234 protein-coding genes, 1 tRNA gene, 2 pseudogenes and 1 other annotated feature (1 of these 238 cut by a window edge) are annotated in these 229,034 nt (G+C 52.8%); of the genes and pseudogenes, 179 read left to right on the top strand and 58 right to left on the bottom strand.

Annotated features, from left to right (window positions below; translation table 11 throughout):
• Positions 1-52: 52 nt before the first annotated feature.
• Positions 53-886 carry a helix-turn-helix domain-containing protein gene (locus K1558_RS01175; protein ID WP_238649539.1) on the bottom strand — a complete coding sequence of 278 codons (834 nt, stop codon included), beginning with the start codon at positions 884-886 and terminating at the stop codon, positions 53-55.
• A 164-nt stretch (positions 887-1,050) separates the two neighbouring features.
• Between K1558_RS01175 and K1558_RS01180 the strand changes: the two genes are divergently transcribed.
• The 9 genes from K1558_RS01180 to K1558_RS01220 all read left to right on the top strand — a co-directional run bounded on the left by K1558_RS01180 (position 1,051) and on the right by K1558_RS01220 (position 11,787).
• A complete protein-coding gene (locus K1558_RS01180; protein ID WP_238649540.1) occupies positions 1,051-2,034 on the top strand; it encodes an ABC transporter permease in 984 nt (327 codons plus the stop codon).
• A 17-nt stretch (positions 2,035-2,051) separates the two neighbouring features.
• Positions 2,052-2,933, top strand: coding sequence for a carbohydrate ABC transporter permease (locus tag K1558_RS01185; protein WP_238649541.1), 882 nt, complete (start codon positions 2,052-2,054; stop codon positions 2,931-2,933).
• Positions 2,934-2,971: 38 nt separating this feature from the next.
• Positions 2,972-4,555: an extracellular solute-binding protein gene (locus K1558_RS01190; RefSeq protein ID WP_238649542.1), complete on the top strand. Its 1,584-nt coding sequence runs from the start codon at positions 2,972-2,974 to the stop codon at positions 4,553-4,555.
• Between the two features lie 112 nt (positions 4,556-4,667).
• On the top strand, positions 4,668-6,410 hold the full coding sequence (locus K1558_RS01195) for a sensor histidine kinase (RefSeq protein WP_238649543.1): 1,743 nt from the start codon (positions 4,668-4,670) through the stop codon (positions 6,408-6,410).
• Entirely contained in the window at positions 6,410-7,162 is a 753-nt protein-coding gene (locus tag K1558_RS01200) for a response regulator transcription factor (protein WP_238649544.1), read from the top strand. Before K1558_RS01195 ends, K1558_RS01200 begins: the two co-directional genes overlap by 1 nt.
• Positions 7,163-7,222: 60 nt before the next feature.
• Positions 7,223-8,449 carry an MFS transporter gene (locus K1558_RS01205; RefSeq protein ID WP_238649545.1) on the top strand — a complete coding sequence of 409 codons (1,227 nt, stop codon included), beginning with the start codon at positions 7,223-7,225 and terminating at the stop codon, positions 8,447-8,449.
• An 818-nt stretch (positions 8,450-9,267) separates the two neighbouring features.
• On the top strand, positions 9,268-10,011 hold the full coding sequence (locus tag K1558_RS01210) for a metal ABC transporter ATP-binding protein (protein WP_238649995.1): 744 nt from the start codon (positions 9,268-9,270) through the stop codon (positions 10,009-10,011).
• Complete coding sequence (locus tag K1558_RS01215; protein ID WP_238649546.1) at positions 10,004-10,846, top strand: metal ABC transporter permease; 843 nt, start codon at positions 10,004-10,006, stop codon at positions 10,844-10,846. The genes K1558_RS01210 and K1558_RS01215 overlap by 8 nt, the downstream gene beginning before the upstream one ends.
• Before the next feature lie 14 nt (positions 10,847-10,860).
• Complete coding sequence (locus K1558_RS01220; protein WP_238649996.1) at positions 10,861-11,787, top strand: metal ABC transporter substrate-binding protein; 927 nt, start codon at positions 10,861-10,863, stop codon at positions 11,785-11,787.
• A gap of 77 nt (positions 11,788-11,864) precedes the next feature.
• On the opposite strand, the gene K1558_RS01225 is transcribed toward K1558_RS01220, so the two are convergent.
• Positions 11,865-12,536 (bottom strand): O-methyltransferase, encoded by a 672-nt coding sequence (locus K1558_RS01225; protein ID WP_238649547.1) that lies wholly within the window; start codon positions 12,534-12,536, stop codon positions 11,865-11,867.
• Positions 12,537-12,671: 135 nt separating this feature from the next.
• Here K1558_RS01225 and K1558_RS01230 point away from each other — a divergent pair, with 135 nt between their 5' ends.
• The 4 genes from K1558_RS01230 (at position 12,672) to K1558_RS01245 (ending at position 15,169) form a co-directional block, all read left to right on the top strand.
• On the top strand, positions 12,672-13,556 hold the full coding sequence (locus tag K1558_RS01230) for a LysR family transcriptional regulator (RefSeq protein ID WP_238649548.1): 885 nt from the start codon (positions 12,672-12,674) through the stop codon (positions 13,554-13,556).
• Positions 13,557-13,651: 95 nt separating this feature from the next.
• Complete coding sequence (locus K1558_RS01235; protein WP_238649549.1) at positions 13,652-14,140, top strand: DUF2975 domain-containing protein; 489 nt, start codon at positions 13,652-13,654, stop codon at positions 14,138-14,140.
• A gap of 10 nt (positions 14,141-14,150) precedes the next feature.
• The gene (locus tag K1558_RS01240; RefSeq protein WP_238649550.1) at positions 14,151-14,399 is read left to right on the top strand and encodes a helix-turn-helix domain-containing protein; all 249 of its coding nucleotides are present in this window, start codon (positions 14,151-14,153) and stop codon (positions 14,397-14,399) included.
• Positions 14,396-15,169 carry a DUF817 domain-containing protein gene (locus tag K1558_RS01245; protein WP_238649551.1) on the top strand — a complete coding sequence of 258 codons (774 nt, stop codon included), beginning with the start codon at positions 14,396-14,398 and terminating at the stop codon, positions 15,167-15,169. Before K1558_RS01240 ends, K1558_RS01245 begins: the two co-directional genes overlap by 4 nt.
• Here the strand turns inward: K1558_RS01245 and K1558_RS01250 are convergent.
• The gene (locus K1558_RS01250) at positions 15,141-16,268 is read right to left on the bottom strand and encodes a saccharopine dehydrogenase family protein (protein WP_238649552.1); all 1,128 of its coding nucleotides are present in this window, start codon (positions 16,266-16,268) and stop codon (positions 15,141-15,143) included. The genes K1558_RS01245 and K1558_RS01250 overlap by 29 nt on opposite strands.
• A 146-nt stretch (positions 16,269-16,414) precedes the next feature.
• Between K1558_RS01250 and K1558_RS01255 the strand changes: the two genes are divergently transcribed.
• A complete protein-coding gene (locus K1558_RS01255; RefSeq protein ID WP_238649553.1) occupies positions 16,415-17,482 on the top strand; it encodes a helix-turn-helix transcriptional regulator in 1,068 nt (355 codons plus the stop codon).
• Positions 17,483-17,575: 93 nt separating this feature from the next.
• On the opposite strand, the gene K1558_RS01260 is transcribed toward K1558_RS01255, so the two are convergent.
• The 5 genes from K1558_RS01260 to K1558_RS01280 all read right to left on the bottom strand — a co-directional run bounded on the left by K1558_RS01260 (position 17,576) and on the right by K1558_RS01280 (position 23,622).
• Positions 17,576-18,118 carry an NADPH-dependent FMN reductase gene (locus tag K1558_RS01260; protein WP_238649554.1) on the bottom strand — a complete coding sequence of 181 codons (543 nt, stop codon included), beginning with the start codon at positions 18,116-18,118 and terminating at the stop codon, positions 17,576-17,578.
• A 187-nt stretch (positions 18,119-18,305) separates the two neighbouring features.
• Positions 18,306-19,256 (bottom strand): 2-keto-3-deoxygluconate permease, encoded by a 951-nt coding sequence (locus K1558_RS01265; protein WP_238649555.1) that lies wholly within the window; start codon positions 19,254-19,256, stop codon positions 18,306-18,308.
• A gap of 4 nt (positions 19,257-19,260) precedes the next feature.
• Entirely contained in the window at positions 19,261-20,718 is a 1,458-nt protein-coding gene (locus tag K1558_RS01270; protein WP_238649556.1) for a glycoside hydrolase family 1 protein, read from the bottom strand.
• Positions 20,719-20,745: 27 nt separating this feature from the next.
• Positions 20,746-22,653, bottom strand: coding sequence for a beta-glucoside-specific PTS transporter subunit IIABC (locus K1558_RS01275; RefSeq protein WP_238649557.1), 1,908 nt, complete (start codon positions 22,651-22,653; stop codon positions 20,746-20,748).
• Between the two features lie 138 nt (positions 22,654-22,791).
• Positions 22,792-23,622, bottom strand: a complete 831-nt coding sequence (locus K1558_RS01280; RefSeq protein WP_238649558.1) for a PRD domain-containing protein — start codon at positions 23,620-23,622, stop codon at positions 22,792-22,794.
• Positions 23,623-23,958: 336 nt separating this feature from the next.
• Between K1558_RS01280 and K1558_RS01285 the strand changes: the two genes are divergently transcribed.
• On the top strand, positions 23,959-25,005 hold the full coding sequence (locus tag K1558_RS01285; RefSeq protein WP_238649559.1) for an aromatic ring-hydroxylating oxygenase subunit alpha: 1,047 nt from the start codon (positions 23,959-23,961) through the stop codon (positions 25,003-25,005).
• Positions 25,006-25,336: 331 nt separating this feature from the next.
• On the opposite strand, the gene K1558_RS01290 is transcribed toward K1558_RS01285, so the two are convergent.
• Positions 25,337-25,942: a histidine phosphatase family protein gene (locus K1558_RS01290; RefSeq protein ID WP_238649560.1), complete on the bottom strand. Its 606-nt coding sequence runs from the start codon at positions 25,940-25,942 to the stop codon at positions 25,337-25,339.
• 263 nt (positions 25,943-26,205) lie between these two features.
• Between K1558_RS01290 and K1558_RS01295 the strand changes: the two genes are divergently transcribed.
• The 6 genes from K1558_RS01295 to K1558_RS01320 all read left to right on the top strand — a co-directional run bounded on the left by K1558_RS01295 (position 26,206) and on the right by K1558_RS01320 (position 33,613).
• Positions 26,206-26,874 carry a TetR/AcrR family transcriptional regulator gene (locus K1558_RS01295; protein WP_238649561.1) on the top strand — a complete coding sequence of 223 codons (669 nt, stop codon included), beginning with the start codon at positions 26,206-26,208 and terminating at the stop codon, positions 26,872-26,874.
• Positions 26,867-28,165 (top strand): MFS transporter, encoded by a 1,299-nt coding sequence (locus tag K1558_RS01300; protein ID WP_238649562.1) that lies wholly within the window; start codon positions 26,867-26,869, stop codon positions 28,163-28,165. Before K1558_RS01295 ends, K1558_RS01300 begins: the two co-directional genes overlap by 8 nt.
• Positions 28,150-30,468: an ABC transporter permease gene (locus K1558_RS01305; protein WP_238649563.1), complete on the top strand. Its 2,319-nt coding sequence runs from the start codon at positions 28,150-28,152 to the stop codon at positions 30,466-30,468. The genes K1558_RS01300 and K1558_RS01305 overlap by 16 nt, the downstream gene beginning before the upstream one ends.
• Positions 30,469-30,477: 9 nt before the next feature.
• Positions 30,478-31,236, top strand: coding sequence for an ABC transporter ATP-binding protein (locus K1558_RS01310; RefSeq protein ID WP_238649564.1), 759 nt, complete (start codon positions 30,478-30,480; stop codon positions 31,234-31,236).
• A gap of 72 nt (positions 31,237-31,308) precedes the next feature.
• The gene (locus tag K1558_RS01315; protein ID WP_238649565.1) at positions 31,309-32,022 is read left to right on the top strand and encodes an ABC transporter ATP-binding protein; all 714 of its coding nucleotides are present in this window, start codon (positions 31,309-31,311) and stop codon (positions 32,020-32,022) included.
• Positions 32,015-33,613, top strand: coding sequence for a hypothetical protein (locus K1558_RS01320; RefSeq protein ID WP_238649566.1), 1,599 nt, complete (start codon positions 32,015-32,017; stop codon positions 33,611-33,613). The genes K1558_RS01315 and K1558_RS01320 overlap by 8 nt, the downstream gene beginning before the upstream one ends.
• Here the strand turns inward: K1558_RS01320 and K1558_RS01325 are convergent.
• Both K1558_RS01325 and K1558_RS01330 read right to left on the bottom strand, forming a co-directional pair.
• Entirely contained in the window at positions 33,582-34,919 is a 1,338-nt protein-coding gene (locus K1558_RS01325; protein ID WP_238649567.1) for an MFS transporter, read from the bottom strand. The two genes, K1558_RS01320 and K1558_RS01325, sit on opposite strands and share 32 nt — an antisense overlap.
• Before the next feature lie 77 nt (positions 34,920-34,996).
• The gene (locus K1558_RS01330) at positions 34,997-35,284 is read right to left on the bottom strand and encodes an ArsR/SmtB family transcription factor (protein WP_238649568.1); all 288 of its coding nucleotides are present in this window, start codon (positions 35,282-35,284) and stop codon (positions 34,997-34,999) included.
• Between the two features lie 76 nt (positions 35,285-35,360).
• Here K1558_RS01330 and K1558_RS01335 point away from each other — a divergent pair, with 76 nt between their 5' ends.
• From K1558_RS01335 to K1558_RS01380, 10 genes are all read left to right on the top strand, one after another.
• The gene (locus K1558_RS01335) at positions 35,361-36,626 is read left to right on the top strand and encodes a serine hydrolase domain-containing protein (protein ID WP_238649569.1); all 1,266 of its coding nucleotides are present in this window, start codon (positions 35,361-35,363) and stop codon (positions 36,624-36,626) included.
• Between the two features lie 111 nt (positions 36,627-36,737).
• Positions 36,738-37,226 (top strand): GNAT family N-acetyltransferase, encoded by a 489-nt coding sequence (locus K1558_RS01340; RefSeq protein ID WP_238649570.1) that lies wholly within the window; start codon positions 36,738-36,740, stop codon positions 37,224-37,226.
• Positions 37,223-37,798 carry a hypothetical protein gene (locus K1558_RS01345; RefSeq protein WP_238649571.1) on the top strand — a complete coding sequence of 192 codons (576 nt, stop codon included), beginning with the start codon at positions 37,223-37,225 and terminating at the stop codon, positions 37,796-37,798. Before K1558_RS01340 ends, K1558_RS01345 begins: the two co-directional genes overlap by 4 nt.
• Before the next feature lie 240 nt (positions 37,799-38,038).
• The gene (locus tag K1558_RS01350) at positions 38,039-38,977 is read left to right on the top strand and encodes a ring-cleaving dioxygenase (protein WP_238649572.1); all 939 of its coding nucleotides are present in this window, start codon (positions 38,039-38,041) and stop codon (positions 38,975-38,977) included.
• A gap of 30 nt (positions 38,978-39,007) precedes the next feature.
• Complete coding sequence (locus K1558_RS01355) at positions 39,008-39,601, top strand: flavin reductase family protein (RefSeq protein WP_238649573.1); 594 nt, start codon at positions 39,008-39,010, stop codon at positions 39,599-39,601.
• A gap of 249 nt (positions 39,602-39,850) precedes the next feature.
• The gene (helD, locus tag K1558_RS01360) at positions 39,851-42,274 is read left to right on the top strand and encodes an RNA polymerase recycling motor HelD (RefSeq protein WP_238649574.1); all 2,424 of its coding nucleotides are present in this window, start codon (positions 39,851-39,853) and stop codon (positions 42,272-42,274) included.
• A gap of 38 nt (positions 42,275-42,312) precedes the next feature.
• Entirely contained in the window at positions 42,313-43,053 is a 741-nt protein-coding gene (locus tag K1558_RS01365) for a hypothetical protein (RefSeq protein ID WP_238649575.1), read from the top strand.
• 82 nt (positions 43,054-43,135) lie between these two features.
• The gene (locus tag K1558_RS01370; RefSeq protein WP_238649576.1) at positions 43,136-43,555 is read left to right on the top strand and encodes a MerR family transcriptional regulator; all 420 of its coding nucleotides are present in this window, start codon (positions 43,136-43,138) and stop codon (positions 43,553-43,555) included.
• Positions 43,552-44,085, top strand: coding sequence for a hypothetical protein (locus K1558_RS01375; protein ID WP_238649577.1), 534 nt, complete (start codon positions 43,552-43,554; stop codon positions 44,083-44,085). Before K1558_RS01370 ends, K1558_RS01375 begins: the two co-directional genes overlap by 4 nt.
• Before the next feature lie 287 nt (positions 44,086-44,372).
• Positions 44,373-44,918 carry a P-loop nucleotide/nucleoside kinase family protein gene (locus K1558_RS01380; RefSeq protein WP_238649578.1) on the top strand — a complete coding sequence of 182 codons (546 nt, stop codon included), beginning with the start codon at positions 44,373-44,375 and terminating at the stop codon, positions 44,916-44,918.
• Positions 44,919-45,191: 273 nt separating this feature from the next.
• Here K1558_RS01380 and K1558_RS01385 read toward each other — a convergent pair whose 3' ends face one another.
• The 8 genes from K1558_RS01385 to K1558_RS01420 all read right to left on the bottom strand — a co-directional run bounded on the left by K1558_RS01385 (position 45,192) and on the right by K1558_RS01420 (position 57,157).
• Positions 45,192-46,157 carry a hypothetical protein gene (locus K1558_RS01385; RefSeq protein ID WP_238649579.1) on the bottom strand — a complete coding sequence of 322 codons (966 nt, stop codon included), beginning with the start codon at positions 46,155-46,157 and terminating at the stop codon, positions 45,192-45,194.
• Positions 46,154-46,651, bottom strand: coding sequence for an RNA polymerase sigma factor (locus tag K1558_RS01390; RefSeq protein WP_238649580.1), 498 nt, complete (start codon positions 46,649-46,651; stop codon positions 46,154-46,156). Before K1558_RS01390 ends, K1558_RS01385 begins: the two co-directional genes overlap by 4 nt.
• A gap of 168 nt (positions 46,652-46,819) precedes the next feature.
• Entirely contained in the window at positions 46,820-49,480 is a 2,661-nt protein-coding gene (locus K1558_RS01395; RefSeq protein ID WP_238649581.1) for a family 16 glycosylhydrolase, read from the bottom strand.
• A gap of 591 nt (positions 49,481-50,071) precedes the next feature.
• On the bottom strand, positions 50,072-51,649 hold the full coding sequence (locus tag K1558_RS01400; protein WP_238649582.1) for a response regulator: 1,578 nt from the start codon (positions 51,647-51,649) through the stop codon (positions 50,072-50,074).
• 2 nt (positions 51,650-51,651) lie between these two features.
• On the bottom strand, positions 51,652-53,490 hold the full coding sequence (locus K1558_RS01405) for a sensor histidine kinase (RefSeq protein ID WP_238649583.1): 1,839 nt from the start codon (positions 53,488-53,490) through the stop codon (positions 51,652-51,654).
• A gap of 107 nt (positions 53,491-53,597) precedes the next feature.
• The gene (locus K1558_RS01410; protein WP_238649584.1) at positions 53,598-55,271 is read right to left on the bottom strand and encodes an extracellular solute-binding protein; all 1,674 of its coding nucleotides are present in this window, start codon (positions 55,269-55,271) and stop codon (positions 53,598-53,600) included.
• Positions 55,272-55,315: 44 nt separating this feature from the next.
• Positions 55,316-56,200: a carbohydrate ABC transporter permease gene (locus K1558_RS01415; RefSeq protein WP_238649585.1), complete on the bottom strand. Its 885-nt coding sequence runs from the start codon at positions 56,198-56,200 to the stop codon at positions 55,316-55,318.
• Positions 56,201-56,236: 36 nt separating this feature from the next.
• Positions 56,237-57,157, bottom strand: a complete 921-nt coding sequence (locus K1558_RS01420; protein WP_238649586.1) for an ABC transporter permease — start codon at positions 57,155-57,157, stop codon at positions 56,237-56,239.
• Positions 57,158-57,306: 149 nt separating this feature from the next.
• On the opposite strand from K1558_RS01420, the gene K1558_RS01425 reads away from it, so the two are divergent.
• Complete coding sequence (locus tag K1558_RS01425) at positions 57,307-58,050, top strand: glycoside hydrolase family 16 protein (RefSeq protein ID WP_238649587.1); 744 nt, start codon at positions 57,307-57,309, stop codon at positions 58,048-58,050.
• A 320-nt stretch (positions 58,051-58,370) separates the two neighbouring features.
• On the opposite strand, the gene lacZ is transcribed toward K1558_RS01425, so the two are convergent.
• A complete protein-coding gene (lacZ, locus tag K1558_RS01430; RefSeq protein ID WP_238649588.1) occupies positions 58,371-61,484 on the bottom strand; it encodes a beta-galactosidase, LacZ type in 3,114 nt (1,037 codons plus the stop codon).
• Between the two features lie 134 nt (positions 61,485-61,618).
• Here lacZ and K1558_RS01435 point away from each other — a divergent pair, with 134 nt between their 5' ends.
• The 3 genes from K1558_RS01435 to K1558_RS01445 all read left to right on the top strand — a co-directional run bounded on the left by K1558_RS01435 (position 61,619) and on the right by K1558_RS01445 (position 63,997).
• On the top strand, positions 61,619-62,440 hold the full coding sequence (locus K1558_RS01435; protein WP_238649589.1) for a helix-turn-helix transcriptional regulator: 822 nt from the start codon (positions 61,619-61,621) through the stop codon (positions 62,438-62,440).
• An 88-nt stretch (positions 62,441-62,528) separates the two neighbouring features.
• Complete coding sequence (locus K1558_RS01440) at positions 62,529-63,011, top strand: GNAT family N-acetyltransferase (RefSeq protein ID WP_274528363.1); 483 nt, start codon at positions 62,529-62,531, stop codon at positions 63,009-63,011.
• A gap of 74 nt (positions 63,012-63,085) precedes the next feature.
• Entirely contained in the window at positions 63,086-63,997 is a 912-nt protein-coding gene (locus K1558_RS01445) for a hypothetical protein (protein WP_238649591.1), read from the top strand.
• Between the two features lie 100 nt (positions 63,998-64,097).
• On the opposite strand, the gene thiD is transcribed toward K1558_RS01445, so the two are convergent.
• Positions 64,098-64,910 carry a bifunctional hydroxymethylpyrimidine kinase/phosphomethylpyrimidine kinase gene (thiD, locus tag K1558_RS01450; RefSeq protein WP_238649592.1) on the bottom strand — a complete coding sequence of 271 codons (813 nt, stop codon included), beginning with the start codon at positions 64,908-64,910 and terminating at the stop codon, positions 64,098-64,100.
• Between the two features lie 182 nt (positions 64,911-65,092).
• On the opposite strand from thiD, the gene K1558_RS01455 reads away from it, so the two are divergent.
• The gene (locus tag K1558_RS01455) at positions 65,093-66,187 is read left to right on the top strand and encodes a glycosyltransferase family 2 protein (protein ID WP_238649593.1); all 1,095 of its coding nucleotides are present in this window, start codon (positions 65,093-65,095) and stop codon (positions 66,185-66,187) included.
• Here K1558_RS01455 and K1558_RS01460 read toward each other — a convergent pair.
• Positions 66,178-66,939, bottom strand: coding sequence for an SGNH/GDSL hydrolase family protein (locus K1558_RS01460; RefSeq protein ID WP_238649594.1), 762 nt, complete (start codon positions 66,937-66,939; stop codon positions 66,178-66,180). The two genes, K1558_RS01455 and K1558_RS01460, sit on opposite strands and share 10 nt — an antisense overlap.
• Positions 66,940-67,109: 170 nt before the next feature.
• Positions 67,110-68,210, bottom strand: coding sequence for a glycosyltransferase family 4 protein (locus K1558_RS32960; protein ID WP_238649595.1), 1,101 nt, complete (start codon positions 68,208-68,210; stop codon positions 67,110-67,112).
• Positions 68,211-68,410: 200 nt separating this feature from the next.
• Between K1558_RS32960 and K1558_RS01470 the strand changes: the two genes are divergently transcribed.
• The gene (locus K1558_RS01470) at positions 68,411-69,376 is read left to right on the top strand and encodes an acetylxylan esterase (protein WP_238649596.1); all 966 of its coding nucleotides are present in this window, start codon (positions 68,411-68,413) and stop codon (positions 69,374-69,376) included.
• A 110-nt stretch (positions 69,377-69,486) separates the two neighbouring features.
• Complete coding sequence (locus K1558_RS01475; RefSeq protein WP_238649597.1) at positions 69,487-69,861, top strand: YkvA family protein; 375 nt, start codon at positions 69,487-69,489, stop codon at positions 69,859-69,861.
• Between the two features lie 64 nt (positions 69,862-69,925).
• On the opposite strand, the gene K1558_RS01480 is transcribed toward K1558_RS01475, so the two are convergent.
• Positions 69,926-70,312 (bottom strand): winged helix-turn-helix transcriptional regulator, encoded by a 387-nt coding sequence (locus K1558_RS01480; RefSeq protein ID WP_238649598.1) that lies wholly within the window; start codon positions 70,310-70,312, stop codon positions 69,926-69,928.
• Positions 70,313-70,470: 158 nt separating this feature from the next.
• Here K1558_RS01480 and K1558_RS01485 point away from each other — a divergent pair, with 158 nt between their 5' ends.
• The 3 genes from K1558_RS01485 to K1558_RS01495 all read left to right on the top strand — a co-directional run bounded on the left by K1558_RS01485 (position 70,471) and on the right by K1558_RS01495 (position 72,428).
• Complete coding sequence (locus tag K1558_RS01485; protein WP_238649599.1) at positions 70,471-71,166, top strand: NAD(P)H-dependent oxidoreductase; 696 nt, start codon at positions 70,471-70,473, stop codon at positions 71,164-71,166.
• A 159-nt stretch (positions 71,167-71,325) separates the two neighbouring features.
• Positions 71,326-71,742 carry a CidA/LrgA family protein gene (locus tag K1558_RS01490; protein WP_238649600.1) on the top strand — a complete coding sequence of 139 codons (417 nt, stop codon included), beginning with the start codon at positions 71,326-71,328 and terminating at the stop codon, positions 71,740-71,742.
• Positions 71,739-72,428 carry an LrgB family protein gene (locus K1558_RS01495; RefSeq protein ID WP_238649601.1) on the top strand — a complete coding sequence of 230 codons (690 nt, stop codon included), beginning with the start codon at positions 71,739-71,741 and terminating at the stop codon, positions 72,426-72,428. The genes K1558_RS01490 and K1558_RS01495 overlap by 4 nt, the downstream gene beginning before the upstream one ends.
• Before the next feature lie 17 nt (positions 72,429-72,445).
• On the opposite strand, the gene arfA is transcribed toward K1558_RS01495, so the two are convergent.
• Positions 72,446-73,954, bottom strand: coding sequence for an arabinosylfuranosidase ArfA (gene arfA, locus K1558_RS01500; protein ID WP_238649602.1), 1,509 nt, complete (start codon positions 73,952-73,954; stop codon positions 72,446-72,448).
• A 149-nt stretch (positions 73,955-74,103) separates the two neighbouring features.
• On the opposite strand from arfA, the gene K1558_RS01505 reads away from it, so the two are divergent.
• The 3 genes from K1558_RS01505 (at position 74,104) to K1558_RS01515 (ending at position 76,230) form a co-directional block, all read left to right on the top strand.
• Entirely contained in the window at positions 74,104-75,006 is a 903-nt protein-coding gene (locus K1558_RS01505; RefSeq protein ID WP_238649603.1) for an ArsR/SmtB family transcription factor, read from the top strand.
• Between the two features lie 125 nt (positions 75,007-75,131).
• Entirely contained in the window at positions 75,132-75,305 is a 174-nt protein-coding gene (locus tag K1558_RS01510; protein ID WP_238649604.1) for a hypothetical protein, read from the top strand.
• A 355-nt stretch (positions 75,306-75,660) separates the two neighbouring features.
• The gene (locus tag K1558_RS01515; RefSeq protein ID WP_238649605.1) at positions 75,661-76,230 is read left to right on the top strand and encodes a putative ABC transporter permease; all 570 of its coding nucleotides are present in this window, start codon (positions 75,661-75,663) and stop codon (positions 76,228-76,230) included.
• A gap of 107 nt (positions 76,231-76,337) precedes the next feature.
• On the opposite strand, the gene K1558_RS01520 is transcribed toward K1558_RS01515, so the two are convergent.
• Complete coding sequence (locus tag K1558_RS01520; RefSeq protein ID WP_238649606.1) at positions 76,338-77,177, bottom strand: SDR family NAD(P)-dependent oxidoreductase; 840 nt, start codon at positions 77,175-77,177, stop codon at positions 76,338-76,340.
• Positions 77,178-77,376: 199 nt separating this feature from the next.
• Here K1558_RS01520 and K1558_RS01525 point away from each other — a divergent pair, with 199 nt between their 5' ends.
• From K1558_RS01525 to K1558_RS01540, 4 genes are all read left to right on the top strand, one after another.
• Positions 77,377-78,282 (top strand): AraC family transcriptional regulator, encoded by a 906-nt coding sequence (locus tag K1558_RS01525; RefSeq protein ID WP_420800390.1) that lies wholly within the window; start codon positions 77,377-77,379, stop codon positions 78,280-78,282.
• An 82-nt stretch (positions 78,283-78,364) separates the two neighbouring features.
• A complete protein-coding gene (locus tag K1558_RS01530) occupies positions 78,365-78,841 on the top strand; it encodes an NUDIX domain-containing protein (protein ID WP_238649608.1) in 477 nt (158 codons plus the stop codon).
• Positions 78,842-78,868: 27 nt separating this feature from the next.
• Positions 78,869-79,315 carry a ribosomal maturation YjgA family protein gene (locus K1558_RS01535; RefSeq protein WP_420800391.1) on the top strand — a complete coding sequence of 149 codons (447 nt, stop codon included), beginning with the start codon at positions 78,869-78,871 and terminating at the stop codon, positions 79,313-79,315.
• A 121-nt stretch (positions 79,316-79,436) separates the two neighbouring features.
• Positions 79,437-80,228 carry a lipid II flippase Amj family protein gene (locus K1558_RS01540; RefSeq protein WP_238649609.1) on the top strand — a complete coding sequence of 264 codons (792 nt, stop codon included), beginning with the start codon at positions 79,437-79,439 and terminating at the stop codon, positions 80,226-80,228.
• Between the two features lie 13 nt (positions 80,229-80,241).
• Here the strand turns inward: K1558_RS01540 and K1558_RS01545 are convergent, their stop codons facing one another.
• On the bottom strand, positions 80,242-81,063 hold the full coding sequence (locus K1558_RS01545) for a hypothetical protein (protein ID WP_238649610.1): 822 nt from the start codon (positions 81,061-81,063) through the stop codon (positions 80,242-80,244).
• 610 nt (positions 81,064-81,673) lie between these two features.
• Between K1558_RS01545 and K1558_RS01550 the strand changes: the two genes are divergently transcribed.
• From K1558_RS01550 to lepB, 10 genes are all read left to right on the top strand, one after another.
• Complete coding sequence (locus K1558_RS01550) at positions 81,674-82,675, top strand: beta-ketoacyl-ACP synthase III (RefSeq protein WP_238649611.1); 1,002 nt, start codon at positions 81,674-81,676, stop codon at positions 82,673-82,675.
• Positions 82,665-83,843, top strand: a complete 1,179-nt coding sequence (locus K1558_RS01555) for an ATP-grasp domain-containing protein (protein ID WP_238649612.1) — start codon at positions 82,665-82,667, stop codon at positions 83,841-83,843. Before K1558_RS01550 ends, K1558_RS01555 begins: the two co-directional genes overlap by 11 nt.
• Complete coding sequence (locus tag K1558_RS01560) at positions 83,840-84,832, top strand: NAD-dependent epimerase/dehydratase family protein (RefSeq protein ID WP_238649613.1); 993 nt, start codon at positions 83,840-83,842, stop codon at positions 84,830-84,832. The genes K1558_RS01555 and K1558_RS01560 overlap by 4 nt, the downstream gene beginning before the upstream one ends.
• The gene (locus K1558_RS01565) at positions 84,829-85,683 is read left to right on the top strand and encodes an MBL fold metallo-hydrolase (protein ID WP_238649614.1); all 855 of its coding nucleotides are present in this window, start codon (positions 84,829-84,831) and stop codon (positions 85,681-85,683) included. Before K1558_RS01560 ends, K1558_RS01565 begins: the two co-directional genes overlap by 4 nt.
• Positions 85,680-86,996 (top strand): F390 synthetase-related protein, encoded by a 1,317-nt coding sequence (locus K1558_RS01570; protein ID WP_238649615.1) that lies wholly within the window; start codon positions 85,680-85,682, stop codon positions 86,994-86,996. The genes K1558_RS01565 and K1558_RS01570 overlap by 4 nt, the downstream gene beginning before the upstream one ends.
• Positions 86,993-88,138: a GNAT family N-acetyltransferase gene (locus K1558_RS01575; RefSeq protein ID WP_238649616.1), complete on the top strand. Its 1,146-nt coding sequence runs from the start codon at positions 86,993-86,995 to the stop codon at positions 88,136-88,138. The genes K1558_RS01570 and K1558_RS01575 overlap by 4 nt, the downstream gene beginning before the upstream one ends.
• 165 nt (positions 88,139-88,303) lie before the next feature.
• The gene (locus tag K1558_RS01580; protein WP_338019663.1) at positions 88,304-88,678 is read left to right on the top strand and encodes a CDP-alcohol phosphatidyltransferase family protein; all 375 of its coding nucleotides are present in this window, start codon (positions 88,304-88,306) and stop codon (positions 88,676-88,678) included.
• 15 nt (positions 88,679-88,693) lie between these two features.
• Positions 88,694-89,566, top strand: coding sequence for an SDR family oxidoreductase (locus K1558_RS01585; protein WP_238649617.1), 873 nt, complete (start codon positions 88,694-88,696; stop codon positions 89,564-89,566).
• Between the two features lie 61 nt (positions 89,567-89,627).
• Positions 89,628-90,029: a DUF4265 domain-containing protein gene (locus K1558_RS01590; RefSeq protein ID WP_238649618.1), complete on the top strand. Its 402-nt coding sequence runs from the start codon at positions 89,628-89,630 to the stop codon at positions 90,027-90,029.
• A 23-nt stretch (positions 90,030-90,052) separates the two neighbouring features.
• Positions 90,053-90,550 carry a signal peptidase I gene (gene lepB / locus K1558_RS01595; RefSeq protein WP_238649619.1) on the top strand — a complete coding sequence of 166 codons (498 nt, stop codon included), beginning with the start codon at positions 90,053-90,055 and terminating at the stop codon, positions 90,548-90,550.
• On the opposite strand, the gene K1558_RS01600 is transcribed toward lepB, so the two are convergent.
• The gene (locus K1558_RS01600) at positions 90,547-90,846 is read right to left on the bottom strand and encodes a Dabb family protein (protein WP_238649620.1); all 300 of its coding nucleotides are present in this window, start codon (positions 90,844-90,846) and stop codon (positions 90,547-90,549) included. The genes lepB and K1558_RS01600 overlap by 4 nt on opposite strands.
• A 77-nt stretch (positions 90,847-90,923) precedes the next feature.
• Between K1558_RS01600 and K1558_RS01605 the strand changes: the two genes are divergently transcribed.
• From K1558_RS01605 to K1558_RS01630, 6 genes and pseudogenes are all read left to right on the top strand, one after another.
• Complete coding sequence (locus tag K1558_RS01605; RefSeq protein WP_238649621.1) at positions 90,924-91,385, top strand: hypothetical protein; 462 nt, start codon at positions 90,924-90,926, stop codon at positions 91,383-91,385.
• A 154-nt stretch (positions 91,386-91,539) separates the two neighbouring features.
• Positions 91,540-92,574 (top strand): HD-GYP domain-containing protein, encoded by a 1,035-nt coding sequence (locus K1558_RS01610; RefSeq protein WP_238649622.1) that lies wholly within the window; start codon positions 91,540-91,542, stop codon positions 92,572-92,574.
• Between the two features lie 245 nt (positions 92,575-92,819).
• Positions 92,820-93,560 (top strand): GTP pyrophosphokinase, encoded by a 741-nt coding sequence (locus K1558_RS01615; protein WP_238649623.1) that lies wholly within the window; start codon positions 92,820-92,822, stop codon positions 93,558-93,560.
• A 39-nt stretch (positions 93,561-93,599) separates the two neighbouring features.
• Positions 93,600-94,310: an HAD family hydrolase gene (locus K1558_RS01620; RefSeq protein ID WP_238649624.1), complete on the top strand. Its 711-nt coding sequence runs from the start codon at positions 93,600-93,602 to the stop codon at positions 94,308-94,310.
• A 17-nt stretch (positions 94,311-94,327) separates the two neighbouring features.
• Positions 94,328-94,891: a YfiT family bacillithiol transferase gene (locus K1558_RS01625; RefSeq protein WP_238649625.1), complete on the top strand. Its 564-nt coding sequence runs from the start codon at positions 94,328-94,330 to the stop codon at positions 94,889-94,891.
• Between the two features lie 270 nt (positions 94,892-95,161).
• Positions 95,162-95,749: pseudogene (locus tag K1558_RS01630) on the top strand (cupin domain-containing protein); the annotation flags it as partial.
• Between the two features lie 296 nt (positions 95,750-96,045).
• On the opposite strand, the gene K1558_RS01635 reads toward K1558_RS01630, so the two are convergent.
• The 3 genes from K1558_RS01635 to K1558_RS01645 all read right to left on the bottom strand — a co-directional run bounded on the left by K1558_RS01635 (position 96,046) and on the right by K1558_RS01645 (position 99,080).
• On the bottom strand, positions 96,046-96,453 hold the full coding sequence (locus tag K1558_RS01635) for a MerR family transcriptional regulator (protein ID WP_238649626.1): 408 nt from the start codon (positions 96,451-96,453) through the stop codon (positions 96,046-96,048).
• Positions 96,454-96,484: 31 nt separating this feature from the next.
• Positions 96,485-97,933 carry an alpha/beta hydrolase family protein gene (locus K1558_RS01640; protein ID WP_238649627.1) on the bottom strand — a complete coding sequence of 483 codons (1,449 nt, stop codon included), beginning with the start codon at positions 97,931-97,933 and terminating at the stop codon, positions 96,485-96,487.
• 154 nt (positions 97,934-98,087) lie between these two features.
• A complete protein-coding gene (locus K1558_RS01645) occupies positions 98,088-99,080 on the bottom strand; it encodes an acrylyl-CoA reductase family protein (protein WP_238649628.1) in 993 nt (330 codons plus the stop codon).
• A gap of 138 nt (positions 99,081-99,218) precedes the next feature.
• Here K1558_RS01645 and K1558_RS01650 point away from each other — a divergent pair, with 138 nt between their 5' ends.
• The 13 genes from K1558_RS01650 to K1558_RS01710 all read left to right on the top strand — a co-directional run bounded on the left by K1558_RS01650 (position 99,219) and on the right by K1558_RS01710 (position 113,807).
• On the top strand, positions 99,219-99,710 hold the full coding sequence (locus K1558_RS01650; RefSeq protein WP_238649629.1) for a hypothetical protein: 492 nt from the start codon (positions 99,219-99,221) through the stop codon (positions 99,708-99,710).
• Between the two features lie 79 nt (positions 99,711-99,789).
• On the top strand, positions 99,790-101,196 hold the full coding sequence (locus tag K1558_RS01655; protein ID WP_238649630.1) for an NAD-dependent malic enzyme: 1,407 nt from the start codon (positions 99,790-99,792) through the stop codon (positions 101,194-101,196).
• Between the two features lie 155 nt (positions 101,197-101,351).
• Positions 101,352-101,891: an AAA family ATPase gene (locus K1558_RS01660; protein ID WP_238649631.1), complete on the top strand. Its 540-nt coding sequence runs from the start codon at positions 101,352-101,354 to the stop codon at positions 101,889-101,891.
• A 28-nt stretch (positions 101,892-101,919) separates the two neighbouring features.
• Complete coding sequence (locus tag K1558_RS01665; protein ID WP_238649632.1) at positions 101,920-102,360, top strand: hypothetical protein; 441 nt, start codon at positions 101,920-101,922, stop codon at positions 102,358-102,360.
• Between the two features lie 14 nt (positions 102,361-102,374).
• The gene (locus K1558_RS01670) at positions 102,375-102,818 is read left to right on the top strand and encodes a GNAT family N-acetyltransferase (RefSeq protein ID WP_238649633.1); all 444 of its coding nucleotides are present in this window, start codon (positions 102,375-102,377) and stop codon (positions 102,816-102,818) included.
• A gap of 730 nt (positions 102,819-103,548) precedes the next feature.
• The gene (gene ltrA / locus K1558_RS01675; RefSeq protein ID WP_238649634.1) at positions 103,549-104,859 is read left to right on the top strand and encodes a group II intron reverse transcriptase/maturase; all 1,311 of its coding nucleotides are present in this window, start codon (positions 103,549-103,551) and stop codon (positions 104,857-104,859) included.
• Between the two features lie 304 nt (positions 104,860-105,163).
• Complete coding sequence (locus K1558_RS01680) at positions 105,164-106,708, top strand: response regulator transcription factor (protein ID WP_238649635.1); 1,545 nt, start codon at positions 105,164-105,166, stop codon at positions 106,706-106,708.
• Between the two features lie 5 nt (positions 106,709-106,713).
• On the top strand, positions 106,714-108,489 hold the full coding sequence (locus tag K1558_RS01685) for a sensor histidine kinase (protein WP_238649636.1): 1,776 nt from the start codon (positions 106,714-106,716) through the stop codon (positions 108,487-108,489).
• A 198-nt stretch (positions 108,490-108,687) separates the two neighbouring features.
• On the top strand, positions 108,688-110,016 hold the full coding sequence (locus tag K1558_RS01690; protein WP_238649637.1) for an ABC transporter substrate-binding protein: 1,329 nt from the start codon (positions 108,688-108,690) through the stop codon (positions 110,014-110,016).
• A gap of 108 nt (positions 110,017-110,124) precedes the next feature.
• The gene (locus tag K1558_RS01695; RefSeq protein WP_238649638.1) at positions 110,125-111,021 is read left to right on the top strand and encodes a carbohydrate ABC transporter permease; all 897 of its coding nucleotides are present in this window, start codon (positions 110,125-110,127) and stop codon (positions 111,019-111,021) included.
• On the top strand, positions 111,014-111,838 hold the full coding sequence (locus K1558_RS01700; RefSeq protein WP_238649639.1) for a carbohydrate ABC transporter permease: 825 nt from the start codon (positions 111,014-111,016) through the stop codon (positions 111,836-111,838). The genes K1558_RS01695 and K1558_RS01700 overlap by 8 nt, the downstream gene beginning before the upstream one ends.
• 333 nt (positions 111,839-112,171) lie before the next feature.
• Complete coding sequence (locus K1558_RS01705) at positions 112,172-112,474, top strand: ArsR/SmtB family transcription factor (protein ID WP_238649640.1); 303 nt, start codon at positions 112,172-112,174, stop codon at positions 112,472-112,474.
• A gap of 145 nt (positions 112,475-112,619) precedes the next feature.
• Positions 112,620-113,807 (top strand): MFS transporter, encoded by a 1,188-nt coding sequence (locus K1558_RS01710; RefSeq protein ID WP_238649641.1) that lies wholly within the window; start codon positions 112,620-112,622, stop codon positions 113,805-113,807.
• Between the two features lie 86 nt (positions 113,808-113,893).
• On the opposite strand, the gene K1558_RS01715 is transcribed toward K1558_RS01710, so the two are convergent.
• The 3 genes from K1558_RS01715 to K1558_RS01725 all read right to left on the bottom strand — a co-directional run bounded on the left by K1558_RS01715 (position 113,894) and on the right by K1558_RS01725 (position 115,825).
• The gene (locus K1558_RS01715; protein ID WP_238649642.1) at positions 113,894-114,799 is read right to left on the bottom strand and encodes an AraC family transcriptional regulator; all 906 of its coding nucleotides are present in this window, start codon (positions 114,797-114,799) and stop codon (positions 113,894-113,896) included.
• A gap of 72 nt (positions 114,800-114,871) precedes the next feature.
• Positions 114,872-115,243, bottom strand: coding sequence for a nuclear transport factor 2 family protein (locus K1558_RS01720; RefSeq protein WP_238649643.1), 372 nt, complete (start codon positions 115,241-115,243; stop codon positions 114,872-114,874).
• A gap of 255 nt (positions 115,244-115,498) precedes the next feature.
• Positions 115,499-115,825: a hypothetical protein gene (locus K1558_RS01725; RefSeq protein WP_238649644.1), complete on the bottom strand. Its 327-nt coding sequence runs from the start codon at positions 115,823-115,825 to the stop codon at positions 115,499-115,501.
• A 298-nt stretch (positions 115,826-116,123) separates the two neighbouring features.
• Here K1558_RS01725 and K1558_RS01730 point away from each other — a divergent pair, with 298 nt between their 5' ends.
• Both K1558_RS01730 and K1558_RS01735 read left to right on the top strand, forming a co-directional pair.
• A complete protein-coding gene (locus K1558_RS01730) occupies positions 116,124-117,188 on the top strand; it encodes a DUF1835 domain-containing protein (protein WP_238649998.1) in 1,065 nt (354 codons plus the stop codon).
• A gap of 25 nt (positions 117,189-117,213) precedes the next feature.
• Positions 117,214-117,705: a DinB family protein gene (locus K1558_RS01735; protein WP_238649645.1), complete on the top strand. Its 492-nt coding sequence runs from the start codon at positions 117,214-117,216 to the stop codon at positions 117,703-117,705.
• Positions 117,706-117,755: 50 nt separating this feature from the next.
• Here the strand turns inward: K1558_RS01735 and K1558_RS01740 are convergent, their stop codons facing one another.
• Positions 117,756-119,441 carry an ABC transporter substrate-binding protein gene (locus K1558_RS01740; protein WP_238649646.1) on the bottom strand — a complete coding sequence of 562 codons (1,686 nt, stop codon included), beginning with the start codon at positions 119,439-119,441 and terminating at the stop codon, positions 117,756-117,758.
• A 114-nt stretch (positions 119,442-119,555) separates the two neighbouring features.
• Here K1558_RS01740 and K1558_RS01745 point away from each other — a divergent pair, with 114 nt between their 5' ends.
• The 3 genes from K1558_RS01745 to K1558_RS01755 all read left to right on the top strand — a co-directional run bounded on the left by K1558_RS01745 (position 119,556) and on the right by K1558_RS01755 (position 123,715).
• Positions 119,556-121,073 carry a DUF4153 domain-containing protein gene (locus K1558_RS01745; RefSeq protein ID WP_238649647.1) on the top strand — a complete coding sequence of 506 codons (1,518 nt, stop codon included), beginning with the start codon at positions 119,556-119,558 and terminating at the stop codon, positions 121,071-121,073.
• A 77-nt stretch (positions 121,074-121,150) separates the two neighbouring features.
• Positions 121,151-121,849, top strand: a complete 699-nt coding sequence (locus tag K1558_RS01750; protein ID WP_238649648.1) for a Crp/Fnr family transcriptional regulator — start codon at positions 121,151-121,153, stop codon at positions 121,847-121,849.
• Positions 121,850-122,011: 162 nt separating this feature from the next.
• Complete coding sequence (locus K1558_RS01755; protein WP_238649999.1) at positions 122,012-123,715, top strand: methyl-accepting chemotaxis protein; 1,704 nt, start codon at positions 122,012-122,014, stop codon at positions 123,713-123,715.
• Between the two features lie 52 nt (positions 123,716-123,767).
• On the opposite strand, the gene K1558_RS01760 is transcribed toward K1558_RS01755, so the two are convergent.
• Positions 123,768-124,850 (bottom strand): nucleotidyltransferase domain-containing protein, encoded by a 1,083-nt coding sequence (locus tag K1558_RS01760; RefSeq protein ID WP_238649649.1) that lies wholly within the window; start codon positions 124,848-124,850, stop codon positions 123,768-123,770.
• A 187-nt stretch (positions 124,851-125,037) separates the two neighbouring features.
• On the opposite strand from K1558_RS01760, the gene cysK reads away from it, so the two are divergent.
• Together cysK and K1558_RS01770 are read left to right on the top strand one after the other, a co-directional pair.
• Positions 125,038-125,961, top strand: coding sequence for a cysteine synthase A (gene cysK, locus K1558_RS01765; protein WP_238649650.1), 924 nt, complete (start codon positions 125,038-125,040; stop codon positions 125,959-125,961).
• Between the two features lie 19 nt (positions 125,962-125,980).
• Positions 125,981-126,988: a hypothetical protein gene (locus K1558_RS01770; protein WP_238649651.1), complete on the top strand. Its 1,008-nt coding sequence runs from the start codon at positions 125,981-125,983 to the stop codon at positions 126,986-126,988.
• On the opposite strand, the gene K1558_RS01775 is transcribed toward K1558_RS01770, so the two are convergent.
• The 4 genes from K1558_RS01775 to K1558_RS01790 form a co-directional block, all read right to left on the bottom strand.
• Positions 126,942-127,475 (bottom strand): VanZ family protein, encoded by a 534-nt coding sequence (locus K1558_RS01775; RefSeq protein ID WP_238649652.1) that lies wholly within the window; start codon positions 127,473-127,475, stop codon positions 126,942-126,944. The two genes, K1558_RS01770 and K1558_RS01775, sit on opposite strands and share 47 nt — an antisense overlap.
• A complete protein-coding gene (locus tag K1558_RS01780) occupies positions 127,472-128,350 on the bottom strand; it encodes a M15 family metallopeptidase (RefSeq protein WP_238649653.1) in 879 nt (292 codons plus the stop codon). Before K1558_RS01780 ends, K1558_RS01775 begins: the two co-directional genes overlap by 4 nt.
• 145 nt (positions 128,351-128,495) lie before the next feature.
• Complete coding sequence (locus tag K1558_RS01785) at positions 128,496-129,602, bottom strand: sensor histidine kinase (RefSeq protein ID WP_238649654.1); 1,107 nt, start codon at positions 129,600-129,602, stop codon at positions 128,496-128,498.
• Entirely contained in the window at positions 129,595-130,290 is a 696-nt protein-coding gene (locus K1558_RS01790) for a response regulator transcription factor (RefSeq protein WP_238649655.1), read from the bottom strand. Before K1558_RS01790 ends, K1558_RS01785 begins: the two co-directional genes overlap by 8 nt.
• A 229-nt stretch (positions 130,291-130,519) precedes the next feature.
• On the opposite strand from K1558_RS01790, the gene K1558_RS01795 reads away from it, so the two are divergent.
• From K1558_RS01795 to K1558_RS01890, 20 genes are all read left to right on the top strand, one after another.
• Positions 130,520-131,371, top strand: a complete 852-nt coding sequence (locus K1558_RS01795; RefSeq protein ID WP_238649656.1) for a sensor histidine kinase — start codon at positions 130,520-130,522, stop codon at positions 131,369-131,371.
• Complete coding sequence (locus K1558_RS01800; protein WP_238649657.1) at positions 131,340-132,008, top strand: response regulator; 669 nt, start codon at positions 131,340-131,342, stop codon at positions 132,006-132,008. Before K1558_RS01795 ends, K1558_RS01800 begins: the two co-directional genes overlap by 32 nt.
• 37 nt (positions 132,009-132,045) lie before the next feature.
• Positions 132,046-132,699, top strand: coding sequence for a DUF1775 domain-containing protein (locus K1558_RS01805; RefSeq protein ID WP_238649658.1), 654 nt, complete (start codon positions 132,046-132,048; stop codon positions 132,697-132,699).
• A gap of 873 nt (positions 132,700-133,572) precedes the next feature.
• Positions 133,573-134,055, top strand: a complete 483-nt coding sequence (locus tag K1558_RS01810) for a hypothetical protein (RefSeq protein ID WP_238649659.1) — start codon at positions 133,573-133,575, stop codon at positions 134,053-134,055.
• Positions 134,056-134,408: 353 nt separating this feature from the next.
• A complete protein-coding gene (locus K1558_RS32655) occupies positions 134,409-134,663 on the top strand; it encodes an Imm7 family immunity protein (protein WP_338019664.1) in 255 nt (84 codons plus the stop codon).
• Between the two features lie 596 nt (positions 134,664-135,259).
• Complete coding sequence (locus K1558_RS01820; protein WP_238649660.1) at positions 135,260-135,748, top strand: hypothetical protein; 489 nt, start codon at positions 135,260-135,262, stop codon at positions 135,746-135,748.
• A gap of 84 nt (positions 135,749-135,832) precedes the next feature.
• Positions 135,833-136,378, top strand: a complete 546-nt coding sequence (locus K1558_RS01825; RefSeq protein ID WP_238649661.1) for a hypothetical protein — start codon at positions 135,833-135,835, stop codon at positions 136,376-136,378.
• 42 nt (positions 136,379-136,420) lie between these two features.
• Positions 136,421-136,627 carry a hypothetical protein gene (locus tag K1558_RS01830; protein WP_238649662.1) on the top strand — a complete coding sequence of 69 codons (207 nt, stop codon included), beginning with the start codon at positions 136,421-136,423 and terminating at the stop codon, positions 136,625-136,627.
• Between the two features lie 40 nt (positions 136,628-136,667).
• Positions 136,668-136,901: a hypothetical protein gene (locus tag K1558_RS01835; protein WP_238649663.1), complete on the top strand. Its 234-nt coding sequence runs from the start codon at positions 136,668-136,670 to the stop codon at positions 136,899-136,901.
• A 35-nt stretch (positions 136,902-136,936) separates the two neighbouring features.
• Entirely contained in the window at positions 136,937-137,146 is a 210-nt protein-coding gene (locus K1558_RS01840) for a hypothetical protein (protein WP_238649664.1), read from the top strand.
• A 33-nt stretch (positions 137,147-137,179) separates the two neighbouring features.
• Positions 137,180-137,386 (top strand): hypothetical protein, encoded by a 207-nt coding sequence (locus tag K1558_RS01845; RefSeq protein WP_238649665.1) that lies wholly within the window; start codon positions 137,180-137,182, stop codon positions 137,384-137,386.
• A gap of 59 nt (positions 137,387-137,445) precedes the next feature.
• Positions 137,446-137,655 (top strand): hypothetical protein, encoded by a 210-nt coding sequence (locus tag K1558_RS01850; protein WP_238649666.1) that lies wholly within the window; start codon positions 137,446-137,448, stop codon positions 137,653-137,655.
• A gap of 143 nt (positions 137,656-137,798) precedes the next feature.
• Positions 137,799-138,074: a hypothetical protein gene (locus K1558_RS01855; RefSeq protein ID WP_238649667.1), complete on the top strand. Its 276-nt coding sequence runs from the start codon at positions 137,799-137,801 to the stop codon at positions 138,072-138,074.
• Positions 138,075-138,207: 133 nt separating this feature from the next.
• The gene (locus K1558_RS01860; RefSeq protein ID WP_238649668.1) at positions 138,208-138,555 is read left to right on the top strand and encodes a hypothetical protein; all 348 of its coding nucleotides are present in this window, start codon (positions 138,208-138,210) and stop codon (positions 138,553-138,555) included.
• A gap of 613 nt (positions 138,556-139,168) precedes the next feature.
• Positions 139,169-139,366, top strand: coding sequence for a type II toxin-antitoxin system HicB family antitoxin (locus K1558_RS01865; protein ID WP_338019666.1), 198 nt, complete (start codon positions 139,169-139,171; stop codon positions 139,364-139,366).
• A 155-nt stretch (positions 139,367-139,521) separates the two neighbouring features.
• Positions 139,522-140,202 (top strand): bacteriocin immunity protein, encoded by a 681-nt coding sequence (locus tag K1558_RS32965; RefSeq protein WP_338019667.1) that lies wholly within the window; start codon positions 139,522-139,524, stop codon positions 140,200-140,202.
• 195 nt (positions 140,203-140,397) lie between these two features.
• Positions 140,398-143,775 (top strand): X2-like carbohydrate binding domain-containing protein, encoded by a 3,378-nt coding sequence (locus tag K1558_RS01875; RefSeq protein ID WP_238649669.1) that lies wholly within the window; start codon positions 140,398-140,400, stop codon positions 143,773-143,775.
• Positions 143,776-143,855: 80 nt separating this feature from the next.
• Positions 143,856-144,524 (top strand): sigma-70 family RNA polymerase sigma factor, encoded by a 669-nt coding sequence (locus tag K1558_RS01880; protein ID WP_238649670.1) that lies wholly within the window; start codon positions 143,856-143,858, stop codon positions 144,522-144,524.
• Positions 144,503-145,489 carry a hypothetical protein gene (locus K1558_RS01885; RefSeq protein WP_238649671.1) on the top strand — a complete coding sequence of 329 codons (987 nt, stop codon included), beginning with the start codon at positions 144,503-144,505 and terminating at the stop codon, positions 145,487-145,489. Before K1558_RS01880 ends, K1558_RS01885 begins: the two co-directional genes overlap by 22 nt.
• Positions 145,490-146,004: 515 nt before the next feature.
• Positions 146,005-146,628 carry a hypothetical protein gene (locus K1558_RS01890; RefSeq protein ID WP_238649672.1) on the top strand — a complete coding sequence of 208 codons (624 nt, stop codon included), beginning with the start codon at positions 146,005-146,007 and terminating at the stop codon, positions 146,626-146,628.
• 121 nt (positions 146,629-146,749) lie between these two features.
• On the opposite strand, the gene K1558_RS01895 is transcribed toward K1558_RS01890, so the two are convergent.
• Positions 146,750-147,367 carry a nitroreductase family protein gene (locus K1558_RS01895; protein ID WP_238649673.1) on the bottom strand — a complete coding sequence of 206 codons (618 nt, stop codon included), beginning with the start codon at positions 147,365-147,367 and terminating at the stop codon, positions 146,750-146,752.
• 373 nt (positions 147,368-147,740) lie between these two features.
• Here K1558_RS01895 and K1558_RS01900 point away from each other — a divergent pair, with 373 nt between their 5' ends.
• From K1558_RS01900 to K1558_RS01950, 11 genes are all read left to right on the top strand, one after another.
• Positions 147,741-148,184 carry a DUF1641 domain-containing protein gene (locus K1558_RS01900; protein WP_238649674.1) on the top strand — a complete coding sequence of 148 codons (444 nt, stop codon included), beginning with the start codon at positions 147,741-147,743 and terminating at the stop codon, positions 148,182-148,184.
• 40 nt (positions 148,185-148,224) lie between these two features.
• Complete coding sequence (locus K1558_RS01905; RefSeq protein WP_238649675.1) at positions 148,225-149,403, top strand: NAD(P)/FAD-dependent oxidoreductase; 1,179 nt, start codon at positions 148,225-148,227, stop codon at positions 149,401-149,403.
• Positions 149,404-149,571: 168 nt separating this feature from the next.
• Positions 149,572-150,201: an SGNH/GDSL hydrolase family protein gene (locus K1558_RS01910; protein ID WP_238649676.1), complete on the top strand. Its 630-nt coding sequence runs from the start codon at positions 149,572-149,574 to the stop codon at positions 150,199-150,201.
• A 28-nt stretch (positions 150,202-150,229) separates the two neighbouring features.
• The gene (gene map, locus K1558_RS01915; RefSeq protein ID WP_238649677.1) at positions 150,230-150,976 is read left to right on the top strand and encodes a type I methionyl aminopeptidase; all 747 of its coding nucleotides are present in this window, start codon (positions 150,230-150,232) and stop codon (positions 150,974-150,976) included.
• A 132-nt stretch (positions 150,977-151,108) separates the two neighbouring features.
• Positions 151,109-151,429: a carboxymuconolactone decarboxylase family protein gene (locus tag K1558_RS01920; RefSeq protein WP_238649678.1), complete on the top strand. Its 321-nt coding sequence runs from the start codon at positions 151,109-151,111 to the stop codon at positions 151,427-151,429.
• Positions 151,430-151,543: 114 nt separating this feature from the next.
• Entirely contained in the window at positions 151,544-151,966 is a 423-nt protein-coding gene (locus K1558_RS01925) for an Rrf2 family transcriptional regulator (protein WP_238649679.1), read from the top strand.
• A 417-nt stretch (positions 151,967-152,383) separates the two neighbouring features.
• A complete protein-coding gene (locus K1558_RS01930; protein WP_238649680.1) occupies positions 152,384-152,926 on the top strand; it encodes a GNAT family N-acetyltransferase in 543 nt (180 codons plus the stop codon).
• A 31-nt stretch (positions 152,927-152,957) separates the two neighbouring features.
• Positions 152,958-153,347, top strand: a complete 390-nt coding sequence (locus K1558_RS01935; protein WP_238649681.1) for a hypothetical protein — start codon at positions 152,958-152,960, stop codon at positions 153,345-153,347.
• Positions 153,348-153,374: 27 nt separating this feature from the next.
• Entirely contained in the window at positions 153,375-154,043 is a 669-nt protein-coding gene (locus K1558_RS01940; RefSeq protein WP_238649682.1) for a DUF4085 family protein, read from the top strand.
• 248 nt (positions 154,044-154,291) lie between these two features.
• Positions 154,292-155,158 carry a VOC family protein gene (locus K1558_RS01945; RefSeq protein ID WP_238649683.1) on the top strand — a complete coding sequence of 289 codons (867 nt, stop codon included), beginning with the start codon at positions 154,292-154,294 and terminating at the stop codon, positions 155,156-155,158.
• A gap of 160 nt (positions 155,159-155,318) precedes the next feature.
• Positions 155,319-157,352 (top strand): Na+/H+ antiporter, encoded by a 2,034-nt coding sequence (locus K1558_RS01950; protein ID WP_238649684.1) that lies wholly within the window; start codon positions 155,319-155,321, stop codon positions 157,350-157,352.
• 118 nt (positions 157,353-157,470) lie between these two features.
• Here the strand turns inward: K1558_RS01950 and K1558_RS01955 are convergent, their stop codons facing one another.
• The 4 genes from K1558_RS01955 to K1558_RS01970 form a co-directional block, all read right to left on the bottom strand.
• Positions 157,471-157,911, bottom strand: coding sequence for a threonine/serine exporter family protein (locus K1558_RS01955; protein ID WP_238649685.1), 441 nt, complete (start codon positions 157,909-157,911; stop codon positions 157,471-157,473).
• Between the two features lie 25 nt (positions 157,912-157,936).
• Positions 157,937-158,710, bottom strand: coding sequence for a threonine/serine exporter family protein (locus K1558_RS01960; protein ID WP_238649686.1), 774 nt, complete (start codon positions 158,708-158,710; stop codon positions 157,937-157,939).
• Between the two features lie 111 nt (positions 158,711-158,821).
• Positions 158,822-159,403 carry a YitT family protein gene (locus K1558_RS01965; protein ID WP_238649687.1) on the bottom strand — a complete coding sequence of 194 codons (582 nt, stop codon included), beginning with the start codon at positions 159,401-159,403 and terminating at the stop codon, positions 158,822-158,824.
• A gap of 75 nt (positions 159,404-159,478) precedes the next feature.
• Entirely contained in the window at positions 159,479-160,351 is an 873-nt protein-coding gene (locus K1558_RS01970; RefSeq protein WP_238649688.1) for a helix-turn-helix transcriptional regulator, read from the bottom strand.
• A gap of 136 nt (positions 160,352-160,487) precedes the next feature.
• Here K1558_RS01970 and K1558_RS01975 point away from each other — a divergent pair, with 136 nt between their 5' ends.
• Entirely contained in the window at positions 160,488-162,431 is a 1,944-nt protein-coding gene (locus K1558_RS01975) for a glycoside hydrolase family 127 protein (protein WP_238649689.1), read from the top strand.
• 92 nt (positions 162,432-162,523) lie between these two features.
• On the opposite strand, the gene K1558_RS01980 is transcribed toward K1558_RS01975, so the two are convergent.
• On the bottom strand, positions 162,524-164,959 hold the full coding sequence (locus K1558_RS01980; protein ID WP_238649690.1) for a glycoside hydrolase family 94 protein: 2,436 nt from the start codon (positions 164,957-164,959) through the stop codon (positions 162,524-162,526).
• 108 nt (positions 164,960-165,067) lie between these two features.
• Positions 165,068-166,195 (bottom strand): LacI family DNA-binding transcriptional regulator, encoded by a 1,128-nt coding sequence (locus K1558_RS01985; RefSeq protein WP_274528330.1) that lies wholly within the window; start codon positions 166,193-166,195, stop codon positions 165,068-165,070.
• Positions 166,196-166,337: 142 nt separating this feature from the next.
• On the opposite strand from K1558_RS01985, the gene K1558_RS01990 reads away from it, so the two are divergent.
• The 7 genes from K1558_RS01990 (at position 166,338) to K1558_RS02020 (ending at position 169,930) form a co-directional block, all read left to right on the top strand.
• Positions 166,338-166,529, top strand: a complete 192-nt coding sequence (locus K1558_RS01990) for a hypothetical protein (protein ID WP_238649692.1) — start codon at positions 166,338-166,340, stop codon at positions 166,527-166,529.
• A gap of 83 nt (positions 166,530-166,612) precedes the next feature.
• Positions 166,613-167,284 carry a stalk domain-containing protein gene (locus tag K1558_RS01995; RefSeq protein WP_238649693.1) on the top strand — a complete coding sequence of 224 codons (672 nt, stop codon included), beginning with the start codon at positions 166,613-166,615 and terminating at the stop codon, positions 167,282-167,284.
• Positions 167,285-167,445: 161 nt separating this feature from the next.
• Positions 167,446-168,042 carry a hypothetical protein gene (locus tag K1558_RS02000; RefSeq protein WP_238649694.1) on the top strand — a complete coding sequence of 199 codons (597 nt, stop codon included), beginning with the start codon at positions 167,446-167,448 and terminating at the stop codon, positions 168,040-168,042.
• A 194-nt stretch (positions 168,043-168,236) separates the two neighbouring features.
• The gene (locus K1558_RS02005) at positions 168,237-168,860 is read left to right on the top strand and encodes a hypothetical protein (RefSeq protein ID WP_238649695.1); all 624 of its coding nucleotides are present in this window, start codon (positions 168,237-168,239) and stop codon (positions 168,858-168,860) included.
• Positions 168,853-169,380 (top strand): accessory gene regulator ArgB-like protein, encoded by a 528-nt coding sequence (locus tag K1558_RS02010; RefSeq protein ID WP_238649696.1) that lies wholly within the window; start codon positions 168,853-168,855, stop codon positions 169,378-169,380. Before K1558_RS02005 ends, K1558_RS02010 begins: the two co-directional genes overlap by 8 nt.
• Positions 169,380-169,517, top strand: coding sequence for a cyclic lactone autoinducer peptide (locus K1558_RS02015; protein ID WP_083677765.1), 138 nt, complete (start codon positions 169,380-169,382; stop codon positions 169,515-169,517). The genes K1558_RS02010 and K1558_RS02015 overlap by 1 nt, the downstream gene beginning before the upstream one ends.
• Before the next feature lie 17 nt (positions 169,518-169,534).
• Positions 169,535-169,930 (top strand): LytTR family transcriptional regulator DNA-binding domain-containing protein, encoded by a 396-nt coding sequence (locus tag K1558_RS02020; RefSeq protein ID WP_238649697.1) that lies wholly within the window; start codon positions 169,535-169,537, stop codon positions 169,928-169,930.
• A 70-nt stretch (positions 169,931-170,000) separates the two neighbouring features.
• Here K1558_RS02020 and K1558_RS02025 read toward each other — a convergent pair whose 3' ends face one another.
• Complete coding sequence (locus K1558_RS02025; RefSeq protein WP_238650002.1) at positions 170,001-170,543, bottom strand: GNAT family N-acetyltransferase; 543 nt, start codon at positions 170,541-170,543, stop codon at positions 170,001-170,003.
• Positions 170,544-170,817: 274 nt separating this feature from the next.
• Between K1558_RS02025 and K1558_RS02030 the strand changes: the two genes are divergently transcribed.
• The 5 genes and pseudogenes from K1558_RS02030 to K1558_RS02045 all read left to right on the top strand — a co-directional run bounded on the left by K1558_RS02030 (position 170,818) and on the right by K1558_RS02045 (position 173,218).
• Complete coding sequence (locus K1558_RS02030; RefSeq protein WP_238649698.1) at positions 170,818-171,390, top strand: hypothetical protein; 573 nt, start codon at positions 170,818-170,820, stop codon at positions 171,388-171,390.
• 194 nt (positions 171,391-171,584) lie between these two features.
• Positions 171,585-172,058, top strand: a complete 474-nt coding sequence (locus tag K1558_RS02035) for a hypothetical protein (protein ID WP_238649699.1) — start codon at positions 171,585-171,587, stop codon at positions 172,056-172,058.
• A 229-nt stretch (positions 172,059-172,287) separates the two neighbouring features.
• Positions 172,288-172,359, top strand: a tRNA-Val gene (locus K1558_RS02040).
• 216 nt (positions 172,360-172,575) lie between these two features.
• Complete coding sequence (locus K1558_RS33145; RefSeq protein WP_420800392.1) at positions 172,576-172,803, top strand: winged helix-turn-helix transcriptional regulator; 228 nt, start codon at positions 172,576-172,578, stop codon at positions 172,801-172,803.
• Between the two features lie 16 nt (positions 172,804-172,819).
• Positions 172,820-173,218: pseudogene (locus tag K1558_RS02045) on the top strand (group I intron-associated PD-(D/E)XK endonuclease).
• Positions 173,219-173,508: 290 nt separating this feature from the next.
• Here the strand turns inward: K1558_RS02045 and K1558_RS02050 are convergent.
• Positions 173,509-174,333 (bottom strand): Rpn family recombination-promoting nuclease/putative transposase, encoded by an 825-nt coding sequence (locus K1558_RS02050; RefSeq protein WP_238649700.1) that lies wholly within the window; start codon positions 174,331-174,333, stop codon positions 173,509-173,511.
• Positions 174,334-174,788: 455 nt separating this feature from the next.
• Between K1558_RS02050 and K1558_RS02055 the strand changes: the two genes are divergently transcribed.
• Positions 174,789-175,598, top strand: coding sequence for a helix-turn-helix transcriptional regulator (locus K1558_RS02055; protein WP_238649701.1), 810 nt, complete (start codon positions 174,789-174,791; stop codon positions 175,596-175,598).
• Between the two features lie 158 nt (positions 175,599-175,756).
• A complete protein-coding gene (locus K1558_RS02060; RefSeq protein ID WP_238649702.1) occupies positions 175,757-176,710 on the top strand; it encodes an aldo/keto reductase in 954 nt (317 codons plus the stop codon).
• Between the two features lie 32 nt (positions 176,711-176,742).
• Here K1558_RS02060 and metG read toward each other — a convergent pair whose 3' ends face one another.
• The gene (gene metG, locus K1558_RS02065; protein ID WP_238649703.1) at positions 176,743-178,410 is read right to left on the bottom strand and encodes a methionine--tRNA ligase; all 1,668 of its coding nucleotides are present in this window, start codon (positions 178,408-178,410) and stop codon (positions 176,743-176,745) included.
• 49 nt (positions 178,411-178,459) lie between these two features.
• Positions 178,460-178,728, bottom strand: a binding site (T-box leader).
• Between the two features lie 170 nt (positions 178,729-178,898).
• Here metG and K1558_RS02070 point away from each other — a divergent pair.
• The 6 genes from K1558_RS02070 to K1558_RS02095 all read left to right on the top strand — a co-directional run bounded on the left by K1558_RS02070 (position 178,899) and on the right by K1558_RS02095 (position 182,222).
• Positions 178,899-179,936: a site-2 protease family protein gene (locus tag K1558_RS02070; RefSeq protein ID WP_238650003.1), complete on the top strand. Its 1,038-nt coding sequence runs from the start codon at positions 178,899-178,901 to the stop codon at positions 179,934-179,936.
• A 74-nt stretch (positions 179,937-180,010) separates the two neighbouring features.
• On the top strand, positions 180,011-180,232 hold the full coding sequence (locus K1558_RS02075; protein ID WP_238649704.1) for a hypothetical protein: 222 nt from the start codon (positions 180,011-180,013) through the stop codon (positions 180,230-180,232).
• A 90-nt stretch (positions 180,233-180,322) separates the two neighbouring features.
• Complete coding sequence (locus K1558_RS02080; protein WP_238649705.1) at positions 180,323-180,766, top strand: GNAT family N-acetyltransferase; 444 nt, start codon at positions 180,323-180,325, stop codon at positions 180,764-180,766.
• A gap of 89 nt (positions 180,767-180,855) precedes the next feature.
• The gene (locus K1558_RS02085; RefSeq protein ID WP_238649706.1) at positions 180,856-181,092 is read left to right on the top strand and encodes a DUF3892 domain-containing protein; all 237 of its coding nucleotides are present in this window, start codon (positions 180,856-180,858) and stop codon (positions 181,090-181,092) included.
• 168 nt (positions 181,093-181,260) lie between these two features.
• Positions 181,261-181,815 carry a copper amine oxidase gene (locus K1558_RS02090; protein WP_238649707.1) on the top strand — a complete coding sequence of 185 codons (555 nt, stop codon included), beginning with the start codon at positions 181,261-181,263 and terminating at the stop codon, positions 181,813-181,815.
• Between the two features lie 83 nt (positions 181,816-181,898).
• Entirely contained in the window at positions 181,899-182,222 is a 324-nt protein-coding gene (locus tag K1558_RS02095; RefSeq protein WP_019911532.1) for a DUF1292 domain-containing protein, read from the top strand.
• Positions 182,223-182,336: 114 nt separating this feature from the next.
• Here K1558_RS02095 and K1558_RS02100 read toward each other — a convergent pair whose 3' ends face one another.
• Entirely contained in the window at positions 182,337-183,812 is a 1,476-nt protein-coding gene (locus K1558_RS02100) for an aminotransferase class I/II-fold pyridoxal phosphate-dependent enzyme (RefSeq protein ID WP_238649708.1), read from the bottom strand.
• Positions 183,813-183,958: 146 nt separating this feature from the next.
• Between K1558_RS02100 and K1558_RS02105 the strand changes: the two genes are divergently transcribed.
• From K1558_RS02105 to K1558_RS02120, 4 genes are all read left to right on the top strand, one after another.
• Positions 183,959-185,248, top strand: a complete 1,290-nt coding sequence (locus K1558_RS02105; protein WP_238649709.1) for an MFS transporter — start codon at positions 183,959-183,961, stop codon at positions 185,246-185,248.
• A gap of 236 nt (positions 185,249-185,484) precedes the next feature.
• Positions 185,485-186,081, top strand: a complete 597-nt coding sequence (locus K1558_RS02110) for a hypothetical protein (protein WP_238649710.1) — start codon at positions 185,485-185,487, stop codon at positions 186,079-186,081.
• Between the two features lie 266 nt (positions 186,082-186,347).
• Positions 186,348-187,760, top strand: a complete 1,413-nt coding sequence (gndA, locus tag K1558_RS02115; RefSeq protein WP_238649711.1) for an NADP-dependent phosphogluconate dehydrogenase — start codon at positions 186,348-186,350, stop codon at positions 187,758-187,760.
• Positions 187,761-187,935: 175 nt separating this feature from the next.
• The gene (locus tag K1558_RS02120; RefSeq protein WP_238649712.1) at positions 187,936-188,442 is read left to right on the top strand and encodes a shikimate kinase; all 507 of its coding nucleotides are present in this window, start codon (positions 187,936-187,938) and stop codon (positions 188,440-188,442) included.
• A 42-nt stretch (positions 188,443-188,484) separates the two neighbouring features.
• On the opposite strand, the gene K1558_RS02125 is transcribed toward K1558_RS02120, so the two are convergent.
• Positions 188,485-188,787 carry a rhodanese-like domain-containing protein gene (locus tag K1558_RS02125; protein ID WP_238649713.1) on the bottom strand — a complete coding sequence of 101 codons (303 nt, stop codon included), beginning with the start codon at positions 188,785-188,787 and terminating at the stop codon, positions 188,485-188,487.
• A gap of 137 nt (positions 188,788-188,924) precedes the next feature.
• On the opposite strand from K1558_RS02125, the gene aroA reads away from it, so the two are divergent.
• From aroA to K1558_RS02165, 8 genes are all read left to right on the top strand, one after another.
• Positions 188,925-190,217 carry a 3-phosphoshikimate 1-carboxyvinyltransferase gene (gene aroA, locus K1558_RS02130; RefSeq protein WP_238649714.1) on the top strand — a complete coding sequence of 431 codons (1,293 nt, stop codon included), beginning with the start codon at positions 188,925-188,927 and terminating at the stop codon, positions 190,215-190,217.
• Positions 190,214-190,780: a GNAT family N-acetyltransferase gene (locus K1558_RS02135; protein WP_238649715.1), complete on the top strand. Its 567-nt coding sequence runs from the start codon at positions 190,214-190,216 to the stop codon at positions 190,778-190,780. Before aroA ends, K1558_RS02135 begins: the two co-directional genes overlap by 4 nt.
• A 146-nt stretch (positions 190,781-190,926) precedes the next feature.
• A complete protein-coding gene (locus K1558_RS02140) occupies positions 190,927-191,361 on the top strand; it encodes a CoA-binding protein (protein WP_238649716.1) in 435 nt (144 codons plus the stop codon).
• Between the two features lie 191 nt (positions 191,362-191,552).
• On the top strand, positions 191,553-192,224 hold the full coding sequence (locus K1558_RS02145) for an endonuclease domain-containing protein (RefSeq protein WP_238650004.1): 672 nt from the start codon (positions 191,553-191,555) through the stop codon (positions 192,222-192,224).
• A gap of 432 nt (positions 192,225-192,656) precedes the next feature.
• The gene (locus tag K1558_RS02150) at positions 192,657-194,543 is read left to right on the top strand and encodes a glucose PTS transporter subunit IIA (protein ID WP_238649717.1); all 1,887 of its coding nucleotides are present in this window, start codon (positions 192,657-192,659) and stop codon (positions 194,541-194,543) included.
• Positions 194,540-196,303, top strand: coding sequence for a phosphoenolpyruvate--protein phosphotransferase (gene ptsP / locus K1558_RS02155; RefSeq protein WP_238649718.1), 1,764 nt, complete (start codon positions 194,540-194,542; stop codon positions 196,301-196,303). Before K1558_RS02150 ends, ptsP begins: the two co-directional genes overlap by 4 nt.
• A 157-nt stretch (positions 196,304-196,460) precedes the next feature.
• Positions 196,461-196,985, top strand: a complete 525-nt coding sequence (locus K1558_RS02160; RefSeq protein ID WP_238649719.1) for a sigma-70 family RNA polymerase sigma factor — start codon at positions 196,461-196,463, stop codon at positions 196,983-196,985.
• A 1-nt stretch (position 196,986) separates the two neighbouring features.
• The gene (locus tag K1558_RS02165; RefSeq protein WP_238649720.1) at positions 196,987-198,387 is read left to right on the top strand and encodes a DUF4179 domain-containing protein; all 1,401 of its coding nucleotides are present in this window, start codon (positions 196,987-196,989) and stop codon (positions 198,385-198,387) included.
• Positions 198,388-198,454: 67 nt separating this feature from the next.
• Here the strand turns inward: K1558_RS02165 and K1558_RS02170 are convergent, their stop codons facing one another.
• Positions 198,455-198,979: a type 1 glutamine amidotransferase domain-containing protein gene (locus K1558_RS02170; RefSeq protein ID WP_238649721.1), complete on the bottom strand. Its 525-nt coding sequence runs from the start codon at positions 198,977-198,979 to the stop codon at positions 198,455-198,457.
• A 212-nt stretch (positions 198,980-199,191) separates the two neighbouring features.
• Here K1558_RS02170 and K1558_RS02175 point away from each other — a divergent pair, with 212 nt between their 5' ends.
• The 3 genes from K1558_RS02175 (at position 199,192) to K1558_RS02185 (ending at position 201,645) form a co-directional block, all read left to right on the top strand.
• The gene (locus K1558_RS02175) at positions 199,192-199,647 is read left to right on the top strand and encodes a hypothetical protein (RefSeq protein ID WP_238649722.1); all 456 of its coding nucleotides are present in this window, start codon (positions 199,192-199,194) and stop codon (positions 199,645-199,647) included.
• Between the two features lie 222 nt (positions 199,648-199,869).
• Positions 199,870-200,880, top strand: a complete 1,011-nt coding sequence (gene ccpA / locus K1558_RS02180; RefSeq protein ID WP_238649723.1) for a catabolite control protein A — start codon at positions 199,870-199,872, stop codon at positions 200,878-200,880.
• A 69-nt stretch (positions 200,881-200,949) separates the two neighbouring features.
• Positions 200,950-201,645 (top strand): 5'-methylthioadenosine/adenosylhomocysteine nucleosidase, encoded by a 696-nt coding sequence (locus K1558_RS02185; RefSeq protein WP_238649724.1) that lies wholly within the window; start codon positions 200,950-200,952, stop codon positions 201,643-201,645.
• 8 nt (positions 201,646-201,653) lie between these two features.
• Here K1558_RS02185 and K1558_RS02190 read toward each other — a convergent pair whose 3' ends face one another.
• Positions 201,654-202,286, bottom strand: coding sequence for a GNAT family N-acetyltransferase (locus tag K1558_RS02190; protein ID WP_238649725.1), 633 nt, complete (start codon positions 202,284-202,286; stop codon positions 201,654-201,656).
• 174 nt (positions 202,287-202,460) lie between these two features.
• On the opposite strand from K1558_RS02190, the gene acsA reads away from it, so the two are divergent.
• Positions 202,461-204,185: an acetate--CoA ligase gene (gene acsA, locus K1558_RS02195; protein WP_238649726.1), complete on the top strand. Its 1,725-nt coding sequence runs from the start codon at positions 202,461-202,463 to the stop codon at positions 204,183-204,185.
• 63 nt (positions 204,186-204,248) lie between these two features.
• Here acsA and K1558_RS02200 read toward each other — a convergent pair whose 3' ends face one another.
• The 3 genes from K1558_RS02200 to K1558_RS02210 form a co-directional block, all read right to left on the bottom strand.
• Positions 204,249-207,278: a transglycosylase domain-containing protein gene (locus K1558_RS02200; RefSeq protein ID WP_238649727.1), complete on the bottom strand. Its 3,030-nt coding sequence runs from the start codon at positions 207,276-207,278 to the stop codon at positions 204,249-204,251.
• A gap of 216 nt (positions 207,279-207,494) precedes the next feature.
• Entirely contained in the window at positions 207,495-208,676 is a 1,182-nt protein-coding gene (locus K1558_RS02205) for a tyrosine-type recombinase/integrase (protein WP_238649728.1), read from the bottom strand.
• Between the two features lie 81 nt (positions 208,677-208,757).
• Positions 208,758-209,384 carry a LexA family protein gene (locus K1558_RS02210; RefSeq protein ID WP_238649729.1) on the bottom strand — a complete coding sequence of 209 codons (627 nt, stop codon included), beginning with the start codon at positions 209,382-209,384 and terminating at the stop codon, positions 208,758-208,760.
• A 133-nt stretch (positions 209,385-209,517) separates the two neighbouring features.
• Here K1558_RS02210 and K1558_RS02215 point away from each other — a divergent pair, with 133 nt between their 5' ends.
• On the top strand, positions 209,518-209,706 hold the full coding sequence (locus K1558_RS02215) for a helix-turn-helix transcriptional regulator (protein ID WP_238649730.1): 189 nt from the start codon (positions 209,518-209,520) through the stop codon (positions 209,704-209,706).
• A 69-nt stretch (positions 209,707-209,775) separates the two neighbouring features.
• Complete coding sequence (locus K1558_RS02220) at positions 209,776-210,048, top strand: hypothetical protein (protein WP_238649731.1); 273 nt, start codon at positions 209,776-209,778, stop codon at positions 210,046-210,048.
• A gap of 249 nt (positions 210,049-210,297) precedes the next feature.
• Here the strand turns inward: K1558_RS02220 and K1558_RS02225 are convergent, their stop codons facing one another.
• Positions 210,298-210,639: a hypothetical protein gene (locus K1558_RS02225; RefSeq protein WP_238650026.1), complete on the bottom strand. Its 342-nt coding sequence runs from the start codon at positions 210,637-210,639 to the stop codon at positions 210,298-210,300.
• Here K1558_RS02225 and K1558_RS02230 point away from each other — a divergent pair.
• From K1558_RS02230 to K1558_RS02350, 25 genes are all read left to right on the top strand, one after another.
• Positions 210,626-210,916, top strand: a complete 291-nt coding sequence (locus K1558_RS02230; RefSeq protein ID WP_238650005.1) for a helix-turn-helix domain-containing protein — start codon at positions 210,626-210,628, stop codon at positions 210,914-210,916. The genes K1558_RS02225 and K1558_RS02230 overlap by 14 nt on opposite strands.
• Positions 210,917-210,939: 23 nt before the next feature.
• Entirely contained in the window at positions 210,940-211,293 is a 354-nt protein-coding gene (locus K1558_RS02235) for a hypothetical protein (protein ID WP_238649732.1), read from the top strand.
• 81 nt (positions 211,294-211,374) lie between these two features.
• Complete coding sequence (locus tag K1558_RS02240) at positions 211,375-211,779, top strand: hypothetical protein (RefSeq protein ID WP_238649733.1); 405 nt, start codon at positions 211,375-211,377, stop codon at positions 211,777-211,779.
• Positions 211,769-212,158, top strand: coding sequence for a hypothetical protein (locus K1558_RS02245; protein ID WP_238649734.1), 390 nt, complete (start codon positions 211,769-211,771; stop codon positions 212,156-212,158). Before K1558_RS02240 ends, K1558_RS02245 begins: the two co-directional genes overlap by 11 nt.
• Before the next feature lie 117 nt (positions 212,159-212,275).
• The gene (locus K1558_RS02250) at positions 212,276-213,430 is read left to right on the top strand and encodes a hypothetical protein (protein WP_238649735.1); all 1,155 of its coding nucleotides are present in this window, start codon (positions 212,276-212,278) and stop codon (positions 213,428-213,430) included.
• Between the two features lie 281 nt (positions 213,431-213,711).
• Entirely contained in the window at positions 213,712-214,077 is a 366-nt protein-coding gene (locus K1558_RS02255) for a hypothetical protein (RefSeq protein ID WP_238649736.1), read from the top strand.
• 13 nt (positions 214,078-214,090) lie between these two features.
• Complete coding sequence (locus K1558_RS32970) at positions 214,091-215,662, top strand: PcfJ domain-containing protein (RefSeq protein WP_238649737.1); 1,572 nt, start codon at positions 214,091-214,093, stop codon at positions 215,660-215,662.
• Positions 215,659-216,648 (top strand): DUF3102 domain-containing protein, encoded by a 990-nt coding sequence (locus tag K1558_RS02265; RefSeq protein ID WP_238649738.1) that lies wholly within the window; start codon positions 215,659-215,661, stop codon positions 216,646-216,648. The genes K1558_RS32970 and K1558_RS02265 overlap by 4 nt, the downstream gene beginning before the upstream one ends.
• Complete coding sequence (locus K1558_RS02270; protein WP_238649739.1) at positions 216,648-216,929, top strand: hypothetical protein; 282 nt, start codon at positions 216,648-216,650, stop codon at positions 216,927-216,929. Before K1558_RS02265 ends, K1558_RS02270 begins: the two co-directional genes overlap by 1 nt.
• A gap of 14 nt (positions 216,930-216,943) precedes the next feature.
• On the top strand, positions 216,944-217,747 hold the full coding sequence (locus tag K1558_RS02275) for a hypothetical protein (protein ID WP_238649740.1): 804 nt from the start codon (positions 216,944-216,946) through the stop codon (positions 217,745-217,747).
• A 477-nt stretch (positions 217,748-218,224) separates the two neighbouring features.
• Positions 218,225-218,614 carry a hypothetical protein gene (locus K1558_RS02280; RefSeq protein ID WP_238649741.1) on the top strand — a complete coding sequence of 130 codons (390 nt, stop codon included), beginning with the start codon at positions 218,225-218,227 and terminating at the stop codon, positions 218,612-218,614.
• A complete protein-coding gene (locus tag K1558_RS02285; protein ID WP_238649742.1) occupies positions 218,611-218,769 on the top strand; it encodes a DUF6906 family protein in 159 nt (52 codons plus the stop codon). The genes K1558_RS02280 and K1558_RS02285 overlap by 4 nt, the downstream gene beginning before the upstream one ends.
• An 11-nt stretch (positions 218,770-218,780) precedes the next feature.
• Entirely contained in the window at positions 218,781-219,128 is a 348-nt protein-coding gene (locus K1558_RS02290) for a DUF7694 domain-containing protein (protein ID WP_238649743.1), read from the top strand.
• A gap of 11 nt (positions 219,129-219,139) precedes the next feature.
• Positions 219,140-219,913 carry a hypothetical protein gene (locus K1558_RS02295; protein ID WP_238649744.1) on the top strand — a complete coding sequence of 258 codons (774 nt, stop codon included), beginning with the start codon at positions 219,140-219,142 and terminating at the stop codon, positions 219,911-219,913.
• Between the two features lie 177 nt (positions 219,914-220,090).
• Positions 220,091-220,489 (top strand): hypothetical protein, encoded by a 399-nt coding sequence (locus K1558_RS02300; RefSeq protein WP_238649745.1) that lies wholly within the window; start codon positions 220,091-220,093, stop codon positions 220,487-220,489.
• 16 nt (positions 220,490-220,505) lie between these two features.
• Complete coding sequence (locus K1558_RS02305; RefSeq protein ID WP_238649746.1) at positions 220,506-220,709, top strand: hypothetical protein; 204 nt, start codon at positions 220,506-220,508, stop codon at positions 220,707-220,709.
• Between the two features lie 120 nt (positions 220,710-220,829).
• Positions 220,830-221,105, top strand: a complete 276-nt coding sequence (locus K1558_RS02310) for a hypothetical protein (protein WP_238649747.1) — start codon at positions 220,830-220,832, stop codon at positions 221,103-221,105.
• A gap of 465 nt (positions 221,106-221,570) precedes the next feature.
• Positions 221,571-222,368 carry a toll/interleukin-1 receptor domain-containing protein gene (locus tag K1558_RS02315; protein WP_238649748.1) on the top strand — a complete coding sequence of 266 codons (798 nt, stop codon included), beginning with the start codon at positions 221,571-221,573 and terminating at the stop codon, positions 222,366-222,368.
• 304 nt (positions 222,369-222,672) lie between these two features.
• Positions 222,673-223,206 (top strand): hypothetical protein, encoded by a 534-nt coding sequence (locus K1558_RS02320; protein ID WP_238649749.1) that lies wholly within the window; start codon positions 222,673-222,675, stop codon positions 223,204-223,206.
• A complete protein-coding gene (locus K1558_RS02325) occupies positions 223,193-225,022 on the top strand; it encodes a phage terminase large subunit family protein (RefSeq protein ID WP_238649750.1) in 1,830 nt (609 codons plus the stop codon). Before K1558_RS02320 ends, K1558_RS02325 begins: the two co-directional genes overlap by 14 nt.
• A 10-nt stretch (positions 225,023-225,032) precedes the next feature.
• On the top strand, positions 225,033-225,296 hold the full coding sequence (locus K1558_RS02330; protein ID WP_238649751.1) for a hypothetical protein: 264 nt from the start codon (positions 225,033-225,035) through the stop codon (positions 225,294-225,296).
• Positions 225,297-225,547: 251 nt separating this feature from the next.
• Positions 225,548-227,209 (top strand): phage portal protein, encoded by a 1,662-nt coding sequence (locus K1558_RS02335; protein ID WP_238649752.1) that lies wholly within the window; start codon positions 225,548-225,550, stop codon positions 227,207-227,209.
• Positions 227,190-228,341 (top strand): head maturation protease, ClpP-related, encoded by a 1,152-nt coding sequence (locus tag K1558_RS02340; RefSeq protein ID WP_238649753.1) that lies wholly within the window; start codon positions 227,190-227,192, stop codon positions 228,339-228,341. Before K1558_RS02335 ends, K1558_RS02340 begins: the two co-directional genes overlap by 20 nt.
• 5 nt (positions 228,342-228,346) lie before the next feature.
• Positions 228,347-228,718: a head decoration protein gene (locus K1558_RS02345; RefSeq protein ID WP_238649754.1), complete on the top strand. Its 372-nt coding sequence runs from the start codon at positions 228,347-228,349 to the stop codon at positions 228,716-228,718.
• A 15-nt stretch (positions 228,719-228,733) separates the two neighbouring features.
• Positions 228,734-229,034: the start of a major capsid protein gene (locus tag K1558_RS02350; RefSeq protein WP_238649755.1), read on the top strand. The gene runs 842 nt beyond the window's last position; only the first 301 of its 1,143 coding nucleotides appear in the window; its start codon is at positions 228,734-228,736; the stop codon falls past the right edge of the window.

Genomic DNA, 229,034 nt, shown 5'->3' on the forward strand with positions numbered 1-229,034 from the left:
GAAAAACCGATTACATTCGGCCCCGCCGAGGCCCCGCCCATCACGCCCACCCTCACCCCCCATCCGCCCCAGGTAGGGACACCTTCCCTTCCTTATAAGCCTTGCGGTACTGCGACGGCGTGTACGCGGTGACCTTCTTGAAGATCTTCGAGAAGTACAGCGGGTCGTGGTAGCCGACCGAGTACGATAACGACTTGACCGACAGCCGCGACTCCGCCAGCAGCTCGCAGGCCCGCCGGACCCGGAAGGCGGTCAGGTAGCCAGAGATGGACAGGCCGGTCGCTTTCTTGAACAGCCGGAACAGGTAGCTGCGCTCGATTTTGACATATTCCACGACATCCAGCACCGACAGCGAGGACTTCCAGTAGTTACTCTCAATATAAGCCTTGGCGGAGCCGGCATAATCCTTCTTGGCCGCCGCCTGCCCGCTCGGATAATACTCCATGTAGTACGACAGCAGCAGATGAAGTCCCGCCTCCGCACGCTCCCGCGCATAGGGCTCCAGCTCATTCGCCTTCACCCGGTCGAACAAGGGGCTCAGATCCTGCGGCGCAGACAGCGCGGCAACGGGCTGTTCCGGGGTAAGGTTAATCATCTCCAGCAGCCGCAAGGCCTCAGACCCGCTGAATTCAATCCAGCAATACGCCCACGGGTCCTGCGGATCAGGATAATAATACACCTCTGTCTGCGGGAAAATCATAAAGCTGCCGCCCGCCTCCACCGGAAACACCCCATGCCCGGTCTTCAGAAATCCCCTGCCGCTCACGATATAATGCAGCGCATAGACATCCCGCACGCCCGGCCCCCACCGGTGCAGATTGGCTGGCTTATATCCGTTTCCTTTTACCATTGGCCCTTCGCTGAGCCCGTGTTCTCTCGAATTCATTGTGAGCACCTGTATCCTTTACGCTAAGCTTAATACTCCTACTATAAGCCGATTCGGGCAATTACACAAAGACCCGCCTGTAAAAATGACAACGCTTTCTTAAGAATGTTGGCTTACGCCGCCCCTCACGCCGAAGGTAAACTTAGTGTAAAGGAGGAGCGAATATGGAACTGAATACACAGCCAAGAACTCCCGGAACCGGGGACGGCCGCGGGCCGCTTTTATGGAAACGCTTCAAAAAACAGAAGATCCTGCATCTATTCGTCGGTCTCGGCATGATCTATCTGCTGATCTTCGCGTATACTCCGATGTTTGGCATTCTGATGGCCTTCAAGGATTACAGCATCTCCAGCGGCATCAAGGGGATCTTCACCAGTGACTGGGTCGGCCTCAGATACTTCGATGAATTCGTGCATGACTACCAGTTCGGCAAGCTGGTCCGCAACACACTGGTCCTCAGCCTGCTGAAGGTGATCTTCGCCTTCCCGGCGCCGATTCTGCTGGCGATACTGCTCAACGAAGTGCGGCATATGGCCTTCAAAAGATTCGTGCAGACCGTCAGCTACCTGCCGCATTTCATCTCATGGGTGGTGGTGGTCGGTGTCTCCTACGCCTTCCTGTCCGCAGATGTCGGTGTGGTCAATAGGGCGCTGATGGGGATGGGCTTCATCGACGAGCCGCTATCCTTCCTGACCAGTCCGAATTACTTCTGGGGGCTGGCGGTAGGGAGCGCGGTGTGGAAGGAGATGGGCTGGTGGACGATTATTTTTCTGGCGGCAATCTCGGGCATCAGCCCGTCGCTCTATGAAGCCGCACAGATTGACGGAGCCGGCAGGCTGGCGCGCATCCGTTACATCACCTTACCGGGGATGAAGGGAACAATCGTAGTCGTGCTGGTTCTAACCATCGGCAGCATTCTCGGCGGCGGGCTGGTCGGCTCCAACTTCGAGCAGGCGTACCTGTTCGGCAACAGCATCAACAATCCGACCTCGGAGATTGTCCAGACGTATGCCTTCAGGGTGGGTCTCAGTGACGGACGGTTCTCCTATGCGGCTGCGATCGACCTCATCCAGTCCGTCATATCGGTCATACTGATTTTTAGCAGCAACTATATTGCCAAACGGGTGTCAGGCTCGAGTCTGTTCTAGAGAGAGGAGGTTAAACTATGCTCAAGAGCCAGCGACAGAAGGATCTCATTTTTGACAGCATCATCTATACGGTCTTGTTCATTATCATGCTCACCATGCTCTATCCGTTCTACTATGTACTGATTGCCTCCTTCAACAAGGGCTCTGACTCGCTGCTGGGCGGGATGTATCTGTGGCCCCGGAATTTCACACTGGAGAACTACCGGATGTTCATGGATGATCCCAAATGGGTAAAAGCCTTTCTGGTCAGCGTCCTGCGGACCGTATCAGGAACCCTGCTCGGACTGCTGCTGACCAGCATTGTCGCCTACGGGCTATCGCACCGGGATTTGCTGTTCAGCAAGGTTTATTTTACAGTAATCGTGTTCGCCATGTACTTCTCAGGCGGCCTGATTCCTTATTATGTGGTGCTGCGCTCCCTGGGGCTGCTCAATTCCTTCGCGGTCTACATTATCCCGTCGATGCTCAGCACGTTCTTCCTGCTCATCGCCATCTCATTCTTCCGTGAGATTCCCGGTGAACTCAAGGAGTCGGCGCATATCGACGGTGCCGGAGAGCTTACGATCTTCTTCCGCATCATTCTGCCGGTCTCCACGCCGGTGCTGGCCACCATGGCCCTGTTCATGGGTGTGGGGCAATGGAATTCCTGGCTCGATTCGGCGTATTTCGTCCAGTCTGAGGAGCTGCGCACACTGGCCTTCCGCATGATGGAGGTCATCAACAAGAGCAACTCCCCGATGGATTCCATCGCGGTGGCGAACAGCGCCTCAGCCGGAGTCACCAGCTTTTCACTGCAGGTTACTTCAATGGTGGTATCCATTATTCCGATTATCTGTGTGTACCCGTTCCTGCAAAAATACTTCGTAAGCGGCATCATGCTCGGTTCGGTCAAAGGCTAGCGGCAGCTTATAAAACATTCAATCATGGAGGGATTAGCTTGAACAACAGCAGAAGCAGAAGCATTAAGAGCATTGCAGCGGTACTTTCAATGGCCGTGGTTTTATCCGCCTGCGGCGGTAACGGGGGAAATACCGGCCAGAACACTCCGTCCGGCAGCCCGGACGCCGCAGCAGGCGGGAACGCATCGGCCCAGCCGGGGCAGGTGAAGGAGCTAAGCCTCTTCATCGATGCGTCCTGGTATCCGGTTAACGAATGGAAGGGGCCGGTTGCCGACAAGATTACAGAGAAGACGGGCGTGAAGCTGAAGGTCACGGTGGCCACCGATGACAAGCAGCTGCCGCTGATGATCGCCTCGGGCGACCTGCCCGACCTGGTGTTCACTTCTTCGAACGTGGACCGCTTATCTGACTCGAAGCTGTCCTATTCCTGGAATGAGCTGATTGAGAAGTATGCGCCGGATTTCAAGATTGATAAGACCCGCATTGCCATCCATACGATGGATGACGGCAACTTCTATACCGTACGCAACTCCTTCGCTACCCAGGAGGAGATGAAGAACAGTAAATATTCCCTGGGCAGCGACGGCAATCCGGGCATCGCGGTGCGTGAGGACATTCTGAAGGAGCTGGGGAATCCGCCGATTGAGACCCTGGACGACTTCGTGAAGGTATTGGGGATGGTTAAGGAGAAATATCCCGACATGGTTCCGCTGATCATGGACAAAGACTGGATCGAGCAGTATTTCCTGGCCCAGTTCGGCACAGAGACGCTGCTGGACGGCTGGTATGAGAAGGACGGCAAGGTGGAATATGCGATCAAGCAGCCGAAGATGCTCGACTTCTTCAAGTTCATGAACAGCCTGTACCGGGGCGGCTATATCCTGGCCGAGAATTTCGCCTTTACCAATGACCAGATCGATGACCAGTATGCCACGAACGGCAAGGCCTTCGCCCACAGCCATACGGTAGCGACTGCGGATACTGATAACATCAAGATCAAGAACAATCAGGGCAATTTCTCCTTCAAAATGCTGCCGAGCGTGCTGTCCAAGGATGCCAAGGTAGTCAGCACAGGGCTAGGTTTCTCCGGAACCTTCATTACCAAAAAGAACAAGGACCCGGAGGCGTCGATTAAGTTCATCGAGTATCTGGCGAGCGATGAAGGCAAGAAGCTGACGATGTTCGGCGTCGAAGGGGAGCACTGGACCTGGAATGAAGAGGGCCACCCGGACTTCAAATACAATCCGTCCGATGCCGATTTCGTCAACAGCAACGGCATTAAGTGGTGGTATCTCTATAATGACGGCGTGACCGAGGGAATGCTGTCCTATGTGCCTGATCTGCAGAAGACCCAGGCGCTGATGGAGCTCAAGTCGGTCCGCATCTACAAGCCTGAGCTGGGCCTGATCCAGACTCAGCCGGATTCGCAGGAGAAGACCATCAAGACCAAGATCGACGAAATGGTCAAGAATGAGAAGGTCAAAATCTATCTGGCCGAATCCGAGGAGGAAGCGGTGGCCGCCTACGAGAATATGGTGAAGAACGCAGAGAGCATCGGCCTGCAGAAGCTGACGGATTGGGCAAATGCCACTTACCAGAAGAAGAAGGAATTATTCAAATAAGCTTAAGCGTAAGCGGATTCTTACCGGTAGAGACCTGGTCTCTACCGGGTTTTGCTTGTTCGTGGTACGATTAGGGAACCAAAAAAAACGGGCACCGGAGGGACAGCCTGACGTGAGCATTGTACGCAAAATGATACTGGGATATATCCTGCTGATCTTCATACCGGTCGTCACCTTCGGATACTATTATTACAACAAGATCTATGACAGCTTAAGCAGCCAGTTTGTCGAGAGCCGGCAGAAGATTCTGGAGCAGGCCTATGCCAACATGAAGGCGGATCTGGCGCGGATCGATTCGACCCAGCGTATGCTCCAGTACAACCCGTATGTCATGGATTATCTGGATGGAAGCTATGCGTCGGACTCTGAGAGTATCTATGCCTATAACCGGTATATCAATCCGGTGATTATGCAGTCGCTGAATATCAGCCCTGAGATTGAGGCCTTCCGCATCTATGTAACCAAGCCGGGCGTGCTGCCTATTACCGACCGGCTGCTGGAGAGGTCGGAGCTGGATGCCCAAGGGGCGGGAGACTCACGCGGGCTGTTGCCGGGACAGGGGAAGTGGGTGCTCCCGGACCCCGGAATGGAAGCGCCTCCGCTGGTGTTCTACCAGAATATCTATAATCCGGACTTCACCGAGATTATCGGCCTGCTGGAGCTGCGGGTCAGCAGCGAGCTGATCCGCAAGTTCTACAGGGCAACCGGCGGGGGCAACTGGACCGCGCTGCTGCTGCCGCCGGAAGGGATGCCGCAGGGCCGGGAGGACATCCTCGCCGGTCTGGACGAGGCGTCCCGGGCCAGGCTGGCCTCGCTGGACCGGCAGCCGTATTTTATGAACCGTGAGGTGATTGTGAATCAGTTGTATATCAAGGAGCTGGGTGTCCGGGTCGCGGTCATCGGCAAGGTGTCCGAGGTGTTCCGCTCCATCAGGAACCAGGAGCTGGTGATGGTTGCCACGCTCGCCATTCTGCTGGCGCTGCTATCCTTGGCGTATTATAACCTGGCTTCGACTATCACCAAGCGCGTCCTCCGGCTGGCCCGGCATATGCGCAATCTGAACGACGATAACCTGAAGCAGTCGGTCAGCAAGGAGGATAAGCCGGGGAGGAAGGATGAGATCAGCTTCCTGACCGATACCTATAATTCGATGCTGCTGCGGATGGATGAGCTGATTAACAATGTCCACCGGGCCGAGCTGCGCAATAAGGAAGCCGCTTACAAGGTGCTTCAGGCCCAGATTAAGCCGCATTTTCTCTATAATACGCTGGAGACCATCCGTATGCTGGCCGAGTCTAACAACGATACCGAGGTCGCTGAAATCTCCTACTGGTTCGGCAAGCTGATGCGGTATAGCTTGTCGGCGCAGGAGGATCACACCGTTCTCTCCCAGGAGCTTGAGACCGTGGTCTTCTATCTGAATATTCACAAGATGCGGCTGCAAAAAAGACTCACCTACGAGGTCGATGTGGCTATGGATGCCGGAACCCTGAGCTGTCCGCGGTTCATTCTGCAGCCGCTGGTCGAGAACAGTATCATCCACGGGGCGGCGGTGACGCTCCGGCCGGTTCATATCAGGATTCAGGCGGTGGAGACGGCCGAAGAGATCCGCATTAGTGTTGCCGACAGCGGCATCGGGATGCCTGAAGCCCAGCTTAAGCAGATGAACGCCAGGTTAGTTAATGGGGCCGAGCTGAATTCCGGGGAAGAGTCCGGGGGAGGCGTAGGCTTATATAATGTCAGCGAGCGGATCAAATCGTTCTATGGCGGGGACTCACGGCTGGTGCTGGAGAGCACAGAGGGCCAGGGGACCACGCTGACCATCATCATACCGAAAGGAGCGGCGGAGCACTAATGCGCATATTGATTGTAGACGACGAGCCGATTATCCTTGGAGGGTTAGTCAAAATTATCCGGGAAGCCGCGCCGGCCGGCACCGAAATCCGGGAGGCCGGCGATGCGTTCGAGGCGCTTCAGCTCATGCGGGAGTACCTGCCGGATGTGACGGTGACCGATCTTCATATGCCTGAGAAGGACGGGTTCGAGATGATGGAGGAGGCCCGGGAGGGCAGCTTGTGTGAGCGCTTCATTATTTTGACGGGCTATGACGATTTCGAATATGCCCGCCGGGCGCTCCGTTCCGGTGTGGTGGATTATCTGCTGAAGCCGGTGGATAAGCAGGAGATGGCCGCATTGCTGAGCCGGATTCATAGCAGCCTGCCCGCCGCCGAATCCCCGGATATTCCGCCCCATGCCCGGCGGATTCTGGCCTATACCCAGGCCAACTATATGAACGATCTGTCGCTCGATCACCTGGCGGAGCTAATGCAGCTTCATCCCAATTATGTCAGCAATCTCTTCAAGAAGCTGACCGGCGATACCTTTGTCAACTATCTGAATGCAACCCGCATCCGGGAAGCACAGACACTGCTCCGCACCCGCCGGGATCTGCCGGTGAGCGAGATCGGCCGCCGGGTGGGCTACGAGAACAAGCATTATTTCAACAAGGTGTTCAAAAAATATACCGGAAGCACCCCGGGCGCTTACCGGGACACCGCTGAAGCCTGCTGCTCTGGCGCATCCGTCAATGATTTTACACCCGATTAACATGCTTCATATGTTCGCGTGATATAACTGAACCAACCGGTTATAAGAGGAGAAGATCAGATGAAGCTTACCAAAGAGGAGAAATCGTGGATTCTGTATGACTGCGGGAATTCCGCGTATTCGATGGCGGTGACGACGGCGCTGCTGCCGATTATCTTCGGCATGTTCAGGAATGTGGGCAGCAGCATGGACCTGGGGTACTTCAACTCCATTGCCAGTATCCTGGTCGCCGTGCTGAGCCCGATCTTAGGGACCATTGCCGATTACAAGGACCGGAAGAAGCGCTTCTTCCTGTTCTTCGCGGCGCTTGGCGTGCTGTCCACCGCATCATTGGCCTTCGTGCCGCCGGACAGCGGGCAATGGCAGCTATTGATTGTCTTTTACATTCTGTCCGCCATCGGCTTCGCCGGGTCCAATATCTTCTACGATTCCTTCCTGGTTGATGTCAGCGGTGATGAGCGGATGGACAGGGTATCCACCAGAGGATTCGCCTACGGGTATATCTTCAGCTGTATTCCGTTCGGCATCAGTCTGGTGCTGATCTTCCTGCTGGGGATGGACAAGGCCATCGGCTACCAGATCGGGTTCATCATTACCGCGCTCTGGTGGGGGCTGCTTACAGTGCCGATGCTCCGTGATGTGCAGCAGAGATATTACATTGAGCCCGAGCCGAAGCCTGTTGCGAACAGCTTCAAGCGCCTCGCTGCCACCTTCAGGAATATCCGCCAGCACAGGCTCGTGTTTGTGTTCCTGCTGGCCTATTTCTTCTACATTGACGGAGTAGACACAATTATCAAAATGGTTGTGCCCTACGCCACCTCCGTCCTCGGCACCGATGCCCTGGATACCTTCACGCTGCTGGGGATTCTGCTCATCATCCAGGTGATCGCTTTTCCCTGCGCTATTCTCTACGGCAATCTGGCCAAAACCTACTCTGCGCGGACCATGATCATCGCCGGGATCTTCACCTATATCATCTCGTGTATCGCCGCCTTCTTCATTAGCTCGGTATGGCATATCTTCCTGCTGGGCGCGCTGATCGGCTCGGCACAGGGAGGCATTCAGGCGCTGAGCCGTTCCTATTTCGCCAAAATCATCCCGAAGGAGAATTCCAACGAATTCTTCGGATTCTACAACATCTTCGGCAAGTTCGCGGCGATTCTCGGGCCTGCCTTAATGTCGCTGACCACCACCCTAACCGGGAATGCCAGCTACAGCATTCTGTCGATTATTCCGCTGTTTGTGATCGGCCTGCTCATCTTTATCACCTTGCCTAAGAGGGCATAGTATGGAATCTGCCAGACTACAACCACGAATACCAGTTGCAGCCAATCACCTGATTGACCTCCCCGACGATGGGACGGATTCTGGGGCTGGGGCTGAAAAGTATGAATTGAAGGTGAATAGAGCAACTTCCATCGGTCTGATCAGGTTGTCCGCGCACGCGGCAGCCGGGTCGGGCTTTTTTGTCGTTGATTATACCGGCAAATACGATGATAGCTTGCTTTTGCGGTGTTGCGGATGTGTGGTGCGAGGTCAACTGTATACGGAAAACCGAACACAATTTAGTTGTTGGTGGGTTTGTGAGCAAATGTATGCGGAAAACCGAACACAATTTACTTGTTGGTAAGTGCGAAGGCCAAATGTATGCGATAAACCAAATACAATTTGCTGGCGCGTAGTGGGGGGCGTTTACTCTAGGAGTTAGTTGGATTTACTCCACTTGCTGATGAACGAATGAGCGCTTCCCGGACAATAGTTGTATAACCAACACTTAATTTCGGCCCATTCAGCCGTAGAAGCCCAAACATACTAGTTTAGTTGTATTTTTTTCACTTGCTTCCTTACATTTACCTGAATCGTGCTAATTAAGATGCATTTTTCCACCTGTTTGCCACTAAGAGGGGGCACCGCCCCTGAACATTAACCAACGCCACCACGGTAATTTAAATTTAAAATACCGTTGACATTTTGCCTATAATCAAATATATTATCCAAAAGAATAAAAGTTTCCTTTAGGAAACATATATGAGCGATAGAAACATTATAAATGATCAGAAATGATGGGTTATTTTTAATCCTGACAGGAGGGGTGGTTAGACATGATTCAGATCAAAGAGCTGAACGTTGACTATTTCGGACATACCGCGCTGGAGGACGTGACTCTGGATATTCCCTTCGGGCATTCGGTGGGCATTATCGGGCCCAATGGCGCCGGGAAATCCACATTCATCAAGGCGCTGCTGGACGTCATCAAGAAGCGGAGCGGAACGGTGAAGGCAGAGGGGAAGGACATCGCCCGGTACAGACGGAAGATCGCTTACGTGCCGCAGAAGAATGATATCGACCTGACCTTTCCCATTACCGTCAAGGATACCGTGCTGACCGGAACCTATCCGAACCTGAAGCTGTTCCAGCGGGCGGGGAAGAAGGAGCGGAAGATTGCGGAGCGCAGCATGGCGATGGTGGAGATCAGTGACCTGGCAGAGAAGCAGATCAGTAATTTGTCCGGCGGACAGCTGCAGCGGGTATTCATCGCCCGGGCGCTGGCCCAGGAGGCCAGTGTGTTTTTCCTGGATGAGCCGTTTGTCGGCATCGACATGCTCAGTGAGCGGATCATCGTGAACCTGTTCAAGCAGCTCCGCGAGGAGGGGAAGACGATTCTGGTGGTGCACCATGACCTGCATGAGGTGGAGGAGTATTTTGACAAAATTATTCTGCTCAACAAGCAGCTTATCGCCTTCGGAGATGTGCAGGACACGTTCACCACGGAGAATATCCGCCGGGCCTACGGCACGTCCTTGGGCAATGTGATGATCCAGGGCGCGGGAGGTGCCGCTCATGCTTGAGTCTCTGTCCGGTCTGCTGAACATTCCGGTATACGCGATGAACGCCGGCTTGTCGGCCATTATTCTGGGGATTGTGTCGGGAGCGCTGGGCAGCTTCATCGTTCTGCGCAAAATGTCGCTGATGGGTGACGCCCTATCTCACGCTGTACTTCCGGGTGTGGCTCTGTCGTATATCCTGGGGATCAACATGCTGCTTGGAGCTTCATTGTTCGGCCTGTTAGCCGCGATACTTATTCAGTTCATCACCAGCCGCAGCAACATTAAGAGCGATACGTCGATCGGCATCATTCTCAGCTCCTTCTTCGCGCTTGGCATTGTCCTGATTACGTTCGCCCGCAGCGGGCTGGATCTCACCCATATTCTGTTCGGCAACATTCTGGCCGTTCCGCAGTCCGAGCTGCTGCAATCCTTCATCATTATGCTGGTGGTGATTGCAGTCATTGCCCTGCTGTACAAGGAGCTGCTGGTCAGCTCGTTCGACCCGGTCGTGGCGAAGGCGTATGGACTGAAGACCGGCTTCTATCATTATCTGCTGATGATGCTGCTCTCGGTCGTGACCGTCTCTTCCCTGTCCCAGGTCGGCATTGTGCTCGTAATCGCTATGCTAGTCATCCCGGCAGCCACCTCGTATCTGTGGTCCCGTTCCTTGCTGCACATGATCCTGCTGGCTTCTGCGGCCGGGGCGGTATCCGGCGTAACCGGTGTGTATGTGAGCTTCCGCTACAATCTGCCTACAAGCGCTACCATCGTGCTGGTGGGCATGGCCCTGTTCATCATCTCATTCATTGTATCGCCCAAGAATAATTTCCTGCGGAGAGGACTGAAGCAAGCATGACACGTACAAACCGGATTCATATTGTCAGAATCATAACCGTATCCCTGCTCCTCCTGTTGCTCGCGGCTTGTTCTGACAGCAGCACCGGCAAGGGGGAGGCGGAGGGTGACGGCAAGCTACAGATTGTAGCCACCTATTCCATCCTTGCGGACATGACCCGGAATATTACGGGGGATAAGGCGGACGTCTACAGCATGGTACCCATCGGAACAGACCCGCATATGTATGATCCGCTGCCTGCGGACACCGGGAAGGTCTCCGGTGCGGACCTGATTTTCTATAACGGCTTGAATCTGGAGACCGGCAAGGGCTGGTTCCAGGATCTGCTGAAGGTAACGAAGAAGGAGGATAGCGCATTCGCTGTCTCGGACGGGGTCACACCGCTGTACTTAACCGAGAAGGGCAAGGAGTCCCAGGTGGACCCTCATGCTTGGCTCGACATCCAGAATGCGGTCAAGTATGTGGAGGTCATCACCGCGCGGGTGATTGAACGGGACCCGGACAATAAGCAATATTACCTGGATAACCAGACCGCATATGTGAAGGAGCTGACGGAGCTGGATCAGTATGCCAAGGAAGCTGTGAGCAAGATCCCGCAGGAGAAGCGCGTCCTGGTAACCAGCGAAGGAGCGTTCAAATACTTCTCCCAGGCCTACGGCTTCGAGTCCGCCTTCATCTGGGAGATTAATACCGACAGCCAGGGAACACCGGAGCAGATGAACCGGATTATCGGTATTATTAAGGAAAAGCAGATTCCCGCATTATTCCTGGAGACGAGCGTCAATCCCAAGACGATGGAGACGATCTCACGGGAGACCGGCGTGCCGGTCCACTCCAGGATTTTCACAGACTCTCTGGCTAAGGAAGGCGAGGACGGCGACACCTATCTGAAGATGATCAAGTGGAATATCGATAAGGTAATAGAGGGCTTATCCCGATAGACCCTAACAAATAACCCGCAAGCGTGGATGAATTGCTTATCCGGTCTTGGCGGGTTATTTCCGTTATTGTTCATTGTTCAAGCGGTGACAATCCCGAGAATGAAGCCGTCATAGCCCTTGACGCCAACTGTCTGCAAGGCAGTAGCATCTATGCGCGGCTCCTCTGCGAGCAGGTCCATGAAGCGGCGGATGCCCTGCACCCGGTCATCTGTACTGTCCGGGTTAATGACCTCGCCGTCGCGCACCACATTATCGGCCACAATGACCGCTCCCGGACGGGCCAGCTTCAGCGCCCATTTCAGATAATGGGGATTGTTCGGCTTGTCGGCATCAATGAAGATGAAGTCGAACGGCTCCGTTCCCCGGGCCTCAAGCAGCGCCAGCGAATCTAGTGCCGGACCTTCAATGATCTCTGTCTTGTCCGCCAGCCCCGCCATTCTCAGATTATCCTCCGCTACAACGACATGCTTGTGCTCGAATTCCAGCGAGACTAGCCGGCCTGTCTCCGGCAAAGCCCGCGCCAGCCAGATGGTGCTGTACCCGCTCAGGGTGCCGATTTCGAGAATGTGGGCGGCCCCCTTCATCTTGGCGAGCAGGTGCAGCAGCTTCCCCTGGTTGGGAGCGACAGCGATATCCGGCAGACCAGCCCCAGCTTGGGCATCCAGTACGGCGTCCAGCACCAGGTCTTCGTCCAGCAGCTTGGTATTGAAATACTCATCCACCTTACTCCATTTGCTCTGTTCGTTCATGTGAATCCCTCCGTAAGTTGTTTTTAAGTTGTATTGATGTATTGGATCTGCTTTAAATATAAGGTAAAATCATTCATAATACTAATATATGTTTGTGTAATTAACATACATCTAGATTATGAATGGAGAATGCTCATGAACCTTCATGCTCTGAGGTTATTCTATTATGTTGCCGAGGCGGGCAGTGTTACGAAGGCGTCAGCCTTGCTTAATATCAGCCAGCCGGCGGTGACCAGCCAGATCAAGAAGTTCGAGAAGGAGCTGGGGCTGACGCTGTTCAACCCCAGCGGCCGGGGGATTTCCCTGACGCCCTTCGGGACAGAGCTGGCGAAGCAGGCAGGCAATCTGTTCACCTATGAAGAGCGGATTGAGGAATTCGTGGAGGATTACCGCCAGGGCAGGAAGGGGAAGCTGCGCATTGCCGCCACCTACCTTCCGGCCAATTTCCTGGTGCCGGGCTGGGCGGCCCGGTTCAAGGCGGGGCACCCGGAGATGGAGATTGAGATTACAACGACCAATTCACAGCAGGCCTTTGAGCAATTGCAGCGCCGTGAAGCGGACGTCGCCTTTTACGGGGGCGGAGCCAAGGAGAAGCCGGAGGATGTGGACTGGCTGGAGCTTTTGGAGGATGAGCTGTGGTTCGTAGTGGCCCCTTCCCATCCCTTCGCAGGCCGGACGGTCTCGCTGCCGGAGATGATGCAGGAGCCGTTCGTGATGCGTGAGGAGGGCAGCTCTACCCGGGCGCGTCTGGTCTCATTATGTACGGCCTATGGCCTGAAGCCGCCGCGTGTGACTCTGCAGTTCAGCGGGCTGGGCGAGGTGATCCGTTCGGTTATGGCAGGCTATGGCGCCAACTTCATCTCCTCGCTGGCTGTGCGGGACTATGTGGAATGGAAGCAATTGTCCCGGGTGCATGTGGAGGGCATTCAGCTTAACAATAATATTGCCGTCTGTACACGCAAGAACGAGACCCTGCCAATAGCGCTGCAGCAGTTTATTGACATCTGCCGACAGGTATAAACAATAATAATATATTTTATATCGATCAAAATATATTGATTATCGATAAATAATATGCTAAATTGAACTCACATTAACAAGTGAGGTGTTTCTTGATGAATCGCAAGCCGGGATCAACGACTTTTCTGAAGGCGGTCATTATTGTATTTGCGCTGGCGGCGCTGGCCCTGTGCATCTTTGCTGTACCGGCCATCGCAGAGTTTGCAGCGGAGCTGTATCCGAAGCATTCCTATATCCAGGTGCTGGTAATGATCGATCTGTACGGTGCGGCGCTGCCGTTCTTCATTGCCCTGTCCCAGGCATTCAGGCTGCTTAGCTTCATCGACCGGAACGAGGCGTTCTCGGAGGATTCGGTACGGGTGCTGAAGCATATCAAGCATTCGGCGGTATCCATCAGCGGGATGTTCACCTTAGGGCTGCCGCTGTTCTATCTGATGGCGGAGAAGGACGATGCTCCGGGCATTATTGTGATCGCGCTGGTTCTGATCTTCGCTTCGATGGTCATTGCTGTATTCGCAGCAGTACTCCAGAAGCTCTTGAACGAGGCAATAGCTTTGAAATCCGAGAATGATCTGACGGTCTGAGGTGATGATTATGGCGATTATAGTCAATATTGATGTGATGCTGGCGAAGCGGAAGATGAGTGTGACCGAGCTTACGGAACGGGTGGGCATCACCATGGCGAACCTGTCGATTCTCAAGAACGGCAAGGCGAAGGCGATCCGCTTCTCGACGCTGTCTGCCATCTGCAAGGCGCTCGATTGCCAGCCGGGGGATCTGCTGGAATACATACCGGATGCCGGTGAACCGGAGGAGCCGGGAGCAGGGGGCGGGCTGGAGTGAGTCCCTTAACACGGCTGCTGCATTTCGGGTATCATCAGGCGATGAGCTGTATTTTTCCTGTAGCAATCTTTGCAACGTTAATTCTGACGGATACGTTCCGGTTGCCGTTCATCCACCGCTATGATCTGATTCTGCTGATCCTGCTTACTGTGCAGTACCTGATGTACCGGAGCGGGCTGGAGACGCTGGATGAGATCAAGGTGATCTGTGTGTTTCATGTGATTGGACTGGTGCTGGAGCTGTATAAAATAAGAATGGGCTCCTGGGCATACCCGGAGCCCGGCTACACGAAGCTGTTCGGCGTTCCGCTGTACAGCGGATTCATGTACGCCAGTGTGGCCAGCTTCATGTGCCAGATCTGGCGTAGACTGCAGATGGAGCTGACTGGCTGGCCGGGCCTGGCTTCGGCGGGACTGCTGGGCGGTGCGATCTATCTGAACTTCTTCACCCACCACTTCATTCCTGACTTCCGCTGGTGGCTGACAGCCTTGGTAGTGGTCGTATTCTGGCGGACCTGGATCATCTACCGGGTGCAGGGCAAGACGTTCCGGATGCCGCTTGTCCTGGCTTTTGCCATTGTCGGCTTCTTCATCTGGCTGGCCGAGAATATTGCCACCTTCCTCGGGGCGTGGCAGTACCCGGACCAGCACGAGCGGTGGCAGCTGGTAGGCTTCGGCAAGATCAGCTCCTGGTTCCTGCTGGTGATTATCAGCGTGATCATTGTCGCCCAGCTTAAGCATGTCAAAGCCGGGAGGACCGGGACCAGATAGCCAGCCCGTCCAGCGGGTAACGGAAGGACGAACCGCTCCCGTCTGGAGCTGCCGGAATTAGCGCACACTTGTCTCCTTCGGATTGGAGCGCGAAGAGCTGCTCGATATGATAAACACCGGGCTCCGGGGCAGACTCATACAGCCTTAGCGCAGCCCCGGCAGCGGTGACAGCCGTTATGGCTGCTTCATGCACACCTGTAATTCCGTATTCTGCCTTAGCAGGCTTGCCGTCCAGTGACCCGTAGGCGTCTATCTTGACTGCGTAGCCTTCCGAGCCGAAGCGAATACGGCTGAGTGCCTTAACCGTGAGATTGCGGACGGTCCGGTTACGGAGCAGGCGGGTCAGGCCGGTGCGGCGCAGCAGGGCTGCGGCGGAGGTGGCGCTGCGGGAATCGAAGCAGAGCCGGGTGGAGACCGAAGGGACGTCCAGGGTCAGCGGCAGGGTTACCTGATCCGAGAACGGAAAGCGGTAGGCCCGGTGCTGCCGCAGATCAAAGCCGAAATCAGCAGTCTTGGCTTCTGTAAAGCTTGAGACGGAACGCGGTCTGCCGTGTTCGGTGATTGTGAAATCCGCGGCGAGGTTGTCCACCGTCCACTCCAGCGCCGCCTGCCCGTGGCTGTCGCCCAGCCCCAGCATAATGGAGATATCTATCGACTCCGTATGCGTAAGCCCCCGGGCCGCCTGCGCGGCGAGCAGATTCGTTAAGCCGGGAGCGAGGCCGACACTGAGCAGGGCGGAGGCCTGAAAGCCATGCTTGACCGGGTCCAGCTGCTGGAACTGGGTCAGGAATTCTCCGTTTGCCGAGACATCCACGTAATGGGTTCCGCTCTGGAGGCAGGCTTCGGCCAGCCGGGTGTTCTGCTGGTCGAGGCACATGATGACCAGCCTCGTCCGTTCCAGCAGCTTAGGGTCAAGCGGCTGATCCGCTGCCAGCCGGAGCGGCTTTACATGCCCGCCGGTGCTGCGGGAGAAGTCTTCGGCACGCTGCAGATTTCTTCCTGCCGCGTAGACCTTGCCGGGGTACTTCTCTCCAAGAATACGGCTGATCTGTGACCCCACGTGGCCGTAACCGCCGATGACTATAATATCTGTTTTCATGCTAGAATCCCCGTCCTTTATGATATCGCGCAGTATCTGCGGTATAATGAGATTTGATATGTTTTGGGGTTGCTTTGTGTATTATTATCCGGATTACACGGGCGACAGACTATCCCACATTTATGGGATTTCGGAGAGGATGGAAGATGAACGAGGCGATACGAAGCATTGCACAGCTTGATCCGGCACGGGGCGGGCCTGACCTGGATTCGATGCAGTACCGGGAAGCGGTGATTGCCAGGCTCCGCCGGCTGGTTCCGTTCGCTGCGGCCTGCTGTACGACTGTAGACCCGCATACGCTCTTAACGACCGGAGCCGTAACGGAGCAGGGACTGGAAGCGGTGCATTCCGTGCTGCTGGAATATGAATATCTGCGTGAGGATGAGATGAACTACGCGCAGCTGGCTGAAGCAGATATTCCGGTAGTCAGCCTTAACATGGCAACGGGCGGGGAACCGGAGAGGAGCGAACGCTACCGCAAGGTGCTGCAGCCGGCCGGATTCGGGGATGAGCTGCGGGCGGCACTGCGGACCGGCGGCGTCTGCTGGGGGTTCCTGACCCTGTTCCGGCCGCTGGGAGACCCGCCGTTCCAGGAACGTGAATGCGACTTGATTGCATCAGCGGGGCCAATCATCGCTGAGCGTCTGCGCAGTTATGCCTCTGTGCTGCCGGTCACCGCAGCAGACAGCGGGGTGCCGGAGGACAACGGCATCCTGGTGCTGGATGAGCATCTGGCTCCGAGAAGCGCGAATGCGGCAGCAGACTATTGGCTGACCCGGCTCCGGCAGAAGGAGAAGCTGGCAGATGGTATGCTGCCCGGACCGGTGCGCGCTGTCTGCCTGCGGGTACTTGCGGAGCTGGAGAATAAGTCTGCCGGGGCTGAAGCATCGCGGGCAAGAATCTGCCTCCAGACCGGAGACGGATCTTACTTGACGGTGACCGCAAGCAGGCTTGGCGGCCCGGAGCGGCTGCTGGCCGTGTCTTTCGTCAGCGCCCGCTCTGCGGATGTCTTCCGGCTGCTGGCCGAGGCCTTCGCCTTCACCGCGCGGGAGAAGCAGCTCGCCGAGATGCTGTCGCTGGGGTTATCGACCAAGGAGCTGGCCGAGTCGCTGCATATCTCTGCCTATACCGTGCAGGATCATCTGAAGTCGATCTTCGCCAAGGCCGGGGTATCCAGCCGCCGGGAGCTGATCAGCAGATTGCTGCCGCGTTAGACCTATAATGAAACAGGGGATGACCCGGAAGCCGTGAAGCGGCTCCTGAGTCATCCCCTGTTTGCTAATCTATAGTAAACGGCTTCGCACCCCTTACTGGCGCAGTGTCTTCAGCGCGCCGCTCCAGGCCAAGACCTGATCCAGCATCGCATTAACATTAGGGGCGTGCAGGTCAGCAGGCTTGAATACAGAGCCGTTCTCGAAGTCGGTGAACAGCGAGAGCAGCGGGTGCACGCGAACGTCGGCCACGGACAGCTCACCGAGAATGCCGCGCAGATGCTCAGCAGCACGGGCGCCTCCGGCGGAGCCGTAGCTCACGATACCGGCAGCCTTGTTGTTCCATTCTTCGCGGGCCGAATCCAGTGCATTCTTGAGGGCTCCGGTAATGCTGTGATTGTATTCCTGAACAATGAATACGAATCCGTCCAAGGTAGCCAGCTTGGCAGCCCAAGCCTGGGCTTCGGCGTAGCTGTCGCTTTCCCCGAACATCGGCAGCTTGAAGTCGGCAATATCTACGATTTCATAATTGGCATCGCCGCGGGCGTCAGCGATTCCCTTGACCCATTCGCCTACCTGCGGGCTAACGCGGCCCTGGCGTGTACTTCCGAGAATAATTCCGATGTTAAGTGTTGACATTGTAATTCCTCCCTGGTTTTGGTTTTCCGTAATTTGTATTGCTGATCTGCTTTTTATTATAGCTGATAACTTTAATAAAGCAAGTGAAATTTTGAAACCTTAATAATTTTTTTGCGAAAAATTAAAACGGCCCAATGACCGCCCCGAATCTGGGGCAGGCAATGGACCGCTATATCTCTGCTTGCAGCTAATGACCGGCTTCGGCCGGTTCTTCTTTTCCGGCCAGCCGCTTAACCACATAAGGCACAGCAATGGAGGTCAGAATGACAGCGCAAGCAATCTGTGCTACCGCTGTATCCGCATAAGCGGCATAGGCCGGATTGAATCCGGCAGCCATGCTGGGTACGACCATGGACAGGCCGGCGACAGAGCAGGTGGCTGCCGCAGCATACCCTGGACGCTTCAATAAGAGGCGGTCGACGGCAATCAGCGGCAGCAGACAGAGGAGGAAGAACAGCAGGGTTAACAGCAGCCCGGACAGGCTTGAGCGGAAGGCCAGGCTAAGGTTGATGTTGGAGCCGAAGCTGATGCCTAGGAACGGCAAAAGAATAACGGTTCCCGGTGCGAACATTCTCTGAAGATTAACATCAAGATTACCAAACAGAATACCGGCTGCAAAAGGAAGCAGCGTGGCTGCCACGCTAAGGTAATCGATTCCCGCACCGCTGGCCGAGTTCAGAATCATAACCGGGATGACAGGTACGGCGATCAGGTTCAGAACACCAAAGGCGGCCTGATCCATGTCATCTCCATATGAATGCATCAGGGCCAGATACAGGCCGGGATTACAACTGGTCATCACGGCGATGAAGGCGATGGCAGAGATCCCGCCGAAGCCCTCCGCGCCGAATATCTGCATAAATGCCCAGCCGGACAAGCAGGCGATCAGTATCCTGGCCAGCGTGTGCACCCCGGCCCGCTTCAGGGTGGCAGGGAGCTGGCGCAGGTTCAATTGCGTCCCGGATACAAACAGGATGAGGCCGATAAGCACCATCGTTCCTTTGGACGTAAACAGAGCGGTTGTCGGATCACCAATGCCGAACAGCTGCGGAAATACTGTGTTGACGCCTGCTGCGAGCAGCATCGGAATGATAAGCAGCCCGCCGGGAATTTTGGTGACAGTTCCCAAAATGTTCATGTGCCTACAGCTCGGCCCCGTTCGTCCGGATAACATTCTGATACCAGTAGAAGGAATCCTTGCGGGTTCTTTTCATTGTACCGTTGCCGTAGTCATCCTGGTCTACATAAATGAATCCGTACCGCTTGCTCATCTCCGATGTTGTAGAGCTGATCATATCAATCGGTCCCCACATCGTATACCCGATCATCTCCACGCCATCCCGGATGGCCAGACCCATCTGCTCTATATGCTTGCGCAAGAATTCAATGCGGTAAGGGTCATTCACCGTACCGTCTTCATTCACCTGGTCGTAGAAGCCTGAGCTGTTCTCCAGAATAAACACAGGCTTGCGGTAGCGGTCATACACCAGATTCAGCGTATAACGCAGGCCCACAGGGTCGATCTGCCAGCCCCACTCATTTTCCGGCAAATGCGGGTTTTTATAGACACTGTGTACGTTGCCTGCGGTCAGTTCAAGCTGCTCCGTATCACTGCTGGAGATCATGGAGTTATAGTAGGACATACCCACGAAATCCGCCGTATGGGCCCGGATGCTGTCCAGATCGCCTTCCTCTATCTGCAGTTCGATGTTTTTCTCCTTAAAATAAGCCTTGGCGAAGTAAGGGTACTCACCACGGTTCAATACATCGAGGAAGAACTGGTTCTTCATCTGGTCATCCTTCTGCATCTGGAGCGCATCCTCCGGTTTGCAGGTGTACGGATAAGTGGTGAAGTAGGCGACCATGCTGCCGATTTGATTATCCGGGTCAATCTCATGCGCCAGCCTGGTGGCTCTGGATGCTGCCACGAACTGATGGTGCAGGCCCTGGAACAGCATTTCCTCATAATTGGGCTTGTCGTATTCAATAATACCAAGCGTCTTGGCTCCGGCCTTCACGCTCATGTTGATCTCGTTGAACGTCACCCAATACTTTACTTTACCTCTGTAACGCTTAAATAATACCTCGCAGTAGTTGACGTACAGATCCACCAGCTTGCGGTTATACCAGCCGCCGAACTTATCAATCAGCACGATGGGCATATCGAAATGGCTGATTGTGATCAGCGGCTCGATGCCATGCCTCAGACATTCCTCAATCACCTGATCGTAGAATTGCAACGCCTTCTCGTTCGGGGCGGCATCGTCTCCACCGGGGAATACACGGGCCCATGCGATGGAATAACGGAACACCTTGAAGCCCATTTCAGCGAATAACGCAATATCCTCACGGAAGGTATGGTAAAAATTGATCCCGCGGCGTTTTGGATACTTTACGGTATCCGGGTCATGTTTCGCCTCTGCAATCATCTCATGGCTGATCTTCATCTGCTTGGTGATCTTACGGTCATTGTCCTTATTGAATTTCATCACATCGGGGATGGTCAGGCTCTTGCCGTCTGCATCATAAGCCCCCTCTGCCTGACAGGCGGAGAGTGCACCGCCCCATAGGAAGCCTTCGGGAAATAGAGATTGTGTCATGTTATTGTTCCTCCTTAAGTGGTATGTTTAGGGAATTAATTTGAGCAGTGCTTCGCTTTCCCGGATGGAGCCGCTGTCTGCTGCGGTCAGCACATCGCCGAACTGCTGCATGTTGGTCACAACAATCGAGGTAACCGTAGGATAGCCGTCAGCAATAATTCCTGCGGAATTGAACTCCACAAGCAGATCACCTGCCTGGATGGATTGTCCCTGCTCAACATAAGATTTGAAATGCTTGCCTTTGAGGCTCACCGTATTTACCCCGATATGAATCAGGATTTCCACACCGTTCTGTGCTTTCAGCCCGATGGCATGTTTGGTCCGGTATAAGGCTTCAACCACTCCGTCAAAAGGGGCATACACCCGGCCCTCGGCCGGTACAACAGCAATACCTTTGCCCATCAGCTCTTGGGAGAAGGCCTGATCATCCACCTCGGATAACGGCTTGATCTCACCAGTCATCGGGCTGACGATCAGCATTCCTGCGGTATCCGCAGTGCGGGAGACCGCAGGGGCGGCATTATGGGCGGCTGCCGGCGAAGCGGCGTTTTTCTTTGCCTTTGTGGCGTCCTTCCCGTCAACATCCTCCTTAATTCCTGCAAGCAGGGTGAAGACAAAGCCTAGTACGACCGCAGCGATGGAACCGATGATGACATAAACATAACGGTCAGCTGTATACGTTCCTAATGCCAGCACTCCCGGAAGGGCAATGGCATTCGCACTGGCATGAACGATACTATAGAAGCCGCCAACCAGTCCTCCCGCTGCACACCCGGCAAAGAATGGCCGTTTGTAACGGAGATTGACCCCGTATATCGCCGGTTCGGTTATACCGAACAAGGCAGTGAACCCGCTGGACCCCGCTGCGGATCTCATCGTGTTGCTTTTGGTGAGCACGAATACACCGAAGGCCGCCCCCGCCTGGGCCAGGTTGGCTGCAATGGCTGCCGGCAGCAGCATCGTGGAGCCGACGCTGGCGATCTGCTGGATCTGAATCGGCATAATCGCGTAATGCATCCCGAACATCACCATAATCGGCTTGAAGAACCCGAGAATCGTACCCGCCAGCACCCCGGCAGTAGCGTACAGATAGTTAATGCCGTCCGTCAGCCAATTGCCGATATATGATCCAACGGGCCCCAGCACGATTAATTCCAGCGGGATCATAATGAACAAGATAATCATTGGTGTTAGGAGTACCTGCAGAAATTTGGGAATGATTTTGTTCACGACAGGATAGAGATAACTCATAACCCACACCCCAAGGATGATTGGAATGACCGACGACGAATATTTCATCAGCAGAATCGGCAACCCGAGGAAATCGATCGTTTTCACGCCGGTTTCGGCAATCTTAGCTGCGCCGTCGAGAATGACCGGATGCATCAGTCCGGCGGCCAGGGCAACGGCCAGATACGGATTGGTTTTGAATTTCTGGGCAGCGCTCACAGCGACGAAGAAGGGCAGGAAGTAGAAAATCAGATCGCCGATCATATTGATGATCGACATAAACCCGGTGCCTTGCAGCCATCCAAGCGCTGCTAGTACTGTAGCCAAACATTTAATCATCCCGCAGCCGACCAAGGCCGGGAGAACAGGGGTGAAGATGCCCGCTATCGTCTCCAGAACCACGTTGGCCGGATTTTGTTTCTTTTTGGGAGCCGCCTCCCCATGTTCACCCTGGAGGTCACCCGAGGTGAGGCCGCGCAGCTCAGCATATACAGCATCCACCTTGTTCCCGACCACCACCTGAACCTGGCCGCCGGCATTCTGCGCCTTCAGCACACCCTCCAGTCTGTCCAGTGCCTTCAGGTCTGCCTTGCTGTCTTCTTTCAGCACGAATCTCAGCCGGGTTGCACAGTGGGTGAGAGAGGAAATATTACGCTCGCCGCCTACAAGCTCCAGTACATTTTGGGCCAATTCCTTGTTGTTCATGACCATTCTCCTTACATAAAGTTGTCTGGGAATAAAAAATGACCAAGCCGGGGAATCGTCATTCCCGTGTGCTTGGTCATGCCTGATCGAATCAGTAACAGTCCATATGAGAGTATTCAATTATGAAAATAGGCTTGACTAGTCATCTGAGATTAGCCTTTGAATATGAAGGATAAGGTACAGCTTCTCATCATTGGTACAGCTCCAGCCGTAATTGCTCTGCAGGAACGCCGCGATCTTCTCCACACACTCCAGTTCACGGGGGAAATTCTCTTTGACCATCTCAAACAACGCTTCATTCTCTTTCCTCAGCGATTTGCCGCTCATCTGCCGCATGATGAAGTAACGGATATGGGTAGCGAAACGCATGAAGTGAATGGACTCTTCCTCGAAATCAATCTTCAGCGCGTATTTGATGATGGACAGCATCTCGCCGGTAACGGTGGTGATCCTGGTCGTATCGCTCATTTCTCCAGAGCCCACCTGGGCATTGACGAAATGTAGAGCAATCAGGGTCGTTTCGGCAGCCGGCAGCCGGACACCCGACTTCGCTTCAATTATCCGGATTGCTTCTTCACCTACACGGGTCTCATCCGGGTACAGGGTGCGCACTTCCCATTCCAGCGGATTCTTGATGGAGACGCCTTCACGGGTACGGGCCAGAGCAAAGCTTATGTGGTCTGAGAGGGTGAGCAGCAGATTGGTATTGAACGTCTTATGCAGAATGTCGCTGCCCATGGTAATGACTTCCTCCGCAAGATAGATGTGCTCAATCGGAATGCTGTTCAGCAAGTCGTACATGCGGATGTTTTTGGGAGCGACAAAAATTTTCTCCACGACCATATCAGTCTCGGTAAGCTCATAAGGGGTCTTAAGAAAACCTACTCCCTTGCCAACCACAAACACTTCCTCGTTGTTGTCATTAATGGCAATGGCTACGTTGTTGTTCACTTTCTTGATGACCTTCATACCTGCTCACCTCCCCGCCAAATAAAAATGACCGAAAAGGATTACAGAAAATGTAATCGTTTTCGGTCATGCCTGGTTGCCCAGTAACAGTCCGTGTAAGGAATATATCCTTATTATAGCCGTCCACATTGAAAAGTCAATCATCCATTTTCTGCATCTGGCATGTCAGAGGTTATGTCATTATGCATAACATTGGAGGGGTGATTTTAGGCGGAAATACCAATAGGTTCGATGAATAATTGATATATAAGGTGAAGTTAGCTTAAAATACACTCAACAAGTCAATTATCCTGACATATAATTAACTATTCTTAAACATAAAGGGGTGGGGGAGCCATGATAGAGGAAAAGAAGCAGCAGGCAGAGCTGGAACTCCCGCGTGATTGCACCTTCTCGCCGGAAGACTGGCGGATTCTGGCCCAGTACTGGTATCCGGTCGCGGCTGCGGAGGAGGTGCAGGACCAGCCGGTGGCGGTGAAGCTGCTGGATATGAAGCTGGTCTGTTACCGCAGCGGAGACAAGGTGGTGGTGGCCCGGGATCTTTGTTTTCACCGCGGCGCTCCCTTGAGCAAAGGCTGGGTCGAGGACGGGGAGATTGTCTGTCCGTACCACGGCTTCCGTTATAATTGTGAAGGGAAATGTACAGCCGTACCGGCGCATCCTGCTGCCAAAATCTCGCCCCGGCTGAAATTAACCGTCTATCCCGCTGTCGAGCGCTATGGCCTGATCTGGACCTGCCTTGGCGGCGCACCGGAGCAGATCCCTGCCTTCCCGGCTTGGGATGATCCTGACTATATCAATATTCTCATTCCGAGCTTCGATATTGCCGGCTCCTCCGGGCGGCAGATGGAGGGCTTCCTCGATGTATCTCACTTCGCATATGTGCATACAGCCACCTTCGGGGACCGCAACAATACAGAGGTGCCCCAGTACAAGGTATGGCGGGAAGGGGAGACGGAGCTGGTGGCTGAATATTGGAGCACGGTCAGCAACTACGGCAAGGGACAGGAGAATCCGGCCCCGGAAGGCTTCCAGTGGCTGCGCGAATTCCGCGTCTTTGCCCCCTTCGCCGCTTCACTGACCGTCTATTTCCCGGATGAGGGCCGGCTGAAGATTCTGAATTGTGCTTCACCCGTGTCGGCCCGTTATACCCGGCTGTTCTGCCCGATCTCACGCAACTTTGACAAGAGCGCCCCTGTTGAGGACACCATCAAGTTCAACCTCCAGGTGTTCCAGGAGGATGCGGAGATGGTGGAGGCACAGACGCCGGAGGACCTGCCGCTGGATCTCCAGGCCGAAGCCCACATACCGGCGGACCGGACATCGATTGCTTACCGGCAGCTCCTGACCAGCCTGGGGCTGGGCCGGAATTATACTTCATAAGAGAAATTTCCATAGCTAAGCGTCAGCCCGGCAGACGAGAGCGGACTCTCGGCTGCCGGGCTGACGCTATGCGGAGTAGTCGGAAAACCGACCACAATCGGCGCTGCGTAGGCACACGGACCGAATGTAGTCGAAAAACCGACTACATTCGGCGTTGCTTAGGCACACGGACCAAATGTAGTCGGAAAACCGACTATAATCGGCGCTGCGTAGGCACACGGACCGAATGTAGTCGAAAAACCGACCACAATCGGCGCTGCGTAGGCACGTGGACCAAATGTAGTCGGAAAACCGACTACAATCGGCGTTGCGTAAGCACGTTGAGGGTATCCTACACTGTGTAATTCTCCAGCGCGAGGCTCCATTTTCCCTCCACATGCTCAATTGTGTGCAAACTGGTATAGTACGCAGGAAATGGGGTGGTCTGGTTATTCCAGTCCAATTCTTTGAGGATGTAATATATATTGTCGATAACTCCGCCGTGGGTAACAATCATGACATTATCGTCCGGCCCCCGTTCCATTTGCTCTTCGCACAAGCGGGTAAACGCTTCCCCGATGCGGGAGAAGAACTCCTGCGGACTCTCGCCGCCGGGGTAACGCTCGTCCATCCGCAGACTGCTGAAGTACAGGCCCGGATACCGCTCATTCACAATCTCATTAGGCATTCCTGCAATCACGCCATTGTTCATTTCTCTCCATTCCATACTCCGCTCCAAAGGTAACTCCAGTTCCCTTGCCAGTTCCCCGGCTGTATCCAGCGCCCGCGCCAGGTCGCTGCTGACGATACGTTTGATTTGCAATGAAGCCTGATTCTCCTTCAGATAGCGGCCCAGCTTCTGGGACTGTCTATATCCTTCCGTATTCAGTCCCCGTTGACTCCAGCCTCCGCGATACCCTTCGTCATCCGCTCCGTGCCTTACCAAGTAAATCGCCAACTTCTCATCGCCTCCCGTATGTAGAGCGTTCCCATTGTTACTGATGAAAGCATGATTTGAGCATCCTGTTAAGGATATCACTCCGCTTCCAGAATGTTCAAGGACCGAAGCTGCGAATGCCCCCGGTTACAATAAATTACAAGACATTTCCGGCAAAGCGTGATATGCTGTAGTCACTTACCGACAGACAGTCGGTCGATGGGTTTGGGAGGTATTTTAAACTTAGTTTGGTCACTATCTGTTAACTATAAGGAGACATGAATATGAGAGTGGTAAAAGAAGCCGAAGAACGCAGAAACGAGATTCTTGACGCAGCGGCTGAGCTGTTCGGGCAGAAAGGGTTCGACGGCACCAGCACGAACGATATTTTGGGCAAGGTGGGCATAGCGCGGGGGACGCTGTATTACCACTTCAAGTCCAAGGAAGATATTATGGATGCGCTGATTGAGCGGACGAATGCCGGGATGCTGGGAGCGGCGAAGGTGATCGCTGAGGACAAAAGCATTCCGGTCATCGACCGGATGCTGCGCGTGGTAATGGCGCTGAACATCAGCAGCGGAGGAGGCAGCGGCAGCAGCGAGATTATGGAGCATATTCACCAGCCGCAGAATGCGCTGATGCACCAGAAGGTGCAGAAGGCGGTCATTGCCGGTGTTCCGCCGCTGCTGGCGCCGATCATCAGTGAAGGGATTGAGCAGGGGCTGTTCAATACGGAGTATCCGTATGAATGCATGGAGATGGTGGTGGTGTATGCCACGACGATTTTTGACAATGACATCATAGATATGACTGAAGAGCTGCGCATGTCCCGCATCCTGGCGTTCATCGCCAACGTGGAGCGGCTGCTCGGTGCGGAGAACGGAAGCCTGATGAGTGTAATGCAGATGTTCGGCAGCGCGGGTGAAGAAGGGGAAGGTGCAGACAATGAGTAGAGCGGGCACCAGCTTCGGCAAATTTATCTTCTTATGGTCGGGACAATTTATCTCGGCGATCGGCAGCGGGCTGACGTCGTTCGGTCTGGGAATCTACGTCCTGCAGCAGACCGGTCAGACCTCGGCCATGGCGCTGGTGACACTGCTGGCCTTCATGCCTTCGCTGCTGCTCAGTCCGGTAGCCGGCGTGCTGGCAGACCGCTACGACCGCAGGCTGCTGATGGTGCTGGGCGACAGTCTGTCGGCAACCGGCCTGATCTATATTCTGGTCTGCATGATGAACGGAGGAGCGCAGCTATGGCAGATTTGCATCGGAGTGACTGTCAGCTCGGTGTTCTCCTCGCTGCTTGATCCGGCTTACAAGGCGACGATCACGGATATGCTCACCGAGGAGCAATATACGAAGGCCAGCGGATTCGTTCAGATTGCAGGCTCGGCCAAATATCTGATCTCGCCCGTATTCGCCGGGCTGCTGCTCGCGGTAGCAGATGTGAAGCTGCTGCTGATCATCGACATCTGCACCTTTTTCGTGACATTGCCTACTACTCTTGTTGTACGCAGCGGACTGATCTCCAAGAAATCGGAGCAGGCCCAGGCCTTCATCCAGGAATTCAAAGAGGGCTGGAAGGCGGTCTCCGGCAGACGGGGCGTGCTGATCCTGGTTATCATGACCTCGGTCATGACCTTCTTCATCGGCTTCATTGAGACGTTAGCCATGCCGATGATCCTGGCCTTCTCGAACAGTACGGTGCTGGGCACCCTGGAGACGGTGATGGCCTCGGGGATGCTGGTATCCAGTGCGCTCATCGGGATGCTGGCCATCCGCAGAAATTTTGTCAGGATGCTGGCAGTGTCACTGTTCTGCTCAGGCCTCAGCATTGCCGCCTTCGGGCTGCGCGAGAATGTGATACTGATTGGACTGTCGGGGTTTATGTTTTTTGCGATGCTGCCCTTCACCAATACCGCGCTTGATTATCTGGTCCGTACCAATATCGATAACTCGGTCCAGGGAAGAGCCTGGTCGTTGATCGGGCTGCTCTCCCAGCTCGGGTTCGTAGCGGCGTATATGCTGGCCGGGGTGCTGGCAGACTACGTATTCACTCCTTTGTTAGTGCAGGGCGGGGTGCTTGCGGACAGCGTAGGCCAGATTATCGGCACCGGCCGCGGCCGCGGGATGGGACTGCTCATCATTATTGCCGGACTGATGCTGAGTGCCGCTTCAATCATGATTTCGCGCTTGAAATCGATCCATAGTCTTGAGAACAGGGGTGGACCATGTATTCCCGAATAATACGCAACGATATCCGTAACAGCAAAGTTTCTGCATTGACTACCATGATCTTCGTCGCCGCTGCCGCGATGCTGGTCTCCCTGTCGGCGATCCTGATCGTCAATCTGACCGGGGCGATTGATACGCTGATGACGCGCGCCAAGACGCCGCATTTCGTGCAGATGCATTCCGGTGAGCTGGACCGGGAACGGCTGCAGGCTTTTGCCGAGAAGAATGATAAGGTTGTAAATTGGCAAGTCCTCGAATTCCTCAATGTGGAGGGGGCGCGGATCGCTGTTGATGGCCGCCCGCTTACAGACAGTGTCCAGGATAATGGCTTCAGTGTGCAGAGCGGACAGTTTGATTATCTGCTGGATCTGGACGGACAGGTGATTACAGTGCGGGACGGGGAAGTGTATGTTCCGGTCAGCTATCTGAAGGATGGTTCTGCGAAGGTGGGCAATATTGTTCAGGTGGGGAGCACAAGTCTGACGGTAGCGGGGTTCCTGCGGGATTCCCAGATGAATTCCCTGCTGGCCTCCTCCAAAAGATTCCTGGTCAGCCCACACGATTATGTAGCGATTCAACCGTCCGGCAGCACGGAATATCTCATTGAGTTCCGGCTTAAGGACCTGTCTGCACTAAGTGGCTTCGAGGCAGACTATACCGCTGCAGGACTTGAAGCCAACGGGCCGGCGGTTACTTATACCCTGTTCCGCATTCTGAATGCGATTTCCGACGGGCTGATGATCGGGGTGATTCTGCTGGCCAGCGTGCTGGTGGTGATCATTGCTTTTCTATGCATCCGGTTCACGCTGCTGGCGGCCATAGAGAGCGACTACCGCGAGATTGGGGTCATGAAGGCGATTGGCTTACGTGTCTCTGATCTCCGGAAAATCTACCTGGCGAAATACGCGGCAATAGCAGCACTGGGCAGTCTGCTCGGCTATGCGCTGTCGTTCGTGTTCCGGGGCCTGCTGCTGGAGAACATCCGGTTATATATGGGGGAGAGCGGGAAGTCTCTCTTGGCCTCGGCCTGGGGAATCATCGGCGTCGCACTGGTCTTCCTGACCATTGTTGCTTACGTGAACGGGGTGCTGAAGCGTTTCCGCAGAATCTCTGCTGTACAGGCTATCCGCTTCGGTGTGTCCCAGGATCAGGCAGCGGGTGCAGGGCGCCTGAAGCTGAGCAGAGGCCGGCTGCTGAACACGAATGTGCTGCTGGGTATCAAGGATGTTCTCGCCAGGAAGAAGCTGTACATCACCCTGCTGGCTGTGCTCATTATCTCTTCCTTCATTATGATTGTTCCCCAGAATCTCTATCATACGATCTCCTCCCGAAGCTTCATCACCTACATGGGGATCGGTGACAGCGACCTGCGGCTGGATATTCAGCAGACCGCGGATATTCCGCAGAAGGCGGCAGAGATTGCCCGGGCCATGGAGCGGGATGCTGCCATCTCCCGCCATGCTGTGCTGACTACCCGGGCGCTGAAGGTGAAGCTGGACAGCGGGCTGGAGGAACGGATCAAGGTCGAGCTTGGCGACCATTCGGTCTTCCCGGTGGCCTATTCGGAGGGGCGCGGACCGCAGGGCGCGAATGATATTGCTCTCTCTGCGGTGAACGCCAAGGAGCTGGTGCTGAAGACTGGTGACACCATAACTCTGCTGGTTGACGGGGAAGCAAGGAAGCTTACGGTATGCGGAATCTACTCGGATGTAACGAATGGCGGCAAAACGGCCAAGGCCGTATTCTCCACGGATAGCGCTGAGGCTATGTGGTCCACCATCTATGCCAAGCTTGCCGATTCGTCCCTGACCGTCAGCAAAGTGCACGAATATGCACAGAAGTTCAGCTATGCCAAGGTATCGGATATTAATGAGTATGTCAGACAGACCTTCGGTTCGACCATCAGTGCCGCCGGGAAGGCTGCTTGGACTGCCATCGCCGTGATGCTGGTCATTAATGTCCTGATTACGCTGCTGTTCATGCGGATGCTGATTGCCAAGGACCGCTATTCCATCGCTGTCCTGAAGGCACTGGGCTTCAGGAACTCAGATCTGACCGCTCAATACTATACGCGTTCAATCGTGATCCTCCTGGCGGGGGCCCTGCTCGGCACGCTGCTGGCGAATACGCTGGGGCAGAGCCTGGCCGGAGCCGTGATCTCCTCCTTCGGGGCATCAACGTTCCGGTTCGTGGTTAATCCTCTGTCGGCGTACGTGCTGTGTCCGCTGATGATGCTGGGCTCGGTGATGATAGCAACCATTATCGGCGCTTCAGGGATCGGACGAATTCAAATATCCGCGAATATGAAGGAGTAGATGATAGAGATGAAGACCATCATTACAGCTGACCATATATTGAAACGCTACGGAGCCGGAGGCGAAGCAAGGAACGTTCTGGACGGGGTATCGGCCGAGATTAGGGAAGGCGAATTCGTCTCCGTGATGGGGCCTTCCGGCTCGGGCAAGTCGACGCTGATGTTTGCCCTTAGCGGAATGGACCGGATTGACGGAGGACAGGTTACTTTTGAGGGCAAGGATCTGGCTCTGCTGGATGACGATGAGCTTGCCGACCTGCGCAGAACAGCCATGGGCTTCGTGTTCCAGCAGCCGACGCTGATGAAGAACCTGAATATCCTGGATAATATCATCCTGCCCTCGCTGCGGGATAACCGGCACAATGCTGCAGCGGTTACGAACAAGGCCCGAGGGCTGATGCAGAAGGTAGGCATCGCGGAGCTTGCGGAGCGGGAGATTACCCAGGCTTCGGGGGGCCAGCTGCAGCGGGCCGGAATCTGCCGTGCACTGATGAATAATCCGCAGATTATCTTCGGGGATGAGCCCACCGGGGCGCTGAACCAGAAGGCGGCGGAAGAGGTTATGGACCTGCTGTCTGCGGTCAATAAGGAAGGGACGGCGGTCATGCTGGTCACGCATGATGCTACCGTTGCGGCCAGAACGGAGCGGATTATGTTCATGCACGACGGCAGGATTGCCGATGAGCTATGGCTCCCGAAATACAGCGGCGAGGCGTCGGAATCCCGCATGAACAAAATCACGGCAAAGATGCGGGAGATTGGGATTTAATAGAAATGAACGATTCTCCCGGATTGTTCGTATTATAGTTATTTGCTGACACCAATGAAGAGGTGAGAGGAAATGCTGACAATCCGAAATTTTACGAAAAGCTACAAAGGCGGTAAGAAGGCAGTCGATGATCTGAGTCTTGTGGTGGAGCCGGGCGATATCTACGGCTTCATCGGGCATAACGGCGCCGGCAAAACCACAACGCTGCGCGCTGTGGTAGGGGTGCTGGATTTTGAGCAGGGGGATATTGAAATCGGTGGCATCTCAATCAGGAAGGACCCGGTGGCCTGCAAGGCGCAGATGGCGTACATCCCGGATAATCCCGATCTGTACGATCATCTTACCGGTATCCAGTATCTGAATTTCATCGGGGATCTGTTCGGTGTAACGAAGGCTGACCGGGAGCGCCTGATCCAGAAGTACAGCGATGCCTTCCAGCTTACTCCTCATCTGGGTGACATGATCTCCTCGTATTCCCATGGCATGAAGCAGAAGCTGGCGATTATCTCTGCACTGATTCATGAGCCGAAGCTGTTCGTGCTGGATGAGCCGTTTGTGGGTCTTGATCCGAAGGCGGCGCATACGCTGAAGACGATTATGGCCGAGGTATGCAGCAGGGGAGGGGCCATCTTCTTCTCGACGCATGTGCTGGATACCGCCGAGAAGCTCTGCAACAAGATTGCGATTATTAAGGGCGGCCGGCTGATGGCCCACGGCAAGACCGGAGAGGTCAGAGGAGAGAACAGCCTGGAGGACGTATTCATGGAGCTGATCGACAATGATTAATATCTGGCGGTTAACGAAGCTGCAATTATTGTCCTCCTTCGGCCTCAACAAAGCGCTCCACACCAAAGATCCGGCAGAGAGACGGAAGGCGCTGCTGGTCAGCCTGTCCATGATCCTCGGGTTGCTCCTGGCAGGAGCGTTCTCCTTCAGCTACAGCTTCATGATGGCCCAGACGTTTGATGCGCTGAACCGGATGGATCTGCTGCTGGCGGTGATGATGGCGGCGGCTTCACTGGTCGGATTCTTCACAACCGTCTATAAGGCGGGCGGGGTATTGTTCAGCTTCAAGGACTTCGATATGATCATGTCGCTGCCGGTGAAGACCAGTCATGTGGTAGCGAGCCGGGTGCTGCAGCTCTACGTAATGAATCTGTTCTTTACACTGCTGGTCATGCTTCCGGCGGGTGCAGTGTACGCAATGTACGTGAAGCCGGGCGTGCTGTTTTATCTGTTTTTTGTGCTGAGCTGCTTCTTCATTAGCCTGGTGCCAATTATTGCGGCTACGATTGTCGGCGCGCTGATCAGCTTAATATCCTCCCGGTTCCGGGCGAGTAAATTGCTGAGCATCATCTTTACCTTCGTATTCATTATTGTGCTTATGTCAAGCTCATTCCTGCTGGGAGGCGGTGAGCAGCAGCTTGCCGATTTAGGGGAAGCCATAGGCGACAGAATCTATAAGGTGTATCCGCTGGCATCTGTATATGTGGATGCTGTCTGCTCGTACCAGGTTAGCTCGCTGATCTTCTTCATTGCCTTGTCCTTACTGGTCTTCGTACTCTTCTCCGCCCTGCTGGCTACCCGGTACAAGGCTATTCACACAGGACTTACAACCAGCCGTGCCAGCCGCCGGTACACGATGAAGCCGCTACAGGCGAACTCGGCATTCAAGGCCTTGTATCTGAAGGAGCTGCGGCGTTACTTCAGCTCTGTCAACTATGTGCTGAACACTGGAATTGGTATGGTGATGCTCCTGATGATGTCGGTTTCCCTGCTATTTGTAAGCGCGGAGAAGCTCGGAACGATCATGGACATTCCCCAGCTGTCGGAGGTCCTTAATACACTTAGTCCGCTGGCGGTGTCTCTGTTTGTAGTACTGAGCTGCACCAGTGCCAGCTCGGTCTCCATGGAAGGGCAACATCTGTGGATCTTGACCAGTTCTCCCGTATCCAAGTCCGCCATCATCCTCAGCAAGGCTGCTGTGAACCTCACGGTCACCGTGCCTGTAATTACAGTGAGTGCAGGGCTGCTGATCTATACGCTGCAGGCCGGATGGATAGAGAGCCTCTTCCTGCTGGCGGTTCCGGTCATCTATGCCTGTTATTCCGCCCTGCTGGGCGTGATCGTGAACCTGAAGCTGCCCAAGCTGGAATGGACCAGCGAGGTTGCGGTCGTCAAGCAGAGTGCGGCAGTGCTGGTATCGATGCTGCTGGGCATTGTCAGCCTGGCCATTCCATTCCTGCTGCTCTTTATGTTTCCTGAGGTGAACGGCCATCTCATCCTGCTGGGGTACGCTGTGCTTCTGGCGGCGGTCTGCGCCGGAATGTACAGATATATCCGGATCAGCGGGGAACGGTTATTTCAGAAGCTGTAGCGGCCGGTTCATCCGTGCGGATAATCATGGGTATCAGTGTTACCACAGCGGCGAAGACCAGGAATATCGCCCAGTAAGGGCTGTTCAGCGACAGCATCCGGCTTGATAGCGCAGGTCCTGCCGCCATGCCTATGAAGTTAATCAGATTGAACAGCCCAAAGCCTGCGGCACCTGAAGCTGCAGGAACGGTCCGGGGAACGCTGTGGTTCAGGCCGATCTGTACAGCGCAGTTCCCGATGTAGATACACGCCAGAGCAGCTACTAAGAGGGGCAGCGAGGTGTGAGCTCCTTGAGCCATCAGCACAAAGCCGGCAATGGCGGCGAGGCTGAAGATACTGATCAACCGCGTAGGGGTCCATATTAGCAGCAGACGTCCAGCCATCAGATTTGTACCTACGTTAAAGAATGCGGTGGCGAACAGAATCAGACCGATCTGTACAGGAGATATGCTGTAGGTATGTGTGAGCAGCAACGGGAACAGATAGAGGACAGCCACAATGGAGGCGCTGTTCAGGGAGGTAGCTGCAAGCAGCCTCTGAAAAGGCTTCAGCTTCAGTATATGTATATCTGCAAAAGGGGACTTTACGTCCTTCCTGGCGTAGCGCTTCATCAGCACGATCATAATTATTGTGATGAAGAACAGCCACAGGTTCAGGGAAATGGCTAATAAGAACGAAACGACCATCAGCATCACCATTGCCGCACCCGGGATATCGAATGGCTGCCGGTTAGGATCTTCTCTGAGATAGTCTCCCGGCATGAACGCGTAAATCCCGAGGAAGCCCAGCGCAATGAGGACCATGAACAGGAAAAGGGAGTGCCAGCCGAAAAAGGAAGTCATTACGCCGCCCAGCAGGAAGCCGGTGCCCGAGCCGAGGGTCATCATGGAACTGATCAGGGTCAAGCCAAGCTTCCGGTGAGCCGGCCGCAGATAATGGCTGACGGTAATCATGGACAAGGGCACGAAGCAGGACCCGCCGCCGGCTTGAATGACGCGGGCAGCAATGAGCAGTAGGTAGTGGTGGGTGAGGTAGCCAAGGATGGAGCCTCCTACAAGCAGGCTGATACCCGTCAGGAACAGTGTCCGGATCTGAATATGCTCCGATAATTTGCTATACGTTAAAGCTCCGATAGAGATGATGCAGGTGTAGCAGGTAATGATCAGGCTGGCCTTAGTGGTTGTTAGCTGCAGCTCGGCTACGATGCTTGGCAGGGCCACGTTAAATAGAACCGCATTAGACACGCCCATTAATACCAGGAAACACAATGTTGCCAATAGTCCAGCCTCTCTGGCTGTCATCTTCATAACGAATTCTCCTTCATTGTCGTCATTGTTTAATAGTACTAAAACTTTATGACTATTAGGATAAAAAAAGCTACTGTCTAGAGAGTAGCCAGGAACCCGGGCAAATACGCTTCAAAGGTGTCCAGGTTCAAACGGATATGCTTCTGTACACCTTCCTTCCTGATATTCACCAGCCCGGCTTCAGACAACAGCTTCAGATGATACGAGCTGTTAGATTTGCTGATCCCGAGGCTCTGTCCGACCTCGCCGCAGATGGGGGGCCGCTCTATATTCTTCAAAAAGCGGATAATCTCAATCCGCTTCTCATCCGACAACGTCTGAAATATGCGGACACGCTGCGCGTCCGTTAATGGTTGTAAAGTCATGTGACTATGATACTCTGGAGGATTTTGGTTGTCAACGGGGAAAGATCATTCTAAACAAGTAGGGGGAGTGGAGCCTATGGAGAGCATAAGTGACAAGCTGGAGCGTTATGTGAGTGAGTACTTGAAGCTGTGGGACATGTATGGCGTGATTCAAGTGATCCGAAAAGGAGAGGTATTGCTGGAGAAGGCTTGCGGTTATGCGAGTCTGGAGTTTGGAATTGAAAATACGCTGGCGTCACGCTTCTCGCTCGCCTCTATGTCGAAGCAGTTTACGGCCTTCGCCGTCATGCTGCTGCATGACAAGGGGCTGCTGGATGTTGACCAGCCCGCGCAGCGGTATCTTCCAGAAGAGCTGAAGATTGACGAGTCTATCACCGTCCACCATTTGCTGTCGCACACCTCGGGCTTATATAACTTTTATAACTTTGAGAACGATTTCTTTGGCGGCGATTACCGGCTAGATTATTCCCGCACAAGGTTCTTCCGGCAATATATTAACAAGAAGCCTGTTCAGCCGGCGGGCACGGCGTACGATTACAATAACTCCAATTACAACCTGCTGGCCTGGATCATTGAGCATGTCTCGGGGGAGACGTTCGGGGAGTTCCTGCATCATCATCTCTTCCTGCCCCTTGGGATGAACAGCACCACGGTAGATGACGGCTGTGCGGTGATTAAGAACAGGTCCAGCAATTATATCAAAGACTTTGCAGAAACCGTCAAATGCCCCTACTACAACGAGAAGTTTAGCATCGGAGCAGCAGGTATTGTATCGGACTGTGCGGATTTGTACAAATGGTATACTTGTCTGCGCGACCGGAAGCTGCTGTCCCCAGCGGGCTATGAACGATTCTTCCAGGAGAACGAGAACAGCTATTGCTACGGTCTGGAGCATCACTCCTTGTACGGGCAAGACCGGTATTCCCATGGGGGCGATCAACTGGGGATTTGTACGTATATGCAGAATTTTTTCGCGGAGGATCTGTGCATTATCATTCTCTCGAACAACGAAGCAATCAATCAGTATAGACTCGGCAAGGCCCTCGCGGATATTCTGCATCAAGTGGAGGTGGAGCCTCCGGCCCGGCATCCTGAGCTACAGCTTAGTGAAGACTGCTTAAGAAACTATTGCGGAACCTATCTCGAACATAAAATCCAGCTTGAGCTGATCGGCGGGAAGCTGTATTTCACCCGGTTCACCGGCAATGTACATATAGAGCTATATCCCGTAGGCGATGGAGAATTTGTCCAGCGTTACTATGACCAGCGCCATCCCTATAAGATCACTGAGAATGCGCAGGGAGAGAAGGTTTTTTTCGGATATCCCCGCTTGGCCCCTTGAAGTTGCCGCTGCGTCAAGTGATAGGATAAGATTGAAAGAGATTAAGACTCCTTGCTTAAAGGGGAGCATTGGGATTATGTGTATACAGTATGAAGGCTGGAGGTACATACAATGAAAAATTCAGCGGTTACTTTAAGCAAAGCGACAGTTGAGGATGCGGCAGTTATCCATGCGATGCAGCATGCGGCTTTTTTGCCGCTTTTGGAGAAATATCAGGATTATGAGACCAATCCGGCTAATGAAACGATGGAGAGACTCTTAGAACGGATGAATCAGGAATTTGTGGATTACTATATCATCCGAAACGCCGGTAATGCGGTGGGCAGCATCAGAGTCAAGAAGACAGATGAGCATCATTACTGGCTTAGCCAATTATGTGTAGTTCCGCAATCTCAAGGCCAAGGCATCGCCCAACAGGCCTTCGCTCTGATTGAAGAGATCTATGCGGATGCGAAAACGTGGGGGCTGGCGACCGTCGTGCAGGAGGAGCGTAACTGCTATTTGTATGAGAAGCTGGGCTACAGAAGGACGAATGAAACCCGGGAAATCAATGATAAGATGACCTTGTGCTTTTATGAGAAGCGGGGAGGAACGTTATGAAACGGCTATCACTAGGACATCCAGCGGTTGACTATGATGATAATTTAACCGAGATTGATGAGCAGATCTGCGCTCTTGTTAGGCAGCGAAAAGACGTTTCCCATAACAAGCAGACTTTTCCTACGGAAGAGCTTGTGGCTAAATGGTCTGCCCGTTACGGGCTGTATGAGGAGTATATCAAATCTCTGTTTATGATCATGATGGACGATGAGCACTTCAAGCCGATGGTTGAACCCGCAGGCTTCATACGGCATATACAGATCCTGCAAGCGATCGAACAAGGTGACTATCTCTTTAGCCTAAACTCCATGAAGCAGTACAGCAATGCGAGCGTCATTGTGATCAACATCGATTGGGAGGGGCCGGAGGATCAGCATTTTGATCACGAGAAGATGATCCACGTGAAGCTTTCTATAGGTGAAGATTATGACTGCCGGATGATCAATGGGTCAAGCAATTCGGACCATGCTGCTTATAGATTTGTTGTATCGCCCCCGTTGCCTGATGATCTGACTGGAATAGAGCTCAGGTTCACAAAAAATTGGGGTGTTATCCACCGGAACTGCAGATGATGACATTGTGTTTAAACTTTAGGTACTTGCAAGTACATTTCAAGCCTCTTCAGCAGAAGGGGCTATTTCATTTAAAACCTGCAGGTATCAAACGCTTGACAACAGGAGATAGAGGAGGTAAAGTATGAATATAAAATATCTTAATTTAAAGATAATATTTAAACGAATATCTTAAAGTAAAGATATAATTATTAACATTAATCAATCGTTATGCCAAATTTATTGTAGGAGGAATTTCAAATGAACAAACAAACCGCAGGAATTCATCATATCACCGCTATAGTCGGGCATCCGCAGGAAAATATGGATTTTTATGCAGGGGTGCTGGGGCTGCGGCTGGTGAAGAAAACAGTGAATTTCGATGATCCGGGAACATATCATTTCTATTTCGGCAACCAAGGCGGGAAGCCGGGCACGATCATTACGTTCTTCCCTTGGGCAGGGGCCTATCAGGGGAAGATTGGCGGGGGACAGGTTGGCGTTACCTCGTATGTGATTCCTGTAGGCGCAATGGACTTCTGGAGAGAGCGGCTGACGAAGTTCAAGGTTGCGTACACGGAGATGGAGCGGTTCGGGGAGCAGTACCTCGAATTCGATGATCCTCACGGCCTGCACCTGGAGCTGGTAGAACGGGAGGCCGGTGAGCGGAATGAATGGACCTTCGGCGGGGTGACCCCGGAGGTGGCCATCAAGGGCTTCGGCGGTGCAACGCTGCTGTCCACGCAGCCTGAACAAACCGCAGAGCTGTTGGAGAAGGTGATGGGCCTTAACTATGTTGGCCAGGAAGGCGATGTTGCCCGCTACCAATCGTTCGCGGATCTGGGCAACGTGGTTGAACTGAAGCTAACGGCTGTGCCGCGCGGGGAGATGGGAGTTGGCACTGTACATCATATCGCCTGGAGAGCGAAGGATGATCAGGATCAGCTTGAATGGCAGGAGTTTGTGCATGATAATGGATATGGAGTGACACCGGTGCAGGACCGGAATTACTTCAACGCGGTTTACTTCAGAGAGCATGGGGAGATTCTGTTCGAGATTGCCACTGATCCTCCAGGCTTCGCCCATGATGAGACGCCGGAGACGATGGGCAGCAGCCTGATGCTGCCGGAGCAATATGAGCCGCACAGAGCGCAGCTCGAACAAGTCCTGATTCCAGTGACGGTAAGAGAGCTTGACTAATTTGCTTTGAACCAAAGAGGAGGCACGCCCATGATTGCCATAGATCCGCTGCAGGGCACCGAACGGGATAATTATAAGCTGCTAATCGGGAGCATAATTCCGCGGCCTATTGCGTTTGTAACCACATTGTCGGATGAAGAGGTCTTGAATGGCGCGCCGTTCAGCTACTTCAATATTGTCTCCTCCAATCCGCCGCTGATCTCTGTCGCTATTCAACATGCTGCGGGTAAGTCTAAGGATACTGCACGTAATATTAAGCAGACGAAGGAGTTCGTCATTCACATTGTGGATGAGCAGAATGTCGGACAGGTGAATAGGACCGCAGCGCCTTTGCCGCCGGATCAGAGTGAAGTAACATTAGCCGGACTGACGCCGGTAGACAGCTTGCGGATTGCGGTTCCAGGCGTTCAGGAGGCGAAGGTGCGGATGGAATGTGTGCTGGAGCAATGCGTAGAGCTGCCGAATACGGATCTGATTATCGGCCGGATTGTACAGTTTCATCTCGATGAAGCGATTTACAATGCGGGACGCATTGATCCGGTGAAGCTGGGGGCGGTCAGCCGGCTGGCCGGGAATAGCTATGCGGGGATCGGGGAGATTTTTGAGATTGAGCGGCCGGTGTAACAGGAGGCAGCTCAGGCATATTCTATACCACAACAAAACCCTGGCGGAAGCGCCAGGGTTATCTATGTAAGAAATAAAGATTGCATCCCTCATGGAGATATGTTAATGTTAATAAACTATCGGCCATTTTAACGTTAAATGGTCAGCGTTATAACATCTTATTTATATATTAAGTATAGCAAAGGGACAGCCGGTTTGTCAACCCGCCAGTTTGGAACAATTTCATCAGCACAAAGGAGTGTTCAGAGGATGGAGAAGGCAAAGGTCTGGGACCAGGAGCAAGAGCGGCTGGAGCAGGTGAAGGAGAAGCTGAAGGCAGGGATCGCCAAGCTGGAGCCGGAGGTCGGGCAGTTGAACGAGCAGGCAAGGGACATCCGCCGCAGGTTCTGGGAAGAGGTCACGGTCGATACGAACTCGCAGGAGGACTTCGAGGAGAGCTTCTTCACCATCACTCAGCAGGAAGCGGTTTTGTCAGAACGGGAACGCAGTCATGCGCGCAAGCTACGGCAATGGAAGAGTATGCAGCGGCTGCTGCCGTCCCCTTATTTCGGGCGGATTGATTTCCTGGAGGAGGGACAGCAGGCGGTTGAGCAGGTATATATCGGAGTCTCCTCCTTCGCGGAGGAGGACGGCTTGAGCTTCCTCATCTATGACTGGCGTACTCCGATTGCCAGCCTATATTACGATTATCCGCCTGGCCAGGCGGCCTTCGAGACGCCGGGAGGGGAGATTGCCGGAACGATGGAGCTGAAGCGCCAGTACCAGATCCGCGGCGGCCAGCTTCAGCATCTGTTCGATTCAAGTGTGACGATCGGCGATGAATTATTGCAGCAGGTGCTCGGCAAGGGCGCTGATTCACAGATGCGCAGCATTGTCGCTACGATTCAGGCGGAGCAGAATGCCATTATCCGCAACGATAACAGCCGGATGCTCATCGTACAAGGAGCGGCGGGCAGCGGCAAAACCTCGGCAGCGCTCCAGCGCGTCGCCTATCTGCTGTACAAACACCGGGGACGGCTTACGGCGGACCAGATTGTACTCTTTTCGCCTAATCCGATGTTCAACAGCTATGTGTCAACCGTTCTTCCTGAGCTGGGTGAAGAGAACATGCAGCAGACGACCTTCCAGGAATATCTGGAGCAGTGGCTCGGGCAGGAATTCCAGGTTGAAGATCCGTTCGATCAGATGGAGGTTGTGCTGGCGGATCGGCAGGACGAAGGATATGAACCGCGCCTGGTGGCGATGGCATACAAAGCTTCGGGAGCCTTTCTCCGCGCGCTTCAAGGCTATGCGCAGTGGCTGAAGGGAGAGGGGATGTTATTCAATGACATCTGCTTCCGGGACCGGGTGTTAATCTCCGGGGAGCAGATCAGAGAGAGGCTCTATAGCTATGATCCGTCCATCCGTCTGCCGAACCGGATAGCGCTGGTGCAGAAATGGCTGCTCACCGAGCTGGCGGGACTCCAGAAGGAGGAGCAGGGGGCAGCTTGGGTTGAGGAAGAAATGAATTACCTGGATAATGAGCAATACGCCGAAGTCCATGGTAAGCTGCACAGAGACAAGGGTGTGTTCGACTTTGCCGAGAAATATCTGCGCCTGCAGGAGCAATTGGTGCATAAGCGGGAGCTGGATGAAGGGGACTTCGATTATGCTGAACGGGAGGAGGAGCTGCTCAGCGAGATGATCGTGAAGGAGCAGTTCAAGCCGCTGAGACAGGGGATTAAGCGGTTCACTTTTATTGATATGGCCGGGATTTACCGTCAATTGTTCAGCAATGAAGCGGCTTACCGGGAGATGACTGGAGAGGCGGCGGTGCCGGAGCATTGGCCGGAGATTTGTGCACAGACCCGGGCGAAGCTTGACGGCAAGGCGCTGTATTATGAGGACGCGACCCCGTATCTGTATCTCAAAGAGCTGATCGAAGGCACCCGGACGAATACGCAGGTGCGGCATGTTTTCGTGGATGAAGGCCAGGATTATTCGATGTTCCAGTACGAGTTCCTCAAAAAGCTGTTCCCCCGCGCCCGCATGACCGTGCTGGGAGACTTCGGGCAGGCCATCTTCACCCAGGCGACGAATCTGTATGGCAACGGCTCACCGCTGCTGCACTTATACGGGGAAGAGGAGACCCGCCAGTTCCTGCTGGTCCGCAGCTACCGCTCGACCTATGAGATTGTAGAGTTCACGAAGCGGCTGCTGCCCGGGGGCGAGACGATTGTGCCTTTTGAGCGTAGAGGCCGGAGGCCGGTCCTGGCTAAGCTTGCGGACGATCAGCGGAAGGCGGAACGCATTATGAAAGACCTGGCGGAGCTGCGGGCGGAAGGCTATAATTCCATCGCAGTGATTACGAAGACGGCTGCCGGGAGTAGGGAGGCATATGAACGCTTGAGCGCTATGGGCGGGGCTGAAAAGTTGCGGCTGGTTACGAAGGATACGCCAACGTTTAACCAAGGCATACAGGTGATTCCGGCGTATCTGGCCAAAGGCGTAGAGTTCGACGCCGTCCTGATCTATGATGCTTCCCCGCAGGCGTACCGGAGGGAGAGCGAGCGGAAGCTTTTTTATACGGCGTGTACCCGGGCTATGCACCGGCTGCAATTGTATACGGCAGGGGAGTGGACACCGTTTGTGAGTGTGGTGGAGCGGGAGCTGTGTGAGTGGGTGGAGGAATGAGTGTGTGGAGCTGAGGATGTTCTGGATAAGGTGCTGGTATGTTGATTTCTGATTACTTGAGCAAGTATAGAGAGGCAATTCTGGCACTCCCTCCGGATGCCCTTCAGTTCAGGGACAAGGTTCTGACCAGCAATCTGCTAATGACCCGAAGCGGTGACCAAGAGATGTTCTACGCACCTCATAATGAGGTGGTTAATCCTGCGGCGAAGGTGGTCATTATCGGGATTACACCCGGATGGACCCAGATGAGGATCGCACTGGAGGCTGCGCGCAAGGGGCTTCAGGCAGGGCTGACTGATGAGGCGGTATGCAAGTTGGCCAAAGAAGCGGCAGGCTTCGCAGGAACGATGAGGGTCAATCTGATTGACATGCTGGATAAGCTCGAACTGCATAATTATCTGGGGATAGGAACCTGCGCGGACCTGTTCGGGGAGTGCCGTGCACTGCTGAACACGACCTCGTTGCTGCGGTTTCCGGTGTTTAGCGGGGGAAGGAATTATAACGGGAGTCATCCTGATCTGCCCGCTCATCCTTTTCTGGATCAGACAGCCCTAAGCCTGCTGCATGCGGAACTGAGTGTCATGAACCGGCCGCTGCTGATCCCTCTTGGCAACAAAGTGGAACAGGTGCTTCAGCCGCTGGCGGCGGACGGATTACTGGATGGGGAACGCTGTCTGTGGGGCTTCCCTCATCCTTCCGGTGCTAACGGGCACAGACTGGTTCAATTTGCCCGGCATAAGGAGAGGATGCGGAAGCAGATACAGGCGCTTGGCGGGTAGCTGTTGACATTGCTTAATAGTTACACTAAACTGTAACCAATACAGTTAACTGTAACTATTATTTGCATGGAAGGAGAGTCCTATGAATACCTACACCGCGAAGCAAGTGGCTGAGATTCTGCAGCGTGAAGATCCGCAGATGAACCTGCGGACGGTCAGATATTACACACAGATCGGGATGCTGCCGCCGCTGGAGCTGGCCGGGAACCGAAGGGTCTATACCGACAACCATCTGCACCATCTGCGCGCGGTTCTGGTCTTGTCCAAGAGCGGGGAGACGCTGGCCTCGGCCCAGGAGAAGTTAGCAGGGCTGCCGCTGGAAGAAGTGATAAAGATCGGGGAGCATCTGCGAATGTACCAGTCGGGGCAGCTTCTGCACAATGAGACGCATGCGGTCAGCGAGGATGTGGTACTCTCAGTAAGTCCCAGAATTTCCCCGGCACTGAAAGAGAAAATGATCGCAACTGTCACCCGGTTGCTTCAAGAGGAGGGGCAGAAATGATTCAGATCCACTTAGCGAAATCTGCACTGGAGCACGAAGAGGGAATCAATGTGCTCTGGATTCAGCTTGCTCCTCTGCCGCAAGCCCGGAAGACCTGTGTGCAGCTTTATTTGCCTCCAGGTATTCACCGTGCGCGTAATCTGAACGATATGGAGGAGGATAGCAGCGGCATTCTATCCATTCCTGAGCCGCAGGCTGCGGCCGATCTGTTCATTGAAATCTTCACGCGTGAGCCTATTGTCTGTGGAATGTACAGCATAACCATTGAAGTCACTTACACGGATGAAGCCGGGGCAGCCACGAGCGTAAAGCGAGGAATTCCCCTTAAGGTCGTGGCTGATGATGAGGCGGCTGAGCTTGTGGCTGACCCGGAGGTGGTGCGCCGGGTGAAAGAGCTGCAACGGCGTGCGGACACCTTCACCCCGGACCCATACATCGAATATCCGCCCGCGAAGCTGATCCGGCTGGACGCCAGCCAGATGTCAGAGTGGGAGAAGAAGTACCGTGTGGACGGGGCTATTGAATTGTAATCGTCTACGGCACAGATCATTTAATCTGTTCTCGGTATAGGATAGAGCTGCGCTCCCGGGTATGATGAAGTTGTCCCACAAGGAAAGGCAGACGTTCACGGTGATTCACGGGATAGCAATATGTGCGATTATGCGGATGGGAAATTTGCAATTAATGACGGGCGGCACCGCAATGTGGCCTTGCAGCGGATGAACATTACTCACGCACCTGTGGTGTTCTGGACAAGCTCGGAGGCGGATTAGCGGGTGGTGTTGGAATATCTGAGTGCAGAGAGGACTGAGAGCGTATGACCAAATTGCCATTATTCATTATTACCGGAGCCAGCGGCGTAGGTAAAACAACTGTGATGCATGAGCTTCGGAGGCAGATGCCTGAATTCGTAGTGTTCAGCACGGATGATGATAACTTCGGGAGCACGGGGAAGAAGCTGGAGTATCAGGACCGGTATAATGTGCTGTTTCATTGTGCACGGTCCGTTGCGTTGTCGGGAAGAGGGACGATTATTTGCGGGACGATGATGCCCTGGGATGCCAAGAAATGCGATGTGTACGATGCCTTCAGCGAAGTGCATTTTATTAACCTCCATTGTGATGATGCCACCCGTAATGCCCGCCTGCGGGGCCGGGAGGATGCTGCGACCTGGACTGAAGATATGCTCAGGCAGCATCAGGAATTCGCACAGTGGCTGCTGGACCATGCCGATACGGACTATGATCCGCCGATGCCGACTTTTGACTCCACCTCTACACCTCCCGCCCGTCTGGCGGAGCAGATTAAGGAATATATCGGTTCCAAATGGAAGCAGGGAGCGGGAATTGTCACAAGCAGGTGATTGTATTTCCTGCAATAGAAAATGATTTACTGACCGTAAAATGAGAATCTATTGTATTTCATAGAGTAGAATGTTGGGTTTTGGGTGAAAACGGGCCTTTATTCAACATTCCATTGTACGGAATACAGTAGATTCTATTTCGCAGTCTTTTTTACAGCAATCCATTGTACAAAATGCAGTTACTCTCGTTCCAGCGCCTATAGCATGCGAATGACTGCTGTGAAAAATAAGTTAACTGTTCATCCTGTTACCGCCCGTTGCCCCAAGCCCGGCTTAAGGCTCCATACTGCTCCATAGCGCCTGGAAAGCGCCGGGTTCCACTTCGAAGAATACCGGCGCATTGCCGTAGCGCACAAGTCCCTTACCGAACAGGGTCAGCTCTACGCGGGCCTTGTCGGTAAGCTGGAGGTAGACCGGCTTGCGGTCCTCATTGTCATAGATGCCTTGAGCCATGAGCGAGTCAGCAGGCAGCGGCTTGGCGGCATTCAGCGCGCTTAGGAAGCCGTCCAGCGCTGGACCTTCCGGCAGCGGCAGATATTGCTGCTTGCCGTTGTTCCAGCTGTCGAAGCTCTCCCACTGGGCGGAGGCAATACGCCCTTCCAGGTTCAGCTTGCCGATCAGATCGGCTCCGCTGTTCACGGTAATTCCGTTCGTATGCTCATACAGCTCTGCGAACACCTGGCCGTCCACCTCTGTGTAAGACATAATCAGGAAGTCTGAGTCATAACCCTTGACGGCAAAGATATCGGTCTCGCCGATGTTCGAGGCCAGCTCCGTATATGCATCCTTGCCGCTCCATTCATCAATACCACTGGTGGTGCGGCCCAGCTTATCACCGCGTAGTGCTGCGGCATCGGCCGCTTCGATACGGGTCGCCGCTTGCGTATAGACATTGCCCTGATAGACGACCAGCCCGACCATATCCGCCTGCACACCAGGCTTCTTATCCGGCAGCTCGATCTTGGGAATGACGACCCCGGCGGCATTGCCCGCAGCCGGGGTTCCCGGGTCAACCTGGGCCACTTGATTCGGTGAACCTGTTCCGCCCAGCTGCTTCATTACGCTAGGGCCGGCCAGGCCGATCCCGGCGGCAACCAGTACGCTTGCCGCGATATAGACTATTTTACGCGGACGGCGCTTCTGCTGCATTTTATCGGCTAATCCTTGCTTCATCTCACGATTTGCACTCATTGTATCCACCGCTTTCTTGTATTGTGTGCGAAACTCTTCTTCCTTCACTCTGAATCCGCTCCTTCCAGCTCCAGTCTTAACAGCTGCCGTCCCCGCTGAAGTCTCATCTTCACGGCCGACTCGCTGATCTGCAGAATTCTGCTGATCTCCTGGACGGGGTAATCCTCATAATAATACAGATGAATCACAGTCTTCACCTTCACCGGCAGTGCCGTCACCAGCTGCAGAATGGCCAATGCTTCAGGGTTATCGTCAGCCGTGACCGGCTCCGCACCCTCCAGCTTGACCTCGCGCCTGCGCCAGCCTCTGCCCAGCAGATTCTTGCAATGATTGGTGATCACGCGGATCAGCCAGGCCTTCTGGTGTTCGTCATCCTTGAATACAGGACCTTTCTCCATCAGCTTGATGAAGGTATCCTGCGTAGCCTCTTCGGCATCCTGACGGCTGCCCAGATGAACCAGGGCAATCCGGTACAGCATATCGGAATACATTTCATAGCTTCTCATCACATGATGGCCCGGCCGGGTCATGGGTTGCTGCATGAGCTTATGCCCCCCTTTACCTATAACACCCCTTAGGACGGCATTCGGTCACATTATGTTTCCGGCAATCTTTCGCTGGCAGCAAAAAAGAGAGGACAAAGAAGTCCTAAGACTTCCCTGTCCCCTCTGGCAGAGGCTGTATGAGCGGCTGCTAATCCGGCCGCTTGGTTACTCGGGGGTTCCCTGAGTCACCCCGTGCACATAGGTCTGCCAAGGCGTATCCAGTGCCCCTTGCCCCGGATTATAGGTGAAGAAATACTCTACAGTATCGCCTTGCTGCACGTTATTTACCGCGTACGTATAATTGCTGTTGCCCGCAGAGGTCATAGCTACATTCTGCTGGCCGCCGCCGTTGATCTTATAATGCAGATCGGCGAAGGTGGCACCGTTCACATAGAAAAGCAGGTTATTGCCTGTTTTCTTCAGCCCGCGCACCTGATCGCCGATCACAACGGTTGCCGGCGGCGGGGAGACTACAGTGATCGTGCTGCTGGAGGTTTTGCTGCCGTCCGCAGTGGTTGCGGTCACGGTAGTGGTGCCTGTAGCCAGTCCGGTGACGAGACCGCTCTGGCTTACGGAAGCGGTGCTGCTGTTCGCCACGCTCCAGGTCACCTGTTTGTTGGAGGCATTGGATGGCAACACGTTAGCCGTTAATTGAACGCTCTGTCCCACCTGCACCTCAGAAGCGGATGGTGTTACGGCAACACCACTGACCGGAACACTGCCGGGATTGCCCGGGTTCCCGGGATTTCCGCCGTTGCCAGTGCCTTCCTTATACACCCGTACATAATCGACCTGCATCGTTGCCGGAATGTCGGATGGATCAGGGGTGAGCCCGCCGTCGAAGTGTCCGCCCACTGCCAGGTTCATAATAAGGTAGAAGGGCTGGTCGAAGGGAGCATTCGGATTATTCGGCGCCGCTACGGAATACCACTGCGATCTGTTCACCTTGAAAAAGAACTTCCCGTCCACATACCACTTCACATTATCCTCTTCCCAGACCATAGAATACACATGATAGTCATTGGCGAAGGTCTGCCCTTGCGGGAAGTGATACTCCCCGGCAATGTATTTGTTCACCGGCCATTGTCCACCGAAGTGGACTGCGCCGCTAGTTGTACCGGGCAGCCGTCCCTTGGCTTCCATGATGTCAATCTCACCGGATGCCGCCCAGGCTCCATAAGCCGCATCCTGCGGAAGCATCCACAGAGCAGGCCAGATCCCGTTGCCTGTTGGCAGCTTGGCGCGGATATCTACTCTTCCGTACTGGAAGGAGAGATGGTCCTTGGTGTTGATTTTGCCAGAGGAGTATTGTGCATAACGGTTCGGGTCCTGCGGGAAGGACTTCGGATCGTTCTTGGCTCTGATGTTCAGCTGGCCATTCTGCACGTAAACATTCTCCGTACTGTTCGTATAATGCTGCTGCTCGTTATTCCCCCAGCCCCAGCTGTTAGGATCATTAGAAATATAGTAGCCCTGCTCATAATTCCACTTGCTGGTATCGAGCGTGGTTCCGCTGAACTCATCCTGCCAGATCAGGTTCATGCCCGCTACGGCCGGGTCTGACGGTGTTCCCAGCTCAATGTCCTCCTGGTCGCTCTCATCGGGGCGCGGGGCATTCGGGTTACCGGTGAAGGTATAATACACATAATTGCTGCCGACATTACCGCCCTGCTGGCCGTTCAGCGGATAGCCGATGCGGAGCTCCATATTCTCCTGAATCGGCTGGAACCACAGTCCATACACATAATCGGCCCAATAGCCCCACTGGTTCGCCGCGGACATATTGTTGTAGCCGTTGCCTGCGTAGACGAAGCCGCTCTGGGCGGAATTGCTCAGATCGACCCACTGGCCGCCGATTTTGATCTGATACACATATTTGTTCAGCTCGCTGCCGATAGGTGCGCCCCCGTCAATCTTCGGCAGGGGAAAACCAATAGACCCGTTGTTATCCGCAGTGAAAGCTGTACCGTCGTAAGCGGAGAGAACATAGGAATTTCTGACCGGCTGATTAAAAGTAAGGGTGTAGACCAGACTCGCAGAAGAGGTCTTGGACTCCAGCTTCACATTAATCGATTCGGTAATGGTGAACCAGTACCCGCCGCCGCCTTCGGTGAACTGGCCGAAGTTGCTGTCGTAGATCCAGCCGCTGGCTGCATTATTGTCAATGTCAATCCAGGTGCTGCTGTTCACCGGCTTCACATACACCTTGAGGTCATCGGCCACAGCTTCATAAGTGAGTGCCGGATCATTATTGAAGGTAGGGTAGGTGAAGCCTGCACCGCCCGTGAAGCCTGCTGTAATCTGCGGACCCTGAGTCGGCGTCATCGCGCTGATCGTTGTCTTGTTCAGGTTCTGAAAAGCCAGCGTATAATTCAGCGTAACCCCGCTATTCGCCTTGGAGTAGAGCTGGATCTCGGTTGTGGCCGAGAGCGTAAACCAGTAGCCGTTCTGGCCGCCGTCACTCCAGTGTCCCCAGTTCTGGTTGTAGACAAAGCCGCCTGCGCTGTCGATGTCTACCCAGTTGCCATTTACCTTTACTTTGACGCCCACATCATCCGACACATCGCTCCAGGACGCAGCCCCGCCGTTAAAAACAGGCATAACAAACCCGTAGCTCGCCTGCCCGACACCTGATTTGGAGATGACCGGACCGTCTGCCGCTGAGAAATAAGCCATTGAGCTAACCGTTGTACCAGCGGCCTCCGCCTTCTGGATGCCGGAAGCAGGGAGCTGGCCGATGCCGGACAGCAGCAGCAGGACCAGGAACAAACTAAATACCTTCTGCTTGAAACCGGGTGGCGTTGGCGTAACATAAAGTCGCTTCATACTTGCCCTCCTTTAATTAAATGGTAGTGAAGGTAACCGCTTACATGTGAGAGAACATCTTTATTCTATCGAAACTTGTCAGCTGCTAAAAGGGACAATCCTTTTTGTTGTGACCCAATTTTTTGGGTGCTTAGCTGCTGCGGCGAAAATATGGGCCAGTGCGGTCCCAGGAACATCTTGCAGCGGTGGGATAGAGTGGGGGGGGCGTGCTGGCGGAGTGTGATCGAAAAACCGATCACACTGGGCTGGCGTGGGGCGTGTGGTTAAAATGTAATCGAAAAACCGATTACATTGAGCTGGCGTGGGGTGAGTGGACCGAATGCAATCGAAAAACCGATCACATTGGGCCAGCGTGGGGAATGTGGGCGGAATGTAATCGAAAAACCGATCACATTGGGCGGGCGTGCGATTCGGGCATATTAGGGCCTCCACTTAAACAGCGGAGCGGACGAAATGACCCGCGGAAAAGCGAATGCGGTCGCCTTTGTGTCCGGATTTTCACCGCTCAAAGGAATAAAAAAAATCTGGACACAACAGCGATTGGAACAACGTTTCGTTTGCGGAGCGTCCACCCAAGTGCTCACGTTGAACTTACCTCAAAATTGTGTTGCCCCGCACATCCTCCTCACCCGCAGGCTTCCGGCGGATCAGCAGGCGGTATTCGGTGGGCTGCATATCCATAGCCTCGCGGAAGGCGCGGGTGAAGCTTTTGTAGCTCTCGTAGCCGACCATCGCGGCGATGTCGATAATCTTGTGGTCGGTCTCGGCCAGCAGACGCCGGGCTTTGTCCAGGCGCACATCGCGCAGGTATTCGGCGAAGCCCTTGCCGATATTCTTCTTGAACTGGTTGGAGAAGTAGGCGTAATTCAGCGACACATGATTGGACACCATCGCCAGATCCAGCGGCTTGTGGTAATTCTCATGGATGAAGCGGATCGCCTCATTCAAGTCCTGCGAGCTGCGGTAGCTGCATTTGTACTCATAGTAGAACTGGTCGAGCCGCAGAAGCTGCTGCTGCAAGGCCTGAAGATATTCGCGGATGCCGGGATAATCGAACAGATTGCGCAGACAGTCGAGGTCGAGCGCCTCTTCACCCAGATAAGGGCGGATGACGCGCTCATATTCCTCCATCATTTGAACAACGGCGCGGCATAGCTGCCGGGTGTACCGGATATGGTAACGCTGGAGCACATCCTTATGGAAGAGGGCGGAGATCCCTTGGGCAATTCTGCTGCCGTTCCCGGTGCCGGTTAACTGGAACAGATCATACAGCTCATTATGAGGCAGCTCCCACTGCTGCTCCAGCCGGGCGATATGCCGGGGCAGCAGGCAGCGTGTATCCGGGAAAAGAAAGCTGTGCCGGTACAGCTCCAGCCCCTGAGTATAGCTGCCCGGCAGGCTGCTTAATCCCTGCTGCGGATCAGTCATGGCCGTGAGTACCTCGATCTGCTCAGCCTGGAGCGCAGCAGGGAAGGCTTCCGGGTCCAGGCTGCCATCCACCGCCAGGACCAGATACGGACGGTGCTGCAGACAGAGACTGCCCTGCCTGCCGAATACGCGATAGGCCACCGATTCAATACTGTGGCTGCTGCCGGCACCCGGCTGGTGAATCGAGAGCTCCTCGCGCAGCAGGCAGAGGCGGTAGCTGCGCCACAGCTCCACGTTCTGCTGCTCGGTTGCGGCGATCCACGCTTCATCCGCCGCCGCCCCCTGCATATACATCCGCAGCTCCTTGCGGTCCGTCTCCCGGGCGCGCTGCGAGAGCTGCTCAATATTGCTGGAGAGCGACATCCGTGTCTCAATCTCCTGCCAGACATGTTCCACCGAGACCTGCAGGTCCTCGCGCTTCACAGGCTTGAGCAGGTACCCTTTGGCTCCCAGTTCAATCGCCTTCTGGGCATAGGTGAAATCGCTGTATCCGCTAATAATGAGATAGTCCGCCTTCAGGCCTTCCTGCCGGCTCTGCGCCATAAGCGCAAGGCCATCCATATCCGGCATACGGATATCCGTAATCACGAGCTGGATGCTGTGCGCCCGGAGCATCGCCAGGGCTTCAAGCCCGTTAGCCGCGCTGTAGATATGGCCGGGCTGGCGGGGGAACTGGCCTAGCATCGCCTGCAGCCCGTCACGGATATGCTTTTGATCGTCCACAACGAGAATATTGATCATGTCTACCATCCTCCAAGATTCTCATTTTCCCAGGGCAACCTTAAGGTTACACAGGTGTATTCGCCCTGAACACTGTCTATCCACAGGCCGCAATCCGTGCCGTAATGAAGCTGGAGACGCTGATGGACATTGGCTAACCCCAGCCCGCTGCTGCCGGTGATGACCGGCGGCTCCGCATCGCCCCGCAGCACAGACTGGAGACCGGCCAGCCGCTGCGGATCAACTCCGGCACCGTTGTCGCGGATTTCGATCAGCAGCAGGCTGTCATCCTCTACCCGTACCGAAATTTCAATATGTATATTGCCGCCAGAGGGAGTCCCGTGGTGTATAGCATTCTCGACGATCGGCTGCATACACATTTTGGGGATGCGGTAGCGCTGCACCTCCGGCGGAAGATCCGCCGAGAGCGCAATGCTCCCGCCTTCCATGAAGTTGATGAACCGGATATAGCTGCGGATGTTGGCCAGCTCCTCGCTGAGGGCCACCGTGTCGCTGCGCCACTGCATACTGTACCGCAGCAACGAGCCCAGCGAGACCAGTGCGCCTGCAATGGCCGGCTGCCGTTCCACCTCTGCCCGCATCCGGATCGACTCCAGTGCATTGTACAGAAAGTGGGAGTTGATCTGGGAATGAAGGGAGTGGAGCTGTGCATTCTTCGCGATGAGCTGCTTATCTACCACCTGGGTCATCAAGCTCTGGATTTCGTCCAGCATGTTATTGTAGCTCACTGCTACATAATCAATCTCGTCACCGGTTTCGTTCGCGCGGAGCCCGGTCTCAATCTTCGCGTCCAGCTGGCCTCGGCGCACCTTGCGCATCGACCCCAGCACCTTCTCCAGCCGGCGGAAGATGCGCCGGGTCATCCTCGATACCAGCAGCAGCATCAGCAGCAGGACGGAGGAGGTGATTGCGATGACCAGCAGGTAGCCATCACGCGGACCCTTGGTCAGCTCATGGCGGGAAGCGATGTCTACCACATAGGCATTCAGAGGAGCGATGTAACGGTACAGCGCATAGTAGGATTGATCCCCCGACCGGATGGTAACAGGGGTCTTCTGCTCCAGTACGTCTAATTGTGCATGAACCCGGTTAAGGATATCGTCCAGCTTCGCTCCGGCTTTTTGCGGCAGCTCATGCCCCGGAAGATACACATTGCGGGAAGCATCCGCGCCGTCCATGATGACCGTGAAGAAGTCGCGCCCGCTGTCCTCCAGCAGGTCATTGAACAGCACGTTATGCTCCGCGCGGACCTCCATAATGGTGGGCAGCTTCTGCTGCTGGCCCTGAAGCCGCACCAGCCTGTAATAAGACAGCGTATCTGCGCCATCCTTGAAGGCGAACAGCCGGAAAGCGGCCCCGCCCTCATCCCGAAGCGTCATCCAGTAGTCCTGCGGCCAGAACTTGGAGTAATGATAGATTTCCGGCCAGATCTCATAGACCTCAGGGTTATCGACATAGAAGCTCAGACTGCTGATCATCTCATGGCTCTGAATGATGTTATGCATCTGTTCATATTGGTTCTGCTTGAACTTCACAAGCCTCAAGCCGTCTGCGCGCATATTAGAGTGGATGAAATCCACGAATCCTTTCTGGGTCAGGGCAGTCGCGGAAGCGTTCTCAAGAATATCAAGCCGGCTGCGCAGCCGTTCGTTCAGCCGGGCCACATGATTGCTGCCCTCGGCCATGGCCTGCTTGAACAGCTGGCTCTCCTGATTGCGGATGAACAGGAAGGAGACCACAACGGCGGGAACGGCAATCATCAGGCTGAAGGCCAGGAACAGCTTTTGTGAGATGGGGGCATTGCGGTATAGTCTTCGTATCGTTGTCAGCAGCTTCTTCACCGGTAACCCCTCCCGTTCTGTAATCTAGCATATCGCAGAAACCTGCTCCTTCCAAGCAGGAATACCGGCCGCCTCATGGGCAGCCGGTACTGAATAACCGGGCGGGACTATTCGGCCGCCATTTTGGCCTTCCGCGCATCCAGCTCGGTCTGGCGGTACTCCATCACCTGCGCGAACCCGTAGCCGTCACGGCGGGACAGGAAGCTCTCGAACACCTTGTCAAAAGCCGCCTCATCCTTGGCTGTAATCAGCTCCGGCAGCACCTCTTCCCAGTTCTGGGAGATCCGCGACCAGGCGACGGCTACATCGGAATCGCCGAGCGGGTCCAGCCCTTTGTAGATGCCGCTGTCAATATCGGCCTGCGCATTGGCGAAGTCCTCCATCTGCTTGATTACCGGGGCTTTCTCCGGTCTCCACTGGTTGACGATAACCGGATTGCGCATCATCCAGTAGGTATCCAGAATGCCGTATTCCTTCTCCAGCTTCTCGATATTGCTGCCCAGCATCTCGGCGAATTCAGCCTTCAGCTGCGGCTTGCCGCCCGCCGAATCCCAGGTCTCGCCTTCCTTGCCCAGGAACAGGTCACGCTGGCCCTCCTCGCTGGCGAGGTAGGTCAGGAAGCGGATCGTCCGCTCCGGGTGCTCGGTGGATTTGCTGACCATGGTCACCATCCAGCCGTCCATATTGCCGGGGAAGAGCTTAGCGCTTTCGCCCTTGCTGTTCTGCGGCCCGTCAACTGCAATGTAATAAGAGTCGGGATTCGCACTCGCAGCAAGCATCGGGTTCACCGCTGACATACCGGTCCATTCGCGGATCATCATGAAGTAGCGGGCATTGTTTGTTTTTTCCTCCACCTGGGTATCGGAATCGACCAGGAAATCGACGTTAATCAGTCCGCGCTCGTAGGCGGTGCGGAAGGTTTTGAGCCAGGCGATGTAATCAGGATCGGTAGTACGGTCATACACTTTGCCATCCTTCTCATGCGGAACCGCCAGCAGATTCTGAAGATATTCCGTCATCCCGTAAGGCACATTCCCCTGGGCAAAAAAGGGGCTGATCGGCTGGCCCTTATATTCAGGGTACTTATCCTTCAGCAATTGCAGCGCACCCAGGAAGCCTTCTGGGGTACTGAGATCCGGCTTACCCATCTCCTCGTACAGATCCTTGCGGACCAGGAAGGTCTGGTTGGCTGCCGTCATGCCGGTCTCGTGCATCAGATTCGGACTGTAGGAATCATTCGGTACCCCGTAGGTATTGCCGTTCTCCTGCCGGTACCATTTCAGCGTGCCGTCACCGGCGACCTTGAAGAAGTAGGGATCATATTTATCGGCGAGTTCATTGAGCGCATAGACATGATCGCCTTCCCACAGCTTTTTGACCGCGGTCTCCCAGGAGCCCATGCTGATCAGATCCGGCAGCTTGCCGGAGGTCATCATCAGCGTAACCTGCTCGTTCGCTTCCCCGGAGGGAACCTCCAGCTTGACATTGACGCCCGTCTTCTCCGTGACGTATTTGGAGGCGAGGCTCTCGCCCCAGGTGTGGGCGTACCAGTTCGCGCCAACGAACCAGGTGAGATCCACCGGACTGGTATCGAGCTTCCAGGCGGGTTCTTCTGCATTCAGCTTGGCTTCGGCCTGCGGAGCTGTTGTGGCTTCAGCCTGCGGTGCAGCCGTCGGCGTGTTCTCCTTCGTGGCGGAATTGCTGCTGCAGGCGGCTGTGCTTAGTGCCAGGGTTATGGCCATCATGGCGGCCAGGACGGGGCGTACAGGTTTGCTTTTCACGCATAATCATCCTTTCGGGTTAGATGTGGTTAGTCTCACTGCGGTTATCCCTTAATCGCGCCAATCATCACGCCCTTGACCAGATAACGCTGAATGAACGGGTAGAAGATCAGGATCGGCAGCGTAGCCACCATCATGGAGGCGAATTTGATCGAGTTGCCGGGCAGTCTTGCGCCGAATTGGGCCATCGCCTGCTGCTGCATGAAGGACATGGAGTTCTCGGCGATAATTTTATACAGCATAGTCTGCAGCGGCAGCAGCTCCTGGGAATGGATGTAGATGACGCCCTGGTAATAATCATTCCAGTGATAGACGGCGGAGAAAAGCGCAATGGTCGCTATGACCGCCATACTGTTAGGCAGTACAATCCGGAACAGCACGCCGTAATCCGAAGCCCCGTCTACCTTAGCAGATTCCTCCAGGCTGTCCGGGATGGTGCGGAAGAAGCTCATGAAGATAACCATATTGAAGAACGTATACATCGACGGAATGATGAACACCCAGAAGCTGTCATACAGGCCGAGCTTGGTCATGAGAATGAAGGAGGGGATGAGCCCGCCTGAGAAGAGCATGGTGATCAGAGAGATTTTGAGATAGAGCTTGCGGCCGATCAGGTTGGTCTTGCTGATTCCGTAGGCGATAATGGCCGTGAACAGCACATGCACCACCGTTCCGATCACCGTCCGCAGAGTCGTAATATAGAACCCGTTCATCAAGGTCTTATCGTTAAAAGCCACACTGTAGCTGGCCAGCGACCATTCTGCCGGCAGCCAGTTGACGGTCCCGAGCGAGGCCTGCTCCGGCGAATTCAGCGAGTTGACGAGCACGAACCACATCGGGTACAGCGTCAGGAAGCAGACGGCCAGCATCAGCAGCGTATTGAAGATCTCGAACAAGCCGATCCGCCGCAATCCTCCATGTCTTACCATGAATCGTTGGTCTCCTTTCCAAGTGAATTCTTGTGCTCAAAAAATACTGTCCCCCGTAAGCTTCTTGGACGACTGATTGGCTAACAGCAGCAGTCCCAGCGCTACAATGGAGCGGGCGAACAGGACAGCGGTGGAGAAGGAATGGCGCCCGGAGACCAGCCCCATGTTGTAGATGTAGAGGTCCAGGCTCTCGGCCATCTTCATGTTCATATTGTTCTTCAGCATGAAGATCTGCTCGAAGTTGCTGCCGAGAATGCCGCTGACGGCAAGGATGAACAGAATCGCAATCGTGGGCCGGATGCTCTGAACGGTGATATGCCACATCCGCTGCCAGCGGTTCGCGCCGTCCAGCTCGGCAGCCTCATACAGCCCGGGATCAATGCCGGCAATGGCGGCTATGTAGATGATGGCGCTCCAGCCGGTCTCCTTCAGCGTATCGGTGAAGAAGGTGATCCACCAGAAGTATTTCGGTTCGCTGTTAAACAGAATGTCCCGGTCCTGCAGTCCCAGCGCCATCATTAACTGGTTCACCACACCGCCTTCGCCCAGCCAGTTCAGCGCGATGCCGCCGAAGATCGTCCAGGCGATAAAATGCGGCAGATAGGAGATCGTCTGCACTGTGCGCTTGAACCGCAGGCTGCGGATTTCATTGAGCAGCAGGGCGAACAGAATCGGGATCGGGAATCCGAGGATCAGCTTAATGCTGCTCATCCCAAGTGTGTTACGGATCGAGCGCCAGAACCGGTCATCCGTCAGGAAATCCCTGAAATGCTTCAGGCCGACGAACGGCGATTCCAGCATGGGCTTTGCGATACTGAAGTCCATAAAGGCAATAATCAGCCAGAGCATGGGGATGTAACAAAAGATAAACATCCAGAGGATGCCCGGGATGACCATGCTTTGCAGCTGCCACTGCCTCATAAGCGCTTTCATTTGTCCCGTCTTATATTGGAACATGTACTGTGCCCCCTTCCTCCTTCATGGTATGAAAAAGCCCGCAGGAAAAAAAGGCCAGGAATTATTGGCGGTATCCCAATTTTTTGGATTCCATTGACCTGACCCTGATATTAAGTATGCTGTGATTACATGAAGGGAGTGTGCCGCCAATGAACAAGCTGGTGTGGGAGCAGGATTTCCAGGGGGAAGCAAAGGATCTGAAGCAATGGAACATCCGCTTGGGCAATGATCTGCTGGACAATGACGGGAATGCGATCTTTCCGGGCTGGGGGAATGGAGAGCAGCAATTCTATACAGGGCAGCCGGAGAATCTGTCGGTTGGCGGGGAGGGGCTTCAACTCTGCGCGCGCCGTGAGATCACGGAGCAGGAAGGGCGGAGCTTCGCGTATACCTCGGCGCGGATCGATACGAGGGATCACTTCGCCTACAACTACGGCAGGCTGACCGTGCGTGCCAAGCTGCCGGCCGGGCAGGGGATCTGGCCCGCGATCTGGCTGCTTCCGCAGGATCAGGCGTATGGTCCCTGGCCGGCCTCCGGCGAGATCGATCTTCTGGAGGCGAAGGGCCGCCTGCCCCGGCAGATTGCCGGAACTCTGCATTATGGTGCGGACTTCGCGCAGAAGATCGTCGAAGAGTTCACTTATGAGCTGGAGCACGGCACGATTGAACAATTCCGCGATTACACGCTGGAATGGGAGGAAGGGGCGATGAGATGGCTGGTAGACGGGCACTGCTTCGCTGAGCGGCGGCTTGAGCCGGGGATGCCGTTCGATCAGCCCTTCTATTTGTTGCTTAATCTTGCGGTCGGCGGCTGGTATGATCCTGTGCCGGTGGATGAAGCAGCGTTGCCGGCGGTGATGACCGTCGCCAGCATCCGGCTGTATCAGAGCTGAGCCGGGTTGACACCTGTTCATGTTGCGATCACAATTGGACCGGGTGCATCGTGTAGGCCGAATGTAATCGAAAAACCGACCACAATTGGACCGGAGCCGCGTGTATCTCGTTCGTTTATCGCAGATTGTGCTATATATCCACCCATGTGCCGGGATATTTGCTGCTCCACAACAAAGAGGCTGTCCCACGCTGGGACAGCCTCTTTGTTTCTTTCAAAATATAAGAATTTATATGTTTCACATGATAACTTATCCTTCTAATTCTCGCTGAAACAGGTGCCGTCCTTTAAAAGGACGGCAAAGCCGTTTCCGCTTGCAGCTTACACTAAAGTCAGCTTGAACTTGAATGTATACGGACGGTTGGCCGGCAGGGTGAACTGCTCATGCACAGGCGCACCCCAGCTGTCGTCGCCGCCGACACCCATCTGCTTGTAATTAACACGCAGCACGGTCCGGCTGGATACCGGCAGCTTGTAGCCGTGGTCGCTGGCTTCAAGCTCGGCAGGAGTCCAAGGCAGTGCATTGACTTCAACCGGCACTGCGCCTTCGATAGACAATCCGAGTCCCTTGTCTGCTGCAGTTACAGACGCGAAGCGGACATCGGTCTTGTTGCCGCACTCCTGAGGGCGGAGGTAATTCGTGAACTGTTCGCTGACCTTACCCGAATAGCGTCCCAGCGGAGCACCGCTCTGCCGGTCCCAATAGTTCTCATGCGGGCCGCGGCCGTACCAGAGAATCGTATCCAGGCTGCTGTCCAGCTCGAAGACCATCCCGAATTCCGGGATCTCCGGCAGACTGCCGCTGCCCGGGTTAAGCTCCTGGACAATTCCGATAGAGCCGTCGGTACGAATCTCATAATTCACCCGCAGGGTGGACTGCGGCTGTGTATCCAGCAGGTAATCGGCGGTCACGAAGCCGATACTGCCCTCGACCCGGCCGCTGAAGCGGACCAGCTGGCGCTGGTAAGAGGCATCCTTCCAGACGGCGCAGCGCTCATGATGCTTATTGCCGAGATCATTGTCTGTAACAGCTCTCCAGAAGTTCGGCCGGGCCGGTGCCAGCAGGAGCTCCCTGCCGGAAGACTGCATGGAGACAAGTGCGCCGGTAGCAGTCTCGAAGCTCAGCGCGAAGCCGCTGCCTGCGAAGGTCAGGTGGCCATCCTGCTCTTGAAGTGCAAGCTTGCCCTCAGCCGTATCCGGCGTAACGGACGGAATATAAGGGGAGAGCACGAACTGCTCCCAGGCGATCTCATGCGCTGGCGCAGACCAGGAGGTCGCTGCCGTTTGTACGAACGAAACCGTAAGCACAGCTTCCTTACCGGTTCCCAGCAGACTGGAATCCAGCGGTACGGTGAAGCTGACAGTCTCGCCGGGCGCTGCGGAGAGCGGCAATTGTCCTTCCTGGGCCGACTCGCCGTTCAGCGCCAGCTTCCACTTCAGCTGATAATCTGCAAGATCCGTGAACAGGAAGTTATTGCGGGCCTCGAAGCGTCCATTCTTCAGATCAACCGCAGTGATGGTGATATTCTGGTAGCATTTCTTCACCTCGTAGAGCTTCGGCGTAACGCTGCGGTCCGCGAACAGCAAGCCGTTGCCGCTGAAGTTGCCGTCATGCGGCTGCTCTCCGAAATCCCCGCCGTAGGCCAGATAAGATACGCCTTCTGGAGTCGTGGTGCGGATCGCCTGATCCACCCAGTCCCAAATAAAGCCGCCCTGAATGACGTCATATTTGTCGAACAGCTCGGTGTACAGATGCAGGCCGCCGCAGGAGTTGCCCATGGCATGGCTGTATTCACACAGAATGTACGGCTTCTTGGGATTGCTTAGCGCATACTGTACTACTTCATCAGGCTTGATATACATTGTTGATTCGATATCGCTGGCCGCATCCGAAGGTCTGTAGTGATACGTACCTTCATAATGAACCGGACGGGTCGGATCAGCTTCCCGCAGATAGTCGTGCATTGCCAGGAAGTTATCCCCGCCGAAAGACTCGTTGCCAAGCGACCAGATGATGACGGAAGCGTGGTTCTTGTCGCGCTGCATCATGGAGTTGCAGCGGTCAATGACGTTCGCGCGCCATTCCGGGCGGCTGCCGGGAACGTTGCCCTCGTGCAGCTCCTTCTGTCCGTATTGCCAGGAGCCGTGCGTCTCCAGATTCGTCTCGTCAATCACATACAGGCCATATTCGTCACACAGCTCGTACCATACCGACTGGTTCGGATAGTGGGAGGTCCGCACAGCATTGATGTTATGCAGCTTCATCAGCTTAATGTCGGTAATCATGTCCTCCTTGGAGAGCGCGCGGCCCGTATCGCAGGAGAATTCATGGCGGTTCGTGCCCTTGAACACAATCCGCTTGCCGTTAATCTTCATCAGGCCGTCCTCAATTTCGAAGGTGCGGAAGCCGACCTTGCAGCTCAGCGCTTCCAGCACTTGTCCCTGATCATCCAGCACCGTAATCAGCAGAGTGTAGAGGTTAGGCTTCTCTGCGCTCCATTTCAGCGGATTCGTTACGGGTGCAGCCAACTTCAATTGCCGGGTTCCATCCTGTTCAAAGGCGAATCCGGCGGAGACCGGAGCCGCCCATACCGCTTGCTGCGCACTGTCGAAGAGCTGTACCTCTACCGAATGTCCCAGAGAGACCCGGTTATAATAATTCTCCACGGTCAGGTCGACCTGAAGCTCGGCATCAGTGAAGCTTCTGTCGAGCTCTGTACGGACGAAGAAGTCGGCCACACGCACAGCAGGGGCAGTGTACAGATATACATCACGGTAGATCCCGCTCAGCCGCCAGAAGTCCTGATCCTCCAGCCAGCTCGCATCACACCAGCGGTAGACTTCCACTGCCAGCTTATTCTCGCCGGGCAGCAGATAAGCGGTGATATCGAATTCTGACGGTGTGAAGGTATCCTCGCAGTAGCCGGCCAGCTCGCCGTTCACCCATACATAGAAGGCGGATTCCACGCCCTGGAAGCTGAGGAATACAGGTTGTCCGTCCCAATCCTGCGGAACAGTGAAGGAGCGGGTATAGGAGCCTACCGGGTTGTAGACGGTTGGAGCATACGGCGGCTTCAGGTCCGGCTCAGAGACCTCCCAAGGGTAACGCACATTCGTATATTGGGGATAATCATATCCCTGGAACTGCCAGTGGGAAGGGACGGCAATGTCCGCCCAGCCGCTGGAGTCATAATCTGATTTGTAGAATTCCTTAATCCGGGCATCCGGGGTCTCGGCAAAAGCAAATTTCCACGTTCCATTCAAAGACTGGTATCGCGGAGAGGACTCTTTGTTCCCTTTCAGGGCATCGGATGCCGCCGGGAAGGACATCATGGAGGCATGCGCGTCTATACGGTTCAATTGAAAAATCTCAGGATTATTGTTCCATTCAGGATATCCGTTGGCGGGTGGCTGGTATGAGAGCTTGTTGCGCAAGTTAACATCTCCTTATATCGTTATATTCATATTATAGGATGGGAAATGTTCCGGGTATATATAATGATTTTCTTCAGATATAATAGAATATGAAACTAGGAGATGAATCGGGAGTAAGACAGGGGGAGACTGCTGTGGAGAGTAAAATGATCTTTTGCGAAATGGAAGATATGCATCTGCTGCCGATTTATGCCACTACGCTGGGGTATTGGGAGCATCAGGAGGAGATGACCCGGCCTGCGGGCTTCCCGGATTACCAGCTGCACCAGGTTCTCAGCGGCAAGGGCGAGGTCAAGATCAGGGGCAAGTCCTATATTGCCGGAGCCGGCGACCTGTTCTTCCTGTACCCGGATGATCCCCACTCGTATGCGCCGCTCAGCCGGGAATGGGAGCTGGCCTGGATCTCCTTCAACGGGAGGGAGGCCGCCCAGATGCTGCTCTATGCCGGCATCCGCGAATCCGGGGTAGGCCGCCTGAGAGCGGAGCCGGTCCTGAGTCCGCTGGCCGAGATGCTGACCCTCTCCAGCGGCAACGAGCATCAGGACAATCTGGAGCGTGCCAAGCTGCTGTATGCGCTGCTGCTCGATCTGAAGCGCAGTCTGCTTCCCGCTGCGAATGAGGATAATGACCTGGAGCGGATGAAGCCCGTGCTGCAATACATCGAGCTTCATCTGCACCGTCCGCTGCTGCTGAAGGAGCTGGCCGAAGTGGCGGCAGTTTCCCCGCAATACCTGTGCCGCCTGTTCCAGCGGACGGTCCGCGAACGGCCGATGGCCTATATCAACCGGCAGCGGGTCAGCCGGAGCAAGCAGCTCATGTTCAGCAGCCGGGGCCAGCGGATCTACGAGATCGCCCAGCGGGCCGGATTCGAGAACGTCAGCTATTTCTGTGCTGTGTTCAAGCGGATTACCGGGATGCAGCCGGAGGAGTGGCGGGGACTGCACGGGCTGGACTGAGGCTGACGGATACTTAGTTCAGGAAACAGTAAACAGGAGGTATGGTGAAGTGGGAAACAGTAATGAGGATGTCTATCGAATCGGGCTTATGGATGAGCCTGCGGCAAAAGAAATTATCCGTTGGCAATACGAACCGCCGTATTCCTTTTACAATATGATGGAGACTGCTGATGCAGATGAGGATATTGAAGAGCTGCTGGATGGCTCCTACTTCAGTGTATCTATTTCAGGTGAAGGCTTGGCCGGTTTCGGGCAGAATGCCCAGGTTGGGGGCGGAAGAGAACGCGGACTCTACCTGGATGGAACCGCGCTGGATATCGGCCTGGGCTTAAGACCGGATCTGACCGGGAAGGGCAACGGGCTGGTCTTTTTGCAGGCAGGTATGAAGTTCGCAGAACAAATCTATCATGCGGAGAGATTCAGATTGTCGGTTGCAGCCTTTAACCAGAGAGCTATCAGCTTGTACACAAAGGCGGGATTCCTGCCAATTCAGAGCTTTGTGCACCAGTGCGGAGAGACGGAAACGCAGTTCCTGCTGATGGAAACCAGGGGGATTAAGGTCCATCCCTAGCGCGAGTGGAGAACACAAGGCGAAGTCTGTTAATATAGAACTACGGCATCATACATATCAAAGGAGAATTCAATGTGAACGAGAACCTGAAGCAAGCGTATGAGCGGTTGGGATTACCGGAGAGCGTAACCAGAGAGGAGCTGAACAAGCGGTTCGACCTGCTGCTGAAGCGGAGACGGTCCCTCTCCACAGAGCAAGAGATTGCCGATTATGAGGCGGATTTCAAGGCGTACAAGCAGATTCTGGATACTTGGGATGAAGAGGAGATTCAGAAGGCGGAGGCGGAGCGGCTGGCTAAGTACGGGCGGTTCTCCGGCACGGCCGGCAAGTGGGAGACCTTCTTCCGCCTGTACAAAACACATGTGATTCTCAGCATTATCGGGCTGCTGGTGGTGATCTTTGGCGGGAAGGCGCTCTATGACAACTACCAGCACAGGCAGTATCTCGCTTCACTGCCGCCGGTGGATGCGAAGATTATGTTCGTGGGCAATTTCGGGGTCAAGGATACCAGCGGCAAGACGGAAGAGCTGGAGCAAGCGATTGTCGCCGCTTACCCGGAATGGAAGCGTGTGGAGGTTACCGTAACCTATCTTCCCAAGGCAGGCAACGGCTCGGAGGAACTGGATATGAACTTCCTGCAGAAGGCTGTGGTCGAAATGGCAGCTAATCGGCCGGATATCCTCGTGATGGATGAGACGACGATCGACTGGATCGGGAAGCAGGCGACCCTGCAGAATCTGGAGCCGGTTATGGCTGACGGGAAGCTGGCTGCAGACGATCCCCAGATGAAATGGGCCGTCAATCCGGAGACCGGCAAGAACGAGCTGGTCGGGGTCGATATTCTGAAATCTCCGTTCCTTGCTGCGCTGCCGCTCAACTACAATGCGAAGTCCGTCATTATCGGTGTAGTAGGCCTTGACAATAACGAGAAGATGACAGCCTTCGTGAAGCATATTGCAGAAGGACAGGCACAGGCGGCTAAATAGCAGAATTGAGAGAAACCTCTCTTCAGATGGTTGTGAATACAGCCAACGAAGAGAGGTTTCTTTGTGTTCTCAGGCGGGTCTGTCTGCTAACGGATAGGGGTTACTGCTCCAGACGGTAGCCGCCGTGGAATACAGGGCCTACATACTCGTTGAACGCATAGCCGTTACGGATCGCGGCGGAGACGAAATCCTTCGCCTTCACCACAGCGTCCTTAACCGATAAGCCGTTCGCCAAGCCGCCGGTAATGGCAGCAGCGAAGGTGCAGCCGGCTCCGTGGTTATGGGCAGGCTCAATCTTGGCGGTCTCCAGGACGAGGAATTCGCTGCCGTCGTAGAAGATATCAATCGCCATGTCGCCGCCGAGCGCCTTGCCGCCCTTGACGACCACATTCTGTGTGCCGAGCTTGTGAATCAGGCGGGCCGCTTCCTTCATCTCGTCAAGGGTGGTCAGCTTGCCGAGGCCGGAGAGAACTCCTGCTTCGAACAGATTCGGTGTAGCCACTGTTGCCAGCGGGAGCAGCAGATCGCGGATCGCATTGGCACTCTCCGGATTCAGCACCTCATCCTCGCCTTTGCACACCATCACCGGGTCAATGACCACATTGGTCTGCCGGTTATTCTTAAGCGCGGTTTCTACCACCTGTACGATTTCCACACTGCCCAGCATCCCGGTCTTCATAGCATCTACCGGACCTCCGGCGAAGACGGTCTTGAGCTGGTCGGCAACGATTGCCGCATCCACCGGATAGACATTGTGATGCCAGCCCTGGTCAGGGTCCATCGTCACGATGGTGGTCAGCGCGCTGAAGCCGTAGGTGCCGTATTCCTCAAAGGTTTTGAGGTCTGCCTGAATGCCTGCGCCTCCGCTGGAGTCACTGCCGGCAATGGTTAGAGTCTTAATGATTTTTGACAAAGGTAACGTCCCCTTCTCTCTATATCGATAGTATGGTGCTTATTATAACAAAAATCATGGCCGGAGTCCGCAAAAAAAGTATAAGCCCGCCAAGGTCTCCTTAGCTGGGTAGTAGCAAGTGTTGCCTGCCGGCTTCCCCGCATATCATGGTAGAACAACGGATACGGATTCAGGAGGCTGCCATGATTGAGATCAGTGTATGTATGATTGTCCGCAATGAGGAGCACAGCCTGCCGCGCTGCCTGTCGTCTGTAGGCAGTCTGGCCGATGAGCTGATCCTGGTGGATACGGGATCGACAGACCGCACCAAGGAGATCGCCGCTTCTTTTGGAGCCGTCCTGTATGACTTCAACTGGATCGCCGATTTTGCAGCGGCCCGCAATTTCGCCTTCAGCAAGGCGACCAAGGAATATATCTTCTGGCTGGATGCAGATGACTATCTTGCGGAAGAGGACCAGGAGCGGTTCAGGCTGCTGAAGCAGTCGTTGCCGGGAGATGTGAACAGTGTAAATATGCAGTATAATCTTGCCTTTGACGGGGACGGGAGGGTGGTGACCTCCTTGCGGCGCAACCGGCTGGTCCGCCGTTCCTGCGGGTTCCGGTGGATCGGTCCGGTGCATGAGTATCTGGAGGTGTGTGGACCGTCCCTCAGCAGTGATGTCTGTGTTACTCATCACAAGGACAAAGAATACACAGACCGCAACCTGCGCATCTACCGCAAACGGGCGGAGGCAGGGGAGCACTTCTCGCCGCGAGATCAATATTATTATGCCAATGAGCTGCGCGACCACGGGCTTCTTGCGGAGGCCTGCGCCTATTATGAGCAGTTCCTCGGCGGGGGGCAGGGCTGGATTGAAGATAATATTCAGGCCTGCCTGCGGCTCGCGGAATGCCGGGAGACGCTTGGAGACCAGGAAGCTGCCTTCGCAGCCTTTACCCGGACCCTGCAGTATGACGCTCCGCGTGCGGAGTTCTGCTGCCGGATGGGAGCCTGGCTGGTGGAGAAGGGGCTGTTTCATCCGGCGGTTTACTGGTATGAGCTGGCACTGAAGCTGTCTGCGCCGAACGATTCCATGGGCATGAAGAACGAAGCCTTCTCCACCTGGATTCCGAATCTGCAGCTCGCCCTGTGTTATGACAGGCTGGGTGAGCATGTGCGGGCCAATCTGTATAATGAGACGGCCTTGCTTCAACAGCCGGGCCATCCAAGTATGCTGTACAACCGCACGTACTTCCAGAAGCTGCTCGGCAGTAAATACGTCTCCCTTCAGCCCTGAGCTGCAGGCTCGGCCAGCAGGCCGGGCTCGCTGGCGCGGATGAACTCCAGGATTTTGTCATGAATAATCCGGTGACCCTCGCGGTTGGGGTGGATGCCGTCCCGGCAGATGAACCGCGTGTAATCCGGCTGCTGGAGGAACGCGCCGCGCACATCGATGAGCTTGGTCCGGGTAGCTTCAGCCACCTTAAGAATGGCGGAGTTGTACCGCTCCTGCCACCAGTAGATCTTGGTGACACTGCCCAGGAACTTCATAATGTTCGCCTCAGCGTCAGGCTGGCTGCCGCTGACCCACTTGAAGTAGTTGTCCGCATTCAGCGGAGGCAGACTCATCAGGACAGGGATAATGCCCTGGTTCTTCAGGAAATGAATCATATCAAGCAGCATCTGCTCGAAATCCGGAAAATCGGTTTTGGGCCGGTGCTCGGCCTCAGGATTGCTAGCAATCTCGCTCCAGTGATAGTCACAGTCATTGCCGCCGTATTCGATCAGCACCACATCCGGCTTCTCCTTGAGGACATCCCGCTTCAGATTGCCGAACCCCTTCATCAGCGTATTGCCGAATCTCGCCGTATTGCGCATGGCGCCCTTGAGCTTGCCCTGAAGCATAGATACGTAGTTATCCTCCAGGATGACGTATTTGCTTCTGGATTCATCATAGACAACCCCCTTGGAGATCGAGTCGCCGCTGACCATATAGTTGAAACCTAGCCCTGTCTCAGGGCCTTCCTTATGCTGCTCATTGGTATTCATTGAACCGCCTCCGATAACCTTAGTGTAGATAAATTAAGTGTAAACCATACGGAGGCCCGTGCCTATGTACAGATGTCATGGGTTCATCCCTGCTGTGACAGACAAACAGAACAGGTCCATCCGGCTTCTTATCCGGCCGGACCTGTTCTGTTATTATGCTTAACCTCAGTTCAAGGCTTGCGTCCTTTGGATTTCATGCGTTGCAGCAGCACTGATGAAGCTTGAGGCTTCGCAGGAATGCCCGTGAGAAAGGCGGACGCCGCCTCTTCCATGATTTTGACGCTGTTCTCCCAGGTCCATCCCCGTGAATCTGTCTCACCCTGTGCGGCCAGCCTGTTCCGCAATGCCGGGTCCTGAATGAGCCGTATAATATCGGCTGCCAGCCGGTTCTCATGCCGGTAGGACAACAGGCAGTTCTCTTCATGGCGGGCATACTCCAGATTGCCTCCAGAGTAGACCGACACCAGAGCAGCACCGCAGCGCATCGCCTCAAGTCCCGGCAGCGAGCCTGTGTCGAAGATGCTGGAGCTGACGAAGATATCGGCACAATTGTAGTGATAGCACAGCTCCTCGTCATTGGATGGGGTGAAGAAGCGGTATTTGCCGCTGGCTTTCATCTCCTGCAGCCAGTCAGAGGTATAGAATTCATCGGGCGGGCAGATGAAGTTGATGTTCACCCACGGAAGATTCTGCTTCACTGATTCGAGCTGCTGGATCAGGTAGTCCTGGTCACGGTGCCAGGAGAAGCCATACTCCACCTTGCGCAAGATGGCGGTTATATTCAGCGGCTCCTGCAGCCTGTGGCGGATCTGCATGTTTCTGAAGGACGAGCTGATGCCTACCGGTACAATGTGGCCGCTGACTCCATGCCCAAGCTCTATTAGTTCCTGCTGCCACCGGGAGAGGACGACCAGCTTGTCGGTGATATGATACGTGGGAAAAGAGACCTCGCTGTGCGGCAGGAACATCGGTTCATAACACAGGGACAGGCGCACATGAATGCCCTTGCCGTTCTGGCTTGCCGCCTGGGATACCGGAACGGTTGTGAAGAAGTTGGAGACGATGATATCGCTGACCGGAAAATCGGATTCACGCAGCAGCGTATGGTCGGTAATCCACAGGGTGGAGTGTACGTTATAGGATACCTGTCCTCCCAGTGGCATGACAATTACTACCTGGTGGCCCAGGGCGGTAAGGCCATTCGTAAGCTCTACAAGCATCCGCTGCGCCCCGCCATGGCTTAAGGTGAGTATGGGGAAAGTGAACCGCACTCATGATCCCTTCCTTTCTATCGAGATCTTGGGTTGTATAGGTGTGCTAGATATACTATTTTATTCCATATTCAATGAAAAGTATTGGGGAGAACGGGATTTTTCTATGTCTGCACGCTTCTTCTTTTTTGGAATTCTATGAATTAGTCTCTATAATGAGTAATGACGCTTACATAGACATGCATACAGGAGGAATAAAGATGAATGCAATAGAGCAACGCAAGCTGGAGCTACTGCAATGCCTGACCCAACCTACGCTGGACCGGGAGACGGTGGATGACTTCTGGAATGACCGCCTGGCTGAAAATGAAGAGCATCCGCTGGAGATCACCGTGACCCCTGAACCGGTGCCTTATCCCGGTATGAAGGTCAGCAAGGTCAGCTACATGGGGTATGCAGAGACGATGATCCATGCCTGGTATATTCAGCCTGCTTCAGATACGGGGGGGACGGACGGCCTGCCGTGCATTGTCACCTTTCCCGGCTACACCGGAGACCGGGGATATCCTGAACGGTACGCTCATTTCGTGCTGCTAGGATACGCAGTACTGGCCGTAGATGTGCGGGGACAGCTTGGCGAGACCGGCAATCTGCTGCCGCATGAGCACGGAGTGACCAAAGGCTGGATTACCCAGGGGCTGCTGGACAAGGAGCAGTCTTATTACATGGCGCTTGCTATAGACACCGTCCGGGCCATAGAGACCGCTGCCCAGCTTCCGGGCGTGGATGCTGCGCGCATTGCCATTACCGGAGCCAGCCAGGGCGGAGGGATTGCCCTTCTCGCTGGTGCGCTAAGCAGCCGCGTTGCCGCTGTGGCCGCAGATATTCCTAATCTGTGCCGGCTGGACTTCGGTGTATTGAATTCAACCAGCTCGCTCACCGAGATTGCTGATTATCTGAAGCGTTATCCTGAGCATCTGGATCGTGCACTGGAGAATCTGGCTTATTTCGATATTGTGAATCTGGCCCACCGGTTCACGGTGCCTGTAATGATGTCCGCCGGATGGAAGGATACGGTCTGTATGCCGGAGGCTATATATGCCGCGTATAACCGCATCGAATCCCCTAAGCAGATGAGGGATTATCCGTTTTCGGGGCATGAGGTGAATGAATTTCAGCGCAGGGAGACGGTACTCTTTTTCCAGGAGCATCTGGGCTCCCGGTAGAGCCGTTCAGCCGTTAAGCTGATTAATTGTTCTTGAATCGTGTGAAAATGATAGTAGAGCCGTTGGCTGAGGCCAAGGGAAGGCAGTCTAATCTCAGGGAGGAATGACGGATGGACGAACCTGCGGACAAGCTTCCGGCAGCCTTATTGGTGGAGAACTTCGGGTATGACAAGAAAAATGAAGAGCTGGTGAAGAAGAGCTTCTGGAGCAAAACCAGAAAATTCGCCGGTAAAATCCCGTTCACCAGAGAAGCGGTCGCGATGTACTATTGTGCGCTTGATGCCAAGACTCCGCTATGGGCCAAAGGCATTGCTTTCGGCGCACTGGCGTATTTCATTTCACCGGTTGATGCCATTCCCGATGCCCTAATCGGACTGGGGTTCACGGATGATGCGGCTGTCATCGCGGCCGGAATTAAGGCCATTGCCGGTCAGGTAAAGGAAGAGCACAAGCAGAAGGCGGAGGAGTTCTTCAAGGATTCTTAGATACGATGATGATGATATAGAGATGGGGTGCAGCGGGGCTGCATCCCTGTTCTGTGTCTCCCTGCTATACCTCGGCATCTGCGGTCCGGCTGTCTGCGGATTGCTGCTTCGCCTGGTATTCAATGCCCCAATCCCGCATCAGCCGGATGATCGGGATCAGCGTGCGGCCGAATTCGGTCAATGAGTATTCGACCTTCGGCGGAACCTGATGATAGACCTCGCGGTGCACGACCCCGTCCTCCTCCAGCTCGCGGAGCTGCAGGGTCAGCATACGCTGGGTGATGCCGGGGCAGATCCGGCGGAATTCATTGAACCGGACCGGGGCATCCATCATATGGTACAGCAGAACGCCCTTCCATTTGCCGCCGATGACATCAAGCGTGAATTCAACAGGACAAGCATGGGCCTGGCCGTCTGGGCATTCGCCGAAGCCGCCTTTGCGGTTGCGCATAAGATACACGCTCCTTAGTATCATTCTGTATACTACATCACAATAATGTGCGTACTTCTCAATGTGTTGTATATCCATTACTATAAGCATGAGAGCAGGATAACGTCAATTCCTTACCATGTTTTGGGCTAAAGGAACACAGAAAGGGAGTATAAATAATGGATACTATCAGTACATCGAGCACAGCAACAGGCATTACCAAAGAAAATATTCTGGCCGCTTTTCAATACAGACATGCCACCAAAGAGTTCGACAGCAGCCGGAAAATCAGCGCAGAGGACTTCAGCTTGATTCTGGAGACGGGACGCCTGTCCCCCAGCTCCTTCGGCTTTGAGCCCTGGAAATTCGTAGTGCTTCAGAGTCCGGAGATCCGCGAAAAGCTGCTGCCCCATGCCTGGGGCGCCCAGAAGCAGCTGCCGACGGCAAGCCATTTCGTGCTGGTTCTGGCCAGACAGCCTGGTGATATGGCTGCAGGCTCTGAGTACATCAATAGTATAATGCAGGACGTGCAGAACCTGCCGACTGAGATTGCCGCAGGTAAGCGGCAGGTCTATGATACGTTTCTGAAATCCGATTTCGGGATGGAGGGGAATGAGCGGGCGATGTTCGAGTGGGGGGCCCGTCAGACTTATCTGTCCTTAGGCAATATGATGACCGCTGCCGCAATGATCGGCATTGATTCCTGCCCGATTGAAGGCTTCGACAAGGCGAAGACTGAACAGATTCTGGCGGCTGAGGGCATCATGAACCCTGAACATTTCGGATTGGCCTGTATGGTCGCCTTCGGCTACCGTACCGGTGAGCCGCGTCCCAAAACCCGGCGGACCTCTGATCAAGTGGTGGAATGGGTCTGAGATGCACGAACAGCAAATGAAAAAACGGATGCAGCCTCCGGGCGTCATCCGTTTCTTTTTTGAAAGTACATAGAAGAGTCGAAAAAGCATTGAAAATTTGCTGAAAATAGTGCTACGCTTAGGAGGTCGTAAATCAAGCTTGAAGGGATTCCTGCACAAATGAAAATCATCCGTATTATCGCTGAAGTCTGCCTGCTCTATGTGTTCTTCCTGGCTGGAGATTATCTGCAGCGTGTGCTACATCTGCCGGTTCCGGGCAGCATCGTCGGACTGCTCCTGCTCTTCGTGCTGCTGCTGCTCAAGATTGTTCCAGTGAAGCTGATCGAGAACGGCTCGACCTTCATTCTGGCTTATCTGCCCATGTTCTTCATCCCGGCCACTGCCGGCATAATGAACCACCTCGATATCTTCAGCGGAAGAGGGCTGCTCCTGATCGGCATTCTTGTGGTCAGCAGCGTGCTGACTATGGTGGTCACCGCCCATTCCAGCCAGTGGATTGCCAGCCTCAGCTCTATCCGGTTTACTCGCCGGACATACCGTGCCCGCACCGTGCAAGGGAAGGGGAAGGAAGCATGAGAATTCTGCTGGCCGTAGGCTTCGTGCTGATGAACGTAGTGATCTATCTGGTGATGTCCATGCTGTACAGACGTTACCGTCTTCCAGTCCTCCTGCCCGCGCTGACCGCAACCTTTACAGTGGTTGTGCTGCTTATGGGCTTCCATATTCCATATGAGACTTATATGATCGGCGGCGACTGGATTAACCGGCTGCTTGGCCCGGCAGTCGTATCGCTGGCATATCCATTATATAAGCAACGCCATGTGCTGTGGAAGAACCTCCCTGCTGTATTAGGCGGAACGGTCACCGGGCTGCTCGTCGGCATGTTCAGCGGCCTGCTGATGGCATCTGCACTCGGCTTCTCCAAGCTGTATGTGTTGTCTATTCTGCCGAAGTCCATTACTACCGCTGTAGCGATTCAGATCTCCAGCAATCTGGGCGGAGACGCCTCGCTAACCTCGGTCTTCGTGATGATTGCCGGATTCACCGGAGCGATTGGCGGGCCATATATCATCAAGCTGTTCCGTATCCGCGGAGAGTCAGGCATCGGCATTGGCCTCGGTACAGCCTCTCATGCGCTCGGCACCGCGAAGGCGCTGGAATACGGCGAGCAGTCCGTGTCTATGAGCTCTGTGGCAATGACCGTCTGCGCCATTGTCGGCTCGGTCTGCGGACCGCTCGCCGCCTGGATCATGTACCATTAAGCCTGTGCAGCCGCTCCTCAGCCGTTCACGCGCAGACGGATCACATTCCAGGAGGCTGCCGGCAGCTGGGCACTGACCCGTCCGCCGTCTGCGGCAGCCGTTCCCCGGTTATGCGGCAGCACGGTTGCCGGATTGGACCGGGTGTTGGCCGCCTGCAGATCTTCATGCTCCAGCACCGTATGCTGGATGACCTCCACTGCACCGAAGCTGCGCAGATCGACAGCCAGCTCCATGCCTTCCTTCAGATGGCGGTTCACTGCGAACACCGTCACTTCGTTCTGCTCCTCATTATAGACGCTGACAGCCTCCAGATAAGGAACATCGGTGAAATCCCGCGAATCATATTTCGGGCTGGTAATCAGCGGGTGAAGCACTGTTCCCCGGCCATACACAGAGGCGTGCATATACGGATAATAGGTGGTCTGCAGCCACAGCGGGCCGCCGTTCTCCGTCATAATCGGCGCAATGACATTGATGAGCTGGGCGATACAGGCCATTTTGACCCTGTCGGCATGCTTCAGAAGACTGATCAGACAGCAGCCGACCACCAGCGCATCCTCCAGCGTATAGACATCCTCGAATTCAGGCGGTGCAATCTGCCAGTGCTGCTCTGCACGGCTGGACCCCTGCGATTTCCACACATTCCACTCATCCAGCGACAGATAAATCTTTTTCTTGCTTTTCTTCTTGGCCTTGATATAATCACATACTGCTGCTACGCTGTCGATGAACTGATCCATGTCGAGCGACTGGGCCAGGAAATTCGGAGTATCTCCGTCGTTATTGTTATAGTAGGTATGCAGGGATAGGAAGTCCACATTCTCGTAGGTGAGATCCAGGACTGTAGCTTCCCATTCGGCAAATGTACTCATATTGCTGCCTGAGCTGCCGCAGGCCACGAGCTCCAGGGAAGGATCGACCCAACGCATCGCTTTGGCGGTCTCGTTCGCGAGCCGGCCGTATTCGACGGCGGTCTTGGCCCCAATCTGCCACGGGCCGTCCATTTCATTGCCGAGACACCACGTACGGAAATTATGCGGGGTCTGATAACCATGCGAGATGCGCAGATCGCTCCAGTACGAGCCGGAAGGGTGGTTGCAGTATTCCACCAGGTTCCTGGCGGCATCGATGCCGCGCGTGCCCAGGTTGACGGCCATCATGACCTCGGCACCGGCCAGCTTAGCCCAGTCGGCGAATTCATTCGTGCCTACCTGGTTCGTCTCTGTCGTCCACCACGCGAGTTCAAGAGAGCGCTTCCGCTGTTCCTTGGGGCCAACGCCGTCCTCCCAGTTATAGCCGGAAACGAAGTTGCCTCCAGGATAACGGATAATCGGCACCCGCAGCGCCTTGATAGCCTCAAGCGCATCGCTGCGGAAGCCATTCTCATCGGCGGTCGGGTGTCCCGGCTCATATATGCCACCGTACACAGCCCGTCCCAGATGTTCAATGAACGATCCGTATAATCTCGGGTCCACCTCAGCCAGCTTGAAGTCCTTATCGACAATCATTTTGGATTGAATGCTCATAGTAGGAAGCTCCTTTGTGTAAGATTAAGGTAATGGTTAATTGATTAAGCTTGTTTATGGTTACATGATACGGATTACGTGATATGCTAGGCAATAACTAATTTCAGGATTAATGAAATAACTAATTCAAAGAGCGCGGAGGACAGGTCATGTATTTAACAACAGATTCCGAATCGCTGAAGGTCTACGAAGCACTTGCCAGTGAAGTAAGGCTGCGGATTATCGATCTGCTCAGTGTCCAGGAGATGCACATCAAGGAGATCGCTGCCAGGCTGTATCTCAGCAGCGCCATTGTCAGCTCGCATGTAGCCAAGCTGCAGAAGGCAGGCATCGTCAGCTCCCAGATGAAGCGGATCGACGGGGGGACGTATAAATTTTGCTCACTTTCTGCTAATTTCCTGCAGGTTAAATTATCCGGCGCCAACTCGATTGCCCGCAAAGTAGTGGAGGTCTCCGTCCCGGTAGGCCATTACACGGACCTTGAGGCTTCTCCGACCTGCGGCATCGCCACCACGGAGAGAATGATCGGGTATTATGATGACCCGCGTTATTTTCTGGATCCGCAGCGGGTGGATGCCGGCATTCTCTGGTTCGCCAAAGGCTATGCGGAGTACAAGGTGCCTAATTATCTGTTCCTGGACCAGAAGGTGCAGGAGATTGAGATCTCGATGGAGATCGGCTCGGAAGCCCCGAGTGTGAACGAGAAATGGCCTTCGGACATCGCTTTTGCGATGAACGGTATCCCGCTCGGCAAGTGGACAAGCCCCGGTGACTTCGGGGTCATGCGGGGCCGGCTGACCCCGGCCTGGTGGAGACCGGATGTGAACCAGTATGGCCTGCTGAAGGTGCTGCGGATTAATGCGGGCGGGACTTATATCGACGGCCAGCAGATTTCGGCAGTAACCATCGATGAAGTAGGCTGGCAGCAGGACCAGTGGAGCTTCCGGTTCACCGCGGAAGACAGCACCCGAAGGCGGGGCGGCTTAACCCTGTTCGGCCGCGGCTTCGGCAATTACGATCAGGATATTGTCGTCCGCGTGTATTACGAGTAATTTGATGGGGCGCTCCGGTTCGTGTCCCGCTCTGGCGTAAATGGCATGTTTGCAAAAGGGGGCTGCGGGTAACTATAACTAAGTAATCCAAAACGTGCACACTTGCATAACAAGGAGGAGTTCACATGCCGGAGCATACCCATGATGAAGCAGACATCCGCAACCGGGAGAACAAAGACGGCGATTCCCTCGCGGAACGCAAAAAAATGGAGAACGGTGTAGATATCGAACCGGAAGCCGATGACTGGGAGGCCAAGCCGGCCGACACCGCCCATCCTGACCCGCTTCCGAAGAATTAGCAAGGTTAGCGGCGGAGTGGCGGCTTGAAGCTGCCGGGGATAGCGTAGGGGCTGAGTGTATTGTGCTCAGCCCCTTCACGCGCTACCCCGCATCTGTACTAGTAGAGCCTCAACTTTAAAAAAACTGTAAGAATGAACCCTGCTCCTACATTCAAGTAAGTGACTGTATTTCCTGCAATAGAAAATGGATTATTGACCTTAAAATGAGATTCTATTGTATTTCATGCCTGGGGGCAGCGGATTACTTTTGACTAGCGGATGTTTCGCTCATATGATCCCGTAATAACCATCAGCCCTAAGAGGCATACTAGCCCAAAAAGCAAAATAAATGGGGCTGGAGGCGGGAACGACTACAATGACACCATTACTTGTACAGAACAGTTATAGCGCGCTGGCCGAGGTTAGCCCCTATCTGTTCTATTTCACCATCTACTCGTTTTTGGGCTGGGTAATCGAGGGCAGCTACAATCTGCACAGCGTGGGAACCTTTCGCAAGGAAGGCTTCCTGAAAGGTCCGTTTAAGCCGATGTACGGCTGCGCGCCGCTGCTGCTGCTTGCGTTGCATGATCTGGCGGTTCCCTTGCCGGTATTTCTGCTGCTGGCCCTGATCATTCCGTCGGCGGTGGAATTTGTCAGCGGCTGGCTGCTGAAAGGATTGTTTCGCAGACAGTGGTGGGACTATTCAGGAATGCCTTATCAGCTCTGCGGGCATATTTGTCTGAAATTCTCGCTCTATTGGTGGGGGCTGTCCATAGCCTGCATTTATGCTTTGCAGCCGCTGGTCCATCTGCTGTACCTGGGCGTTCAGCAGATATGGCTGCCTATTCTTCCCGGGGTTCTGCTGCTCTTCGCGGCCGATCTGCTATGGACCTGCCGGACCCGGCGCCGCGGTCTGATGTCTGGTGAGAATAAAGTTATAGACTGAGAAGCCTGATTTAATGGGGATTATAAAATTGAGAACAGCGGTGGACTAAGATTTGATCATAAAGTCTTAGACTACCGCTGTTGTCATTGCCAACATGTGAATAACGCTTAATTAAAATCAGTCCGGAAACTGATGTCCTTGTTCGCTTCCAATTGTTCATGCAATTGAATCAGCTTTTCGGATGCTCTCCGGTAAGCATCACTTCCCAAGAACAATTGGACCGGGGGATGAGGCGATTCCGCCAGATCGATCAATACCTCTGCCGCTCTTTCAGGATCGCCAAGCTGCTTGCCGTCAGCCGCTACGAACTGGTTGTGCCCGGAGTGAATTTCGCTATAATCCTCAATTTTATTGGCAGACAGAACCAGTGAATCGGCCTTGTTGAACTGGGTTCTGAATCCCCCGGGTGCTACTGCCGTAACTTTGATCCCCAGAGACATCACATCCTGAGCAAGCACCTCGGTCAATCCCATTAGCGAGAACTTCGTGGCCGCATACACACTCCAGCCCATATGGGGAGCGAAGCCGGCAATTGAAGCAATATTGAAGATATGTCCTGAACGCGCCTTACGCATATAGGGCAGTACACTCTGAATGACGTGAACCGGACCAAATACATTGACTTCAAAGTTGGCCATAATTTCCTCCTGCGACAACTCCTCAATCGCACCGCCGATGCCATAGCCTGCATTGTTAACGGCCACATCTATTCGCCCGAACTGCTCATACGTCTTGTTCACGGATGTCTGAACCGAAGCCGCTTGGGTCAGGTCAACCGCGAGCGGCAGGAATTGTCCTTCGGGCACCTTACCCACAGCTTGCTTTAAATCCTCTATGTTACGTGAAGTTGCAGCAACTCTATAACCGCGCTTGACCAGTTTTCTGACCAAGGCTAATCCCAGTCCTTTCGAAGCACCGGTCACATACCATACTTTAGTTTGTTGCATATTTTTCCCTCCCATGGATAATCGTTATTCCGTAAAATAGGCTATGGCTACAGGTCTGCCGGAACAAACCCATTATGTTCCTCCCAGGCTGAATTCCGTTAGAATATTACTTCCACATTCTTGCCTATTCTTCTCACTCGCTTAACAAACACGGTTTAAGAATTTATTATGATTAACAGGGAACACAATAACGGGAGGGATGCACATGCTGGATGAAGCTCAAAAAACATACTTAAAACAGTTGGAGCTTGCGCAGCTCGTTGAGAAGTTCTCCGGTGCAGATGGCGACCACGCTACCCTGATCCCGTCATTGCATCTGGTCCGCGATTCTCACTCCGAGGTTCCGGTATGCAGAATTCAAAAACCTTCGCTATGCATTGTAGCTCAAGGCGAAAAGGTTATCATGCTCGCAGATGAGCGTTACCAATACGGGGTATCCGACTACCTGGCGGTGTCGCTGGATGTACCAATAACCGGCCGGGCTATTCAGTCCTTACCTGAACATCCTTACTTGGCAGTTCGCCTGGATCTAGAGGCTTCTCAAATCTTTCAGATCATGAAGGAGACGGAATTACTTCCCGGCAGCACCAATAGATATCACAGAGGGCTATTCGTAGGTAAAATGAATAATGCCCTCCTTGATGCAGCCGTCAGACTCGTAGGCCTGTTAGAGACGCCGAAGGACATTCCGGCACTTGCGCCCCTCGTCATTCGTGAGATTATCTACAGACTCCTTTGCGATGATCAAGGGGATGTGTTCAAGCAGATTGCCATGGCTGGAAGCAACTACGCCTCCATTGCCGAGGTGGTCGAGCGGATCAAGAGGGATTACAACCAGCCGCTGCGCATCGGAGAATTAGCTGAACTGGCGAGCATGAGCCCTTCCTCGTTATATCGTCACTTTAAAGAAGTAACCGCCATGACTCCGGTACAGTATCAGAAGCAGATCCGCCTGCAGGAAGCGCGCCGCCGCCTGTTAACCGAATCTAGCCATGTGGCAGATATCGCGTTCGAGGTAGGCTATGAGAGCCCCTCCCAATTCAGCCGGGAATATACGCGTCTGTTCGGCTTCTCTCCGGTAAGTGATATCAAGCGGTTCATTTAAGCAGCATCGGCCAGTCCGTTATGGACAGGGGTAGAGAAACATATATATTGAATATCCTTAATTGATATTAGGAGGAAGCTTCATGCCAATGTCTGAGTATTACCGGGAGCTGCGCGCAGTGACGGGCAACGGGCTGTTAATGATGCCGTCGGTGGCTGCCGTTGTAAGGGATGAACAGGGAAGCATCCTGCTGATCCGCAAGAAAGATGAGACTGCATGGGGCTTGCCGGCAGGAGCCATCGAACCGGAGGAGACGCCATCCAGAGCACTGCGCAGGGAAGTGTTTGAAGAGACAGGACTCATGGTGACACCTGAGCAGGTCATCGGCGTATTCGGCGGCTGGAAATACCGGCATGAATACAGTAACGGGGATCAGGTGGAGTACACCGTTATCGTATTCGAGTGCAGTATTGTCAAAGGACAGCTTAGAAGTATGGACGGAGAGGCGGAGGAGCTAAAGTTCTTCAAGGAAGATGAGCTGCCAGAGCTAACTATGCCGTATCCGAAGAAGCTGTTTACGTTGCAGGCAGATGCTTCACGGAAAGCAATGTTCGATTAGAAGATATAAGATAGTAAGAAGTATTAAATGAGCGATAAGAGGGAGCAGGTACATTTGCGTAATGAGGTTATGAAAGCCACGCTGATAAAATCCAGACTAATAAAATCCAGACTGATCTACTCCGGCATGGTATTGCTGGTCATTGTGCTGGGCCTCGGGACGAGAGCATACGGCAATGAGCTGCCGGCATTCGTCAGCGCTCACTTCGGTGACGCGCTGTGGGCAGGGATGATCTATCTTGGCTGCCGCGCGCTGTTCACCCGGCATCCGCTGTGGCTGTCGCTTCTGTTAAGCCTGGGCTTCAGCTTCGGCATTGAGATTAGCCAGCTCTATCAGGCCGATTGGATTGTACAGATTCGTGCAACGACCATCGGCGGACTGGTCCTGGGCCAGGGGTTCCTCTGGGTGGACCTCATCCGTTATACAGCCGGTGTTCTATTCTGCTATGCTGTGGATCAAATCTTACAAAATTGATTCTGGAATAGACTGGAGGAACAATATATATTAAGTGAGGCAAGCCCGGTATGTCACTAACTGGAATGAGACTGCCGGACATTGGCCGAACGCTGCCTGATCTGGAGATGAACAACTGTAAATGACAAACAGTCTATGGATCGTATGCCTGCTGACCCTGATCATTCACACCTCAGAGACATTATCGTATTCCGTACGGTTTGCCGGAGTGAAGCTGAACAAAATTGCCATTGCCTTATCCCTGACCGGTATCATCGTGCTGGTCTCCAGAACCGCCAATATGGTCCAAGCGCCATTGACGGCCAAATTCGTAGATTACGCTAAATTTGACGACAGCTTCCCGCTGCTCAACTATCTGCGGATTATTATGCTGGCCTCATCTCTGGGAACGCTGATTGCCATCGCCTTGTTTCCCACCTTCGTGGGACTGTTCTCCAGAGTCATCGCCAAGCTGGAGATTCAAGGCTCCATTCCGAAGCTTCTGACCAGTGTAACCGTCAGCCAGCTCAAAAATACGCGCAAGTATATCCGTCTGCCGAGGTTGGGACTGAGCGGCTTCCGCTACCTGGGGATACCTAAGCGGTTCATTATTATGAACATCTTCGTGACGGCCTTCTACACGGTTGGTGTATTATCCTCGATGTATGCAGCCAAGCTGCTGCCTGAGTTCAGCACCACCGCTTCCCAGGCATCCGGGCTGATCAACGGAATCGCCACGATTCTGCTGACCGTATTCATCGATCCCCAGCTCGGAATCATCACCCACAAGGCTACGGAGAATGTGGAATACCGGGATCAGCTCGGCAAAATCTATGTTCTGCTGATGTTCTCGCGCTTCCTCGGCTCACTGCTCGGTCAGGTTCTGCTTGTGCCGGGAGCTTATATCATCTGCTCGCTGGTGAAGCTGATCTGACCTCCAGGGGGCGTCACTTCGGAAGCTTCAGCTCTGCGGCACGCAGAGCGGTGCTGATCTGCTGCTCCCAGCTGTATAACTGCCCGGCCATGGCCCGAAGCTCAACCATCCGGTTATAGGACTGCTTCATGGCAGTTGCCGCCTTGGCGGCATCCCCAGCCTGAACCCCAGCCTTATAACGTTTATCAGCGCCGCTTCTCTCCGCTTGCGCAGCAGAGAACAGCTTGTTCTGCGCGGCAATCTGCTTCTTGAGCTGTGCGATAGGGGCGAGAGCATTCTTAGCCGGCTTGTTCTTTGCTGCGGCCTCAGCTTTGGCTGCTGCGAGTGCTGAAGCTGCACTCTTCACTTCAGCCCGTGCTGCCGCTGCCGCTGGCTTAAGCTTATTCCGCTTAATCTCAAGCACGGTAACACTCTTCAGGTTATTGGCCTTACGGGCTGCGGTTATCTGCTTGCCGAGGGCATTGTACTGCTCCAGAAGCGGACCGTGCTTCTTCTGCACCGCTTCTACCGTGGCCTTAAGCTTGGCGATTTGAACTGCGTTTGTCGCTTGCAGTTGCTTATTGACGGCGGCAAGCGCTGCGCTGTTCTGCTTGTGGAGTGTCTGATTGCGCTGAAGATCCGACTTCAGCGAGGTCTGGAGTGAGGTGTAATCCGCATACAGATTATGAATCTCATCCAGCGCGGCGTCCCACTCCGACGCAGCCAAGACTCTGGTGCCCGGGGCGCACCACAAGGACAGCAGTACCAATACAACCACAATCCTCTTCAGAGATGCCCCCGTGAAGCCTATCAACTCTCCCCATCCTGTGCATTCTTTACCTGTCCATTCCTTCAATATGAACACTCCCGCTTCAACTCCCATGATCGTAAATTTACAATAGACACAAAGAAGCACCTCCAAGAAAGGCATGAATGCCTGTCCTGCGAGGTGCTTCTCCCGCTTACTGCGTGTGTTATTGTTCATTCACTATAACGCTGAATTCATGGGTAGTCAAGGAAAAAATAAGAACTCCAGTTCCTGTGTTGGGTGATATTTGAAAATGTATGCGGAAAACAGTATAGAATGTGCTCGCGAAAGGCGCTCAGGGTGAATGTAATCGATAAACCGACCACATTGGCAGCTACGGAGGCGTATGGGCCAAATGTAATCGAAAAACCGGCCACATTGGCAGCTACGGAGGCGTATGAATCAAATGTAATCGAAAAACCGACCACATTGGCAGCTACGGAGGCGTATAAATCAAATGTAATCGAAAAACCGGCCACATCGGCAGCTACGGAGGCGTATGGACCAAATGTAATCGAAAAACCGACCACATCAAACAGCCGCAGGTTTGTGTTATGTTTCTTTGGATTTGGTCTATAAATCTAGTAGAATAAGTCTATGGTTTACAGTATTGTATAAGATTCGACATCCAGTAACTCATAAGGATAGGGGATGCCAGATGCAGCTTAGACATGTGAGAATCAAAGGGACAGGCAAATACTTGCCGGAGCGTATAGTTAGCGATACAGAGCTTGATGGAATTCTTGGCACGCCGCCGGGCTGGGTTCAGAAAATAACCGGTGTGGGCACCCGTCATTATGCCGGCGAAGGGGAGACCGCATCTATCATGGGTGCAAGGGCGGCGGAAGCAGCGCTTGCTGATGCCGGCTTAAGCTTTGAGGATATCGATTGTCTGGTCTGCACCAGCGGGACCAAGGAGCAGCCGCTTCCAAGCACCGCTGTCTTCATTCAGCAGGCTATGGGACAGGCGGACTCGGGAGTTCCGGCTTTTGATGTGGATGCGACTTGCCTCAGTTTCCTTGTCGGGCTTGATCTCATGTCTTACATGGTGGAAGCGGGAAGATATAAGAATGTCCTGCTGGTCGCCACGGAGATTGCTTCGGTGGGGCTCAACTGGAAGGACAAAGAGAGCTCGGCGCTGTTCGGAGACGGGGCGGCTGCTGTGGTGATCGGCCCTGCGGAGGAGGGAGCTTCTTCACGCATCCTCCACGCTTCCCTCAAAACCTACAGCAGCGGAGCGCGTTACTCGGAGATTGCCGGGGGCGGAACCAGACTGCATCCCCAGAAGTATACGGCAGAGAACGCGCTGCCTTATCTGTTCCATATGGACGGACAGGCGATCTTCCGCAAAGCCTCCAAGCTGCTGCCGGATTTCATCGATCAAATGCTGAGCGCAACAGGGAACCGGATGGATGATTTCACACTGGTAATCCCCCATCAGGGAAGTGCCATGGCCATGCGGCTTCTGCGCAAAAAGCTGGGTATTGCCGAGGACCGGTTCCTCGACAATACCGCCGGCCATGGCAATACCATTGCGGCATCGATACCGATGGGCCTGCATGAAGCCATCCGGCAGGGCCGGATCACGCGCGGGGACCGGATCATGCTGATCGGTACAGCGGCCGGATTGTCTCTGGGAGGCATGATTATTGATTACTGAGCCCCGGAACATTCTGATTACCGGGGGACGTGCCCCGGTGGCGCTGGAGCTGGCCCGGCTGTTCAAGGCTGCAGGCCACCGCGTCTACGCCGCCGAGAGCGCCGTGTATCATCTCTGCCGGGTATCCTCCGCTGTTACGGCCAGCTTCCGGGTGCCTTCGCCGCGGCATCAGCCACAGGCTTACGTTCAGCGGCTGGCGGCACTTGCAGCAGAACTTGGGATTGACCTCCTGGTTCCAACCTGCGAGGAAATCTTCTATATTGCTGCGGGACTTGATCAATTCACCGGCTGCCGGGTACTGGCACCGGAGCGCCGCGTGCTGGCAGGGCTGCACCATAAGGGAGAATTCATTGCCATGGCCCGCTCCTTCGGACTGGCTGTCCCGGATACAGAGCTGTTAAGCAGCGCCAGCGAGTGGCAGCGTGCGGTGGAGCGGGCAGCAGCGGACGGCAGGCAGCAGGTCTATAAGCCTGCTTACTCACGGTTTGCCTCCCAGGTCATACTGCCGGGGATGGCGGCTACTCCACCTGCGGGGATATCAGCCGCTTCCCCCTGGGTGTCCCAGGAATATATCCGTGGCACAGCCCTGTGTACCTATAGCGTTGTGTATGAAGGTACAGTGGTGGCCCATGCAGCTTACGGCAGCAGGTACCGGACCGGCCGCAGCGGGGCAAGCGTATATTTTGCGCCGCTTGAGCATCCGGAGGCTCTGGAATGGGTCCGGCGGTTCAGCGGGGCTTCCGGCTTCAGCGGGCAGATCAGCTTCGATTTCATTGAGGCAGATAACGGTACGCTGTACCCCATCGAATGCAATCCGCGCGCGACCAGCGGTATTCATCTGTTCAGCCCGGAGGACGGGCTGACGGATGCTCTGCTGAGTCCCGGCCGGCTTGCTCAGAGCGGAGAGCTGGTGCGTCCGCGTTCGTCCCGTACAGCCATGCTGACCCTGCCCATGCTGGGCTGCGGGCTGAAGCCGGGACAAGGCGGCCGGCGCGACTGGGGGCAGGCCTGGCTTGGCGCTGCAGATGTGATCTGGCGCAAGGGTGACCTTCTTCCTGTTCTGGAACAGTTGCTGGTGGTGTACGCCGCGATCAGGACGGCAAGGAAGCACCGTATTTCGCTTACAGAAGCGCTGACTGAAGATATAGAATGGAATGGTGAAGCATGACCAGAGCACTGGTAACCGGCGCGACCGGATTTCTTGGACGTCATACCGCGCGGAGGCTGGCCCGGATGGGGTGGGAGGTCTATGCGCAGGGCCGCAATGCAGAGGCGGGTCGGCAGCTGGAGCAGGAAGGCTCCGTATTCCTCCCCGGCGATCTTCGTAATCCTGAACAGGCAAGGAGCTTCTGTCGGGGAATGGATGTGGTGTTCCACTGCGCAGCCTTGTCATCACCATGGGGGGAATACAGGGACTTCTACACATCCAACGTGGACGCTACGAGGCATCTTGTGGAAGGGTGCAGGCAGCACGGCGTGGGGCGGCTGATTCATATCTCCACGCCCAGCCTGTATTCCACCCGCAAGGAACGCTTCGCCATCCGGGAGACTGACCCGCTTCCCGGCCGGCCCGCCAATGCGTATGCGGCAACGAAGCTCATTGCTGAGCGGGTGGTTGGGGAGGCCGCACAAGAAGGACTTACCGCCTTCATGCTCCGTCCCCGGGCGATCTTCGGCCCGCTGGACAATGCCTTATTCCCCCGGCTGCTGGCAGCCAATGATAGCAAGGGAGTGCCGCTGATGAACGGCGGCAGAGCCATCATTGACCTTACCTGTGTAGACAATGTAATAGATGCCATGCTGCTCTGCTGGGAGGCTCCGCTCACAGCGGCAGGGAGAGCTTACAATATCACCAACGGGGAGCCGCTTATGTTCAAGGAACTGGTCACACGGCTGTTCTCCCTGCTGGAGCTTCCGCTGCGCACCCGAAACCTGCCCTATGCGGCAGCCGATGCGCTGGCAGCGGTGATGGAAGGCATCCACCGGATGCTGCCGGTCCTGGGCGAGCCGCTGCTCACCCGCTATTCGGCGGCTGCGCTCGGCGTATCCCAGACGCTGGACATCTCGCTTGCCCGGGAGCAGCTAGGCTATCAACCGCGGGTAACAACAGACGAAGGGCTCCGCGCCTTCGCAGAATGGTGGAGGGAACAGCAATGATTACAGAGATTCCGGTAGAGTTATCCATCCTCTCAGCAGGGTATTGCCTGCATCCCGAGCGTCTGACGCTGCGGGGAGGCTCGCTGAAGCCGGTGGCCTTCCCCGCAGGCTATGCCCTGATCCGGCACCCGGAGCACGGGCCGATCCTGTTCGATACCGGCTACAGCGCACGCTTCTTCGAGGAGACCGCCAGCCTGCCGGCCTCGCTCTACCGCAGGATTACCCCGGTGGTGTTCAAGGAGGAAGAGAGCGCAGTGCGGCGGCTCCGGGAGGGCGGCATTGCCCCGGAGGAGGTCCGTTACGTGGTGCTGTCGCACTTCCATGCCGACCATATCGGCGGGGTGCGGGATTTCCCGCAGGCACAGTTCATTTATCTGCAGAAGTCCTATGATGCTGTGAGCGGACTGGGACCAGTCCGGGCCACGAAGGCTGGCTTCCTGCCGGGCCTGCTACCAGGGGATTTCACCCGCCGCTCCCTGCCTGTGGATGAAGCTTCACCCAAGCGTCCGCTTCCGGAAGGGCTGCCGTTCACGGAGGCATATGATCTGCTGGGGGACGGCAGTCTGCTGGCGGTAGAGCTGTCGGGTCATGCCGCCGGTATGATCGGACTATTCGTGTCTACCACAGAGCATGATTACCTGCTCTGCGCCGATACGGTCTGGTCCAGCCGGGCGTTCCGGGAGAACCGCAGGCCGCATCCGGCGGCGGGGATCATTATGTCCAGCCGTGCAGAATACCGGCTTAATTTCGAGCGGCTGCGCCGGATTCATGAACAGCATCCGGCATTGCGGATTGTGCCCAGCCATTGCCGGGAGGCACTGGCGCACTGGGGGACGGGGCGTGTGAAATGAGGCGGATCCGGCAGATTATTACCCATTATGTGCTCACCCGGTGGGGCAGGCGCTGGAAGAACCGGGCTGCACTGGAGCAGTGGCAGGAGAAGCGCATCCGAGGGCACATAGATAAGGTACGGCAGCGGTCGGAATTTTACAGGGAGCTGTGGGGAGAGATTCCGTCCCGGGACTGGCGAAGCTTCCCCATCATAGATAAGTCCCGGATGATGGAGAATTTTGATCAGCTCAATACGGCAGGCATTACGAAGGAGCAGGCCTTCGCCGAGGCTTATGCAGCAGAGAACAGCAGGAACTTCAAGCCCACGCTGCATGGTGTCACTGTCGGGTTGTCTTCGGGAACCTCCGGTAACCGGGGGATATTTCTGGTCGGAGAAGAAGAGCAGGCAGCCTGGACGGGGACTGTGCTGGCAAAGCTCCTCCCGGGCGGACTGTGGCAGCGGGCGAGAATCGCCTTCTTCCTGCGGGCCAACAGTAATCTGTATGAATCGGTGAAGCAGGGACGGCTGCAATTCCGGTATTTCGATCTGCTGGAGCCGCTTCCGCAGCTGCTGGCCCGCATGAATGAGTATCAGCCGGATATCTGGATTGCCCCGCCGTCCATGCTGCGAATGCTCGCTGAGGCGCATCAATCAGGCACGCTGAATCTGCGGCCCCGCAGAATGATAGCGGTCGCAGAGGTACTGGACCCGCTCGACCGGCAGCAGATTGAGCAGACCTTCGGGCAGAAGGTGCACCAGGCCTATCAGTGCACAGAGGGCTTCCTCGGTGCGACCTGCAGCCATGGGACGCTGCATCTGAATGAAGACATTGTACATATTGACAAAGAGCCGCTGGATGAAGCATCGCGCCGGTTTGTACCGGTTATAACCGACTTCTCCAGAACGGTGCAGCCGATCATCCGCTACCGGCTGAATGATATTCTGACAGAAGCGGCGGAGCCGTGTCCGTGCGGTTCGCTGTTTACCGCCATTGAACGGATCGAAGGCCGCTGCGATGACATTCTGTATCTGCCCCACACGGCAGACGGCACGCGGATCCCGGTATTTCCCGATTTTATTACCCGGGCAGTGCTGGCGGCTTCCGCTGACATTGAGCACTACAGGGCCATCCAGCATAGCCCGGAGGAGCTGGAGATCTCCTACTGCACCCGGACCGGCACTGACAATGTTACGGAGCAGCAGATAACCAGGGAACTGGAGCGATTGTTCACCAGGCTGTCCTGTACACCCCCGCAGTTAAGCTTCACCGCGTACAGCTTCGTGCCGGGCAGCCGGAAGCTGCGCCGGGTAGAGAGGGGCTGGAAGCTATGAACAGCAGAGTAGCACAGTATGACCGTGATTCCCTCGCCCGGCTGAAATGGCCGGATACCCCATATGGGCGATATGCCCGGGAGTATCTTACACCTTTGATGGAGCGCGGGTCGCAACCTTTTATAGCCAATGTGAGTACTACTGTTAAGGTATTAACCATTGACGGGGTGCCGGTTCCCATTACCATCAACGACACGGAATACGACAATTCCTATGTGTGCTCACCCTACACCCACTATGTCAGCTATGCGAGCGAAGAACTGGCCCTGCTGAATAACCGGCTGATAGAAGGCGGATTATCGCTTCTGCTGAGAGGAGTAGGCCGGCTCTTGAGGCGTGGACAGTTCAACCGGGTGGTTCAGGTCAACAACTGGCTGCTGTCCACCAATCTCTATCCTCCCTTAAGCGGCGAGCAGTTGACGGTAATTATGGATTTCCTTCGGCGGACGTATCCCGGGTATACCCTGATCTGCCGTTCCCTAAGCCGCGAGACATCGGGAGAGCTGATGGACCGCCTGATCAGCTACGGCTGTAAGCCCGTTCCCAGCCGGCAGATCTACCTGCTGAAGCCGAACAGCTCCGGCTCGAAAGCCAGATGGCTGCTCAAGCGTGACATGGGTCTAATAGCGAAGCATGGCTACACCGAGGTGAGCCCGGATGCGATTACCCCGGAGGATATCCCCCGGATCGTGGAGCTGTACAAGCTGCTGTACATCGATAAATATTCTGCTCATAATCCGCAGTTTACTGAAGCCTTCATTGCGCTTGCCCTGACTCAGGGAACCTTACAGGTGTATGGATTGCGTAAGGAGGGGAGGCTGGATGCGGTGCTTGGCTTCTATGAGCGGGAAGGGGCAATGACAGCGCCTCTGTTCGGGTATGACACAGGATTGCCGCAGTCTGTAGGACTGTACCGGATGCTGTCCGCTGTCCTGATCGGGCTGGCCGGAAGCAGAGGGCTTCTGCTGCATGAGAGCTCCGGGGTCGGTCAATTCAAGCGGAACCGGGGGGCAGCGGGCGCGACCGAATTTTCGGCGGTGTATGACCGGGGGACTTCTCTGCTGAACCGCTGCGGCTGGTCCTTCCTGGAGCTGTTGCTCCGGCGCATCGGGATGCCGCTGATTCAGAAGCTGAAGCTGTAGGCTGGTGCAATAAAAGTTAGTGAGGAGGCGGAAAATGAATGTAGCTAACCGTATCACTTTGTTCAGGATAATACTGATTCCTTTGTTCATTGCGCTGTTTCCCATTTATCCGGAAGCGTGGGTCAGCCATTCCTCAATCCTTGCGTATCTGGAGGGGCAGGGAAATTGCTGGACCCCTTGGCAGACAAGCTGCTTGTTGCCGCCGCGTTGATTCTGATGGTGAGTCTGCAGATGATCCCGTCCTGGATTGCTTTTTTGATATTGGCGAGGGAAGTGATCATGATGGGTGTCCGTATGGCTGCTTCTGCGCAAAGGCTAGCTTTGGCAGCCGACCGGTACGGAAAGTGGAAAATGGTGCTGCAAGTGGTTGCTATCTCTGCTATTCTTTTGAATAATGCCCCTTTCAGCCTGTTCACTTCTTTCCCGGTTGACTTAACTCTGATGTATGCTGCGTTAGTTCTAACTGTATACTCAGGCTACAATTACATTAAGAATAATTATAAGCTGCTGCATTTGGATGATCATTCGTCACACCGTTAAAGAAGGAGGTGCGCCATGAACTCTAATTCAAGCCAGCCCAAGGGACATGAGCCAGTCGCACTTATCACCGGTACCTCCAGCGGCTTCGGGCTGTTGACCGCACTTACATTGGCACGGCTAGGCTATAAGATCGTTGCGACGATGCGTGATCTGGAGCGCAGGGATGAACTTATTCAGCAGGCTGAACAGGCTGGTGTGCTGGAGCGTATGCACCTGCTGGCCCTGGATGTCACAGATGAAGCCTCAGTCGCAGCGGCCGTTCAAGCGACTCTTGAGCTTACCGGCAGGATTGATGTGCTGGTGAACAACGCCGGCTTGGCCGTAGGCGGCTTCGTGGAGGAAGTGGACATGGAGGCCTGGCGCCGGCAGATGGAGACCAACTTCTTCGGCCTGATTGCCGTCACGAAGGCTGTGCTTCCTGTCATGCGGGCACAGAGAAGCGGTCTAATTATTAATGTGAGCAGTGTCAGCGGCCTGACCGGCTTCCCCGGGTATGCTCCCTATGCTGCCTCCAAGTTCGCGGTGGAGGGCTTCAGCGAGAGTCTGCGCCAGGAGATGCTGTCATATGGTGTGCGGGTAGTGATCGTTGAACCGGGCTCCTTCCGCACGCCGATCTGGAGCAAGGGCATTGCCGGTATCCATAACCCTGAAGGGTCTCCCTACCGGGCCAGGCTGGAAGAGGTGCTGCGCTATTCGCGCCGCTCGGCTGAGACGGCCCCCGATCCGCAGCAGGTGGCTGATCTGATTGGGCGGATTACCGCGAAGCGGGCTCCAAGGCTGCGGTATCCAGTAGGCAAAGGCTCGCGGATGCTGATGATCGGCAAGGCCCTGCTTCCCTGGAAGGTGCTGGAGGGCATTATCTCAAGATCACTGCGGGCAATGAAGTGAGCGTAGTGCTGTCCGGTATTGCGCCAGAATTAGAGACAAGACATGAACAGGAGGTATGCTTTTGCCGGGAACGGTTGGATTACATATATGTTTCGATGAACAAGGCCGGGAGATTGAGGTGCTCGATGTGACCCGGGTCGCCAAGGACACCTACCGGATCGAGGAGACGCCGATTTTTAACCCCGGAATAGCGCTTGGTGACATTATCAGAGTGAGCGAGCGTGAGGGGATTGCTTATTACGTTGAAACGGTGAAAAAATCCGGGCTCGTCCGGTATGCCTGGCTGCTCAGCAAAGAGGCGGCGGCTTCCGAAGAGATCCGCAGCTTCACGAAGCGGGTTACAGAGCATGGCGGCAGATGGGAGCAGATCTTCGGCGGACTGCTGGTAATTCATCTGCCGAAGTACTCGTCGGTGAATGTGGAGCTGGAGATGGCGCGGATTATTGAGCATTTTGAAGGCTAATATATGAATCTGAGGTGAAGGAAATGAAAAAATTCTTGAAGCAGTGGGTGCCGAGTATTGCCATAGGCATTATTCTGTCTTTATTTATCCGAACCTACGTGGCGGAAGCGATGCGGGTGCCTACGAATTCGATGGTCCCGACCATAGAAGTGAACGACCGTCTCGTCGTGGACAAAATGCTCTGGAACTCCTCGCTGAAGCACGGAGACCTCGTGGTGTTCCATCCGCCGGTTGCCGAAGATGCGCATAAGCGTTATGTCAAGCGGCTGATCGGTCTGCCGGGAGACGTCATTGAGATCAAGGACGGTACACTGTATCGTAACCAGGAAGCAGTCGCTGAGCCGTACCTGCAGGAGAAGATGACTTATACCTTCGGGCCGGTCACCGTTCCGGCAGACCATTATTTTTTCCTGGGCGATAACCGCAATGTAAGTTATGACGGCCACCTATGGGAGACTCCATTCGTAGATAAGAATGCGCTGATCGGCAAAGTACTATTCGATGTGAACCAGCTGTTCTAAAGCGGGTAGTCTACCACCACAACGTTCTCCAAGATTCCGTCCAGCATGGACACGAACTTCTGGTGGGCCGGATGCGGCCCGTAGGCACGCAGGGCTTCCTGATTCTCAAAGGTCACGCGGAGCCCCAGCGTATAGCCGTGGACATTCTCCTGCTCCTCGGTCACATTAACGCCTGCTGTAAGGTCAATGATGCCAGGGATTTGCTTTTTCAGCGCCAGCAGTGCTTGTACCAGATCCTGCTCCCGGCTTGGTTCATATTGCTCATTGAAGCGGAAGACGACGAGATGCTCATACATATTGGATCAGATCCTCCTTAAAAAAGTGTTAGGTTGCATTAGCGATTATACTACAAATAGGAAGGCGGGAGGAAAACATGATGACCGGAAGTTCTATAGCGATCACCGACCGGATCAAAACTCCTAAGCCCGGCAAAGCCTTGATAGGTATGTTAATTCCGCTTATTTTCCTCTCATTGTCCCCCATCCCCGGCCCGGATCGGCATTTCTATTTATACTACTTCAGGCTGGTATGGATTGGAGTCAGCATCGCAGCCTGCCTCTTAATCCTCGTGAATGCGCTGCGGAAGGAAAATCAGCTTCAGTGGGGGACAGATTCGCTTATTATTCGCAAAAATCGTATCTCTGCGTCAGAGATCAAGGCCATTTGCATAGATGGTCCATTAGTAGGAATATTGCCAGCAGGCAAACGGATTGTCCCGGTTCCTCTCAGCTTCAGGTTCACAGAAGACCCGGCAGCGGCGATGAAGAGGCTGATAATCTGGGCGGAAGAGAACGGGATCACGCTAAAATACAAGAAATTTGTCAGATGGCTCTGAACAGAATTTGGAAAGGCGTCTTAAGGCAGGGATTCTCTGGAACTAGATTGCACGCAGTTTGTGACTTTCACCGGATTGTGGCCTGGCGGGTCTGTTGAATATGATCAAGTGGAGCATAACGGAATATTCCTATAAACTAAAGGGGTGCTGAAACTTGAAGGTACATGTCACAGATCTGAAGCACGGCGATTGTCTTATGGCAGACACTTTCAACGGTGTAGGGCTGCACGTTCTCCCCAAGGGGACACAGGTGCAGCGGGAAGAGATCAGTATCCTGATCCGGCACAAAATCGATTACGTGGATATCGAGCCGCGCAGCAGGCAGCATACAGATGCTGAACCGGAGCCTAGCCACGGGCTGCATGATGATTTTGACGTGGCGATTCTGAATTATGAGGCTATTTTTCTGGAGGCGCTCACGAAGGGCAGCTTCACCCGGTCTGCTGTGGATGACACGCTGAAGCCGCTTCTGGACACCTTGGCCGGACAAAAGGACGTCGTCTCCCTGCTCCTTCTGCTGGACCGGGATGACATCGATACATATCACCACTCTCTACAGGTGGGCTTATTATCCTATTATATTGCTGCGTGGATGGGCTACTCGAAGGAGGAGCGTTACCAGATCAGCCGTGCGGGCTACCTGCATGACATCGGCAAAAGCCGCGTGCCCCTGTCCATTCTCAACAAGCAGGGACTGCTGACGGAAGCCGAGACGGAGGAGCTGGCACGCCACACGTCCTACGGCTATGATCTGATCCGCGGCTCCGGGCTGGATGAGGTTACAGCACTTGTAGCCCTTCAGCACCATGAATATGAGGACGGCACAGGGTATCCGAAGCAGCTGCACAAGCAGGATATTCATCCTTATGCGCAGATCGTTTCGGTCGCCAATATCTATATGTCGCTTACGACTTCTACCCCGAACCGCCCCAAGCAAGGGCTGGTCACCGTGCTGCGCAAGGTGCATGAGATGGGGTTCGGCAAGCTGAACGAGCGGGTGGTTCAGGCGCTTACCGGACATCTGCTGCCAAGCTTCGTGGGCAAGAATGTCCAGCTGAGTAACGGCGAAGTGGGCCAGATTATCATGAACAATCCGCTGGATCTGTTCAAGCCGCTCGTCAAAGTCGGCGAGGGCTTCAGGGATTTGTCGCGCGAACGCAGCTTGTCTATTGAAGAGGTTTTGAATTAAGAGATGGCCGAAAGAAGCAGTGTACGGAAACGGCCAGACTGTCCCCAGCGGATGGTCTGGTCTTTTTGCGATAAATCTATATGTTTTGGGGTCCCCGCAAAGTATCTGATTCATCACCTACGCTAAAGCTTCACTTTGTGGGGTTATTTTGCGCGAACAGGAAAGGTGTGATGGAGAGTTTGAATTCACATGATAGATTGGCTATGATTAATGATAGATAGCAGATGGCAGAAGGAGAAATGCAGATGAATACCGATAACCAGCTGGAGAAATTGAAGCAGATCAAGCACGAGCTTACCCGCTTCATGATGATTTACAAGTTCGCCCTTGCGGAGATGGAGACCAAGATTGATATCCTCAAAGAGGAATTCCAGCTCCTGCATGATTATAGCCCGATAGAGCACACCAAATCCCGCCTCAAGTCCCCCGAGAGTATTATGAATAAAATGCTGCGCAAAAACAGCGAGCTCTCCCTCCCGCAGATCCGCTCCAGTATTAAGGACATTGCCGGGCTTCGTATTACTTGCTCGTTTATTTCCGATATCTATCAAGTTAGTGCCATGCTCCAAAAGCAGGATGATCTCAAGGTGCTGGCCATTAAGGATTATATCAAGAACCCGAAGCCGAACGGCTACCAGAGCCTGCATCTGCTGGTCGAGGTTCCCGTCTTCATGTCAGACTGCCAGGAGCATGTCTGTGTTGAGGTGCAGATCCGTACTATTGCTATGGATTTCTGGGCGAGTCTGGAGCATAAAATTTTCTATAAATACAGCCAGGCGGTGCCCGAGCATCTGACCCGTGAACTGAAGAACGCAGCGGACAAGGCGTATGAGCTTGATCTGCAGATGGAGCGGCTGCACCGTGAGATTCAGGAGATCAAGGACTCGCAGGAGGAAGAGGACACACTTTCGGGTCTGCGGCAGATTATTCTGAATAACCAGCAGATCAGCCTGCCGGCTAATTTTGTGAAGCTGTTGACGGAATAACAGCGGCAGAGGCGGCGAATAGGAGAAGGGGATAGGGCTATGCAGTCATTCAAAATCATTAGTCTGGACATGTTCCAGACTCTGGTGAATATTCAGGGCAGACGGGCTGAAGTCTGGAAGCCGCTGCTGAAGCAGGAGTTCAGTGAAGCACGGTCGCTGGAGCTGGGCAGCCAATTGCTGAAGGGCTACTATACGGCAGCATCGGCTGCCCGGGAGGCCGGTACTTTTATCAGCAGCCGGGAGATTTATTACATAGGATTTCAGAGCATATTACAAAAATATGGCCTGGATTATGATAGCACGCAGGCGGTGGAGAATCTGTTCGCCCAGCACCGGCTGTCTGAGATGTATGCAGATACATTAGCCTTCTTGGAGAGGATATGCGAGGAATATCAGGTCTGCATTGTCAGTGATACAGATGAGCTGATGCTTCCTGACTTCTACAAGAATTACCCGATCACTCTGTTCACCTCTGAGGCCTATCAGTCCTACAAGAATGACAGCCGGAACCGGATGTTCACTGAGGTGATTGCCCATTACGGGGTGGAGCCGGGACAGATTCTCCATATCGGAGATTCGGCTGCGGATGTGCTGGGTGCGGCCAGGGCAGGCATCCGGTCCTGTTGGCTTAACAGGGAAGGACATCATTGGGACCATGAGATTAAGCCGGATTACACAGCGGAGACGCTGGATGAAGTCTATGAATTGTTGTCAGCCGCCAGCAGTCCGGGATTCATCAATCAATCATAAAGGAGACGTGAGCAAAGATGAGTGAAGTGAACCACAATTCCGAAGAGCAGGAGCTGGAGCTGCTGAAATACCCGGTCGGCAGATTTCAGGCCAGTGGTGTGAAGCCGACGTCCGAGGAGCGGGAAGAATCGATAGCGGTCATCGAGCAGCTGGCGGCCCAGTTAAGGGCAGCGGTAGAGCCGCTGACGGCGGAGCAACTGGAGACACCTTACCGTCCGGGCGGCTGGACCGTGAAGCAGGTGGTGCACCATCTCGCCGATACCGGCATGTATGGCTACCTGCGCTTCAAGCGGGGGCTGACCGAGGATGCGCCGCAGGTACCAAGCTACAGGCAGGACCTCTGGGCGGAGCAGAGCGATTATGCAGAAGAGCCGGCGGCCACCTCGCTTGAAATGGTGGAGCTGCTGAACCGGCGGTTCGCACGTCTGCTGCACTCCCTGACACCTGTGGATTATGACCGTACCTTTGTTAGCGGAGGACTGGGGGCAATGACGCTGGATACCGCCGTGGAGCGGTACATTTGGCACAGCCGCCATCATATCGCGCAGATTACAGCCTTGATCCGGCGCAGCGGCTGGTAATTCATAGCTTCATGGTGAACAGACGGACGGGGAATGCCCGCCGTCTTTTTTTGCGGCTTTTGAACTCAACCGAGTGATAAGGCGGAATGTAATCGAAAAACCGATTACATTTGGCGTGGTGGAGGCGTGCAGGGCGGAATGTGGCGCGAAAGTACCTGGGTTTTAATATATGGCATCGGCGCTGCATTTCATCGTCACCTGGGCATGAGCGGATACATATCTTAACCCAGAAGGATAAAATACGGCCTCTCACGGAAAGGAAGGATTAGCGTGACCTCTTATATGGACTATACGTCGCCCGATACACAGTTTACGTTTGACCTGAACTGCAATACGTTATTCAAGAAGGATGAGTGCAATTACATCAACCTGCTCGGCGTCAAAAATCTGAACACCCTGGAGAATATCTCGCTGCTTGATATTTTTCTCAGCAAATCCAATGTGGTAGAGCCGCACTACCATCAGAATGCTGCTGAGCTGGTCTATTGTATCTCCGGTGAAGCTGTGGTGTCGCTGATCAACCCGTTCACGAATGAGCTGCTGCATTTCCCGATCACCCCGGGACAGGTTGCCAATGTGCCGCAGGGCTGGTGGCATTATGAGATTGCGACGGTGGACTGTACCCATCTGCTGGCCATCTTCGATGCGCCTACGCCTGAAGTAATTCTCGGCTCGGACATTCTGAGCTTGACACCGGCTAATGTGCTTGCCCATACGTATTGTCTGAATGAAGCACTGGTCAAGGAGGCGCTGGCTCCGGTGAAGCCGAAGACCTTCATTGGCCCGCCTGCAGACTGCTGTCATTCCATGCCGAACACTGCCGGGACAATGGTTAATGCCCAGATGGCTCCTGTCACCATGCCTCCAATGATGCCAAATGCCAATATGGCCCCCATGATGACTAATGCCAACATGCCGCCTTACATGTATTCTCAGCCGTCCCCGCAGTCCTTCGGATACCAACCGATGCCTGTACACGGTTATTACGCGCAGCCTTATGCCCAACCCTACCGCCAGCCCGTTCCCCTGCGTATTCCCATGCCGTCAATGAGGCTGGAACAGAATAACTGTATCCGGGCGACAGAACAAGGACAGCGGCGTATGCTGTGAAGGCATGAATAGCGCGCCGCTGCCCTTTTTATAAACGTTAGGAATTAGTTATCTGTACCCTTGCTGCCACTAGCCCGGAAGGATTTCAGGTAGTTCTGAATCTCATCCTGAGGCGTCAGCAGCAGACCGGCCAGCATATCCTGAATCGAACGCAGGGCGGTAATCTTCTCATCGATTTCAGCGATTTTGCCGCGGACAAGCTCCTTCAGATGCTCCTCATCCATCTTGGAGCCGAGCAGCGCGAGTGCCGCCTGGATCTCCTTGAGCGAATATCCCAGAGATTTGGCGTCCTTGATGAACTTCAGCTTCACCAGATCGTCGGCGGAGTAGAGCCGGTAGCCGCTCGCACTCCGCTCCGGGACAGGCAGGATGCCGCTGTCCTCGTAATAGCGTATCGCCGCCGGGCTGAGTCCTGCCTGCCGGGCCAGCTCGCCGCGTGTCATTCCCTCCATCTGGCTTCTCCCCTTTGCTCGTGGTCTAAGACTATTGTCTCTTGTGCGTATAGGCCGGGTCAAATTTCACTTCTGGGAATTCCGCCGCCGGGCCTGTCAGCAGCGCTTGCGGCTCATCCTTCAGATACTGGTCGAAGAAGGCCCGTACATACGATCTGCTGATATCGACAGCGTGCACCGGATCAAGCCCGCCTGCGAACAGGGACGGCGACAGCAGGGCGATGTCCGTGAAGCTCTGATGAATATAGCGATCGACCGTCAGAAAGTAGGTGTCTGCGGTGCTGCGCGCCATAACAGACTTCAGGTCCGGTATGAATTCTTCGAAGATCAGCGGGTCCGTCTGCGGGCCGGTCTGGGCCAGCTTCTGTACGATATCGCCGGACATGATATACATGAACGGCTGCGTTAGCCCGGTCTTGGCTACCTTACCCCAGAATGCGCCCTCCAGACTGACGCCTGCCTTGAACCTCGGGTCTTGGGCCAGGGCTTCAGCGGTGGTGGCTCCGCCATAGGAATGGCCGAAGATCCCTGCCCGGCTGAGGTCCAGTCTGCCCTGAAGCAGACCGCCGGGGTCCTTGACATTCCAGCCCTCCAGCGTATCCATCACGAAGCTGGCATCTGCTGCACGGATAGCGATTCCGTTCACGTTATGGTTGTACAGTTCAGCGGACGTATCGAACTTAGGGTCCGGCACATAATAGGCCGAATTCCCGTCTGAGTAGGTGACCTTGGCTGAAGTATAGGGATGATCAATCCCCACCACAATATAGCCGTGGCTGACTAACTCTTCAATGACAGTCATACTCTGAAAACGGGTGGAGCGGATACCCGGCGAGAACAGCAGCACCGGATAACTTGTCTCTTCAGCAGATAGCTGCACATCAGCAGTGACATGGGTAGGGATGCCGGTGACATGGCTGAACAGCTGCTTGGGCAATCCGAACACCAGGCTGACCGCTTCTCCCAGAGCGGAGGGATAATGCTCTTTGGGCTTACCCGCTGTCTGAGCAGGATCGGCCGGATACCAGACATTGATCATCAGCTTCCGTTTGGCACCCGGATTCTTGGTTTCGTCACGGCTCTCATCGGTAAGCTCCCGGACAACTGTTCCAATGGCATAGTGCCCGGTTGGCTCTGGTAAACTGAACATGGGCAGCAGCCTGCATGCGTATACAGATATGCCTGACAGTAGAAGTACTGCGATTAATAGCAGGCTCTTCCATAGCAGCTTGGGCTTCCTCGAACGGCTCCGCCGGTCCGGCTTCAGGAGTCTGAAGCCCAGCAGCATCAGCAGCCCCAGTGCAGCGGCATAAGCCGGAGCCATCTGGATGCGGAAGTGCTCTATTCCTCCATGCAATGCTACAGCTGCCAGCAGAACAGCCAGCATAACCGTATTCAGCCGCCGTGTCTGTTTCATCCATAGTATTCCCGCTGTCACAGCCAGAATCACAATAATAACCGCTATCTCGAAAGTTCTCATAGGTTAACCTCCACTTTATTCATCTGGAATAAAGCCAGTATAAAGGTTGAACTATACTTCAGGGTCAAGCCTTAATGATCTGTAGACCAGCTCAAAAAAACGGCAGGCCGTTCTGAAATCCAGAACAAGCTGCCGTCAACAGTACAAAATAAGTCTAGGACAGGCGGACCAGCACGCGGCCCCGGGTATTCGAGCGGAGAATATCTTCCAGTGCGGCAGGCAGCGCATCCAGCATAATCTCCCGGTCCACCAGCAGATCAAGCGCCGCAGGCTTCATATCGCCTGCCATCCGCTGCCAGAGCGGTGCCCGCTTGTCCATCGGACATGAGACGGAATCAATGCCAAGCAAGCTGACTCCGCGCAGAATAAAAGGCAGTACAGTCGTTGGTACGGCAGTGCCTGCGGTTAAGCCGCTTGCTGCAACCGCACCGCCGTAGGTAATCCGGCTCAGCACAGCGGCCAGCGGAGCGCCGCCGACGGAATCAACCGCCGCTTGCCAGAGCTGCTTATCCAGCGGCTTGCCGTTGCTGCCGCCTGCCTCCTCACGGGAGATCACCTCAGATGCGCCGAGCGCCTGCAGATAACCGGCTTCCTCTGTTCTGCCGGTGCTGGCAGTGACCGTATAGCTCAGCTTCGAGAGGATAGCGGTTGCCGCGCCGCCTACACCGCCGGTGGCTCCGGTGACAAGCACTTTGCCTTTATCCGGAGCCATGCCCTGCGCTTCCAGCACCTGCACAGACAGGGCAGCGGTGAAACCCGCTGTACCGTAGATCATCGCTTCCCGCAGAGTCAGGCCTTCCGGCAGAGGAACGATCCAGTCCGCAGGAATGCGGGCATATTCGCTGAAGCCGCCGAAGTGCGAGACGCCGATGCCGTAGCTGGTGGCTATAACAGGTTGTCCTTCCTTGAAACGGCTGTCGGCAGAGGACACTACCGTTCCTGACAGGTCAATGCCCGGGATGAACGGATAGGTTCGCACAATATTACCATTCGGAATACTTGCCAATCCGTCTTTATAGTTTACACTGGAATAAGCTACCTTGATTAAAACCTCGCCGGCCGGCAATTCCTCGAGGGACAGCGGTTTGATCTCTACGGAGAACGGTTCGGTGTTGTTCACTACCAGAGCTTGGAACGAATTAGTCATGTGTTGTCTCCTTATCCATACTTAATGAAGTACATTCAATTACTCGGTTATATCGTATTTATTCTGACGGGTCAACTTCAGAACGGCAATGATATCCTACACAGTTCATAGATCGTTGAAGGGAGAAGTGAACGCAATATGGCAAGTAAATGGCGTAAAATCATACTGTCAACCGGCATCTGTCTGCTTCTGGGAGGCGGAGTGTTATATGGAAATATGGGGTCAAAGGCTGAGCCTGCGGAGCAGCGGCTGCAGGTAAGCGAGGGAGAACCTGCGCGCTATCTGCAGGGACCGGATGCAGTGACTGTAGATCAGCTGGAGCTGACCCTTGGGGAACAACGCCTCCCGGATGAGCATATCAGCATCCCTAACCACTCGGAGGTATTGTGGAGGAAGCCGGTGCAGACTCTGGCCGGGGAAGGCGAGCTGATTAAGTTCGTGCAGGAGGGAAGTGCTGCTCTTCCTGCCCCTGAGGTGACTTACTACTGGTTGTGCTTACAACGTCCTGACAAGCATGAGAAGGATCTCACAGTAACCTATTACATTGAGGCTAAGGTGCTCGGCGAAGATGAAGAGGCTGCTGAAGTGGAGCTGCTGAAGCTGGCAGAGCGCTGGGAGATCCCCGGTTAGAAAACAGATAATTATGTACATCGTGTGAACTGTAGTATAGTGATAGAGAAAGATCCGTCACTCGAAGGAGGTACATGCTATGTCCATTGCAACAACGATGATTATCCGGCTCGAAATCCGTAAGTCCGAGGCTTCTTTTGGAGATGTGGCGTCCAGGCTGGCCGCTGCCGGCGGTGATATTGTCGCGATCGACGTTATACGCGGAGGCCAGGATGTGACCACCCGTGACCTGACAGTGAATGTGCAGGATGCGGCGAATGAAGAGATCATTAACGTACTCAGGAATATGCCGGGGATCAAGGTCATTAACGTCTCTGACCGCACCTTCCTGGCCCATCTCGGCGGCAAAATCGAGGTCACCCCAAAGATGCCGATCAAGAACCGCGAGGACCTGTCCCGGGTCTATACTCCTGGTGTGGCGCGTGTCTGTACAGCGATTGCTGAAGATCCGGGCAAGGCTTACTCCCTGACAATGAAAAGAAATACCGTAGCCGTGGTCTCTGACGGCACTGCCGTGCTTGGACTGGGCGATATCGGGCCGGAGGCGGCGATGCCGGTCATGGAGGGTAAGGCGATGCTGTTCAAGCAGCTTGCGGGCATCGATGCTTTTCCGCTATGTCTGGACACCAAGGACCCGGATGAAATTATCCGGATTGTGAAAGCGGTTGCGCCCGGCTTCGGCGGGATCAATCTGGAGGATATCAGCTCCCCGCGCTGCTTCGAGATCGAGCGGCGGCTGGAGGAGGAGCTGGATATTCCGGTCTTCCACGATGACCAGCATGGAACCTCAGTCGTTGCGCTGGCTGGCTTGCTCAATGCACTTCAGGTGGTGGGCAAGAAGCTGGAGGATTCCAGAATCGTTGTTGTCGGCATCGGGGCGGCTGGCGTATCGGTCTGCCGTCTGCTGCTGGCGGCGGGCGCGAAGCAGCTCTATGCGGTGGACCGCGAAGGAATCCTGAACCGGAACGAGAGCTACGACAATGCTGAATGGAGCTGGCTGGCCGAGGCCACGAATCCCGAGAATCTGAGCGGCGGGCTGGATGAGGCGGTGCGCGGAGCAGATGTATTCATAGGAGTGTCCAGAGGCGGGATTCTGCAGGTGAGCCACCTGGAGAGTATGGCCCCGGACCGCATTGTTTTTGCCATGGCGAATCCTACCCCTGAGATCGAGCCGGAGCTGGCCGAGCCTTATGTACGGGTGCTGGCTACCGGAAGAAGCGATTACCCGAACCAGATTAATAATGTGCTGTGCTTCCCCGGGATCTTCCGCGGCGCGCTGGACTGCCGGGCGAGGACGGTCAACGAGGAGATGAAGCTGGCAGCGGCGCAGGCTATTGCGTCCGTGGTTCACCCGGATGAGCGGAACGAACAATATATTATTCCGAGTATTTTCAATGAGAAGGTTGTCGAGCAAGTCCGTCTTGCCGTAATTCAGGCCGCGATCGCCACAGGCATTGCCCGGCGCATTCCACCGGATGTAGGCTGAGGTGACAGGCGAATATCTGTAACGTGAACAAGCTGCGGCCCGGGGGCTGCGGCTTGCTTTGCTTGGGAGAAGACCCGGCAGTTTGGTTCACAAGCCAAGATTAACATGGTAAAATATACAAACGAAACCAAAGATGTAACAACACAGGAGGAGCTATGTACCGCAGAATTCATATTATGGGAGCATCCGGGGCGGGGACGACGACCCTGGGGAAGGCGCTGGCCGCGAGGCTTCCGCATGTTCAATTGGATAGTGACGACTACTATTGGGAGCAGAAATACAGCATCAAGAGCGATGTGGCCGCACGTCTAAGCAGACTGCAGGCGGATTTGAAGCGGAATGAGCCGTGGATTCTGTCCGGTGCGCTCTGCGGCTGGGGCGATCCGCTGCGGGATACGTTTGACCTGGTGGTTTTCCTCTGGATTCCGGAGGGGATTCGCCTGGAACGGCTGCGGGCGCGGGAGTATGAACGATACGGAGATGCGGGTCTGCCGGGCGGCGATAAGTATGAGGATGTTGAGAGCTTCATTGACTGGGCAGCGCAGTACGATACAGGCGGACTGGAGGTCCGCAGCCGGATGCTGCATGAGGAGTGGATGGCTGGACTTAGCGGTGATCTGCTGCGGCTGGAGGGAGACCTTACAGTGGAGGAACGGGTGGAGGCCGTAATGCAATACATGTCCCGTGAACGCTAATTCCATCGATGGGAAAAGGGGGCTGACCATGAGGAAGATGCTGCGTGTGCTGCTGCTTCCCGGTGTCTTGCTTTTGCTGCTGCTTACAGCCTGTAACACGGAAACCACCTATTTCAATTATACCTTCAAGGGTGAGGGGGAGACCTGGTCGGGGTTGTACAAGCAGGAGGCCAGCCAGAAGCTAGTAAACATAGGGAACAAAGTCAGCAGTGAGAACCACAAGCGGTATAACTTCGCATTGCGCTATAATGGTGACCAATCGGATCTCGGAACGATTAAAGAGATGAAATATACATTTAAAGCTAAGCATAGCGGCGGCAGCCAGACTATTGAGGGCCCTGTTGAAGTGGCCATGCTGAAAATGAGCGCTGGTGGAAGCGGCTCTGTAGAGAAAGAGGATTCCGTCATTAAAGTCACTGTCGAATGGGACGGGCAGACTGAGGAGTTTGAACTCAAGAATGAGAAATAGGAGGCTATCCGGCCATGGTAATCATAGAAGAAATCGAAATCACATCACTGGAAGCATTGAACACACTCTACCATGAATTAATAGGCACGCCGACCGACCCGGTGAAGCTGGAAACTGCTTTTCAGAAGATCCGGGAGGATGAGCGGGTTGTGCTACTGGGTGCTTTTGTAGACGGGGAACTGCTGGGCTCCCTGATGGGGATCGTCTGCCAGGACCTGGTGGGCGATTGCCGCCCGTTCATGGTCATTGAGAATGTGGTCGTGTCTTCGCGCGCACGGCGGCAGGGGCTCGGCAAGAAACTGATGACTGCGATCGAAGCGGTTGCGCATGAGCGGGACTGCTACTATATTATATTCGTGTCCGGGGAGAAGCGGAAGGAAGCGCATGTTTTCTATGAGGCGATGGGGTACAGGGAAGAGAAGGTTGAGGGGTACCGTAAGCATCTTAGCTCGCATTAAGGGATGGATGTTACCTTTCTTGGGTACCCTCCTATTGTATTCTGTACAACCAAAAGCCGGAAAACCAAAGGTTTTTCACCTTCTGTTGTAGTTCATACATTAGAATGTTGGAATTCGGCCTGAAATGAGCATGTTCGCGAAAATCTGTTGCAGCAAATACAGTAGAATGTGTTCTGGGCGGCGTTTGCGCCTATTCTGTTGTACAAAATGGAGCGACCGAGCCTAGGTTGAGTAACTTAGCAGGTGGAACCCCTGCTTGGAAAGGCGAAAGCCACGCCACCAATAGCGAGTCTTGGAGCGGCAAGGGTAACCCTGCCGTTTAAGCGTAGACAGTTAGGATGCAGGCCTGAAAGTGATGGAGCCTCGAAATGCAATAAACGGGAAGGTCGACGGGCTCATTTTCCCGGAAGACAACATGACTCCAGCCGAAAGAAAAAAAAGGCGAGGATGGAGGAGCTTCCCCGGGGTCGAAGAGCCAGGCATGTATACCCATGGTTACTCAGCAACTCGGGAGACCCTGGCGCTCTTCTGCGAGAGAAGTACTCTTTAGGAACCTTTGCAGGAGTATGGCAAACAAGCCGTAACACGTAAGAATGCCAAATGGCGTCCAGGGAGTCGGATTGCCGCATAAGACCTGTGAAACCCCTGTAATGGGGGCGGAGGAAAGGCAGGCGACACCTTAATCAATCTTGGTAAGGACACATTGGCCACACACAGAGGTGGGGAAAAAATGGAAACGAAATTAGCAAGAATAGCAGAAATGGCCAAAGCAGATCCGAAGTTACGGTTCACCTCCATCGGACATCTCATTAACGCAGAAGCAGTAAAGAAAAGTCACCAAGAGATGAAACCAGGAAAAGCAACCGGAGTCGATGGATCGACCAAAGAGACGTACGAAGTAAACGTGGAAGCGAATGTAGCACACCTGGTGGACCGGTTAAAGCGAAAAAGCTACAGACCTCAGCCCGCAAGAAGAGTCTACATCCCGAAGGATGAGAAAAGCATGCGGCCCCTAGGAATTCCTGCATATGAAGACAAACTGGTGCAGCATGCGTTGAAAAGAGTACTCGAAGCCATTTATGAACAAGACTTCATGGACTTCTCGTATGGATTTCGCCCGAACCGAAGCATGCACAGTGCGCTGAAACATCTAAACCGGGTTATTGAACATGGCAAAACCAGCTATGTCGTCGATGCGGACATCTCCGGTTTCTTCAACCACGTGGATCACGAATGGCTAATGAAGTTCCTTGAACTGCGAATCGGAGATCCAAACATCCACCGGTTGGTGAGACGGATGCTGAAAGCAGGTATTCAGGAGGAGGGGCACGTTGAACCGACGGAGGAAGGAACTCCCCAAGGTTCGGTGGTGTCGCCCCTGCTAGCCAACGTCTACCTGCACTATGTCCTGGACCTATGGTTCACGGTGACGGTGAAGAAGCAGTGCGCGGGGCAAGCCGAAATGGTGCGTTTCGCGGATGATTTTGTGTGCTGCTTCCAGTACAAAGAAGATGCAGAACGCTTCTATACCGCGCTGGTGCTCCGGCTGGAGAAATTCGGGTTAAGCATCGCGGAAGAAAAGACGAAAATCATCGCGTTCGGTCGTTTTGCGGAAGCAGAGTCACGAAGGAAGGGCGAAGGGAAACCGAAAACATTCGATTTTCTAGGCTTCACGCACTACTGCGCCAAAAGCCGAAAAGGAACCTTCCGGGTGAAGCGCAAAACGAGTGGGAAGAAATTCAGACAGAAGGTCAAAGCGATGAAGAGCTGGGTCAGGTGGAATCGCCACCTGAAGCAGGAGGAGTTTCTAGGCGTCATCCGGTCCAAACTGTCGGGTCATTACCGATACTATGGAATCACGGATAACTCACAGAAAATAAAGTCCTACTACATGCAAACCCTGGAGCTGATCTATAAATGGCTAAACCGCAGAAGTCAACACAGGAGTTTCACCCGGGAGAGATTCTACGAAGTGCTTAAAGAACTCAAGCTACCTAAGCCGCGGATCTACGTCAATATCTACGACGAAGGCCAACTGTGAACGATGGGGTGAAGAGCCGTATGCGTGAATTGCGCACGTACGGATCTGTGAGGGGTAGGGGCACAATCCACGATGGAGAGGCCCCGCCTACTCGACCAATCAGCCAAGAGAGCCGGGAAAGCTTCCCGCTCTTTTTTAGAATGATATATGGTCTGGAGTCCCCACCAAGCACCTGAGTCATCATATAAGCTAAAGCCCCACTAAGTGGGGTTATTTTGTTTGACCATCCGTATGAGAGCGCTTTATAATCCGTTCATGTGCGGAGCGGTCAGAGGTCACAATTATTACGGGAGGACAAAGAAGAATGATGAAACCCATATGCAAGGTGCTGATTGTGGACGATGAAATTCTGGTGCGGCAAGGGATTAAATATGTGCTGGACTGGGAGCAGGAGGGATTTCAGATTGTGGGGGAAGCAGCCAACGGGCGGGAAGCGCTGAATTCGCTGCCGGCTCTGCAGCCGCATATCATCCTTACGGATATTGTTATGCCGGTGATGGATGGCGAGGAGTTCACCCGGCTGGTGAAGCGCGATTATCCGGCGATTGAGGTGATTGTGCTAAGCAGCTTCAGCGAGTTCCATTATGTGCGCTCAACATTCCAGCATGGGGTGGCGGACTATATTCTGAAGCCGAAGCTGGAAGCCGGAGCCTTATTGCAGGTGTTAAAAAAGACCCGGGAGCGCATCCCTGAGCTGTGTGCAGCCGGAGAACAAACGGAGGCAGAAGCGACGCCGCTGGATACCCTGCTCGGCCGGATGCTGTCCGGTTACCGGCTGCCGCTGGAGAGCGAAGCCGAGGTGAAGCGGCAGCTTCCGCATGAATGCTTGGCGCTGCTGGGCTGGGAGCCGGTGCAGCCAGCTACCGTCATCACCATTATCACCACCGAACTAAACCAGCGTGTTCCGGGACTGGTACAGTGCGTCATTCCAGGCACAGAGCGGCCGGGGACTACGATCATGCTAATGAATCTCCAGGAAGCCCATTGGCCGCAGCTGCTAGAGGCTGTATACCACTTGGCTGATATGCTGGCCGGGCAAGAACCGGACGTGCGTCTGATACTCAGCAGAAGATTCCGCTCGCTAAGCGAGCTTGCGTCCGTCCGGCAGGAGAGCGATGCGAGACTACAGCAGTGCCGGTTTTTCCAGCCGGAGCAGACCCTGCTAATTCAGCCGGAATGCCCAGAGCAGGAGACTCAACCACCCAAGTTCAATCTGGCGCTCTTCACCGAGCAGGTGAAGCGGCAGCAGCTTACGGAAGCGTTCGGAGACCTGCATCAGCATGTGGATGCGCTCAGCCGCCAGGATGACGGGGATGTGTATGAGTTCAAGTCCTTCCTGGGCAATATCATCTTCAATATTACGAATCTGTTCAGTCATATACGGGAGCTGGACGAGGGCAAATACGGCCTGTTCCGGGCCATCGATGAAGCAGGCACGGCGGAGCAGGCCATGCAGATTCTGGAGGATTACCTGAACCGGATCATGGAGCTGACTACATCGGCAGCGTCCACACAGGGAGGCAATGCCAAAATGATGAAGCTGCTTCAGTACATAGAAGAGCATTATGCCGAGCCGCTGTCCCTTACGGAGCTGGCCCGTCATTTTCACTTCAACCCATCCTATCTGTCGAGCCTGTTCACGACCCATAATCACGAAGGCTTCAAGGAGCATCTGAATACGGTCCGCACGGATAAGGCAGCAGAGCTGTTGCGGGCAGGAGAGGCGCCTATTGCGGAGGTCAGCAGTATGGTCGGGTACGGGGACCACAGTTATTTTTGCAAAGTGTTCAAGAAGTATTACGGCCTGTCCCCCAGCGGCTACCGGCGTCAGCATTACGGGCAGGAGTAGAGCGTATGCGCAGATACTGGGAGCGGTTCAAATTCCACAGCCTGTTCATCAAAATCTTCCTCGTCATGCTGATCAGCATCATCGCCGTGGCCATAGCCTCCTCCTGGACGACCGTCCGCATGTCGGAGAGGCTGTTCATGAATACTTTCAGCATTACAAATTCCAAGGTGATCAGCCAGATTAAGGCGAGCTTTGAAGCGTTTCATTACTCGGTCGTAACGGCCACCAACAATACCCAGCTAAGCGGCACCATCCGCTCCTTCCTGTCTGAGGAGGACTCGGACTCCCTGCGGATGCTGCGGACCTATTACAATATGACCACGCAGATGAAGAAAATTCAGTCCACGCTCGATGCCTACCAGGTCGGGATCAAAATCATGGGCAAAAACGGCCGCAGCTACTCCACCAATACGAACAATCTGCTAATGAGTGACCGGGAGCTGCAGCAGCATGAGCTGACCCGCAATACACTGGCCGAGCCGAAACGGCTGATGTACCAGTTCTATGAGGAGACGCTGCAGGATTCGCCGCAGAAGGAAGCGATGATCGTAGGCAGCAAAGCGCTGATGGACCGGACGACTGGCGATATTTACGGGACGTTGTATTTTACCATTCATGAACAGGATTTCCGCTCCTTCTACGGGAGCTTTGTCAGTAACGGGAACGATGTGGTGATTCTCAATAAGCAGGGTACCATTGTGTCCAGCAACCGCAGTGAGCTGATGGGCCAGCAGGCGGGGGAGCTATTACAGGCGGCAGGGGAGATTGAGGAGCAGCAGATTGCTTACCAGAACATTGATTTCCAGGGAAATGATTCGATTCTGATTGCGGATTACCTGCCGTCGTATGATTTCTATATTGTGAACCTGATCGATAAGCAAACGGCCCTAGGGCAGATGGTCAACGGTAAAATGGTGGTGCTGTTCTGTTCAGTCATCGTGGCCGTGGCTCTGATTGTCGTGTTCCTGATCTTCAGAAGACTGACCCGCTCGCTCACCCTGCTTACCCGGCAGATGTCCAAAATTACCGAGCGTAACTTCCACAATTACATTACGGTTACGGGCAGCTTTGAAATTCAGGAGCTGGGTCATGCCTATAATTATATGCTGGACGAGCTGAATGACTATGTCGAGAAGCTGGTGGAGACGCAGAAGGAGCAGCGGAATGCGGAGCTGGCGGCCTTGCAGCATCAGATTAATCCGCATTTTCTGTACAATACGCTGGCCTCGGTGAAATTCCTGGTGCAGCAGGGCAGTCAGGAGAAGGCGGTGCAGACGATTCATGCCCTGATCTCGATGCTGCAGAATGCGCTGAGTAATGTCAGTGAGAGCATAACGGTGGCGCAGGAGCTGGAGAATCTGAAGTCCTATGTGTTCATCAACCATGTGCGGCACGGCGAACGGATCAGGGTGAATTTCTTCATCTCCCCGGATTGCATGGAGTATAATCTGCCGAAGCTGATCATTCAGCCGTTTATTGAAAATGCCTTTTTCCATGCGTTTACGCAGCAAAGCGGCGGCTATATCCATATCCTCATCTCCCGGGATGCCGGATCTCTGCTCTGCGAGGTGGTGGACAACGGGGACGGAATGGACACTGGAGCGGCTGATCTGCCCATGTCCGGCCTAGCAGGGAAGCGTCAGCTATTTACCGGAATCGGTATCCGCAATGTGCATGACCGGCTGGTGCTGATGTACGGCGAAGAGTATGGAGTCACCATTAAGAGTGCACCGGGCGAAGGGACCGCGGTCCGCATCCGCCTGCCGCTGATGAAGGAGTGAGATTATTACCATTTTCCAAAAAAAGAACAAACGGCAAGCAGTGTAGCGCTTACAATCAGGCGAAATAATGACCAATCCCCATAAAGTAAGTTCTAACGGATCCCTCAGGGCGGGTGATAAGATTACTTATGTGATCAATAAATAAGCGCTTACATTCAAGCGGAATACAGTAAAGCGCATCAAAGGGGAGGCTTACCAATGAAAAAAGGCTTTGCGTTCATCCTGATCTGTCTGCTGCTGCTTACGGCTTGCAGCTCGAACTCCGGCTCCAAGAATTCCGGCAATACTGCTTCGGACACGGGAAAAACAGAGAATACAGCAGCTACAGAGCCTGCACAGGCGAAGGAAATTACGATTTGGGCTTGGGATCCTGCTTTTAACATTGCTGCACTTGAAGTAGCCAAAGCCGAATATGCCAAGACGAACCCCGATGTGAAGGTTAACATTGTGGAATATGCACAAGCGGATATTATCCAGAAGCTGAACACGGGGCTGAATTCCGGGACCACCAAGGGCCTGCCGAACATCGTGCTGATTGAGGACTACCGTTCCCAGAGCTTCCTGCAATCGTACAAGGATTCCTTCTACGATCTGAGCAGCTCAATCAAGGGCTCTGACTTCGCAGATTACAAAAGCGGGCCAACCAGCCTGGACGGGAAGCAGTACGGGGTTCCTTTTGACTCCGGCGTTACCGGACTCTATGTCAGAACGGACTATCTGGAGCAGGCAGGCTATAAGCTGGCCGATCTGCAGGATATCGACTGGAAGCAATATATTGAAATCGGCAAAGCCGTGAAAGAGAAAACCGGCAAAGCGCTGATTACCCTGGACCCGAACGACCTCGGGCTGATCAGGGTGATGATCCAATCTGCTGGCGAGTGGTACCTGAAGGAAGACGGCAAGACGCCGAATCTGGCGGGGAATGCGCCGCTTAAGGAAGCTTTTGAAATCTATAAGGAGCTGACTGCCTCCAACGTGGCCAAGGTACATGCGGACTGGAGCCAGTTCGTGGCCGCCCTGAACAGCGGCGATGTAGCCTCCGTGCCGACAGGCAACTGGATCACCCCTTCGATTACAGCGGAAGCATCACAATCCGGCAAGTGGGGCATTGCACCGCTGCCGAAGCTGACTGCGAATGAATCTGTTCATGCGTCGAACCTGGGCGGAAGCTCCTGGTATGTCATGAATGTGGACGGCAAGGAGACGGCTGCGGATTTCATGGCGAAGACCTTCGGCTCGAATGTGGAAATGTACCAGAAGCTGCTCACGGACATCGGGGTCATTGGTACCTTCAAGGCAGCAGCGGGCGGAGAGGCTTACAGCCAGGCTAATGACTTCTTCGGCGGGCAAAAGGTTGTAGCGGATTTCGCCGCCTGGACGGAGCAGATCCCCAGCGTCAATTACGGAATCAACACCTACGCGATTGAAGACATCCTGATTGTAGAGATGCAGAATTATCTGAACGGCAAGGATATCGACAGCGTGCTGAGCGATGCCCAGGCCCAGGCCGAGTCACAGATTAAATAGTGTAGCTCTAGATTATCGGACCTTGGGCGTGTCCGGCAGCTTCCGGGAGTTCGGAGGCGGGCGCGTCCGGGGTTTATTTTATAATAATCAGGAAGGGACTGGGCGGCTGTGCAGCATACCAATTCTAAACTTAAGCTCCGTACCAAAAGCGTGTTGACCGGATGGTCCTTCGTCCTGCTTGCGGTCATTCTGATCTTCGTCTTCTATTTCTATCCGATGCTTCAGGCACTTATTCTGTCGTTCCAGACCGGCACGGGCGGCAATCTCACGTTCACCGGCTTCGATAACTATACACGGCTTCTCTCTGACAAGACATTTATTGTATCGGTTAAAAACACCTTCATCTACCTGCTCGTTCAAGTGCCGCTGATGATCATTCTTGCGCTGTTTATCTCGGTGCTGCTGAATGACAGTAAGCTGAGATTCAAGGGTTTTTTCCGGACGGCGATCTTCCTGCCTTGTGTCACTTCGCTGGTTGCGTATTCGGTGGTCTTCAAGTATTTGTTCTCCGGCAATGGCCTGGTGAATACGATGCTGCTGAAGCTCCATCTGGTCAGTGCCCCGATAGAATGGATCACCGATCCGTTCTGGGCCAAAATCACCATTATCATAGCGATCACCTGGCGCTGGACGGGGTACAATATGATTTTTTACCTGTCGGCCCTGCAAAATATCGATCACTCCATCTACGAGGCCGCCAAAATTGACGGAGCATCGGCATCCCGCCAGTTCTTCGGAATTACGGTCCCGCTGCTGAAGCCGATCATTCTGTTCACCTCGATTACCTCAACCATCGGAACGCTGCAATTGTTCGACGAGGTCATGAATATTACAAAGGGCGGCCCGGGCAACGCGACCCAGACGATCTCCCAGTACATCTACAATTTGTCGTTCAAGTATGCAGCAGACTTCGGCTATGCAGCCACCGTATCGTATTCGATCGTAATTATGATTGCGCTGCTGTCGGTCATCCAGTTCAAAGTGGCAGGTGATAAGAATGGCTAAAAGTAAACGTTTCTTCATGTATTTGTTCCTGAGCATCGCGGCCATTGTCTCCATCTTTCCGTTCCTGTGGATGGTCGTCAGCTCGACGAACCAGTCGGTGGATGTCACCCGCGGGCGGCTGCTCCCGGGCACCCATCTGCTGGAGAATCTGCGCAAGCTGCTGGATACCACGGACCTGCAATTATCTCTGATGAATTCAGCAAAAATCTCGGTAACGACCACGCTGCTGGCGCTGCTGATTGCCTCGCTGGCCGGCTACGGCTTCGAGGTGTTCCGCAGCCGCTCGAAGGATATCGTATTCAACATTCTGCTGCTGTCGATGATGATTCCGTTCGCGGCGCTAATGATCCCGCTCTACCGGATGTTCGGCCAGATCTCGAATGTCTTCCCGTGGATGGGTATCGATACGATGACCTCGGTCATTCTGCCTACGGTGACTACGGCGTTCCTGATTTTCTTTTTCCGCCAGAGTACGAAGATGTTCCCGAAGGAGCTGCTGGAGGCCGGGCGGATGGATGGACTGAGCGAGCTTGGCATCTTCTTGCGTATCTACCTGCCGACGATGAAGACCACTTACGCCGCCGGAGCGATCATCACGTTCATGTCGAGCTGGAACAACTATCTCTGGCCGCTGATCGTCCTGCAGACCCCGCAGACCAAGACGATGCCGCTGCTCATCTCCACCCTCGGCTCGGGCTACGCCCCGGATTACGGGATGATTATGATCGCGATTGTAATCGGCACGATCCCGACGGCGCTGGTGTTTTTTGTGATGCAGAAGCAGTTTGTGGCTGGGATGGTTGGGTCGGTGAAGTGAACTGAAGTTACCTCTATATATTGGGAATAGTCGTGGCTCCAGGGATTGTTTGGACTTTCGGCCGCTGTTAGATTTGGATTTCCAGATTTAAACCGCAGTCTGCGGTCGAAATCCAAATCTAAAGGCGGACGCTGCCGCTCCTACAGTTCCAAACATCCCCTCCGCCACTCCTCCCAAATGGGGGGGAGAACCAAGTTCACTTGCTGTGGGGGTAGGGCAGGGGGCAAGGCAAGAGCTTTGATTGAGGAAGAAAAGGCATGCTTAAAATAAATAGAGGAAAACCAATACGTCTTCCGTATTGACATATCGCAAATCATCGATATAATAAAACTTATGAATCCAATAGAGGTATTTAAGGCTTTGTCGAATGAATCCAGGTTACAGATCTTGCAATGGCTCAAAGAGCCATACGCTCATTTTAAACCCCACGAAGGAGTGGATATGGAAGAGATCGGGGTTTGTGTAAGTCAAATAACCGACAAGCTGAACATGACTCAGTCCACGGCCTCGCAATATCTTGCGATGTTGCAGCGGGCAGGGCTGATCACCACCAAGCGGATAGGCAAATTTACGTATTATCAGAGAGACGAGGAAGCTATACGTCAGTTAGCCCAGTATACGATGAGTGAGATGTAAGAGAGATAAAACTGAGTTCTTTATTCAGAATTCGGCTTTATCTTGGTGTTACGAATCGACAATTCGCGATATTTCATTTGATTCATCATATCGACAATTCGTGAATTGTTTATTCAATAAATAATCAAAGGAGTGGTATTGTTTTATGTCGGTAAGCTGGAAGGTGTATCTTTTAGCGATTGTTAGTTTTTTGGTAGGGACGTCTGAGTATATTCTGTCTGGTATTTTAGATAAGGTATCCCTATCTTTAGGTGTATCAATTACTGCAGCAGGGCAATTAATTACGATTTTTTCGCTGATCTACGCTATTTTCACTCCTATTCTTATGGCTCTAACGGCAAGCATGGACAGACGGAAATTAATCATGACGGGTCTTGGTTTGTTCGTAGTATCTAATATTCTCGCTGTTCTTCTGCCGGGATATGGATTGTTTGTGGTTGCCCGCATCATTATGGCCTTGGGCGCAGGTGTAGTGGTGGTTACCGCCTTAAACATCGCAGCAAAAATTGCCCCTGAGGGTAAACAGGCAAGTGCTATCGCAACAGTCGTAATGGGCTTCACAGCATCATTGATCATTGGCGTCCCTCTTGGGCGCATCGTATCGGATACACTGGGCTGGAAATCTGTGTTTGGGGGAATTGCCCTTCTAGGGATTATCGCGATGTTCATACTTTCTGCCGCCATCCCGCGTGTGAAGGGAGATGAACCTATTCCGTTACGGCAACAATTAAGTTTGCTGAAAAAGCCTAAGGTAGCATTGGGGCTCTCGATCACCTTCTTTTGGCTGGGCGGATATTCGGTTACCTATACGTATCTTTCACCGTATCTGCTTGAAGTATCGGGCATAAGTGATAAGTATCTCAGCATTGCTCTGCTTATATTCGGAATAGCCAGTATGATCGGCTCCAAAATAGGCGGCCTCAGCACAGACCGGTGGGGGGTTAACCGAACATTGTCCAGCGGATTGATACTCCATATAGTAATGCTGATCCTATTGTCTATGGTGACGAATACATTCATTGGTGTAATGGCGGTGCTGTTGTTGTGGTCGTTCTCTGCATGGTCTTCTGGTCCAACGCAGCAATATCATTTAACGACCATTGAACCCGAAGCCTCAGGTGTGATGCTTGGTCTTAATCAGTCGATGATGCAGCTGTCTATGGCGGCGGGTGCTGGTATAGGCGGGGTGGCAATTCAAAAAGTCTCGCTCGCATCGATCACCTGGATTGGTGCTGCCGGGGTTGCGATTGCTATAATCGCAATGTTCCTCTTATATAGAATGAATTCCAGAACAGAGATGAATATTCAACATAAGTTCGAGACAAGCCAATGACGCTGCCTGAGATGCTCCGAAGCCGCTCAAGGATGGCTGGCAAAAAACACGGTGACCGGAATGTCCGTTCACCGTGTTTTTCATAACTATTCCCCGACTCTATACCAGAGCTCACAATATTCATAGCCATCAGCGCTTGTACCATACATCTCGAAATTACCGCCATCCAGAATCGTATAAGTTGAGGTTGGCAGCCATTCCGAGAAGATCCGGTTCTTCAAAGACTGCAGATTATAATTGCCGCTGCCGTTCCCGTCATGGAGTGTTGAGAACACGGCCCACGTAGACGCGGGAACATCTAGAACAGTGTATCCATCCACTTGGCTGCCCTGCGCTCTGTAGCACCCGATTAGATAAGGGAAGGTCGAGTTGCTGGTGAAGGTGTAGGCATCGAAGGCAAAGACTGCTCCAAGCTCCTTACTGAAATTTCCTTCGTCTCTCCAAGTGCTGCTCACTGACTGGGATAAACGTTCGAACTCTCCATTCTTGCAGATATTTTGCCAAACCTCCGGGATTGTTACGCCCGCCTCATTCGCAATAGTGTCGTAGTGGTATACATCCTCCTGACCATACACCTGAAAAGCATTTCGTTGCTCCATCCGGTAATTCATTCCGGTCACTCCCTTTAAGATGATTTGAAAGGAGATGCGGGGATAGGCTCTTAACTCACTTCCGGCATTACGCGCCAATGTAGGCGTCATTCCATGCAGATTATGAAATGCCCGGGAGAAGGCTTCCGGTGATTCATACCTGTATTTCAAGGCTATGTCCATCACAGTGTTCTTTCTGTCCTTTAGGTCAAATGCTGCCAGCGTCAGCCTTCTGCGCCTGATATATTCGGACAAAGGGACATTAAGGACAAAAGAGAACATGCGTTGAAACTGGTAAACTGAACATAAGGCGATTTTAGCGATTTGATCATAGTCAATATCATGTTCCAGGTTATCTTCAATATAGCTGATCGCCCGGTTCATCCGCTCCAGCCACTCCACGGCAATCCCTCCTTTCGTAAGAAGCATATCATCCGGTGGTTGTCGCAGCCTGATTATCGGTGCAGTATAATGTCAGATGGACTTATCCGCTGGTGTTCCTTGATGGAACACCATTTGCCATTTCGAATGTTCATATTTCCATATGGAACTACGCAGGGAATGCTGCTGTTTGTCTTCATTGAATATTTTATATGTAGTCAAAACAATATTTTCAGATAATGGATGAATCTCAAAATCACTGAGCTGCATTCTGACAACACCTATGCCATTCACGTCCAGCCCATCTTTTAAGCGCCAAACCTGCCCCGAGCTCCCAATTTCGAAAAAATCCTCTGCCAGCAAGTTTGAGAGTTCCTTAACTGATGTTCTGACCTCTGGTGTAAGTAACTTTTCTTCAAGTCTTAAAAGTTCCTGAGGGATTAAATCCATCTGTTTTGGTTCCATCCTATAATTCGCCCCTCGTTACTAAGTGTTTACACCTTTTCATGTATGCAAATCCCAAAAACGCATTAGCCCGAACAGCAGCAGATTCATGATTAGCGAGCCTGTCCCAAATATCTTGGGCGAACTTCCAGTTCGAATGATATTCACCGAAAGAAAGAGGGAGCGTCAGAAGATCAGCGACGTCATTTCAGTTTAGACGGTCTTTTATCTCCTCGCTGGAGAGATCATTGAGAGGTGTATAAATTCTGGACGACTTTAGTATAATTCCCCTTCATCCCCTTGTACTTTGGCATTAAGCTCAGCAGCAATCTCCTTCATCTTATCAATCACATTGCCTTCACCAGCTTCGGAAACTGTAAGTCTACCATTGGAATAGCGAAAAGGAACCATTACATTATCAACCTTGCATATAAAAAAATCACCATTTATCGACATTTGAAATGGACCAGGTATTGCGAATGTATTCGAATATTCAAAATCATTTTTAGCCGAAAATATTGCCTTTAGCTCGTCAAGTGAAATAGGAATTTCTGTACTCTCTGTCCAATGATCTGCTCTTGTGATATGTATATCATAGCTCATAATAATAATCTCCTTTGCATTAACTTCACTGTAATTATAATTATATCAAGTAAGTATTCAAATCGCTTCTACTTGTTCAAGCTGGGAACGGGCATTTCATGAAAATGAGGCTGCTTATCTTTATAGCTTGTTAAATTTTAGTAGAGAGGCGCACAACTGATAAAGAGATAGGGAGTAATAAGAAAGACTGTGAAAATATGAAATAGAAGAAAAGAGCGAATGTTTGGAATGAAGTCAGATAAAAAAGTGTGGATAGCCTTATTGGCTGCAAATTGGGAGGTGAATCCGTTTGAAGGACATGCTGGCTATCAAAAAAGCTGTAAGTACACTCAGGGATGAGGAAGTAAAGCCATATTTAACGCAGATTCTGGCAGGGATCGGTGAGTTGAAGGAGCAGTACGGGCAGTTGGATCAGCCGCTGGAGGATCATATGGCGGAGCCGGTTGCCGGATTGATTGAACAGTACTCCTCGCTGATGAGTCTTCCGGAGCAGCGGGCGTTCTGGGACCCGGCGCCGGACAGCAACCATATCCATATCCTCAGCGGCGACTCCTTCGGGGGCAGTATGATACATGCGCTGAAAGGACTTGGCTGGACGGATACCCATAAGCTGATTATCCTGCGGGAGAATTATGCGATAGGTCCGCTGGGCCAGCTGGATACTCCAGAGGGGAGGAAACTCCGCAACGACTGGTTCCGCCGGCATATCCATGAATACTTTACGGTCTCGGATGAATGTGAGAGGGAGTACCGGGAGCTGCTGGATAACCTGGAGCAGATTCCCGAACAGGCTAAGATTGTGATCTGGACCAGCGGCAATGCTTGCGAGCAGACCGGGCTGCGGCATATCGCTCACTTGCTGGAGAATAGACCGAACGAGATCATCGTGTGTGATGCCTGCACAATCTGTGAGGAGCTGTTCAACCGGCCGGATGTGTTCATTAACTATTATCATTCCGGCGAGATTCCGGCTGACAAGCTCCGGGAAGCGCTTCTGCGGATGGATGAAGGCAGCAGGCTGGATGCTGCGGAAATCGCGCGGCTGAGCCGGGAATGGCAGCAGATTGCAGAGCACTCCGGGGCTCTGCGAATCTGGCAGGATGATGCAGTGCTTGAGGTGCCGGCCGATTATTATGACGGCTATCTGCTGGAGAAGCTGGACTCGCTTCAGCCTCCGCCAGGGGATGACGGATTTCTGAAATCAGCCCGGCTGGTCGGTGAGGCGCTTGGATACTGTGAGCAGTATGTTGGTGATGCTTATTTCGAGCACAGAGTGAGAGAACTGGTCTACAGCGGGGTGCTGGAGATCAAGGGCGTTCCTGCAGCGATGAGATTCTATAGTATCCGGCGCAAGCAAGGGTAATAGTAAAGAAACAAGGAGGCCAAGCATGCAAACATTATTCCGTTATAACTGGCAGGTACGCGAGGAATGGTACAGATGGTGTGAGGAGCTGCCGGAGGAGGAACTGGTCAAGCCGCGTACCGGCGGCATGGGCGGAATTCTGCAGACACTCGTACATATTGTGGATGTGGAAGTAAGCTGGGTCCGGAGCATGGAAGGCAAGCCGGATATCCCGGCAGACTTCTCGGAGTATAAAACGCTGCCAAAGATCCGGGAGTTCGATGCACGCTTCCGGCCGGAGGTGGAGTCCTTCGTTATGGCCTGGCATGAAGGGCTGGAGCAGAGGATACTTAGAGAAGAACGGCCGGATGGCCGGGTGACAGAAGATGCCTGGGGTGAGATTATGCGCCATATTATCGCGCATGAGATTCATCACTGCGGCCAGCTCTCTGTCTGGTCCAGAGAGCTGGGCCGGAAGCCGGTATCCGCTAATCTGATCGGCCGGGGGCTGGCCGAGTACTTGCCCGGCAGAGCGTAGAGTTTGCCCTTCTGTATGTGCTGCTGGATGTAACCTCCGTCCAGACCACGCTACACCTCCGGCGGAAACCAGAGGCGGCGCAGATCGACCCAGCCCTGGCTGTTGAAGGTCACCCCGCGCACGGAGGGCAGGTAAGCAGTCTCAACCGGTCGCTCATACAGAATGTGAAGCTGATGATTCCGGGTCAGGATGTCCTCAATGTCCCGGAAGCCTTCAGCCCGCAACGCCGGGTCTGACTCGCGGGCAATGCTCTGCAGCCTGCCCTCGACGCTTGCGCGGATGCCGGGTTCAATGTGCTGGGCAAGCGTCAGATACAGGTCGTACAGCCGGAGCTGCTCGTCCTGGTCGCGGAGCAGCGAGAAGACAATCAGGTCGGATTCCAGGCGGACCGGACCTTTGAATTCCTCGGGCGATACAGATAATACTTTGCAGGAATAGCCGTGCTGGGTCAGCCTGGCGGCAATGAATTCAGCATCCCCGGTATACTGTGGGATCGTGGCAATCTGCAGCGTATCTGTAGGAGGCTCTGCGGTATGCCGGACAGTCTCCCGCGGCCCCTCGTCCTGCAGACAAGATAATAGTGCGGCACGCAGAAGGGGATCGCTCAGCATTCCCTTCTTCTTGGTGTTGCAGGTGACAAATTTGCAGACCGAGGAGGCGGAATGAATCCGGCTTAAGGAGCCGGCACCGGCAACGGACGGATTCGGGATGACATGAAAGGCCGAGACGGTCTCCGTCTCGGGAGGAGCCGGGTTAAGACTCCAAGGCACATAGATAATCTCCACCCGGTCCAGATGGGCCCGCCCCTGAAAATAATAAGGGAATACCTCCAGCACACAGCTATCCTCGTGCATCTCCACGATCTTGAACGGCCCGGTACCTACAGGTCTGCGCCCGAAGTTAGGCTCACCGATCGACGGCAGGTCTCTGGGCACCACCGCCGCCCGGCTGGTGCTGAGGAACGGAAGGAACAGCTCGTTCGGCTTCTTCAGCAGAATACGAACCGTCGTAGCATTCAGCGCCTTAATCTCACGGATTTCCTTGAAAATATAGTTATAAAGCGTCCGTTGCGAGGTAGCCATCATCCGCTCAAATGAGTAGACTACATCCTCAGCGGCCAGTACTTTGCCGTGATGAAACAGTACCTCCTTGCGCAGATGGAAGGTCCAGGTTGTGCGGTCCGCGTCCGTCTCCCAGGCATGGGCCAGGGCGGGAACGATCTGGCCGTCTTCGCCGCTGCGGCCGATTAGGCCGTCGAAGACATGGCTGGAGACAAAGGACTCCGCCAGCAGATTCATATACAGCGGATCAAAGGTGTGGAGCTGCTGGGTGACCGGCAGCCGCAGCGTATCAATCCGCTTATCGCTGTGCATCTCGGCATGATGCCCGAAGTAGGTTAGCAGCCAGCCCTGCAGCGTATCCTGCAGCGCCGAAGTGCGGGCATGTCCGCGGATGCCTTCCAGTGTGCTGCGGATATCTTTGCTGCTGATCGCCTGCTTCATCGATTCGAGGGCAATCTCCTCAGCGTCGGCGAGGAATACCAGGCTGGAACGCCGCCCCCGTCCCCGGCTGGGAGTCCAGGCGACCCAGTTCAGATCAACCATTTTGCGGATCACATGCAGGGCATTACGGTGAGTGCAGCCGAGTGTCAGAGCCAGCTCATCCAGGGTTACCCGGACTTCATCCGGCCCTCCATGCTGCGAATGCAGCTTGAGGAATTGGCTGTGCAGCTTCATGAATAAGGATCTCCTCTCCCAAAATAGGAAATGAATAAAATTATATTTCTCTTTTTCTTCTTATTTTATCAGGTAGAATCAGGATAGGATAGTCAGAAGATGGAGGGATTTACCATGGAAGATCAGACGCTACGCCGCGCAGGAGCCGGGCACATGGCACTGCTGGCCGCATTTCTGCTTGCGCTGGTGCATCAGTACTTGTTCTACGGCAAGCTGCCGGGAGTGTCTTACCCGATTTTTGTTACCTTGTTCTATGGATTTATGCTTTATTTCGCCAAAGGGAGACTGCGCAAACAGACCTGGTTCAGCTATATATGGATTGGCGCCATTTTCCTGTTATCCCTGACGTATGCGCTGTTTGGGAACTGGTTTTTCTTCGGGCTTAATCTCCTTGTCATTCCGGCACTTATTCTATTACATATGACGTACATGCTGAGTTACCGCCAGCCGGCCTGGAGCAGCCTCGGGCTGATCGGGGCCGCGCTGGAGCATCTGTTCCCGCAGACCCTGCGCAACTGGGGGACGGCGGTGAAGCTGCTGCGCAGAGGCAACCACATGCCCAATGAACGCAAGCAGGTGCTGCTGCGCATCTTGATTGGACTGCTCATCTCTGTTCCGCTGCTGCTGATTGTAATCTCATTGCTCTCTTCGGCGGATGGGGTGTTCAGCAAGCTGCTGCAAGGACTGCCTGATTTTATATATAGTGTATCCTTAGGAGACTGGATTTTCAGAGCCTTATGGATTCTGCTGGTGGGCCTCAGCCTGTTCGGCTTCGTCTGGGGGTTCGTGGCCAGCAAGTCTTATCTCCGGACGGAGCCTGCAAGCGAATTCGATAATATGGGGCAGAGGCTCCAGGCGGCTGAAGCAGGGGAAGAGGGGATCGGCCTTGATGATCCGGTGATTATTACGACCGTGCTGGCTGTAATTAATGCGGTATACATGCTGTTTGTGAGCGTGCAATTCTCTTACCTGTTCGGAGCGTGGGAGGGGATTCTGCCGGAGAACAGCACCTATGCGGATTATGCGCGGAGCGGATTTTTCGAGCTGGTGCTGGTGACATCGATTAACTTCGGAATTCTGCTTCTGTCTCTGCTGGCTGTGCGCAAAGCGGGCGGCGGACTGAAGCGGGTCATCCAGCTCCTGTTGTACGTTCTGGTGCTCTGCTCGGTAGTGATGCTGTATTCCGCATATTCCCGGCTTACACTGTATGAAGAAGCATACGGATACACGTATATCCGCTTTCTGGTTCATGCCTTCATGATCTTCCTCGGCCTGCTGCTGGTGCTGGCGGCGGTGCGGATAACCCGGGAACAGTTCCCTCTGCTCAAAAGCTACATCGTACTCGGCCTGCTCTCCTATGTGCTGATGAACTACATCGGCATGGACCGCATCATTGCGGAGCAGAACATCCGGCGTTATGCCGCAAGCGGTACCCTGGATGAGAGCTATCTCACCCGGCTCTCGGCCGATGCGGTGCCGCGGTTGATCGAATTCAGCAAGCAGGAGCATGGAGTGCTGGATGAGGCGCTGCGCAGCAGGCTGGCTGACCGTTCGCAGCTGCAGCAGAGCTGGCCTTCTTTTAATCTGGCGAACTATCGGGAGCGAACAGCGCTGGAGGCGTATTTTCAATAAGCGGCCTCTGTAGCTTCCCTGCCTTGCCTTGTGTTACAGTGAGGGCATTGGCACTACATATGGAAAGGAAGAGCTTCATGCAATCGATCTTGAATCCTGAAATGCTGCGCGGACTTACGGAACAGAACGGTCTCACCGCCATGTTCAGCCCCGGTGCGATTGCCCAGATGGAGCTGCGGCGCTATGGCGGCGGCGAGGCTGTCTGCTCGGTCGGCGATAGGCTTGAGCATATGTTCTTCCTGGTGCAGGGCAAGCTGAAGATTCATACGCTGCAGCCTAACGGCAAGTCGATGCTGGTCCGGTTCGCCCGGCCGATGTCCGTGATCGGGGATGTGGAGCTGATGCGCCAGTATCCTGTGAAGAATGAGGTGGTCTCGGTAGGCAACAGTCTGCTGCTGGTGGCCGGAAGAAAGCTGCTGCTCCGGGAGATGGAGAGCAATACGGCGCTGCTGCGGTTCCTGGTCGGCGAGCTGAGCCACAAAATGTACACTCTGGGCCAGACCTCAGCCATGAATGTGCTGTATCCGGTGGAGAACCGTTTTGCCAGCTACCTGATGTCCCTGTTCTCAGATCATACGGGCACCCAGCGGATCGAAGAGATCCGCACCTCCAGCCTCACCGAGACAGCGGATCTGCTGGGTACCAGCTACCGGCACTTGAACCGGGTGGTCCGCCGCCTGATAGATACGGGCATTATTGAACGCCGGGAGGGCCGGCTGATCGTGCTGGACGAAGCCAGACTGGCGGAATTGGCGAACGGGAACCTGTATGATTGAACCGGAATTAAGGAGCCTAATTCATAGAACCTCCATTTCTGCTTTTGGCAGGGATGGGGGTTTTCCGTATGCCCGGACCATTTCAGATTTATTTAAGAATGTTGATGTACGATACGTAGAGATTACATAGCAGGGCTTACATATCGAGTGGAGGTAGTTATGATGTTCAACAGACTTAGAGGAATCCGGTCCAAAATCTTGTTTGGCTTCGCCGCTGTAATTCTTGTATTTATTCTCGCTATATCCGGCAGTACTATATTTCAGGGGAAAGTGACAATGCTTACCGATCAGATCAACCGCAATTACAGCAAGCTGTCGATGGTACAGAAATTAACGGATGATATCCGCACGGCGGACGGTCTGGCCGCAAGGTATGTGATGAGTAATACCACTGAGGAGAGAACTGCCAATCTGACCGCCTATGAAGCCAAGATCCCGGAGATTACAGCCTCCGTGGAAGAGCTTAAGGGAGCAGGCCTGAATGAAGCGGAGCTTGCGGGAATTCAGAATCTGGAGGGGGAATGGGACAATTATCTGACGGTGCTGAAGCAGGCCTTTGCCTTGGCCAAGGAAGGGAACTTCCCGCAAGCGCAGAAATCGTTCACGAGCCTCTCTCTTACGACTATTATCGATTCACAGCTGGTGTTCGAGACGATGCTGCATGATGAAATTATGAAAGAACAGAGTCAGGCGGCAACCCACCGCAGCTCGGCTATGATTACCAGTATGGGGGTGACGGGTTTATCGGTGGTTTTGGCCCTGCTGATCGCATTCGTGTTGTCCGCCCGGATTCTCAAGCCGGTGAAGGATGTGAACAGGCAGCTCCAGGAGATTGCCGACGGCGATGCCGATCTTACCCGTAAGCTTAGTGTGCAGACAAAGGATGAGATCGGTGAGCTGGCCCGGAATTTCAATAAAATGACCGATAATCTGGCGACGGTGATCACCCAGGTGAAGCTATCGGCGAACGGTCTGGCGGCTTCTTCAGTGAAGCTGACCTCGGATAGCGGAATGACCGCCGAGGCTACCGAGAAGATTGCCGGGATTATGGGTGAGGTCGCAAGTGGGGCGGACATGCAGATGAATGACCTGCAGACTAACATGAATACCATTATTGAAATGTCGGACGGCATTCAGCTCATTGCTGCCAGTGTACAGGACATTACGGAAGCTTCTATGCGTTCAGCAGATTATGCGGTGGCCGGGGATCTAACCCTGCAATCTGCCGTCCGGCAGATGGAATCAATCAATGAATCCATTCAGTCATTATCGCACAAGGTTATGGACTTCGTGAAGCGTTCACAGGACATCAGCAGTATTGTCGGGGTGATTAAGGGGATTGCTTCGGAGACGAATATGCTGGCACTGAATGCGGCTATTGAAGCGGCCCGGGCCGGAGAGCATGGCAGGGGATTTGCTGTGGTAGCCGACCAAGTGCGCAGACTGGCTGAGCAGTCCGCAGACTCCGCGAATGAGATTGCTGAAATGGCAGCCGGAATCCAGGATGATGCAGAGCATGCAGTGAAGGTGATGAAGAACAGCATGAATGAAGTACTGGGCGGAACGCAGATCATAGAAGAGGCCGGGCAGTCCTTCAATGCCATCCGCCTCTCCATTGATTTGCTGGCCGGGCAGGTTCAGGAGGTATCCGGTGCGGTAGAAGAAATCACGGCAGCGGCGGAGGAGATTGTAGACTCCATCCGCACCGTTACGCATATCTCGGAGACCACGGCGTCCAGTACACAGCAAGTATCCGCGGCATCGCAAGAGCAGATGGCCTCAGTGGAGCAGATCGCCTCATCTGCCAGTGCGCTCAGCATGCTGGCGCAGGGGCTGCAAGGTATGGTAGCACGTTTCAATGTATAACTAGGCAAGCCCCCAACCTGAACAAGGGAGGGGGCTTGGTTTTGTATATCTGTTACTGCTTCATATAATTGGCGTACAGCTCCTCAAAAGTATCGTATTGCTGAACCTTACGCCCGGCCTGGCGGTATTCCTCAAGATAGTCATCCATTGCCCGCAGGAATTTATCCTTGAACAAATCGAGATTGGCGGCATCAAAATACTGCATAAGATCGAACTTCCGCGTCCCCCGCGAAGCCGTCATTTCATCGAATAGCTCCTGCGCGCTCAGTGCGGCATAGAAGGCGTAGGAAGCATCTTTTTGCTCAGCGCTGGCAATGACCTTATTGCGGCAGTTGCACCATAATTCCTCATAGGTTCCGGCCAGATTATCGTAAGTAGGGACAGGCTGATCCACGTATTTCTGATGCAGGTCATTGTACAGCTCAAGGATGCTCTGCAAAAGGAGACGGGAAGCGCTTCTGATCTCATCCATACTTTTGGCGTGAATCACATTCCAGTAGCTCGTCTCGAAATCCTCCGGAAGATGCGGGAAGGCCTGTGCCTCTTCCAGATACCGTTTCAGTCCTCTCCGGAAATACGTATTATTCATATGTGACAAGGCATTCATCAGATGAAGGACCAGCTCGGCGGAGGCCAGCCTGACCGCTCCGGGGTCTTCCGTGAGCAACGCATTCGCATATTCTTGCTTCGCCAGATCCATCCACTTCTTCGCCCGTTCCAGACAATCGCGGCCCATGGGCTTCGCAAGTGTATCCAGCGCCCGCTGCTGGTAGGCTCTAAGCTTCTCCAGATCCTCAGGTTTGGCATAGTAGAGCACCTGCAGATCAATCAGACTGGAGATCATCGGATTCTCAAGCGCCGCCTGATCCTCAATCCGGGTCTCCCAGGGCGTGCAGTAGATATCATATCCGACATCCCCGAGAATGAAGCAGGACGAAATGCCCCAGCCTTCATTATTGTTATTGATGATGATCAGATCAAGATCGCTTTTGTCATGGAAATCCCCGGTCCTGAAAGAACCCGCAAGCCCGATCACTGCAATCTCCTGCGGAAAATCCCGTTTGGCCCGCTCGATCACCATGCGGATCAGCTTCTCATTTCTGTATAGTAACTCTTGCTTGGTCGTGTCATTCATGTGCAGTTCCTCCTGTGGTGTGTCTTGTTGTATCTATTGTATGAGAAACGGACTGCCGGGCATATTCCGAGTTTGGCTAGGGGTGTTCTCTCCCAGAGTTGCATTGGGAGGAATTCACGTTACAATGGAGGTTACATGATCTGCAAGACGATGCAGGGTTCAATGAAGGAACAAGGGAGGCAGGCAAATGACGAAGCAGGTGGTGGATAATATTACGGAGCTCATCGGCGGCACGCCGGTGGTCCGGTTGAACCGGGTGGCCGGGCCGGAGGAGGCGGAGCTGTATGTGAAGCTGGAGATGTTCAATCCCAGCGGCAGCGTCAAGGACCGGGCAGCCTATAATCTGATCCGGCAGGCGGAGCTGGACGGGCGGCTGCAGCCGGGCGGGACGATCATCGAGCCGACGAGCGGCAACACCGGTATCGGGCTGGCGATGAATGCCGCTGCCAAAGGGTATAAAGCGATCCTGGTTATGCCGGATAATATGACGAAGGAGCGGATCAACCTGCTGAAGGCCTACGGTGCAGAGGTGGTGCTGACCCCGGCGGCGCAGCGGATGCCCGGTGCGATTGCCAAGGCGGTGGAGCTGGGGCAGAAGATTCCCGGCAGCTTCATCCCGCAGCAATTCGAGAATCCTGCTAACCCGGACATCCACCGGACCACTACCGCTCCTGAGATTCTGGAGCAGATGGAGGGCCGGCTGGATGTCTTCGTGGCCACAGCCGGAACCGGCGGTACGATTACCGGGACCGGGGAAGCGCTGCGTGAGCAGCTTCCCGGGCTGCGGGTAGTGGTGGTGGAGCCGCAGGGCTCCCCGGTGCTGTCCGGCGGCCAGCCCGGGCCGCATAAGCTGGTGGGAACGAGCCCCGGCTTCGTGCCGGCCATTCTGAACACATCCGTCTATGACGAGATTGTGCAGGTATCCGACGAGGATGCCTTGGAGATGGTGAGAGTACTGGCCAGTGAAGAGGGCTTGCTGATCGGACCCTCCGGCGGAGCCGCCGTCTGGACGGCACTCCGGGAAGCCCGGCGTCTGGGCCGCGGCAAGCGGGTACTCTGTATAGCGCCCGATACGGGAGAGCGGTATCTGAGTATGGGGATATTTGACTAATATTAATGGAGGAAATGCGATGAGTATACAGAAGGGCACTACCCGGCGCCGGAGCAGCGCTGCCGTAATCCTCATTCTTGCCGCAGCCGCAGTCTTTAGCCTCTCAGGCTGCACCCGTTCAGGCAACAGCAATCCAAGCGGAGCAGAAGCCCTGGCACAGCCTTCCTCTGCAGCGGAGCAGAGTCCGTCGCCTGCTCCGCTGCAGAGTGACTCCCCCGGCAGTACGGCAGAGCCGCAAGCAACGGCTGCGCGACAGGCCGTCCTTGATCCGGCCAAGCTTGCGCCTGTCTTCGGGTTCGCAGATGAGACCGGAGACTATATTCTCATCACCAGAGAGAATGAAGGGGAGGACGCCCGGATGCAATCCCTGGATACCGCAATCGGGAACGGCGGCCAGGTGCTGAATGTGAAGCTAGAGAAGTGGCAGACGGGCAGCGGAGATAGCAACGGACGGGAGCTGGCGAATAATATCCCCCATCTGTCCGGTTATCTGTTCAAGGTCGGGGGCGGCAAGGCCGAACCGGATGCCACCTATTATCTGGCTGATTCTGCCTCGTTCCCGAAGGCTGCCTTACTGGAGGTTCATCCCGCTGATCCGGCCGGCCCGCAGCTTGCCGCCTCTGACCCGCTGAGGGAGCGTATTGCAGGCCTTAAGAAGCGGGAGATTCACACCGCCTGGAAGCTGGCGGCTCTGGGCGGGGATAGCCAGCTCTATCTGGTCCAGTTCGCCAGAGAGGGACAGAGTATGCTGTTCAGCCTGATCCTGGAGCAGAGCGGGAAGCTTACCTTCATGGACTATCCGGCCGAGATTCAGAATAATGAATATTCCGTGTGGCGTGTCGATGACGGCGGCGAGGCTACGCCGGAGATGTTCTCCGTATTGTTCGCTGCACATACGGCGGACGGGCTGCTGCTTGGACTGAACTGGTGGGGAGCCGAGGGCGTGAACACCTTCTTCCTGTCCCGGCAGGGGGAGGTCTTCAAGGGACTTGATATTGAGTACGGCCGTTATACTTCTCCTCTGTAGAGCTTGCCTTATAGAGCTTCATGACCGGCCGGAGCAGCAGGTATCCGAGCACCCCGCCTGTGGTGTTCAGCAGGAGATCGTCCACGTCGAAGGTCCCGATATAGAAGAGCGCCTGCGAGCCTTCCAGTACGGCGCTTAAGGCGAAAGACCATAGCAGTACTCCGGTGAAGGAGCCGCTGCTTGTGCCGCCCGGGGACAGCAGGACAAGAAACAGGCCAAAGGGAATAAAGATACCGATGTTCCCTGCAAAGTTGATTAGATTGTTCGCCGTAGGGTGATGATACGTATCCAGCAGTGTAGCCAGGGGAATAAGGTTCCCCCTGTGCAGACTGTTGATCAGGTTATCCGGGCCGCGCTGGAGCTGCTGCCAGAGAAAGCCGGGATCAATCGTGCCGAATTTGAACAAAATGATTTTGAACACCATATAGAGATATACGATAAACAGTGCCTGTACACTGTACATTTTCCATTGATGGACCGGGTTCATTGCGCATCACCGTTTTCTGCAGAATAGGTCGTCATAATAACGCCTGATTTATTGTCGCCGGAGAACTCCACATGCTTTTCCTTAGGGGCAGGCACCGGAGTGTTGCCGTTCATTTCAATATAAGAGATATGATATTCGGTTCCCTTCACAGTCACTGAGATGGCTTGCTGCTCCTTAAGGAACTCCAGGTATTCTTCCAGTGTGAAGTTCTTCTCCCGCATAATAATGCTGTGCGGCAGGCCGACATAGCGGAAATGCCAGGGTTCGTACTGGATGCCGGTAATCGCTGTTTTATCCTCGGGATAGCGGAGAATGAAGCCGTAATCCCAGGCATTGTCGCGCAGCCATTGGCCTTCGGGAGCGTGGCTCATTGCCATCTGGGAGGAGCCGATGTCCAGCGACAGGCCGAGATTATGCTCGCTGTAGCCTGGCGGGAGGGCGTAGTCGCTGCCTTTTTCCTCATAGAGCTGCTGTTGCTTCTCATTGCTGCGGTAGCCGCTGCTGATCAGGAAGCTATGGGCTCCTGCCCCGGAGGCGGCCTGAACCATCTCCACAAACTTCTCCGCCACAGCCTTGGAGAGCATCGTCTTGTTGTCCATCAGCGCGTACCCGCGAATCAGCTCATCGTGATCTGCCAGGGTAACAATATCCTTGCTGACTCCTGAATCATGCACAGGGTAATCCTTGTTGACCAGCAGCAGGTTGCCTTGATAGATCTGTGCCTTAGGGATTATAGTCAAATCCTTCGTTCCCTGGTCCGTTATTAGCTGTCCATGCTCTATCTTCAATCCATTCGATACGTTCTCTTTGCTTCGCTCCAGCCACTCATATCCGATCAGCCCGGCAATGACTATTAGCAATAACCATTTCTTCATGTTCTCGTCCTCCTTGATTCTATGACTTAAGAATAAGCAGGCGTGTTTAAAAAGAAGTGGGGGAATTATAAAGTTTTTCTTAAAATAAAGGCATACCAAAAAGTACCGCCCTTCGGGAAGGACGGCACTGTGACAAGCTTATGGTTTAGCTATGCTGCCTGATCAGACCCGGCAGGCGGACCTCGAAGAGGGTGCGGACCACGTCACTCTGTACGGAGATCGTTCCCTCATGCTGCTCGACGATATTTTTGGCAATGAACAGGCCGAGTCCGGTACTGCCCTCCTGATGGGTCCGCGCCCGGTCGCCGGTAAAGAACATATCGAACAGAAACGGGAGGTCCTCCTCGGGAATCCTGTCCCCGTAGTTCATAATCTGCACCACGGCCTCGTCTCCGTCCGGCTGGCAGCGGATATCGACGAATCTGCCTTCTTTGCCGTAACGCACCGCATTCGTCAGCAGGTTCTCGAACACCCGGGCCAGCAGCTCACCGTCTCCGGGAAGCTTCAGCTGCGGGGTAATCTCCAGCCGCGCTGTCAGCCCGTTGTTCTCCAGCACCGGATACAATTCCTCGTTCAGCTGAATCAGCAGCTGGCTCAGGTCAAGGGGCAGCTTCTCCACGGTGAGCAGTCCATAGTTCACCCGCGTAATCTCGAACAGCTCATCGATCAGCTTCTCCAGCCGCTGCGACTTCGTGTAAGCAATCATGGTGTAGTGTTTGACCTGTTCTTCGGTGAGCTGACTATCCTTCAGTACCAGATCCAGATAACCAAGGACCGAGGTCAGCGGGGTCCGCAGATCATGGGCCAGGTTCAGCACCAGCTTGTCCTTGCTGTTCTCGGCGAAATCCCCGCGTTCCACCGCCTCCTGCAGCTTCTCTTTAGCGAGATTGAGATCGGCGGCAATATCCTCGAATTCGTCATTCGAGTGGAGGTTGATGCGGCTCTTGAAGTCCCCGTTCGCCAGCAGGCGGATATGGTGCGAGATTTCCTTGAAATACCGTGCATACGGCTTGGTAAGCAGGAAGAAGAACAGCACCGCCAGCGGAATGAAGAAGATCAGGAAGAAGTTGAGGTCGCCGAAATCCCGGATCAAATACCGCAAGCGGGTTAAATTATCCTCATATCTGACCTGGGAGGTGTAGTAGAGCTGCAGGCTTTTATAGAGAATAAAGGTCACGGTGCCGGAGAGCAGCATACTTACAAGCAGCAGAAAAATCATCTTGAAGCGGAAGCTGCGGAACAGATTAGCCATTGAATGTATACCCTACCCCCCAGATCGTCTTGATCCATGAATTCTTGCTCTGCTCATCGCCGAGCTTCTTGCGCAGGGTGCGGATATGCACCATCACGGTATTCCCGCCTTCATAGTAAGCCTCGCCCCAGATATGCTGGAAGAGCTGCTCTGCACTGAATACCTTCTTCGGATAGCTGGCCAGCAGGTAGAGGATGTCGAACTCCTTCGGCGTCAGCTCCACAGGATTCCCGTACAGCGTGACCGAACGGCGGTCCGGATCAATGGTCAGTCCTCCGGCCTCCACGACCGCTTTCTGCTCGGCAACCGGCTGGTTCAGCCGCATGGAACGGCGGAGCTGGGCATTCACTCTCGCCATCAGCTCCATGGGATTGAACGGCTTGGTCATATAATCGTCGGCCCCGATGACGAGCCCGGTTATTTTATCCAGATCCGAGGTCTTCGCGCTTAGGAAAATAATCGGCAGCCCATGCTGCTCCCGGATCTGCCGGGTCACCTCATACCCGTCGAGTCCGGGCATCATAATATCCAGAATCGCCAGGTCGATGTGCCTCGACTGGATCTCCTGCACCGCCGCCGGGCCGTTCGAGACCTTGACGGGGTAATAGCCTTCCTTCTCCAGATGCAGTCCGATCAGATCGGCAATCTCGGCGTCGTCATCGGCGACCAGAATAGTAATTCGCTTCATATCATAATCTCTCCTGTAGGGTCAATATAGAAATCATGCTTGATTGTAGTTCATTTCTAGTGTACCCTATCGAATATTGTTTGGCTAACTGTGACATCTCAAGTTTGAAATACTTAATTCTGTAACAAATTCTGGCCGGTGTAGCCCGAAAGAGTCATGCCCGGTCACGTCTGGAATGATAAAGTAAAGTAATGCTTAGGAGGGGACTGCAACGTATAACGTAATCAAAGTGCTGATCCTGCTGATTCCCACTGTGATGGTCGGGATCTGGGAGTGGGTGCGGCATCAGCTCCTGATGCCCTACCTCTCGATGGACGCGGGTAATTACCTGACCCCGGTGCTGGTGTTCCTGTCCAGTATTGTTCTGCTGCTGCCGCTCTTCCGTCTCATGGAGCGGAATCAGCGGGAATTGGAGCAGGAGCGGGCGGCCACTAGCGCCATGGAAGCGCGGGAGGCGCTGGCAAAGGAGCTGCATGACGGGATGGCCCAGTCCCTGTTCCTGCTGTCCGTGCGGATTGACCGGCTGGAGCAGAGCCGCAAGGACGGAAGCGTCAGCGCGGACAGTGTGGACCAGATCAAGAAGACCGTCCACGAGGTCAACCGGTATGTGCGCCAGGCGATTGCCAGCCTGAAGGTGCCCGTCAGCAGTGCTGAGAGCTTCTCGCTGGAGCACTCGATCAAGGAGCAGCTTGCCGGCCTCGCCGGTGAGGTGATGATCGAGGTGTCGCTGGACTGGCGGCTGGACGAGCAGGCGCTAACCCCGGCGGAGCAGGCCGAGCTGCTGTCCTGTATCCGTGAAGCGATGATCAATGTGCGCAAGCATACGCGTGCCGGGAGAGTATCCGTAACCGGTCAGGGGAATGAGCAGGGCTGGCATGTAACCGTTACCGATGACGGTGCCGGGATTCAGCATGAAGATCCTTTTGCGGTGAGCGGCAGCTATGGCCTGCAGATTATGCGGGAGCGGTCCCGCAGCATGGGCTGGCGGCTTCAGGTCCAATCGGGCGCTGCCGGAACAACGGTAGAAATTGCAAAAGGAGGTGGGGAGGATGGAACGCTGCCGGGTGCTGATCGTCGATGACCATGCCCATGCCCGCGAGGCGATGAGCGAGATTCTGGCGCTGGATGAACGCTTCGAGGTCATCGGTCTGGTTGCCAGCGGAGCGGAGGCGATCTTCTGGACCGGGCAATGGATGCCGGACCTGATCCTGATCGATATCGAGATGCCGGGCATGGACGGCCTGGAGACGACGCGGCGCATTAAGCTGGAGTATCCGTATGTAAGAATTGTCATCGTAACCGTCTCGGATGAGATCTCGCATCTGTTCGAAGCGCTGAAGCAGGGTGCGCAGGGGTATCTCCTGAAGAACCTGGCTCCGTCCACCTGGATTGAATATCTGCTGGCGATTGTCAGTGAGGAGGTGCCGCTGAGCCGGGAGCTGGCCTTCCAGATTCTGAAGGAGTTCGCGGTTCCCTCGGCCAGGGAGGAACGGGAGGCATTAACGGCACGGGAGAAGGAAATACTGGGCTGTGTATCCTCCGGGTCAACGAATAAGGAAATCGCTGTAACCCTCGGCATATCCGAGCATACGGTCAAGAACCACCTGAAGAATATTTTGCAGAAGCTGCAGCTGCAGAACCGTACCCAGCTCACCCGTTATGCGTTCGAGCAGGGACTGGCTTCGCGGCAGGAACGGGATTTCCCGGGGAAGAGATGAGCTGAATTCTATTAGTAGAGAGAAGGGGAGATTAAATATGAGATTGTTCCGTAAAATCGCAGCACTGGCTGCACCAGCCGCCGCAGCCTTGATGCTGTTCGCCGCCGTGGCGAGTGCACATGTAACGGTAAGTCCGGTGGAGTCCGGCACGGGAGCTTGGGAGACGTATACGCTGAAGGTCCCGTCAGAGAAGGATGTCGCCATTGTGCAGGTGGATCTGCGGATTCCGGCAGGTGCGGAATTCAAGCAATATGAAGTCACTCCCGGCTGGGAAGTAACGGTCGAAGGGAACAAGGTGAGCTGGATTGCGAAGGACGGCGGCATTGCCGCCGGGCAGTTCCAGCGCTTCTACTTCACCGCGAAGAACCCGGATACCGCCGGCGACATTAACTGGGATGCCTACCAGCATTATGCCGACGGCAGCCTGGTCCAATGGTCCGGCGAGCCCGGCTCCGACTCGCCGCATTCCATCACCACCATCGTGGAGGCTTCTGGTGGCGGAGACGGCCACGGCCACGGCGCCTCAGGCACCTCTGCCAGCGGCACCATGACCATGGATGAGCACGAGGCGATTGTGGCTGAGGAGAACAGCAAAGCCAGCGTCTCGCCGCTGCTCTATATCACCCTGGGCATCTCGCTCGTCTCCTTCCTGCTGTCCGCAGTGGCTCTGCTGCGGGGACGGAAGGAGTAGGCGGAGTAATGGAGTAAGGTGGCTGAGCTAGATAGGACCCTGTAATAGATGGAACCTATACCAGGATAAGACGCGTACTTGATAGGGCCCCCGTGCCAGATAGTATCCTGTACCAGATAAGCCCCCGTACCATAAGTGATGGAAGATCAACCACTGGTACGGGGTTCTTTGTGTTTTTGTGGGCGAAGCGGGATGGGGGCTTGGGGGAGCAACTGCGGGATGCTAAGTGTAAAAACAGCACCTAATTCCCGCGAAACCGCCCCCATCCGGACAATAGTTGGAAAAACAACACCTCCTCAAGCCAAAAGTAAGTAAAGTGCTGGTTCATCCTGAATTTAAGTGCCCTAAATCCAACTGTTCTTGCTGTAGCGCTCGAAAGGGGAGGAAGAGGTGTGTTTAATCCAGTTGTTGTTTGGGAAGGGTTCGGCAAGGCTCAGTGTTATCCGACCCTAGAGACGATGTTCCGAAATGTAGGGAGAAAAGGCTTGAAGGTTAATTATTTGCTTGTCCTAAGTGATGGGACTAAAATGGCAATAGATAAGGTTGAGAACGCGCCAAATTAACAAAGGTTCACAATTCCATCACCATTTTTCTCATAATCAAGGAGCGGTTTTATGTTCCAAGAACTTGTTGGTCTCTTTAAGAGTAGTTCAATTCAAGATATTTATTTGCTTGGCTTTGTAAATGTTGAAGATGGAGCAGCGGACTTTTGTCCGGATCTGCATTACTATTGTTATTAACGGTAAGGAGTCTAATGACAATGATCAACTAGTCTGCAACAGCCTTAAATTAAGTATGTTTGAATTTTATACATCGCTGGTGGGCTACACAACAAGCAGGGTTAAAATCAGTTCAAATTAAGGCGGTGAAGTAATGGGGGTAGAAAGTTTTTTTGTTAAATTACTTGTTAAAGAACAAGAAGGGAACAATAAATCAATATCAAATTTAATAAGTAGGCTGACTGAATGGAATATTAATTGTGTTCCAAGAAATAAACATGAGTTAGAATTAGAGAAGTTTTTAATACTGACGATTCATGCTGATGAAAATAGGATATTAGAAGTATCAATTGAAGGATGTTTTTCTTGGTTTAGCGACTGTATTGTTGAGATATATAAAATCTCCGAAATCATTAATGAAAAGATATTTCAGATAAAAGTAGGCACAAGTAGAAACGGAGAGATTCCTATTCAAAATAAAGAAGAATTTTGTAATGCTATTCAAAAAGATTATTATGAAAAGTACAATGATTTTTTGAATCGGTATGGTATAACTGATGTCAAATGCTTACCAAGGGAAAACTTTTACAATTATTTTAAAAAATACAAACAAAAAAGTTTACTTAAGAAACTCTGAAACAAATAGTCCTGAAGCCATACAGAAAAATTTTGTATGGCTTTTAGCTGTAGATTCTAGATAGATGTTATGTTTAGAGAGGGGACCTCTAACGAGACTTACAGTGAAATTCACTCTACTTTGAAGTCGAACAGTAGCTACAGGAAAGGGCTTAGAAGCCTCTTTTGATAAGGGGATCGAAAAATGAGATGGAATTTAGATTCGATTTCAAGGGAAGTCAGGTGGAAAAATGTTCGAATTTCATGGTTGGGCTACAATACAAGAATTTACATTGGAGGTTGACATCGGACAATTAGAGTTGAAGGTTAGGAATATACAGACATTCATAAAGTAGTTTTCTAAAAGTAAATGCTGTGAATGGTATATATCATCTTTCTGTAAGCGGATTTTTAAATCGTAAAACTTCGGAAATTGATGAATTAATGATGCTGTATCAATTCATTGCAAATGAGGCACCGGGATCTTATGGATTGTTATATGCGAGGGATGATGAGGACAATGAGGGCTTCGATAATGAGTTTAAGGTTTTTGTGTTAAAGCAAGGGGGAATACAACAAAAGGAAGATTATTTTTTATCTCCATTTAATCTAAAAGTAGAAGATATTTAATTAAGAAAACAGGTGGTGGTAAATTGCAAGATAGCAGAATAGACCATGCAGAAGTAGTTATTATAGATGAGTTAACAAATTACTGAAAGGCTAAAAGATATAATCCTACATTAATATCATCAATATAAGAGCTTGTATTATGGCAAGGGGAATAATTACATATTACACTGACAAGGGAAAACTAATCTTAGAGGAAAATGGGGACTTGTTTCTGTTAGTTGAAATTGATGAGACAGTGAGGCCGATTCCGTGAGAGAATCCGAGGAAATACAGCGTGACGTATCCGCTACCGTTCGTAATATTGTTGTGATAATGAGAAAAGATAGAAAACTACCGCTGGAGCAAATAGTTTGCAAGCATGTCCAGTCAAACGGAACACAATAGAAGAAAAGATGAGGACTTTACAGGTAGCTCTAGTATGACTGAACTGTATATGACGATTGTTTCGATTTTTAACGATGATTTGTACCAATAGGTGGGATTAAAAAGGGGAGTGTTGGAGAACTGCAATGACCATTTATTATATGGACAAAGTCTGTTTTTTGAATATGGTTATTTGAATGACAGTGAGTTTCCGTATACAGAAGTTGAGAGTTTTGAGGATTCCATCAATAGTATTTGGTAACATCCTCAAAACAAAGATCAGGCAAATTCATTATAGGACCTGTTTATCTTCTGAGTTGTATTATCTTGAAGTAAAAGAAGGATATGAAAAGGTGAATATTATGAAGGTGATAAGTAAAGTTCCGCTATTTAAACTACAACCTCTGAGAATCCAATCATGTTGGGAAGTATCCTACAATACGTTATTAGAACTTAATCCTAAGGAAATAGAATTTGAAGAAACCCAGAAATGGTTCAACTTCACTGAAGATTTACTGCAATTAAAGCATAAGAACTACAATATTTTATTGGATGTTGGATGGTATCCTGAGGCCGATCCTAATGGTGTATATGGATTGGAACTTATTAAGGATTATAATTGGGATGCTCCTTTAGTAACTTTCGATACTAATGATTTAACAGAGTTAGTAGAAGAAATTGAAATGCTGGTCTGGAAGGTTGGAGAAGGATATTTTAATTAATTTTGATTCACTCTTGCTTGGCGATGAATTTCTTTTTCTCAAAAGGTATAAATATATACTACTTTATACAAGTCGGAGGTTAGTATGGAAGTTTTTAATAATCATAAGCAAAACTATAATAGCAATCTTCATCATGAATTGGAATTAGATAATTCACAAAAAGCCGAATGGACTTTTTCGGGAATCTTAGATATTTTCCCTAAACAACTAACAGTGCTAGAGGCGCAAGAAATTGATTTTTCAATATTATATAAAGAACATGAGAATCAAATATTGCTGTTCTTCCAGAAAATATATGAATCAAATAACGGTTGTATTTATGTTAAGTCAACTACAATTATTAATACCAGTGATAGCTATTTACAACGAAAAGATTTTTCTAAGAATGATATTGATTTTATTGAAAAATTCCTTTGTTACGAAAATAGACTGCTACAAGTGAACCATTTTGAAGAACTTGCAAGAATTATAAATCTATCTGCACGCGAAGTTGTGTTGTCAAATTTTTATATAGAAGATACAGCCATTCAAGGGAACTTTGATCTCTCTTTCCCGGCGTACTGTCGTTCAGAACAATCAAAGATACGTATAACTGAGTATGCTTCAGAAGTTAATTTATACATACGATGATAAGATCATTTTCAAGGAGTCTGGTTTAGGAGGGGATTTTTTGTGGAAAAGCTTGAGATATTTATGGAGGGGTACTTGAATAAATGTATCCAGATTACATTTCTCGATAACTTATATGTAACGGGTATATATGTAAGCTACTATTATTCTAATAATGTTATAGTCATAATGCCTGAAGATAAAGGTGAAGACGCACGTCTTTTCATTCCGCTAAGTGCAGTGAAAACCATAGCCCCTTGGCTTTACTAATATATACATAAATGATGATTAAGTCCCCGGAGGAATACAAATGGATGAGCATGAGATTTTCATGAAGGGTTATTTAAATGGAGGAATAAAAATTACATTCTTGGATAATTTATCTGTCATAGGTACTTATATTAATTACTATAACAGTAATAATGTAATTGTTATATTACCTGTAGGGAGACCTGTTGATAGACCTCTTTATATTCCGCTAAGTGCAATAAAATCTATAGGACCGTGGTCCATTAATACCTATGATTATTTGGAAGATGATTAATGTGATTCGAAGCGAAACTAAGTTAGGAGGCCACTATGGATCAAGAAGTGATTTTTATGAATGAGTATTTATATAAAGATATTAAGATAACATTTCTCGATAACTTACATGTTTTAGGAATGTATATGGGTTATTACTCGTTCAACAACACTATAGTGATCATGCCAGAGGAAGATCACGACGATACACGTCTGTTAATTCCGTTAAGTGCAGTGAAAACCATTGAGCCTTGGACGATTGATTAGGGAGCATTTAGGAGGTGTTTTGGGAGGGACTTCGTGGAAAAGCATGAGATATTTATGAAGGGTTACTTGGGTAAATGTCTTAAGATAACTTTTCTTGATAACTTATATGTAACGGGTACATATGTAGATTATTACTATGCAAATAATGTTATAGTCATATTGCCTGAAGATAAAGGTGAAGACGCATGGCTTTTCATTCCGCTAAGTGCAATAAAAACCATAGCCCGTTGGTTTTATTAATAAGTTATACTAAGCCTCCAAAATAAAAATTCACTTGGCAAAGCCTAGGAGGAATATAAATGGATGAGCATGAGATTTTCATGCAGGATTATTTAGATATATATATTAAGATCACATTCCTGGATAATTTACATGTAATAGGAATGTATCTTAGTTATTATTCATTCAACAATACTATTGTGATTATGCCTGAAGAGGATCATGATGATACACGCCTATTAATTCCGTTAAGTGCAGTGAAAACCATTGAGCCTTGGATAATTGATTAGTGTTCATCTAGGATGAAAAATCGGTTAGACCACGTGTGCGTGTGAGCCAAAACACTTCATGTGGTCTTTTCGACTAATGATCGAAAATAGTGGTTTAAGGGTTTGCTGGTTTTGCAGAAGAAATTATATTAAAGGAGAGTTTAATGGAGAAGTTTATGTTGGCAACGACAGAAGAAGCGCAAGAATTTTGTGAAGGCATTGTGATGGAAATGAATCAATTATTTAATATAAGCGAGGATGAGGCGTGGGGTAGAGTGAATGATTTCTGGAAAAGACCTTTTTATGAAGACTATGACATTAGATACCATGAGACATATAACTACTGGGCAAATACCATATATTTTGGTAAGGAGACATTATGGTGGAAGAGAGAAGGTGATCCAACATTAAAGCCAGTACCTTATCCAAATCAGAATTAAGTTAATAAGTACATGCCTTATATAGTGTTTGGGGCACTTTTTTTGCAATTCTAAACAAGCTAGGAAAGATGAACTATGTCTGGAAATTTGGTTGTATCTTGATTTTTGAAAAATGTGTAAGGAGACTAACAAATTGGACAAATACGATGATTGGGTAGAGCAATTTTATAAAGCGCAGAGGGGTTATGACTTTTTAACATCGTTTCATTTTACGCGGGATACCGAATTAATGGGGTTCGAGGTTTCTTTGCAAATTACTCTTACCAAATCAACATTTGATCATGATAGAAAGGTCCTAATTACTTTTACTGGAGTGCAAGATTTGAAGCTGGGGGATTTCGCGGGGATATATTCCATATTTTTCGATATCGCGAATATTTCCACATACCAGTTAGAAGGAATCAAATATAAAGTTGAAGACGTTGAAGAGCATGTGTTTAGTTTCTATTGTAGAAACTTTACATTCGAATTTATAGGGTAGTTAAATGAGAATAAAAAGAGAACATTAGCGAGAGTGCTGTTCATAACAGTAATTTGTAATTATTATTAATGTCGCTGCCATAGTCATAAAGTATCGTTCTTTTGAGCGGAGAATATTATTGTTTGAGATGTTTCGTGAGATAGCGTTCCTGTATGCATTAGTTGTGGAATTTCCTTTGGCATTGGTGCGAAATCGTGACCAGTTAAATGAATTGTGGAAAAGAATCTTTTTATTCCCTTTTCTCTTATTTGCAGTCTTTTATATCTGTGTTGCTGGGGTTAATACATATAATCTATCAAAAGATGTCTTAACAGGATATCGTGAAAATGTGGTATACATTATTAAACGGGAACATGAGTATAAAATGAGAGACAGTGTTTGGGTTAGCCATCATTCTAAACTTCTAAAGCTGCATTTGGCCCCAGGTGACATTAATGTAGATGTAGGGAAATCATATATTATACGAATTTTTGAGAATTCTCGTATAGCAATTCCCATTAATAAGGTAGAGTAGCCACTATTGATATTACACGTTGATAAATACTAAATGAGGGTTAAATTGAAAAGAAAGTCGTATTAATACTACGCTAAGTTTGAATATGCTGTAGATGGAATAACCGTAACTTTCCCTGACCTGCCAGGTTGCATTACATGCGGGTATCATACTGAAGAGGCCATCGAGATGGCAAAAGAGGCACTGGCCCTACACCTTGGAGATATACCAGAAGAAAATATACCCAAACCAACAATCATTGGTTCCGGGAAATTGGAAGATCAGGAAAAAATCTATAAGATTCGTGTTGCTTTATGAGGGCAATTAACCGATCATGATAAACTGCTACTCCAGCAGGCCCATTTAATTAAACCAAAATAGATTCATGGAGCGAGGTGATCCCCGTAGCCGCCAACTTCAACATCGTCCTATATTCGCGCACCCTCATTGACCCGGATAAATTGTTGAGCATTGTGCGAGACAAGGGTTTTGAACCTGTTATCAATCATATCGAATCCATACGAAACTGGGAGTATGAAGATACGAGAACCCACGCGATTCAGGGAGCACTGGCAGACCCTTTAGCTACTCTTCTAGACGAAGGGCGGATTATTTGGATACAAGGAGAGGCCAAGCTGAACAAGTTTGTAGTGTCTCTGAGCAAGTCAGTGGAAATCTATGAAACGAGCATTTCAATCGATACCCGCCATCTAGATTACCTGGACGATGCACTGAATGAACGTAACCGGCCCGTCTATGATGAATTGTCCAACCTATTGTTATCTTCAGAGATAGCGAATGATCTCCTTGTTGCTGCATTAGGTGTTGAAGTCATGGTAGACTACGATACCGACACGAACAAAATGATGCTCCATAGCCACAACGTAGAGAAATGGTTATTTAACACACCAAAGGAGGCCCCCATAATGTCCCTGTCCCGACAAGAGCTAATCGCACTGGTAACCAAGATCGTGAATGCCGAAGGAACGGAGGAGGAGCTGGATCAATGGCTGGAGATGGTGATGAGGCAGGTGCCGCATCCGCAGGTTAGTAACCTGATCTTCTGGCATGAGCCGGAGCTGACGCCGGAGGAGATTGTGGATACTGCGCTGAGTTATCAGCCGATTGTGCTGCCGCCCCCTGCAGAGAGTTAACTCGCCGCTCACCTTGCGATCGCTGATCGCAGGGTTTTTACATATTCCACGTTCATTGCCAACCGTCAAGTGTGAAAATGGTCCACTGTTTGCGCACCATTTTCCCGCATAATCAACCGTTTTCTCTCATAGGTGTGTCGGTATGTGTCTTATAATGGAAGCGTTACCAAAGTATGCTCATGGGAGGCTGAGAGGATGATTGGCAAACGTATCCGAAGAATAGGAGTACTGGCTCTGACGGCTGTGATGTCTGGCTCGTTGTTGACCGTTGCGCCCGCTGTAACCGATGCCGCAGCCAGCGAAGAGTATAGCTGGAACAGTGTCGCAACCGGTGCGGGAGGCGGGTTTGTGCCGGGAATTATTTTCAATCAGACGGAGCCGAATCTGATCTATGCGCGGACGGATATTGGCGGGGCTTACCGCTGGAATGAGGCGACGGGGAGCTGGATTCCGCTGACGGATACCGTCGGCTGGGCGGATTGGAACAAGAATGGTGTCGATGCGCTCGCTACCGATCCGGTGGAACCGGACAAGGTGTATATGGCGACCGGGACCTACACGAATTCCTGGGACGGGAACGGGCAGATTATGCGCTCTAACGACCGGGGGGATACCTGGCAGTCTTCGCCGCTTCCGTTCAAGGTTGGCGGCAATATGCCGGGACGTTCAGCCGGTGAACGGCTGGTCATTGACCCGAATAAGAACAGTATTCTGTTCTTCGGGGCGCGGAGCGGGAACGGTCTGTGGAAGAGCGCAGACTCCGGCGTGAGCTGGTCCAAGGTTACCTCCTTCACGAACGTAGGGACGTACATCCAGAATCCGGCGAATGAGTATCAGAGTGATATTGTGGGCTTATCGTGGATTACTTTTGATAAAAGCACGGGCTCTGCCGGACAAGCTACCCAGACGATCTATGTCGGCGTGGCGGATACCGCGAAGAGTGTGTTCCGCAGTACAGACGGGGGTGCTACCTGGTCTGCATTGCCGGGCCAGCCTGTAGGCCTGCTCCCGCATCACGGGGAATTGTCCGCTACCGGTGATCTGTACATCACTTACAGTGACGGGGTGGGGCCGTATGACGGACGCAAGGGCGAGGTGTGGAAATATAACACCACCAGCGGAGTCTGGAAAAACATCAGCCCGACCACAGGGTCGGACAACTTCTACGGCTTCGGGGGGCTGGCCCTGGATGCCCAGCATCCGGATACGCTGATGGTCGCCAGCTTCAACGCCTGGTGGCCGGATGAGGTGATCTTCCGCAGCAAGGACGGCGGGGAGACCTGGAGCCGGATCTGGGATTGGGGCTTCTATCCGGAGCGCAGCTACAAGTTCGAGATGGATATCACGGCGGCACCGTGGCTGGATCTCGGGCTCACCTCAAGCTCGCTTGATCCTGCGCCGAAGCTCGGCTGGATGATGGGCGACCTGGAGATTGACCCGTTCAACTCGGACCGGATGATGTATGGCACCGGCGCCACCATCTACGGGACGAATAACCTCGGGGACTGGGATACCGGGGGCAAGATCAAGATTTCGGTCATGGCTAAGGGCGTAGAAGAGACGGCTGTGCTCGGGCTGATCAGCCCGCCTGCGGGCGCTCATCTGATTACCGCACTGGGGGATGTGTCCGGCTTCCGGTATGAGGATGTAACTGCAGTGCCGGTGAAATACCAGACGAGTCCCATCTGGGCGAGCACGAACAGCATCGATTATGCGGAGCTGGACCCGGCCTATGTCGTTCGTGTCGGCGGTGCGGACAAAGAGAAATATCCGAACAGCAAGTCGATCGGAATCTCGAATGACAACGGCAAGAACTGGTATATGCCTAATGCGGAACCTGCCAAAGGAGGCAGTACCACGACAGGCAAGGGCCAGATCGCTGTCTCTGCGAACGGCAATGCACTGCTGTGGAGTACTTCGGATATCGGGGTCTTCTATTCCAAGACGGGCGGCAATTCCTGGACGGCGAGCAGCGGCGTGCCTGCCGGGGCGAAGGTTGCGTCAGACCGGGTGAATCCGAATAAATTCTATGGCTTCTATGAAGGTAAGCTCTATGTCAGTACAGATGGCGGAGCGACGTTTGCAGCTACAGCGGCAACAGGCTTGCCTGCCAATAATGTGAACGGCCTGCAGCCGGACCAGGCTCAGGTCAGCATGAAGGCTATGCCGGGAATTGAAGGCGATATCTGGTTTGCCGGCGGACATCCGCTGGACAAGTATGGCATCTGGCATTCCACCAATTCGGGAGCAAGCTTCACCAAGCTGGGCAATGTGGAAGAAGCGGATCTGATCGGATTCGGTAAGGCTGCGCCGGGTGAGAGCTATATGGCTCTCTATACCGTCGCCCAGATTGACGGGGTAAGAGGCGTGTTCCGCTCCGATGACGCCGGGGCAAGCTGGGTACGGATTAATGATGATGCCCACCAGTATGCCAGAATCAACATGGCAATTACAGGCGATCCGCGGATCTATGGCCGTGTGTATCTGGGAACCAACGGACGCGGAACTTTGTATGCGGACCCCGTGAATCCTCCAGCCGCTGGCTCCACCATTACGCCGGTCACGGCCAGCTTCGATAAGAAGGTCGCGAATCAGAGCGACATTGCAGTGACGATGACCCTGAACGGCAACACCCTGGATTCGATCACGAACGGGGCTGCAGTGTTAACCGCCGGAACGGATTATACGGTGAGCGGTTCAACCGTGACGATTCATAAGGCCTATCTGGCGGCGCAGCCGGTGGGAACGATGGCGCTGAGCTTCCATTTTAGTGCCGGAGCTGCGAAGACGCTGACGGTTACCATAGCAGATACAACGAATGCAGCTACGGATTCTGCCATTACGCCGGTGACGGCCAGCTTCGACAAGAAGGCGGGGAATCAGAGCGACATTGCAGTGACGATGACCTTGAACGGCAACACCTTAGCCTTTATTAAAAATGGTGCTGCGCCCTTGACCGCGGGCACTGATTACACGGTGAGCGGTTCAAGCGTGACGATCCACAAGGCTTATCTGGCGGCACAGCCTGTAGGCACGATATCGCTGAGCTTTCAGTTCAGTGCCGGGGCCGCGAAGACACTGACAGTTACAATAGCCGATACGACAACCCCGTCCGGTGGTGCTCTCAAAGTCCAAATGTACAACAATACCACTGCGCCTGCATCGAATGCACTAAGTCCGCGAATCAAGCTGGTGAATACAGGAACGACTTCAGTGTCCCTCGCCGATGTGAAGCTCAGATACTATTACACCAGTGACGGGGAGCAGGCCCAGAACTTCTTCTGTGACTGGTCGCAGGTGGGAAGCGCCAATGTGACAGGGACGTTCGTGAAGCTTCCGGCAGCGGTGAGCGGAGCGGATCATTATCTGGAGCTGGGCTTCACTGCAGCCGCAGGCCCGCTTGCTCCGGGAGCCAGCATCGATATTCAGATGCGGGCCTCCAAGGCGGACTGGACGAATTATAACCAGGCTGATGATTATTCCTTCAACCCCGCAGGCACAGCTTATGCCGATTGGGCTAAGCTTCCGGCGTATATCTCCGGCAGTCTGGTATGGGGAAATGAACCTTTGTAGCTGCTAGAGCAGGATCATAAACCGGCTGTTCATGATGAAATTCATGGGCAGCCGGTTTTTGGTATGTCAGGATGAAATAAATGACTCATCAAGGGAACCTTCCTCCGGCAGCGGACCAATATAGAGTGAATCCAGACAGAGAGGAGTGGGGAGCGATGACGGAAGAGGAGCTTCAAGATTGTCTGCAAAGGGTGGTTAAGGGAGACCAGCAGGCCTTCACCTTGCTGCACAACCGGATCAGGCAGCAGGTGTACGGGACCGTCAGCCTGCTGGTGAACCGGCAGGCTGACGTGGCAGATGTAGTCAATGAAATCTACATCGAGCTGTTCCGCTGCCTGCCGCAGTATGACGGCAAGCGGCCTTTCGGCGCCTGGCTGAACGGAATGATCGTCAGGCAGTGCAGCAACTGGAACCGCAGAAGCTGGCGCCGGCTGCGTCTGATGATCCGCAGCCGGGAGAATGTGTCGGAGGTGTTACATCCGGGGGCGGATACAGTGCTTCTGGCGGAGGAGCAGCGGGACGAGCTGATGCAGCTGGTCAGCGGACTGCCGCCCAAGCTGCGCAGTGTCATAGTGCTGCGCTACTACGGGGAGTGCAGCTATGACGAGATTGCCTCGGCGCTGGACATACCGCTGGGAACCGCCAAATCCAGGCATCATAAGGCGCTGCGTAAGCTGCGGCAGCATGCGGCTTTTACGGAGGAAGATGATTTGAAGGAGGAATGGCCATGTCTGCCGAGAGTCAACTGAAGCTGAAGTTCAACAGTTATAGACAACGTACCAAGATGCCGGAGCAACTGGACCTGAGGCTGGCGGCGAGCTTTGAGCAATTTCATCAAGCCGAGCAGAGAGAGAATTCCTGTAGGCCAATACGCGGACGCGGGACAGCCAGGATTGCTCTGGTCCTCTGCGGCCTGATGCTCTTCGGAGGGGTGGTCTATGGTGCGGAGCGGCTATGGCAGGTTACTTATGGTGCAACCAGTTTGGAAGTGGACATTCATGAGGGCGCTTATGAGTCAGCGGTCTTTGCCAACCAGACCCGGCGGGTGATTGCTGACATTCAGTCTCAGCTTGCTGATAATGAGTCGGCTATGCTGTTAATTGCCAGGTCAAACGGGATGACGGAGCTCCGTATGATCAACCGCCCGCAGATATTCACAGATATCGATAGCTGGAAGAAGGCTATGGAGCCTGTTACAAGTAAGCTGACTGTGCCGGGCCGAATGCCGGAAGGGTATCATTTTGCCGAAGGAAGATCCGACAGTACAGTGGGCATTACCGACAGCTCCTGGGTCAAAAAGTACACCAATGTCCTCACCAAGCGGCTGAAGCCGGGCGAGCATTATGCCTGGATCAAGAGCTTCAATGTGCCTAACCAGCAAGCCGGAACGGTCAGTCCTGAGCTGGTGTACCAAGGTCCTAAGGGAGAAAATGATTTCATCTCAATTACTTATTCCCCGCTTACTCCGTGGGCACAGCTTACATCTGATGTTGGGGCGGATACCAGGGTTGAGCATCTGAGGGTAAATTCTGTGGAAGCCTTGTATGTTGAGAACCGGCAAGCCTATGAGAATAACAGCAACGGCTATTATGCGTACATCCGCTGGATTGAGGTGCGGGAGAACGAGGAGCGGAATATGATGGTTCAGGTAAGTACCGGCTCGCCTGAAGTTACCCGGGAGATGCTGCTGAAGGTGGCCGAGGGCTTACGTTAAGCGTAAAACCCAAAAAACACATATAAACCTCTGCCGCTGATCAATCGCTCAGGCAACAGAGGTTTATAATGTTGCTACTATACCCATGTTAGTCTCAGACTCCTTATCCTATCCTTGTACTCAGCCGGGTAGAAATGGTCCGAGGCGGCAGTATATTTGCCTATCCTGCACATTCAAACTGCTCTAACTCATCCGCTCACCACGATAGGATGGGGTGTAGAAGTTGTGAGCTTTAGGAAGCTCATACCGTTTCGTGTAGGGATCAATTGAAGAGGGAATGTCAGGATCAAAGATATAGTGTACCTGAAGTATACCGTCATTTCTGCGAATCGTAAAAAGCCGAAATTTTTAAATAAGGTCTCTACAGATGCTAAATGGTTATGTAAGCGCTATTAATCTGTGGTTTGCTTAGATTTTGACGAATTCATCTGCTGCCCCGTTTGCTGTATAATAAAAAGGATGGTGTCTATGCTGCTTACACGCAGGCCACGGGTCTGGTGAGAAAGGGAAGAGAAATGAGACTGTACGGAGTGAATCTGGAGCAACTGGGCAGCGGGCTGCTGAAGTCGTTCCTGGAGGATAATTATATATGTGCGGGTTATCCCGGCCTGGGTGATCTGGAGAAGGCAGGCAGAGTAGAGATCGGGGATAAGCTTCAGGCGGCGGGCTACCAGGGGCGGGAGCTGGAAGAAGCCCGGGCCAGTCTGGATACCTTCGTGAATGCCATGCAGGATGGGGATTATGTGCTGATCGCAGATGAAGAGTGGGGCTATCTCGGAGATCTGGGCGATTACTTCTATGATGACCGGCATGACGGGATCGAGGACGGGACCGCTCACCGGCGGGGAGTGACTTGGCTCAAGAGTCTGCCCCTTGCTGCGGTTAAACCTTCTGTAAAAGCATTGCTGACCGCTAACCGCAGGATTACAGCGTATCCGGGAGTACTGCCTGCAGCGCGGATCGAGCTGTGGCTCGGGGAGGACGCTGCGGATGGCGCAGAGGGAGCCGGACCCTCTCTGGTTGATGAGGCTACTATTGCTGAGGCACTGGCGGTGCTGAAGGCGGCCTTGCACAGCGGGGATGCCGAGCGGCAGGAGCGCGCAGCTGTGGCCATACTGCAATATGCCAAGGGAATATAAAGAGTCTTCCGGTTCAATAGCCGGAAGACTCTTTTTTAACAGCCAGAATTTTTATGTTTTGGGATCCCCGCAAAGTACCTGAGTCATCACCTGCGCTAAAGCCCCACTTTATAGAGTTATTTTAGATGAATTCAACGAACTCATTCACCGGCTTGCGGTAGCCGCGCGGTCTGATCTTGTGCTGGTTGTCCTTGCCGATCGTAATCAGCATCACCGGAACCAGATTGTCACTGAGACCCAGGACATTCTTCACCTCTTCGGGATCGAAGCCGATCATCGGGCAGGTATCCCAGCCCTTATCCTTGGCAATCAGCATGAACTGCATGGCAGACAGCGAAGCATTGCGGATCGCCTCATCCCGCTGGAACGCATCGTTCCCTGTATAAGAGTCATTGATGGATTGGATGACCTGATCGTAGGCTTCTTCGCTCATAGCTCCCAGCAGCTTCAGCCCGCTATAGATCTCAGGGGCCTGCAAATAGGCATTCTTGTCACCCAGAACAACAATAACAGCGGAAGCGGTGTGAATCTTGTATTGGCCGTAAGCGGCGCTTCGGATCTGTTCCTTCACCGTATCATTGCTGATGACCTTGTAGTGGGCGTGCTGCAGATTAAAGGCCGAAGGCGCGAGGCGGGCCAGCGAGAACATCTCTTCCAGCTCGTTTTGCGGAATCTTAACGCCCTCTACGAAATTGTTAGCGGATCTGCGGGATTGAACCAGCTCGGAAAAAGTACTCATCAATCATTACCTCCATCGGATATGTATAATTGGTTAGTAAAAATCAATTGCTGTTATTAATAAATGTACTTACATTTAGTTACTTGCTTAAGATATCACGACAACACTGATTAGTCAATGAGGAAAAACGCATTTTACAATATAAATGTACTCCGGTCTTCGTTAACAGGATAAGCGGGAGAGGACAATTTTGGAAATGAAAAGTGTCATTTTCGAAAAAATTCAGAATAAAAGTGATTATAATCACAAAATTAGGGTGCAAAACCAAAAAGATTGTGACATTATTAACAAATAGAGTGTTATAATAGTCACATAGTTTGATAGGTGAGTATTTATGCAACCGCGCAAACCTCATTACAAAGGAGACGTTGATATGTCAGAAACAGTTACTCAGTCCCCGTCGCAGCAAGAAGTACCGGCTGCAGCCCAATCCAATCCCGGAGGGGATGTCCTGAATGAACTGATGAAGCCGGAGGTACAGCAATCGCTGATGCTGCTGATCGAACAGCTTCCCCAAATTACTGAGCTGGTAGGTACAATAGGCAAAACGATGGACTTCGTGCAGTCGGTTGCCACCGATGAAGTATTGAAGAATGACACGGTAGGTGCAATTAAAGAGATCGCGGACCCTGTGGTGGGCACAGTCAAGAATCTGGCTGCGACAGCGGTCGAGGCGAAGGACCGTGCAGCGGCAAGCAATGAGACGATCAGCCTGTTCGGCATGATGAGAATGCTCAAGGACCCTCAGGTGCAGAAGGCGCTGCGGTTCATGAATGCTTATCTGCAGGTCAGCGGCGAACGCCAGTCCGGAAAGTAAGAACCTTAACTTTGAATTGCAGGGATGGAGGATAAATAAGATGTCAAAACATATTGTTATTCTAGGTGCAGGTTACGGCGGTCTGCTGAGTGCATTAACCGTGCGCAAATACATGAGTAAGGCTGAAGCCAGAGTTACTGTGGTCAATCAATATCCGACCCACCAGATCATTACCGAGCTGCACCGGCTGGCCGCAGGCAGTGCATCCGAGCAGGCGGTGGCGATGCCGCTGGCGAAGCTGTTCGCAGGTAAGGATATCGACCTGAAGATTGCCAAGGTCAATTCGTTCTCGGTGGAGAACAAGCAGGTGATTCTCTCCGATGGTGTTATGCTGACTTACGATGCTCTAGTCGTCGGGCTCGGCAGCACCACAGCCTATTTCGGCATTCCGGGGCTTGAAGAGTACAGCATGGTGCTGAAGTCCGCAGCAGATGCGCTTAAGATTCATGCACACATCGAGGACCGGATTAGAGCGTATTCCAAATCCGGCAATGCAGCGGATGCTACGATTCTGATCGGCGGCGGCGGACTGACCGGGGTAGAACTGGTCGGCGAGATTGCCGACATTCTGCCTAAGCTGACGAAGCAGTACGGCGTGAATCCTGCAGAGATTCAGCTGCTGCTCGTGGAAGCCGGTCCGAAGATTCTTCCAGTCCTGCCGGACCCTCTGATTGAGCGCGCTACAGCCAGTCTGGAGAAGCGGGGTGTGCAGTTCCTGACCGGTCTTCCGGTTACGAATGTGGCCGGCAATACGATTGATCTGAAGGATGGCCGGCAGATTGTCGCCAATACCTTCGTCTGGACCGGCGGCGTGCAGGGAAATCCGCTGGTGGGTGAATCCGGGCTGGAAGTGAACCGCGGCCGGGCGACCGTTAATGAGTTCCTGCAGTCTACCTCTCATGAGAATGTATTTGTAGCCGGGGACAGCGCTGTGGTATTCGCACCGGATGGCCGTCCGTATCCGCCGACTGCACAGATTGCCTGGCAGATGGGCGAGCTGATCGGCTACAATCTGTTCTCTTATCTCACGAAGTCAGCACCGGCTTCCTTCAACCCGGTGAATTCCGGTACGCTGGCCAGCCTGGGCCGCAAGGATGGAGTAGCCATTATCGGCGGGAACAACACCCCGCTGAAGGGACTGCCGGCTACCCTGATGAAAGAAGCCAGCAATATCCGCTATCTGACGCATATCCACGGACTGTTCAGTCTGGCCTATTAATTCACTTTTAACGCAACAGAATGATCCCCTTTGGCTGCTATAGAAGCAGTTGAAGGGGATTTTGTGATTCAGGCAGGAATTGCAATGAAAACGTGTTCGCAGGAAGGCTATTTGTTATAATAATCATGTTCATACTATATTATAGGCTTACATAGGAGGATTCCAGGCATGCCATTTCAAAAGAATGATATCATCCTGTTCCAAGGGGACAGCATCACGGATTGCGGACGTAATTACGCCGAGCCTTCATCGCTTGGTGTGGGGTATGCGCTAATGGCAGGTGCCCGTCTCGGAATGCAGTACCCCGAGAAGAACCTGACCGTGCTCAACCGCGGGATTAGCGGCAACCGGGCCGTAGATCTGCAGGCGCGCTGGGACAGAGATTGTCTCGCACTGAAGCCTACATGGGTATCGATCTACATTGGAATTAATGATACGTGGCGGCGGTTTGATTCCGGGCAGGAGACAACGGCGGCGGAATTCGAGGCCTCCTACCGCGACCTGATCGAACGCACCAGACAGCATCTGGAAGCCAAGCTGGTATTGGTGGAGCCGTTCGTTCTGCCGGTGCCGGAAGACCGCAAGAACTGGCGTCAGGATCTCGATCCCAAAATCCATGTGGTGCGTGAGCTGGCCCGAGAATATGGCGCGGTTCTCGTTCCGCTGGACGGGTTGTTCGCTGCAGCTTCTGTGAAGGTCGAACCGGCTTTCTGGGCCGCAGATGGTGTTCATCCTTCTCCTGCGGGACATGCGCTGATCGCGGATGCCTGGCTGAAGGCTGTGGGAGCCATAAGCTAACAGCGAAATAGAGAGGAATGTGACAGGAATGACGAGCGAGACACTCCAGGATCTGCAAGGGCTGAAAGCGGCCGGTAAGGTGGTGGGCCATACGATCGCCGAGATGAAGAAAAGAGTGGTTCCCGGGATGACGACTGCGGAGCTGGATGAAGTGGGGGCTGAAATTCTGCAGCGTTATGGTGCAAAGTCGGCACCCATGCTCGCATATAATTTTCCCGGAACGACCTGTATCAGCGTTAATGAAGAGGTGGCGCACGGCATCCCCGGACAACGGGTGATCCGGGCCGGGGATCTGATTAATATTGATGTGTCTGCCGAATTGAACGGTTATTACAGCGATGCCGGGGTATCTTTTCAACTGCCGCCTTACCATGAGAAGCTGGTTCATCTCTGTGAGAGTACGGAAGCCACGATGATGAGTGTGATCGGGCATCTGAGAGCGGGCATGCGGGTGAACGAGATCGGCCGGGTCATGGAGGCAGAAGCGCACAAGCACGGGTACAAGGTGGTACGCAATCTGTGCAGCCACGGGATTGGCAGATCCCTGCATGAGAAGCCCTTCGAGATTCTTCCCTTCTATCATCCGCGCGCAACCACAGTCCTGAAGGAAGGGCAGGTCATTACTATAGAGCCGTTCCTCTCTACCGGTGCCGACTTCGTAGAGCAGCAGTCTGACGGATGGACGCTCAGCGTCAGGGATAACAGCCGGGTTGCCCAGTTTGAACATACAATTGTAGTGACCAAAGGGAAGCCCATCATTCTGACCAGTGCTTAATCGCGAGATATCGGCTGGATATAGCAGGCGGTACGTATGGCTTACAGAATTCATACCTATACTGGATACCGGCGGGGAATTATAGTAGAGCTACTATGATGGCCTCGAACCTGGAACCGGAGGGCAACGAAGATGGACAGTGTACCGCAAGTCAGCCAATCATTCATGGCGTTTATGAAGGAAGCGCCCGACCAGCAGAAGGCGTGGGGAGAAGCTGTACAGAAGCTGGACGCAGCCAGCGCATTAGACCCAAGGACTGAAGAAATTGCTTATATCTCTGTGCTGGCAGCAGCCAGACTGGATAGCGGGTTATCCTTCCATGTCAAGCATGCCAAGGCGCTCGGCGTTACCCGGGAGGAGATTATCAGCGCGGTGCTGCTGCCGCTTCCGGCGGTCGGTAACGGGGTTATTGAGGCACTCCCGGCAGCGCTCATGGCTTATGACAGCGAATAGAACGCCTTGGCATTAGCCGCAGAACATCCTTGCGGGATTGACAATTGCCTCTAATGTAACTATTATAGTTGCATCTAGCCGGAAGCAGTCCGGTTAGCGGAAGGAGAGATGGTCATGAACATAAGCACCCGGTTTGCGGTGGCTATTCATATTCTGACTTTAATCGACAGCAATAAGGACGGCAAAAGCACCTCCGAGTGGATTGCCGGCAGTGTGAATACGAATCCTGTGGTCATCCGCCGCCTCACAGGGATGCTGAGCAAGGCCGGACTGGTCGAGGTCCGTCCCGGTGTTGCCGGGGCGAAGCTTACCCGCAGCGCCGCTGATATTACCCTGCTGGAGATCTATAAGGCAGTGAATGCCGTGGAAGAGAACTCGCTGTTCGCGGTGCATGAGCATCCGAATCCGGAGTGTCCGGTAGGCAAGAACATCGCCGGAGCGATCGTGCCTGTATTCTCGCAGGCGCAGAAGGCGATGGAGGATGAACTGCAGAAGGTTACGCTGGATCAGATCGTCCATCAGATTCCTGCCGGCTGAGACGGCTGCAATAATTTTAAGCAAATCTTCAGCCTTGCTTTATATGCTTTTAAGGTTCAGGGAGTATAGTTAAGATCTCCACCCCCCAGTGGAACCATTGATGACAGACTCTGCCGTGCCTCGGCGGGGTCTTTCGCTATGTTTAGGGGGAACTTTATATTTTTCATCAAACCTTTATGTGTTTTTCATCTGGCGTTAAGCTTGGGCAGTTATATTAATCACATGACCCCCTTACAATAGACTTTGGCCCTGCCGGATACCGGCAGGGTCCCTTTTTTTTGGAGCAGCGCATTTCCTGCTGTGTTCTTTACAGAGGGTTACCGATCGTTTAGACTGACACATGTGTAGTTGCACCATGATAAGAAGCGGTATGTGTATAGTTGGTGTCAAGTCAATAACCAGGGGAGTGATCTCATAATGGTTCTATTTTCCAACGGGGAACTGAGTGTGCGCAGATTGGAACGGGAAGATGCACCGCTGCTGGTCCGGTGGCTCTCAGACCCGGCAGTGCTGGAGTATTACGGCGGCCGGGACTGTCCGCATGATGTTGAGAGGGTGCAGGCGGATTTTTATAATGGGGAAGAAGAGATTAACCGCGGGATTGTTCAGTATAAAGGCCGGGATATAGGCTATATCCAGTTCTACCCTGTTGGCAGCGAAGAAAGGGCTGAGTATGGATACGCAGACTTTACAGGCAGAATCTATGGCATGGATCAGTTCATTGGCGAAGTACAGCTGTGGAACCAGGGCATTGGCTCGTTGCTTGTCGGTGGAATGGTCCAGCATCTGGTCGAAGCGGAACAGGCCGAACTTATTGTCATGGACCCGCAATGCTGGAACCATAGGGCACTTAGAGTATATGAGAAAAACGGGTTTGTCCGCGGCAAGCTTTTGCCTAAGCACGAATGGCACGAAGGCGAACGGAGAGACTGCTGGCTCCTGTCGTATAAGCCTACATAACTATGCACGTAATCATAAGGAGCTGTGAATCATGAAGAATCAATATACTATCCTGGGAGCTGCACTGATTCTGGGACTTAGCCTGGTTGGAGGCAGCTACGTAATCAGTCACGAGCTTGCTATCGGGCATGAGCTGAACATGCAGACGCAGCCCCAGACGGACAGGCAGGATACGGACCATTCTTTGATGACCCTGGAACAGACCGCGCGGTTCCTCCGTCTGAGTGAGGACCAGGTGAAGAATATAATGAAGGCAGAGAATGCGATACTGCGCAATGATGGCCCCTTTGAGGGTGCGAAGCTCCCTTATCTCAAGGTGGATAACGAGTTCCTGTTCAACAAGCAGCAAGTACTGCTCTGGATTCAAGCGGCTTCGCAGGAGAACAGGGTATACATGGGAGAGAAGTTAATCAGTAAATAACGGCGGATTAGGCGGGAGGAGCACTTCATGAGATTTTTCACTATACCATGGTATGAAGAGATGCAGGTGCGCGGGTTCATGGTGTTTCCTGAGAAGGAGCAGGATTGGCTGGAGGATGTCGCCTGGCATGTCGCAGAGGGCATCAGCTATGAGCAGCGGGCGCAGGATGCGCTGGACTACTACAAATCAGACTTGCTGAAATATCTTCCTGAATACTTCCATGCATCTGTTCTTAATGGGACCCTGAAATCAACCTACCCGGCTTCTGAGTTCAGAGAACGGGCGGAACAGTGGTGCCGGGAGGCGGATGAACGGATACAGGCGAAGTTCACAGAATACCGCCAGAGCTATAATGCTGCTAAAAGTATGCTTCCGGCCCAAGCGGTCCAGTTAGCCGAACGTTCGTTGCATGATGCCCGCGTCATCTCCTGTACAGTCCCTGCGGATGGGGTGGCGGAATTGGTACTGGATTGCAGCGGAGCGATGCATTATCAGTGTGATGTACGGCTCAGGTTCACCGGGGTGAGTGGACTTAGCGTGCCGGAGCGAATCGAGGGGAAGTATTGGCTGTACGATGAAATCTGTGCAGTGGAGCAGGGATTCGAGCTGGGGGTACTGATGGATTCTCCGCCCTGTGAGTTCAGCATTACTGCGGAGGATGTTTTTATTGAGCCGCTCGGTTCACCCCCTGTTTGAAGCGTTCTTATAATATGTATTTGTTCTGAGGTCCTGCCGGTTGGCAGGGCTTTTATGATTATCCAAAAGTAATTGACAAACATATGGAGTGCTACTATACTTAAGTTAGTTAATGTGTAACGGAAACAGTTACAGCGATTGAACAGGCTTGAATGACACGATCATTAAACGCTAACACTAAATGAAGCTATGAAACAGATGAAGCGAAGGCCTGATAACAACCATATTTCATTCAGGAGGAGATTTAGATGACAACAACAGCCGTATTGCCCCAGGAATTGGAGATTGGACTGGTGCAGATCCGGGTGAGCAATCTGGAACGGTCGCTTGCCTTTTATCAGAATGTAGTAGGTTTGCAGATTCTGCGGCAGCAGGGACGCGAGGCGGAGATGACTGCGGACGGCAAGCAGGTGCTGCTTGTGCTGCGTGAGATTGAGGAGGCGCGGATTCTCCGGCGCAATTCGGCTGCGGGCTTGTACCACTTTGCGATTCTGCTGCCGGACCGTCCGAGTCTGGGACTGGTGCTCCGCAATCTGATCGCCTCGGGCATCCATGTCGGACAGGGAGATCATCTGGTCAGTGAAGCCCTGTATATCGAGGACCCGGACAACAACGGTATTGAGCTGTACCGCGACCGGCCCCGTGATACCTGGAAATATGAAGCGGGCGGACATGTGGTGATGACCACGGATCCGGTCGATGTAGACGGCCTGCTGGCGGCATCGGAGGGAATGAGCTGGACCGGATTGCCTGCCGGCACCGTAATCGGCCATGTTCACTTCCACGTCGGCGATCTGGCAGAGGCCAAGCGGTTCTATGTAGATGCGCTTGGATTCGAGGTGATGGCCAATTATGGATCGGCCGCCATGTTCATCTCCGCCGGCGGATACCACCATCATATGGGACTGAACATCTGGGCGGGCCAGGGCGCGCCCGCTGCTCCTGCCAATGCGGCCGGCATCGACTACTTCACACTGCTGCTGCCTGACAGCCAGGCGGTGCAGGAAGTAGCGGAACGCGTGAAGCAGGCCGGGTACGCGGTGGAGGAAACGGATGGAATTGTTACATTGAAGGACCCGTGGAACATCGGGATCAAGCTGCTCGCCAGACACTAATGTGATACTGGAAGTGTAAGCGGAGGTACAGGCGGAGGTTATTTAATGCCGCCTGTATCCTCCGTTTCTTGGCGTTCAGCAAGGCCGGAAGCTATCTATACAGCGGCCTAATGTTTGGGTTATTATTATGTTCAGACTTGAGAACCGGGAGATGATAGGCTTGGAGACATTTCTTGCTGTACTGCTGCTGCTCGGCTTGATCGCAGTATCGAATATCGTGAACCGGTTCATTCCGTTTGTTCCGGTTCCGCTGATTCAGATTGGACTTGGCATTATTGCCGCACTGATTCCGACGGGAATACATATGCATTTTGAGCCAGAGCTGTTCTTCGTGCTGTTCATTGCTCCGCTCCTGTTCAATGACGGGCGGAGGACACCGCGCGGTGAGCTGTGGAATCTGCGGGCACCGATTCTGCTGCTGGCGCTGGGGCTTGTATTCGTCACCGTATTTGTCGCAGGCTATGCGATTAACTGGATGATTCCGTCCATTCCGCTGGCGGCTTCGTTCGCGCTGGCGGCGATCCTGTCGCCTACCGATGCGGTGGCGGTGGGCGCGCTGGCAGGCAGAGTGCATCTGCCGAAGAGTATCCACCGGATTCTGGAGGGGGAATCGTTGATGAACGATGCCTCCGGTCTGGTGGCGTTCAAATTTGCGATTGCTGCCATGGTCACCGGTGTGTTCTCTCTGCCCAAGGCCTCGCTCAGCTTCGTGCTGATCGCCGCCGGAGGACTGCTGCTGGGTGCTGTGCTGTCCTTCCTGCTGATCCGGGTGAGTGTGTTCATCCGCAGGTTCGGGATGGAGGATGTGACCATCCATGTGCTGCTTCAGATCCTTACTCCGTTCATTATCTATCTGATCAGTGAGGAGGTGGGGATATCCGGCATTCTCGCGGTGGTGGCGGGCGGCATCATGTTCGCCATTGAGAAGGACCGGGCGGTATCTCCGCAATACAAGCTGCAGCTTGTATCCGCAAGCACCTGGTCTGTCCTGCTGATGGTGCTGAATGGTCTGGTCTTCCTGATTCTGGGCGTATCCGTGCCTGATGTGGTTGAGGTCATCTATATGGACCCGACGCTCAACAACTTCATGGTTGCCGGGTATGTGCTGGCGATTACCGCGCTGCTTATTGTGGTGCGGTTCCTGTGGGTCTACGGGTATTCCTTGTGGGAGAGCAAGCGGCAGAAGAGCGAGAAGGCACCGCTCCGCTCACAGGTTATTACATCGATCTCCGGAGTACGGGGAGCGGTAACCCTGGCCGGTGCGTTCTCCATTCCGCTGGTGCTGGGGGATGGGGTTACCCCCTTTCCGGAACGTGATCTGATCATCGCACTGGCCGCAGGCGTTATTCTGATGTCGCTGATCATCGCCAGCATCTTCCTGCCGCTGCTTGCCGATAAGAAAGAGGCTAAGGTCCCGGCTGCCGAAGGAGTCAGCTCCGTGAATCCAGAGCTGGCGGCAAGAAATGTTGTGATTGACGCCGGCATGTCAATGCTGCGCAGCCTGGTGGCTGAGAATCCTGAGCCCCTCCGGCAGCCTGTCCTGCTGGAGTTCACGGATAAGATTGACAGAATCTGTGCGGCCAGGGAAGATCATGATCCTGCTGACGAAGAACTCCGCCGTCAGGCCGTGGAAGCCCGGCTGAATGCACTGGAAGCGGAGCGTACAGAGCTGCGGCGGATTTCGGAGAACGGGGCGATTTCAGAGCCTGTCGCCGTCAAGATGGAAGAGCTGCTGGATCATACCGAATCCCTGCTGTGCCAGCGGCTGAATACGCAGCTCCGCTTCTCACTAACGGAAATCCAGCGGTTGTTCTCCGGCTTGTTCAGCGGCAAGCTGGGGGGAGCGGAGGGACGGCTCGCGGTGCAGAATGCCGAGAGCGCCCGGACGGCGAAGATGGCGATGTGCAGAGCCGCAATCTCCGCCGTGAGTGATAACATGAGCGAAGAGAACCGGGCAGCTTCGCAGAAGATCATCAACAAGTATCAGCAGATGGAATCCCGGCTGGCTCAGGGGGATGGCTGGATTAAGGACGGCGTAGTGGATGACGGGAAGCTGGAGCTGAAGCTGCAGGCTATCCAGCAGCAGCGGAATACCGTGCAGGAGATGTATCAGAACGGGGCAATTAATCTCAAGGTAGCCGGCAGGCTCCGGCGGTTCGTGGATCAGCTGGAGACCTCGATCTGGGAGGATTGAACCCGGGGAGCCAGCGTATACTGCAACATCATTTAAGCTGATCATATGAACACAGCCCGCTTGCTCATGAGGACCCCTGGTCCTTGCTGCAAGCGGGCTTCTATGTGCTGCCTGGAGATCAGGCGGCTTTTTTGGGTTTATGTCTGAGACGCATGAAGACCTGGCCCAGCACCTCGCTCAGCACCAGCCCGGCAGCAATGGCTCCGGACAGTAGCAGCGCCTGAACCCCGAACTGGATGCCTTGGTTATTGTCATTCTCCACGAACTTACGCATGGCATCATACGCAAGACCGCCCGGCACAAGCGGGATGATGCCGCCGACACTGAAGATGATGACCGGCATCTTGAAGGAACGCGCAAAAAACTGGCTGATCAGCCCCACTACAACAGTTGCCCCGAATGTAGCAACGACAGTATCGGAGCTGTAATCGAGCAGCAGATACAGCATCCATCCGATCATTCCGGCGAACCCGCATTGCAGCAGCGCGCGCACAGGTGCATTGAATAGAATGCAGAAGGTGGAAGCAGCGATGAAGCTGGTGATTAATTGCAAAATCATGGACGGACAACCTCTTTCACATATGTTAAAAAATGGACAGGACCAGCCCGATGCCGGTCCCGATGGCAAACGCGGTCAGAAAGGCATCGGCACCTTTGGAAATGCCGGATACCAGATGTCCGGCCATCAAATCCCGGACGGCGTTGGTGATCAGCAGCCCCGGCACGAGCGGCATTACGCAGCCGATAATAATCTTGTCCATTTCCTGCCCGACTCCCAGCCTGACGGCAAAGAAAGCCAGCAGACCGATGATGAAGGAGGCGATGAATTCCGCGAAGAAGCGGATCTGCACCAGACGGTGAAGATAAGTGGCCGCTGCGAAGCCAGTGCCGGAGATCAGCAGCGACGGCAGGGCGTCCTGCACGCTGCCCTTGAACATAACGGTGAAGCAGGCTCCGGTCAAGGCGGCCGCTGCAATCTGCACCCATACCGGGTAAGCGTGGGCTGCGTCATCGACTGCGCCCAGACGTTCACGGGCTTCGGCGGCTGTGAGCTGGCGTTCGCTCAGCCGCCGGGAGATATCGTTGACCTCAGACACCTTCTGCAGATCGGTGGTCCGCTCGGCAATGCGGAACAGCTTCGCCGGCTCGGTCCGGCTGGTGGTGAACATAATGACCGTCGGGGTGACGTAGCTATGCGCACCGGGGAAGCCGAGCGCTGCCGCCATCCGGCTCATGGTGTCCTCCACACGGTAGGTCTCGGCCCCGCTCTGCAGCATGATTTTGCCCGCCAGCAGGCATAGGTCGATAATGTCATGCGTGGAAGTATTCGTATTGCTGTTGTTGCTTGTGCTATCCAACTTCGTCGATCCTCCCCGGGAATGTTATATATTCGATTGTCGCCGGAAAGTGTGAAAATTACAACCTTTATTGCAAATAATCTGACCAGGCCTGAATCAGTGCAGGAATACTTACTCATCGAGTGTGCATAACCCGGTGGCCACCCCGCCGGAGAGGATGGTCAGAATGGAATAAAAAAAGGTCTCCTTGGAGATCAGCAGCCCCCCGGCGCCGATAATCATGAAATCTGTCAGGAAAATGATAAGACCGACATTCAGGGGAACATAGCGTCTGATATATTTGGCCAGCAGGTCGGTTCCGCCAGTACTCGCCTTGAAGCGCAGCATCAGCCCAAGCCCGGTACCCATCAGGAAGCCGCCGAGAATCGCGCTTGAGATGGAGCCAAGCTCAATATAGTAGAGGAAGTAATACTGAAGCGGGTAGAGCAGCTCAATCAGGAAGGAGGAAGTCAGCAGGCCCAGAATGCTGCTATAGAAGATGTCCCGTTCCCGGAACCAGGCCAGCAGGAAGATCGGCAGGCTACAGAGCATAATGCACAGGCCGATGGCCGTGCCGGAGAGATAGTTAATGATCAGGGCGATGCCGATAATTCCTCCGTCGAGGATTTTGTAGGGGACTAAGAAGAAGTTGGTTCCGGTGGCAATCAGCAGGCTGGCCAGCAGAATCATAACATAGCTTGGATAGGATCGCATAATCAACCACTCCGGATTAAGGCATGTCTTAATTCATATGCGATCATTTGGAAAAAAATAGCTAAAAAATCTCGCTCACCGGGAGTAACGCTTACGGAAGCGCAGCGGAGAGATTCCGACCTTGCGGCTGAAGCGCCGGGAGAAGTAAGCGGTACTCTCGAAGCCGGTGCGTTCGGCAATTTCCCCAACTGGAATCTCGGTCTTCAGCAGCAGAAGCTTGGCCTGCTCCAGACGGTAATCAGTCAGGTACTCCATGGGCGTAAGCCCGTAGACGCGCTTCATGCAGCGGGCTAAATAATTGTAGTGAAAATGCAAAGCATCCGCCAGAGAGGTATTCGTCACCTCTTCCGCATAATGATTCCGCAGATAAGCCTCAGTCTGCTCAGCAATCTCAGCCGTCTGGCTTCCGGCCGTATCCTGCCGGGCCAGATCCATCGTCCGCAGCATCTCCTCGAAGATGCGCTGCTGCTGCCACACGGCACTAGAGCGCCTGCCCTGGTTCAGCTGCAGCAGCTGCGCGGCCTGGCCGCTCCGGGCGAAGGGAGCGGGAAGCGGGCCGAACTGGGGGATACGGACGGTATAAGGGTAAGTAAGGAACTGCCGGAAATGCTCCTCCCGGTCCGCATACACCGGCTCACCCGCAGATACTGTCCATTCTCCTACTGTGTGAAAATGAACCCAGATGAAGACCGTCTCTTCCTCACACGGCTGGACTGAATAATGATAGCGGTCAGGCAGCAGCAGCAGGGTATGCCCGGCGGATACTGCCCATTCGGTCTGCTCTTCTCCTATGTGCAGGCATCCCTGCTCCACGATAATCAGATCGAATTTGCCCATCCGGCTGCGGTTCGGATGCTGCTCTCCGGGCAAATAGACGGTACGGCCGCATTCCAGGAAATAAGGAAAGGGGGGCGCGGCAAAATGAATATAGGAAGGATTAGTTGTCATTAGCGGCTCCTTATATAGGCATATATGCTGTGTGAAATAGTACAAAAACGGGGTTGCTTATGCTGCTGTTTTTGTTACATTGTACCGTCTATAATGGCAATTAGCGAGTAAGAAATGCTGAGGAGGAGAGACGGCAATGAGTGAATTTGAAGTTGCAGAAGGCCGAAAGGTGTCCGTTCAGGATGAATTCTGGGACCGTTACATCCGGCTGGTGCAGGATACGGTTATTCCTTATCAATATGAGGCGCTTCATGACCGTGTGGCAGAGGCTGAACCGAGCTATGCCATTGCCAATTTTGAGATCGCTGCCGGAAGAAGAAAAGGCGAGTTCAGGGGCATGGTCTTCCAGGACAGCGATGTAGCCAAGTGGCTGGAGGCAGCGGGTTATTCTCTCAGCATCCGGCGGGACCCGGAGCTGGAGCGCCAGGCGGATGAGGTGATCGATCTGGTGGGAGAAGCGCAGCAGGCTGACGGATACCTGAATACGTATTTTACGGTCAAGGAGCCGGGCAAGCGCTGGACGAATCTCCAGGATTGCCATGAGCTGTATTGCGCCGGACATTTCATCGAAGCGGCCGTGGCTTATTATGAAGCGACCGGCAAGGACAAGCTGCTGAATATTATGCGCCGGATGGCTGACTATATAGATTCCGTCTTCGGACCGGAGGAAGGGAAGCTGAAGGGCTATGACGGCCATCAAGAGATTGAGCTGGCGCTGGTGAAGCTGTACCGGCTGACCGGGGAAGAGAAGTATCTGAAGCTTAGCCTGTTCTTCATTGACCAGCGGGGACAGGAGCCGAACTTCCTGCGTCAGGAGTGGGAGACCCGGGGCAGGATTACGCATTGGGGCGGCCGGACGAATCATATCGATACGGCCTATCATCAAGCCCATCTTCCGGTGCGTGAGCAGACGGTAGCTGTGGGTCACTCCGTCCGTGCCGTCTATATGTATACGGCCATGGCCGATCTGGCCCGCCTGACCGGAGATGAAGCATTACGTGAGGCTTGCGTGCGCCTGTGGAACAATATGACGGACAGACAGATGTACATCACCGGCGGGATCGGTTCCACGCATCATGGCGAAGCGTTCACCTTTGATTACGATTTGCCTAACGATACGGTTTATGCGGAGACCTGTGCTTCGATCGGGCTGATCTTTTTGGCCAAAAGCATGCTGGAATTGACTCCCGATAGCCGCTATGCCGATGTGATGGAGCGTGCGCTCTATAATAATGTTCTCGGCTCAATGGCGCAGGACGGCAAGCATTATTTCTACGTGAATCCGCTGGAGGTCTGGCCGCAGGCCTGCACCTGCAATCCCGGCAAACAGCATGTGAAGGCCCAGCGCCAGGGCTGGTTCGGCTGTGCCTGCTGCCCGCCGAATGTGGCACGCCTGCTGACCTCATTGAACCAATATATCTATACTCTACACAGCGATACGCTCTATACGAACCTGTATATCGGCAGTGAGCTTAAGACAACCCTGGGCGGAACAGAGGTGAAGATCACTCAGTCCAGCAAGCTTCCATGGGAGGGCGCAGTCACGCTGAAGGTTGAGCCTGCGGAAGCCGGAGAGTTCGGTATCGCCCTGCGTATTCCCTCGTGGAGCGCAGCGGGGAAGCTCCGGGTGAATGGCGAAGCCATCCCTGTTACTGAAGTTCTGGAGCAGGGTTACGCGGTAATCCGCAGGGAGTGGCAGCCTGGTGACACCGTGGAGCTGATTCTTCCAATGGAAGCGCACCGCGTATATGCCCATCCAAATCTCCGGGCGAATGCCGGGAAAACGGCGATTCAGCGCGGGCCGCTGGTCTATTGTCTGGAATCCGCAGATAACCGTGAGCCGTTAAGCTCGGTAACACTAAGCAGGGAGGGAGCGTTCACGGAAGCATACGATGAAGATCTGCTTGGCGGAGCGGTAGTGATCAGAGCAGCAGGCAGCCGGGTGGAGGCGCAGAGCTGGAGCGGCGGACTCTACAGCAGCACCAGGGCGGCGGTACAGCCGGTGGAAGTGACGGCGATTCCTTATTATCTGTGGGGCAACCGCGGCAGCGGTGAGATGAAGGTATGGATACCGGAGTAAATCCGGCGCCCGCCTTCCCGTAAACAAACAACCCGGCTGTACCGCCTTGGCGGACAACCGGGTTGTTATGCTTTTCTATAAGGGATAGATAATTAGCCGAGTGTGACTACAACCTGATGAACAGCACCGTCGCCCACAGGAGCGATAATGTTACCTTCCACGGCAGCACCGTCGAGGGTCAGGCTGGCTACGCCTTTGGACACATGATTCGGATTCTGAATCGAGATCACATAAGTGTCGCCACGGAAAACGCGGGTAATCTCGAAGCCGTCCCACTCCGCAGGGATACAAGGGTCCACCTTGAGTCCGGCGAAGTCGGCCTGAATGCCCAGGATCGACTGCGTAATGGCTACATAGTTCCATGCCGCCGTACCGGTCAGCCAGGAGTTCTTCGCTTCCCCGTGGCGCACCGCATCTTTACCGGCGATCATCTGGGAGTAGACGTAAGGCTCCATCCGGTGAATCTCACTGATGTCCTCCAGGTAAGCCGGAGCGATTTTGCGGTAGATGTCAAAAGCTCTGTTCCCGTTGCCGAGTACCGTCTCGGCAATCATGATCCACGGGTTGTTGTGGCAGAAGATACCGGCATTCTCTTTGTAGCCCGGAGGATACGTCGAGATTTCACCCAGGTTCACATAGTACTTGGAGTACGGAGGCTGTTGCAAAACGATGCCGTATTCCGTATCCAGATGCTCCTCCACAGATGCCAGGGCGCGGGCAGCTTCGCCGTTCTCCACACCGATTCCAGCCATGACGCAGATACCCTGCGGTTCAATGAAGATGCGGCCTTCTTCGTTCTCTTTGCTGCCGATCTTGTCGCCATAGTGGTCGTAAGCGCGCAGGAACCAGTCGCCGTCGAAGCCATGGGACAGGGTGATCTCCCGCATGTTCTCGATCTTCGCCACGGCATCGGCTGCTACAGCATCCAGTCCGCGCATCCGGCAGATTTCCGCATAGTCCGGTCCGACGAAGACGAACAGGCCGGCGATGAACACGGATTCCGCTACTCCGCCTGCGATATTCTCCGTGGTCTGGAACGATTCGCCAGGCTCCGTAGAGAAGCAGTTCAGGTTGAGACAGTCATTCCAGTCGGCGCGGCCGATCAGCGGCAGGCCATGAGGTCCGAGATTGTTCGTCACATGCTCGAAGGAGACCTTCAAGTGCTCGAACAGGGTAGCCGTGTGATCCGGGTTGCTGTCGAACGGAACCTGCTCATCCAGAATCGAGGTATCTCCGGTTTCCTTAATGTAAGCAGCCGTACCCAGAATCAGCCACAGCGGATCATCGTTGAAGCCGGAGCCGACTTCGTTGTTGCCCTTCTTGGTGAGCGGCTGGTATTGGTGATACGCGCTGCCGTCAGGGAATTGGGTCGCTGCAATATCCAGAATACGTTCTCTGGCACGCTCAGGAATCTGGTGGACGAAGCCTAGCAAGTCCTGATTGGAATCGCGGAAGCCCATGCCGCGGCCGATCCCGGATTCAAAGTAAGAGGCCGAACGGGACATATTGAACGTAACCATACACTGATACGGGTTCCAGATGTTGACCATGCGGTTCAGCTTGTCGTCTCCGCTCTGGATCTGGTATTTGGACAGCAGGTTATCCCAGTGTGCAGCCAGCACATCCAGGGCAGCATCAACCTGGGCATCGGTAGCGAACTGGTCGATGACAGCCTGGGCCGGTTTTTTGTTAATAACGTTCAGCGCTTCCCATTTCTCATCCTCCGGATTCTCAATATAGCCAAGGACGAAAATGAAGCTTTGCTCTTCACCCGGCTCCAGCGTGATGTCCAGAGCGTGGGAGCCGATCGGCGACCAGCCGCTGGCCATAGAATTAGTAGCTTCACCGGCAGCAACCGCCTGCGGAGCATCCAGACCATTGTACATGCCCACGAAGGATTCGCGGTCCGTATCGAAGCCGGCTATTTGCTTATTCACAGAGTAGAAGGCGTAGTGGTTTCTGCGTTCGCGGTACTCGGTTTTGTGATAAATAACGGAATCCTTCACTTCGACCTCACCGGTGCTGAGGTTGCGCTGGAAGTTGGTCATATCATCATTGGCATTCCACAGGCAGAACTCGGCAAAAGAGAACAGCTTCACGCTCTTCTTCGCATTGCCGGTATTCTTCACGATCAGGCGGTGCACTTCGGCATTGTGGCCCATCGGGACAAAAGCAAGCTGGTTCACGGAAATTCCGTTCCGCTCCCCGGTGATGGAGGTATAGCCGAGACCGTGGCGGCATTCGTAGAAGTCGAGGTCGCGTTTCACCGGCATCCAGCCCGGTGTCCAGAAATCCCCGCCATCATACAGGTAATAGTAACGCCCGCCGGTGTCCAGCGGAATATTGTTATACCGGTAACGGGTAAGTCTTCTCATGCGGGCGTCGCGGTAGAAGGTGTAACCCCCGGCAGTATTAGAGATGAGGCCGAAGAACTGCTCGTTGCCAAGGTAGTTAATCCAAGGATAAGGCGTCTTGGGGGTGTTGATTACATATTCCTTGCGGGTGTCGTCAAAGGTTCCGAATTTCATAAGAGACAAGTCTCCTTTCGATTGTGAACGCGCGTTTACAAGACGGAGAAAAAATTCCCTCCGGGCAAGGGATTTTTCTGTAACTATCTTACTAGGGAGTTCCTGGTTCTACGGCTTCGGCGGCTGGCAGGAATCTCTGGTAACCAGACGCGCCGGGAAGCTGATGGTGCTGAAGGTTGGCTGGCGGGAATCGCACAGCTCTATGACCTTCTCAACAGCAGCCTTAGACATCTCATAGATCGGCAGACGGACGGAGGTCAGCTTGGGATGAATCCTTGCGGCAAGCTGCACATCATCGAAGCCGGCAATGGAGATATCGTCCGGTACAGTGATGCCATGCTCCGAGAACGCTTCCATCGCCGAAATCGCCATGTCATCGTTGGAAGAGAAGAATGCGGTCGGCAGCGGGCCGCCGGAAGCCAGCAGCTTCTTGACCGCTTCATAGGCCGTTTCCTTCAAAAAATCACCCTGCAGCACGTAATCCTCATTCAGCGCAAGGCTATGACGGTTCAGCGTATCCACGTAAGCCATGTAACGCTCCCGTCCGGAGTAGGTGTTCATCCGCCCGCAGATGATGCCAATCTCCTTATGCCCGAGACCGATCAGGTACTCAATGGCTTCGGCTGTACCGTCATAATCCTTGGAATTGACAACGGCCAGATGATTGCGGTCCAGATGCTCGGCCATAATCTCCGAGATGTCATAATCGATCAGCACCAGCGGCGACTCCAGGCCGACCATCTCCCGCACAATGCCGATGTCCTTCTGGGTGCCGACGATGATGCCGCCGTCAATCCGCTTCTGCAGGAAGGCCTGCTTGACCTTCAGGAAGTCGTCGGGAGAGTAGACAGTGTGAATCAGAACATAACAGCCGCGGGCGTTCGCTGTATCGACCACAGCATCGACGAACGGGGCAAAGTAATTGTTCTGATAGATCCGCGTCGCATTCTCCTTCTCGTTCATGCTGATGGCAAACAGCCCGATCGTGTCGGTCTTCTTGCCGGCCAGAGCACGGGCGAAGCTGTTCGGCTCGTACTGATGCTGCTCGATCACCTTCAGCACCTTGGCCCGCGTCTCCTCAGGGACGTTGGAATAGTTGTTGATCACACGGGATACGGTGCTTCGCGAAACCCCGGCCAGCTTGGCAATATCCTCGCTTCGCATAATGTACCCCCTTTGCTGTAAACGCGCGTTTATGAGCTTATTGTAGAATAATCCGGTGCGGAAATCAATCATTTGTCCCGATATATTTAATGGTCATAGAACTTTGCTTTCTGTCTAGCTAATATGTCAAACTTATAGATGATTGGATGAATGTACCAAGCTGCATAAAAAGAAAGGGGTTGCGAACAAATTGTACTATAGAGGATTTGGCTCAATGCTTGCTGATGGGTTCGGAATGTTTGCTATTCTCATCTGGTTAACCGGCCTTGCGCTGGGCGTTTATCTGTTCATTCTGCTGGTAAAGCTGCTGCGCAGAGGGATCATCGCACTGGACTTGTACAACCATGCTAAGAATCTTGAAATCCGTGAGCGTTACGAGTCGGTACACCGGAGTGACAATATCTGAAGGTTTGCATCTGATGGCAGGATTGATTATACTCCCAATATGGAATATTCAAATTTGTCATATCTGGAGAGGAGTTTGAGCGAATGAAGAAGAAGATGGCTGCTACGTTGACTGCATTTGCCGTACTGGGAGCGATGGGAACAGGTGTGTATGCCGGTGCCAACCTGCAGGAAATCAAGGCGTATCTGAATCCAAGCATCAAATTCAAGATGAATGGCCAGCCGGTACAGCTTAAGAATGGCAGCGGTGCAGTGGTTGCACCAATTTCCTATAAGGACACAACCTATCTGCCAGTCCGTTCCGTATCTGACCTGCTTGGAGTCACTGTCAAGTTCGATGCCGCAACGAACACGATTTCCCTTGGAGAGCAGACGGCAGGTGTGCCGATTGCTACCGGTTTTGACAATATGTATCATACCAAGGACCCGAGCAAGACGGTTTACAAGGATAAGGATTACAAGGATGTATTCTTTGATGACGCAAAAAGCGACCGCGGCAGCTCCTTCATGCTGGAACCGGACAAAAAGTATCAGAAGCTCTATCTCCAGATCGCCGCAATCGGCGGAGAGATCAAAGACTTCACGATTCAGGATGCAGATACCAACACTGTGCTGAAGAAGCAGACCATTGACCCGGCCAGCGGGCTCACAACCATCGAAGTCGATATTGCCGGAGTGAGCAGCTTGTATCTCACTGGCGACGTGAAGAATGGAACCTCGGTCTTTGTACCGTTGACAACATCTTACTATAAATAATTTTTGAACTCATTTCAGCTTAACCCGGGAGCTTAGCTTCCGGGTTTTTTATGCTTTGGGTGGCCTGCTGTTTGGCAGAGCGGGAAAGTGGGTATTATCCAATAAGCCTTGGAAGCTAACTGGCTATGTAATTGTTCAACGATATCATGAGGAGTGAGAAGATGTACACCAAAAAACTAATAATGGCCTTATCCTTAACGTTGTCTCTGCTGGTCCTGAATGCGTGCAGCAATTCAGCGGATGCTCCACCTGCCGAACCGTCACCAGACTCTGCACCAACAGCTGAAGCGACAGTTGCTCCAGCTGCCTCTGACGAGCCGGAGCAGACACCGGAAGCAACGGATGAACCGGAGCAGACTCCGGAAGCATCGGCCGAGCCAGAACAGACGCCTGAACAATCGGACAGTGGCGGCAGCACGGCTTCCATCAGCGTAGATATTCCGAAAGAGCTGCCGAAGGATTTTCCGATGCCGGATAATGTAACAGAGAATGTGATGTCCACAACAGCGAAGGACGAAGGCAAAACATCGGTGATGCTGATCTACAGAACGTCCGATAGTATGGAAGCTGTGACGAAGCTCTATGATGATTATCTGTCTGCCCAGATGGGCGACCAGTCTGTGAAGACCATTGATGCGAAGAACCTGATCATTCAAGGCAAGACCAAGGACAACAAACACAGCTGGTCGGTTATTGCCGGGCCGCTTGCTTCCCAGGAGGGAATTGTCGAGGTTAATGTGCTCTGGTCTGAAATCTGATAGGTGCAGCGAGGCTGCTGTGAAGGCTGCTGTGCAAGATGAACATCCGCTTACCCCCCATTTCGGGTGGTTGGCGGATGTTTTTTTGCGGATCGGCAAAAAGTGTCGAAATTTGTAATTCTGTTGTATACGTTAGGCGGGGCGGGGATATATAATTAATCTTGTGAACGAAAATTAGTCAGGCGGTGTTTGGTTTGTCGTGGGAACCTGTAGGCTTTATGTTTTTCTCAACAATAGAGACGCTTGCGCTCTATTATCTGATTATGTCGCTGTTTCGGTTCAAATGGAGATGGTATATCTGGCAGGCCCTATTCGTCATCCTGCTGAACAACTTCCAGAGCTATCTGCTCCGCAATGAGCTGGGAATGTCGAATGTCGCACCATTGTTATTAATTCTGATCTTTATATTCTTTTTCAATGCTGTAGTCAGGATGCCTCTCGTCCTGTCAGTCATTGCAACCATATCGGGCTATGCCGTATTTGCTGTGATCCAGACGATAATCGTAATCCTTTTCTTTGGTTCCATTTCCAATATCAACAGTGTAATGGAAGGATATTTTCTTCAGCTAATGACAGCGGTAGTGGTCTTTGCAGCCTTCAGCTATTTTTACCGGAAAGGCAAAGGATTCACCTTCGATCTAAATAAGCTGCGGTTTAAATTAGAGGATGTCCTCCTGGCTGTGCTGATTGTTTGTTTCGTGATAGGGGTATCTGTACTGCTCTATTTCAATGACATCCTGTTAAATGCCGTGATTTTTCTGGTAATGTCTGTATTCCTTCTATATTATTCTACCCGGAAGGAGCGGGAAGATGCTTGAATTCATGTCCGGGAAGCTGGCACTCACGATTAAAAATATCGTTCCGGAGCATCCTGCCTCCTATGCTGTCCTGAAGTTTGCTATTAGCGTAGCGCTTAATGTTGTATTTATTATAGGGCTGACGCTGGGGATATCCCTTCTGACGGACAGGACGAGTGAAGCGCTACAGATTCTGATCTCCTTTGCTTTATTGCGCCAGGTATCCGGTGGAGCCCATCTTAAATCGGGTATGGCCTGTATCCTGTTTACGGTAACCTTGTTCACGATTCTCTCCTTTGTAGAGGTCAGCTCCCTATACGTTATGCTGATGAATGCAGTAAGTCTATTAATGGTTCAATGGCTTGCACCCATTGGGATAGAACGTCAGACCCGGATTCCCAGACAGCACTGGCCTAAGCTCAAGATCATAGCGCTGCTGCTGGTGGCTGCGAATATGTTTATAGGATCTCCTGTTATAGCAGTCAGCTTTATGGCACAATCCCTTAGTCTGATTATCGCTAGAAGGGAGGTGAACACCTGATGATGAAATCCTTGCAGCGTAAAGCAGTGTACAAGCTTGCTTCCGGACTATCTGCCATGGCAGCTATTCTTGTGCTGGTTACAGCCAGTGTACTTTACATTAACCAACCAGAAGTTCCAGAAGAGTTACTTAAATAACATTGGAGTTGATCCCTTTGAGTGCTATATCTGTTACTAAAGACACAGAGGGAAACACTGGTGTATTCTTACTCGATATTGCAAAAATAACGTTTATGGAATTTGAACGGTCTATCTATCGGATTATTGTCCATACGTACGATCAAACCTTTTATACAGTAGGTACGCTGAAATATTGGCTGAATACGCTGGCCAGTTCAGGATATCATTTCGTTCTAGCGGATAGGAACACGTTAATTCAGGTTTCTAATATTATCCGGTTGGATAAAACATTTCATATTGCTTATTTTGGAGAAGACCATAAGGGAATCGAACAGAAGTGTTTCCTTTCTGACAAGGGTTATAAAGAAATTCATAAATACGTAAAGACATCCGAATCGGATATTCAATTGGTGGAGCTGCCTCAGTGGTAGCTTTATTTTTTTGGGGAGGCTGACCCTGTACAGTTCTGACTGTATGCGGGCCAGCCTATTTTAGGTTAACTTAGTCCGTAGCTAATTTGGAATACATACAGAGATCAATGAACGCGCCTTTGGAGCGCTCGCATTGCCGCAGGGTTCCTTCCAGCGTGAAATGTAATTTCTCCAGGACTTTGATGGAATTGAGATTCGCAGGCTCGACCTTTGCCTCTATTCTGTTGAAGCCCAGGGTAAGAAACGCATAATGGGTTAAAGCGTTAATGGCTTCAGGCGCATAGCCTTGACCCCAGTATTCCCGGCCGAGGTCATAACCGATTTCGGTTCGGGCGTTGTCGTAATCCAGCATATTGTAACCGCATGAGCCGATAATCAGTCCCGACTTGGATTCAATGATGGAATAACGAATGGCTTGATTCTCTGAAGCTAACTTATCCAGCAGTTCGATCATTTCCACGGCCTGGCTTTCGTCTGTGAAGCTAGTGATATTCATGTACCGCGCGACTTCAGGGTCTGACCAGATGGAGAACAGGCTGGCTGAATCGGCGGTGCTCATCTTTTTTAACACTAATCTCCCGGTTTGCAGTTCGGCTCGTAATTCAGTAATCATCAATGTGTTACCTCCATTAAATGTATATGGTGTTTGTGAGGTACGACAATTGATATCTGCGCATAGTTCAGTCCTTTCACGGGTGGGATGACTTTATTATAAAGTATCATTGAGGCTGCTTGCCCCAGAACCGGAGCGTCTTCAACAAAACTTCACAAAGAAGGGGTGTCTGCTTGGTGTCCGCTTGTAATCTATTAACATATTCTATGTATTGTGAGAACGAAGTCAACCTAGGTGATTTTGTTTCTCTCAAAAATATTTAGGAGGTTAGTTTATGCCGCATAAACTATCATCTGCACATCTGATCAACCAGGGAGATACTTCGATTTATTATCCGGGTACCTCTACTCCGGCTTTTACAGATGCGAACTTTTATAAAAAATGCGGAAAAACCGCAGCGGGCGGAGACATCAAGAAATATGGCTGTGCCATTTGTGATCTGGCTATGTTTATTCTGTATAAAGGCGGTCTCTCCAATACAACTAAATCCAATGTCTATTATGCTGTTGTGGAAGCCACTACCAAGGGAACAAATAATGCTGCCGATTTCACGGCCACTGGATTCACTGCGAAAATAGGTAATCAGAGCATCAGTGTAGGCATTACGCCAATTCCTGATGTATCTGAAGAAGCGGAAAAAGGAAGCATATGCATGATGAGACTCAAGGAAGGTTCCAACTCTCACTATGTCATTGTGGACGGGCATACTTCCTCTGCTTCAGGTTTTGATAAATATCTGGTGTGTGATCCCGATGGCGGGGTCCAGAAGACCTTGACGGCAACTATGCAAAAAAGAGGGTTTACGGTTAGTGCCTCCGTAATTACTGAGAGATATAAGCTTAGTTAATGAAAGTCATTAACTGATTCATTTCAATACTTCACAAGAAGCAGGTTGCCCCTGTCCAGGGATGCGGCCTGTTTCTTGTTGCATCTAACATGGTAAAGTTTAGGTAAAAACATCTGGAGGCCATTATGAGGAAAATTGTACTGGGATTATTGTTCTTACTTATATTAACGGCTTGTGGAGATTCAAAAGGTGGAGTGACCACTAAAGACTTGGCGATCCAAAAGGCGAACGATAGTAAGGCTGTAGTTCAATATGGAATGAGCCGGACGGAAGCAGAAGAGGTGCTTGGCATGGGAGAGGATAAGGGAATCCCTAATTCGGTGATGTATGATTCCGGCGTAGGCATAATGTACCGTGAGGATAAGGTGGCAGGCATTACGCTGGGGAAGGAATCCAAAGATGCGTACGAAACCGCCGGCGGCTTCAAAATCGGCATGTCCAAAGATGAGTTCAAACAAATCTATGGCGAACAATATCTGAAGGATATGGAGAGCAACCTGGATTATGCTTACGATTCAAACAACAAACGTTATTTGCAGGAAAAAGAATGGGTAGCCAAATCTGAAGATGATACGAAAATATATGTCATTTCAGGGATGTTCAACGGTAAGGGTGAAGCGGACGGCATTGTACTGGTGGATAAACGGATGACGATGACGTTTAGGTAAATATCCGGAGAGAATGGGAGGTGCTGATGATGAACGAACCTGTGTGTATGGGGTAGCAAAAATAGCGGAAGCTAAGGGGCGGTCTGAAGGTGAGGCCAAAGGGAAGTTCGAGACTCAAAACGAGATGGCGCAAAAAATGCTTGCTCTAGGTGTTGAGCGCTGCTTACTCCAAATTTATAAAAATATCTTGCCATTCCCTTACCTCCTGTGGTATATTAAATTTCGTTGCAGGACGGTAGCTCAGCGGGAGAGCACTATCTTGACAGGGTAGGGGTCATGGGTTCGAACCCCATCCGTCCTATATTTTCAATCATAGTAAGGGTTTGAAGCATATTCTTCCCTTATCTATAATTAGTGGTCACACTGTGACACGTTTATAACTGAAGAAGCCATCATCTTTAAGGACACAATTCCTTCAAAGGTGGTGGCTTTTTATGTTGATGAAGTTTGCATTATCCGAGTTTAAATCTGACCGCATCTATTAGAAGCTTATATTTCGGTCATCAACATACTGTCTTTGCACAAGGATACAGATGGTATAAGTCGAATTTCACAAACCGATATCGCCAATATGCTAGACGTATCACAAACGGCAGTTGCAAAAAGGTTCAAGAATCTGATTAAGTTCGGTGCGATAAAAAAGGCTGGCCCAAGGAATGCCTATATGATCCTAAGGACAGATTTGTTTAATCATAGCCCAATCGGATTGCTTTATAAAGGGTATCTAACATATCTAATCACATAGCTTGGAGTGATGTCTATTGGACGAAATCAGTCACCAAAAACTAGCGGATGCACGAGAGGTAATGATTGCAGGTCGATTAATGTTGCTCGGTTACACCGTGAGTCGTCCGCTTTCTGGAGCAAGCAGATATGATCTAATTGCTGAAAAGAATGGGAAGTTTATCAAAATCCAAGTAAAGAGTCTTTAACGTGATTCTGCCTACAAGGATTCACCAATCACTTACCCTGTTTACCTACTTGAAGCCTACTCTTTGAATCCAGTGAATGGTGTGAAAAAGTTATACTCCTATACGGAGGTTGATGTAATTGTTGGATATAACCATGAAGAAAATTGCTTTGCCGCTGTACCGTTAAGCAGTTTCAATGGAAAGATGACAGGTGTTGTGCATTCTATACAAGGGCATCGGTATGTTTAGCATATTTAAATACCCCCTATCGGATATTTGGCTACAGATTTGGACGAATACGAAGGGTTACATGAATTGACTCAGTATTGCGGAACTCGTTTAGTTGACGATGCAGAAATACCGTTCAGAGTTGATATGATCCAATCTGAATATTGGCCTGAGGTTGGCGAGAATAATTTCGTTATGGGGGGAGAAAGTTTGGGGAATGGAGTGTCTGCCCGACCTCGTAACAAGCGAAAGTAGTATATAGGTTAAAAGACAAAGGCTGCGTGAGAAATATCCCACACAGCCTTTAATATTTAATGTGTTTTCCTCAGCGTTTTCAATTGATCGAAAGAAAGTCCTGTCAGTTCCGCAACTGTTGCAATGTCCATTCCTTTAGCCAGCATCTTTTGAGCCACTTCAAATTTTCCTTCCATCCTGGCACCTTCCAACATCGAGGCTTCATCATGAAGCGCTTTTTGCCTCATCTCATACAGACGCCTTGCTTCTGCATCTTGGCTTAGATATTCCAGTGCAGTCATTGCTTTACCCAAGGCAGGTTCGTTCACTTTCAACACCTCCCAGTTTGTCGTATCTTTGCTTTTCAGGAATAGCAGCCAATTGAGCAGGCCGCCTTCATTCGGTATATTTTGCGTACTTAACTTGGATAGCTCCATGATATGGATTTCAATGTCATCAATCAGTGCAATCCCGCTGTGGTCTTCCCGTAGATGAAAGACGCTGTGGTATCGGTCATTGGGGAGAATGTAGAAATTCAGGATGTTGATCGTGACGCATTTTCGAAGTTGCTTGTAGGATTGCCCTTCTTCAAGCTGCCCTGCGTATTGCTTACTCCAATAGTATAGCGTCCGCTTCTCGTTGTCGTATTTGTTGAACAGTTGCATTTCGACGTTAATTAACTTTCCTTCTGTCGTTCTGGCTTGGATATCGAAGATGAATTGCTTGTCGCGCGGTGAATCCTTGTCCGTGTAGGGGTTCATTAATATGATCTCTGTTAGCGGTGGTTCGCCAGATTCCATGAAAGTTCTGTTAAGGAAAGCAAGTAGAATATCCTTGTTCTCCTCGCTGCCGAAGATACGTTTAAAAACGAAATCGTTCTTGGGGTCAAGTAGGTCATGCATTCGAATCAACTCCAATCCTTATCATCATTATTATACTATGATTCCCATCTAAGTACATAATTCGCTTCAAACAGTAGGAGCCTGATAAAGAGTAAACTGCTGCTGATCGGCAAATCTTAAAACCGAATATGGTAGCATACACAAAATAACTGGCGGAGTCCACAGGTTATATCACTATTCAACTGCTTGATTTACAAGCCTCCAGGATATCTTCGAACAGCAACACGGCACCATCTATATGGTATATTACAATCATAGCGTTAAACTGGAAGATACATTCATTCTATCGGCTAAACATCATTCGTATGAATCAAAAGGTGGAATTCTCTTATGAAATGGAAGGGATCAGAAAATTCAGAGAGTTGCCGCAGGCGGTGACGTATCCGGGAATATACCCTGTCTTATTAGCCAGAGTGAACGAATATATCATCAAGCGGTGAGAGGAGGCGAGGTGCATGACTCAAGAGATTACAAGATTTAAGCGCCTTGGCGCATACCTCAGATCCCGGCGGGACCGTCTTCAGCCTGAAGCGGCGGGGATTAAGGAAACGGGGAGTCAACGCAGAACCCCGGGGCTGCGGCGGGAGGAAGTTGCTGTTCTGGCCGGTCTTAGCAGCACTTATTATACTTGGCTCGAACAAGGCAGAGAGGTTACCGCCTCCAGAGAGGTCATGGAGAGTCTTAGTCAGGCTCTGCGGTTGTCGGCAGATGAGCGGAAGCATCTGTTCGAGCTGTGGAATCCGGGCCTGCCGGATACGATTGCTTCTATTAATGAGGCGAGGCCCGGGCTGAATCCGCAATGGCGGGATATTATCCGCCAGTTGTCGTATCCGGCTTTTATTACGAATGAGCGGTCCGAGGTGCTGGCCTGGAATGATATGGCATGTAAAGTGCTCAGCAATTTCGAGATTCTGCCTGCTTCTGACCGTATTATGATGCGCCAGCTGTTCCTTGATCCGGAGCTACGGCGGCGGATGGTGAACTGGGAGGAATTCGCTCTTCATTCCGTGGCGGTATACCGGACCTATTATGACTTGAACCTGCACGATCCCTGGCATAAGGAGATGGTCCAGCAGCTCTGTGGTGAGAGCGCAGACTTCTTGAGGATGTGGAAGCAACACGATATCCAGCACAAAAGGGTGAACCGTGTAGTCATCCTGAATCTGGATACGAATCAGCCGGTTACTTACGATGTGAATTCTATGGCGAATCTGGCGGATCATCCGGGTGTACATGTTTGTATCTATACGCCTGTCTCCGTCTAACAGACCATCTTCAGAATCCGTTTGCCTGATAGGGCTGCTTATTGCTTCCTGGTAATGATCTTACTAGCATGAACGTACTGTGGCTGCTCTAAGGCAGGACAGGTAGAATAAGGGCATGTTCACTAATATCTTTTACAGGGAAAAGAGGGAGACCATTCATGCAAACCAGAACACTCGGCAACACAGGACTGACCGTATCCGCAATGGGACTTGGAACGATGATGATGCCGGACAATGAAGAGTCGGTACAGACCATTCATGGCGCACTAGACCTTGGAGTTACCCTGCTGGACACAGCGGATATCTACGGAGACTTCCTGCAGCAGCGCTTTGGCGGCAATGAGCGGCTCGTGGGACGGGCGCTTAAGGGCCGGAGAGACCAGGCAGTGGTGGCAACCAAATTCGGTATCACGCATACCCAGGGACCCAAGGGAGACCCCGCCTATATCAAAAAATCCGTAGATGCCAGCCTCTATCATCTCGGTATGGACTACATTGATCTGTACTATCAGCACCGGCCAGACCCCAATACTCCTATTGAGGAGACAATGGGGACGCTGGCTGAGCTCGTCAAGGAAGGCAAAATCCGCTATATCGGCTTATCTGAGGTGTCAACTGAGCTGATCCGCCGTGCCCATGCTGTGCATCCGGTCACTGCACTGCAGACGGAATTCTCGCTCTGGAGCCGTGAGGTGGAGGACGAAATTCTGCCGCTGGTCAAGGAGCTGGGCATCGGCTTTGTGGCCTATAGCCCGCTGGGCCGCGGATTTCTGACGGGTCAAATCAAGAGCTTCGATGATCTTCCAGAGGATGACTACCGGCGCCATTACCCGCGGTTCCAGGGAGAGAACTTCGCCCGGAATCTGGAGGTGGTCTCGCTGATTGAGCAGATGGCAGCGGAGAAGGGCTGTGCTCCGGCCCAGCTTGCACTGGCCTGGCTTCTGGCCCAAGGCGAGCAGATTGTGCCCATCCCAGGAACCAAGCGGCTCACGCGTGTACAAGAGAACCTTGGCGCGCTCCAGGTTACCCTGACGGCGGAGGATCTCGCACTCATTGAGCGGATCTCCCCGAAGGGAGTTGCAGCCGGAGAGCGTTATCCGGGCCAGAATTAATTCATTACTGCAGCTAACCCCCGGCAACTCTGTCAGCTCCTCCCTGGATCAGCTTGCAGCCGTTCCATCTCCTCCTGAATCCGCTCTACATCGATCCGCTCGAATAATAACTCCAGCTTCGTTACAGGCTGGTGGGGAGGCACAGCTATGGGCTGCCATACAGGTTCACCGATGGACAGGAATCCCCTGATCTTCCTGCAGGCGAAGGGGATGAACGGGTTCAGCAGATTAGACAGGTTGGCTATGATCTGCACACAAGTGTAGATCGTGTGGCTGGCAGCGGCCGGCTCCTCCTTCACCTGCAGCCACGGCTGCTGCTGGTCGAAATACTTGTTAGCCTGGCGGATATGGGTGAAGATGATTTCAAGGGCATCTTTGAAGTGCCCGGCTTCAATCAGCCGTCCGGCTTCACGGTACAGGTGATCCAGACTGCCGGCCCATCCCTCGGACAGTACCCCCTCAGGCACCTTGCCGTCCCAAGACTTGTTCACGAAGGCCAGGCTGCGGTTCACGAAGTTGCCGAAGGCTCCCAGCAGCTCGCTGTTATGGCTGTAGATGAATTCTCTCCAGGAGAAGTCGGTATCCCGCTTCTCAGGGCCGTTTGCAATCAGGAAATAACGGATGGAGTCCGGGTCATACCGGCTGAGGATATCCGGTACCCAGACGGCCCAATTGCGGCTGGTCGAGAATTTCTGCCCTTCGAGGGTCAGATATTCAGAGGCGAAGATCCGGTCCGGCAGATGCAGTTCTTCCGCACCCAGCAGGAGCGCGGGCCAGATGAGGCTGTGGAAAGGAATGTTGTCCTTCCCGTGCACATAATAAGCGGTTATAGAAAGCTCCCCGGGAGCTTCTTGACCGGTTGGAGCAATCCAGAAATCCTCCCAGCGGCGGCCGGTCTCGGCCGCCCATTGCTTGCTGGCGGACAGATAGCCGCTGACTGCTTCGATCCATACATAGATTTTTTTGCCTGCGAAGCCGTCAGCCGGGACCTCCACCCCCCAGTCCAAATCCCGCGTTGCAGCCCGGTCCTGAAGCCCTTCCTGCAGATATCTCCTTGTCAGCCGGACCGCATTATCCCGCCAGCCTTGAGCCGACTCCGTATATTCGGTAAGGGCACTTTGGAAGCTGGACAGCGACAGATAATAATGTACCGTAGAACGCAGCACAGGCGGGGACCCGCAGAGGGCACAGGTGCGTTCCAGCAGATCCACCGGATCAAGAATGGCCGAGCAGTAATCGCACTGGTCTCCCCGGGCCTGCTGTCCGCAGACCGGACAGATTCCATTCACATAACGGTCAGGCAAGTATCGCTGGTCCTCCTCACAATAGCATTGGAGCGTGGACTTCTGATACAGATACCCGTGATCCAGCAGCTTCTTGAACAGCTCTTGCATCGTGCTGTGGTGATGCGGCTGATCTGTCCGCGTATACAGGTCATACGTGAAGCCGAGGGCACGGAAGCAATCGGCGAACTCCTCATGATACCGGCTGGCGAATGCAGCGGGAGATACTCCTTCCTGTGCTGCCTGCACAGCAACGGGAGTACCGTGGCAGTCGCTGCCAGACACATACAGCACAGCGTCGCCCTTAGCGCGGTGGTACCGGGCCAGAATATCTCCAGGCAGAATGCTGGCCAGCCTGCCCAGATGCAGGGAGCCGTTGGCATACGGCCATGCCCCGCCAATGAAAATGTTTGTCATGTCTTATTCCTCCTCCGGATTAGTGAACGCAAAAAAGGCACTCATCCCCCTAAGGGACGAGAGCCTGTGCTCACGTGTTACCACCCAAATTCATCAATGCCTTGCAGCATTCACCTCTTCAGGTACGGCCGCAAAAATAGCGGGTATACCCTAGCACAGTAACGGGTGCGGGTTCCGGCGCAGCCTACGGCCCATTCATGCGGGCTTCGGTGCGCAGCTCTGAGACCATATTCCCTAGGGTTTTCTTTACTCCTTTTCAGCAACCGGAGCTCTCTGTGAAAGAATTGCCAAGGTACTCTTTCTCTTCATAGCCTTTGTAGTTATCCTAATTACTGGATAGCATATACGCAGCCGTGTTCCGATGTCAACCCCCTCCCTGCATTTGCCAAACCCCCTATCCGTGTGCGACAGTAGAGAGGAAGTGATTGTGAAGGAGATTGAGACTATTGCCGGACAACAAGCAGGAACACAAGAAAAGCTCAGGAGCCATGGGGTGGCTGGGCAGCGGGATCGTGCTGCTGCTGCTCAAGGGGAAAGCGGTGCTGTCTCTGCTCAAGCTGGGGAAAATCGCTGGCCCGCTGATCTCCATGATGGTGTCCATCTGGGCCTACGCCCTGATCTCGCCCTGGGAATTCGCCGCAGGCTTCGTGGCCTTATTATTCGTGCATGAAATTGGGCATGTGCTGGCAGCCAAGCGGATCGGACTGCCGGTGAGCGCACCGCTGTTTATTCCATTCATGGGCGCCCTGATTACGATGAAGAAGCAGCCGCTGGATGCCAGGGAGGAAGCTTATGTAGCCTTTGGCGGTCCGGTGCTGGGGAGCATCGGCGCAGCCGTCGTATTTGGAGCAGCCTATTATTATCACAGCCCGCTCTTATATTCTCTTGCTTACGTCGGCTTCTTCCTGAACCTGATTAATCTGCTGCCGATCCATCCGCTGGACGGGGGAAGAATTGCCACGGCGGTGACACGCTGGCTGTGGCTGGTCGGACTGGTAGGGGGCCTAGTGGTTATTGTGTATCTGAAGTCGGTGCTGTTCTTCATTATCTGGCTGCTGTTCGCTTATGATCTGTATAAGAAATACATCAGTCAGCGCAAGCAGAACCAAGCTCATGCGGTGTTAAAAAGCTTCCTGATTCCGATCGAGAATCTGCAGGAGCAAGGCTATCTGATTCCCGGTCCTGAGCACAAGCGGGATCTGCCCTTCACCACTTACAGTGATCTGGAGCGCCAGCAGTATGTGGGCGTGCACTGGGAGAACCTGGACTATTACGGCACAACAACGATGCCGGTGCAGTCCCTGATCCGCAAGGTCCGGATTGCGCAGCTGGAGCAGATCTATGTGGATACGAAGCTGCATCTGAAGATGCAGTGCGAGATCAGCTTCACGGTGTATGACAACGAGAAATACTATGATGTGCCTGCTGCCTCCCGCTGGAGATACGGGATTGCTTATTTTGTGCTTGCCGGATTCCTCGGAGGCATGATGTACCTGGTCCATGTGGTGGGAAATGTAAATTTATAATTATTCGTTTAGGGGCCTCCCGATTCGTCAAAGCTGAATAACAGCGAGATGAGGAAGGAGGCATTGCAATGCGTATGACAAAATTAGCTCTCCTGTCCATAGGAGCCTGCCTCCTGATGGGATCAGCCGGCTGCGGAAACGGCAAGACGCTTCCGGTATATACGGAAGTAGGGCTCATGCCGGGGCTGGACGGTGGCCTGGACGGAGGTCTGAATTCGGGTAACCGCCTGAAGTCGCCGGTGCTGCGGGATGTGTATGACGGTTCGATTCCTGAAGAGGTCTATGACACGCCCTGAATGGTGCAGAGGCTCCGGGCTATATACAGATTATTAATAATTCTGTATAATCCTCAATATTGATTGGACATATAGAGAGGAGCCGGAAGGATGGCAGCAGAAATCGTTCATATCACTACAGAAGAGCAGCTTCAACAGGCGCTTAATATCCGCACGCAGGTGTTTGTGGAGGAGCAGCAGGTGCCGGTGGAAGAAGAGATTGATGAATATGATGTAATCAGCGATAATGTACATCATTTCCTGCTGATGGATAATGGTCAGCCGGTGGCGACCGGGAGAATGATCTACTATAAGGCAGGTACCGCCAAAATGCAGCGGATCGCTGTCCGCCAGGAATACCGTGCTAAGGGCTACGGCCGGATTCTGCTGCTGGCGATGGAGGAGCGGGCCAGTGAACTGGGGCTGGAAGCCTCGATTCTTGATGCGCAGTGTCAAGCGGAGCCCTTTTACCGCAAGCTGGGGTATGAAGTAATATCCCAAGAGCCCTTCTATGATGCGGGAATTCTTCATGTCAGAATGCAGAAAGCCTTGTAACCCGGCGGAGTACATACTCTTTCAAACATATGGACAAGCTAGATATGAGCCTGATGGAGGCTAATCCAAGTGTGAAGGAGAGATTCTGCGTGATGAATCATCAACGGGAACGCTTTACTGCCGCTAAACGCAACGGTGACGGGGACCTGACCGAGTTCCAGACCTCATCCGGCCGTGTGCTGGATTATCAGCAGGCGCTTCAGGAGGTTCAATCCGGAAGTATTGAAGGGGTTAACGTATTTAAGGGCAAAGACGGTGAAATGTATATCCGCGGTGATGCTGACGGTGATCCTACGAACAATCTGGATCAGCTTCCGTCTTTTTAACCGGAGCATAGATCAGGAAGAAACGGCCGGACAGGCGTCTTATGGACGCTTTTGTCCGGCTTTTTGAGTTCCCTTCTGCAAAAAGAAATAAATCCCTGAATTCTGCGCAACTTGTCGCCCGGTTCGCAGTATACATTAACAGCATGAAATACTTGGAGGGGCTTTACAATGAGATGGAGAAAAATTGCACTGTGCGTAATTGTATTTTCCATGATGGGCGGTTCATATTTATTCGCTGACGCGGTGAATCAGAGGATCAAAGTGTCCAGCAATGGAAGGGAGCTGGCCGATGGAGGCTACCTGATCGACGGCAAGGCTTATATTCCTGCACGGGAAGCGGGCGGCATTGTCAGCTGGGACGGCTCCGGCCGGGTGACTATTCTGAAGCCCAATGTTCATATTGTACTGTTCAAGGGTGATACTGTATTCGGCAATGTGAACACAGGCAAGCTGAAGATGAAAATTCTGACCCAGGTGGACAGCCTGAAGGAGAGCATCTCGGCTGTGAAGGTGGCTATTACAGACCCGTCAGGGAATGTAAAGGATATTCTGGAGGATTCAGGGGGCTCCAAGAATGAGGATTTCTGGTTCTCCACCCCGGAATTCACCTATGATTTCAAGGAACCCGGCAAGTACAGTGTAGGCTTCTTCGTGAAGGCCTCGAAGAACGGAGATTACATTCTTGTGTCAGAGAAGGTCGTAACGGCCTCAGGGAAGAATTAAGCCTCCGTAAGCAAATTGACCTGACTTATCTTACGTGTTACGATACCAAATGTAGGATAATTCAATTAAAGCGAGGTATTTCAATGAGCGATCACAAACATGAGCATGGCCATGAACATGGTGAAGCATGCGGTTGCGGACATGATCACGACCATGAGCACGAGGAGTTTGTGCTGACCTTGACGAACGAGCAGGGCGAAGATGTAGAAATGGTACTGGTGGAAACGTTTGATGTAGGTGAGAAATTGTACGCCCTGCTGCTCGAACGCGAGAACCCTGAAGCCGACGGAATCATTCTTCGTATGGAAGAAGAGGACGAAGAGATGGTTCTGTACAACATTGAAGATGAAGCTGAATGGAAAGCTGTCGAAGAAGCTTATAACGAGCTGCTTGCCCAGCAAGAATAGATCCCAGTCACTCCTTCATTTGGGTGTGTGCCGGACAAGCCGCCACCCAATGGCAAAACCCCGATACGGTAACTGTATCGGGGTTTTGTATTGCGTTTGCCGGAGTGATCCTGCTTAAGAGATCGGTTCGGCTTCAACAATCACTTTGATATTGGTGATGCTGCGGTCCTCGGGCCCTTTAACCGGTAACCCGATTTCTACATGGTCAATGATATAGTCGATGTTATCCTGGGTAATTACTTCTCCAGGGAGAAGAATCGGAATTCCCGGCGGATAGACATAGATGAACTCCGCAATAATGTAGCCGGCAGATTCCCGGAAGGGAACGAGCTGGGTATCGGCGTAGAAGGCGTCTCTGGGAATCAGCGCCAGCTGCGGAATATTCGGCACCTGCACCTTCAGCTCATAGATTTCGCCCTTGCTGTAATGAATCGCCGAGAGCACCCGCAGCGCCGCGATCAGCTTATCTACCGATTCCTTGGTATCACCAGGGGTAATCAGGCAAAGAATATTATACATGTCGCTCATCTCGACTTCGATGTTATACTTCTGGCGGAGCCAGTTCTCGGTCTCGTACCCGGTGACTCCCAGATGGCGGACATGGATGCTCAGCTTGGTCGGGTCCAGATTGTAGGTAGCCTCCGTGCCGAGAATCTCTTTGCCGAAACTGTACAGGCCGTCGATTTCGTTAATCTCGCTGCGGGCATAGTTGGACAACGCGATAGTTCTCGCCGCCATCTCGTGGCCGTGCAGAGCCAGATTGCGTCTGGAGGTATCCAGTGAAGCAAGCAGAATATATGAAGTTGACGTTGTGGTGAGCATACTAAGCATCGTCTGTACCCGTTGAGGGTTGACCAGACCGGTCTTAGCATTGAGGTTCAATACCGAGCTCTGCGTCATCGAGCCGCCCAGCTTATGGACGCTGGTTGCCGCCAGATCTGCACCGGCCTGCATGGCCGACACCGGTAAGTCCTCATGAAAATGAATCAGTACTCCATGTGCCTCGTCCACAAGCACGGGAACCCCGTAGCTGTGGGCCAGATCGACAATCGCACGCAGGTCGGCGCATACACCGAAGTACGTGGGGTTGATGACAAGGACACCCTTGGCATCCGGATGGCGCCTTAGCGCCTTTTCCAGCGAGCTGGTAGTAATGCCGTGGTCTATCCCAAGATTCTCATCCTGTACAGGAGAGACAAAAATAGGCTTGGCTCCGGAGAAAATAATGGCCGACATCACGGATTTGTGAATGTTGCGCGGCACAATAATTTTGTCTCCTTCTGAGCATACAGAGAGGATCATCGTCATGATGGCATTGCTCGTGCCTTGTACACTGAAATACGTGTAATCGGCGCCGAAGGCCTCTGCAGCCAGCTTCTGAGCTTCAAGGATCACCCCGTTGGGCTGATGAAGATCATCAAGCGGTGCAATATTGATCAAATCTATGGATAGAGCGTTATCGCCGATAAACTCACGGAATTCGGCATCGGTTCCTAGCCCCTTCTTATGCCCCGGAATATGAAATTGAACTGGATTTCCGGCGGCGTGCTTTTTGAGAGCGGTGAAGAGGGGAGTAGCTTTCTGATTCATTTAATGCTGTCACAACCTTTCGCGAAGAGTGGATTGGATGCTTCCCGTTGAAACGGATACCTTCCCCCGGAGGGCAGGTTAACCATTTCTACTTGAGCAAGCATCAGTATAACAAATCAATCACCATAATACTAGGATGTGATGAAATGACTGGCAAAGCGGCGCAACGTATGCATATTAATTTAGCTACACCGTTCATTTTGGAAATGTGGGTCATTATTTTTCTGGTGGAGTTCGTCAAAGGCTCGCTGCTCGTAGCCCTGCTGCCGGTCTACATGGAGAATGTTCTCGGGATCTCGGTAACCGTGGTGGGCTTCGCCTTTGCGCTGCAATATCTCGGTGACAATCTCTTCCGCAGCCCCTTCGGCTGGGTGATGGAGCGGATCGGGTTCCGCTGGACGATGACCGGTGCGCTGCTGCTGCTGGTCGTGGCGGTAGGCCTGATTATCTATGCCAAAGATGCGGCCACACTGTCGCTTGCCTGCCTGATCCTGGGGATCGGCACCTCTCCGCTCTGGCCCTGCACCATGACAGGCATTACGGAGCTGGCCGGCTCCACCAGCAGCGGCAGCAGCGGCGCGGCAATGGGAGCGGTGGAGATGGCATCGCTGGCCGGAACCGGAGTCGGCCCTATCATCGTCAACTTTATGATGGATCATGGCGGACAGGGGTACCGCACCGTTTTCCTGGTGCTGATGGGCTTCGCCGCAGCCGTTGTAGCCGTGGCCTTGTTTCTGCCCTCGCGCATCGGCGGCCATGCCCCGCGTGTGGTCCGTGAACTGAAGGCTGACGGCACAGCCGTTCCGCGGAAGCCGTTCCAGCCGCTGCACAGTCTGAAGGCGACCTGGACCCAGGTAACCTCTTCCCTGAAGGTGAGCCGTCTGCTGTTCCCGGCGCTGTTCCTCCAGGCCTTCGCCATCGGGCTCATGACCCCGGTGGTTACGCTCTTCGCCCGCTCTGAGCTGCATGTGACCCCTAACCAGTTCAGCCTGCTGCTGATTGCCGGCGGGGGGATTACGGTGCTGGCGCTTATTCCGGCGGGCAAGCTGGTTGACAAGATCGGCACCACGGTATTCCTGAATATCGGTTTTCTCATGGCCGCCTGCTCGCTGACCTTCTTCTCACAGGTCCGCTGGCTGCCGCTGGCCTTCGCGGCTGTCGCTCTGGTCGGCATCAGCTATGCGCTGATTCTCCCGGCCTGGAATGCCTTCGTGGCCAAGCAGGTCCCTGAAGGGGAGCGCGGGACCGTCTGGGGGCTCTTCCTGACGCTGCAGGGCTCCGGCATGGTGGCCGGGCCGGTACTGTCCGGCAGGCTGTGGGATAGCGTCAGCCACAGTGCGCCGTTCCTGGCCAGCGCCGGTGTCATGGTTCTGCTCTTCGGCCTGCACCTGCTGATTGTCCGCCGGACGAAGCTGAAGCACGGTAATGCCCATTAAGCACGCAGCAGGCCCCCGGATCACACCGGGGGCCTGCTGTGCCATGTTTGGAAAAGGCAGGAAACGGTTAAAAATAGTCAATAAACCAAGTTACCCTTACATAAACTGAAGTATAAAATAAGTGTAAGCCGAACACAACAGTCACAAGCTCTAAGCGAGGTCCGGCAGTCTGTTCTGCTCTTAAGTTAAGCCTTGAAGCTGACTATGCTTAAACCAAGCAGTTAGGGGGGAGTGCCGTGAACAAAAACGACGAGGTGGAGTACTGCAATCTGGAGCTCCGGTTTGACAGACAACATATCCAGGATTTAATCAAGGATCTGATCAAGGAAGGCTATTCCCTGTACTGGAGTGAGAATGAGACTGTATTTCTGATCTCGGTGCGCACCGGCCGCAAGCTGGTGAAGCTTCGCTTCCAGCGGATTAAGGAAGGTTACAAGCTTGTCGGGGATTATATGATCCGGGATGCACGGCTTGCAGAATGGATGGAGAAGCTGATTGGTGATACGAGAGGGCACGCCGTGGTCAAACGCTTCCGCGACCGACAGATCATTATAGAGAATATCCTGTTCGGTGAGGTCATCCGGCTGGTGGAAATTTCCGGCTACCAGCAGCGGGTATTGTATCAGAAGGGGCCGGTGCTGTCGGACCAGGAGCTGACGAAGCTGTTCTACTCCAACTATGGCGAGGAGCGCATCCTTGACCGCAGGCTTGCGGTGGATGAGCAGCTGGACCGGCTGAATGAGGCCATGCGGAGCAGGGATGCAGAAGCGGCAGCCGCCTGTACGGCCAGGCTGCAGCAGCTGGCCCGGGAACTGGCAGCGCTGGAATGGTGATATATGCAAGCCGGATATTAGTATGAAGGGCATCCTAAGCGGGGTGCTCTTTCTTTTGACCATTCAACTTGCGGACAGGGGTTCACTTCTGCACACAAAACCGTTAAAATAATCATTGTGAGAATTTCCTTGATGCTTGCGGGTTTGTCAATGAAATTAATCTCTCTTTCGCAGGCAGAACTTTGCTGTCTCTGACAAAGGGTGGTATTCTTATACTGCGAGAATGGATTTCACAAAAATACAGGGTGTAAAGGGTGGAGAACCAGATGTCAAAACAACAAATCGGCGTTATTGGCTTGGCGGTAATGGGCAAGAATTTGGCTCTTAACATCGAGAGCAAGGGCTTCAGCGTATCCGTGTTTAACCGTTCACCGGAGAAGACACATGATCTGGTGGCCGAAGCAGCAGGCAAGAACCTGGTAGGTACGTTCTCTGTTGAAGAATTCGTACAATCGCTGGAAGTTCCGCGCAAGATTCTGATTATGGTTCAGGCCGGTAAAGCTACCGATGCAACGATCGAGCAGCTGCTGCCATACCTGGATCAGGGCGATATCATTATCGATGGCGGCAACGCTTATTTCCCTGATACCGTTCGCCGCAGCAAATATCTCGAGGACAAAGGCTTCCGCTTCGTAGGCACCGGCGTATCCGGCGGCGAAGAAGGCGCACTGAAGGGCCCTTCCATTATGCCTGGCGGCCAGGAGAGCGCCTATAAGCTGGTTGAACCTATTCTTACGGCCATATCAGCCCAGGTGGGCGGAGAGCCTTGCTGTACATATATCGGACCGGACGGTGCAGGACATTATGTCAAAATGGTGCACAACGGCATCGAGTACGGCGACATGCAGCTGATCGGTGAAGCTTACCATCTCCTGAAGGATGTGCTGGGTCTGGATGCCAAGGAGCTGCACAGCACCTTCGCGGAATGGAACAACGGCGAGCTGGACAGCTATCTGATCGAGATCACCAAGGATATCTTCGCACAGTATGATGAAGAGACCGGCAAGCCGATGGTGGATGTGATCCTGGATGCGGCCGGACAGAAGGGTACCGGCAAGTGGACAAGCCAGAGCTCACTGGATCTTGGCGTGCCCCTGTCGATGATTACCGAATCCGTCTTCTCCCGCTTCCTCTCTGCCATGAAGGAAGAACGCGTTGAAGCCAGCAAAGTGCTGAGCGGTCCTGAGGCGGTAGCCTTTGACGGGGATAAGGCTGAATTCATTGAGAACGTGCGCAAGGCGCTGTTTGCAAGCAAGATCGTATCCTACGCACAGGGCTTCGCGCAGCTGCGTGTGGCTTCTGATGAATACGGCTGGAACCTGAAATACGGCGAGCTGGCCAAAATCTGGCGCGGCGGCTGCATCATCCGCTCCCGCTTCCTGCAGAACATTACGGATGCCTATGCCAATAATCCGGACTTGAAGAACCTGCTGCTTGATCCGTTCTTCAAGAATGTCATGGATAACTACCAGTCGGCATGGCGTAAGGTCATTGCTTCGGCGGTAACGCTGGGAATTCCGGTTCCAGGGTTCGCAAGCGCCCTGGCATACTATGACAGCTACCGCACAGAACGTCTGCCGGCGAACCTGCTGCAGGCGCAGCGCGATTACTTCGGCGCTCACACCTTCAAGCGTGTTGACAAGGAAGGCGTGTTCCACCACAACTGGCTGGCAGAGTAACGGATAGCCAATCTGCTGGTGCACATAGAGGCCCGTGCTGCTTTCCGCTTTCAGCGGAGAGTGCGCCGGGCTTTTTTTAATATGCTGCAGGGTTAGATGGAGGCGCCGGGGCCCCTCTGTGCAAACTTTTCACCCTGTGTTATGATATGACAAATGTCGCGGCTTGGAGGTAGGTATGGACGAACGAAATATCATTCTTGTCGGGATGATGGCTACCGGGAAATCTACGGTAGGCGCTATTCTGGCGGAGGAGCTTGGCTATGAGCTGGTAGATCTGGATGCATGGATTATTGGCCGGGAAGGGCGCAGTATCGCGGATATCTTCGCTGATGGCGGGGAGCAGATGTTCCGGGAGCTGGAATCCGCCGCTCTGAAGGAAGTGCTGCAGGGTAAGCGCAGAGTAATCTCAACAGGCGGAGGTGCCGTGCTTGCGCCGGGGAATGCCGGGATGATGCTGGAGCATGGATATGTGGTGGCCCTTACGGCCAATGAGGAAGCGATTATTGAACGGGTCAGCGGGGATGAGAACCGGCCGCTGCTCGCCGGCAATGCGGCAGAAAGGGTACGCTCCATAATGGAGCAGCGCCGGGAGGCATACCGCTTCGCGCACTGCACGGTCGATACAACTGGCCTGAGTGTGGCAGAGGTCTCGCAATATATTTTAATGCGTTACCGCGATTGAGCTTTTAAGTGTGTTGGCGTGAAGTCCTGGCAGGTGAATGTCTTATTCTGTCTCATTCCATTCGATCATGCCGCCGCTGAGGTTCGTGCCCCGGATGCCGAATTGCTGCAGGTATTCACAGACACGCTGGCTGCGGCTGCCGGAGCGGCAGATGAAGACAAGCTCTTTATCGGCCGGAAGCGCCCCGGTCTGCTGCGGAATCTGGCCCATCGGGATATGCTGTGCGCCGGGGATCATGCCGGAGGCGACCTCATCCTCTTCACGGACGTCGATCAGTACAAGCTCTTCGCCTGCTGCGAGCCGCTTACGCAGCTCCTGTGGTGTCATTTGCGGTATCTCATTCATGGTCGTACCCTCTTTTCTGTCCAGGTTTTTGTAAGGATCTTGTGTAGAATGCAATAATGATAACACAACTGCGGATTACCCTGTCAAACGGGACCGTACATATATTAACTACTTTTAGGATAAGGAGCGCTTATATTATGGACGTTATTGTTAAGCCAACACCGGAGCTGCAAGGGGAATTCGGAGCCCTCTCCTCCAAAAACTACACCACCCGCTACCTGCTGGTAGCCGCCTTGTCTCAAGGTGTCAGCACGATCTACTACCCTGCACACAGCGAAGACAGCGATGCAATCCGCAGATGTATTGCTGATCTCGGTGCGGTGCTGACTGAGGATGAGGAGAAAATCGTGGTGCAAGGGTTCGGGCGCCATCCCCGTGATGTCAAAGAGCTGAATGTCGGGAATGCAGGAGCTGTTCTACGCTTCCTGATGGCGGTAGCTGCGCTCAGTCCTGAGGTGACCTTCGTGAATACGTACCCGGATTCACTCGGTAAGCGGCCTCATGACGATCTGATTCTCGCACTCGGCCAGCTTGGCGTGGAGGTAGAGCATAACAACGGAAGGCTGCCGATAACGATCCGGGGCGGCAAGCCGCAAGGCGGGCGTATTACTGTCTCCGGTGCCGTCAGCTCGCAGTATCTCAGTGCTCTTCTGTTCCTGACACCGCTGCTTGAAGAAGACAGCGAGATCATCGTGCTGGATGATCTGAAATCCAAGGTTGTGATCGGCCAGACGCTTGAGGTGCTGGAGCAGGCCGGAATCGTAGTACATGCCGCTGACGATTATATGTCCTTCCGGGTGCCCGGCCGCCAGGAGTATGCCGCCAAGACCTATACGGTGCAGGGCGACTATCCGGGCTCAGCGGCTGTATTGGCTGCCGCAGCGGTGACGAAGTCGGATGTGACCATTCACCGTCTGGCCGAGCGCAGCAAGCAGGGCGAGCGGGCGATTGTTGATGTGCTGCGGATGATGGAAGTGCCGCTCACCCATGAGAACGGATCGGTGCATGTGCAGGGCAACGGCCGCCTGAAGGCCGTAGAATTCGACGGCGACGCGGCGACCGATGCGGTGCTGGCGATGGTAGCGGCCGCTGTATTCGCTGAAGGCACCTCACGCTTCTATAATGTGGAGAATCTGCGTTATAAGGAATGTGACCGCATTACAGATTACCTGGCCGAGCTGACCCGGGCCGGTGCGAAGGTTGAGGAGCGCCGGGACGAGATTATTGTTCACGGCACCCCGGAAGGCGTTGAGGGCGGAGTAACGATCAACGCCCATTATGACCACCGCGTCATCATGGCGCTGACCGTTGTAGGCCTTAGAGCCCGCCAGCCGCTGCGGATCAAGGATGCCCACCATGTGGCCAAGTCTTATCCGCAGTACTTCGATCATCTGCGCCTGCTTGGCGCGAATGTGGAGTGGGTGGAGTGAGCCTCTCCGACTCACTCCGCATTACCCCCCTTGCCTCTGAGGACATTCCTTCCGTGTCGGATGTGTTCAAGACGGCGATCGTTGATGCCTTCGAACGCGAAGGGCTGGGTCACCTGCAGGCGGACATCCGGCAGGAGATTGAATCCAAGATCCAAATGGCCTATGCCGCACTGAATCCGCAGGATACGGCCGTGTATTTCTGGGTAGCCAGAGCCGGGGAAGTGATTGTCGGCACCGTCTCGTATGCACCCTGCGGAGAGGACATCCGGGTCTGCACGGATAACCGCCTCGATGCTGTCGGGGAGCTGGGGAGCCTGTATGTATTGCCTGAATATCAGGGGCAGGGGGCGGGCTCTGCTTTAATTGAGGAAGTCAAGGCCTTCCTTAGGAAGCGGGGGATTTACGAGTTCTGTCTGGACAGCGGATATAAGCGGGCTCAGGCCAGATGGCTGCGGAAGTTCGGGACGCCTTATATATCAGTCCAGGATTACTGGGGACCGGATTCGGTTCATATGATATGGCTGTGCAGCGTGATTGACCCGGAGGATTCGGAGCACGAATAAGAATAGTTGTGCAAGTCATGGAAATTTGGAACTTCTGATGCAGCGATGTATGATGTAGTTGTTGCTGAATATGATAGGCACCATGTCCGAAGCAGCCTTATAGCTGGGGAGGGCATGGGCGAAATCAGACGGAAGGGGAAGTGCAGATGAGCTTTGAGAACCCGAGCAGGGAAGAGATCGGTGATATTCTGGCTGGAGCAGGCAATATAGCTGTTGTAGGACTGTCCGACAAAACAGACCGCACCTCATACATGGTTGCAGGTGCTATGCAGAGCCGGGGCTATCGTATTATTCCGGTCAATCCGTCGGTGGACGGCGAGATCCTGGGCGAGAAATGCTACCATACGCTGGCGGAGATTCCGGAGCCGGTGGATATTGTGAATGTGTTCCGCCGCAGTGAATACTGCGCGGCAGTGGCGCAGGAGGCCGCAGATATCGGTGCACGCGTGCTCTGGCTGCAGCAGGGGATTATCAGCCAGGAGGCCGCAGATATTGCTGCTGCGAATAATATGATCGCGATCATGGACCGCTGCATCAAGGTGGAGGAAGCGATCACGGTGAAGGGCCGGAGCCGGGGATAAGGCTGTGCCGGGGCAGCTGCACCGGGCGCTGAATCCAGGCGGGAGGATAGTGTGGTACAGAAGCATTTTACCACGCTGGATTTCAACGATTATTACGGCTATAATTTAAACCAGACGAAGAACGTCCTTAATTCCGCTGAATAGCGGGGAGGGGCGTTCTTTTTTGTATTTTCCGGGAGGGAGAAGTGAAGATGGACTTTGAGCAGGCACACAGCAGCTTCGTAGAGGCACATGCTAAGGAGAGAACAGGTGAACGGCGGGGAAGGCTGCTGCGCGGACATCAGTATGCGGAACGGCTGTTTCTGCTGAATGTATGGTGGCCGTTGTTCGAGTCGCTGGAGGATTTGCATCCCGAATATGAGGTGTATGACTGGAACCGGAAATCGCAATTTCTGGACTTCGCCTTCCTGCCGCAGAATGGGGCACGCTTCGGCATCGAATGCGATGGCTATCAGAGCCATATCAAGGACATGGACCGGGAGAGATTCAACTACGCACTGAACCGCGATACATTCCTGACCGGGATGGGCTGGAAGATGCTGCACTTCTCGTTTGACGACATCCAGCAGCGCCCCGAGGTGTGCCGGATGCTGCTGCAGCTTGCGCTGGCACCTTATTTGGCACGGAGCAGGGGGGCTGGAGCACAACTTTTGTCTGGAGAAAAAGACGTGTTACGATTAGCATGGCAGCTTGGCAGACCACTTCGGCCCAAGGATGTAACCGATTACTTCGGGATTAACTATAGAACGGCACGCAAGGTGTTAGACGCATTGAGTAAGAAAGGGCTGCTCCAGCCTGTCGCTGGCGGAAGAGGGGTAAGATCCTATGAGCTGAGGCCTATGCATCAGGATCAGAGTTGGTGAGGCGAGGTGAGGGGTGGAGACGGGCCGTAACATCATTGATTAAAGGATTCTAATAGTCGCATTCGCACAGTGTGAATGTATTTTGTACATTAGAATTTAGTCTGAACCTGTTATTTCGAGCTTCTATTGCATTTTATACAGTAGAAATTTGATTAATGGTTGGTTATGATGTAATTCTGAGAATTCTAATGTACGAAGTACAATAGAACGTGAATCTGAGCGGAATTTGGGCCAATCTGTTGTACAAAATACAATCACCGCTCTATTTGGTAAGATGTCTATGCTCAGACTACACTTAAGCTGGTGTTGAGGTGTTGAGGTGTTGAGGTGTTGAGGGCGCAGCACACTGCACCCCCCGGTTCCGCCGGATTCTTTTGACAAAAACTGCTGCAGCGCTTACCATTCAATATAGAAAGAAAGGAGAGGGTCGCCTTGAATTGGCTCGGATCTTTGCAGCAGCTGGGCAGAGCCATTATGCTACCTACCATGGTGCTTCCGGCCGCAGCTATTCTGCTGAGTCTGGGCAGTCTGCCGTGGTCTGCATGGGGACTTTCTTCGGTATCCGAAGTGACGACGTACGCGGGGCAAGGAATATTCTATTTCATGCCTTATTTGTTTGCTGTCGGTGTGGCGTGGGGGTTGTCCAATCAGGCCGGACCGGCCGGACTGGCTGCGCTTGCGGGGATGTTCACTTATGACCGGATTGTGTCCAACATGGGAGACGGGGCTGTACAGCCTGCAACATTAATTGGGATTATCCTCGGTATTGTCGCCGGTGTAGCGCATAACCGCTTTAAGAATATTAAGCTGCCGGAGGCGATCCAGTTTTTTGGCGGATCGCGTTTTGTCCTGCTGTTCATGGGGTTATTCTCGGCGCTGTTCGCCTGGGTCATGCTCGGTGTGTCGCCGCTGCTGCAGGAGCTGCTGAACAAGCTCTTCAGTGCGGTGCAGATGACCGGAGGGTACGGCGTATTTATCTATGGGGTTCTATATAGAGTCCTGACCGCCTTTGGCCTGCATCATATTCTGAATAATGTGTTCTGGTTCCAGCTGGGCTCCTTCACGACGCCGGACGGCAGTGCGGTCGTGCAGGGGGATTTGCCGCGTTTTTTTGCCGGTGATCCGACAGCGGGGATCTTCATGGCCGGGCTGTTCCCGGTGATGATGTTTGCCCTGCCGGCCATTGCCTTCGCCATTATCCAGGAAGCGCGCGAGGACCTGAAGCCCAAGATCAGAAAGACCTTCGTGCGTGCGGCACTGGTCTGCTTCCTGACCGGCGTGTCAGAGCAGATTGAATTCGCCTTCCTGTTCGCTTCGCCTTATCTGTTCGGGCTGCATGTTGTCATGTCCGGCCTGGCGATGGTGCTGACGTATTCGCTGGGGATTCATCACGGCTTCTCCTATTCTGCGGGTGCGATTGACTTCTTCCTCAATCTGCATCTGGCCCAGCGGGCCTGGCTGCTGATTCCGATCGGGATCGGCTACGGGATTGTCTACTATAATGTGTTCCGCTGGGCGATCCGCCGCTTCCAGATTCCTACACCGGGCCGTGAAGAAGGCTCCGAGCTGGGGGATTGGGCGGGGAACATCCCGTATCAGGCTCCGCTGATTCTGGAGGCGCTGGGCGGGAAAGAGAACATTGTACAGGTTCAGGCCTGCATTACCCGGCTGCGGCTGACGGTCCATAATGACCGCTTCATTGATACAGGAGCCCTGAAGGGGCTGGGGTCTGCAGGCATCATCAAGCTGGGCGGGGGCAATGTGCAGGTCGTCTTCGGCACGTACTCGGAGCTGATCCGCGAAGAGATTGACAAGCTGATGCTCCGCGATCTGCCCCAGGTGCTGTTCAGTGCGCCGATTCAGGGGCGGATGATGCCGATTGAAGAGGTGCCTGACCATATTTTTGCCGCGAAGCTGGTGGGGGATGGCGTGGCTTTTGTCCCGGAGAAGGGAGAGCTGGTCTCGCCTGTATTCGGCAAGGTGATGCACGTGTATCCTACGATGCACGCAGTGGGCATTGCTACGCCTGAAGGGCTGGAGGTACTGATGCATATCGGGATCGATACTTCGCAGCTTAAAGGGCCGTTTGAGGCGCTTGTACAGGAAGGGGACAGTGTGGAGCCGGGCCAGCTGCTGGTCCGCTTTGACCTGGCCTACCTGAAGGAGCACGCCGCCTCGCTGGCGACCCCGATGGTGATTACCAATCCGGACCGTGTGAAATCCTGGAGCTACGCTCCGTTCAAAAATGTGAAAAAGGGGCAGTCTTCAGTCATGTCCGTGGTACTACACGAAAGCAATGTTGGAGGGATCGAAGCATGATACAAGGCATAGGCGCTGCAGCAGGTGTTGCCATCGGGAAGGCCTTTGTCCTGCCGAACTGGGAATGGAGTCTGCCGGACACGCAGGTGAACCCGGTGGATTTGGCCAAGGAGTTTGAACGTCTATACGAAGGTATCCGAACCTCCAAGGATGAAATCGAGTTTATCAAAAAAGAATTCAGAGATGTCGTCGGGCCGGAGGAATCCAGCATTTTCGATGCCCATCTGGCGATCCTGGATGATCCGGTGTTCATGAGCGAGATCCGCGGCATTATCGAACGCCAGTACAAGGCGGCTGAGGTGGCGGTTAAGGAAGCAATCGACCACTTCGTGGCGATGTTCGATCTGCTCGACGATGAATATATGAAGGAGCGGGCGGTAGATATCAAGGATGTCGGCAACCGCCTGCTGAAGCATCTGCTGGGTGCGCCGGAGGTCACTCTGCCGTCCGACACCCAGCCCTACATTCTTGTGGCCAAAGAGTTGTCACCCTCTCAGCTGGCTCATCTGAATCCGGCCTATGTGCTGGGCATTGTGACGATGATGGGCGGCAAAACCTCGCATTCCTCCATCATGGCCCGGGCGCTGGGCATTCCGCTGGTCGCGGGGCTGGAGAACAAGCTCCCGGTTCCGATCCAGACCGGGGATATGCTGGTACTGGACGGGGATACCGGCGCGATTATGATTCATCCGGATGAAGTCACGTTGAAGGAATTCAATACCCGGCGGGCGATGCAGCTTAAGAAGCGGGAGCAGCTCGAGCTGCTGGCTACCGTCGAAGCTGTCACGAAGGATGGCGTCACCCTTCGTCTGGCCTGCAATATCAGCTCGGTGAAGGAGCTGAATGTCGCGCTCAAATATGGGGCGGAGGGCGTAGGGCTGTTCCGCACAGAGTTCCTGTATATGGACCGCAGCTCCTTCCCGACAGAGGATGAGCAGTTCGAGGTATATAAGCTGGTTGCGGAGCAGGTCGGCAAGGATTCGGTAGTGATCCGTACGCTGGATATCGGCGGGGACAAGCATCTGGATTACTTCCAGCTGCCGGAGGAGCAGAATCCGTTCCTCGGCTACCGGGCCATCCGCATCAGTCTGGACCGCAAGGATATGTTCAAGACCCAGATCACAGCGATTCTGCGGGCAAGCCATTACGGCCGCGTCAAGCTGATGTTCCCGATGATCTCTTCGATTGAAGAGCTTCTGGCAGCCAAAGCGGTGCTGAATGAAGTGAAGAACGAACTGGACGCCCGGGGCGTACCTTATGATCCGGACATCCAAGTCGGCATCATGATCGAGGTTCCGGCTGCCGTCATGATTGCCGATCTGCTGGCGGAGGAAGTGGACTTCTTCAGCATCGGCACGAATGATCTTGTGCAGTATGTCCTGGCTGTAGACCGGATGAATGAGCAGATTGCCCATATGTATCATCCGTATCATCCGGGTGTGCTGCGTATGATCCGGATGACTGTAGAGGCTGCACAGCGCGCAGGCATTGATGTCAGTGTATGCGGCGAGATGGCTTCGGACGAGCGTTCTCTGCCGCTGTGGCTGGAGCTGGGCATCAGCGTGCTGAGCATGTCGCCGCAGGCGCTGCTGAAGGTGAAGCACCGCACGCTGAATACGCTGGCTGCCGAAGCGAGAGAGATTGCGAAGGTCTGCCTGCGGAGCCGCACCAGCAGCGAGACGGAGGAGCAGCTGAATGCTTTTGTGAAACGGAGCGTTACGTTGGGAGCAGGCGGCAATGCCAAGGGAAGAACGTCATAGCTTGTGAGCTGATATAGTGTGAATATAGAGTCCGGCGCGGGGGAAACTGACCCGGTATGCCGGGCTTTTTGCTGTAGCTGTCAAAAAAATAAAACCGTTTCCCCCGCCGGACAGTCAGTATAGGCAGAGGTCAAAAAAAGGAGGGGGAGAAAAAGAGATGGAAAGTACCTGGGAAGGTGAACGTGTGCGGGGATTAAATGAAAAGGAACAGCTCTTTATCGGGCGGGTGCTCGATCAGAAGAAGATCCTCTATAGCATTGCATACAGCTATCTGCGGAGTGAGACCGAGGCGCTGGAGATGGTTCAGGAGGCTACATACAGAGCCTGGATAAAGCGCGGAAGCCTGAAGGACGAGCAGCGGTTTGCGCCATGGCTCACCAGAATTCTGATTAACTGCTGCAAGGATGAATTAAAGCGGCGCAAGCGGCTGCGTATCACCGCTGCGGTTCAGGAGGGCAGCGGGCTGCAGGAGATGACCAGTGACCGCAAGCTGGATATGGAACGGGCGCTGGAAGCGGTGAAGCCGAAGTACCGGCAGGTGCTGGTGCTGAAGTATTACCGGGATATGACGCTGACGGACATCGCAGAGGTACTGGGGAAGCCGGAAGGCACAGTCAAGACCTGGCTGAACAAGGGGCTCAAGCAGCTGAGGGACAAATTGAAAATCAGAGGAGGGCTATAACATGGTCAGAACCGAAGAAGAACTGCTGAAGGAATATTACCGCAATCTGTCGGCGGAGGCGGAGGAGGTAGCAGAGCTGAAGCTGAGCACGGCGGTGCGCAGAGGGGTAACAAGTCCGCGCAGAGCCACCTTGTCGCTGAAGAATCGTTATACTCTAGCCACAGCCGCCATACTGGCGATAGTCCTGGTGTTCTCCGTGCCATGGGGGGGCGGAATGCTGAATAAGCGGGAGGCCGTACAGGGTTCAGCGGTGACCCGCACAGCCGGGGAGTTCGATGCCTACCGTCAGCAGGCGGGCAGCAACATTACCGTATCTTCAGCGATTGAAGCCGGCCTAATCAAGCGCATCAGCGGGGTTACGGCTGAGCAGAACGGGTATGCGCTGAGTGTTGACGGAGTAGCCGCCGATCAGAAGGGGATTATCATCCTATATTCGATCAAAAATAATACAAAAGCAAACACGAACTGGAACATATTTACCCTTACGGAAAGCAGGCTGAGACCAGTGAGTACCTGGCGGGAAACGGAGAGCGCAATTGCTCCAGGCCGGACCACCTATGGATATGAAGTCATGGAGTGGGAGAAGGAGTACAGCTCCCTGCCGGATCAAGTTACGCTTGCGATGGAGCTTCATGATTTTAAGGGCCATACCACTTCCACCGCTGATAACCTGCTGGCTAAGCTGTCTGTAGCTATTCCGCTGGACCGCGGTCAGATGGCTAAGGCAGGCGAAACCATCCGTCTGGACAAAACGCTGGCTGTAGAGGGGCAAGAAATCAATATCAAAGAGGTTTATGTGGCTCCCTCCGGTATTTATCTGGACTATACCGTGAACTCGCAGAACTCCAAACAAATTTTCTCGCTGTATAACCCGTATTTCCTGGTGGGCAAGGGCGGGAATTATACGAATCTGAAACTACTGCGCATCAGCGAAGAGAAGGACAAGACCCGTCTGGTATTTGCGAACGACAGCAGCACGAAGGAATCCGTCCAATTCGGCATCGGCGGGGTACTGGCCCTGGACAAGAACGCAACCCGCCTGGTTATTGACACAGATAAGCAGAAGATCATTCAAGGTCCGGGACCAAATTTAAAAATATCCACGCATACTTTTGCTAAGGGAACTACCCTGGTTCTGGCGCATTACCCGGAACCGGGAGCGAAAAGAATAGACGACTCCATAACCAATTCATTCATGCTGGATACGGAGTTTGCCGATGGGGCAGGTAAGCTGCACGATACTGCTTCGAGTTACGCCATCCCACCATTAACAGAATCGATGCAAAAAGCTAATCTGTTTTTCGTAGGCCTGGGCAGCAACAACTACCCCCAGCCGCTGACCTTCACCATAGAATCCTATCCTAACCTGATTAAAGAGAGACTGTCTCTTCAGATCCGTTAATCAGTTCATCAAAAACAAGCCCTGACCCCCGTCTTACAACTGGGGCAGGGCTTATTTTGCTTACTGCCTATTCTCCCGCCAGCGCATCGCAGAAGGCCTTGCCGTAAGGCGGCAGGTCCGGCGGACGGCGGGCCGAGATAATATGGCCGTCTCGCACGACCGGCTCATCCTTCCAGATGGCCCCGGCATTCTCCATATCATCGCGGATGCCCGGGGTGGAGGTGACCGTTACGCCTTCAAGGATTTTGGCGGAGATTAAGACCCACCCGGCATGGCAGATCTGGCCGATCGGCTTCTTCGCCGCGTGGAAATCCTGCACCAGCTTCAGCACGGCGCTGTAACGTCTGATCTTGTCAGGGGCCCAGCCGCCCGGAACCAGGATGCCGTCATAATCGGCGGCGCTCAGCTCGTCCCAGCTATATTCCGCCGTGGCGGGAACACCATATTTTCCAATATAGGTCTTATCTTTCGTCAGGCCTGCCAGATGAACCTCGGCCCCTTCCTCACGTACCCGGTATACGGGATACCATAGCTCCAGATCCTCGAATTCATCGTCTACAAGCGCAATGACTTTTTTACCGGCCAGTCTCATTCATTACAGCTCCCTTCGGTGTTCGCTTCGGATATCTATGCCATTCTATCAAAAGAAAAACCCGAAGTCACATAGTGTGTGGAAAATAATAGGTTATGTGCCAATTAAAACATGATATGCAAACAAGCAGGGATTCCTTCGGCAGAAGTCGAATATAGTCCATAGAAAAGGCAGAACTATGTCTTCAAAAAGAATATTTTGAGGTGTGGGAGATGTACAAGGATAATTTAATGGAGAAGTCGTGCAATTGCGGCGGGGTCATGACTATACATATGCATACACTGATTTATAGCAGCAAGATCAAAATTACTCATGTTCCTGTATACAGTTGCGGAGAATGCGGCCGCTATGAGCCGCTGCCGGTGATTAAGCGGGACCTCGGCCTGCTGATCAGCGAGCTGGGGGAGCAGCCGCCCGGGCGGCTGCATCTGTCCTTTGCGGACCGTAATGAGTGGGCCAGTGTGCTGAAGGATACATTAGCAGCAGGAACGTATGCCGGCGGATTGCCGGAGCTGGAGGAATTGGTCCGCAAAGCGCTGCAAGGGCGGGTGGATCTGCTGCTGGATGTGTACCGCACGGCGGCGTCTGTGTCAGATCAGAAGTGGATGGAGGATACCGAGGTCCGGCTGTCCCAGTTGACGGCACATTCGGCAAATAGTGCCAAATAATCGGGGGTTTTTACGGTCTGAATAATTTTTCTGCAAAAACAATGAAAAAGTTTCAGTGAATGTTGGATTTTTCACGCGATTTTTGTTACGATAGTTTTGAAAGAAATTTTGAAAGGTTTTTTGAAAGGAAAATGAAGCGTTATCATTGCACAAACGTATAAAGTGTCGTATCATAATTTTAATTAGTCGAACGATAAAATTTATCGCAATGGAGAGAGTAATTTGACGGTAACCATTTACGATGTAGCTCGAGAAGCAGGCGTATCCATGGCTACGGTATCACGGGTTGTGAATAATAACCCCAACGTGAAGCCGCAGACCCGGAAGAAGGTTTTTGAGGCAATTGAACGTTTGGGCTATCGTCCGAACGCGGTGGCGAGAGGGCTGGCCAGCAAGAAAACGACAACCGTCGGGGTTGTCATTCCTGATATCTCCAATTCGATTTTTGCGGAAATTGCCCGCGGGATTGAAGATATCGCCAACATGTACCATTACAACATCATTCTGTGTAATGCGGACAAGCGCAAGGAGAAGGAGATCCGGGTCATTAACACTCTGCTGGAGAAGCAGGTGGACGGGCTGCTGTTCATGGGCGGAACCGTTACGGAAGAACATATCCAAGCCTTCCAGACCTCGGCAGTGCCTATTGTCCTCTGCGCAACCCGCGATGAGAAGGGCACGTATCCATCCGTGGACATCGATCATGAGACAGCGGCATTCGATGCTGTGAATACTCTGATCCGTCACGGCCACCGTGAGATCGCTATGATCAGCGGCACGCTCCAAGACCCTGCCAACGGGTATGCCCGGTTCCAGGGGTATAAGAAGGCGCTGGAGGCGGCAGGCATCGAGTACCAGGAGGATCTGGTCCGCATTGGGAACTACCGTTACGAATCCGGTGTCGAAGCAATGAAGTATTTCCTCGGGCTGAAGAAGAAGCCGACTGCAGTGTTTGCTGCTACCGATGAGATGGCGATTGGCGCCATTCACAGTATTCAGGATGAAGGCCTGAGAGTACCGGATGATTTCTCGATTATCAGTGTAGACAACATCCGTATGGCTTCGATGGTTCGTCCGCTGCTCACTACAGTTGCCCAGCCGATGTATGACCTCGGCGCGGTAGCGATGAGACTGCTGACGAAGCTGATGAAGAAGGAGACGGTCGATAATCCGCGGGTGATTCTGCCGCACGAGACGATTCTTCGTCTGTCCGTCAATCATGTCAACAAATAGCTTGTGAATATTAGCATAAGAAGCTCCTTAGGGAGCTTTTTATGTTTATTGAAGGGGAAGATCATAGCGATGAGCGGAATACTCGGCCTGATTGGGGCGATGGATGAAGAAATTAAGCTGCTGCTGCAGAGCATGGAGAATAAACAGACGACGGTTAAGGCGGGGATTAGCTTTTATGAGGGGACAGTGTTCGGCAGACAGGCGGTTGTCTGTAAATCGGGCGTGGGTAAGGTGAATGCAGCTGTAACCACACAGATTCTGCTGGACCACTTCGGAGTGGTGCAGGTATTGTTCACGGGAGTCGCCGGGGCGCTGCATCCGGAGCTTGCGATCGGGGATATCGTCATTTCATCCCGTTGCATCCAGCATGATATGGATGCAAGCGCCCTCGGGTATGCCAGAGGCATGATTCCGTATCAGGAGGTCTCTGTGTTCGAGGCTGATCCTGTATTGGTGCAGCTGGCAGAGCAGGCCTGCAGGGAGCTGGACCAGAAGTCTGTGACCGGCATCGTACTGTCGGGTGACCAGTTCATCGCCAGCAGGACGGCTGTAGCTGCCTTGCGGGAGGAACTGGATGGGGCCTGTGCCGAGATGGAGGGGGCGGCGGTTGCCCAGGTCTGCTATATGAATAGCGTCCCTTTTGTCATTGTCCGTTCGATGTCAGATAAGGCCGACGGCTCGGCCCATGTGAATTACACTGACTTCACAGTAACCGCATCTCAGCATTCCCATGCGATCTTAGAGCATATGATTAAGGCGATGTGACTTGAAGCTTAATACATGAACCGCTGTCTGAAGCGCACCCGGTCAAAGGTCTCGCGGGAGGACAGCGGTACATCCCGGCCCATCCGCACCATCAGGCAGTTCGCCGGGTGGGAGCAGATCTCCGGGTCGTCGGTCGCATACCACACCATGTCCACGGTCTTCATCAGCTTCTCCATCATCTGGCGGTACTCCCATACGGTGAGTCCGCTGCCTTTCAGGTCCCAGTGCCAGTAATACTCCGTTGTGAACACGATGCAATCCTCAAGCTGTCCTTCTTCAAAAGCAGTGGACACCAGCAGCTTCCCGAGTCCGCTCCCCCGGTACCCGTCAGCCACCTCTATCGCCCCCAACTCAATCAGATCCTCCATCCCGCCCTGTGACCATAGCTCCAGCTCATCGGGATAGTGAAAGGTGACATAGCCGATGATGACATCAGCGGCGACCGCTGCGATCACCCGTCCTTCCGGCAGCCCGGAGATCTCGATCAAGGCTTCCTTCTGCTCCTGCGGCCTGCGGAAGGCATCCAGATCGGGGTGCATGTCCAGGCGCTGCAGATATTCGGCAGACAAGGGGCCATGGACAGTGATAAGCTGTCCTTCATATTCTAGGCTATGGGAGACGGGGATTTTGCGGTGCTCCATGATCGGGTTCCCTCCGGTTCACTATAATATGGAATGTAACCGCTTCCTGTGATATACTGATTCCGACACGGAATATTCACAATTGCAACATTGACAGCAGTGCATAACTCTAGCGTATGGAATCAGATTCTTACCCTTAAAGCTTAAAGCAAACCAGTAGGGGAGGCAAGAGGAATGGGGCAAGTCCACAGTGAAATTTTGCCGGGCCGCGTACAGCATGCGAATATGGCGGAGTATTCCCGGGCAGTTGAGGAATTCCGGTGGGAGGACATCGAGAGACGCTTCTCCTGGTATGAGACCGGCAAGGTGAATATGGCGCACGAGGCCGTAGACCGTCATGTGCAGGAGGGACGGGGAGGGGCTACGGCGCTGATCTATAGCGATGCAGTGCGCGAGGAGCGCTATACCTTCGCTGATCTGCGGGAACGCTCGAACCGGTTCGGCAATGTACTGCGCAAGTACGGCATCGGCAAAGGCGACCGGGTCTTCATCTTCATGCCGCGTACGCCTGAGCTGTACATCAGCCTGCTGGGCATTCTGAAGACGGGGGCAGTGGCCGGGCCGCTGTTCGAGGCCTTTATGGAGACGGCGGTCAAGGACCGCCTTGAGGACAGCGGAGCAGTCGCGCTGGTGACGACACCTGAGCTGCTGCACCGGGTGAAGCGGGACCAGCTTCCCGGGCTGCGCCATATTATCCTGGTGGGCGGCTCTGCCGAAGGCGATCCCGGGCTGCTGGAATATGCAGCCGAAATGAACGAAGCCTCCGCAGAGCTGGAGCCCGAGTGGCTGGGCCTGGATGACGGTCTGATTATGCATTATACCTCCGGCTCCACCGGCAAGCCCAAGGGCATCTACCATGTGCAGAGAGCCATGATTCAGCATTATTATACCGGCAACGTAGTACTGGACCTGCGGCCGGATGATGTGTATTGGTGCACTGCCGACCCCGGTTGGGTGACCGGAACGTCTTACGGCATTTTTGCCCCCTGGCTGAATGGGGTGACCAATGTAATCAGGGGCGGCCGCTTCAGCCCTCATGACTGGTATAAGACCATTGAGCGGTACGGGGTCACCGTATGGTACAGTGCGCCCACGGCCTTCCGGATGCTGATGGGAGCGGGCAAGGAGAGCCTGGAGGGCATCGATCTGAGCAGTCTGCGCCATGTGCTGTCTGTCGGGGAGCCGCTTAATCCGGAGGTCGTACGGTGGGGCGATAAAATCTATAATCAGCGGATTCATGATACCTGGTGGATGACCGAGACCGGTGCCCAGCTGATCTGCAATTATCCGGGAATGGCCATCAAGCCAGGCTCCATGGGACGCCCGCTGCCGGGGATCGAGGCTGCGATTCTCGATGACCGCGGCAATGTGCTGCCGCCTTATTCTATGGGGAATCTGGCCATCCGTACGCCCTGGCCGTCCATGATGGCTAAGGTATGGAACAATCAGGCGAAGTATGACGAATACTTCCGCATTCCCGGCTGGTACATCTCCGGGGATTCCGCCTATATGGATGAGGACGGCTATTTCTGGTTCCAGGGCCGGATTGATGATGTCATCAATTCCTCAGGGGAACGGATCGGGCCGTTCGAGGTGGAGAGCAAGCTGGTGGAGCATCCGGCCGTAGCAGAGGCAGGGGTCATCGGCAAGCCCGATGTAATGCGGGGCGAGATTATTAAGGCCTTCATCTCGCTGCGCGACGGATATGCTCCGACAGCTGAGCTGAAGGAGGAGATCGCCGCCTTCGTCAAGGCAGGGCTGTCTGCCCACGCTGCCCCGCGCGAGATTGAATTCAAGGATAAGCTCCCCAAGACCCGGTCCGGCAAAATCATGCGCCGCGTCCTGAAGGCCTGGGAGCTGCATCTTCCGGCAGGCGATTTATCTACAATCGAGGACTAATCTTATATGCTAACCAAAAAGCCCGTTCCCCTCTTCTGGGGAACGGGCTTACTGCTGTGCTGCTTATCTGCCGGTATTAGCAGCGGGAGTTCCGGCGGCGTTGCTTCCTTTGCTGCCGCCGGCGTTACCGGCGGTGTTGCTCCCTGTCCCGCGGGTTGCATTACTTCCTTTGCTGCCCCCGGTGTTGCCGCTGGCGTTGCCGTTCACGTTGCCGGTATTCCCGGCTGCATTGGTGCCGCCAAGGGGCGTGGACTCGTTCCCGCTGCCCGGCGGCTCGACAATAATCATTCCCGGATCCTCAGTGTTCTCCGGGAGAATGCCGCCCTCCGGCGTAGGCTGAGTCTCCGGTGTCTGCTCCGGAGCAGGGGTAGGCTCCGGAGTAGGCTGCGCGCCGCCGGCCACGCTGCCGGAGGCTGCTTCATGCCCCGCTACGTCGACTGCTGCGACATAGAAGGTGGCACCCGCACTGGCCGGCGTTCCCGGCCGGAAGACGGTGCTCTCTCCGGCGGAGAGGACAGCCTGCTTCTGGAACGCGCCTCCGTTAAGGGAACGGTACAGCCGGTAGCCGACCACATCGGGCGAGCCGCTTGGGGTGAAGGTAACCACAGCTTTGCCTGTGCTGTAGGAGACTATGACTTCACCGGGAGGCGTCGGCGCCTTGCCGTCATCCACCCGCGGATCAACCTCAGTCGGATAGTCCGTCTTGGCGTCTGCCGGCATATAATAGGAGAGCGACTCATGCGACTTCATGGCAGGGAAGGCGGCCAGCAGCTCTTTGACCAGCTCCTGAATCGGCTTATCCCGCTTAACCACGATCTTCTCCTTCAGGAAGTCCTCGGGAGTGCCTTCCAGGGGAATATAGTTCACCCCGTTATAAGTGATATATTTAGCCTTCGTGATGCCGTCGTCGCTCTCTGTAGGAACGAACTTGGCGTTGAACAGATCAGTGGTGAACCGGTCCGTCAGAGAGGAGGGCTTCTTGCCGCTGTACGCAGATACCGTAGCTTTGACAATGCCTTCCGGCTTGGCGAATTCCTTGGTTGTGAACAGCTCAGGGCGCTTGTCAATCAAGGTATTCATCACCTTGGTCCACAACGTCTGCGCCTGGCGTTTTTGCGTATCGCCCTGCAGGGTATTGATCTGCTCCTTGTAGCCGACCCACATGCCCAGCGTAACATCGGGGGTGTAGCCCATGAACCAGACATCCCCGTAGTTCTGGGTAGAGCCGGTTTTGCCGACAATCGGCACATCCTTGAAGTGCTTGTAGTTCCGCTTGACGGTGCTTGCGGTACCGTCTGTGATTACCGTGCGCATCATATCGGTCATCAGATAAGCGGTTTGCTGGGAGAAGACCTGCTCGGGATTCACTTTATGCTGGTAGACGATTTTACCCTGGTAGTCAACAATCTTCTCGATCATATAGGCGTCATTGAAAGCGCCCTGATTGGCGATAGAGGAATAGGCATTAGTCAATTCTTCAACCGTCACCCCGTACCGCAGTCCCCCGATAACCCCTGTCTTGGCGTTATAGTCATCCTCCTGGAGGGTAGTGATGCCCAGCTTCTTCGTGAAGGCCCAGGCCTTCTCAATACCCACCTTCTCATTAAAAAGCTTCAGGGCAGGCAGGTTCAGTGACTTGTTCAGCGCATAACGGGCAGTGACGAGACCCTGATAGCGGTTATTGGCATTCTTGGGGATATGATAGCCCTTGCCCCCGTCCTTCATGATCATCGGCGCATCATCCAGAATTCCGGCGGGCTGAATCAATCCCGCATCCAGCGCCGGCAGATAGGCAGCGATCGGCTTCATGGTGGAGCCCGGCTGACGGATCATCTGGGTGGCGTAGTTCATCTGCTCGATGTTGAAGTCGCGCCCTTCAATCATGCCGAGGATTGCCCCGGTCTTGTTATTGATCAGAATCCCGGCCGTCTGCTCCTTGCCTCTGGCCTTGCTGTCCTTGGTGAAGTTGCTGCTGTCTTCGGAGATGCTGTGCATCGCACTGTACACTTTCTTGTCAATGGTCGTGTACACCCGGTAGCCGCCGGTCATCAGCTGCTGGCGGGCTTCCTCCAGACGCTGGGCCGAATCGGTTGAACTCCCGGTCTTGCCTGCGGCCTCTTCGTTAAGCTTCAGCAGAATCTCGGATGCCTTGCGTTCGGTCTCCATCATTAGGTAAGGGAAGGTGGCATAGGCCTTCTTCGTATGTGGAGCGAGCGAGCTCTTGATATCGAATTGCAGCGCTTCATTGTACTGGGAGGTGGTGATCTTGTTCTCCTCCAGCATCCGCCGCAATACCAGCTTCTGGCGGTTAATGGCCCGCCCGAAGGCAGTCTCGTTGAATTCGCCCACGCCGGTGAACGCGGAATATTTGGAGGGAAGCTGCGGCAGGCCAGCCAGGTAAGCGGCTTGGGCTACATTCAGCTTCTCCAGATCATTCACGCCGAAGATGCCTTTGGCGGCAGCCTTGATGCCGTATACATTATAGCCGTTGGAGCCGTTCCCGAACGGGACCTTGTTCAGATAGGCGGTCAGGATCTCCTGTTTGGACAGGAAGCGCTCCAGCCGCAGCGACAGCAGAATCTCCTTCACCTTGCGGTCTTCTGTGACATCAAGATTCAGGAACACGCGCCGGGCAAGCTGCTGGGTCAGCGTACTGCCCCCGGTCTGCACGGATTCATTAAGCAGCTTCTGCTTGACGGCCCGCAGGGTACCGCTGACATCTACACCCTTATGTTCGTAGAAATCATTGTCCTCTATGGCGAGGACGGCATCAATCACAAGCTGCGGTATATCGTTGAATTCAATTAACCTGCGGTCTTCTTCAGTCCGGAGCTGGCCTATCGGCTGTCCGTCGCTGAAATAAGCAAAACCGGTGACAGCGTTCAGTCCCACTTGCTGCTGGATGAATTCCTCGGTGCGGACCGGATCGTCCTTTACAATGGAAGTAACATAGCCTGCAACGGCACCGCCGGCAAACAGCAAGCCGAGTATACCGAGTATGAACATCCATTTCACAACCGAACCGAATCTGCGGAGCCAGGATCTGCGAGGTGGACGCTGTTTTGCGGTCTTCTTTTTATTCTCCTCAACCATCGACGATAATCCTCCTTTTAACGGAACTATTATAGCACAATTTGGCGGTTTTGAATGCGCTTCGCTGCAGAGGATTTTTGATTCCGGGCAAAAGAAAAAGCTCCCGGAGAAATCCGGGAGCTTGGAGCAGATTCGGCACAAGGCTGAATCTTAACGGTTGTAGAACTCGACAAGTCTAAAACCCCAATAGTATAGCCGTCTAGCGCTTTGTGATTCCTAGTTAGCCCCAACATTAGCCCCACTCGTAAGACTTTCATTGAAAGCGGAGACTGCCTTCATCTCGAACTCCTTGAAGGAATGAGCATAGATATTAAGAATCATATCGGGTGTATTGCCTAAGCGGTCGGCGATAGTTTGCACTGGAATACCCTGATTAATTAAAAGCGTTGCATGAGTGTGTCGAAGTCCGTGAGCAGATATAGGTTTGATTTCGACGCCCTGTTTCTTCAGTTTGTCAAATATCCGTTTGAAAGAATAGAACGTTATGTTTCCGGCTACAGGTTGTCCGTCCTGGAACGAAATAAAGATAAAATCATTCATCTTGTCGAGCTTCATTCCATAAGCGAACTTGGTTTCTACGCACCATTTTTGATAAGTGGCCAATTGCTTGATTAGAAGCGCATCGATTGGAACAGTGCGAAAACTGCGTCTAGTCTTTGGCGGACGATATCCATGTATATCTCGCGTGGCTTCGACAGTCAAAGTTGATCGCTCAAAATCAATGTTTTTCCATCTGAGCGCCATCGCCTCTCCCTTGCGGATTCCTGAATAAGCAAGAAGCATCAACATTGTGTAGTTGGTGATGTTTTCTTGCTCAGCCGCCTTAAGAAACACACTCAATTCCTGCGCTGTTAAAACATTGTCCAAGTCGTCGTTGACCTCAAGATTAATTTTGCTGAAGCGATTCCTTGGCAGGATTTCATCCTCAACGGCAGCATTGATTGCGATCTTAAACAAGCGATGAAACAGGGCCACCGTCCTCGGTTTGTACTTTGCTTGAAGGGGCTTGATGTAAGCTCGAATGTATGTTGTTTTATCCAACTCATTCAGTTTGTATTTTCCCAACAACGGTTTCATTTGATGTTCGATTGCATCTTCTCTTTGCTTCCGGGAGGTGACCTTCCAAGAGTCGCGGTAAGTCTCAAACCACATATCCAACCACTTTTCCACAGTCAGTTGACTGTGTTCGACTTGTTTGACCTGCCCCCGCATCAGCGTTGCCTTGACCTCTATTAATGCCTTCAACGCGTCCTTATCCGTTAAGAATGAACTTTGCTTCTTTTCCTTGCGCTTGCCAGCGTCGTCATAATACTTGTGCCGGTACATGTAGCGTTTATCGCCAGACCCCAACAAATAATAATAAATCTCATCGTCAATCTTCGTCTTATGCAATTTCATAGTTACCATCCCTTTGGACGTGGGTAGACGCTGTCTGGGGCTGGTTTATATTAATCGGTCGTTTGACCGGGAAGCTAGAACTTACAATTCTTGCGTGTAACGTATAGCCTTTCCTATGATTCGAGCAGGGTTGTCCTTCGTGATAATAATAGGCTCGTGATCTGGATTGTCAGGCATAAGCATGACAATGTCTCCTTGTTTCTTCACGCGTTTTAATGTAGCTTCTGTATCCCCATTGACTAATACAGCAGCGATCTCCCCATATTCTACTTCAGGCTGCTCGCGCACCAAAACCAGAGACTTGGAGGGGATGGTCGGAGACATGGAATCTCCTTTCGCTTCTAAATAGAAGACATTCCCTGCCGGCAGAGAATCAGGCGATTCATAGCGATACCCCTGTATGTTTTCATCTGCGAGAATCGGATCTCCGCAAGCTATTACCCCTAAGATAGGGACAGGGACAGTTTGAGGTGAGTATGGGATTAAATTTGTTGGAACATCATCCATTAACGCTGACTTCGGGACGTTTAAATAATCAGCGATTTTCTGAATTTTATCAATTCGCGGGTATTTGATACCAGTCGCCCAGCTTGACACGGCCTGAGTGCTTACACCTATTTTTTCTGCTAAGTCCCTCTGATCAATCTTTTTAGAATCTAATAATTTTACGAGATTATCTGCGAAAATTTGCCGCTGGCTCTTATACATTTCATCACTCCCATAATGATTATTATACACTTAATGTTGATAAAATCAACATAATATGATAAATAAATCAACTTTGGGTATTTATAAACAACTTTAAGTGGATTATAGTTAATGTGCAAGGAGGTGATTGAAAATGACCCAGTGGACTTTAGAAGCTTTGCGCGTAAATAAAGGATGGACTCAGCAGGATGTAGCAGATCGGCTCGGAGTATCTCGATATACAGTTATTAATTGGGAACGCAAACGTCCAAAAGAGCTTGTCATTTACGCGCTGTCTGCGTTGTATGAGGTGGATATTAACGCAATTAATGCGTCGGGTTAATTTTTTGAGTTGACATCCACTTAAAGTTGTTTTTTTGATTTTATCTTAGAGGTGAAGCGAGGTGGAAAAATGATTCCCGCCGCTACAGTAAACATAGAAGTCGATCAGCAAGCAATCGCACGGATTATCGAAGAACAGATCAGCAAGCAAGTTCATCAGCAATTATTACTAATGGATATTAACAAAATAGCGGAATTGACATCCATGTCGGTTCGCTACTTGGAAGACGAGATATTATCCGATCCGCGTGTGCGGATGTACGAACGGAAAAAGCAACGTAAGCGCTGGTGGTTAGCGCAACCTACGTTGAAAGCAATCGAAGAAATCGTTTCAAGCTGGTAATAAAAATAAAAAAAAGCGTGGGTAGACGCGAAAGTTTTTAGAATTATGGCTTGATGAACAGCCTAAGGAAATTCATCACCATCATAATCACATATACCAATTCTATTCATAGGAGGTGAATCATTGAGTCGTATCAAGGCAGAACCCTCAGCGGAAAGGAGGTAAAGCAAACCATGAAAAGACGCCAGTCTAACAAAAAGAAGACCGCTCAACATTCTGCGGTCATTGATCAATCGAAAAGCAATGATACTAAGGGAGATCAAGCCTTCTCTTTACCGCTGGATCGTCAGGGTTCCCCGGAATCCTTGGATGAGCGAGGAAATCGGCAGCTATCCCATAAAGAAGAGCCTTTTGATATAAGCGAAGTTCATCTTCACCCAACTTCTGAATCAGCTCTTGCTGAATCTCAAATTCGTATTCAACATTTTTTACCTCCCAAAGATATTTTGTAATGTAATCCAAGGCCCGGATTTTAGCACTTTCCTTATCTTCGGAGATAACCCAGATGTGAACTCTCGCACCGGCAATATCTTCACAGTCTTTGTTTGATGGGGCGGGTATGGCATTTATTACAAACATGTATGGGTTCAATATAACACCTCCTTCCATAAGATTTGAAGTCTGGATAACTCTCATTCTAAAGGCACAGGAGATTTTTGGAAAGGAGGTGATACAGGTGCAGGATGAAAGCTTGTCGGATCGTCTAAACAAAATTTTAAAGCAAAAAGGATGGACGCGGTATCGGCTCAGCAAAGAAAGTGGAGTGCCGGCGAGTACAATCTACGGAATTTTCAATCGAGACATAGGTTTATCGTTCAGGAATATTCAGAAAATTGCAAACGCACTTGGTACTTCAGAATTTATTTAATCTACTAACAATAAGGGGGATGGATGATGAAAATGACGATAAATATGATCCGCAATGTTTGCGTGATGTTCCTGACCTTGCGTGACCAGGCAGAGGCTGAGGGGTTAACCCAGGCTGCTGCCAATGCTGATAAGGCTTATCGCAACTACCAAGGGTTGTTGTATCTGGCAGACGGAAAACGGCCGTCCGGGGTAGGAGCCGGACAGCCGTTCAAAAGTTGGAAAATCACAATTAAGACCACATTACCATTGATCAAGGAGGATGGCAATGGCGAGACAGCAATTAACCCCAGCACTCTTGGAGCAACGGGCCAGCCTGCGGAAGCAGCTCAACGTCCTTTATGCTCAGCAGGCAGATTTCGTGAAGGTTCACGGTGAAGCAAGCGAGGAGATAGCTTCAGAGGTTAAACGTGTACAGGATGCGCTCTATCTGGTCGATGCAGCTTCGGTGCAACGCTTATGACTGATGCTGAACTGAAATGGCATATTGATGAATCCAAGAAGCTGCGCAAACAAGCGGAGGCATACTCCGAAGATGCTCCAGGTGCAATGGTTGAAGTTCTGCGTTTGTTGACCGCGGCACATATGCTGATGGGCCGAGTGTCCGCTCAGATGGATGGAGACCACGCTAAAATCTACGCAGCCCGTAAGAATACGCATGCTCGTACAAAAAGGGATGCTGCGCGAGGGGACAAGACCCTTGCTGCGGAATTGGCCGTTATGGAGCTTCGTGAGTTTGAAGCCGAAGCCTTGGAACGTAAGATGTTCTGGCAAAACGAGCTTGATGCACTCAAACAGAAAATGTATGAATTGCGTTTGCGAATACGTCAAGACATGCATACAGGAGGCGGATATGATGGATAACCCTTTCGGGTTTCATCCGGTACCAAAACCTGTCTACAAGCGCGGAAAGCGCAAGCAGGGGCAAGAGACAGCCATTACGGCCAAGGTGGATAAAGAGATCTACCGCCGGGCCAGCGAGGCCGGGTACACGGTCTGTGAGCATTGCAGGTGCAGCGTTCCAAGATTCCGGTTTGAGCGCTGCCATATGCTCAATGCTTCCCAATATGGGACAGGCAGGGCACCCTGGAACGTGGTTGTCCTATGTGGTCCCCGCAATGATAACGGGAGCTGCCATCATTGGGCAGACGAGACGGTGGAGGGCAGAGATTGGAAGGCACGGAAGCAAGCGGAGCTTTACCTTTACTACACGGCCGGAGACGGTCGGCAATATTGGCAGTAAGGACATGTTGCATGTCTGGCGGACGTCCTGCGGACATCCATCGGATAACAACCGGACAACGCGCGGATGTCCGCAGCCTGTCCATGCATTGTCCGTGCAGGAGGCGGTGAGTAGCAATTGAGTGAGTCAACAGAAGCCCCAAGGTTGTGGATCAAGAGCTATCAAGCGACAGATCGGGACCCCATAACACGGCGATTTTGCCGTTCAACAGGGCTGAGTACCCCCGCCGCAGTAGGTACGCTGCATATGCTTTGGTGGTGGGTGCTGGACTGGGCGCAGGACGGAGACATCAGCAAATACCAAGATATTGACATCGCTGACGCTGTGAGCTTTGACGGCGAACCCCAGGTACTCATGAGAGCGCTGGTAGATGCGGGGTATGTCATTGAAACCCAGGCGGGGCGCGAGATTGCCAACTGGTTCAAGATCGGAGGGCAGATCATAGAGTCCAAGAAACAGGATGCTGAACGTAAGAGGGAAGCTCGGGAAAAGAAGCGACTTAAGAAGGAAGGTCTGTCGGATGTCCAAGAGAAGTCCGTCGGACATCCCTTGGACAGTCCGGGGACATCCGAAGGAGTTCCAACAGATGTCCGCTCTATAGATAAAGATTTAGATATAGATATAGATATAGATTTAGAACTAAATAAAGATTTAAAAATATACGGTGATGCAGATCAAAATCAAGAACAAAACCAGAAATCGAGGCCGACCGTCGAAAAATCGGCAGCGCCGGATGAGTCCGAAAAACCGGGAAAACCGGGTAAAAAGGGTTCAAAAGGGCGGAAAAAGCCAGAATATGCGGCCGATAGCTTGTATTTTCGGATGGCCACCGGGTTCAAGGAACGGCTTGATAAGCTGGCTAAATCCGAAGGCGTGGAAACTTTGGTACCCCGGGCGAACCTACAAAGCTGGGCGGACGATTTCCGCAAGTTGGTTGAACTGGACAAGCAGAGCGACATCCAGCAGATTGCAGATGTCATGGATTGGGTAGTCAAGGACTCGTTTTGGAAGCGAAACGTTCTCAGCGGAGAGACGTTTCGGGAGAAGTACCCGAAGTTGCTCCTTGCTATGAAAGAGTCGAAGAAGACAGCAACGGGGAATAAGGGTTCCGGCGGCGGGGGCAGGTACGGCCATCAAAAAGAGGAAATCCCGATTGTACAGGACGATGGAAAGGCTGGAACGCCTACAACATCGGAATTTGATGCCATGATGCAAAGGGCTGCTGAGATAAAGGCAGAGAAGATCCGCGCCAGGGAGGCGGCTGGCCGATGAGCTACCTATTACGCGCCCCTGGGAGACACCGCTGCAGCTGCGGCTGGGAAGGTAGGCCCAAAGATGCTGTAAAAGCCGGGAAGCCCGTCAGCAAATGCCCTAAATGTTCTGAGCTTACAGCACTCATACCCTTACGGGAGGTCCCGGGATACTGCTTCTGCTGCGCTTCAGGGCGCGGCAAGCTGATGATAATTGATCACACAATGATCCGCGAGTGCCGCCAGTGCGGTGCCCGACTCAATTTACACACGGTAGAGCCGTGGATATGGGAGGTAACAGGGATGGAACAAGCGGTTGCGAAGTTGAAAACGGAGATGGAAGCAAACAAGGAGAACGGGATGGTTCAGCAGGTTGGGAACTATCTGCTTCAGGTAATCGCGGTGAACCCGGCTGCTGTTGAAAAGGTCCTTGCTGCTGATAAAACGATTGTAAAGAGCTGCTCCGCAATGGAATCGGCAGCGAATAAAGCTCGGAGGAATTATTTCACCGATGAAGAGGGCTATGCGGAGGTGCGTAAGTATTTCGGCATCCAGGGTGATGCGGTTCACGCTCCTGCGGTGCAGCCAGTTCCTGTACCGCCAGCGGCTCCGGCGACTCCGCAGCCAGCTATCGGCCTGGATATTTCTGATCTGTTTGGCGATCTGTAAGGAGGGGGCTACTGTGGCAGATAACAAATATTCTGATTTTTCCGTATTTAAAGCCCATTTCCCTAATGTTATCAGTGATGAAATTCAGGATTACGCCACAAATCAAGTCCTTGAGTGGAGTTGCTATTTGTTTACGAGAAGAGTCAAAGGAATACAGTTTGGATTCTGCACTCATTGTAAAGAAGAGTATGTGACTGAAAACCTTAAACATAAAGACAGTGTCAAATGTAAAAAGTGCGGATGGCTCTGCCAAGTTAAGGCAAACGGACTCGGAAGATCAACCTTGATTGATGAAGCATATCTGCTCTACTACATGAAATCTGAGATTAACCCTGACGCAATTATTGCCCAAGGATATTACCTAAAGAGAAACTACACGGGAGATTACCGAGAAACAGAAACAGAGTTCAAGGTTATTGCGATGTATCTTTTTGAGCCAGGGCATAGCAAAATGTATCGCCGGGCGTACTGGCCTGAAGAAGAGAACTCCTTCAAGGAATGTAAAAAAGTGTTTTCTGAGGCGGCAATGAGCATGAACTATAAAGCGTGCTATCATGCCAAACACAGTATCAGAGCTGCTGTGAAAGGAACCCCATTTCAATACTGTACCTGGGAGAGATATGACAATCTAGATTACATCGGGATATTTGATCTTGCGGCAAATTATCAGTGCATTGAATTCCTAACGAAAGTAGGCCTGCAAAGAGTGGTTGAAGCCAAACTTGGAGCGGGCCAGACTTACGGCGTTATAAACTGGCGTGGTAAAACGCCTGAGAAAGTTCTCCGACTTAGCAAAAGGGAAATTAAGGATATGAGAGCTTCCGGAGTAACTATCACTCCAGAAGTGCTTAACTGCTATCACCGTTCCCATCGTCAGGGCCTTAATTACACGTTTGTTGAAGCCTATGTCATGAAGGATCTTGAGGAGGGATACTACAGCGGCGAAATTCGCAGAATGATCGAACTTGCAACCGCACCTCAGATCAAAAAGTATCTGGTTAAGCAATACGGAAAATCAGAGGTGCGTGAAAACTATCGCACAGGGAGTGCGCTGTTTGTAGCTTGGCGTGATTATACCAGGGAATGCGAAGAGTTAGGAATGAATCTTAAGCAGGATCACATTCTATTCCCCAATAACATTTATCGTTCTCATCAAAAAACGATGAAGAAAATACAAGTCAAAGTTGATGAGGCTTTAAACGGATTGATTGCAGCCCGGCTTCCTGATCTGGAAGTATTCAAATTTGAAAAATTCGGCTTATTCCTTCGACCAGCAGCATCTAAGGAAGAACTCTTTGCCGAAGGTGCAGCGCTTGAACATTGTGTTGGCAGTCACTATACCAAAGATTACGCCAACGGAAAAACTGATATTTTCCTCATTCGGCAGACCGCAGCACCGGACAAGCCTTATTACACAATGGAAGTCAAAAATGGAAAAGTGCTTCAATGCGAAGGCGGGAAAGAGAGTCGGGAAAAAACAAAACTTGTGGAAGAGTTTGTTAATGCCTTTGTTGCAGAAAAACTCAGTCCTAAGGTCAAAACACGTAAAGCCAAATCCAATAAACCGCAGGGGGTAGCAGTATGACGCAATTATCTATGAGAACACCGGAAGTCATTGCCATTGAGATTATCAGTATTCGTGACCACGTTCAGCGGACGGCCATTCAAGGGGCTGTAGAGATTGGAAGGAAGCTGACAGAGGTCAAGAAGATGCTTCCACATGGAGCATTTGGTGAGTGGTTGGCTGATAATGTTGGATTCTCGCAATCGCAGGCTAACAATATGATGGCCATCTTTGATGGATATGGTTCACAGCAGCTTGACATGTTCGGAGAAAACTTAAAATCCCAAACGTTTGAGATTTTAACACCAACCCAAGCACTGGCTTTGCTGGGCGTACCCGAACCGGAGCGGGAGTCATTTGTTGTTGAGCAAAATGTTGCCGAGATGTCTACCCGGGAGCTTCAGGAAGCAGTGAAACAGCGGAAGCAGGCCATTAAGGAGAAGGAAGCTGCCGAGAAAGCCGCTGCCAAGGCTGAGAAGGCGGCAGAACAAGAACGGAAGGCCCGGGAGAAGCTAGAGAAGCAGCAGGCCGACCATGCTGTCATTGTCCAGCGCTTACAGGAGCAGCTTGACGCTGCACAAGCCGCTTCCGCTTCCGGTGATGATGATAAGGCAGCCGAACTGCAGGAGGAGGCTAACAGCCTGCGGGAAACCCTCTCCAAGTCTGAGCAGGATCTGATTGAATACCAGCAGCGTGTTAAGAAGCTTCAGGAGGAGCTGGAGGCCAAGCCAGTAGAGGTAACTACTGTAACCGAGTATCAGACACCGCCTGAAGTTCTTGCAGAGCTGGAGGCGTTGCGGAAGAAGGCTGCATCCGCAACCGGTGAGGAGACGGCCATGTTCAAGGCTCATTCTAAAGGGTTCCAGGATAGCTTTAACGCATCCATTGGTGTTATTACCACTCTGAGAGACAAGGACGCTGAGATTGCAGCGAAATGCATCTCTATCCTTTCCGACACTATTGATCGTATGCAAAAGTTGCTCACGGCCGTATCACGGTCTGAATAATGTTCATTTTCTTTGCAGCCGATTCCGAGCAATCAGATGTTGAGAAGCTTCTGGGTGAGGTGGTACTGCTTCAGCGGCAGTACCACTCCTATCCAACCCATACAGGGCAGATAAGCCATTACTACGCCCTGACAGCAGATTACCTGATTGACCTGTGTATTGCCGAAGATAGCCAGTACAGCCGGGTATTTGCCCGGTATGACCGCTCTATCTTGGAGCGGGACAATTACTTCCCGGGAGCGGGGCAGCTTCTACAGCGGATTTTCAATAGTGCATTTTAGAAAGGGGCGATTTCATGACAAAGCCCGCGCCTGTTAGGGCTGATTTGATTAAGAAAGCACTCGCAGACCGGCATAAGGACGACTTTTTTATGACTGAGGTGAAGGACGGACCTACTCAGTCTGTGCGGCACCACCTTAAGCTCGATGCGCTGGCCATTCGAAAGAGCTGGTCTAAGCCGCTCCTGTCAGGATATGAAATCAAGGTAAGCCGGAGTGATTTCCTGCGAGATGATAAATGGATGGGATACCTTCCGCTGTGCCATGAGTTTTCATTTGTCTGCCCAGCGGGATTGATTAAGCCCGAGGAGCTGCCCGAGCAAGTAGGGCTTATTTATTACAATCCTGAGAAAGAGACTTTACTGACGAAGCGTAAGGCTGTATACCGCTTGGTTGATATCCCGGCCAATATGCTCATGTACATCATCATGAACCGCCTTGACAATGACCGGCACCCGTTTTTCTCAGATCAACGTGAGCAGATTGAAGCTTATATCAAGGATAAGGTCAATCGCTATAATTTATCCGAATCCTACAAGCACAAAATCGCGGTTCGGCTGGCCGACATGGAAAAGGAAGTTGCGGAGATCCGCCGGAAGAATGAACGCTTTGACAAGACTCAAGCGGCATATGATCGACTTCGTAAGCTGGCCGAGCAAGCGGGCTGTCACGGCTGGTTTGGAGACGGTTGGGTGGACGAGCTGGAACAGATGCTATTATCCCGTGCTGTCAGCAAAGAGATACAGTATGCAGTGGAGTCAGTGGAGCGCAGTGCATTGCAGTTACGGAAGGCGGTAGAGTCGAAAGTGGTGGAGGCGTGATGTTCTTCTTTTTCTCTCCGCCCGCTCCACCGGCATCTAAGGACAAATATGGTCCGGGCGTAGTGTGCAAGATCATTCGTAATGATAAGCGCCACGAAACCATGCCGAAGCTGTACCCTGACAAAATTGGCCGCGAAGTCATGATTACTGAAGCTGCAACTGACCCAGCCGGTTTGGTATGGGGGTATGAGATCGAGATCGGCCGTAGGCCAGTAAGCACCCAGCCATACCGTACCGATTGTCTCAAGCCGTTGACTGCCTTACAGACAGCGCGATTACTACGGCTTGCAGAGTAGAGGGTGAGGCCATGTTCTTTTTCTTCCCGGAGGAGCGGGAGCTGCCACCATGCCAAATTATAGATTACCGAGACATATACGACAGGCTTAAGCATATTCCAGCGGACAGATGGACGCGGGAGCTGGACCAGTTCTCCGTCCTGTTCCTCTGGAAATTAAATGATAGGAGGAGCTGATAAGCATGAGAATCTTTGTTCAGAATCTTGAAGAGGTTGAACTGATCAGTAAGTTATTATCGGCAGTCCATGAATTGGGAGTCATTGACTTAATGGAAGAGGAGGACGGCAAAGAGAACGGAATGGAGCAGATGCTCAGTGCTGACGATTATCGGATTTTGAGGGAAACAGTATCCGGTGACCGGGTAGGCATCGTTATGGATGCTAATGAATCATTACTCTATTACGATGATGCGGAGTTTATCACAGGATTATGCTCCAAATGCGGGGAGCAGACACAGGGCCTCTATGATGCAGATCTCATAACGTACACCGAAGCTATTCGGATGCAAAGTCCAGAGGGACAAAAGAATTGGCGCTGCTACGATTGCCAACAGCGGGAGGCGATGGCATGAAGAAGACGAAGCGGCCAACACGGCGGCAGAAGGAAGTAATCCAGGCTAACAAGCTGAATCCTAGAAACTGGCTGGTGGAGCGGATCAGCCCCAAGGGCATTGTAATTGTTCATCGGGACAGCGGGAAAAGCAGATTCTTAGGGTTGGCTAGGTAAGGAGGGGGAATATGCGAATACTCAAGCATTTAGATGATTTCAGGGTTGGAGACACCTTAGCGGGCTGGGGAGATGATCAGAACGGGGCGTTTGTAATCAAGCTCCCCGGCTCCCGCCTTACATTCCAGGTTATTGCAAGCACCGGAGCCGGTTGGGACCATGTGAGTGTAAGTACAGCGGAGCGGTGCCCCCGTTGGAATGAAATGCAGCAAATCAAAGAGCTGTTTTTTGAGGATGGCGAAGCCGTCATGCAGCTCCACCCTGCAAAGAGCGATTATGTCAATTTACATCCGTATTGCTTACACCTGTGGCGGCCACATCATGTATGTATACCGCTGCCGGACAAATTGATGGTTTAGGGGGATCTTATATGAGCGATATTGAAAAAGGACTCTATAACAAATACCGTATTCTGCACCGGGAGTCAGGGGCTGAGGTTGAGGGCGCTTGCTTCGTTCTCCGGCCGGACAAGGATGCTGCTGCCCGCTCGGCACTGCTCCAGTACGCCGAGGCAACCGACAATATGGAGCTGTCGGCGGATATCTGGAAGTGGATGCAAAGCATTGATCCTTATGCGGAGTGCCCGGAAGGTGTATTCCCGCTCCTGGATGGCACAGAGGTCATACTATCCCCTGGAGACCGGGTACTGTTCCACCGGACGAATAGCGGATCAATCCCGCTTACAATTGACGCTGACAGCATCATTGATGATGTATTGATGTCCTATGGAGCGGTACGGCTTAGGATGGAAGCTCTTGAACACCAGTTAGAAGAGGGACAACAACGAATAGGCAAACTTGAACTGTACTCTAAGGCGTTGGAGTTCAGCCGTGATTCAGCTCAAAAGATGGCTGACGAAATTTCTAAAGATAAAGGGTTAGAGTTATATGAGGCACAACAGAACATAGCAAGGATAAGCAGTGAGTTTGAACCTGGTAAGAGAAAGGCGATTGTTGAACAATGCAGTGACCTGAATCAATACGATGAAGAGGATTTTAGCCCGCCCGTCTGCATCGAAGATCTTCCAGAAGCTGATAAATCGGAAATTATGGAATGGCTGACAGCGATTCTAAGGGATTGTGCAGAGAATACGTTTGATTCGATTGCTGATGCTCTTGGATTTTCGGGTAACGCTCATGAATAACTGGCATTTTTCAGACAAGGACAAGGAGGCGGAGCGGGCAGCTGGTGGGCAGGGAGAAATTAAAGTCTCCCGTCTATCTCCGGAAGAGCTGGAGGAGATCCGGCGCAAGTATCCGGCTCCAGTAGGGGCCAAGAAGCCAACACCCATATTTGAATATAACAGAAGGAGAACCGGACAATGACCAAGCCTCTACCTGACCAGCCAATGTCGGTGAAAGAAGTCCAGGCGGCGCTTGCAGCAGGCGAACGGTTTTTTAAGGGCTATGGCCTCGGTGATACTGTAGTCATTCAAGAAGTACTTAGATGGGGCAAGGCATTTGTGAGATTCACCACACCTAACATGAAGTACTTCATTTCAACCAATATCCGTACCTTTGCTTGGGGAGTGTTTGGAGTATACAAAGAGGGGGAATGTCTTTGTGGGGGCGGTGGTGCAGATGGAGTTCTTCCCGGGTGTGACAGCGGCGGACAAAGTGGCCACAAAGAAACTACTAAAGGATTATCCCAAAATGATAAGGAAAATCAGAGTTTACGAGAAGAAGGAGTCTCTTACGAATCTAGAGTCGAAGGAATTTAAGGATTTTTCTCATAAGGTGAGAGAAATCGATAGAGCATTTGAACTAATTGAAGATGATGAGGTAATGGACATAATTAAACACCGTTATGTGAATGCCCGCAAGCATAAGCTTACTTTACTAAAATATACCGCAAGCACAAGCGCTGCTACCATCAACCGGCGAATAAGAGTTGGTGTAGCAACCATAGCCGATCATCTGAAGCTTGCCGAAATCATTTAAAATTCATTTTATGTTAGACCTGTACAATGCATTTAATTCATAAGCAAATATAACAAACATAACTTCCAAAATTGAATGGATATTCTATAATAAAACCTGCTCAGACAGGAGGTGATTAATATGATTACTGGAAGCAAAAGCGACATGATGCAGATAATCTTGGATCTGGAAAAATCAGTTACAGAATGGCTAATGATGGAGCGTTCCACAACTGACAGAATCGATGGTTATCAAGAAAGAATGGCTAAGTTCGGCGCTAAGGAATACTATGAAAAGCAGATTGATGAAGAAAAACAACTTCTTTCTCAATTAATAACTTCGCGCATGAACAGAGAATCTTTCTTGGCGGAATTAAAAAAATCGTATAAGGAACAGTATGGAGAGACAGTGCAATAATGATACTAACTTGAGACTGTTCTGATACAAAAACAGATTTACAGTAGGGACATAGGACGGCAACATCGTCCGGGTGTCCCTGCTGCCCCTTATCGCCGCAGGACTCGGTTGGGCTGAGCGGTGAGTCCGCATTTATTGGGAGGATCTGATAGCACCAGTTGCGGCGGTCTGATACGGGGGATGTGGGTTTAATAAGCACCCTCACCGCGCTCCGCCCGGGCGCCATAGAAATACGGGCTATCATATCATTATGAATTGAGTAAGGCGCTGCAAAGAGAGCATCAACCGACCAAAGCCGTGTGAGAGTCACGGTTAGCAGCCCTTTACTGAGCACGTAATGCTCAGGGATAATTCCAAACGCTTTGGAATATTCAGAAAGTAGTAATCCTTTTTGATTGACTTCTCATACACAAAAGGTATTATTTACCTTAGTGGTTATCTTGATTTAATGAGGGGTATGTGAGGATGAAAGTATTTATTAGTTGGTCTGGAGATAAGAGCAGAAAGGTTGGGGAACTATTAGATGACTGGCTTCAATGCGTTTTACAAGCTATCGATCCCTGGATGTCTAGTAAAGATATTGACAGAGGATCATTGTGGTTTTCCGAAATTACTGACCAACTAAAAGATACTTCAATAGGAATTATCTGTTTAACCAAGGCTAACAAGGAAAAACCTTGGATATTATTTGAGGCTGGGGCTTTAGCAAAAGGTTTATCATCCAACCGAGTACTCACCTTCCTAATTGATCTTGTACCTACTGATATCGGAGATCCTCTTGCCCAATTCAATCATACTTATCCTGATAAAGCTGGATTGTGGCAGTTGGTTAGAACGTTAAATTCATCTCTTCAAGATAAGGCATTAAAAGAAAAAGTGTTGGAGAAAGTATTTGAGACTTATTTTCCGCAATTTGAAGCTGGACTCGAATTGATTATGTCTGAAACTCCGGATACTCCAGAATCAGAAATAAAGCGCCCTAATGATGAAATAATGTTAGATGTACTGTCTGCTACTCGTAATATTGATAAAAGACTTAGATCCATTGAATATAATAGACAACACAGCTCACCTCCAGTTAGTGGCATTCATATCCATAGAAAAATTGCTGATGAATTAACTGGAAAACTTGTGAGAGAGAATATACCTCCTCAAGTAATTGTTAACTTACTGAGAGATTTTGTTCCAATAAGCTATTTAGATACGTTATTATCTAAGCACGAAGATAAGGAACGCTATACTCTTGAATTGAATGAGTCGTGACGGTGTTGTGTGGATGAAATTCAATAACAAACCCAAAGCAATAAGTCGGAGTCGCTGAGAAGCGGCTCTTTTTTGTTGATTTTTTCCCTGATTTTGGTTTCTGGGTCCTTCCCGGGTCCGGGGCGGGGTGCGGGTGCGCGTGAGCCCGATTTCTGGCTAGATAGAATTTCAAAATGATCGCTTCGTTTCGTTATACATGGCCATGCATAAAAAACCGCATATCTTGAATATCGTAAAAACCCTTATAGAGCAAGGGTTTTTGTTATGTTCAGAGGCGCTATGAGGAGGGGGTGAAGGGGAGGGAATGGCGAAATTAGGTGATGGTCAAAGCGAAATGGTTGTTACCGCCATACAGATGGCGGACTTGCTTGGGCTGACTCCAAGACGAATCCAGCAGCTGGCAGAAGAAGGTATCATCGTCAGAAGTGGTCGGGGTAAGTATATGGCGTCCGGCAGTGTTCAGAATTACATCAGATTTCAGGCGGAAACGGGTGACGGCGGCTCTGGAGTGGACTATTTCGACGAAAGAGCGATGCATGAACGGGCAAAACGGAAAAAAGCGGAGCTTGAACTGGCTGTAATGGAGGGAGATTTGCACCGTTCTGGGGACGTTGAGCTCGTTATGAATGATATGGTGGCGGCATTTCGCTCCCGAATCCTTGCCATTCCCTCTAAATTAGCGCCTCAATTGTTGGGGAAAGACGAACTGCCGGTCATATTGAGTATGCTAACCCGCGAGGTTCACGATGCATTAATGGAGCTATCCGACTACGATCCCCAGAAATTTTATGCAGCAAGCTCGGAATTCGTGGAGTTGAGCAACGATGATACCAGCTAAATTATCAAAATTAGTACGTGGGGTTGCCAAGCTTGCCGCGCCGCCGCCGGATCTTACTGTTTCCGAGTGGGCGGATGCTTATCGCCGCCTGTCTCCAGAAGCATCAGCGGAGCCGGGGCAGTGGAGAACAAGCAGAGCGCCGTTTCAGAAAGACGTCATGGATGCCATTAATGATCCGCAGGTGCAGAACATCGTCATGATGTTTTCCGCCCAAGTCGGGAAGACAGAAATACTGCTTAACGCTATCGGATACTTTGTAGACCACGACCCAGCACCTATCATGTTGGTTCAACCAACGGAGCAAATGGCCGAAGCGTTTTCCAAGGACCGACTTGCCCCGATGATTCGGGACACTCCCACGCTTGGCAAAAAGATCCGTGATGTAAAGAGTAAGAGCAGCGGCAACACTCTGATGCATAAAAAATTTCCCGGCGGTCACATCACTTTAGCCGGTTCAAATGCGCCAGCTTCACTGGCCAGCCGCCCGATTCGGGTTGTGCTGCTGGATGAAGTGGATCGTTACCCGGCATCTGCAGGGACTGAGGGCGACCCGGTTAACCTGGTTTCTAAGAGAACCACTACCTTTTGGAATCGCAAGCGGATTATGGTCAGTACGCCGACCACTAAATATGCATCCCGTATTGAATTTGCCTATGAGGAAAGCAGTATGGAACAGTGGTGCTTGCCGTGTCCGAGCTGCGGGGAGTATCAGCCCTTCAGTTGGAAGCAGATTCATTTCGAGTATGACGAAGAAGCGCGGATTACTATCAAGGTGGATCACGCCTGCCGTACATGCGGAGCACTTCACGGTGAACATGAATGGAAGGCGGGTATCGGAAAGTGGATTGCTAGGAAGGAGAATGCGAAGACACGCGGGTTTCACTTGAACGAGATGGCCAGCACATTCGTGAGCTGGAAGGAAATAGTTCATAACTTCAAGGAAGCGGTCAAGGGCGGCAAAGAAATGCTTAAGACCTGGACCAATACCGCGTTAGGCGAAACGTGGGAAGAGACCGGCGAAAAGCTGGACGATGAAGAACTGTACAAGCGGCGGGAAGATTACGGGCATGAAGTTGATGTTCCTGACAGTGCGGTTCTGCTCACGGCTGGGATCGATACACAGGATGATCGCCTGGAAATTGAAGTTGTAGGCTGGGGAGCTGGGAAAGAAAGCTGGGGAATCCAGTATCATACGATTCACGGCAAGCCGGATCATCCGGACACCTGGCTGCAGCTGGATGCATTCCTGGAACGCAAATGGCTGCGGGAAGACGGTTCTGGTGTAATCATTGCAGCGGCGTGTATCGATTCAGGGGGCCATCATACTACTGAGGTCTATAAGTATTGTGTGAAACGGGAACATCGCCGTATCTATGCTATCAAAGGGGAAGGAGGTCCCGGTAAGCCGATCATTATCGGTTCAAGCCGGAAGAACCGGGAGAAATGCTTGCTGATCCGTGTCGGGGTTGATGCCGGCAAGGAGCGGATTACTTCAAACCTGCAGCTGGAAGAAGAGGCACCGGGCTATTGTCATTTCCCGATTGCTGCAGACAAGGGGTATTCGCAAAAGTACTTCAAAGGGTTGACGTCAGAGCGCAAGGCACTCCGTTTCACGCGAGGGAAACCCCGGTATGAATGGATTAAGACGACTGCACGAAATGAACCGTTCGATTTACGGAACTATGCGGTGGCTGCGCTGGAAATCATTCAACCTATTTTTGAACAAGCTTTGCGAACGGGGGCAGCCCCGGCACCGAGCAGCGCAAAGAAGCCGGTTAGCAAGAAGAAGTATGTTAAAAAGCAGAACATATGGTAGGTGATTTGGGATGGACCTGCGTCAGCGTGTCCGGGTAGAGCAGCGGCTCGAGTCTGTAATTCGGCGGTTGGATGGTTATTACGCTGCAGAGGAAGCTATTCTCGGCGGTGCTCAAGAGTACAGCCTTGGAAGCCGGAGCCTGAAGCGTGGCGACCTGAATGCGATCCGTGAGCAGATCACGGAATTGGAAGACAGGAAAGACGAGTTGGAGAATGCTTTGGCTCAAGGATCAGATAAACGGAAATCTTACCGGGTCGTATACCGGGATCTATAAGGAGGAATGAAGGTGCAATATCCATCAGTAGGAAGAATGGTTCATTACCAAAGCTATGGGACACCGGGACGAGAGTTCCCAAGCGAACCGAGAGCAGCCATTATCACGCAGGTGCACAATGCGACCTGTGTTGACTTGTGTGTCCTCAACCCGACAGGGATGTTCTTCAATCAAAATGTAGTACAAGGGCAAGGCGGAGGAAAGTGGGACTGGCCGCCGCGTGTATAACGCCCGGAGAGTAGGTGTAGCGTGTGAACTTTATTGATAAGGCGGTTAATTGGTTTTCTCCGGTCCGTGGGTTAAAACGTCAGGCTGCCCGTGCGCATATGGCCGTCCTGCATCAAATTACGAACAGCGGATACAGTCATAGCGGAGCCAGCCGGCGGAAAAAGTCAATGCAGGGGTGGGAGAGTGACAGCCGTAGCCCGCAAGAGGATCTGGGCAGTAATCTTCCATTGCTTCGGGAACGTTCGCGCGATTTATACATGAGTGGCGGCCTGGCTACTGGTGCAATCAATAAAAACAAGTCAAATGTTCTCGGTTCTGGATTGTCTCTGAAATGTCAACTCAATTACCGTATGCTCGGCATGACACCGGAGCAGGCGAAGGAATGGGAAGACAAAACCAAATTTGAATTTGGTTTGTGGGCCAGTTCCAAGATTGACCATACCGGATTAAATGACTTTTATGATGCCCAGCGTATCGCACTTACCGGGTGGCTACTTAACGGTGATTCGTTGGGTGTCATTAAATACGCGGATCAGAAGGAAATGCTGAATCCGTACCGCCTGCGGATTCAACTGGTAGAAGCGGATCGTCTGAATAACCCGCAGCAACATTTTGGACAAGCCTTTTATGGGGCGGCAAGTGTGGCCCCAGGAACCTATGCAGAGCTGCCGTCCGGCGGTGCCATTCAAAACGGGGTGGAGACAGATGCGAGCGGCAAAGTGATTGCTTACTGGATCAGTAATAAGCATCCGAATTCATTGCTGCCCACCAGAAAGCCAATCAGCTGGGCTCGGGTCGAATCAATTAACCGGGTTACGGGGCTGCCCAATTGCCTGTTTATCGTTGATCCGGAGCGACCTGATCAGTATCGCGGCGTGCCTTACCTGGCTCCTGTAATTGAGCAGGTAAAGCAGATGAACCGTTATGCGGATGCTGAGATTGCTGCGGCTATTGTTAATAGCTTCTTCGCAGCCTTTATAAAGGTGGATGGTGGAACTAAGAATGATATTCCGTTTTCCGGTTCGATTGCACCCGAAGACCAGATTGAAATGTCCCTGGAGGACCGGTTAGCAAGTTATGAAATGGGTCCAGGGACGATCAACGTTTTAGGAGCGGGCGAAGATGTGACCTTCGGAGATCCGCAGCACCCGACAGCAGGCTTTGATTCCTTCACCATGACGATGGCCAAGCTGGCTGGTTCGGCGTTAGACATGCCGTTTGAAGTGCTGCTGGGCGTATTTAATAGCAGTTATTCGGCGTCTCGTGCGGCGCTGCTGCAGGCATGGAGAACATTCCGGGACCGGCGTGATTGGTTCGCAACGGATTTTTGTCAGCCTCTATATGAAACCTGGCTCTTTGAAGCCATCGCAACCGGGCGCATTCAAGCACCCGGTTTTTTTGCGGACCCGGCACGCCGGAAACTTTGGAGTGCCGCCCTTTGGATCGGGCCTAGCCCGGGGCAAATTGACCCGATTAAAGAGGTCACGGCTTCCGCGATGCGGATAAATTACGGGTTCTCCACCTTTGAGAAGGAAACCAGCGAATTAACCGGTATGGACTGGGATTCAAACATCGATGTGCTGCGCCGAGAATGGGACAGCCGCGCCGGCCTGCCGAACATCATTAATCCGAGCAAGGGACCGGATGAAGGAGGTGAGAAAGAAGATGACGATTCCAAAGCTTAAATTTTGGAACATGGTGAGCACCAGTGAGGACGAGGCAGAACTGTATGTGTATGGCCCCATTGTAAACGGTGACGGCTGGGTCTATGAATACTTCGGGGAAGAGGTATCAGATAAGGTAGCGTTTGTCCGTGATTTGAATGCACTCGGAGCCAAGAAGAATATCACAGTGTATATCAACAGTGACGGCGGGGATGTGTACGCCGCCCACACGATTCACAATGTGCTTAAACGGAATAAAGCTGCCATTACCGTGTATATCGACGGTATTGCGGCTTCGGCGGCCAGCGTCATTGCAATGGCTGCTGACAAACTGATTATGCCTGTGAATGCTACGCTGATGATACATGATCCATTGATTGGCATTAGCGGCTATTTCAATGCCGAGGATCTGGCGGGGATGAAAGATTTGCTAGATCAAGTGAAGAATAGTATTGTCGCCGCCTATATGATCAAATCAAACCTGACGGACAAAGAGATTTCCAAACTCATGAGCAACGAGACTTACATGACTGGCAAACAGGCGTTGGAGATGGGCTTTGCGGATGAAGTGCTTTATGACAAAACCGTTGAAGTTGTTAACGCCGGTAAATATGCTATCGTCAATTCGCTTGCCGTGGACACAAGTAAGATGAAGAACAATCCATTTTTGAAACACGAAGGAGAGGAACCAAGTATGCCAGGAACACCAGGAACACCAGGAAACCCAGTTAATTCTCCGGTGCCTGCCGCACCACCGGTAGTACCACCCGTTGCAGCGCCTCAAGCAGCGGCTATACCGTTGCCTATCGTTGATGCAGCAGCAGCTGAACGTGAGAGACTGAAAGGAATTGACGCAATTGCGGCAAACATTGATTCTGAGTTGGTGAATGATGCCAAATATAATAACCCGATTTCCGCCGAGCAGCTGGCATTCAAGGCCATGAAGGAAGGGAAAATGCTGAATGCTGGTTTATTTAATCAAGCAGTAGCAGCCAATGCAGCAGCGGGAACGGGTAGCGTACAAGGTCAAACATTGGAGCAGGGTGGCGAAAAGGAATATGACCTGAACAATCTTAAAGATGTGAACGCAGTATTCAGTACATTCGCCGCGGCATCCCAATCCGGACGGCCACAGAATCTGAGAAGGGGGTAATCAGTTTGGAAAATAACTTTGCGAGATTCGAGAATGGCGGGTTCCGTACATTCTTTGCTGGAACTGAGGTTTCAGCATTAACAACTTCCGTTACCCTGGCTCCTAACCAGGGCGAGCTGAAGAAAGGTTCGGTGCTCGGTATCGTCACTACCGATAATCAGGCGAAGCTAGTAGACGCTACGGCGACCGATGGTAGTGATGTAGCACGGTTTGTACTGGCTGAAGATGTGGATACCGGCACAGTTTCGGTGCAGGCTGTTGCTTTTAAAACAGGCATATTCAATGCTGATGTCTTAATTGTAGCCGCAGGAGATACCTTACTTTCTCATGCAGAGGAACTTCGCGAAGTCAATATTCACTATAGAACAGACTACTAAGGGGGAGTTGAAGAGATGAAACTAAGACAAAGCACTATTGTCAATCGTTTACAGCGTGGACTGACGCGCCCGCAGAACGCCGTTCCGGGATTTAATGGGAATGTGAGTATTAATGAAACGCAAACCATGGGTCAGGCCCATATTCACCGCATGCCGGTGACAACTTTCCTGAGGGATACATTCATGCCGAGCTTTCAGACGTTCCAGACCAAACATGTCATGATGGATTTTTATAAGAGCCGGCAGCGGGCAGCGCCGTTTGTGGCTGAAGGTTCGCGCCCGGTCAATATTCGCCGGGACGGGTTTCGTACAGATA

Source organism: Paenibacillus piscarius (genome assembly GCF_022234545.1).
In the GTDB taxonomy this organism is placed as follows: Bacteria; Bacillota; Bacilli; order Paenibacillales; family Paenibacillaceae; genus Paenibacillus_AQ; species Paenibacillus_AQ piscarius.

Bases quoted from the DNA above. Each gene is read 5' to 3' on its own strand.
- K1558_RS01520 (WP_238649606.1), bottom strand. From the start codon at position 77,177: ATGCAACAAACTAAAGTATGGTATGTGACCGGTGCTTCGAAAGGACTG.
- K1558_RS01340 (WP_238649570.1), top strand. From the start codon at position 36,738: ATGAAAAATTCAGCGGTTACTTTAAGCAAAGCGACAGTTGAGGATGCG.
- K1558_RS01875 (WP_238649669.1), top strand. From the start codon at position 140,398: ATGATTGGCAAACGTATCCGAAGAATAGGAGTACTGGCTCTGACGGCT.
- K1558_RS01390 (WP_238649580.1), bottom strand. From the start codon at position 46,651: ATGCAGCAACCCATGACCCGGCCGGGCCATCATGTGATGAGAAGCTAT.
- K1558_RS01640 (WP_238649627.1), bottom strand. From the start codon at position 97,933: ATGAGAACTTTCGAGATAGCGGTTATTATTGTGATTCTGGCTGTGACA.
- K1558_RS01665 (WP_238649632.1), top strand. From the start codon at position 101,920: ATGAGGAAGATGCTGCGTGTGCTGCTGCTTCCCGGTGTCTTGCTTTTG.
- K1558_RS01570 (WP_238649615.1), top strand. From the start codon at position 85,680: ATGAGGCGGATCCGGCAGATTATTACCCATTATGTGCTCACCCGGTGG.
- K1558_RS02245 (WP_238649734.1), top strand. From the start codon at position 211,769: ATGATGGATAACCCTTTCGGGTTTCATCCGGTACCAAAACCTGTCTAC.
- K1558_RS02240 (WP_238649733.1), top strand. From the start codon at position 211,375: ATGACTGATGCTGAACTGAAATGGCATATTGATGAATCCAAGAAGCTG.
- K1558_RS01285 (WP_238649559.1), top strand. From the start codon at position 23,959: ATGATAGAGGAAAAGAAGCAGCAGGCAGAGCTGGAACTCCCGCGTGAT.
- K1558_RS02215 (WP_238649730.1), top strand. From the start codon at position 209,518: ATGACCCAGTGGACTTTAGAAGCTTTGCGCGTAAATAAAGGATGGACT.
- K1558_RS01175 (WP_238649539.1), bottom strand. From the start codon at position 886: ATGAATTCGAGAGAACACGGGCTCAGCGAAGGGCCAATGGTAAAAGGA.
- K1558_RS01305 (WP_238649563.1), top strand. From the start codon at position 28,150: ATGTATTCCCGAATAATACGCAACGATATCCGTAACAGCAAAGTTTCT.
- K1558_RS01890 (WP_238649672.1), top strand. From the start codon at position 146,005: ATGAGACTGTACGGAGTGAATCTGGAGCAACTGGGCAGCGGGCTGCTG.
- K1558_RS01255 (WP_238649553.1), top strand. From the start codon at position 16,415: ATGAACGAGGCGATACGAAGCATTGCACAGCTTGATCCGGCACGGGGC.
- K1558_RS01380 (WP_238649578.1), top strand. From the start codon at position 44,373: ATGACCAAATTGCCATTATTCATTATTACCGGAGCCAGCGGCGTAGGT.
- K1558_RS01205 (WP_238649545.1), top strand. From the start codon at position 7,223: ATGAAGCTTACCAAAGAGGAGAAATCGTGGATTCTGTATGACTGCGGG.
- aroA (WP_238649714.1), top strand. From the start codon at position 188,925: ATGGACGTTATTGTTAAGCCAACACCGGAGCTGCAAGGGGAATTCGGA.
- K1558_RS01975 (WP_238649689.1), top strand. From the start codon at position 160,488: ATGAGTGAATTTGAAGTTGCAGAAGGCCGAAAGGTGTCCGTTCAGGAT.
- K1558_RS01260 (WP_238649554.1), bottom strand. From the start codon at position 18,118: ATGTCAACACTTAACATCGGAATTATTCTCGGAAGTACACGCCAGGGC.
- K1558_RS01345 (WP_238649571.1), top strand. From the start codon at position 37,223: ATGAAACGGCTATCACTAGGACATCCAGCGGTTGACTATGATGATAAT.
- K1558_RS02275 (WP_238649740.1), top strand. From the start codon at position 216,944: ATGACAAAGCCCGCGCCTGTTAGGGCTGATTTGATTAAGAAAGCACTC.
- K1558_RS01335 (WP_238649569.1), top strand. From the start codon at position 35,361: ATGGAGAGCATAAGTGACAAGCTGGAGCGTTATGTGAGTGAGTACTTG.
- K1558_RS01720 (WP_238649643.1), bottom strand. From the start codon at position 115,243: ATGGAACCAAAACAGATGGATTTAATCCCTCAGGAACTTTTAAGACTT.
- K1558_RS01535 (WP_420800391.1), top strand. From the start codon at position 78,869: ATGAGCGATAAGAGGGAGCAGGTACATTTGCGTAATGAGGTTATGAAA.
- K1558_RS02175 (WP_238649722.1), top strand. From the start codon at position 199,192: ATGTACAAGGATAATTTAATGGAGAAGTCGTGCAATTGCGGCGGGGTC.
- K1558_RS01200 (WP_238649544.1), top strand. From the start codon at position 6,410: ATGCGCATATTGATTGTAGACGACGAGCCGATTATCCTTGGAGGGTTA.
- K1558_RS02010 (WP_238649696.1), top strand. From the start codon at position 168,853: ATGCTTGAATTCATGTCCGGGAAGCTGGCACTCACGATTAAAAATATC.
- K1558_RS01600 (WP_238649620.1), bottom strand. From the start codon at position 90,846: ATGTATGAGCATCTCGTCGTCTTCCGCTTCAATGAGCAATATGAACCA.
- acsA (WP_238649726.1), top strand. From the start codon at position 202,461: ATGGGGCAAGTCCACAGTGAAATTTTGCCGGGCCGCGTACAGCATGCG.
- K1558_RS01855 (WP_238649667.1), top strand. From the start codon at position 137,799: ATGGAGAAGTTTATGTTGGCAACGACAGAAGAAGCGCAAGAATTTTGT.
- lepB (WP_238649619.1), top strand. From the start codon at position 90,053: ATGAAAAAATTCTTGAAGCAGTGGGTGCCGAGTATTGCCATAGGCATT.
- K1558_RS01455 (WP_238649593.1), top strand. From the start codon at position 65,093: ATGATTGAGATCAGTGTATGTATGATTGTCCGCAATGAGGAGCACAGC.
- K1558_RS01575 (WP_238649616.1), top strand. From the start codon at position 86,993: ATGAACAGCAGAGTAGCACAGTATGACCGTGATTCCCTCGCCCGGCTG.
- K1558_RS01395 (WP_238649581.1), bottom strand. From the start codon at position 49,480: ATGAAGCGACTTTATGTTACGCCAACGCCACCCGGTTTCAAGCAGAAG.
- K1558_RS01655 (WP_238649630.1), top strand. From the start codon at position 99,790: ATGTCCATTGCAACAACGATGATTATCCGGCTCGAAATCCGTAAGTCC.
- K1558_RS01460 (WP_238649594.1), bottom strand. From the start codon at position 66,939: ATGAATACCAATGAGCAGCATAAGGAAGGCCCTGAGACAGGGCTAGGT.
- K1558_RS01495 (WP_238649601.1), top strand. From the start codon at position 71,739: ATGAGAATTCTGCTGGCCGTAGGCTTCGTGCTGATGAACGTAGTGATC.
- K1558_RS01215 (WP_238649546.1), top strand. From the start codon at position 10,004: ATGCTTGAGTCTCTGTCCGGTCTGCTGAACATTCCGGTATACGCGATG.
- gndA (WP_238649711.1), top strand. From the start codon at position 186,348: ATGTCAAAACAACAAATCGGCGTTATTGGCTTGGCGGTAATGGGCAAG.
- K1558_RS02075 (WP_238649704.1), top strand. From the start codon at position 180,011: ATGACAAAATTAGCTCTCCTGTCCATAGGAGCCTGCCTCCTGATGGGA.
- K1558_RS01730 (WP_238649998.1), top strand. From the start codon at position 116,124: ATGCTGGCTATCAAAAAAGCTGTAAGTACACTCAGGGATGAGGAAGTA.
- K1558_RS01350 (WP_238649572.1), top strand. From the start codon at position 38,039: ATGAACAAACAAACCGCAGGAATTCATCATATCACCGCTATAGTCGGG.
- K1558_RS01470 (WP_238649596.1), top strand. From the start codon at position 68,411: ATGAATGCAATAGAGCAACGCAAGCTGGAGCTACTGCAATGCCTGACC.
- K1558_RS02200 (WP_238649727.1), bottom strand. From the start codon at position 207,278: ATGGTTGAGGAGAATAAAAAGAAGACCGCAAAACAGCGTCCACCTCGC.
- cysK (WP_238649650.1), top strand. From the start codon at position 125,038: ATGACGAAGCAGGTGGTGGATAATATTACGGAGCTCATCGGCGGCACG.
- K1558_RS01370 (WP_238649576.1), top strand. From the start codon at position 43,136: ATGAATACCTACACCGCGAAGCAAGTGGCTGAGATTCTGCAGCGTGAA.
- K1558_RS02100 (WP_238649708.1), bottom strand. From the start codon at position 183,812: ATGAATCAGAAAGCTACTCCCCTCTTCACCGCTCTCAAAAAGCACGCC.
- K1558_RS01480 (WP_238649598.1), bottom strand. From the start codon at position 70,312: ATGCGCAACCGCAAAGGCGGCTTCGGCGAATGCCCAGACGGCCAGGCC.
- K1558_RS01355 (WP_238649573.1), top strand. From the start codon at position 39,008: ATGATTGCCATAGATCCGCTGCAGGGCACCGAACGGGATAATTATAAG.
- K1558_RS02220 (WP_238649731.1), top strand. From the start codon at position 209,776: ATGATTCCCGCCGCTACAGTAAACATAGAAGTCGATCAGCAAGCAATC.
- K1558_RS01745 (WP_238649647.1), top strand. From the start codon at position 119,556: ATGGAAGATCAGACGCTACGCCGCGCAGGAGCCGGGCACATGGCACTG.
- K1558_RS02295 (WP_238649744.1), top strand. From the start codon at position 219,140: ATGAGCGATATTGAAAAAGGACTCTATAACAAATACCGTATTCTGCAC.
- K1558_RS02270 (WP_238649739.1), top strand. From the start codon at position 216,648: ATGTTCATTTTCTTTGCAGCCGATTCCGAGCAATCAGATGTTGAGAAG.
- K1558_RS01585 (WP_238649617.1), top strand. From the start codon at position 88,694: ATGAACTCTAATTCAAGCCAGCCCAAGGGACATGAGCCAGTCGCACTT.
- K1558_RS01990 (WP_238649692.1), top strand. From the start codon at position 166,338: ATGCTTGCTGATGGGTTCGGAATGTTTGCTATTCTCATCTGGTTAACC.
- K1558_RS01985 (WP_274528330.1), bottom strand. From the start codon at position 166,195: ATGATTGATTTCCGCACCGGATTATTCTACAATAAGCTCATAAACGCG.
- K1558_RS01785 (WP_238649654.1), bottom strand. From the start codon at position 129,602: ATGGCTAATCTGTTCCGCAGCTTCCGCTTCAAGATGATTTTTCTGCTG.
- K1558_RS01300 (WP_238649562.1), top strand. From the start codon at position 26,867: ATGAGTAGAGCGGGCACCAGCTTCGGCAAATTTATCTTCTTATGGTCG.
- K1558_RS02185 (WP_238649724.1), top strand. From the start codon at position 200,950: ATGAGCGGAATACTCGGCCTGATTGGGGCGATGGATGAAGAAATTAAG.
- K1558_RS01940 (WP_238649682.1), top strand. From the start codon at position 153,375: ATGAGATTTTTCACTATACCATGGTATGAAGAGATGCAGGTGCGCGGG.
- K1558_RS02300 (WP_238649745.1), top strand. From the start codon at position 220,091: ATGACCAAGCCTCTACCTGACCAGCCAATGTCGGTGAAAGAAGTCCAG.
- K1558_RS01420 (WP_238649586.1), bottom strand. From the start codon at position 57,157: ATGTTCCAATATAAGACGGGACAAATGAAAGCGCTTATGAGGCAGTGG.
- K1558_RS02255 (WP_238649736.1), top strand. From the start codon at position 213,712: ATGGAACAAGCGGTTGCGAAGTTGAAAACGGAGATGGAAGCAAACAAG.
- K1558_RS01690 (WP_238649637.1), top strand. From the start codon at position 108,688: ATGAAAAAAGGCTTTGCGTTCATCCTGATCTGTCTGCTGCTGCTTACG.
- K1558_RS01400 (WP_238649582.1), bottom strand. From the start codon at position 51,649: ATGATCAATATTCTCGTTGTGGACGATCAAAAGCATATCCGTGACGGG.
- K1558_RS01550 (WP_238649611.1), top strand. From the start codon at position 81,674: ATGCAGCTTAGACATGTGAGAATCAAAGGGACAGGCAAATACTTGCCG.
- K1558_RS01240 (WP_238649550.1), top strand. From the start codon at position 14,151: ATGGCGATTATAGTCAATATTGATGTGATGCTGGCGAAGCGGAAGATG.
- K1558_RS01415 (WP_238649585.1), bottom strand. From the start codon at position 56,200: ATGGTAAGACATGGAGGATTGCGGCGGATCGGCTTGTTCGAGATCTTC.
- K1558_RS02105 (WP_238649709.1), top strand. From the start codon at position 183,959: ATGACTGGCAAAGCGGCGCAACGTATGCATATTAATTTAGCTACACCG.
- K1558_RS01805 (WP_238649658.1), top strand. From the start codon at position 132,046: ATGAGATTGTTCCGTAAAATCGCAGCACTGGCTGCACCAGCCGCCGCA.
- K1558_RS01295 (WP_238649561.1), top strand. From the start codon at position 26,206: ATGAGAGTGGTAAAAGAAGCCGAAGAACGCAGAAACGAGATTCTTGAC.
- K1558_RS02280 (WP_238649741.1), top strand. From the start codon at position 218,225: ATGAGAATCTTTGTTCAGAATCTTGAAGAGGTTGAACTGATCAGTAAG.
- K1558_RS02095 (WP_019911532.1), top strand. From the start codon at position 181,899: ATGAGCGATCACAAACATGAGCATGGCCATGAACATGGTGAAGCATGC.
- K1558_RS02310 (WP_238649747.1), top strand. From the start codon at position 220,830: ATGATTACTGGAAGCAAAAGCGACATGATGCAGATAATCTTGGATCTG.
- K1558_RS01850 (WP_238649666.1), top strand. From the start codon at position 137,446: ATGGATGAGCATGAGATTTTCATGCAGGATTATTTAGATATATATATT.
- K1558_RS02030 (WP_238649698.1), top strand. From the start codon at position 170,818: ATGCCGCATAAACTATCATCTGCACATCTGATCAACCAGGGAGATACT.
- K1558_RS01180 (WP_238649540.1), top strand. From the start codon at position 1,051: ATGGAACTGAATACACAGCCAAGAACTCCCGGAACCGGGGACGGCCGC.
- K1558_RS01725 (WP_238649644.1), bottom strand. From the start codon at position 115,825: ATGAGCTATGATATACATATCACAAGAGCAGATCATTGGACAGAGAGT.
- K1558_RS01760 (WP_238649649.1), bottom strand. From the start codon at position 124,850: ATGAATGACACGACCAAGCAAGAGTTACTATACAGAAATGAGAAGCTG.
- K1558_RS02125 (WP_238649713.1), bottom strand. From the start codon at position 188,787: ATGAATGAGATACCGCAAATGACACCACAGGAGCTGCGTAAGCGGCTC.
- K1558_RS01620 (WP_238649624.1), top strand. From the start codon at position 93,600: ATGCAGTCATTCAAAATCATTAGTCTGGACATGTTCCAGACTCTGGTG.
- K1558_RS02050 (WP_238649700.1), bottom strand. From the start codon at position 174,333: ATGCATGACCTACTTGACCCCAAGAACGATTTCGTTTTTAAACGTATC.
- K1558_RS01315 (WP_238649565.1), top strand. From the start codon at position 31,309: ATGCTGACAATCCGAAATTTTACGAAAAGCTACAAAGGCGGTAAGAAG.
- K1558_RS01530 (WP_238649608.1), top strand. From the start codon at position 78,365: ATGCCAATGTCTGAGTATTACCGGGAGCTGCGCGCAGTGACGGGCAAC.
- K1558_RS01790 (WP_238649655.1), bottom strand. From the start codon at position 130,290: ATGAAGCGAATTACTATTCTGGTCGCCGATGACGACGCCGAGATTGCC.
- K1558_RS02055 (WP_238649701.1), top strand. From the start codon at position 174,789: ATGACTCAAGAGATTACAAGATTTAAGCGCCTTGGCGCATACCTCAGA.
- K1558_RS02285 (WP_238649742.1), top strand. From the start codon at position 218,611: ATGAAGAAGACGAAGCGGCCAACACGGCGGCAGAAGGAAGTAATCCAG.
- K1558_RS01320 (WP_238649566.1), top strand. From the start codon at position 32,015: ATGATTAATATCTGGCGGTTAACGAAGCTGCAATTATTGTCCTCCTTC.
- K1558_RS02190 (WP_238649725.1), bottom strand. From the start codon at position 202,286: ATGGAGCACCGCAAAATCCCCGTCTCCCATAGCCTAGAATATGAAGGA.
- K1558_RS01635 (WP_238649626.1), bottom strand. From the start codon at position 96,453: ATGGAGGGAATGACACGCGGCGAGCTGGCCCGGCAGGCAGGACTCAGC.
- K1558_RS01740 (WP_238649646.1), bottom strand. From the start codon at position 119,441: ATGAAGCTGCACAGCCAATTCCTCAAGCTGCATTCGCAGCATGGAGGG.
- K1558_RS02000 (WP_238649694.1), top strand. From the start codon at position 167,446: ATGTACACCAAAAAACTAATAATGGCCTTATCCTTAACGTTGTCTCTG.
- K1558_RS01330 (WP_238649568.1), bottom strand. From the start codon at position 35,284: ATGACTTTACAACCATTAACGGACGCGCAGCGTGTCCGCATATTTCAG.
- K1558_RS01905 (WP_238649675.1), top strand. From the start codon at position 148,225: ATGTCAAAACATATTGTTATTCTAGGTGCAGGTTACGGCGGTCTGCTG.
- K1558_RS02235 (WP_238649732.1), top strand. From the start codon at position 210,940: ATGATGAAAATGACGATAAATATGATCCGCAATGTTTGCGTGATGTTC.
- K1558_RS01540 (WP_238649609.1), top strand. From the start codon at position 79,437: ATGACAAACAGTCTATGGATCGTATGCCTGCTGACCCTGATCATTCAC.
- K1558_RS01825 (WP_238649661.1), top strand. From the start codon at position 135,833: ATGGAAGTTTTTAATAATCATAAGCAAAACTATAATAGCAATCTTCAT.
- K1558_RS02160 (WP_238649719.1), top strand. From the start codon at position 196,461: ATGGAAAGTACCTGGGAAGGTGAACGTGTGCGGGGATTAAATGAAAAG.
- K1558_RS01650 (WP_238649629.1), top strand. From the start codon at position 99,219: ATGGCAAGTAAATGGCGTAAAATCATACTGTCAACCGGCATCTGTCTG.
- K1558_RS01485 (WP_238649599.1), top strand. From the start codon at position 70,471: ATGGATACTATCAGTACATCGAGCACAGCAACAGGCATTACCAAAGAA.
- K1558_RS01780 (WP_238649653.1), bottom strand. From the start codon at position 128,350: ATGAAGAAATGGTTATTGCTAATAGTCATTGCCGGGCTGATCGGATAT.
- K1558_RS01945 (WP_238649683.1), top strand. From the start codon at position 154,292: ATGACAACAACAGCCGTATTGCCCCAGGAATTGGAGATTGGACTGGTG.
- K1558_RS01800 (WP_238649657.1), top strand. From the start codon at position 131,340: ATGGAACGCTGCCGGGTGCTGATCGTCGATGACCATGCCCATGCCCGC.
- K1558_RS01930 (WP_238649680.1), top strand. From the start codon at position 152,384: ATGGTTCTATTTTCCAACGGGGAACTGAGTGTGCGCAGATTGGAACGG.
- K1558_RS01325 (WP_238649567.1), bottom strand. From the start codon at position 34,919: ATGAAGATGACAGCCAGAGAGGCTGGACTATTGGCAACATTGTGTTTC.
- K1558_RS02060 (WP_238649702.1), top strand. From the start codon at position 175,757: ATGCAAACCAGAACACTCGGCAACACAGGACTGACCGTATCCGCAATG.
- K1558_RS01705 (WP_238649640.1), top strand. From the start codon at position 112,172: ATGAATCCAATAGAGGTATTTAAGGCTTTGTCGAATGAATCCAGGTTA.
- K1558_RS01660 (WP_238649631.1), top strand. From the start codon at position 101,352: ATGTACCGCAGAATTCATATTATGGGAGCATCCGGGGCGGGGACGACG.
- K1558_RS01685 (WP_238649636.1), top strand. From the start codon at position 106,714: ATGCGCAGATACTGGGAGCGGTTCAAATTCCACAGCCTGTTCATCAAA.
- K1558_RS01560 (WP_238649613.1), top strand. From the start codon at position 83,840: ATGACCAGAGCACTGGTAACCGGCGCGACCGGATTTCTTGGACGTCAT.
- K1558_RS01625 (WP_238649625.1), top strand. From the start codon at position 94,328: ATGAGTGAAGTGAACCACAATTCCGAAGAGCAGGAGCTGGAGCTGCTG.
- K1558_RS01885 (WP_238649671.1), top strand. From the start codon at position 144,503: ATGTCTGCCGAGAGTCAACTGAAGCTGAAGTTCAACAGTTATAGACAA.
- K1558_RS01475 (WP_238649597.1), top strand. From the start codon at position 69,487: ATGGACGAACCTGCGGACAAGCTTCCGGCAGCCTTATTGGTGGAGAAC.
- K1558_RS01375 (WP_238649577.1), top strand. From the start codon at position 43,552: ATGATTCAGATCCACTTAGCGAAATCTGCACTGGAGCACGAAGAGGGA.
- K1558_RS01515 (WP_238649605.1), top strand. From the start codon at position 75,661: ATGACACCATTACTTGTACAGAACAGTTATAGCGCGCTGGCCGAGGTT.
- K1558_RS01565 (WP_238649614.1), top strand. From the start codon at position 84,829: ATGATTACAGAGATTCCGGTAGAGTTATCCATCCTCTCAGCAGGGTAT.
- K1558_RS02205 (WP_238649728.1), bottom strand. From the start codon at position 208,676: ATGAAATTGCATAAGACGAAGATTGACGATGAGATTTATTATTATTTG.
- K1558_RS01265 (WP_238649555.1), bottom strand. From the start codon at position 19,256: ATGAACATTTTGGGAACTGTCACCAAAATTCCCGGCGGGCTGCTTATC.
- K1558_RS01425 (WP_238649587.1), top strand. From the start codon at position 57,307: ATGAACAAGCTGGTGTGGGAGCAGGATTTCCAGGGGGAAGCAAAGGAT.
- K1558_RS02315 (WP_238649748.1), top strand. From the start codon at position 221,571: ATGAAAGTATTTATTAGTTGGTCTGGAGATAAGAGCAGAAAGGTTGGG.
- K1558_RS01840 (WP_238649664.1), top strand. From the start codon at position 136,937: ATGGATCAAGAAGTGATTTTTATGAATGAGTATTTATATAAAGATATT.
- K1558_RS02080 (WP_238649705.1), top strand. From the start codon at position 180,323: ATGGCAGCAGAAATCGTTCATATCACTACAGAAGAGCAGCTTCAACAG.
- K1558_RS01250 (WP_238649552.1), bottom strand. From the start codon at position 16,268: ATGAAAACAGATATTATAGTCATCGGCGGTTACGGCCACGTGGGGTCA.
- K1558_RS02145 (WP_238650004.1), top strand. From the start codon at position 191,553: ATGGACTTTGAGCAGGCACACAGCAGCTTCGTAGAGGCACATGCTAAG.
- K1558_RS01980 (WP_238649690.1), bottom strand. From the start codon at position 164,959: ATGAAATTCGGAACCTTTGACGACACCCGCAAGGAATATGTAATCAAC.
- K1558_RS01970 (WP_238649688.1), bottom strand. From the start codon at position 160,351: ATGACAACTAATCCTTCCTATATTCATTTTGCCGCGCCCCCCTTTCCT.
- K1558_RS01510 (WP_238649604.1), top strand. From the start codon at position 75,132: ATGCCGGAGCATACCCATGATGAAGCAGACATCCGCAACCGGGAGAAC.
- map (WP_238649677.1), top strand. From the start codon at position 150,230: ATGACGAGCGAGACACTCCAGGATCTGCAAGGGCTGAAAGCGGCCGGT.
- K1558_RS02140 (WP_238649716.1), top strand. From the start codon at position 190,927: ATGAGCTTTGAGAACCCGAGCAGGGAAGAGATCGGTGATATTCTGGCT.
- K1558_RS01615 (WP_238649623.1), top strand. From the start codon at position 92,820: ATGAATACCGATAACCAGCTGGAGAAATTGAAGCAGATCAAGCACGAG.
- K1558_RS01230 (WP_238649548.1), top strand. From the start codon at position 12,672: ATGAACCTTCATGCTCTGAGGTTATTCTATTATGTTGCCGAGGCGGGC.
- K1558_RS01775 (WP_238649652.1), bottom strand. From the start codon at position 127,475: ATGAACCCGGTCCATCAATGGAAAATGTACAGTGTACAGGCACTGTTT.
- K1558_RS01710 (WP_238649641.1), top strand. From the start codon at position 112,620: ATGTCGGTAAGCTGGAAGGTGTATCTTTTAGCGATTGTTAGTTTTTTG.
- K1558_RS01770 (WP_238649651.1), top strand. From the start codon at position 125,981: ATGAGTATACAGAAGGGCACTACCCGGCGCCGGAGCAGCGCTGCCGTA.
- K1558_RS01750 (WP_238649648.1), top strand. From the start codon at position 121,151: ATGCAATCGATCTTGAATCCTGAAATGCTGCGCGGACTTACGGAACAG.
- K1558_RS01700 (WP_238649639.1), top strand. From the start codon at position 111,014: ATGGCTAAAAGTAAACGTTTCTTCATGTATTTGTTCCTGAGCATCGCG.
- K1558_RS01935 (WP_238649681.1), top strand. From the start codon at position 152,958: ATGAAGAATCAATATACTATCCTGGGAGCTGCACTGATTCTGGGACTT.
- K1558_RS01925 (WP_238649679.1), top strand. From the start codon at position 151,544: ATGAACATAAGCACCCGGTTTGCGGTGGCTATTCATATTCTGACTTTA.
- K1558_RS01955 (WP_238649685.1), bottom strand. From the start codon at position 157,911: ATGATTTTGCAATTAATCACCAGCTTCATCGCTGCTTCCACCTTCTGC.
- K1558_RS02265 (WP_238649738.1), top strand. From the start codon at position 215,659: ATGACGCAATTATCTATGAGAACACCGGAAGTCATTGCCATTGAGATT.
- K1558_RS01490 (WP_238649600.1), top strand. From the start codon at position 71,326: ATGAAAATCATCCGTATTATCGCTGAAGTCTGCCTGCTCTATGTGTTC.
- K1558_RS02090 (WP_238649707.1), top strand. From the start codon at position 181,261: ATGAGATGGAGAAAAATTGCACTGTGCGTAATTGTATTTTCCATGATG.
- K1558_RS02230 (WP_238650005.1), top strand. From the start codon at position 210,626: ATGTATGGGTTCAATATAACACCTCCTTCCATAAGATTTGAAGTCTGG.
- K1558_RS02070 (WP_238650003.1), top strand. From the start codon at position 178,899: ATGGGGTGGCTGGGCAGCGGGATCGTGCTGCTGCTGCTCAAGGGGAAA.
- K1558_RS01505 (WP_238649603.1), top strand. From the start codon at position 74,104: ATGTATTTAACAACAGATTCCGAATCGCTGAAGGTCTACGAAGCACTT.
- K1558_RS01440 (WP_274528363.1), top strand. From the start codon at position 62,529: ATGGATGAGCCTGCGGCAAAAGAAATTATCCGTTGGCAATACGAACCG.
- ltrA (WP_238649634.1), top strand. From the start codon at position 103,549: ATGGAAACGAAATTAGCAAGAATAGCAGAAATGGCCAAAGCAGATCCG.
- K1558_RS01270 (WP_238649556.1), bottom strand. From the start codon at position 20,718: ATGACACAATCTCTATTTCCCGAAGGCTTCCTATGGGGCGGTGCACTC.
- K1558_RS02165 (WP_238649720.1), top strand. From the start codon at position 196,987: ATGGTCAGAACCGAAGAAGAACTGCTGAAGGAATATTACCGCAATCTG.
- K1558_RS01185 (WP_238649541.1), top strand. From the start codon at position 2,052: ATGCTCAAGAGCCAGCGACAGAAGGATCTCATTTTTGACAGCATCATC.
- K1558_RS01900 (WP_238649674.1), top strand. From the start codon at position 147,741: ATGTCAGAAACAGTTACTCAGTCCCCGTCGCAGCAAGAAGTACCGGCT.
- K1558_RS02015 (WP_083677765.1), top strand. From the start codon at position 169,380: ATGATGAAATCCTTGCAGCGTAAAGCAGTGTACAAGCTTGCTTCCGGA.
- ptsP (WP_238649718.1), top strand. From the start codon at position 194,540: ATGATACAAGGCATAGGCGCTGCAGCAGGTGTTGCCATCGGGAAGGCC.
- K1558_RS01645 (WP_238649628.1), bottom strand. From the start codon at position 99,080: ATGACTAATTCGTTCCAAGCTCTGGTAGTGAACAACACCGAACCGTTC.
- K1558_RS01525 (WP_420800390.1), top strand. From the start codon at position 77,377: ATGCACATGCTGGATGAAGCTCAAAAAACATACTTAAAACAGTTGGAG.
- helD (WP_238649574.1), top strand. From the start codon at position 39,851: ATGGAGAAGGCAAAGGTCTGGGACCAGGAGCAAGAGCGGCTGGAGCAG.
- K1558_RS01995 (WP_238649693.1), top strand. From the start codon at position 166,613: ATGAAGAAGAAGATGGCTGCTACGTTGACTGCATTTGCCGTACTGGGA.
- K1558_RS01365 (WP_238649575.1), top strand. From the start codon at position 42,313: ATGTTGATTTCTGATTACTTGAGCAAGTATAGAGAGGCAATTCTGGCA.
- K1558_RS01965 (WP_238649687.1), bottom strand. From the start codon at position 159,403: ATGCGATCCTATCCAAGCTATGTTATGATTCTGCTGGCCAGCCTGCTG.
- K1558_RS01735 (WP_238649645.1), top strand. From the start codon at position 117,214: ATGCAAACATTATTCCGTTATAACTGGCAGGTACGCGAGGAATGGTAC.
- K1558_RS02320 (WP_238649749.1), top strand. From the start codon at position 222,673: ATGGCGAAATTAGGTGATGGTCAAAGCGAAATGGTTGTTACCGCCATA.
- K1558_RS01810 (WP_238649659.1), top strand. From the start codon at position 133,573: ATGGGGGTAGAAAGTTTTTTTGTTAAATTACTTGTTAAAGAACAAGAA.
- K1558_RS01605 (WP_238649621.1), top strand. From the start codon at position 90,924: ATGATGACCGGAAGTTCTATAGCGATCACCGACCGGATCAAAACTCCT.
- K1558_RS01880 (WP_238649670.1), top strand. From the start codon at position 143,856: ATGACTCATCAAGGGAACCTTCCTCCGGCAGCGGACCAATATAGAGTG.
- K1558_RS02210 (WP_238649729.1), bottom strand. From the start codon at position 209,384: ATGTATAAGAGCCAGCGGCAAATTTTCGCAGATAATCTCGTAAAATTA.
- K1558_RS01835 (WP_238649663.1), top strand. From the start codon at position 136,668: ATGGATGAGCATGAGATTTTCATGAAGGGTTATTTAAATGGAGGAATA.
- K1558_RS02120 (WP_238649712.1), top strand. From the start codon at position 187,936: ATGGACGAACGAAATATCATTCTTGTCGGGATGATGGCTACCGGGAAA.
- K1558_RS02340 (WP_238649753.1), top strand. From the start codon at position 227,190: ATGACGATTCCAAAGCTTAAATTTTGGAACATGGTGAGCACCAGTGAG.
- K1558_RS02170 (WP_238649721.1), bottom strand. From the start codon at position 198,979: ATGAGACTGGCCGGTAAAAAAGTCATTGCGCTTGTAGACGATGAATTC.
- metG (WP_238649703.1), bottom strand. From the start codon at position 178,410: ATGACAAACATTTTCATTGGCGGGGCATGGCCGTATGCCAACGGCTCC.
- K1558_RS01755 (WP_238649999.1), top strand. From the start codon at position 122,012: ATGTTCAACAGACTTAGAGGAATCCGGTCCAAAATCTTGTTTGGCTTC.
- K1558_RS01280 (WP_238649558.1), bottom strand. From the start codon at position 23,622: ATGAAGGTCATCAAGAAAGTGAACAACAACGTAGCCATTGCCATTAAT.
- K1558_RS01235 (WP_238649549.1), top strand. From the start codon at position 13,652: ATGAATCGCAAGCCGGGATCAACGACTTTTCTGAAGGCGGTCATTATT.
- K1558_RS02325 (WP_238649750.1), top strand. From the start codon at position 223,193: ATGATACCAGCTAAATTATCAAAATTAGTACGTGGGGTTGCCAAGCTT.
- K1558_RS02330 (WP_238649751.1), top strand. From the start codon at position 225,033: ATGGACCTGCGTCAGCGTGTCCGGGTAGAGCAGCGGCTCGAGTCTGTA.
- K1558_RS01225 (WP_238649547.1), bottom strand. From the start codon at position 12,536: ATGAACGAACAGAGCAAATGGAGTAAGGTGGATGAGTATTTCAATACC.
- K1558_RS02290 (WP_238649743.1), top strand. From the start codon at position 218,781: ATGCGAATACTCAAGCATTTAGATGATTTCAGGGTTGGAGACACCTTA.
- K1558_RS01275 (WP_238649557.1), bottom strand. From the start codon at position 22,653: ATGAACAACAAGGAATTGGCCCAAAATGTACTGGAGCTTGTAGGCGGC.
- K1558_RS01680 (WP_238649635.1), top strand. From the start codon at position 105,164: ATGATGAAACCCATATGCAAGGTGCTGATTGTGGACGATGAAATTCTG.
- K1558_RS01895 (WP_238649673.1), bottom strand. From the start codon at position 147,367: ATGAGTACTTTTTCCGAGCTGGTTCAATCCCGCAGATCCGCTAACAAT.
- arfA (WP_238649602.1), bottom strand. From the start codon at position 73,954: ATGAGCATTCAATCCAAAATGATTGTCGATAAGGACTTCAAGCTGGCT.
- K1558_RS01920 (WP_238649678.1), top strand. From the start codon at position 151,109: ATGGACAGTGTACCGCAAGTCAGCCAATCATTCATGGCGTTTATGAAG.
- K1558_RS01310 (WP_238649564.1), top strand. From the start codon at position 30,478: ATGAAGACCATCATTACAGCTGACCATATATTGAAACGCTACGGAGCC.
- K1558_RS02025 (WP_238650002.1), bottom strand. From the start codon at position 170,543: ATGATTACTGAATTACGAGCCGAACTGCAAACCGGGAGATTAGTGTTA.
- K1558_RS01910 (WP_238649676.1), top strand. From the start codon at position 149,572: ATGCCATTTCAAAAGAATGATATCATCCTGTTCCAAGGGGACAGCATC.
- K1558_RS01670 (WP_238649633.1), top strand. From the start codon at position 102,375: ATGGTAATCATAGAAGAAATCGAAATCACATCACTGGAAGCATTGAAC.